Source organism: Bacillus sp. FJAT-49736, from assembly GCF_018343615.1.
Lineage (GTDB): Bacteria > Bacillota > Bacilli > Bacillales > Bacillaceae_C > Margalitia.
Map to the genome: position 1 here is coordinate 1,475,888 of NZ_JAGYPI010000001.1, position 230,686 is coordinate 1,706,573.

Sequence of the window (230,686 nt, forward strand, 5' to 3'; positions counted from 1 at the left end):
AAAAAGTGAGGATAACATTTCGTAAATTGTTCCACAAATGTAAGATTCTTGTGTGATTTGCAGCTAAAATTATTTCTAGATGGAAATGTAAATCAAGGTAGGAAAACTCAACATAATCCTGATGTTTAGCAGCCAATTCCATTTTATCCACCATTTGATTAAGCTTATTAATTAATTCTTCGTTTGGAAGTTGACAAATGCGTTGCATTACAAACGTTTCGATTAAAATCCGGACATCCTGCATCTCTTCCACGTCCTTCTGAGTTAATCCTTGAACGATCGCTCCCATTCGTTCCAATCGGATTAAACCTTCGTTGGACAATGTCTTAAAGGCCTCTCTGACAGGAGATCTGCTGATTTCGTATTCAGATGCAATCTGATTTTCGGATAATACTGTACCGATTTTAATACTGCCTTCGATTATTTTTAATCGTAGCTCACTGGCAACTTTTTCTCCCAAAGACAATCCCTGTAACCATTCGTTAGGATATTGCACTATTTATTTTCCCTTCCACTATATTTGTATTCTTGTATACAACTTTATTTAAAGTATAAAATATTGCTGACAATTTTGTAAAGTTAAAATGTAAGCGCTATACGATAAATATTTTTATAGTTTTTTAATAGAGGAATAAGGGGAGTACGCTTACCTCCCCTTATTGAATGTATAGTTAGTATATCTTCAGCGGAGAAAATCTACTCTCCATTCTTTTGAACTGGACCATCTTTTAAAGCTAAGTAAAAGCTAATAACAATGGAAGCTGCCACAATAATAAAAGGTGCATAGAAAATTAGGAAATTCTCCATATTTACTCCCCCTTACACATGTCCTTTTTCTTTTCCCTTCACATAATCCTTATCAAATAGAAATAATTTAAGGACTAAATATAACGAAGGGATTAGCAGGCAAAAACCTAAAATAAAGACAACAACTAGTGCGGTTGCCATCGCTTCATTTGTAAATGAATCATACAAAGTTAAATATGGATACAGTAGGTACGGATAATGTGACACACCATACGCGTAAAAAGCAAAAGCGAATTGTCCAATTAAAAGTGCCAATGCTATTCCATAGTTCCTTCGTTTCCATATGAATAATACAGTAATTATGAACATAATAGCGGAGATAGCAAACAAATACCATACATTGATCATGCGATGAAAATGCTCAGGATTATGTTTGCGCAGTTCCACCATAATTCCTATTACAGAAATGGCTAATGGTCCCGCCCAAATCATAGCATACTTTCTTAGTAAGCTCGTTGCTCCAACGTCATTTGCTTTATCAGCGTACCAGGTTAAGAAAACAGCCGAAATAAAAAGTACTGCTGAAATTGCGAGGACCACGATACTCCAGGTGAATGTGTTAGTAAATAGCGACCAGTAATCTAATACCGGCTTACCGTTTTGTAAGGAAACAAATCCTCCTTCGGAAATCGTTAACACAACGGATAACGCCGCAGGGATCATCAAGCCTGATGCTCCGTACATAAAAGAATATCCTTTATGTCCTCGTGATCCATAGGATTCAAATGCATAGTAGCTGCCTCGAATCGCAAGTAAAATAATCCCTATACTGACAGGTATAAGCAAGGTTGTTCCATAGTAAAAAGCTGTCTTCGGAAAAAATCCAACGATTCCTACAAAAAAGAACACTAAAAATACATTCGTTATTTCCCACACTGGTGATAAATATCGTTGGATGATATGGGTTAAAATATGCTGGCGACCAGTTAATAGACTATAGGCATTAAAAAAACCTGCACCAAAATCAATCGAACCGATGATAACATAACCAAATAGGAAAAGCCAAAGTACAGATATTCCGAGTATTTCTAAATTCATCGTACATCACCGCTCCTCTCTGCATGACGATCGGCAATTTCCTGCTCAATTGGATTGCGGATAAACATTCGACGAAGCACTACCACACTGCCTATTCCTAGTATGATGTATAGTATACAGAATAAGATAAGCATTAGGTCAACATGTTCACTGGTAGTTGCTGCATCGGCAACCTTCATATATTTGTATAATATCCATGGCTGACGGCCAACTTCAGCAAGCCACCAACCAGCTTCTAACGCAATTATAGTCAGTGGACCTCCAGCTACCATTAACCATCGGAACCATTTAGAGGAAATGAATTTCCAGTTTCTATTCATTCCAAATACGTATACTGCTGATAAAACAATCATAAACATACCGATGAGAACCATCGTATCAAATAGATAGTGAATATAAAGTGGAGGAGTTTCCTCTTTAGGAAATTCATTTAACCCCGTTACCTTCGCGAAAGGATTATTATGTGCTAAAACGCTCAAAGCATAAGGTACTTTAATGGCATATTTTACATTCTCGCCATCTGTTACACCGAATAAAATAAGACTTGCATTCTTGCCAGTTTCAAAATGCCACTCGGCTGCAGCTAATTTTTCCGGCTGATATTTAACTAAATATTTAGCAGAAAAATCTCCTATTAATAAGGCTGCAAGGGAAAAAATCAAACCTAGTTTCATAAATAAGAATAGTGATTTTTGATGGTATGGATGATTAGACCCCTTTAATATTCTATATGCTGCAATAGCGGCTAAAACGAACGCAGAAGTCATATAGGCAGTAACAAGTACATGTCCTACTTTGGTAGGCATTGCCGGATTAAGCATCGCAAGGATAGGCTGAATATTCACTAGTTGACCGTTTACAACATCAAATCCGCGTGGAGCATTCATAAATGCATTTACAATCGTTATAAAAACAGCTGACATTGAGGCACCAATGGCTACTGGAATCAACAATAATAAATGCTTTTTTTGATTTTCAAAACGGTCCCATGTATATAAATAAATTCCTAAGAAAATAGCCTCAAAGAAAAATGCAAAGGTTTCCATGAAAAGCGGTAAAGCTATCACATTACCTGCAAGCTGCATAAAATTCGGCCATAATAATGATAATTGCAATCCAATGGCTGTTCCCGTTACAACTCCTACTGCAACGGTGATGACAAAACCGCGTGCCAGTCTTCTTGCTAATAGAATATAATGCTCATCGTTCTTTTTAATACCTAGCCACTGAGCAATCATAATCATTAGTGGTACACCAACTCCAATAGTGGCGTAGATGATGTGAAATGTTAAGGTGAGTTCTGTTAAGACACGACTAAAAAATACAGCATTTTCGCTGTTCATCTATAAATCCCCCTTAGCTTGCAAAAATACGTCCAATGAATGACAAAAGCATAATAGCAGCAACAATAAAAGTTACCCATATTAATTTTTTCTCCTGTCTTTTATACATAGAAACAGCTCCTTTATTACTATATTACCTGCATAAAGTGTCTTTCTAACCAGAATTATTGACAGAATTACAACGTATTCATGATAAACATGTGAAATAAAGTATGTGTAAATAGTGAATTTCTTTCCAATCTGTGACATAATCATATTTTGCCATTTACAGGCAAGTGCGATTCAAAACCTCACTAGAAAATAACTTTATAGAGAAAAAGAGTGCTTTGATTTGTAACCATAAGCACTCTTCGTAGATTTACTATTCTTTTAGCCCTTCTTCTAATTAGACAAGCTTTTGCCCACAGTTTGGACAAAAGTTTGCCCCTTCTGTTTTCGTACCGCAATTAGGGCAGAAGTTTGGCTTTTGTTGTTCATTTCCATGCGATTGTGACTGGATAGGAGTATTTTTCGAATCTGAGGATTCATTTTGATTCATTTTATTTAACATTTGATTCGCAATATTCATCCCCATCATCATTCCCGCCATATCAGATGCAGTTCCACCACTCATTTTTCCTGAAGACATTCCATCAATCATGGAAATTTGCTGATATTTATCGATATTTCCAACCATACCAAAGGAAGCGTTTTTCGTAACCATATCTTGAATCTCTTTTGGATAGTTAAAACTCATAACATGGAATTCCGTTATAGTCATTCCAGTATCCATAATCTCCATATCTAAATCTTCTCGAATTCCTTTAGAAATTTCAAATGAATTTGCTTGAAGATTAAACATGTCCTTTCCTTCTTTTGTAATCCATTTCATCAGCAGCTGATCGAGAATAGAAGTGATACGGATTTTTATATCCTCCACTACATATTGGTCCTTCACACCTGCAATTTTATCAATTAAGGCAATATAATCAGTTACTTTAAAATTAAAGGTTCCATTAGCTCTAATCGGCATTCCACCAGGAAGTCCAGCTGTTGGGATATTTATTGCGTTTTTTGTCCCCCATTTTACAGTGAACTCCTTCGTATTTACAAACAGTACTTCCACTCTCATACCGCTGTTAAATCCGAATTTGAAGCCCTTTAATGTGGACAAGAAAGGAATAATTTGTGATTCAATATCGTACTCGCCCTCATCCTTAAATATTCCTTCAATCTTTCCGTTATTTAAAAATATGGCATCTTGGCCTGGTCGAATAATTAATTTACTTCCTTTTTTTATTTCACGATTTCCCCATTTATAGAAAATCATATCATCTCTAAATTCTTGCCATTCTACTACATTTGCAAATTGATTTTTGAAAAAAGACATTTTTCTTCTACTCCTTCTGTCGCAAGGCTATTATCAATCATTAGAACTTTCCACCGCTGCCGCTATGTGTAAAACCGCCTCTAGTAACCCCGCCACCACCGCCGCTCTTGTTATTATTAGAAGGCTTCCTCTGTTTTGTCACCGTTTGCCTAATAAACGTATCATCCTTCCTTATTACCCTTGATGTATTAGTATCCAAATATGTCCTGGCATTTACCGTCACTCTTCCTCCAGAGCGATATGCCATAAGCGCTACTATGATAGAAGCAACCCCTAGAGAGACTATTAACTGAAACCACCATTTGAATAAAATATTATCTGGGTTGATACCCGGTTTATATCCCATATAGTCATGAGATAGCTGAATAAAGGACGAAAAAGCTTGAAAATACTTACCTTTTGATATATCCGGGGTTATTTTATTTCGTATCAATTCCAACCGATTATTATCCAAGTACTTCTCTGCTTTTTGGAATCCTGCTAAATATACATTTCTTTCTTTCATATCAATAAATAGAATAGCAGTATTTCCGTTCGGCTTGTCATAGCCCGGAGCGTGATCATCATAATAATCCTCTACATATTGAACATAATCCTTTCCATCTGTTCCATTTACCGTAAGGATTATAAAAGCAGTATCTCTATCTTTGCTTTGCTCATTAGCTAAGGCTTCTAATTTTTCCGCTTCTTTTTTTGTTAATAGTTTTGCTTCATCATATACAAAACGTTTCTGATGAGGTGATGCTGCATTTACTAATTTTGTAAAAGGCAATAGTGCTATGATAAAAGCCACGAAAAGGAAAACCCCTCGTGTCATTAGCTTTTTGCTCACCAAAAGCCACCACCCATCATTAAGGAAACACATTTTAAAGCTATAAAGGATCCAGCTGCTATGCCACCGAACCACATAGCTACCTTTCCTGTACTAATTGGCGGTTTACCAACTACCTTGCCCGTTTCGCCATTCATAGCAAATGTATGCTCCGAATGATTATAGTCGTAGCTAATCATCCAAACAGGCAGTAAAACATAGGAGCTTTTTACACTGTTCGTTGCTATTTTTTTATCGTTAAAATGAATAGTATCATAGCCTGATAATGTGGAATGAATATAGGAATCGACATATTCTTTCACCTTATCCTTTGCCCGTGGAAACAAATCTTTATCCGTATAATTGTATTTCTCCGCAATATACCCAGCTAAGTATGGAGTTTTAAAATCCTTCAACTGATCATAAGGGTAAGGCTCTAATTTATCCATTAATTCATCATTCATTTTCTCTGAAGCATCCACTGGAATTTTACAATAATCTAAGTTGATATCTCGGAATGCTTCATAATAGCTTGTTTCCGTATAAATATAGTCCCCTCTAGTATATGTTCTTACCTTAGTACACATTGCACTTACCTTTACTTTATTATTTAAATCAAATAACCAAAAAGGAACATACATACCAGTCATGCTTTTTATTCTATCAGCATTCATAAATCCCTTTGGAGTAAGCAGACCTTTTCTGCACCATTTTTTAAAAGCATTGATTGCCTCTTCTTTACTAATCGTAAAAGGTATTACTTTCGCGGGGGCAAGGCTACCCGATAACCGATCGGCAATCACAACGCCTGAACCGCAAAAACTGCAAGTGGTGGCAACTGTCTCTGCCTCCGTAATTAACACGGCACCGCAATTTTCACAATGGTATTCCTTTGCCTCATCCACAGAGAATCTTGCCGAAATCAAATCCTCTGGATAATTTTCTATATTCTCTTGTCTTCCGCAAGCCTCACAAGACAAATTTCCTGATGCACTATCAAAATTCATATCATTCCCGCATCCAGGGCATTTATATTGTAGTATCATATACTAATCGCCTCTTTATTTCATAAATTAAAAAAGAGCTTTTCATTCTAAAGCTGTAGCTAAAGAGGGCTACAGCTTTTAACAAACTACTATCCGTTATTTTTTAATTTCTCCTTTAGTGCATTCAGCTCATTTTCGACATCAATGCTGGCACTGTCATACTTTGCTGTAAGATCTTCCAAGTCATCCTTTGGACCAGCATTTAATTCAGCCATTGCGTTTGCTTCATCTAAGGCACGATTTACCTTATCTTCCATGCGTTCAAACGCAGAAATGGAGTTTCCTGAACTTGCTGTACTTGCACCAAGCTTATTGATCCTTTCTTGTGTCTTCGCTACCGACCATTTAGCTTTCAGCATATTTTTTCTAGATTCCAATTCTCCTATATCAGCAATTAATTTATCATGCATTTGCTTCATTTGTTGAGAGTTAGAGGATGCCAGCTGATATGCTGATTGCAATTCGGAAAGTTTTGCTGTTAGTTGACCTTTTTTCTCTAAAAACTTTCTCGCATCTCCTTCATTACCCGCTTCCAATGCTTTTAATGCATATCGCTCCATTTTCTCTACTTCTGCTTGACACTCATCCAACTCTCTTTTGGAACGCTGTTCTTCCGCCATCACAGATGCCGTTTCTGATTTTACTTTCCCTAAATCCTTGTTAAGGTTCCTCAAATATTGATCAATCATTTTTTCAGGGTTTTCAGCCCTATCTAATAAGGCATTTATGTTGCTTGACATGATATCCTTAAATCTTGTAATAATGCTCATTTTCCCATTCCTCCCCTAATATACGGTTTTTCATATTTCCGTTGTACAAACCGGTTGGAGTTCAATACTACACTATACTGTCTTATTTAAAAAAAGTTTCATTTTTTTTAAGGCTCTTTTCTTAATCTGCATCGTTTTGCAGTGAAACAAGTTGATATGTGAATTTTAAGTTCTTCAGCTATTTTTGGTAAGTTGTAGCCTTCAAACATCATTCGAAAATATTTAGCCCATTTCCCAAGATATCGTAAACCTGTTAAATCATTAAATGACTTGCAGCAGTCATAACAATAGTAATGCTGTCTCCCACGTTATTTCCCGTTTCGCTTAACCTTTACACTTCCACAATGAACACAACCAAGACCTTTGCTAAAGCGAGTTTCTCTAATCGTAGTGTATGTGTCAGCTATTTCTTCTTCATCATTAGAGGCACAAGATATAATTTGCATTGCGTTCTTTAGGATTTCAAGGTTTAAAGGGAATCGTTGAAAGTGATGAGACCTTTTTCAAAGAGTCTTTTATAGGGCGTAAAGTTGAAGGTAGAGACCCAAAAAGAGGTATTAGTAGTCTTAAGATTGCTGTTGTAGTTGCACAAGAAAGTAATGGTCAAGTAGTTGTTAGAAAAGCTGGTCGTGGGCGAGTCCGAGCAGAAAAAATAGATGCTTGGGGAGTACATAGACCCCTCTGCTTTGTTATGCACTGATACTGCTACGAATTATAAAAAGTTTGCTTTGGTTAAAGGTCTAAAACACGAAACAATTAATGTCAGCAAAGAAGGGTATGTTAAAAAAGGCATTTTCCATGTTCAGCATGTCAATAGCTTTCATAAACGTCTTGGAGATTGGATGGATAGATTTCAAGGGGTAGCCACTAAATATCTCGACAACTACCTAATACTGGTTCAAATTCCTACAACAGAATAAGAAGTTAGCTACTAAGGATAGAATAAAAAGTATGATGTTAGGTTCCTGTTGAAAGCCTAATTACATTACAGTTAAATATTCACGAGAAGTATAAATATAGTTGGATTAGAACAAAAAAGCCATATCAATTGATATGACTATAAAGGAATGTTATTCAACTAACGCATCAGTTATTTCAACAACTTGTATATAATATTGTTCTTACTTTTACTATTTAAAGACTATTTATAACATTTGGTTTGCGATTTTAATAATATCTTTCTTGCGCTGTTCAGAGGAAATATTCTTGTTATTGTATCCTATTTCGTAATAAATCCCATTCTTTTTAAATGTAAGATTTCCATTATATTGACCAACTACTCCATCAGCTAACTTAACTTCCTCACTAGTACCACTATACTCTACTTTAAAATTGTGGATAGAAATTATTAAGATAATCATGTCATCACTATTCTTTGAAAACGATGTAAAACTAACTCTCAATTTTTCCCCATCATGTTTAAAGTCATCTATTGTAGAAATTCTAAAAGGTGTAGCATCAAAGGGGATATCGCTCGGAATTTTCACCTTAAACGGAAGTGCATCTAACGCCTCTTCTAACGAGGAAGCCTCATAGCTTACTGGTATGGTTTTTAATTGTTCCTCCGTAAGATTTCCCTTTGGTTCAACTTTTTTTAAATTAGATGTATCTAAAGTGTCATAATTAATATGTTTACAACCAAATAACAAGACAATCATCAATATTGACACTAACCATGCTTTTTTCTCCAAACCACATTCCCCCTTAACTAATTCTAATGTTATTTGATGAAGTGTTATTACCCACTTTTTAACATCATTTTATTATATATATTTCTATGCTATTTTTTTAAATCCTTTTTCAACTAAACTGCCATTATGTTGAACAAGGACCAATAATTAATAATCTACAAATAACAATAATTTTCCTTTACTAATACATATTTTATAAAGCAACAAATTTTACGAAAACAGCCTTTTAATAAAAGGGATGTCTAGAAAATAAACCAAGTCATATTCTATACAAAAACAGTCTATTATAACATCCCGATCCTATACTATAAAATAGTGAATATAAAAAAGAGAAGTAGTGGATCAGCTTTCTTGATCAACGTACTCCTCTTCTTTTTTAACACAATAATGTGTATAATTACCATCCTTGATTTCTAAGCAATTTAATTGGTGACCGTAAACACATGCACCATCAATCCCAATTTTTTTATTTCCGTAAAAAATATTTGGATCATTATGTAGAATGTAAGTAGGCGTATGGCCATGTATAATTGTTTGATCAAATGGATGATCAAAATGCAAAAAAGGATCTCTAATCCAAATAAATTCATATTCACTAGTATTTTTCCAATCATCATAATTTGGATTTATACCAGCGTGTACAAATATATATTCATCTGTTTCATAATAAAATGGTAAGTTAGCCAAAAAGTCAATAAGCTCCTTATTTTTAGCTAAAATTTCTTCTGCCCATTTTCGATAAGTAAGTTCTTCCGACCCTTCCGGTATTTCCCTTTCAATGTCAAAGGATAAAAAGGATTGAATCGTTGCTAGACCTCCATTCCGAAAATACCTTTCAAGCGTTTCTATTGGTTCATCGAGCCAATCACAGAACATTTGATCATGATTACCCCTTAATGCAATTACTCCGAAGTTTTCTACTAATTCCTTAATATATCTCACTACTGCTTTACTGTATTTTCCTCTATCTACATAATCACCCAGTAAAATCAATTGGTCTAAATTCGGATTAAATTCGGCCATATTTAGCAGCTCTTGAAACTCCTTTAAGCAGCCGTGAATATCACTAATTACTAGTATTCGTTTATCTATTATATCCATCTCCACTCTGTAAATCGTGCATATAATTATATGAATAAAACCATTTTACCATATATTCATTATTGCTAAATATATATTACTATCTGTTTTTTGATAATAGAGAGTAATTTAATTTATTTTAATCCTGCGAATATCTTTCTATTTACTGAATACATTGGTAAAAAAAAGATTCGGGGAGTTAAAATGAACCTTTATGAGTATCAAAAAATGAAAGAAGTAAATGAATTAATAGAAAATAATATCGAAGAATTAAATATCATACGAAATAGAATTAAACGCAGTTTAAATGATTTGAAACGAAGTCAATTTTCTAAAAAAACCGAGCAGCTCGAACGTTTACTCCATGATAACGATATTAAAATAATGACATTAATTTTATTACAAGAAAAGGTAAAAAAAATCATGCATTGATGTAAATAAGCAAAGACAAGAGGCTTGGATATCTCCAAGCCAATTCGATTATTGAGTTAAGTATTTGTCTAGTTATAGGTCCTCAATCTATATATATTGTCCAATATACATGGACTATTAGATATTTCAGAGTGTGCAATCCAACTTTTATCCAAAAGAGAAGCTCTATAAACAATATGGAGTGCGCACTACGTTTTCTTGTCCCACAGACAAGCCCCATTAGATATTTTAAATACCTATAGCCAACGGATCTCTACTTCTTCTCCCACATAATAAACAGGTAGACTTACTCCATGCAGTGTTTCTAAACTTGCACATCAATGACTAGGAAACGTGAAACTACATTTCAAATTTCACTCATCCGTACACTAGAGAAGTTGTTATTTCGCTTTTCATCTGGATTGAATAAATTCCTGCACCCAAGCACCATGGTAAAATCCTACACCGATATAATTATATTCAGCTTTTAAAATATTGGCGCGATGCCCGGAAGAATTCATCCATGAATTCATGACTTCTTGAGGAGACTTCTGGCCTTCCGCGATATTTTCTCCTGCCGAGATAAAGCTGATGCCGAATGTTTTCATCATCTGAAAAGGAGAGCCATAGTTTGGACTATTATGGGAAAAATAGTTAGAGTTAATCATATCCATAGCCTTTTTCTCTGCCATATTCCGCAAATCAGCTCTATGCGAAAGCGCACTTAATCCCCTTTTTGCTCTTTCCTTATTCACCAGCTGCACAACTTGATTCTCAAATCCTGTTGGACTTGCTGCTGTCTCCCTCAACCTAATTACTTCACCAATGTGCATATTTCTTGGTTGAACCGTAGGGTTTAAGGCCATTAATTTTTTGTAATCCAATCCATATCGCTTGGCGATAAACCAAAATGTATCTCCCTTTGACACTTTATAGTAATCAAATGGTGGTTCTTTAAACATTTTTATTTGCGCCATGGAGTTAAAGGGTAAAACAAATAAGCTAAGCAATAATAGAACAATAATTTTTTTCAACATAATTGCCCCCCAAATTAGGTAATATTATACTCCAAATATTTTGGCATCTTTTCACGAAAATATCCCCTTGCGCAAAAAAATATTTTTATAACCAAAAAGAGGATAAACCCATATGGTCATCCTCTTTTTTCTTCTTAATTATTATCATCTACAGTTGTATTATCTTGACGCTGGTCAACTGTATAATTGTAGTCATCTCTATTTACCGGAGTAAAACCCTTCGGTGTATAAAAACGGAGTAAATCATCATATACCACTTTATCTGATAGGCTTAACATCGTCTTAGCTTCATTATCACTTGTTTCGCAAAGCTTGCTGTCTACTAAGGCACCATCTGGATTACTGTAGCATTTACCACTCACTTGTGTATACTGATTGTTTACAAAATCACCATTTCGGAATGGAACCAGCTGATGGTGCTCTTCCGATAATAAGTCCGATCCGAATGAAATATAGTCCTTTGTATTAATCCCAAGCAAGTGGAATAGAGTTGGGCGTACATCTACTTCACCACCATACGTATGGTCGATATGCCCCTTCACACCAGGTACGTGAATAAATAATGGAACTCTTTGCAGTTGTGCATAATCAAAAGGTGTAATCTCTTTTCCCATAACATTGGCCATTGCTTTATTATGATTTTCAGAAATACCGTAATGATCTCCATATAAAACAATAATCGTATGATCATATAATCCGGATGACTTTAAGTCATTAAAGAATTGCTCTAATGCCTGGTCCAAATAATGAGCAGTTTGAAAATAATTATCCACATATTTATCGCCAAAATTTCCTTTTGGAAAATCAGATTCTTCCCTTAACTCAAATGGAAAATGGTTCGAAAGAGTAATAAACTTCGTATAAAACGGCTGTGGAAGGCTCTTTAAATATTCCATTGACTCACTGAAAAATGGTTTGTCTTCCATTCCGTAATTTATGGTGTTCTCTTCACTCATATCATAATAATTGGCGTCGAAAAACTTTTGATATCCTAGTGATTTATACATATCATCGCGATTCCAGAACGTTTTATAATTCCCATGAAATACCGCTGTAGAATATCCTAATTGATCAAGAATAGCTGGAGCCGCCTGATAAGTATTTTGAGCCTTTGTTGTGAAAACAGCACCTTTTGGCAGCGGAAACAATGAATTTTCCATCATAAACTCAGCATCGGAAGTTTTTCCTTGACCTGTTTGATGGAAGAAATTATCGAAATAAAAATAATTAGAATCATGTGTTAATTTGTTTAAAAATGGAGTTACTTCTTGCCCATCTACTTTATAATCAATGACAAAATTCTGCAGGGATTCCATTGATACATAAATAACATTCATTCCCTTAGCAACACCAAAATATTTCGGATTAGGTTCTGAATGATTTGCCTTAATATAATTTTGAACATCAACTATATCACTGCTATCCGCAAATGCTCGTTGTGCAGATGACTTTGTCGTTTGAATTGCATCATAAATGGTGTAATTATATGCTCCAAGATATTTAACAATATAGTTTCGGTCAAAAGTACGGGTTAATAATTCTGGGCGATCTGCCTCTGCAAGACCTAAATTAACAATAAAGAATGCTAAAGCTGCTGCAAAAAAACCATAAATTGTTCTTCGATTTAACTTCTCGTAGGAAACCTTCACAATCTTAAATACTACTAAACAAATGATAAACAGCGTATCAAGAAAATAGAGAGCATCATGTGGCTTCATTAAGGCAAGGGCACTGCCACCGAGATCACCAAAGTTTTTTGTCTGAGTCAAAACCGGAATGGTGATAAAATCATTGAAGAAACGATAATAACAAACATTTGCATATAATAAGATAGAAAGCAACAAATGTATGATGATTAAGCTTAATGAACGCAGCTTTCCTTTAAAAAACAAGGAAATGGCAAAAAAGAATAAAGCAGAGCTTATTGGATTGAAGAATAATAAAAATTCCTGCATCGCATTTTGCAAATCTAGATTAAATTCTGCTTTGTAAACAATATATGTTTTAAACCAAAAAAGTACAGTTGCAATAAAAAGTAAGGAAAACTTTTTATTTAATAAACTACGAACTTTTAATTTGAAATGTTGCACTACTATAAACCTCCTAATCGCCAAACGATGATTTTAAGGTTATGAACACAAAAATACTATTTTACTTCAACCATTTTAATACTTTATAAAAAAAAATCAAGTATCAAAATGCAAAATAGTAATTCTATACCACTTCTTTTATACCCTTATAAGTGTATATTTAAACATATTTTTCCGCGTTTTTTGCCGAAAATTTTAAAAAAAAAAAAAAACTGCCATTATAGGCAGCTTTTTAATAAAATTAAAGTTTTACAACGTTATCAGCTTGTGGTCCACGTTGTCCTTCAACGATATTGAATTCTACACGTTGACCTTCTTCTAATGTTTTGAATCCTTCACCAGTAATAGCACTGAAATGAACGAATACGTCGTTTCCGCCTTCTACTTCAATGAATCCGAATCCTTTTTCGCTGTTAAACCATTTTACTGTACCTTGTGTCATGTATAGACAACCTCCAAAAATTTTTTAATATGTTACTTATATTTACGCAGTAAATAAAAATTCACATATTATAAAGAGTATCCACACCAAAAAAGTAGTTACTCTTTATAACATGTGAATCATAAACTCCATAATTTCTGATCAAGCAAAAAATTAAAATATATGATTAATTGAGTCATCTCAATTTATGAACAGTAAAAACTAACTAGATGTTTATCAAAACAACGAAAGCCCTACCTCTCTTTCGTCCTTGCGACTCCGCTGATCGCGCCAGTTGAATTGTAAATTATCTCCTAGCGGAAAAGGAACGAAGCCTCTAACATTTAACTTTAATCTTATATTATAATATAACAATAATGGGTAAAATGCAAGGTAAAAAACGAAAATCCAAGTTTCTGAAAAAAAGAGGCTTATCATAAAAAATGGCACCCACTTCTTCAGCAGATGCCATGTTAATCGTTTATTCATTTACTTAAATTATTTGGACAATGATTTTGTATTTCTTTTACCAGAATCCACCGTAGCCACCGTAACCAGGTCCATAGCCATAACCGCCGCCATACCCACAGCCGCCTCCAAGGTAGGCTGCCCCCACTATGACAAGCAGAATAAATAATACTACAATAAACGCGAAGCCTCCAGCGAAGCCTCCACCATAACCGCCATCCATAGAATTACCTCCTTTTTTATATGTCACTTATACATTATTCAAAGGAAGGTTGTTTGTCGTGTAAAATATCCAAATTGGGCTATATTGTATGAATGCCTAACGTTATCATTTCTTGCTTTTCCCTTCAAAATATGTAAATGCAATCATACAAATCAATATCCAGAATGCCCCTGCCAAATATCCACCGACAACATCACTGGGATAATGAACACCTAAATAAATTCGGCTAATTCCTATAATGATCACTAGAAATACTCCAATAATCACCCCTATTATTTTTGCCCATAACCTGTTATACACCTTATATAGTATGAATGCTAAGCTTCCATATAAAATCATCGAACCCATAGAATGACCACTTGGAAAACTATAGCCGCTTTGTTCAATAATTGGTTGAATATCTGGACGTGCACGTTTGAAAATAAGTTTTAAAATTTGATTAAATGCTCCCGCTCCTAATGCAACGGTAATGGCTAAATACATCGCTAGTAATCGATGACGGGTTATGTATAAACAAATACAAGCAATAAATGTAATTAGTGCTACCCCTTTGACAGACCCGAAGAATGTGATAAATAGCATGATCGTAGTTAATCGATTGGAGATATTGCTCTGGACCAGATGTATAATTTGGAGGTCAAAATGGCGGATTTGCGTCCCATCGAAATTATTCGCAATTTCCAAAAACATCCACGAAAAGATAACCAATAATATAAAAAGAAAAGAGCCTAACCATATTTTTTGCCTTTTCATTCCTTCACCTCTTTTTACCATCGTATCACAGAAAGACAAAAAGACAATTCTTAATTGAACTGTCTTTATTGATGGTGCTTATTGTGCTTTTTTCGTTCTAGTTGTTTTTCGTTTTGTCTTTGGTTTCTCCTCCGTTTTTGCTTTTGTTTTATCTATTGATGCTTGAAGTGCCGCCATTAAATCGGTGACATTTGCAGCCTGCTTAGTCTCTTTAGGAGTAACAAGCTCTTTTCCAGTTCTCTTTGATTCAATTAAATCCATCAACCTTGATCGATATTCATCTGTATATTTTTCCGGTTCGAAAGTGGTCGTAAGCTGATCAATTAGCAGAATGGCGGTATCGATTTCTTTTTTCGATACATGATCTTCCGCAGGAACGTTTGGTACATCTGCTGTACTTCGAACTTCATCAGGATAGTGAATCGTTTCCATCAATAAGGTATTTTCCAGCACACGAATTACTGCCAACTGTTCCTTTGACCTCATAACAATTTTAGCAAGACCTGCCTTTTTTGATTCAATTAGTGCCTTACGCAGCAGTCCATAGGCTTTTATACCTCCCTCATTTGGAGACATATAATAGCTGCGATCATAGTAAATGGGATCGATTTCTTCCATTTTAATAAAATCAATAATTTCCACTGCTTTTTCTTCCGATGTTCGTTTTAACTCGTTTAACTCCTCATCCTCAAGGATAACATATTTCCCTTTTGCAATCTCATAGCCTTTCACAATATCATCCATCGCTAATTCCTCTTCGCAAACGGGACACATTTTTTCATACTTTATCGGGGTATGACATTTTTTGTGAAGGGATCTTAATTTAATATCTTTATCTTCCGTAGCAGCGTGTAGTTTTATCGGAATATTTACAAGCCCAAAGCTAATACTTCCCTTCCATATTGTGTGCATCACTTTTTCTCCTTCCCTTTCTTCTTATTATTAATTTTCGTTCCATAGTCCATTTCATGCGCATAAATATTTGGGAAAAATTTTTCAATTAGGAAACACTACTTTTAAAGGAGGGAATAGTTTTTGAAACCAATGCTACCTACATTAATATCCGAACCTCCGGAAAATGGCATTTGGATGTATGAAATAAAATATGATGGATTCCGAGCTATTTTAGAATTGGATGAAACAAATATATACCTTTGGAGTCGAAATGAATTAGACCTTCTGCCGCAATTCCCGGAACTAAAAGAATTCCTTCTACGAAACATAGAGAAAATAAAGAGGTATCTTCCTATAGTCTTGGATGGCGAGCTCGTTGTTCTTGAAAATCCAAATAAGGCAAATTTCGGTCAGCTGCAGATTCGGGGTCGTATGCGTTCAAACGAAAAAATTCGGGAAAAGGCAAAAAAACGCCCATGCCGATATTTAGTATTTGATCTGTTAAAAATGCAAGGACGAGATATGAAAAATCAACCTTATGTAGAGCGAAAAAAGGAGCTGGAATCTTTCTTTAAGGAAATAAGTTTCCCGTTATATCCTACAAACGAGAAAGAGGATTTATTGCAATATGTACCTTTCGAAAACAGCGCGGAATTGATCATTAAAAAAGTTCATACGTTTAACAGTGAGGGTATTGTTGCGAAGCTAAAAAAAAGCAAATGGGAGATAGGAAAAAGGACAAATAACTGGGTAAAAATCAAAAATTGGAAGAAAGTTTCCTGTTTTATTACGGGATATGATCCGAAGAACGGTTATTATCATATTGGCGTTTTTGAGGGGAAAGAGATTGTTAACTTAGGACTATTTCTATTCAGCATTTCACCAGAGCAAAAGCAGGCACTTAACCAGATAATAAAAGACAATGCTTATGAAAATGTAAATGGATTATTAAAAATCCACCCATCTATATGTATTGATGTCCATTATTTAGAATGGTATGAGGAACAATTGAGAGAGCCACATTTTCATCGTTTTCGTTTCGATCTTGCACCGGAGGATTGTACCTATGAACAATTCCGCCTAGACAAATTAGACATTCCAAAGGAGGTAGAGATTACACATCCGGACAAACCAATATGGAAGAATGAGATATCCAAATTAGATTTTATTGAATACATCAGGATTATGTCCTCTTATATATTGCCTTTTTTGCAAAATCGCTCATTAACTGTAATCAGATATCCACATGGAACATTTGAAGAACCCTTTTACCAAAAGAATTGCCCAGACTATGCACCTGCATTCATTGAAACCTATCGCGAAGATAATATTGATTATATTGTCTGCAATAATCTTGAGACATTGATGTGGCTTGCAAATCAGCTGGCAATTGAATTTCACATTCCATTTCATCATAACAAGACTCGATATGTAAGTGAAATCGTGTTTGATTTAGACCCGCCTTCCAGGAACGAATTTCATTTGGCAGTACATGCAAGTCTGATGATGAAAGAAGTCTTCGACCACCTGAATTTAATCAGTTATATTAAAACTTCTGGAAATAAGGGGCTGCAAATATACATCCCTTTGCCGGAAGACACCTATACATGGGAAGAAACTCGTTTTTTCACAGAATTTATTGCTGAATTTCTGATTACGAAGGAGCCACAATTATTTACTATCGAGAGATTGAAAAAGAATCGAAAAAATCGTTTGTACATTGATTTTGTTCAGCATGCAGAAGGGAAAACTATTATTGCTCCGTATTCGATGCGTGGAAATAAAGACGCATTGGTTGCTACCCCGCTTTTTTGGGAGGAAATTACGGATAAGCTACATCCGGAGCAGTTCACCATGAAAACGGTTTTGAAACGTATGAATGTGCTTGGCTGCCCATTCTCAAGCTTTTTTTCCGCAAAAGCAATACAACCATTCGGACCAGTATTACAGTTTTTAAAAAGCAATAAATAAACCGGCAGATACTCTCTGCCGGATATAACAACCATTATTTTTTTGATATGTCTGTCATCAATAGTAGAAATCTCCTAATCTGATTTAGAAAAGTTAAAATTAGCTTTAGATATGAACAATTATTATGAATAAGCGAATCAAAAAAGTATACTATCAACTACTTCCTTGGCGTGGCGTTCTAACTGCTCGTATTCATTTTGCTCTAAGCTTTCAGTCTTAGCGACTATGGAAAAATCCTCAGGTGTATATAACTCCACTTCTATTTCCGCCTCATATAAAAAGGTTGCATTACCTATCAAATCAATTTTATAATCATCATTCATTTTATGGACGATACAGCGAACCTTCCCGCCGTTAGTAAATACTTCGATCTCTTCTTCTATCTCATTTAGATGAAGCAAGCAAGATACTAACGAGGATGCTGACATTGCAGTACCGCAAGCATTTGTAAAACCGACCCCGCGTTCAAAAGTTCTTACATAAATTCTGCCTTCCTGAATAAATTTCACAAAGCTTACATTTACTCCATTTGGAAATAAGTCATTCGGTCCATTCACATATTCTGAAATTGTCTTCTGTATATTTGATCTAATTATTGTCTCATCCACAAAGCTAATCAGATGCGGATTCGGAACGGCAACAGCTGAAAACAACAAGTCTTGTGACAACTCTGTAACCTTTTCATTGAACAGCTTTTCTTTTGGAAGCATCATCGGAAGCTGATCTAGTTGAAAAAGAACGGGAGAAATTTCAACCTGATAAGTTGGAATTTGATTATAAATATATTCTGCTTTTTGTACCTTTAAATTGGCTTTTAATGTTTCAACAATTAATTCATCTTTCTGCAAAAGCTCACAGAGATAACGCCCGGCACATCGTAATCCATTTCCACACATGGAAGCTTCTGAACCATCTGCATTAAAAATCCTCATTTTTGCGTCACATATGTCACTGAACATTACAAAAAGGATTCCGTCAGCACCGAGTCTGGAATTTCGGTCACATAATGCAATGGCTAAATTTTCGCGATCTTTATCTGTAAAATCATATGAATTGGATATTTCATCGATTAAAATGAAATCGTTATTGGAACCGTGACATTTTTTTAGTTGTATCTTCACTATGGAAACCCCCAATATTCCGCTAAAAATGGAATCATATATTTAAAAATGCCACAAATATTTAGTTTTAGCAATTATTTTAGAAATAATAATTAGACTGTTAAATCCTCAGATAAGACGACCTCAGACCAGTTACATGCTTCTTTATATATAGAAAATAGTTGCTGTTCGGTTAATCCAACGCTTTTTGACATAAGGTCTACCTTTTCCCAATCAGCCTTTTCAATCGCCACTGTTATATCTAATATTTCCCTCATGCGATTATCTTTACCAATCAAAGCATCGGTTATTTCATCCCCAAGGGGGAGTCTCTGTAAAATGCTTTCCATTGGGGTAGATAGAATGGTATCCATTAGCGAAAACATCCCTACTAAAAAATAACTGGCAGACGGCAAAAATGTATATTGCGATTTAGAGATCATTTCACACATTTTCGCACGTGTTAAGCACAATTTCACCAATTCATTTGGTAATTGAAATTGATAGCCAGTATTTTCTCTAATAGCTAACACATATAACCATCTCTTTATTTCGATAAGGCCTAGCAAAATAATTGCCTGCCGGATGGAATGAATTTTATGTTTTGGCCTGTATGCAGGTGAATTGATTAACTTTAATAATTTGTAGGATAAGGATAAATCCTGCTCTATCAATTTTGCAATTTGGTCAATGCTTGGATCTATATCAGATAAATGCTTAATAATTTGAAAATAGGAAACAAACGATGGTGGAATATCTTGTGTTGATACGATTACAGGCTTGCTAAAAAAATACCCTTGAAAATAACTATAATTAGCTTTCTTCGCTTCTTCGAAATGTTCTCTAGTTTCCACTTTTTCTGCTAATAACTCTATTCCGAAAAATTTGACTACTTTTTCTATATTTCTTCTGATATCAGATGAAGTATTTAGATAATCTATTTTAACAATATCAACATACTTAAGTATTTGTTTCGCATAGGAATTTTCATGTTGTAAAATAAAATCATCTAAGGCAATTTTATACCCTAAACTCTTTAACTCCTTGCAAATTGCTAATAACTCCGTAGTGATTGGAACGTTTTCAAGAATTTCTACTATAATCTCCTGCGGTCTGAAATAAGTTGGAACCTTTTGCTTCAAAAGGTTTTCTGTAAAGTTAATAAAACAAGGCATACCACAAGATAAATCATCAATCCCAATATTAAGAAAACTATTTATGATGACATCTGCAGTGGCTTGATCACCGTCAACTTTGGGAAATTCATTTATTTGGCTTTGTCGATATAAAAGCTCATATCCGCAAACGTCTTCTTTTTGATTAAATATCGGTTGTCGTGCAACAAAGACTTCCATATTAGCGCTCCTTACTAAACCGTTTCCTTTTTTTCATTCCTATTCCATAGATTATCAAATTAATAGTCCAAAAGTCTATAGTTTGATTATCTTATGAATATTTATAGCAAAAAGGAGTAATCCACTTTAGATTACTCCTTACACATATAAACTATAAATATTGAAGAATAAAATTCAACAAAAACAACCCGGAAATCACATATAAAGGCATCGTTACTTCTTTCGCCTTACCGATAGAAACCTTTAGAAGCGGATATAAAATAAATCCGATAGCGATCCCATCTGCAATACTATACGTAAATGGAATCATGACAATGATTAATACGGCCGGAAACGCTTCGGTGATATCCTTTAAATCCATTGTCCGAATATTTAATGTCATCAATCCACCGATTAAAATAAGAATCGGCGCAATTGCATTGTCCGGTATCCATTTTAAATATGGAACAAAAAATATGGAACATAGAAATAGAGTGCCTGCAGTAATGGAAGTAATGCCTGTTCTCCCGCCTGCTGAAATGGACGCGGTAGACTCCACTGCTGCAACGGTAGGACTTGATCCAAATATTCCAGATAATGCCGCTGAGATTGCATTCACCTGTAATACCCGTTTGAACTTCCCTGGACTTCCGGCTAGCTTGGTTTGACTATGAATAAGTCCGATGCTTTCAAATACAAGTACCATAGTTAAAGAAAACACAGCAACCCAAAACGGAAATGATAGGAAATTAGCAAAGGATAATCCTGCGAATACCTTCCCATACTCATGCATGGAAAAAGTCATATTATGGTCATGTGGGATAAGACCTAAAAAATAGCCTAGAATTGTTCCAAACAAAATGCTGATTAGAAAATTCCCTTTTGTATTTCGTAAAAATAATACAATCGTAACTATAAATGTGAAGATAGTTGCTAAAACTTTTAGATCACTTAAATCACCCAAAGCAATTATGGATGAGCCGCCTCTAACAACTATTCCGCCTTTTTCCAAACCAATTAACATTAAAAATAAACCGAGTCCCACTGAAATAGCATCTTTTAACGTTTGCGGAATTGCAGAGTTTAGAAGCTTTGCAAGCTTTGTGAATGCGATGATAGCAAATATCAATCCCGAAACAAAAACGATACCAAGTGCTTCTTGCCATGAAAACCCTTTTGCTTGAACAAGAGTAAATGTAAATAATGCATTAATCCCCATACCAGGCACTAGGATAATCGGTGCATTTGCCACAAATCCCATAAGCAAGCAGCCGACAAAGGAAATAAGAATGGTAGCCAGCACTGCACCCTGAAAGGGTATGCCAGCTTCGGATAAAATTATGGAATTTACAGCTATAATATAGGCAACCGTAAAAAATCCAATTACTCCAGCAACCATTTCTTTCCTAATGGTTGTTTCATGTTCCGCGATATCAAATAAACGAAACTTTCTCATCTATCTCTTACCTTATTAAATTGTCCCTCTCCCATCCCGCTTTCCATGTTAAAAACATGTAAGCCACAATCCATAATTATATAGGACGAATAAAGGAATGACAACAATAATCATGCGGATAACTTTCTACATTCATCTGCACACCTAAAACAGGCCTCCGCACATCTCTGGCAATGTTGATGATCATGCTTTTTACACTCTGTTCCACATGCTTCACAAATAGCTGCACAGATCGCACAAATATCCCTAACGAATTCACTGCTTCTTTGCATTGCAGCAATTGTCAAACCGCAAATATCCGCACACTCTCTGTCCAGTTCGATACATTTTGTCATTTTTTCCGGGTGCTCTTCATTTAAACAGGCATGGAAGCAAATATTGCATGCTTCGAGACAGGAAAAGCAAGCTTCCAAACAAATCTTGTAATTTGCATTCATTGTAGGAACCTCCATCCATAAGATATGAATTTATTATGGAACCGACTTCCTATTTTCATGCAAGATTATTGCTGATTTAATTATATTGTTTCGCAAATATAAGAATAAGTAGTCCATACATTATATGTTGGTCTGTTTCATTCAGATTTTCTTGAAACGTTAAAATCGGTGTGTTAGGAGAAAAGTATCTTTGCAAGCTAATGGGCATCCACCCTTTTTGAATTACGGCAATTTGCTTATCTCTTTTAAAAAATTCAATTTTATGGGAAGCAAATGTGACTTTAATGGAATTATTATTGTCATCCATCAACTGCAATACCCGACTCTTCTTCTTCTGTAGAAAAACAGTCGTTACTTTTTGTTCACTTGAAATAATTTCAAGTTTCCTGGAATGATCACGTAGTTTAATAGTTGCCACTATTCTTCCATCTCTTTTTTTTAACTGGTAGGTGCTTGCTTTATGCTTTCGAAAATAAAAGGGCAAAAACCATTTCCATCTCGCCAAATTTTCATCACCAAGTTCACAAGCACATACCCCATTACTATTAAAAAATTGAATCATTAAGCTTGGAGCAGGTAAAAACATCAAAATTAAATCATTAGGTCTTACAGCCATCCTCATCCGTTCAGATGATAAGGAAATAATAGTATTACTTCTGTTCATGAAATATAAATATCGAAAAAGAAAATATGCTACTAGAATAGCAATAGAAAAAAATAGGATCCTTAATATTAATGAAAAGCCGGCTGCATGAAAAATAAATAAACATGCTAATAAGAAAAAGCCTGCTAGAATGACCTGATTTAAATAGATTCTGGACATAACGGTATAAAATTCTTTAATATTCATGTCTATTCACCCTAATTGTAGATTCATTCTATAATATGTTTTACTCTATTAATTCATGAATATAGTTTTAAAAGATCATAAAAAAATCCTCTATAAAGAGGATTTCTGAAAGGACATACTATTATTTTATAAAGCGAATCACTAGCGGGATTTGATATCGTTCCCCCTCATATGCTTTTACTGCGGCAATAATCGTGAATATAAATGCTAAGATTCCAATAACAAAAAGCGCTATTGCACCAATTAGGACAATCACTAGAATCCCGCTAACTATACCATATATTGTATAGGATATAAGGAAATTAAAATATTCCCTACCGTGATAATCTACATAGGATGATTCATCCTTTTTTAGCAGCCAAATTATTAATGGTCCGATAAATGTTGTAAAAAAACTGGACACATATATTAATGTAGCCATTAATCTTTCGTCTTTATTCGTCATGTTCTTCCCCCCTGAATTCTAATCATCTATAGCATATACGATTAGCATAAAAAAAAGATACATTTTTTTATCTTTTCTTTTTTGGACATCCTCTAAAATATTTTGCATATCATTTAATATGTTACCAATTATATTAAGCTCTTTTCTTATACTTTTGTCCGTGTAAACCTTATAAATTTCTCTACATGTAAGAAGTATGAATAACTGCTTAGAAAAGATGCCAGAACACAATATTAATTAGGATATAAAACAAAAAAATGCTTTAGTAAATGAAGGATTGAAGGTGAAATGATTTGCTGTCCAATATACAAGCATTTATTTTAGGAATTATTCAAGGGCTGACGGAATTCCTGCCAATTTCCAGTACCGGACATTTATTTATTGGAAGACATCTTTTCGGGCTGGATGAAGCGGGATTATTTCTTGATACCATGCTGCATGTTGGTACATTGCTTGCCGTACTAGTCGTGTATAAAGATGACCTTCTTCACATTGTGAAACATCCGTTCAGCAAATTAACAAAAATTATGATTGTTGGAACAATACCAGCAGTCATAGCGGGATTTTTGTTCAAAGATTTTTTCGATTCTATTTCAAAGTCAGGAGTGACAATTGGATGGGAGTTCTTAGCAACTGGAGCAATACTGTGGTGGGCTGAGGCATCGAAAAAAAACGGAAGCAAGAAGCTTGAGGACATTCGTTATTCTGATGCACTTATTATCGGTACTTTTCAAGCAGCAGCGATTTTCCCCGCGCTTTCACGGTCAGGTTTAACTATTGCAGCAGGGCTAGTAAGGAAATTGGATAGAGAGACAGCCGCATATTTTTCATTTTTATTATCCACACCAGCCATATTGGGAGGAATTGTTTTACAAGGCAAGGATCTATTCACTGGACAAGCAGAAAGTATTTCCTTAACAAGCCTTTTATTCGGTACAATAGCATCTGCCATATTTGGCTATTTTGCGATAGTAGGAATGATAAATTTCTTAAAAAAGAAATCTTTAAAAATATTTGCCTACTATGTATGGGGCTTAGGATTATTCATTATCACACTGCAAATGATTGGAATTTTTTAACGGAGTTGATCCACAATGAGTCATGAATGGATAATATCTTTTATGGAAAAATTGGGTGATTACGGATTTTTAGGGGTAACTCTCGCACTGATGATTGAAATTATTCCTAGTGAAATTGTATTAGCCTATGGAGGATACTTAATTGCCAATGATAAGCTTTCTTTTCTAAGTGCGCTTATTGCTGGAATTTTAGGTGGTACTATGGCACAGGTTTTTTTATATTGGCTCGGTTATTATGGAGGAAGACCTTTCTTTGAGAGATTTGGAAAGTTTTTATTTATAAAGAATAAGCATTTAGATGCTTCTGAAAGGTGGTTCCAACAATACGGTACAATCGTAATCTTCACAGCTAGATTTATTCCTATAGTTCGACATGCTATTTCCATTCCAGCCGGAATTGCCAGGATGAGGTTTTCCCAGTTTATACTTTACACAACTTGCGCCATGCTTCCGTGGACTATTTTATTCTTACTTTTGGGAATTCAATTAAACAACCATTGGGATTCGATAAGTGATATAGCAGGAAAATATATACAACCGATTATTATCATTGCTATATTATCACTAATTTTTTATTTTTATGTTCAATATCGCAGAAGAACAAAAAATTAAATGTCGAAGGTAGTAAAATTTGGTCAAAAAATATATATAATTATCCTATTTTCATTTGTTAATTTTTATTGTAATATACAAAAAGGAAAAGAAATCTTTTCATTAAATACTATAAAAAAATCATAAAGGGAGTAATTTCACTTAAGATTGATTGCCGGTACAATCCGGTTTAATGATAAAGTAAAATACAACTTTTTGATGGTTATCATCAATTAGGGAAGGCAAATGGTGCGCCACCAGCAAGAGTATTGTCTGGTTCTAGTGGGTTCGATTCCCACCCCGAAATTTTTTAGGCAATTTTAAAAAATTTCGAGGGTGGGTTTTCCTCTTTTTACGGGAGAACTGCCCTCTTTGGAGGGATATCGATGCTCAAGAAACGTGAGTTAACCGGACAAGAAAACTCTAGTTTATTTGAACTTATGGTGCACCCAGATGTCTTCCCTTTCGTTCGCCAAAAAGCATATTCACATGATGAATTTCTCTTTTTAACAAAACAAACGATTGAAGCAGAAGAACGCGGTGAGCTAATTTCGAGAACTATACTAGATGAATGGGGTAGCCCCATTGGTACCATTAATTTATTTGATATTAAGAATAATGCTGGTTTTTTAGGTACTTGGATTGGAAAGCCATACCATGGCAAAGGGTATAACAAGCTTGCAAAGGATGCGTTTTTCCAAGAATTATTCTATGAAATAGGGATTGAAACTATTTTTATGAGAATTCGAACAGAAAATATCCGATCTATTAAGGCGGCCGAAAAACTTCCTTTTGTCATAAAAGCAAATGAAACAAGGAAGTGTATATTCGATCAATTAAACAGAACAGAATATATATACGATTTATATGAAATATCCAAAGACCAATATTCGCTGCATTTAATGAGACAATCAGCAGAACAAGAGGAAACACAAGCGTTAGAAGCATAAAAACTCACCATTATTGGTGAGTTTTTTAACATTCTTCCATCATTATTAGATAATAACCTATTAGCTTCGCTTTCGCTGTATCCGAAATAGGAGAATCACTTATCCTTTTAATCGCATAATAAAATTTTTCTTCCTTCCGTTTTCTTAGTCGAGGATGTGTGTTCTCGTCTAGCAATTCATTTTTGATCGCATCCTTTAATATTTCCTCGGCAGTTTTACTGTCGTCCCTTAATAATCGATTATTCCATGTACTCCGATAACTTATCAATAATTCTTCAAAAGACACTAGTTAACACCTCTTTTTATACATAAAAAATAAATAATGGGAAATTCTATTTACTACAAATCACATTTGGAGGTATTCTGATGCATGGACCATATTGTTGTCCCAATTGCAAAACAAACCGTTCCAGATTTAATATTATACAGCAAATACCTCAAGCAGTGAAAATGGACCCACGGTCAGGAGAAATTGTAGAGGAATTTGAAAACAGCGCTGTAGATCCATTTCATATTCCTTATAAAGGTCCGGAATATCGGGTTCAATGCGCTGCATGTGGTCTTATTGAAGATGAAAGAACTTTTCTAAAATTTGGAGAACACTCTTAACATCACGCTATTTATTCTATAAATAGCGTTTTTTTTTTATAAAAAAATACAGCTCCTTTGAATACAGGAGCTGTATTAAAGTGTTATTTTCCACTTAAAACTTCCACCGCTTTTTTCACTTGCGGATCATCACTAATTATTTTATCTCTCAATTTATTCATTAGCTGCAGCGTAGTATCCCCACCAAGAGTACCAGTAACTTTAAGATGTTCTTCCTTTTGAAATTTCTCCACTGCATTTTTTGTTTGTTTATCATATAGTCCGTCGACTTTTCCAGGATTATATCCAATTGCTTTTAGCATTTGTTCAGCCGTTTTTACTTCACTAGAAACATCAGACACCTTCCACTTTTTATCTGGATTTATAATTGGAAGACTAGCGTATTTTGGAAGATCTACATTGAAATCTGGTTGAATTCCTTTTTCATGAATCCACTCACCATCTGGAGTTAACCATTTTGCAACAGTAAATTTAATATTAGATCCATCCTTAAAGGCTGTAGCCGTTTGGACCGTTCCTTTACCGAAAGACTTATGGCCAATTAAAGGAATTCCGGCAGATTCATGAAGTGCTGCTGCTGTAATTTCCGATGCGCTGGCACTACCTTCATCCATTAATATAGCAACCGGTATGTTAAACTTATTACCGCTTTCAGCAACCTCTTGCTCCCGTTTCCCTTTTCTATCTTCCGTTTGGACTATCTTTTTGCCCTCAGGTACAAATAAATTCGAAATTTTAATTGCCTGATCCAATAAACCTCCAGGATTTTGGCGCAAATCAATAATAAGAGACTTCATCCCTTTTTTGTCCATATCATCTAATGCTTTTACAAATTCATTATAGGTATTTTCAGAAAAGCTAGTAATTTGCACCTTGGCAATTCCGTTTTGCATCATTTCCGCATACACTGTATTGATTGGAATGTTATCTCGAACAATCGTCATTTCCGTTGTTACTTTTGAGCTGGCTGGTTGAATCGTTAATTTTACGCTCGTCCCTTTTTTACCGCGGATAAGCAATACCGCTTTATTTGCAGACATACCTCGAATACTTTTACCATCCACAGCTAGTATTTTATCATTTGGTTTTAAACCGGATTTTTCTGCCGGAGATCCTTTTATCGGAGATACAACAACTATAAAACCGTCTTTTTCTTGAATCTCTGCACCTATTCCTTCAAATGAGGAAGAAATACTTTCATTGAATTGCTTTGCTTCGTCTTCAGACATATAATCAGAATATGGGTCTCCTAAAGCATCCACCATTCCATTTATTGCACCATTAATTAACTTATCTTTGTTAACATCCTTGTAATAGTTGCCTTCTAACTTGTCATAAACAGCATACAGCTTATTAAATTCAGGTCGATTATTCGCGACAACATTCACTGCTTTTTTATCTCCAAATGCCAGTGCGAAGGTTGTTACACCTGCTGTTGCAAACACTAGAACAAAAATAAGCATTACAAATTTGAATTTTTTTATGCGTATATAACCATTTATTTGTTCTGTTGAGGAATCAACATTTTTTTTCTCTTCTTCCAAGACATTCACCACTTTCATTCCCGTATACATTGCTATGATATTCATATTTGCTATGTAAAAAATACTAACCACTTTATTTTATCAGCTTTTGTAGATTTACGAAAGAAAAGGATTTATTAGAGACGAAAAAACTCGAATGTTGGATTTTATTAAATGATGTTTGTGTTATTTTGTACTACCTTCATCTCATATATAACGGATAGTTAATAAGGAAGTAAAAAAACCTACAGTAATCGTAGCTAGTAAAGAATACAAAAAGATACTCAGCCCTAAAAAATTCATTCCCAATAAAAGGACAATAGTATCTAGCATAAAAATGATTATTCCCACATTTATACTCGAAAACGCCCCTACCATTTGTGCAAACAAATCCAAGCCATCGCCAGCAACTCCTGCTGCCAGAATTAATCCAGCTCCTATACCTATTAAAGCTCCTCCGATGAGTGCGCTTATAAAAATTGGAAAATGAATTCTATTAGATAAAAAGGTAAACAAGTCCAAAAAAAAGGAACAAAAAACTAGTCCAAAAAGACTGTTATAAAAATAGCGCCGATAATAAAAGAAAGCAAAAATATATAACGGAATGCTTAAACATATCATGCTTACAGCAGTTGGAATGGAAAAGAAATAATAAGTGATTAATGCTATTCCCATTAATCCTCCGTCCAGTAAATGGTGGGGGATTAAAAAACCGTTTACACCTATAGATAATAAAATACTTCCTAATATAATTTGTCCAACTTTTTGTATGGTCCTCTCCCCCGATATTTTATTTCTCTAAAAACAGTTTATTTAGGGGGAATACGATTCATGCAAAATTTCCATTATTACTCAATATTTCGCTAGGCTACATTTCGTTTATTTTTTCCATCCTAATATAGAATTAGTTTCAGGGCCTCTTTTCTTAAGATGATTACTCTTCATAACCAAAGTAAGGGAAGATATAAGGTTTTCATCACAAAAGAAGAAATTTTAAGAAAAACAAAAAAGGCGAGAAACCTCGCCTTTATATCTCCTTAACATGTTGAAAATATTCTTCTAATGTCCAATTATGCTTATAAATAACACTTGCCGCTTTCTTACCTACATAGCGAAAATGCCATGGTTCATATTCATATTTGGTAATATCCTCTTTACCCTTTGGATATCTCAAAATAAAGCCAAACTCGTGGGCATGCTCGCGTAGCCATATTCCCTCTTTTTCTTCACCTAATTTTTCGGTTAACAGAAAATTTTCTTTATCGCTTGTTATATCGATAGCTAGTCCCGTTTGGTGCTCGCTTTCTCCTGGAAATGCAACAGCTTGCTCCGCTTTTGCTTTGCCGACATTTGCTACCTCGGCATCAAATAATGCTTTTTGTCTTGTATATGATCGATAACATGAAGCAGCAAACAAATTAATGTTGTTCTTCTTCGCCTCTGCAAACATTTGCTCTAAAGCCACAGCTGCTTCCTTTCTCATATAGCTTTTTTCAATATCCTGATTCCCAAATGAAAAGGCTACTTTCGGACGGACAAGATCCGAAGGTTTATATTCTCCAAGAGAATAATCTTTATTTACTAAAGATAATATATTAGCTGGATTCTCAATTGTTTTAATTCCATTCACAACTTTTATTTGATTAAAATACTCCGAGTCTAACGTTAGCTCAGAATCTTCCGTATCACTTTTAGTTGTCTTGGATTGTTCACTATCATTATTCTTTATTTGCTTGGTCTGTTTTTCTGGACTCTTCTCAGTTTGGGTTTCTGTAAATTTTATTTTGCCCAAGCTGCAACCAGCTAACAAAAGAATCGCTGTTGTAAGAATTAAAAAACGTTTCATCATTTCACCTTTCTTCTTTATATCACAATTAAATTTATTCATATGTACGAGTGTATCAAAGAAATTGAAAAAAAGGGCAGGAAAAACTATGAATTTTTCATTAAACTTTTTACATGTATAGGACAAAAATAACAAAAGAGCATGCTTTTGGAAAGATTAGATCCAATAAAACAAAAAAGCCTCATTAAGAGACTTTTTATTTAACAGAAGCTTCCAAAGCAACCTCAATCATATCATTAAATGTTAATTGCCTTTCTTCTGCAGACGTTTCTTCACCTGTAATAATATGATCACTCACAGTCAATATGGATAGAGCATTTCGATTATATTTTGCTGCAAGTGTATATAGAGCTGCTGTTTCCATTTCTATTGCTAAGATACCGTAATTTGCCCATTTCTCATGATCAGCATTATCATTATAGAACATATCTGCGGTAAATACATTTCCAACCTTAAGGTTAAGTCCTTTTTCTATTCCGCTGTCATATGCTTTCTTCAATAATTCGAAGTTAGCAGCAGGTGCATAATCAATCCCACCAAATGTTAAGCGATTCATCTGTGAATCAGTAGATGCAGTCATTGCAATAATTACGTCCCTTACTTTCACATCCTTTTGAATAGCACCGCATGTCCCTACACGAATTAAATTTTGCACATTATAGCTTTGCATTAATTCGTTAATATATATAGAAATGGAAGGAACGCCCATTCCTGTTCCTTGTACAGATACTCTTTTACCTTTATAGGTTCCTGTAAAACCATACATGTTTCGAATTTCATTATAGCATGTAACATCCTCTAGGAATGTCTCTGCAATATATTTTGCACGAAGCGGATCACCAGGTAAAAGCACCGTTTCTGCAATTTCATTTTCCTTTGCACCAATATGTATACTCATTATTAATTCTCCTTTCAATTTCCGTATGTTCATTTTATAGTTTTCTACCTTTTGATGCAATCTTATTAGTAATGATAAAAGGTATTTTTGGTTACGATAAAGAGGAATATTGTAAGGAGGGAAAAATAAATGGGCAAAAAACATCGAAATCGTATAAATGGCCAAAAGAAAAATAACCATATACCGGCAGAACAAATCATCGCTGAACAAGAAGCACACGGCAAAGAATTTAGCGCAAATCGGCGTAAAAAATAAAAATGAAATGCCACCACCCAATTTGGGTGGTGGCTAAATTTTACCTATTTTCACTTGAAATCTAATCCCATTCCTCGTCGATGATGCATTTTGCAATTAAGTAATCAAATGTAATATCGGCGATTTCTTCGAGTTCCTCGGCCTTAGGTGCATAGCCTCTTTTTACAAGCTCATTGAAAAAGAACTCCGCAATTTCTTCCGTGTCAATAAACACTTCAATATCCCGCACTAAAATCGCCTCCTTTAAAAAAATGTATGTTCTTACATTACGTTTATGCCAATTTATATGTGGATATGAATAAACGATAAAACAATAGCTCCATCTATTTTCAAGAATGTTTTCTCAACTTATTATTGCTTTTATTTAAAAGGTCCGCCAATTGATTCTTAATGGTATCCATCATGTCGATATAATAAGAATCCGAAAACATTCCATACATGGTTTTATAATCATTATACATATCTAATAGTGCATCAATTTTATTAGTAAAATGGTCCTTAGGAGAAGGCAGAAGGAGAGGCTGTTTCATCTTTTTTATAGGATAAATAAAACCATATTTTTTCAAATAGCTATCGGCAATATCAGATTCTGCTACCAATATCAATTCATTTTCATCTGCCTCGAGCCATTCTCCATCCGTTACTCTTGTTAATTCATAAATAATATCTTCCCAAGCATCTTCCTTATAGCGCCATATTTCTGTTCTAAATCCGACTACCTTAAATAATTCATCAAGATATCCTTTTACCTGAACTAAATCTCCAAAGAAAAATTTATACTCGATGTCAATTTGTTCCTTATCCACTAACTCCCCTTTAAAATCGGAAAGCAATGTTAATCCATTATCCCTAAATAATCCGTCACCCTCATTTACCTCGTAAAAATATTGGCCATCTATATATTTAATATCTGAAATTTTGCCTACCGTACCGTATTTTAAAATAACAATGGTATCACCTATCTTAAAATGTGGTTTATCCTTATTGTCCATTGCCTCCCGTCTCCTTGAAACCCGTAGAGTAATTATTAATAAATTATATGCAGAAAATGAACAAAACGATTGTTTGGTTAAGCCTTTTTACATGATGACAAATACCTTTTTTTAACAAAGCATAATTAGCAATCAACTATTATTTGTTCGCTTCCAAGAGGTAAAGCTCCCACACCTTATCAAAAATAGACATCGATTCTAAATAAGCCCCGTTCATTTCCAGATACGAGCTCAATTCATGATAATCATTGGAATGTTTTGGAAAGGCATGGTCATTATATGCATGATTAGCAAATAAAGATATGTCATCCTTCGCTTTTGCATCACGGTATTTCATTAAATAATGATAAAAAGAAAGATTCATGATAATACGCCCTTCCTCCTAAAAAGATTTGCAATTACTATACAGGAAGAACTAAATTTCGTAAAGCTTTTGAGATTAGTCTGATTTAAAGTGCATGAAACATTGTAAATAAATACCAAAAATATGAGTCTTTGGAACATTTCCTCTAATATTTCGACAAATAATCGAAAGAATACCTAGATTATTCAGATATAAATTAGTAAAATAATCATTAGATATTTTGTCATATGTCTAAATTATTACTAGGAGGGGAACAATGTGGGCAAAAAAGCGAAAAAAATCAAAATCCCAAAAGAGAAAAAGCCCAAAAAGGTAGGGAAACTGAAAATAAAAAAAGAGAAAATTAACAAAAAACAAAAAGTCTCCTTTTCCTATTTTCAGTCCATCAGAGGCAAAATTACCATCTCTTTCGGAGTCTTGACAATCCTTTTGATTATTCTAACCATTACATCCTATCTCAACATGAGTAAGTTAGATAATGAATTAAGCCGTATCGTAGAGCAAGATGTAGTAATGCATGAAAAAGTCCAAGGAATTCTACAATCATCCTATACGATTGAATCAGCCGAAAGAGGCTATGCTATTACTGGGGATAAAAGCTTTCTTGACCCTTATTATGTAAGTAAAGATACTATCGATAAAAATATCAAAAAACTAAAAACATTTGTAAAAGGGGACAAATCCCAGCTAAAGAAAATTGAAGCAATTGAAGAATCCTACTATTTTTGGAGTGGTTCCATCGATAGTGTAATCCAGGCGCGCCAATTCCAAAGCGAAAAGGAAGCCAGGAACTTAATTATGGAAGCACATGGAAATGATTATATGGGAAAAATGCAATCAAATATCAAAGCATTTGATGATGCACAATCCAAATCATCCAAAGCAAGAATTGATAGTTTACATACTATGGTAACAATCATGGAAATTGTTTCTTTCATTTTATCTCTATTAGCCATCATTTTAACTATTGTTCTCTCAATTGCTTTATCAAGAGGAATCAAATCTAATGTGAAGAAAATTAGCAGCTCCATCTTAGAAATTGCAAATGCGGGTGGAGATTTAACAAAACGTATTCACGTTAAATCGAATGATGAGCTTTCTGGTCTTGCAAAAGATACAAACATTCTAATTGATGGAATCGCAAAGCTTGTAAAGGAAGTTGCAAAAATGGCCGAGAATGTATCGGTTAGTAGCGAAGAGCTCCTTGCCTCAGCAGAAGAAACGGCTAAAACTATTCTTTCCATCGCTGAAACTTCCGGTGAAATTGCCTCTGGCAGTGAAAAAACAACTTCTCAAATGGATGACTCGTTAAAGAAAATGGATTCTTTAAATGAAGTTGTGGAGGTTCTAGGAAGTCTTGCAGATCGTGTTAAAATCGCAGCTTTAAATATGCAATCTTCTGCAAAATCAGGAGAAACATCTGTTAAAGAGGCCTCTGTCAAAATAATGAGTATTGAAGAAACAATGGCAAATACAAGTTTTACTGTGGAATCATTAGGGAAAAAATCAGATGAAATTACAAAAATTATTAATACAATTACTGGTATTGCCGGACAAACAAATCTACTTGCATTAAATGCGGCCATTGAAGCGGCAAGAGCAGGTGAACATGGGCGTGGATTTGCAGTGGTTGCGGATGAGGTTAGAAAATTAGCAGAACAATCCCAAAACGCAGCTAAAGAAGTATCCAATATCGTTCACTCTATTCAGGATGAAGTGAATGCAGTTATTGAACAAAATAAAGAAGGAGTTCAAGCGGTTATTTCAGGAGTTGAAATTTCCAATGAAACTACTCAATCATTACAAAAAATCCTGGAAAATACAAATGATACTTCAAAGGTTATCACTGAAATGGTTGACCAAATTGAAAAAACATTACATCTAAGCAAGGAAGTAGCTCATTCCTTTGCTGCTGTCAGTGAAATTGCAGAGGTTACTGCTTCCCATACTGAAACTACAGCAGCAGCTTCTGAAGAAGGATCTGCAGCGATGGAACAAGTAACAGCGTCTGCCTCCGAATTATCCAAGCAAGCAGAAAACTTACGTCAATTAATCTCTAACTTTAAAATTTAAAAAGTCCCCTATTGGGGACTTTTTTCATCTATAAACTTTATCAAGGCACCATCCAACAAGCACCAATAATAATTAGCAAAATAAACAATACAACAATTAAGGCGAAGCCATTTCCACATCCTCCAGCATATCCATACCCGCCGCAACATCCATAGTCATAGGTAGGATAGCAACAGCCGCCGTAGCCACCGTAAGAGCCATAGTACATACCTTTCAACTCCTCAAATGAATTTTTATTTTCATTTTTAGGATATGTAAAACACCTATAGGTGGAATGTGTATATGCCCATATAAAATGATTTTGCAGGTGTGCCTAAGAAAACAGCTGCAAAAACTCACCGTATCCTTCTTTTTCCAATTCCTTTTTTGGAATGAATCTTAAAGCTGCAGAATTGATACAATATCTTAATTTGGTCGGACCCGGTCCATCATTAAAGACATGACCTAAGTGAGAGTCAGCACTTTTACTTCTCACCTCTGTACGTATCATCCCATGACTTAAGTCCTTTTTTTCAATAATTTCCTCTTCCTTGACCGGCTTAGTAAAACTTGGCCAACCGCATCCAGCATCAAATTTATCCCTTGAACTAAAAAGTGGTTTTCCCGATACAATATCAACATATATTCCTTCTTCAAATTGATTCCAGTATTCATTTTGAAACGGAGGTTCAGTAGCATTGTTTTGTGTTACCTCATATTGCATGCGGTTTAATTTCTTTTTTATTTCATTTTGGTTCATTCAAATCACCCCAATGTTTTTTGATAAATCCTGCTCTTCCAGATCCTTCATGATAAGCATTATAATGACCAGGATTTTTAAGATAATATTGCTGGTGATATTCCTCTGCTGGATAAAAAACGGAAGCAGGAACAATATCCACAACTATCGGTTTATTAAATCTTCCGCTGTTCTGTAAATTTTGCTTTGATTGCTCAGCGAGTATTTTTTGCTTATCGTTATGATAAAAAATAGCAGGCATATAAGAAGTGCCTCTATCATAAAATTGTCCGCCTGCATCCGTTGGATCAATTTGCTGCCAAAATACATTCAAAAGCTTCTCATAAGGAAATTTCTTCGGATCAAAGGTAATTTGCACCGCTTCCGTGTGCCCCGTCATTCCACTGCATACTTCTTCATAGGTTGGATTCGGTTTTGTTCCGCCTGTGTAGCCTGATATAACACTTATGATTCCTTCTTGCTCGTCAAACGGTTTCACCATACACCAAAAGCAACCACCCGCAAATGTAGCTTTCTCCATGTTTTTACCCCTTTTCGCTTTCTAAATAAGTATCTTTTAACCAGATTCCCTACCTCTTATAACACCGTGGTATTTATGATAGATTTTATTTATCAGTTGGGAACAGCAAAGAGAAGGAAATATCGTTTTCCGGTAAATTAAATGTATCTATTCGTGCCTTCATATCACCACGACCGATCTTCATTTTTTGCAGTCCTACATAAACTTCTCTTTTGTCCGGATAAATGGTTACCCACTCCGGAAATTTATAGGACTTTTTTATGAAATTTAAAACAAACGATACCGGAAGATTCAAATTTCCAATGGAGATAGATTTTTGCTTTAATATTAAATCTCCATTCTTTAAGCTCTCGGGCTCAAACGTCATTCTTAATCGGACATTCTCGGAGAATACAGGGATTGTACCATCTAGTTCTACATCGTCATACAAATACACATTATATTTTATTGGTCCATTTAAACCTTCTTTTTCAATATAATGGTTTATTAATTTATTTAGGTCATCCTTGTTCGTTCTTATATGAAATTGTACATATTTATCCTTATTTAGAGCTGTTTTCGGAATATTTTCTTTTTCTCCGGGCGCTGCAACCAGATATCCGATCACAGCAACAAAAATCAAAATTATCAAGAGTAGTATGAAAAATGCTGCTTTCCAGCGATTTTTTACATGTAACATTTTTTTACCTCACGTTGCTATTTTCGTAATTGTTCAAGCTTATTTTTACGTAAGTAATCCCCTATTCGATTAGCCATTAATTTATACCCTAAATCATTCGGGTGAAAATCATCCGTATAAAAAAGATTTTCATTTTGATTTTCAAAAATGTCGCTTACAGGGATAAATTGGGTATTGTAATACTGTGTCAATATTTGTTCACTTGCATTATTCCAATTAGAAACAATATCATCCATTTCTTTAATATCCGAGAACCACTTTCCGAAAGGATTATAAATACCAATTAATACGATGCCAACATTCGGTTTGTATTCACGAATTGTCTTAATAATGTTATTTAATTTTGTTTCATATCCAGCTAATGCTGTTTGAAATTTCGACACCTTCAGACTTGTAAAATTATCCTTAAACACTTTCATAACATCATTGCCGCCAATTGTTATGATGACCATATCCGCATTTTTAATTTCATTCATTACTTTTGGTTGTTTAAGCTTTATTAGCAATTGATCGGTACGATCCCCTCTTACACCGAAGTTTTGAAAGGTGACTTTCCCAATCCCTTTTTCATTTTCCATTATATCTTTCAAATACGGAATGTACCCTCCACGATTGGTGCTATCACCAACTCCTTGTGTAAGGGAATCTCCTACTGCAACAACTTTAATATTTTTCGGAATGAAATCCTTGGAAGGCATTGGCTTTGCCTCTATATTCGCTTTCTTGCTGGGTTGGTTATTAGTATGCACAGTACAGCCTGATACTAGAATAAAAATAGCTAAAAGTAAGGTGATCTTTCTTTTCATTCTTGTCACCTCGTTTGAACAAATTCATTTTATTATAACATTTACACACCGTTTTTTGGCAGAAAAAATAAAAAGAATCCCCTGCAATTAGGAGATCCTTTTTGACTTTTTCTAAGCATTATTTTTTAATACGGATGGATTATAAATTAATTCATATTCCGGCCATCTAAGTGTCCTTTTTAAATAATCTCTAAATGAATAATTATTTTTTACATTTGAGGAAGCTTGTATTTTTTTTACAAACTGAGCAAGACTTGCATTAATTTTATAAAAATGCGGGCTTGCATCACTCAATACCGGTATATCGGTAATTTTCACCTTCTGTCCATTATTTGTTTTGAACTCAAGGCTTTTAAATAGCAAATTATCAATCCTCTTTTTTAACCCGTTTGAATATATTATACCTTATGAACGTTCGCAGTTCTTGTCTGTTTTTGTCAAAAAATCTTTTTTTCTAATTGGACAATGAATTTATAGTCTTTCATAAATTTGAAATTCGTAGTCATATGGGTTCTCTTCGTTTTTTATTCCTTTTTCATTTGAAATAAGTTTCCACTCTGACCAATCCATTGGCGGAAAATATGTATCACCTTCAAAATCCTCATGGATCTTCGTTATATAAAGGCGGTCTACTTCTTCCATAAACAATCCGAAGATCTCGGCGCCTCCGGTAATAAATATTTCATCATTGTTTTCTCTAATCCACTTTAGTAAATCATTTTTCGTTTTAAAGGTTAAACAGCCTTCTGCATGGAAATGGGGGTCCCTGGTTAAAACAATATTAGTTCTCCCGGGGAGGGGTTTCCCAATTGATTCATATGTTTTCCGCCCCATTACAATAGGGTGTCCCATTGTCGTTCTTTTAAAATATTTTAAATCCTCCGGTAAATGCCACGGTAATTGATTGTTCTTTCCGATAATGCCCTTTTTATCTTCTGCCCATAAAAAAGAGATCATACACTGACAGCTCCTTTTATATGTGGATGTGGTTGATAATCTTCTAATGAGAAATCCTCGTACGTAAATTCAAAAATAGATTCTACCTTTTTATTTATAACCATTTTAGGAAGTGGCTTCGGATCACGTGTTAATTGAAGATTTACTTGTTCAATATGGTTTTCATATATATGCGCATCTCCTAAAGTATGAATAAACTCTCCCGGTTCTAAATTACAAACCTGAGCGATCATCATTGTCAATAAAGCATAGGATGCGATGTTGAACGGAACTCCTAAGAAAATGTCAGCAGATCGTTGATAGAGCTGGCAAGATAATGCTCCATTTGCTACATGAAATTGAAAGAAGCAATGACATGGCGGAAGGGCCATTTTATCAATTTCTCCAACGTTCCACGCATTTACAATTAATCTTCGGGAGTTCGGATTCGTTTTAATTTGATTAATTACATCTGTTATTTGATCTATTGTTTCACCGTTAGCTGCCTCCCATGATCTCCATTGATGGCCGTATACTGGTCCAAGATCCCCATTTTCATCTGCCCATTCGTTCCATATCCTTACACCATTTTCTTGTAGGTATTTAACATTTGTATCGCCATTTAACATCCAAAGAAGTTCATGAATAATAGATTTTAAGTGAAGTTTTTTCGTTGTAAGAAGCGGGAAACCTTCGGCAAGATTGAACCTCATTTGATATCCAAAGGTGCTGATTGTTCCTGTTCCAGTTCGATCTCCCTTTTTCGTTCCATTTTCTAAAACGTGTTTGCATAAATCCAAGTATTGTTTCATCTGTATACCTCGTTTTCCCTATGATAATTTCGAAATATATTCATACGTAAAAGGGGCAAATTTTTTTAACTGTATTTTAGTGGAGGTTGAATAAAAAAACATAGCAAAGCATTCGGCAAAGTATTCTTCCTGATAATCAATAAAATAGGCATTACCCGGAAACAATTTTGGGGCTTCCTGTTTCCAAATTGTATCAAAAGTACTTTGCTCGTTCTTTCCGTCATAGAGATAATGCTCTAGTGAGTGTGCAAGCTCATGGAGCTCTAAATTAACAGACCCGTGCCCCTTCCCCTTCTCGCTGCATCCGATTTTAATAAGTACTGTTTTCGAGCCTCCAATTCCAGGAACATCATCCCATGTAATGGAGTGGTTTGCATATCCCCTTGGCGTTTTTCCTTTTAAATAGGCTGCTGTTGGATTATCTGTTAGCTTACCTTGGAATAATTTTATTTTAATGCCTTTTGAATCTGCTCTTTTCAGAATAGAAGGAGGCAAATGATCTAATCTAGAAATAATTTTTTTCACTTCATTCCTATCGTAATTCTTCTCCTTTGGCAAAACAACCATATCACCCAAGGATAGTGGTGAACGGAGCTGAACAGTCTTGAAAAGCCCACTATTCTTTAATAATATACCATCTAAAGATGATTTTGATAGCCCTAATAGTAAAATTACGACAATGATGAAAACATATTTTGATGCCTTATGCATTATCAGCACTTCCTATTTCATTTCTGATAGATATCTAGTTTCATTATATCATAGGGACGTTCGATAGATTCCCCAAATTACTTGGTATCAATAGTAAAAAAAGGTGCCAAAAATGGCACCTATTCTTATACACTCATCCATTTTGGAGGAGTGTTTTTATCCCAATATATAGTTCCAAGTGCATAATGCTTTTGGTAGTTATCGAATTGCACATGGTAATGAAAATCAAAGTAATAACCATCCATTGGAGGATGATCCCTTCTTACATGGAACCGAATAATATCTTCGTTTGTATTAGCATCATAAATATGAAATATTTTTTCTCCAATACCTCCACTCGGCTTCTCCGATATTGCTAATGCTTCCAGTCTTTCTTCCGGATATTCTTTCACTGTCATTTCTATTGCTCTTTGAATATTAGGCATAATCACTTGTCTAAATTCATCTTCGATAACTGGACCGATTTTCTCTCCAAATTTTTCAAACGATTGTTTCTCAGCCTCTGCCATCATAGAATGGACAATGTTTTCCCTATCAAACTTAGATTCTTGGAAGGATGTAATAGATTGATTTTGCGTCGAATTGTGCTTTTGCTGTTCTGATTTATCAACCTCTTGATTTCCATTCCAGAATGCATGTGCAGGGGTAACCATTCCAAACGTAAAAATGGAAACCAATACGACGATTGATTTTTTCAGCCACTTTTTCACGGTTCATCCCCCCTTCACTAAATCCTTATAAATTAACTATACTTTTCATAATTACTTCATTATCCTATGGAAAACTTAATTTAATTTTAAATATTTAGCACTTATTATTATTTTACTATGAAAAATGGTAAAAGAATAGGAAAACATTGTATAATTTGTTGCGGTTTTTGACTTTGCATTCTTTTCTATTACAGTGTAATTACCCCATAATGGAATTTAGCAGATTGTCTTTTATACACTTGGAAGTTAAACTCCTTAAAGAGTGGTGATCTAAAATGATCCTTCAAGACAATTCTAGACCTTGCCACCCTTTTTGCTTCTTTCATTGTATCAGAGGAGATGCCTCCATAAATAGCTAAATCCCGCAAAGCTTTTATCCCTTCTGATGTTAAAATCGATTCCTCAAACATTGGGTCAAAGTAGACGACATCAAACATATTTTCCGAACATTTTTTAAAAAAATCCTCATAAAATGAGTGATGCACTTGTATCCTTTTCATTGCGACATTCATCTCGTCTACATCTGAGCACCAATTACGCAAGCCTTTTTGAACAAGATATGCCAGGTACTTGTTGCCTTCTAGAGAAACTACTCTCCCAGTTTCTCCAACAGCAAAAGAAGCTGTGATACTATCAGAGGCAAGCCCCATCGTACAGTCTAATACACTCATACCTTCCGATAGTTCTGCTGCATCTATAAATGGATCATGCTCACCCTTTAATAATCTTTTTATTCTAAAGTTTGCTGAATTAGGATGAAAGAAAAAAGGAAGCTCGGACTTTCGCATATGTAATTCTAATCTTTCTTTTCCAGCAACTATACAGTCGTCATCATAGTATTCTTGTAAAGACCGAATAGACTGTTTCCTTCTTACCACAAAAGGAATATGTAAATCCATTGCAACCTGTTTTCCATATTCATTCAATGCTTCTGTTGTTCTCCCAGCAGTCGTTACAAACATATTAATCACCTAAAAACAGGGTGTCACTTGACACCCTTCTAATATTAAGGCTGTTATCGTATAGAATGTAGTTTTTCGGATAGTGTTATAAATCTTAATATAGTATTAGCTAGGGGCATCTTTTATTAAAAAAGTTATTCATTCGTCCCCAAAGATCATAGATATTTTAAGATTTTCGCCTGAAAAAGCAACAAAGTTTAAGAATGGAGCCTTTATTTACAATATTTTTGGAAAGCACTGGTTATATTATCAACAATTTCATCCACTTCATGATCCTCTATGTCATCGCGAGGTATAAAATGCTCGACTTTCTTTCCATTTAAAATGGCCATCGATGGGGAAGATGGTTCATATTCTCCGAAATACTCACGCATTTTAGCAGTTGCTTCTTTATCTTGACCAGCAAATACCGTGACTAAATGATTAGGCTTATTGTCACTCTTTACTACTGCTTCCACCGCTGCTGGACGTGCTAGGCCAGCAGCACACCCACATACAGAGTTAACTACTACAAGTGTTGTACCTTCAACAGATTCCATAAAGTTTTCTACTTCTTCAGCAGTTAATAGCTCTTTAAAATTAGCTTGGACAAGCTCTTCCCTCATCGGTTTCACTATTTGCTTCATATACTCTTCATATGCCATTGACATCTATATTGCCTCCTATCACTTATTTGCTTTTCTCGCTTCCGTCATTTGCTTCCATACAGACCCTTGAGCCGCTTCGCCGCCTTCAATTCTTTCGATTGCCATTTTAACTTGAAGCTGAACCTCAAACTCAGGATCATTTTCTGCCTCTTTTAATGCAGGAAGCGCGGTTTCATCTCCCTCTTCATAAAGAAACATCGCAGCTCTCCAACGCACAATTTTACTCTTATCTTTTAAGGCTTTAGCCATCGGCTGTATTGCTTCTTTAAATCCCAAATCCGACAAAGCATCTCCGGCTGTTCTTCTAACTGTTACTACCTTGTCTTCAAGACCTTTAAAAAGATATGGCAGCACTTTTTTATCCTTAATCATGCCCAAATATACAACTGCTAGACGTCTAATAGATGGTTTTTCATCCTCAAGCGCTTTTTCTAGAACGGGCAAGTCATTAATTTCTGGTTCATCCATCTGTTCTAATTGACGGTACCTAATGCGCCAATCCGGATCATCTAGCATTTCGATAGAAACCTTTTGTAATTTCTTAGATGTTTGTTGAGAATATTGCTCTGGGTTTTTAGCCATTGCAACCAGCCTATTCAATCGTTCTTCCGGATATGAAGCAACCATTTCTTCCACTATTTCTTTACCGATTTGTTCTAGTTCACCGTAACGCACACCCTGCTCTTTCCATTTTCTCAGCAAAACATAATTATCACCTGGCAGCTGCGCCTGTTGCATTGCTTTCAGGAAATTTTCCGGCAAGCCAAATCGTTTTTCTTCTGTACCTTCTACTAGCTTTACTTGAAGCGGTATGCCTTTAAATATTTGAATAAAAACATTAACCTCTCCGTAATGCTCATCTATTTTCTGTAGTGATGCATTTTTTGTTTGTTCATCTTCCCCAAAAATGACTCTAATTTTTGGTAAGATATTTTGCCAATCAACTTTTCCTTTCCGCTCCACTGCAAGAAAATCAGCAACATGATAAACCCCGTTTACACCCTCTATTTCTAGTATGGATCGAATAATTGGCGGGGCTATATTGGAATGCTCCTCTTTATAATTTGTGCTTTTGCCTGCAGGAAGTTCTTCATCTAATATTATTTTCATTGTATTGGGACTTGGAGTAGGTTCAATTGAAACAATTTTCATCATTAACACCTCATTTACTACTTTAATGTCTCAGCAAGCTCAGACAAATATGTCCATCTCTCAATTAGCGTTTCAAGCGTTTCATCCTGGATTGCTATTTCCTCCATAATTTTTTGCGCTTTCTCAAAATCACTGCCAATATTATTAAGCTCAGCTTGTAGAGATTCTAATTTTTGTTCAGCTGCCAAAATATTATCATCAATTTCCTCCCATTCTTTTTTTTCCATATAACTCATTTTTTTCGATTTCTTTATATTCTTTTCAACAGTATGTGCAGAAACTTTTTCTTCTGTTTTCGTTTCTGACAGTTTAAGATCAAGGTATTCACTATATGTGCCATAATACCGATCGATAATTCCGTTGCCTTCAAAAATTAAAAGTTGATCTGCTGTTTTGTCTAAATAATAGCGATCATGGGATACGGAAATAACAACTCCGGGAAATTCCTCCAAATAATCCTCTAATACTGTAAGCGTTTGTGTATCCAGATCATTTGTAGGTTCGTCGAGCAGCAGTACATTCGGCTTCTCCATCAACAGTCTTAATAAATACAGTCTCCTTTTTTCACCGCCAGATAGCTTTCTGATTGGAGTGCCGTGTGTATATAAAGGAAAAAGAAATCTTTCTAGCATTTGTGCTGCAGATATCATTTCCCCATCTTTTGTTGTAACGGAATCACCGAATTCACGGATATATTCAATCATACGTTTTGAATCATCCATATCTTCAGTTTCCTGTTTATAATAAGCTATTTTCACCGTTTGTCCGGTAAGAATCTCTCCTTCTGAAAGAGAAATGGTTCCTGCGAGCAGATTCATAAAAGTGGACTTTCCACTTCCATTTTTACCTATAATCCCAATGCGGTCGCCCGGTTTCACAAGCCAATTAAAATTCCTTAAAATGATTTTTTCCCCATACTCTTTATTGGCATTTTTAAATTCAAATACTTGCTTTCCTAGTCGGCTTCCTTGTATTTGAAATTCTACATTATCATTTGTCGGAATTTTCCCGATGGTATCCTCAAGCTGTTCAAAGCGCTGAATTCTCGCTTTTTGCTTTGTGGATCTTGCTTTAGCACCACGCCTCATCCAGGCAAGCTCGTTTCGATATAAATTTCTTCTTTTGCTCTCACTTGCCAGATTTTCTTCTTCCCTTAACGATTTCGCCTCAATAAAGTCTTGATAGTTACCTTTATAGGAATATAGCCTGCCATGATCTAATTCAAATATTCGATTGACGACAGAATCAAGAAAATATCGGTCATGAGTTACGAGCAAAATGGCCCCGGGATATTTGTTCAGATAATCCTCCAGCCATTTAACAGAATCAAAATCCAAATGGTTAGTCGGTTCATCCAAAATTAATAGATCAGGCGTTTCAATTAGAACTTGCGCTAATGCTACCCGCTTCTTTTGTCCTCCCGATAAATTGCCAATTTGCTGCGTATAATCATGAATTCCTAATTTCGTTAAAATTGTTTTGGCATTGGCATTTGCATCCCATGCATTAAGGGCATCCATTTGTTTATGCAGAGTAAATAGCTTATCCTGCAAACTGGTATTGTCAGGTTCTCTTTCCATTTGGATTAATATGCTCTCATATGCCTTAAACAGCTGGATAATTGCTGCTTCTCCTTGAAAGACCTGTTCCAATACAGTAAGCTCGGAATTTAATTCGGGATTTTGCGATAAATACCCGATGGAATACTGATTAGGGTGGATGATTTCTCCGGAATCAGGCTCATCTGCACCTGTCAATATTTTTAATAAGCTGGATTTTCCTGTTCCATTTACTCCGATTATACCGACCCTATCCTTTTCACTAACATGAAAGGATATTTGTTTAAACAGTTGTTTTTCTCCGTAGGTTTTTGAAAGTTCTTCAACTGTTATTGATTTCATAGTCACCGTTCCATTCTTTATAAAACTGCTGTAGAAAAGCTTCTAAATACTGGTGTCTTTCCAACGCGATTTGTTTACCCGTATTTGTAAGCATTTTATCCTTTAATAATAATAATTTTTCATAAAAATGATGAATTGTCGAGGATTTACCATTTCGATAGTCATCCAGTGTCATATTTTCCCTCACTTGAATAGCGGGATCATACATAAGCTGTCCTTTTTTTCCGCCATAAGCAAATGCTCTGGCAATTCCAATAGAGCCAATCGCATCCAAGCGATCGGCATCCCGCACAGCCATTTGTTCAAATGTATGTAAAAAAGCCTCATTTCCACCTTTGAAAGAGATTTTTTCAATAATATCTACTATTTCCGCCTCCAATGTAGAAGGCAATGACAATGTATTTAAAAATTGATGCAGTTTATTGCTCCCAGCTAAAGAAGTAACGTTTAGCTTATCATCTGCAATATCATGCAATAAAGAGGCCATTTCTATGATAAACAGATCCCCTTTTCCCTCACATTTTGCTATATACAGAGAGAGATTCCGCACCCGGTCTACATGGTACCAATCATGTCCGGTTGAATCTTCGCCCATTTCCTTTCGCACAAATTCTTCGGTTCTTCCAATTATATGCTTCACCTTCAGAATTCCTCCTCCCCCATACATTTTACCATCTTTACACTATAAAAAGTATTCAACTGCTTACAAAACACGAAAGGCCGTATGTTTAAAATACGACCTATTACCATCTTATAAATAGCTGTTAATCTTAGGAAAAACCTTCAAAGCATTATGATAAAAAACATCCGAATGGAATTTCTCTGGTATAATCTCTTTAACAAAATCAATATAAGTAGCAATTGGAGCTAAAGGCCAATCTGTGCCGAAAAGAAGCTTTTCATAGTGATCACAAAATTCTAATGCGTGTTTTAAATGATCGAAAAATCTGCCATTCAGCTTGTTTTTAAACTCCTTTTCCGTCCCAACAAGTAGCCCAGATAAGTCTGCATACATATTTGAATTTTTATATACTACCTCAGAACCTGTCAGCACCCATGGATCTCCAAAATGAGCCATCATAAATCTAATTTTCCGATGCTTTACTGCTACTTCATCTAAGGTTAATGGGTGAGAATACTTTAGTAACCCTCTTTCTGAATAGGTATCACCCGTATGAAAAACAACTGGGATATCATATTTTTCGGCTAAAGAATAAACAGGATCGTACACTTGATCAAAAGCATAAAAAGGATAATATCCTAAATATATTTTCATTCCAACGACATTCGGCTTTTGAATTTCATATTCTAACCTTTCTATTGCATTTTCATCTAAGGTATACGGATTGATGCCGGCACAATATACAATATTATCTGGTAACTGCTCTTCTAAGTCCAACGCCATTGGTGTCTGTGCCTCCGGATCCGGAAATCCTAATCCAGCCGTTTCTGTCAATCCCATGCCAATCCCTAATACCACTCCTGCCTCACGATATTCATTGACAATTCCCTTATTAGAATAATCTACGAATGAAAGCTCTTTGGCAGTATGACGAAATTCTTTAATATTGGATAAATGCATATGTGCATCAATTATTTTCACATTAATATCTCCTACGATTTACTTAATAAAAAAGACTAGAAAAATCCAATAGCTCTGCCATTTTCATCTACATTCATATTATATGCAGCAGGTTTTTTAGGGAGCCCCGGCATTGTCATAATTTCACCTGTAATAGCAACAATAAAGCCCGCGCCAAGCTTAGGTATTAATTCACGGACATGAATCGTAAAATCCCTTGGTCTTCCGAGTTTTCCAGGATCATCAGACAATGAATACTGTGTTTTAGCCATACAAACCGGCAGTTTCTCCCATCCAAAATTCTTGAAATCATTTAATTGTTTTTGCGCTTTGGAAGAGAATTCAACATCTTTTCCGCCATAGACCCTTCGAATGATGGTACCAATTTTATCCTCTAATGGCATGTCCAATTGATAAAGTTGCCTGAATGCATTCGAATTATTATCTATTGCTTCAAGAACCTTTTCTGCAAGATCTGTACCGCCTTGTCCGCCTTTTTCCCAAACCTCCGTCAATGCTACTGGGATGGAATTTTCCTCACACCAGCTTTTCAAAAGAGTTAGTTCTGCTTCAGAATCCGTTATAAAACGATTAATAGCTACTACAAATGGCAGTCCGAATTGACCGATGGTTTCCACATGCTTTTTCAGATTTTCTAGTCCTGATTCCAATGCATCAGTATTTTCATTAGATAGCTCCGTTTTTGCTACGCCACCGTGCATTTTCAAGGCCCTGACCGTTGCTACAATGACAACCGCAGAAGGTGTTAACCTTGCAGATCTTGCTTTTATATCCAAAAATTTTTCCGCCCCAAGATCTGCTCCAAAGCCTGATTCCGTTACAACATAATCTGCTAATTTTAATGCTGTTTTCGTAGCCATTACACTATTGCATCCATGGGCAATATTAGCAAAAGGCCCACCATGTACAAGTGCAGGTGTATGCTCTATCGTTTGAACTAAATTAGGCTTCAAAGCATCCTTCAGAAGCAGCGTAAGTGCACCTTCTACCCCTAAATCACCTACTGTAACTGGTTTTTTATCATAGTTATAGGCAATAACCATTTTCGATAACCGAATCTTTAAGTCTTCCAAATCATTTGCTAGGCATAAAACGGCCATTATTTCCGAGGCTACCGTAATATCAAAACCATCTTCTCTTGGAACACCTTGACCTGGACCACCAAGACCAATCACAATTTGCCGTAAAGCACGTTCATTTAAATCCAGACAGCGCTTCCAAACAATTCTGCGCGGATCAATCTGAAGTTGATTTCCTTGCTGAATATGATTATCCATTAATGCAGCAAGCGCATTATTGGCGGTTGTAATGGCGTGAATGTCTCCGGTAAAATGAAGGTTTATATCTTCCATAGGAAGAACTTGGGAATAACCTCCTCCTGTTGCTCCTCCCTTCATCCCCATCGTTGGCCCTAATGATGGCTCACGCAAAGCGATCATAACCTTTTTTCCTATTGATTGAAGTGCATCGCTTAACCCAACTGTTACAGTGGATTTTCCTTCACCAGCAGGTGTAGGATTTATAGAAGTTACTAAAATCAGTTTTCCGTCTTTATTTGCTTGCAATTTATGTATTTTTTCAAACGATATCTTCGCTTTATATTTTCCATAAAAGTCAAGATCATCTTCCTGTAATCCTATTGTTGTTGCTACATCCTTTATAGGTAGCAAGTTTGCTTCTTGGGCAATTTCTATATCTGTTTTTATTCTATTATTGGAATTCATACCCTTACCTCCAAACCTTTATGATTGTCAGACCAAACAAATATATTAATTTTAACCTTTGGAATCACTTGAAAAATATACCTCTTCATATGGCTGAACGACTACGAAGCCATCTCCTGAAAACTTCATTTGAATGGATTCGCCACTTCCACGTCCAAGAAAAGTCTTAAAAGAAACATCCGTTACAAAATCTGGCTTTAAGTTTCCGGACCAGGCAACCGTTGCATTGGGATCTGTAAATACTGGGTTATCAGGTGTAACGAGCAATGTTAAAGGCTCATAATGAGATGTAATTGCCACTCTCCCGTTTCCTTCCAGTCTCACATTGAAGATTCCTCCTGCAAGCATTCCTGTAATTCGTCTCATTAGTTTTATGTCCCAGCCAATGGACTGCTCAAATGCTAATAAATTATTGCCGTTTACAATCAGAGCTTCATTATGCAAGTTAAGAATGGAGATTTTTTTGCCTTGATCGGCAATATATAATTTCCCATTTCCAGTCGCTTTCATTAAGGCAGTACCTTCCCCGGTCAATGCCTTTTTGAATAGCCTCCCAATACCATGCTCCAGCATTCCTTCCCGTTCAAATTTTATATTTCCCCGATAGGATACCATAGAACCTGCTTTAGCCCATACCTTCCCGTCTAAATTTATTTCAAGAAGACGTGGTGTTTCTAGTTCAAATAAGCCTTGATGTTTATCTTCTTGCTTCGTTTGCTGAATAAATTGTTGTATGGAGTATTTTGAATCTTCCATCTATATCACCCCATTTAATTTACTTTTTTTAGGATAAATAATGTCATAAAGCTTAATGCTTGTTTTAATTCATTAGAAAGTCCATCTGTATGCTGGGTGGAGACCCCTTTTTTATAAACTTTTGATTCAGCTATTTTCTCCCAACCATGCTTTAACGCAAGTTTTTCGAATTCCCATGGCATTATTGTATTGCAAATGGCATTTTTACCTTCTAATCTTGGAAAACTATTAACACGTGGCATAGCAGTTGGTCCCAAAATCCCAAAACAACCATATCCGCCCTTTACAATGATTCTGTTTATCTCATTCAATGCTATTAATGGTTTTTCCGTCCATTCCAAAGAATTAATGGCCATGACCCCATTAAATTGACTGTCTTCAAATGGTGTATTCAATAAATTGCCTTGCATAAATGTTAAACGTTCGTTTTCAAGATTTTTGGCAATAGCAATCATTTTATCAGAAATATCCATTCCGATGACTTCATATCCATTTTGACTCAATAATAAGGAACCATATCCATCTCCACAGCCGAGGTCTGCAATCAATCCTGGCGGGATATATTTATTGAAGAAAGGCATAATATCCTTTCTGCTGCCATGCATCCACATTTCTTTAGAATTGGAATGCCAATTTTCCGCATTTTCATTCCATTGTCTTTTTGTCTCCCCATCCCACGAAAATGAATTCATTCTAATCCCCCTTAAAAAAACTCATTTTTTATTTCAAAATTATTGTCTACAAAATAAACATATTAAAAGAATAGAGTTTCTATAAAAATAATATTAAATATTTATGTTTGATTTCCCTCTAATTTAACCAAAATATTATTAGCCTTTCATTTTCCTCCAATATTTTTGACCTATCTTTGTGAAGAGGAAAGGAATTTTAATAAGCAAGGGAGTTAGTCAAGTGGAACACATTATAAAGGTTCAAAGAAATAATAAAGGTGACATCATTAGCTTTGAAACATCACAAGGTAGAATAATTTCCTATAGAAAAGCTATGATGGAAACAGAAAGTGGAATCATTGAAGGAGCAAATATCGGATGGAATCAAGATGGACATGCCTTCCTATTTAATAGTGATGATAGCGATAAATATTTTGTAAATTATCCCCCTATCTATTAAAAAGAACCGCAATCATGCGGTTCTTCTCATATTTCTTCTTCATTTTTTTGCTGCAAAATTTTTAATGCTTTCACGCGTTCAGGATCTTCCTCAAAAAATTGTACTAAATCCCCAATTCTATCGATAGAATTCCAGCTTAAATGATGTTCAATACCTTCTACATCCTGATAAATATTCTCTTCTTTAACACCGATTATCTTCAGAAATTGCTCTAATAAATCATGCCTGTCTACTAGACGCTTTCCGATTTTTTTCCCTTTCGATGTTAATATTAAGCCGCGGTATTTTTCATATACTAAATAGTCATCTTTATCTAGCTTTTGTACCATTTTTGTAACTGAGGAGGGATGGACGGATAGTGCTTCAGCAATATCAGATACACGTGCATAGCCTTTGCTTTCAATTAGTAAATAAATTTGTTCTATATAATCTTCCATACTTGGTGTTGGCATCCCTAAACCCCCATTATGTAAGGCTCTTATCGTTAACTCTATTGTATTTTTTTGAGTCATCGTTAAAATTTTACTATAGAAATACTAATTAAACAAGAAAACTACTGAATGAATATTAATTACCCCTTTTTCCTCCTATTCTGAAAAAATAAAAAATTAACACCAACCTCCTTGACGCAATAAATCGGTTGGTGTATATTTATTTTAACATTAAACATATTTTATCGTTTCATATTCATTAGATTATGCAATATTATACGTTTAGTGTTACATTTTTTTCTTGGCACTTTGTGCTTTAAAGATTTAGGAGGATTAAGAAACATGCAAAACGGTAAAGTAAAATGGTTTAACAATGAAAAAGGCTTTGGATTCATCGAAGTTGAAGGTGGAGACGATGTATTCGTACACTTCACAGCTATCCAAGGTGATGGTTTTAAAACGTTAGAAGAAGGTCAAGAAGTATCTTTCGAAATCGTTGAAGGAAACCGTGGACCGCAAGCTGCTAACGTAACTAAATTATAATTATAAATGAACAAGGCTGACATTTTTATGTCAGCCTTTTATTGTTCATTTTTAGTTAAATCTTTTGCCAACTTCTTTGAGTTTCTCACCGACTGTACATTTATCGATGCAAAAGCGATGGGCAAATGCTTTTCCATGATCCTTTTGTAACGTTGATTTAATAAAGCATCCTTCACAATAATATTCCAAAATGGAATCTACTTCCTTCAAAAGTTTTTTCCTTTCCATTATGATCGTCCTTTTTAATTGTTTAACTTATTTTTAAATGACTAGAAATAATTTTATCGTTAAGTGCTTGCGAAGCAAGCTGATCAGCCTCTTTATTTTCTTTTCTACTAATGGGAATAAAGGTTGGATTAATTCCTAACTTTTCCATTTTATGCTCTATTCTGTCAAGCCAATCATTTAATACTTTCTCGAAACATGGCCATTCTCCTGATAATTGTTTTAGCACACCTTGAGAATCCCCCTTAATAATACATGGGATATGATGCGCACCTATTTCCTCCAATAGAGACAGGGAATTATACAATGCTATATACTCTGCCTCATTATTTGTATGGATTTCCTCTATTTTAGCATTCTGGCGATATCTATAGGCTTCATTGCCAATTTTGTAATAGACAACCATACCAATTCCAGCAATACGTTTTTCACGGTCAAATCCCCCATCGAAGAAAATGGTACAATCACTTGGCTCATTCTTTATTTCCTCTCTTAATTTTAAATATTCCTTTTTCGTCCATTCTGCTCCCATTTCATCAACTATCGTTAAATCGATTACACGACCGGTATTATAAATGTCATCAATGGATCGGTCGAAAGCGTCTTCTGATATCCAATCTGATTCAAACTGTATACTTGCTGTTTTAGCCCCTTTATATAGCCATTTTATTTTCACTTTCATGCTAACACTCCCGGCATATGCTAAAAAAGATGATAATATATTTAACCAAGGCTGTTCTCGTCATTAAAAGAAAAATAATAAAAGAAATAGTCTTGATCAGGCATAAATTCATTAACTATATTGTTATCTTTTCCGATTTTTTAATCCAGCGATATTCCTCATAACACGAAAATTCTGATATAGATAACAAGTGTTTTAAAATTATGATATCCTAACTAGTAAGCATTGTTATTCTGCATTACCCTTTATTTACTTCCCTTTAGAATCCTACTTTACAGCAGAAAAAGGAGAATGACAATTGATAGAAGTTTATATAGACGGTGCAAGCGCCGGTGACCCAGGTGATAGCGGGGCCGGGATCTTTATTAAGGCAAACGGAGAAGTGGAAAGATACTCCATTCCCTTAGGACAAAAAAACAATCATGAGGCAGAATTTTTAGCGCTCATACACAGTTTAAAAATATGTAAGCAAAAAGGGCATAACATAATTTCTGTCCGCTCTGATTCTAAAGCAGTTGTACATGCGGTAGAGAAAGAATTTGCTAAAAGAGAACCCTACAAAGCATTGCTGTTGGAAGCATTAAATTTAATTCAACAATTCGAATTATTTTTTATTAAATGGGTTCCCAGCTCTGAAAATAAAACAGCTGACAGTTTGGCACGACATGCTATCCGCATGAATAAAAAAGAGGGATTACAGCATGAATAAAAGATTATTAGCAGAATTAGGATTATTACTTGTTGCATTAATTTGGGGCTCTACTTTTGTTGTCGTTCAAAATGCAATCGAATTTTTGCCGCCTATGACATTTAATGCAATCCGGTTTTTTGTAGCAGGCGTGGTTATTTTACTTATCTATATAATTAAGGAAAAAGGAAAAATAATCGTATCGGTAAATCAGTTTTTACCCGGTATTTTGTTGGGAATATGCCTATTTATCGGTTACTCCTTTCAAACCATTGGTCTTTTATATACGACACCATCAAAAGCAGGATTTATTACCGGGCTAAGTGTAGTCATGGTTCCCTTGATTATATTTATTATTTATAAAAAACGACCTGCCACTAAAGCGCTGATCGGCTCTATTGGTGCTGTAATTGGTCTATATTTATTGGCGGCAAAAAATAGCAATGAACTTTCCATTGGGGACGGATTCGTACTTATATGTGCCTTTGGATTTGCTTTCCATATCATTTTGACCGATCGTGTTACAAAGAAAGTTCCAATACTATTATTAACAACTGTACAAATATTTACTGTTTCACTGACTTGTGCGGTTGGTGCCCTTCTATTTGAAAAATGGCAGGTTGTATTCCAGTCCAGTCATATCTTTTCAAGGACAACTATTTTTGCAATGTTAATAACGGCGATACTAGGAACTGCTTTCGCCTTTTTTATGCAAACAACGGCTCAAAGGCATACAACTCCTACCAGAGTAGGAATTATTTTAACAATGGAGCCGGTTTTTGCCGCGATTACTTCCTTTATCGTCATTAACGAAAGATTATCCATTTACGGCTCCATTGGTTGCGTTCTAATCTTTTTTGGAATGGTAGTAAGCGAACTGCCGATTGAGAAAACTTTTTCTTGGTCTTTTGTGAAGAATAAAAAAGCTATGAATCGTAGGGTTTCAAAATAAAAAAAGAGGTCTCCATACCTCTTTTTTTATTTTGAAATTAAGCCTATTTTTTCTGCATATTCAAATGCCTGCTCTTTGGAAATAAGGTTATTTTGTTTTAATGATTCTAATAAAGAGATATAAAAGCTTCCATCGAATTTTTTCTGCGTTTTCAACGTAATTTCAATAGCCGCTTTAATAATGGTATCAGAGGCAGCTGTATATTGCTTTCCAAAATAGATAAAACCGATAACATCCTCTTCGAATTTAAACCCTTTTTCCCGAAGGTTCATCAGGAAATCATCCAGTGATAATTCTTTCGTTTTCAATATTTTCTCCCTCACTAACATTTCCAAGAGGCAATCCCACACTATTCATTTTTAATTTTACAATACTTTTCTTAACATGACTATATTGCAGTTTTTGAAAAATACATAATTTTGTTCGTCCGAATAAAATTAATATGTGCAAGGGAATTCTAGTAAAACGGAGGTGATGATCTTGACGAAAAAAAATAATACGCGTGGAAAATTAGCTCCAGGTGCTAACCCGCAAGGTTGGGGACAGGATACTGAATTTGCTGTTGATGACCCGAAATCAAAATTGGAAAATGCCGCTAAAAAAAGTAATAAAAAATAAAATAGGTGCCAGACATCAAAGAGCAATCGCTTAATTTGCCGATTGCTCTTCAATACTAGGCTTGTTTTGCCAGATTGGACCACTTGCTTTGAATAAGATGTCTTCTTATGCTTCTCAGTTCTAAATCATCAATAAATGATAAAAACTGCGGAGAAATAGTATTCAATTCTGCTTCCTCTAAAGAAAAGGTTAATGGCACATCACATTTTATTTCCGCCAATTCTCTCGACATATGCAGCATTGCGAGATCCTCTTCTATTTTCTTACGCTGGGAAGGTGTTAATTGGTGTAGATTTTCAAGTAGAACTGGAATAGTTTCAAATTGCTGTATTAATTTCAAGGCCGTTTTCTCGCCAATGCCTTTTACTCCAGGATACCCATCGCTAGTATCACCCATTAATGCTTTTACATCGATAAATTGACGTGGAGTAATTCCGTATTCTTCATAAAAAATTTCATTCGAAAAAGTTTTATAATTTCCAAATCCTTTTTGTATAATATTAACATCAATTTGATGATCAACAAGCTGTAGCAAGTCTTTGTCACCTGTTAGAATGGAAACCTTTATGTCGTTTTGAACCGATTTTGCGATAGTACCGATACAATCATCCGCTTCATAACCAATGACTCCAACGTTTGGCACATCAAAAGCAGCTACTACTTCCTTTACTAGATCGAATTGTGGAATTAATTCAATCGGCGGAGCTTCTCTGTTAGCTTTATATCCATCAAACTTTTCACTACGAAAGGTTTTGCTGCCCATATCCCAACAAACTATCGCATGGCTCGGTTCCATTTCTTCTAAGGCAGTTAAAAAATGCCTCATAAAGCCTTGAACAGCATTTGTTGGTATCCCCTTAGTATTGATCATAAATTGACCGGTAACACTTGTAGCATAAAATGCACGGAACAATAATGCCATTCCATCTACTAATAATAACTGTGAAGAGTTCTTCAATTCATCACCTCTAAAATTTACATTTCACTACCATTATATCACGTGTAACTATATTTTATTGCTTCTCTCCCAATTCTACAGGATTTTCCTGATAGGAAACCCAATCTGAATAGCTTCCAGCATATAATTTTACATTTGTAAATCCTGACTCTATCAGCGCAATATAATTTGGTGTTGCTGTTACTCCAGATCCGCAATAGACAATGATTGGTTTTGTAGGATCAAGATGTGAGAACCTTTCTCTTTGTTCCTCCGCTGATTTCCAGCTTCCGTTCGCAAACCCTTCTTCCCAAACAATATTTAATGCTCCAGGGATATGTCCTGGTTTTTTGTCAATTGGTTCTTCTATACCTAAATAACGGTTCTTGGCACGTGAATCAATCAAAATAGCAGAGCTGTTTTGAACAATATTTTTCACCTCTTCAAACGTAGCAAGCATGTCCACTTGCGGATTCATTGTAAATATTGTTTCTTCCAAAATGGGAATTACTTCCGATACTTCGTTTCCGTCCTCAACCCATTTAGAAAAACCGCCATCTAATATAAATACATTTGTATGACCCATATAAGTTAAAAGCCACCAGAACCGGGCTGCGTAGGATCCTTCACCACTATCATACGCAATAACTTTACTTGCAGAATCAATGCCTGCTTTTTGTAATTTTACTTTCAATTGGTGAAGATCAGGGAGTGGATGTCTTCCTCCATGTTCTGTAGGTATGTCGGATAAATCGTCTTCTAAATCAAAATAGATTGCACCTGGGATATGTGATTTTGAATATACTTCCTTCCCTGCATCCGGTTTACCCAATTCAAACCTACAATCGACAATTCGTACATTTGTATCGTTCAGATGATTCATTAGCCATTCCTGACTTTTAATAAATTTCATCTCATCCACACCCTTTTTCTTTTTCTATAAGTTTAATCACATGAGCTTTTGGACTCCAACAGTTGAATTGGTAATTCGGCTTAGTATCATACCCTAAGCGGGAACATTTGTAATTCATTATTTTGTTCTTTCTTTCAGCTTGAAAGTGAATACATGTTGCACATGCATGGAACCTGGTTCCTTTCATCCTCATCCCCCTCGAATCTATCAAAAGTTAACTGATTATTTGTTCACGTATTCTTCTCCATTCATCAATATCAACTTTTTCATTCAAGACATTTAATAATGCATTAGATTGGTCCATTACATCTTCATTTATTTGCTGAAGCATATTGGCAAGCTCACCCTCCACAAATGAACGGAAGTGTTCTTGCATCATTAATCTTTGATTTTCTAAATAATCTTCTGCATGAGGCTGTAATAATTCTTGAAGTTCTTCCTCCATCATTTTCTTCTCATTTTTTTCAAAAAATGATTTTGCATTTTTAAAATACTTGAATGTCCTTTCTAAAGAGCTTCTGTCAATACCTACAAAGGCCGGTTGGAAATCGGGAGTTTCTATTGAACTTATTTCATAGTTAGTTAGGGAAATACTAGATTGTATATTTAATATCTGTTCTTGAAATAATTCCTGTCGCTTTTGAAATAAATCTCTTATAAAATTCTCGATCCTCAATGAGGTAGCGCGCATTTCTTGGGCAAAATCATATCCTAAGCTTTCCAACAGTTCATTTAGAGCTTTATTTAATAATGATTTATTATTGTTTTGTAATGTAGCCGGATTAAAAGCTTCTTTGAAAAAGTCGCTAAATCGGTAAAAAACGCGCTGCTTTACATAAAATAGCAACTCTTGAATTTCTTGCTTTAGTTTTGTTACAAATACTTCAGATGAATATTGATTTAAAAGATTTTCTATATTATTTAGATTCTCTTTTAATACTTTCTTTTTCGCCTCTTTTTTCTCTTCACCCTCTAATGCTGTTTCCATTAGCTGATCAATCATATTCACAGCTCTTTGGATTTCATTTTGAGCCGATTGAATAGTCATTTTCATTAAATCCTTTGAAAGGAATGCTGAGAATGAATTCTTAAAATCATCTATGCCGGATCGCTCATCCTTTTGTATGGCTAATAGACTTGAGATTCCGAATAGCTTTGGAAAGCGTATACCATATTGGGTCAGCTGATCATTTACATAGGCTTTGACATCGTTAAGCTCATCATCGGAATCAGCCAAATCAATCGCATTAATAATAAAGAACATTTTATCAAGTTCAAATGCATCTTTTACCCTTCCCAACTGGATTAAAAATTCCCTATCTGCTTTGGAAAACGCATGATTGTAATAGGTTACGAATAGAACCGCGTCCGAATTTTTTATATATTCGAAGGCAACACCAGTATGTCTAGCATTTATAGAATCTGCTCCTGGAGTATCAACCAACGTTATACCTTTTCTTGTAAGTTCACTATCATAGTATAAATCGATCGACTCCACAAAACAGGATTGCGATTCATTTGCTACAAACCCTTTAAATTCTTCTAAGCCAACGGAAATATCTTTTCCTAGAAATTCTTTATAAATTGGATAGCCTTTAACATATGCCTGCAAAAACGAAAGATGGATTTTCTCACGCGCATCATTTGTCTCTTTTATTTGTAAAATAATTGCTTCTGCTTCTTCTAAGCTATCACAATTTTGATTAAACTCCCGTAGCGACTTTTGAATGTCCTCCAGCAGTTGGATATTACTTTTCAAATGGATAGCCGCCGTTCCATGAACAAATTCCACTGTAGGAGGACAAATCCGATTGATCGCTGCAGTCGTTGGATTTGGTGAAACCGGCAATACCTTCTCACCTATAAGTGCATTGGCAAATGAAGATTTTCCGGCACTAAATGCTCCGAATAACGCAATAGTGAATTGCCTATTTTCTATCCGTGATTTCTTGTCCAATAAATAATCTGTAATACGACCAAAACCAGGTTTATCCTTAAGGAGATAAGCAGTTTGCTGTAATTTACTTATAGTTGAATCAGCAGAATACGATTCATTTTCTGTTATATTCGTAATTGGTTTCGGTAACTCTGTTTCGGTTATTTCAGCTGCTCTATTTTCATCATCATTAGAAAAGATTCTATAATTTGAATTCTCCTGTTGCCATTTTGATTGTAATTCCTGTAATACATCTTCAAAGTTCATAACAGGTATAAAAAGATTTTCTTCTTTTTCATTTCTCTTTCTAGCACCTTGTTCTATCTGCCTTAAGGAATTAGCAAATGTTAATATTGAGGCAAGTTTAGTATTAATGGCATTTATGTCTCCATGTATATTGATTTCTATATGTGCTGCAGCTTTTTGTTTAAAGGATTCTAACTCATTAAAAGCCAATTTCTTAATGCTTTCTGCTACTTCATCACAATAATGAAGAACATATTCTCCTGATAATCTGGCCCCCTTCCTTACAAGATTTTGCAAGAATTCCTTGTCGAAAGGGATAGTAAGATTTTGTGCTTCAAGCTGCAAATCATCGGCTGATAGATTAGCCTCTTTTAATTCCTTTGTCGCCATTTCCCTCATATGCCAAATGAGACCTGACTCCACCTGTGTTTTTAATTGGCTATAAAACGCTTCTAATCTGTTAAACCGCTCTTCTTCCGTCTTCTTCTTGCTAAATAGCAAGCCCATCTTAAAATCAGGCTGGGCTGCCTCTATATAATCCTTCGCAAGTTCTCTAATTTGAAAAGGCATTAAGTAGGCACTTTTAAGCATTTTCGTTCTTTCATGATCAAAGGATTTTCTCCAATCCTCCAGCTGATCTGACAGTTCTTTTAATTTATCTTGAAACTCTTGTTCTTGCTCTAAAATAGATTTTCTTTCATCAGGAGGCAATTGTTCTAATGTTTCTTTATATTGCTGAGTATCTTCCTCCTCTTGCTCCTTTAACCATTTAAAATGTTCCTGTATCAACAAATTTGCCGCTGATTGTATAGAAGTTGAAAAGCGACTGTCCCTTTGCTTCATTGCTTCATGGACGAGCAATTTCACTTTTGCAAATTCGTTATGATTATTTTTTGAATCTTTTAAGGTTGTGTAAAAAATACCTTTTGGATGTACATTCCATGCGGCAAATGATTCTTGTACGGACATTTTAAATTCGGGGAACGACAATTCATCATCCCTATGCTTATCGATTTGATTAATGATTAAATACAGCTCCACTCCATGCTGAAGCAACTCTTTCGTATAAAGAAAATTTAATTCAGATTGTACATGATTATAATCCATCACATAAAATACAATATCCGCTAAATGAATCGCAGATTCTGTCGAAATACGATGTGCGTCATCCGTTGAATCTACTCCCGGCGTATCCATTACAATAACATTTTCAGGCAATTCCGTTTGCTGCTTAGCAATTTCAATCTCTGTCACATTTCCGTTTTTACAAAAATCCTTTACAGTGGAAAAGTTATATGGAGCTTCAAATAAATACGGAGCTTCATCTTTATAATAAACCTTTGCAAAATCTACTTCCGCTTTATGGATTTTTACAAGATTCGCACTTGTTGGGATCGGGCTCGATGGTAGAAGATTTTCTCCCAATAATGCATTAATCATTGTTGATTTTCCAGCAGAAAAGTGACCGCAAAATGCTATAATAAAATCGTGATCATTTATTTTTTTTAGTAGTTTTTCCGATTTCTCTGCTCTTTGCATATCCCCATTTTCTTTAAAGCGTTCATAGAAGCCAACTAATTGAGTGGTAGCTTCTTGAATATTTCCAATATCGATTGTTTTGATCATGTTGGTACAAACTCCTCAATAAATAATGTAAAACTTATCTATATTGTAACGGATTTTTATTCTCTTTCCCAACACAAAAAACGTTTATCCTGTCCAGATAAACGTAATTTTTTTAAAAATACTCGGAGAAAAATTTAATTTTCTTTTTTCATTCGTGAAATAAATGGTTGTTTTGCTGGATAATCCGTATAGGTTCTTAAAATTGATTCTTCCGCATTAATTCTGATTGCCAAAATCAATTGATTAAGTATGAAAAAAGCAATAAGCGTATAATATGCCTGAAACATAAAAGGAATAAGGAATAATTCTAATGTCACTATGAAGTAATTGGGGTGCTTCATAAATCGATAAGGACCTTTTGTAATAATTTTTGCATTAGGCAACACAAGAATTTTTGTATTCCAAAATCTCCCTAAAGATGTGATCACCCAAACTCTACCTGCTTGCGTGAGAATAAAGATGGCAAGAAAAATCCACCAGTTTTGGATCAATGTTCTTTTTAACAAATAGACTTCCATTAATAATGATAGGAAAAAACATGTATGGATTAACACCATAACCTTATAATGCCTTTTCCCAGCTTCCATTCCTCCTTTGCTTTTAATCCAGATTTCATTTTTTCTTGCAATCCATAATTCCACTATCCGCTGAATCAATACAATGGTTAAAAAAATGATAAAAAACAATCCTTAATCCCACCTTAATAGTAATTGTTCCATACTAAAACCTGGCCCTAAGGCTAATGCAATTCCCCATTCTCCCGAATTTATTTCTTTCTCTAACATTCTTTTTAACACAAATAAAATGGTAACAGAGGACATATTACCGAAGTTCTTCAGAATATTTCTGGAGTCGGTTAGCTTTTCTTCCGAAAGACCGAGTGCCTGTACATATGCATCCATTACCTTTTTTCCTCCGGGATGAGCAGCAAAATGCTGAATATCGTCCATATTCATTCGGTGATCCCTTAAAAAACTTAATACATTGGGTTGTAGCCATTTTCGTACAATCATTGGAATATCTTTCGAAAAAATTACATGCAGACCATCATTTTTAACATCCCATCCCATAACATCAAGCGAATCCCTCATGATGACGCTTTGTGTATCAACAATAGTTGGATGACTTTGAATGCCATCCAAGTTGGCGCTAACCTCATCACCAATTAATAATGCACATGCAGCGCCATCACCGAATAAAGATGTGCCAATCAAATTACTTTTAGAATGATCATTTTTTTGAAAGGTTAGACTGCAAAGCTCAACGGATAATACTAACACTTTTGCCTTCGGAAATGCCAAACAATATTCGTATGCTCTTGAAAGTCCAGATGCACCGCCAACACAACCTAATCCCCATATAGGAATTCTTTTCACATTTAATCGAAATGGAAGCCTATTTATTATTCTTGCTTCTAAGCTTGGCGTAGAGAGACCACTTGTACAAATTGTATAAATAGCATCTATTTCACTGTATTCAACACCTTTTTGATTTAAACAATGTTCGATCGCTTTTATACAAAGCCTTTCTGCATTTTCTATAAATATTTCATTTTTTTCAGCAAATGAATGGTCTTCACCGTACCATTCCAATTGCTTCGTGAAATATCTTGATTCAATTTCTGCATTTTGAAAAACAGGAAGCAAGCGCTCAATATCACGAAATGCATCAGAAAAGAGCTGCTTTGCGAAGTTCATAATTTCAGTTTGGTAAATCTTATTATCGGGAATTCCAAGCCCAATGGAAAATATTTTCGGCATAAATGGACTCTCCTTATTTCTATATAAGGATATGTTTTCCAAGTATGATTAAATTATGTAAAGAATAAAGTTTTATATAAAAGTCTGCTTAAAACAAAAAAAGCTCCTACTAATAGGAGCAAATTCGTTTTGAAGGAGTTGCTGTGCTATTTCATTATACATGAGTAATCCACTAGTAAAATAGACCCAAATTAATTCCAATAAACTTATTTTTCTCAAAAATCTTCTTTATAATTAGGAAAAATGTGATAGTATATTTTATATATATAAACCAGGGGGTTCGGCAATGACGATAACAATTAGTAAAAATATAACAGACGTATTAAACGGTACGATTGAATCCATTAAAGCAGTCTTGCCAATCCGTGTGGATATACGCCAGCCACAGCTCTTTAACTCACCATTTAATCAGCATACAATTGGAGTCTTAATAGGAATAACTGGGGATATTAAAGGAAGAATTGTCATCGATGGGGAGGAAGAGGTTTTCTCCAAAATTGGTGAAGTAATGTTTGGAATGCCTTTAATAGGAGAAATGCTAGAGTCATTTGCCGGAGAACTAGGAAATATGATCGCTGGAAATATGTCGACACAAATAGCAAGTAACGGACTTTTAGTTGATATAACCCCTCCTACCGTAATTGTAGGACATTCAAAAATCTTCGGGTTTTCTAAAGCAATTAGGCTTCCCATTCAAATAGAGCAAGTAGGAGAATTAAATATTATTTTAATGATTGAAATATAAAATGGAGCGTCCCAATAGAATTTCGGGACGCTCTTATTGTTTAAAAACCTTGTATTGTCATGCCACCATCGACAAACATCGTTTGTCCCGAAATATAATTACTAGCATCAGATGCAAAAAATATTGCTGGTCCTACTAGTTCTTCCAACTCACCGATTCTTTTCATAGGAGTGACAGATAAAATATCTTGAACATATGCTTGATCCTGTAACAATTTTTCCGTTAATGGCGTTTTAAAATACCAAGGACCAATCGCATTTACATTTATATTATACTTACCCCATTCAAGTGCCAAAACCTTTGTCATTTGTATCAATGCAGCCTTTGTAGCTGCATATACAACACCCGTTCTTAAAGCAACATGTCCCCCAACAGAAGAAATAGTTATAATCTTCCCTGCTTCCTGTTCTTTCATATGTCTTCCCACCTCTTGTGAGAACATGAAGGCGGATTTCAAATTTGTATCCATAATTTGTTGCCACTCTTCATCTGTTACATCCAATGCTTTAGACCTAATATTCATTCCCGCATTGTTAACCAATATATCTATTTTACCTGCCTGATTGATGGTTTTCTCTACTGCAGATTGCACTTCTTCTCTTTTTGTCACATCTGTTTTTAAGATATATGCTTTTTTTCCGAGCTTCTTAATTTCCGAAGCAGTAAGTTCTAAATCAGATTCCGTACGCGAGATTAAGGATACATCAGCACCTGCTTCCGCCATACCAATGGCAATTGCACGACCGATGCCCCTCCCCGCTCCAGTTACAATGGCTGTCTTTCCATCTAAACGAAAGGATGGTAGATACATTCAAATACACTTCCTTATTTCTTTTTTCTCTTTGCATTGTTTATGTATTTGCTTTCAAGAGTAATTATAATTCTATCATAAAAATATCCCATTATTCTAAAAAAACGAAAAAAGGGGTTCATTCCCTTTCCTGAAATGAACCCGGATTTCCTTGGTATTGGACCTGAATTTCGATCTTATTCATAATATCTCTTCCGCAGTGCTCACATTTTCCTGATGTATCGGATATAGAACGGCAGTGATCACAATAATATTTTTCCATTTTGTTCGTCCTCACTTTTCATTTTATACTTTAATGTATTAAAAGGACTGTTCAATTGTTCCAATGCAGTAACAATTGGCGTTAATGGTAGATTAGAGTTGGTATTCTGTTAACAAATTATTCCCCATTTTTTCATTTACCTAAACAAATTCTCCATTCTTTTCGGTATTTTTCCATATACTTTTCACATTTAAAACGAAGAAGTGTGACAAATATCACAGTCAAACCATTACCTCACAATTATGATTAACTTATCAATGATTCAAAAATTGTTAGGGGTGAGGACATTGAAAAAATCCAAACAGAAACACCTAAGTGACTCATCATCATTAAAAGGCACATTAGCAGCTGTTTTTATTCTAGGTTTTTTCTTAGTGGCTACATGGGTTGGGGTATTTTGTTTGTATATTGTACGTTTATAAAATTAAGGAGATGATGAAGCAATGCATATACATCGTTATGAGAAATGGTGGCTTACATTTGGAATTTCTGCACTTATTATTTTCTTAGGAATTGTTGGTTTCCAGGCATTTTTCGCCGGTCATACGCCGCCGAGCGCAAAAGCATTTGTCGATCCCGAATTAGTTGATAAAACTACTCCTTTTAATAAACCTGGTTTAAGAAAAGTAGATGGAAAGGACTATGATTATGAACTTGTTGTGGTTGCATCTGCTTTTTTCTTCAATCCAGGTGAAGTAGAAATTCCAAAAGGAGCAAAAGTGAAAATTATCGCAACTACGAAGGATGTTGTTCACGGGTTTGAAATTGCAGGAACAAATATCAATATGATGTTAGAGCCTGGATATAGAAGTGAGTATGTGGCCACTTTTGATAAAACTGGTGAATACTTGCTTTTATGTAACGAGTACTGTGGCTCAGGACATCATATGATGAAATCAATAATTAAGGTGGTGGACAAATAATGAATGAAAATATAGTGAAGGTTGATCCAAGGGATTCAAAGCTTGCAATGGCTTATATTTATGTAGCCTTTGCCGCACTTGCTCTCGGTGGTTTTATGGGACTATTGCAAGTTCTTGTTCGTTCCGGCCGTTTTGAATTGCCAAATGGTGTTGGATATTATGAGGTATTAACTGCACATGGTGTATTATTAGGCTTAGTACTTACAACCTTTTTCATTATGGGTTTTCAATTTGCTGCAATTAGTCGAACTGCAGGAACATTATCCAATAAAGCAAGATTGACTGGATGGATTGGCTTTATCGTCATGACAATCGGAACAATTACAACTACATGCATGATTGTAACCAATAAAGCTTCTGTACTTTATACATTTTATGCACCTTTGCAAGCGCATTTCCTTTTCTATTTAGGATTGACATTAGTGATTGTTGGAAGCTGGGTTGCTGCAGCTGCTATGATCGCCACTTATATTAGATGGAGAAACCAAAATCCAGGTGTACCGAGTCCTTTGTTAAGTTTTATGGTTGTGGCCAATAATTTATTATGGATTGTAGCAACTCTTGGTGTTGCAGCTGAAGTATTATTCCAGCTTCTTCCTTGGTCATTAGGATTGGTTGACACCGTTAATGTATTAATTAGTAGAACCTTGTTCTGGTACTTTGGTCATCCTCTTGTATATTTCTGGTTATTGCCTGCTTATATGGGTTGGTATGTTATTATTCCAAAAATTATCGGGACGAAAATATTCTCTGATTCATTAGCTCGTTTAGTTTTTATTCTATTCCTGTTATTTTCCATACCAGTAGGATTCCACCATCAATTAACTGAACCTGGAATCGATTCCGGTTGGAAATTTGTTCAAGTTGTTCTTACATTTATGGTTATAATACCATCTTTAATGACTGCTTTCTCCATGTTTGCAACTTTCGAAATGTATGGAAGATCAAAAGGTGCAAGAGGTTTATTCGGATGGTTTAAAAAGTTACCGTGGCATGATGCAAGATTTGTCGTTCCATTCATTGGGATGGCTGCCTTTATCCCTGCAGGGGCAGGTGGTATTATTAATGCCTCTAACCAAATGGACCAAGTTGTTCATAATACGATCTGGGTGACCGGACACTTCCATTTAACCGTAGCAACCACAGTTGTCCTAACCTTTTTTGGAATGTGCTATTGGCTAATTCCACATTTAACAGGACGCGTATTAACAAAGGCAATGAATAAATTAGCGATTGTTCAAGCAGTGGTGTGGACAATTGGAATGACTTTAATGTCTGGCTCCATGCATTTAGAAGGTTTACTCGGAGCACCAAGAAGAACTTCTTTTACAACATATGGGGATACAGCGCAAGCTTTGAATTGGATACCATATCAAATTGCACAGGCTGTTGGAGGCTCGATTCTATTCCTGGGTATCATTCTAATTCTATTCATTTTTATCAATCTTGCTTTTTTTGCTCCTAAAGGAGTACAGGAATTTCCTGTTGCTGAAAGTGCGGAAGGTAAAGAAAAAACACCTTTGGTTTTGGAAAACTGGAAAATTTGGTTAACAATATTAGCTGCTTTAATCTTAATTGCCTATACTGTGCCATTTGCCGACATGATTCAGCATTCACCTCCAGGTTCAAAAGGATTTAAATTTTGGTAAAAAAAGAAAAAGAGGCCAATTGGTCTCTTTTTCTTTTTTTATCTATAGATTATATACCTTCGTATATTTATCTGTTAAAAATTCAATTAAATATTTGGCATTCAGCCCTTCACCTGTCACATCCTCCAAAATTTCAAGAGGTTTCTTTAATTTTCCGTACTGATGAATATTCTTTGTTAACCATTCTCGGATCGGTGCTAGATTTCCCTTTGCCAATAGTTCATCAAAATTCGGAATATCTTTCAGCATGCTATTTTTAAATTGGGCAGCATACATATATCCAAGGGCATAAGATGGAAAATAACCGAAATCACCACCTGACCAATGTACATCCTGTAATACCCCTTCTCTATCGTTTGTAGGTCGAATTCCTAAATATTCTTCATACTTATCGTTCCAAATTTTCGGCAAATCCTTCACTTTTATTTCTTCATTAAACAATCCTTTTTCAATTTCATAACGGATAATAACATGTAGTGGATAGGTTAACATATCAGCTTCAATTCGGATGAAGGAAGGCTTTGACTCATTGATAGCCTTATAAAAATCATCTAAAGATATTTGATCGTATTCTCCACTTGCATATTGCTTCAATAAATCATAGTTTTGCTGCCAATAGGAGTAATCACGGCCAACGAAGTTTTCATAGAATAGCGATTGAGATTCATGGATCCCCATGGATGTTCCACTGCATAAAGGAGTCCCGATTAAATCCCTTGATAAATTCTGCTCATATAGCGCATGCCCGCCCTCATGGATTGTGCCAAATACCGCTGTTCTCCAATCATTTTCATCGTATCTAGTTGTGACTCGAACATCCCCTGGATTTAATCCTGTTGCAAATGGATGCACTGTTTCATCCAATCGTCCTGAACGAAAATCATAACCCATTTGCTCTAATAGCTTTAAGCTAAATTCCTCTTGTTGTAGTTTAGGGAATCTTGTAAATAAAAATCCTGTTTCAGGTTTATTAGGGGAATCTGCAATCTTTTGAACAAGTGATACAATAGCTTCTCTTACTTCTCCAAATACTTTATCCAGTACATCCACTGTTAATCCTGGTTCATACATATCCAAAAGGGTATTATATTTATTCCCCTCATATCCCCAGTACTCAACAAATTTCTTTTTGTATTCTACAATTTTTTCTAAATATGGTTGGAACATCGAGAAATCAGCATTTGCTCTCGCTTCCTCCCAAACACTTTCCGCTTTTGATTGCAATATAACATATTCTTGGTATTCATTAGCCGGGATTTTTTTATTACGATCATAATCTTTCTTACATTCTTCTAAAGATTTCTTCGTTATTTCCGAAAGATCCTCAGTTACTCCGGAAAGGCTGGCTATGTAGGCAGCCATTTCTTCTGAAGTGGACATTTGGAACAATTCGGATGAGAGAACTCCGATTACCTCTGACCGTTGCTCCACTCCATTCTTCGGTGCACCTGTACGTAAGTCCCAATAGATTAATCCAAGGGCTTCTTTGTAAGCCTGCATTTTCTTCACATAATCCATAAATTCCTTTTCAATTACGTTTATTTGCTCAGACATTTTATGTACCTCCATTCTTACTCTGACTTCTTTATCTTATCACATTGTTCAGAAAAGGGAGAACAGTAAGTCAAGAAAACGTTGGTATAAAAAACAACCCCCTCTATATACTAGAGAGAGTTGCTTCAACAGGTAATATTTTTCTAATAAATTCGTACACGTGGTCTTTCTCTTGTTTTGATAGCCACAATTGTACTGTTCCAGTGTCTTGAGAAGTGCGGATTAGCCGTCCAATTCCTTGTCTTAAACGCAATAGCATATAAGGAAGATCCACTTCCATATAAGGATTATCACTATTTTTTCGTTTTGCCTCAAATACAGGATCATGAGGGGGGAATGGTAATTCATTTATAATAACATTGGATAGTGATTGCCCTGGGATATCAAGACCTTCCCATAAATGGTACGAACACAGCACCGTTTCATCGCTAGTTTGAAATTGCTCTACTAGCTGACTAATTTCTGCCTCTCCTTCAAATAATATAGGAACACTAATATTATTCTTTGTTTGAATATAATTTCTAAATGCTGTCATGGATTCTTTTGAGTTAAAAAGAATTAATGTTTTCCCATTATTGTAATCAATGGAATGTAGTATTTCATCCCATTTGGATGTTGCAGGAAAATCATCCTCTAATTGAACGGTTATTTTCATTTGCTCGTCATAATTAAAAGGTGAATCCACATTAAAGGATAAATATTGATTAATGCCTAGGCTATTACTAAGATAGGTAAAGTCACCACCATCATTAGATAAAGTTGCAGATGTAAATATAAATGGAATTTTATTGGAGAAGACCTGCTCCTCCATAATTTCTTCCACCAGTCTTGGCATAATGACTAAAGTACGATTACTGCTGTTTTTTTCAAACCATGTAATCCCTTTTTGATCCTCCATTAATAATTTCAATGAAAATAATATTTGTTCTAAATATTCCTCTACAATCCTTAAATCATATTCGTTTATTACATATAATTCACTTTCAAAGACTAACTGTTCGGTTAATTGATTAATTAAATGATATAGCTCTTTAGCTGAATTTAAGAACTCGGCCGTTTTATTTATGTCATATCTATCTGATCCTACTACTTCGGATGCAGACTCGTTTATTATGTCAAACATTCTTTCACTCTCAAATAACACTTGTTCCATCATATACAAGGTTTCTTCACGAATATCATTGCTCATAAGACGAGTTAATAAAGTTTCCAGCGTTTCCGATGTAATTTTATAAGTTAATGCTTTTTGACACGCATATTCCAATAAATGGCCCTCATCAAAAATCACACAACTAACCTCAGGGAGAAGCGGGATCTGACCCTCTCGTTTCCTCGAATCCTTAGTCCAAATATGCTCCATATAAAAATCATGTGAACAAACTATGATATCTGCTGCATTACGATAATATTCTCTATGAAGCGTCTGACCACAACGATGTCTTTTCTCACAAGCAAGACAATCCTGTAAAGAATCCCACCCAACATTGTTCCACTCATCCTCCGTTAAGGAAGGATAATCCTTACGATCTCCATACTTTTCAAATTTTTGCATAGAGCCTAAGTTTTGAACAAAACGAGGCAGCGTTTTCTTAATTGCTGATATTCCCTCGGATACTCCATTGGCGACCGCTTTATCTAATTTTTGCAAACATAAATATTGATCTCTTGATTTTGCCAACCGTACATCAAAATTTAAATCTAGTGCTTTTTCTATTTTACGAATGTCGCCTTCTTTTTTCACAAGCTGTTCAATTAAAGACTCATCGGCACATGCTATCAATGCAGGTTTTCCTGTATACCGTGCATACGCAAGAGCATACAAAAGGTAGACAATGGTTTTTCCTGTCCCAACACCCGCTTCTGCAAACATTACCTTTTTTTCTTTAAAGGCTTTTTCTAGTTGAAACGCCATATATATTTGCTCATCCCGTAATTCGAATCCTTTTTCAGGAAGCAATTCATAAAATACATCGCCAATCCAATCTCCTAAACGATCATAGAATGATTCCGTTTTGGTAAGCACAAATGGTAATTGCTGTTTCATCATGTCCTCCAACATTTAATATGCATTATTCTCTATTTTTACTAGATTTATATAGTGCTTATTTATCAAGTCTGCATGTACAATAAGCTCAAAGAAAAACGCAAGTGCAAATCCTACACTTGCGTTAAATAGCCGGTCTGTCTTTCTCTAATGCATACAGGATAGCATCGTTAAGGGACTCCTTTGCTTCCAGCAGCATTTGCATTGCTGTTTCCGATGGCTTCTCGTCTGATGTTAGTACATCGTATGATTGCTTCAAAGCCTTTGAAATCGTTTCGAAGTCAATTGCCTGATTGGCCAATATCCTCACCCCAATTTGAAATATACGTACAGTATACTCAGGAAAAGGAAATTTCATACCAATTAATACTTTTTCGGAGGTTTTGGTCCCCAAAATTGGTAGAGGTCAGTACGAATAAAGCCATTAAATAGCTTCCTCTTTTTTGTCGCCTTTTTGCCATAGACTTCCTCAAATTTTTCATACGACGTCAAAATATAGATAGACCAGGTATCTAGTTTTGCAAATGTTTTTCCCATTGCTTCATACATTCTCTCGACTTCCTGGCGTTCACCTAGTCTTTCCCCGTACGGAGGGTTCCCCACAAGGACACCAAATTCTTCTTTTGAAGTAAAATCTGTTACCTGCATTTGTTTGAAATTTATAAGATCAGAAAATCCAGCTTCCATAGCGTTGCCTTTTGCAATATCAATCATTCGATGATCGATATCAGAACCAATAATTTGTAATGGCTGGTCGTAGTTAGCCAAGTCCTCTGCTTCCATTCTTGCCTGATCCCAAACAGCTTGTCCCATCCATGACCATGTTTCCGAAATAAATTCCCGATTGAAGCCTGGTGCAATATTTTGGCCAATTAATGCCGCTTCAATTGGGATAGTACCTGAACCACAAAATGGATCACAAAATGGTTTTTCCGGATTCCAATTCGTTAATTGGATTAAGGCAGCGGCCAATGTTTCTTTTATTGGTGCCTCTCCTTGGTCCACACGATACCCTCGTTTATGCAAACCTATCCCGCTAGTATCAATAGTAATTGTTGCAATGTCTTTTAGGATAGAAACTTCAATTTTGAATAATGGACCTGACTCTGACAGCCATGATGTAACTTTATAATGTGATTTTAATTTCTCCACAATTGCCTTTTTTACTATTGCTTGACAATCCGGAACACTAAATAATTTTGATTTCACTGATTTACCTTGTACTGGAAGTTCTGCATCAACAGGTAAATATTCACCCCAGTTTAATGCCTTTGTTTTTTCAAACAGTTCGTCAAATGTAAAAACCTTAAATTCTCCCACCACAATTTTCACTCGATCGGCTGAACGGAGCCAAAGATTGCAACGGGCTATAGCTAATTCGTCACCCTTAAATATTACTTTTCCATTTTCTACTGTTGCGTCATAACCTAAAGTCTTAACTTCCTTAGCTACAATTGCCTCTAATCCCATAGCAGCTGTTGCAATAATGGTATATTTTTTCGACATATTTTCACCCTTATTAGTTTCGTCTCATATCTATGTATATTTAAACATAATAAATGCTCTCCTAACAATGCGGAGAGCATATAATATACTTATTTATACCATAAATAACGTTCTATAAGCCATGTTTTGTACCTTTGTACTGCAAACGATTGGTATAATCTTGTACTCCGGTGGTAATCATCTATCTCCAAGCAAGCATTGCTTGTCTCCTTCCTCGTTCATTTCCAAGAAAAGGAGTGCCTCTACCATAATTTGAGTTGCTCGCTCGCGGGGTTTACCTCGTTCCACCCTTCAGATTTCTCTCAAGGCTACGTCACTGTGGCACTTTATAGGTATTCACACCATATCCAAACGGACTTAGGTGTTTTCCCTGCCGTCAGACTACTATTATTCGTCTGCCCTAGCTTATGACTTCGCTAGGCACGAACACTACGGGCATCTCAGCACCGTGCGAGCATGGACTTTCCTCTACAGCTTATAGCTGCAGCGATTACCCGAACGTTATTCAACCGGCTTAACGCCGCTTTATTATTATAGATAATTTTCACTTACATTTCAACTTGAAAAATAATCCATTATTTTAGTCATTCAACTTACTGCCAAAAACATGTTTCTCCAGATTTGATAATCTTTTTAATATATCAAAATTGGTTGTCCCTGTTGTTGGTTGGGTAGGTTGGCGTCTATACGGCTCATCCGCCTGTTTTTTTAAGCGCATATTTTCATGTTGAAGATCTTCAATGACTTGATGAAATGTTTCATAATCCTTAATTATTAAATCTAAAAATTTATCTACATCCTCCGGTTTATAACCGCGAACAGCAGTTTTAAAATCCTTTTCCAATATATCTTTTGCTGTTAGTTTTATTTTATCCGATAACATATAAAAATCACCTCGTATATCACGCAAACATTTATTTTATTCTTTCAAATATCTATTTGTTTGTCAATTTATTATGTATTATAGACTTGCTGCTTTTGCTTTGTTAACTATGGAATTTGATTATCATATGAAAAACTTTCATTTATTATTACAAATTCCATTGTTCATCTTCCATTATAGTTTGCAAATCATTAAAATCAATGGTTCGAATTTCATAAGAATTACTTTCCTTATAACTTCTAGCCTCTTCCAGCATATATTTCGGAGATCCAATATTTAGCTCATCATAAATTATGAGTAGACCATCACTTTTATGAAGAAAAATTTTATTTTTATTCCTGAATGCTTGAGGATTTTGATAAGACTGCTTCGAAATAGAATCAACAAAATCTGCTCGAGCCAAAACCATTTCATATATTTCTTTATTATTGTCATTCCATTTCTCTTCTTGGTTAATAAAGGGCGTTAAAATTGCTAGTTTTAAATTTGGATAATCATTTTGAAGTTCAAAAACTACTTCTGCTGCCCAGAGTTCAACACCTAGTTGGCCCGAAATGAGAATCCATTCTAAACCATCCTCTACAAAATATAGTATCTCTTTTTTTAACGCCATTTTAATATATTGTATTGCTGGATGATTAGCAGAGAAAATACCTAACTCAAACGGTTTATAACCTGTGATACTTAAAACCTGAACCATATTTCTCTCCTTTCATCAAAAAACTTTATTTCAAAAATAAGTGAAAACAAGGATGAATGCTATTCATCCTTGTTACATACATTATCTCGGTATTCCAAACGGTCCAGGCATAAATCCTGGTGCAGGTACATTTTCTACCTCATTAACAAAGGAATCAGTATGAGGATAGAAGTTTTGATGCTGAATAATTTGATGATTCACATGTGTTGTATGTGACGGAAAAATATGTGGTTGAATAAAGGTTTCACATGAATGAGTCACACAGCATTTAGTAGGGGCAACACATGGTGGTAATACTTTTGGTCCGCAAAAGTGCATGGTCATAGCTCCTTTCATCATTAATAGTCTTAATACATTAACAAAATATGATAAAAGGGAGGTACATGTACTAGTACAAACACCTATTTATTTCAGGATTTGTTCATCTTTTTTTACAAAAATGAATAGAAGCTCCCTTTTAGATTAGAAAAGAGAACAGCGGTTAAACAAACAATAACAAAGAAAATAACCAGCAAAGCCCGGTACATAAGCAAATCCCAACCTTCAAATTCATTAATTCTAATCAACGAAAGTTCCGAACAATCCTTTTGCTGATTAAAGTACCACTTTATTTTACAATGATTTATTTTTCGACACAATCTATTAATAGAGATAAAATAATAATTTTTTAATGACAAAACTGTAGAATAATGTCACTTTTTAAATCATAAAATGAAACAACCGTCGAAATATGCGCTTCCCCAGGAAATAGAATATTAGAAATAGTCCCACTACTTTTTATTCAATCTGAATAATCTTTTGTTAGCTTCCATAAGGAATTTATCTGAACTTGATGAATCAGACAATTCGTGCAAGGATATGGCTCTTAACACATATTCTTGCGCTTGCCGATAATTTCTATATTGGTGTTCCATTAATTTTGCCAATTCAATATAAGATTGCTTTTGAATGCTCCGCTCCCCTGAAAGCGCTGCTTCTTCCCACAGCAATTTTGCTTTTTCATATTCCTTCCGTCTTTTTAATTTATATGCAAGCTCATATTTTGCCTCCATATTATTTCCTTCGGCAATATGAGAATAAGTATCAAAAGCTATTTTTTCTTCCCCTATATAATCAAACCATTTTCCAATCAGCAACTTTTCTTCATTTGTTTGCATTGGATCTACTTGAAGTATTTGCATTGTTAAGTGTGTATACAAGGTAATTAAGGACAGTATATCATTCTCATTATGTTTTAATATTTCAATAACACCTTCAGGATTTTTTCGCTCTACGTAATCAAAATAAATCATCGGTGCTAAATATCCAGGTATATCATCTTTTCGTTCAAATTGAAGAATGTCTTTTTCTACATTTACTAATTTTACACTCTCCATTTTGGATTTCCACATTCTTCTGGAAGCATGGTATAAATCAAAATGACCAAAGGCAGGAAGTTTAGGCAAGTGATCACGGATTAATGTATGCCGAGTTTTAACCTGCGGCCAATCGAAAGCCTTACCGTTATATGTAACTAATGTTTTATAGTTAATATTCTCTAAAAAACTATAATATAATGGAACTTCCATTCCCGGCTCCGTCAGAAAGTGTTGCTTTAAAATAACCTCATTGTCTGTAAAACTTGCATACCCTAAGATGAAAATAGTATTTCCGGTCCCTCCCCCTAAACCAGTTGTCTCTGTATCAAAGAAAAATAATTCAGAAGGCTGAAATCCTTTTGCAGACAGTGGATGTTTCCCATCATATCGATTCCATAAATCAACTGCCTTCAAAAAGTCCCGAAATGGATATTTTCCATGATAATGATCAAGGGGAAAACGGATTTCTCGAATGAGACAATATTCCTTGTCTTTATAATATGGAAACGTATCGGCGGACTCCCATACAGGTAGGTAAGGAATAGTGGAATCCACAATTTTTTCCTGGTTCATTTGTATTGGAATAATGGAGCTATTGTCTTTTTCTTCTCGTACAATATGCTGTTTCATTCGATTTAACTTTTTCATTAATGACATGTTTGTATTCCCCGTTTACAGTCCTTGTTTTTCCAAATTTTTCAGCAAAGCGGTTACTTGCTTTTTCGCATTTGTAGATGAAGAATATGATGTTGTTCCGATACATGATGGACATCCATTTTCACACGGACAATTATTTATCACTTCATTTGCTTTACGAACAATTTCTTGTATATTTTCATATACTTTTTCACTAAGACCGATTCCTCCAGGATAGCGATCATATAAAAATATAGTTGGCTTTTCATTATGAACTGCTTTTATTTGTGGAACAACATGGATATCATGAGGATCACACATAACGAATAGCGGAACAATCGACTTCAACACATTCGCTATTCCAATCAGACTGGCTTCTAGATCCTCTTGTGGATATTCCAATTGCAAAGATAACCATGTGGCATTTGTATGCAGCTCCATTTCAGGTAAATGAATTGGTCCGGAACCTATATTTTCATGAGTATTAAATTTAATTTTTTTAAAAATGGTTGCCATTGCTTGTACTGTTACATCACCGTAGCCTATTTCAAGTTGTCCATTTTGTTTAGTTTTATCTACTTCCAATACACTAAGTTTTACTGCTAAGTTTGCATCTGTATAGTAGTCTGCTTCCACTTCCCTTACAAACGCCTTTTTCTCTTCCCAATCGAGCATTTCGACTTGGAATTGAATGCCTTGATGGAGGTAAATTGCTTCATCATGCAGTAATGTTAAGGCACTAAATTGATCCATTTCTCCAATTACATGAACATTTGCCTTCTCCGTGATGTCAATTATCACTACATTTTCCTGAGAAGCGGATCTTAGGCTAATATTGTGTGCTGGAAAGGAATCACTCATCCAATGCCATTGATTTCGATTAAAATGTAAAACACGCTCTTCTGTAAGGAACTCTAGGATATCCTCTATCTCTAATTCCCCAAACTTCTCTCCTGGATGAAATGGAAGTTCATATGCAGCACATTTGATATGATCAACCAAAATGACTAAATTGTCTGGATTGATTCTTGCTGTCTCTGGAGATTGTTCAAAGAAATACTCTGGATGCTCGACAATGAACTGATCGAGCGGAGATGAGCTTGCTACCATAATAATAAGTGCTTCGCCATGTCTCCTGCCTGCCCTTCCCGCTTGCTGCCAGGCACTAGCAATGGTTCCTGGGTAACCTGTCATAATACAAACCTGCAATTGACCGATATCAACACCAAGCTCCAGTGCATTCGTGCTTACGACACCATAAATATCACCATTTCTTAATCCCTTTTCAATTTCTCGCCTTTGTGTAGGTAAATAGCCACCACGATACCCACGAATAGACTTCGGTCCTAATTGATATTTAACTGCCTCCTGTAAGTATGTCAGAATTACTTCCACACGAACACGGCTTCTTGCAAAAACAATCGTTTGAATTTTATTCTTTAATAACTCTCTGGCAATGTTTCTAACCTCTAATGTTGCGCTCCTTCTAATATTTAGAGGCTTATTAACAATAGGAGGATTATAAAAGACAAAATGTTTTCTTCCGCTAGGTGCACCATTGTTATCGATTAGCTTCATATTAACACCTGTTAATGCTTCACCCAATTCACGTGGATTCGCAATCGTTGCTGATGTACATATAAAAATAGGATTACTACCGTAGAATCGACAAATTCGCTTTAATCTTCTAATGACATTTGCAACATGACTTCCGAACACTCCTCGATAAATATGAAGTTCATCAATAATAACAAATTTGAGATTTTCAAAGAAAGATACCCACTTTGTATGATGAGGTAATATGGCGGAATGAAGCATATCCGGATTTGTTATTACGACATGGCCTGAATTTCGGACCTTCATACGAATATTGGAGGATGTATCGCCGTCGTATGTATAACTATTAATATTTATTCCAGCTTCTTGAATTATTTCATTTATTTCGCTTTTTTGGTCTTGAGCAAGTGCCTTTGTTGGGAACATATATAACGCACGTGAATTTTCATTCTCTAGGATAGTTTGCAAAACTGGAAGATTATAGCATAATGTTTTGCCCGATGCAGTAGGTGTTACTGCTACAAAGCTTTTCCTTTGAACTGCCAAATTGTAAGCAGTTGCTTGATGAGTATATAATTCGCCTATCCCTCTCTGCTGAAGTGCATTTCGTAATTTAGGATGCACAGAGTCTGGGAAAGGTACACTGTTAGCTTCTTTTTCCTCTATTGTATGCCAATGTACAATTTGATCTTTAAATTGTTTGTCTTCATGCAATAGATCAATGATATCGTTAAGCGACTTTTTCATAAACACAACGTTCACCTCATTATTTTCATTTTAGCGAATGAACGTTCGTTTAGGAAGTACTTTTTGAAGATTTACAAATACTACTAGTATTTAAGATTTTTAATTATCTTTCCAATATATATAGGGCCCATAGTATACAGTTGCTTAGCACCATTTTCCAAAGCTTTCATACACTGATTTTGAAAATCTCTGTTTGAAAGGAGCGTTTATAATGTCAGAAAAGCTGCCAGGTAAATCGGACAATAACCCTTTACATGATCCTTTTCAAGGATTAATGAGGTCTATGAACAACTTTTTTCATGAACCACCAGTAAAAGGATTTTTAGAAAGCATTGATGAATTTTTTTCCAGCCCATTCCCTTTTTCTTCTTTTCCCGTTGATTTAAATGAAACGGATAAGGAATATATTATTACTGCAAAGCTTTCTGGTGTTAAAAAGGATCAAATCAATATAGATATTTTTCAGCAATATATTACGATTACAGTAGAAAATACAGAATCTGCAACACAGGAAAATCAAACTCAAAAAACGATTTTCAAAAAGAATTCTATACAGCGTACCTCAAGAACGATTCCTTTACAAAAGCCTATTAGCGAAGCTAAGGTGAAAGCAAATTATGAAGATGGATTATTAACTATTTCTGTGCCAAAGGAAGGCGGCAAACGTTTAAAAATAGAATAAAAAGGAATCAGCATATTTCGCTGATCCTTAAACAAATTCATCAAGACTCGCCAAACGGTGAGTATTTTTTTTGAATTAATAAATACAAAATAATAAGGCTTTATCAGCCCTAAGTTTTAAAAATACCTCCGATTCCTTTTATCATCGTTGAAACTTGATTTACGGCACTCATCATTTGACCAGCAGTATTCACCATCTTGTTAAAATCAATGGAACCGTCCTGCGATTTAAAAGAATTCATAATGGAGTTCATACCTGTGCCCGGAGGTTTTGTATTAAAATGTGATTTCGGATATGGATTTGTATAAGGTTTATAACCATTCATTGATTCTTTTTGCTTTGCAGGCTGGAGTGGATTTTGAAATAATTGTTGCTGCATAGGGTGATCATTTCCTAAAGGGTTATATAACTGATTTCCCCCATTAAATGCCTGATAACCATTCAAATATGGTTGCCCAGTATAAGGAAACGAGTGATGATAATTAGGGTGCAAAAATGGAGACGGAGCAAAACCGGATTGATGAAACATCGTTTGTGAAGGAATATTATTTCCATAAATTCCATTAGGAACGGATGTATTTCTAAAGTTGTTGTATCCATTCATATGCATATCCTCCTACCTAGATATCAGGTCATACTAATACACTTTATGAATATGAAAAAAAATGGTGATTTGTCTATAAAAAACTAAAGCTCCTCCGCCTGATCCAATACTTCCAGCAGTCTATTTAAGACAAAATCTACAGATTGAATGTGGCTATTAAATTTTTTAAGGCTAGTTTCTGGATAATATGCTCTTACAGACACCATCTGTATATTTTCTGATGCATTTTTTAATTGAATAGAATGCAAATGCTTCGGATGCGTCTCTTCTACCCACTGAACAGCTAAGGGGAGCCATTCATCACACAGAGCTTTTACTCGATCAGCAAAAGGCTTCACATCCTGGAAAAAATCCCCGGCTACATTAGTTTCTCTCACTTTTTGATATGTTTTTAATGCTAATTGATTTAACTCCGCTAAAGTTCTTGTTTTATGTTTCAATAAATCTATGTTCATGATGATCCCCCGGATATTTCTTAGATTTACAAGAAAAGTAGCTAAAAGCTACTAAATGCACATTTATTATATTTTTTTGCATCTAGTATGTCAAAGAACTAAGACTAATCATATATAAATTATCGAAATTTTATGCATACGATTGGACCAAATCAAATGAGATATTATTTTTCGTTTTATTTTCTAATGTAGATATCTTCCTCCGTAATCGTTGAAAATCCAGTTCCGCTTCTTTGGCCAGCTTATCTCTTTCCATCTCTAATCGTTTATTCATTTCCTTTTCCAGCTCCATTAATTGCTGTTCAATTGTATCCAGCATTTGTAAAACATCTTTTTTTTTAATCATTAGTACGACCTCCATATGGAACAAGTTTGTTAACTATATATTCTGCTTCCTATTTAAACTCCCTTCCTATGTGACAAAACTAGAAGTAATTCGGCAAAGAAAGTGTTGGAAGATAAAAAAATCCACTGTTTCGACATTTCGCTGAATGACACTAAAAATTGTTGCAAACAATAGCTATGGAGGTGTTATCATGGATAGTAAAGAACAAAAGCAACAAGAGAAACAAGATAAAAGGCAAGATAAAAAAGCAGGATATGGAAATCCAAAGCTATCCGGACCAAATCGACCATCTATATAATTCCAAACAGCTATACAGAACATATCCTTTAGTCGTGGGTGCTGAAGCTAGAAAAATTATCAACAACGTTAGAATTAATAATTTCCTAAAGAATAAAAGAGAAAGTGGAAAATTACCTTTTCCACTTTCTCTTTTTTCATTAGATCCCTTGTTTTGGGATCATTAACTAATTTGACACAATAAATTCATATATTCTGAAACAAACAGAGTTTTTTATTCGTCGAATAAAGGTAAAGCAGTTCCAAAAGAAATTAATTCACCATTAGCCAGTATTTTTTCTATGATATAATTTAGCTTGAGAGGTGATAAGCTGATGGAATTCCACTATCCAAATGGGAAGAAATATATAAAGATGGAAACGGCCAAAAAAAAGGCTTCATTACCGAAAAATATTTCGTATAGTAATAGGGGAATGACCCTGGAAGCAGACTTAAATGAAACCAACTTATATTATTTAGAACAAGGAATAGCTGTTATTCATAAGAAGCCCACCCCTGTTCAAATTGTTCAGGTCGACTACAAATCAAGAAGTACTGCTGTTATTAGAGAAGCATATTTCAAACAGCCATCGACAACAGATTATAACGGGGTATACCAGGGAAGATATATTGATTTCGAGGCGAAAGAAACGCAAAACACAACATCTTTCCCTTTACAAAATTTTCATGCTCATCAAATTAACCATATGAAGAAAATTGTAGATCAAAATGGAATTAGCTTTGTCATCCTACGTTTTGCTAAATCAGAAGATATCTTTCTATTAGAAAGTAAGTATCTGTTTAAATTTTGGGACAGGATGATTTCTGGTGGCAGGAAATCCATCAAAAAAGAGGAAATTGAGGTTTCAGGTCATAAAATTTCACTTGGAATACAACCTCGTATCGATTATATTAATATAATTAACCAGTTATATCGTATTGGGGAAAGTAATTAATACGATTTTGAACAACAACTTTAAATAAATTTTTTAGAGTTGGGAAGAGAGGAAAACTTTTTATGGCAGATAAATATCAAACAAGAGAGCAACGCCGTAAGCAACAACAAACAAAGGCGTCTCCAAATAAAAAAGGAAAACGAAAAAAACGATCTTTATTTAAGCGTTTAGTGTTAACTTTATTGCTTCTTTGTATAGTTGGCTTCTTATCTGGAGTCGCTGTATTTGCTTATTATGCCAGCAGTGCCCCAAAATTAAATAAAAAAATGCTGACAGATCCAGTGGCATCGGTAATATATGACAAAAATAATAAGCCAATCGAGACAATCGGTTCCGTCAATCGTACCTATGTTAGATATGATGAATTACCAAAACTTGTAGAGGATGCTGTTTTGGCAACAGAGGATGCCAGATTTTACAAGCATCATGGAATTGACCCTATTCGTTTAGGCGGCGCGGTCTTGGCTAATATAACTAGAGGATTTGGAGCAGAAGGTGGAAGTACAATCACCCAGCAAGTAGTTAAAATGTCTTATCTATCGGAACAGAAAACATTAAAGAGGAAAGCTCAAGAAGCTTGGCTATCCCTACAATTAGAAAGACAATATACAAAGCATGAAATATTAGAAATGTATTTAAATAAGATTTATATGGGAAATGGTGTCCATGGAATCGCAACAGCTGCAAAATATTATTACAATAAGCCTTTGGATCAATTAAACCTTCCACAGGTTGCTGAACTTGCAGGTATTCAGCAAAGTCCAAATAACTACAATCCATTTGATAATCCGGAACTTGCTGAAAAAAGAAGAAATATAGTTCTTTCCTTAATGTATCAGCATGATAAAATTAGCAAACAGGAAATGGATGACGCTCAAAAGGTTCCTATTACTTATGGTCTTGTGAAACAAAAAAATCGGACAAAAGCAAAGCAAAAATATGATGCCTTTGTTGATGCAGTAATTGATGAAGTTAATTCTATGGGCGACTACAATGTCTTCACGGATGGATTGAAAATTTATACAACATTAGATCCAAAAGCCCAAGAATATACGGAAAATATGTTAAATACAAATGAAATTGTTAACTATCCTGATAACAAATTCCAAGCTGGGGTTACCTTATTAGATACAAAAACTGGTGAAATTCGTGCAATTGGAGGTTCTCGTAATCCAAAAGTTTTACGCGGAATTAACTATGCTATTGATACTAAACGATCTACGGGTTCTACTATTAAACCGATTCTAGACTACGGTCCTGCTATTGAATATAATAAGTGGTCCACCTATCACCAATTAATGGATACACCAACCAATTATCAGCATGGTAATGTTCCATTACATGACTGGGATCGACAATATAAAGGACAAATGTCCATGAGAAAAGCTTTATATGAATCAAGAAATATTCCTGCATACAAAGCTTTAATGGAGGTTGGTTTTGATAATGCGAAGAAATTTTCATCTAATTTAGGGTTTAATTTTAATAACCTTGTTGAATCCTCTTCCATTGGTGGTGGTATTGAAGTATCTTCCATGCAACTGGCCGGAGCGTATGCTGCCTTTGGAAATAACGGGATATACAATAAGCCACATACGGTAAGAAAAATCGTCTTACGCGACGGTGATACAGTTGTGAAAAATACACCAAAACCTAAAATTGCGATGAGCGATTACACTGCTTATATGATTACAGATATGCTAAAAGATGTTCTTACAGCACCTACAGGTACAGGTAGAGATGCAAATGTTCCAGGATTAAACCTTGCAGGTAAGACAGGTACAACCAATTATTCTGATGAGGAAATGAGAAAATGGAATATAACTGATTCGAGAGCTGTTCCGGATGCTTGGTTTGCAGGATACAATACAGATTATACATGTGCGATATGGACTGGATACCCAGAAAGGAAGAATTATATTGCTCCAGGACCAAATCAGCATATTGCTCAATTAATGTTTAAAAATTTAATAAGCTATGTAGAGCAAGGTAAACAACCGGAAGATTTCAAAATGCCTGCAAGTGTGGTTAAGCTCCCGGTTGAAATGGGTACGAATCCAGCCCAAAAGCCAAGTGCATTAACACCTAATGATAAAATTACTTATGAGCTATTTGTAAGAGGACATGAAGAGCCTTCACAAGTTTCGCAAAAATACGATAAGCTTGAGTCTCCAACAAATGTAAAGGGTACTTATAATAAGGATACAAATGAAATTACCTTATCTTGGGATCATCCAAAAGCAAAAGATGGTGTTACATTTGAGATTTCAAGTTCCGTTAATGGAACAAAAGAATCATTAGGTGCAACAAGCGATAAAACATTGACCATTTCTAATGCAAAGCCTGGACTAACCTATACCTTTGAAATTACTGCTGTCCTTGATGGTGAACGGAGCAAGCCTGCTACTGTCACAGTAATAATTCCAAATCCAAATCAAAAAGGTAATGGTAACGGGAATAATAATGGCAATGGCAATGGTAATGGTAATAATAATGACAATGGCAATGGTAATGGTAATAACAACGGCAATGATAACGGTAACGGTAACGGGAATGGCAGTAGTAAAGGCAACGGCAACGGGAATGATAATGGCAGTGATAATGGAGATAATCAAACCGAGCCTCCCAAGCCGCCTGAAGATAATGGATAATAAAACATACAAATAAAATAAGGCTTCTACTTTGAAGACAAGGTAGAAGCCTTATTTTTGTTTGTATTTTTCCATTACTATTTTTTTAGCAAAATGTTTTTGTTGTTCCAAAAAAAGCTCAGAAAGCTGGATAAAGGCAGAATAATTGCGATAATTTGCTAATATAAAATGAAGCCGTTCTTTACAATTATAAGGCTTAATTGCAAATAATTTCACCTGTTTTTCCCAGTCATACAGATGAACAGGATTATTATTGCTCCAAAATAATAGACTTAAAAACAATGAAATACCTTCAAGCATTTTAGATCCTGTATCTTTATTTCGGCCTTTTACAATAGAACTCAATTCTTCTCTTAGTGTATTCCATTTATCCGATAAAACGGGGACACTAATTTCGGGTTTGAGCCATGGAGATTCGTTACTAATTTGATTATAAAATAATAATTCAGGTAAAAATAATTGGTGAGTGTAGTCATGTTTATTTTCTGATATCAAAATATTTTCTTGAGGGAAAAATAAAGGATGCCTTAGTTCTTTTGGTACTGCAATATTCATGGTTAAACCACTTTCTTTTTCATGCGCTTTTTCCCTTCTCTGCACAAATCTAAAAGCGGGCAAATATCGCACTGTGGATTTTGTGATTTACAATGATAACGACCAAAGAAAATCATGCGATGATGTGTAACAGACCATTCTTCCTTAGGAACTTTTTTCATTAGTGTTTTTTCCACCTCAAGAACACTATCCTTATATCTACAGAATCCTAGCCGTTTACTTACCCTTTCCACATGGGTGTCCACTGCAATAGCAGGTTCCCCAAAAGCAACAGATACAACGACATTAGCAGTTTTTCTGCCTACTCCTGGCAGTTTAGTCAGTTCATCCCGATCGTCAGGAACCTTTCCACCATACTCAGCATTTAGCATTTGGCAAAGCTTTTGTATATTTTTTGCCTTATTTCTAAATAATCCAATTGATCTTATATCATTCTGTAATTCTTCTAAAGGAACGGATAAATAATCTTCCGGTGTTTTATATTTTTGAAATAATTGCTTTGTTACCTTATTTACTAGTGCATCCGTACATTGTGCTGATAAAGACACGGCAATAACTAATTCAAAGGGATTTGAATGAATTAGTTCACAATGTGCCTCAGGAAACATTTTTCCCATTTCATCGAGACAAAATCGAATTTGAGATTGATTTAACATCGAACTATACCACCTTAATTCATTGAACATTACACTTATTGCTTTATTGTTCCAGCCAATTATAAAATGGGACTGTATTTGTACTTTTGGAGGTAGCTTGCGTTGATTTCCGCTGCTGTCGAAACTTTTGACCGTGTTTATTTGCTTGTTCAATTGTATTGATTCCGTTCTTCTTCCATTCAAATAAAATTCGGTCAATATACCTAAAATTCAATTTCCCGGATAGGACTGCTTCTTTCAGTGCAGCTTTAATAATAGCAGGGTTTTGCTTATCCTGATCAAGCCACATAGCAAGTGTTTCACATTCTAAAGGTGATAATGGTCTGCCAAATTCCTGTTCAAATGTAGTATACAAATTTGTTTCTTGCAGCAAATTCTTTTCTAGCTCGTCCTGCTTTTTATCATAAAGCATTTCCTCTATTAATTTTTCCCATAGTGGTTTGAGAGAGTATTTTTCGCAACGAATATTATTTTCTAAATAACTTTCTTCAATACCAATAAATCTATTTTGCAGCAATCTTCCAAGGATGGAAGTGCATATGCTGTCGGGTATGGTCATCCTCGTTGCAAGCTCCTCTGGAGTGGGAAAATCCTTCCCCTTTTCTAAAAAAGATTGAACTTGCAAAAGTAAAACTAATTCTGTTTCATTCAATCCTATCTGTTTATACTTTGCTAATAAAAGCTGTGGAATTGGAAGAATACCCTCTTCTATCCACGTCATCATTATATCTTTATCCATGTTGGACACCTCATGTATAAGTATATCATGGTACATGTATAATGAGAATCGAAATCAATTTCCATCCTTATATATAACAAGTTACTTATCGATTGAACCATTCATATCAAAAAATGCCTTGTAAAATATAAAGACAGCAACAGCCGCCGATTATTTATATAAAATAATTTTGGATATATACGATTTTATAAAGTCATGGGAATGGAAAGATTTCACGAACATGTTCCTTGAATAAAATTTATGAATTCGTTCGTTGTAGAGTACCGCCATTCAGAATCGGCGGATCTACTTTAAAGAAAAGGAAAATGGCTGAATTTACTCAGCCATTTTTCTATGAATAAACTGCGATATTCTTGTTAGCGCATTTTCAAAATTTTCTAAAGAAGTGGCATAGGAAAGGCGAATATAATTCGGAGCACCAAATCCGGAACCAGGAATTACCGCAACATTCCCCTCTTCTAACAAGCTCTGTGCAAATTCATCTACAGAATTGTATCCAGTAAGCTTCGCGGCTTCAGCTGCATTGACAAAAAAGTAAAACGCACCTTGAGGTTTTAAGCAGCTTAGTCCGGGGATGCTGATAAGTTTCGGATAAATAATATTTAGCCTTTCTTCAAAAGCACTTCTCATTTCTTCCACTGGAGCTTGCGTGCCATCATATGCAGCAATTGCTCCATATTGAGATGGAGTCGTTGGATTAGAGGTTGAATGACTTGCTAGATCTGTCATCGCTTTAATAATTTTCTCGTTTCCAGCTGCATATCCAATTCGCCATCCTGTCATGGAATGAGATTTTGATACACCATTTATAATAATGGTTTGTGCTTTGAATGCAGGTGAAATTTGAGCAATCGATACGTGACGATATGCATCATATACAAGCTTCTCATAAATTTCATCCGACACAATTAAAATTCCATGCTCTACACAAATCTCACCTAATGCACGCAATTCTTCCTCAGAATAAAGCATTCCGGTCGGATTGCTTGGAGAATTAATGATAAAAGCTTTTGTTTTAGGAGAAATCGCCTCTTTTAACTGCTCAGGCGTAACTTTAAATTGATTTTCTTCCGTACCATTAATATACACACATTTTCCACCAGCAAGCTTAACTTGTTCAGGGTAGCTCACCCAAAATGGTATAGGAATGATTACCTCATCCCCTTCATTTAAAAGCACTTGGAAAAGAGTATATAATGCATGCTTTGCACCATTTGTGACGATTATTTCAGAAGGTTTGTATTTAATACCTTGATCACGTACAAATTTATCCATTATTGCTTTTTTTAATCCTGGTAATCCGCCTGTTGCAGTATATTTGGTTTTTCCTTCCTTCATAGATTTAAAAGCAGCATCAATAATATGAACAGGAGTATTGAAATCAGGTTCTCCAGCTCCAAGACCGATTACATCTAATCCCTCCGCCTTCATCTCATTCGCTTTTGCTGTAATGGCTAATGTAGATGATGGAGTTAATGCACTAACACGATTTGCTAAAGTTATTTCCATAATTCTCTCCGCCTTTTCATTCGACTATTATATTAGGCACTTTTCTTAAACCTTGCTGCTTTGTAGACAAATATCCTCGTAATGACCTTCGCTTTTCTAATAAAACACCTTATCTCCGAACTATGTCTATAAAGGATTAATAACAATATACAAAAAAACAACAATTCATACGAAAACAGCCTTTTGTTAAATATTCTCTATTAATGTCGAGTGATTGCTTGTTTTAGAAAAATCGACATAAAAATAATTCAGCTTTTTAGATTTATCTAGAAAGGAAATTTCCCATACAGGAATTTCATCCTTCATCCCAAGACGAATCCCCAAAATTTTATTAGGATTTTTTTTCTCCATAAGTTTATGAAGAGCTTCTTTTTTGGTTATTCCATCTGCCCACTTCATTATGGTTATATTATCGGACAGATTATCTGGAATCCATACCGCAACTTTGGAGCCATTTTTTTGTTTTCCTACCACAACGGAGTATGCCTGTTTTCCATTATATTGATAGAACTGATCTGTTGTAACAAGATCTGCCTTATCTTTTGCCTCTTGGACGGCGTTTTGTCTAGCTGTATTAAGTGGTTTTACTGCCTGAATATAAACATTCACAAAAAATCCGATAATCACTAAAACCGTTATAGTTATTCCTAATATCCATTTTTTCATTTTTAGCCTCTTATGTACGATATATCGTAAAAATCGCTTTTTTGTCATCCTTTGCATCTAATGCAAGTCCAAACATTAAATCCTCTTGCTTAAGAGTTCGATTCAGCGCATCTACAATTTTATACAGATCTGCATGGTGATCGATTTTCACGGAAGAAAGTACTTCAATTTTGCTTTCCATTTTTAATCCCTCTTTACACACAAATTTTGTTATTCATATTGAGTTCGAATGATGGTCACAATAATTATTAAATACACCTCATCATTATAACAGTAAATGAATATAAAATGATGAATAATTTTAATTCAAAAACTACCTCTAGTCCACACTCATATTTAACGCTGTACATTGTACAGCGTATTTTTCCTCTTATCACCAATTAAAGCCACTTTTCAATCTTATCAATAATCTCTGACAAATTTCCATGTTCCATTTGGACTGCAGGAATAGACTTTATAAATGCCTTTCCATACGACGTCGTTTCAATTCTTCTATCAAATACAATAACGACTCCCTTGTCCGTACTCCTTCTTATAAGCCTGCCAAATCCTTGTTTAAAACGGATAATCGCTTCTGGTAAGGAATGTGCAGTAAAGGAATTTTTTCCACTTTGCTTATAAAATTCATTAATGGCCTCTGTGATTGGATCATCTGGTGGGGAAAATGGTAATCGAACGATTACCAAACACGACAAATCCTCTCCTGGAATATCAACGCCTTCCCAAAAACTACTGGTACCAAACAATATGGATTTATCAAAACGTTGAAAATTCTTTGTTAATCGGGTCCTACTACCTGAGGTAATTCCTTGTGCAATAAGAACGAATTCCTCCAATAATCCTGAGCTTCTCATATAATCATGAGCCATCCTTAGCAGTTCATAGGAAGTAAAAAGTACCAACATCCTTCCTTTCGTTGCTTGAGCAATTCCTATGAGATGATTTGTAATTACTTCAGCGTATTCTTGCAAAGAAACCTGCTGAATCTCCGGGATATCGTTTGGAATAATTAATTTTGTTAATTTATGAAAATCATAAGGCGAAGGTATTTGTTTTTCTATAACATTAGACATCAAATTTAACCCAACAGCCTCTTTAAAATAATGAAATGATTGATTAATCGATAATGTCGCAGATGTAAGGAATACGCTTTTCATTTTCTCAAAAAGCTTTTCATTTAATTGCATTTGTACTGTAACTGGCTGAGCCTGGATAATAATGCTGTTTGGAAGAGCTCGCTTATCGCCTTCCATCCAATACACATAATGATCTAATGGATGAAGTAGAAGTGCTATAATACTAATGCGCAGCTGTTCAAAATCAGACATAAGTCCATACATCTCTTCTATTATTGCTTTATCCTTGTTATTAAGCTTTTCGCTCTCTTTATTTAAGGATTCTAATCTTTCTTGAATTCCTTTTTGGACATCTATCATTAGTGCATTTATTTGTTCTGCACCTAATAGAACGGCATTCCACCCATTGCCTTGAAGAATGTCTTTTTTTAATCTTATTTTTACTTTAGGCTGTAGCTGCTCTTTCTTGCTGACTGATTGAATGAATTTGCCGAACATCATAAATAACTCATCTAAGGCAAACTCAAGCTCCTGAATCATAAAATCAATTTCAAATACATGGTTTTCTACGGTTATGCCATGCTTCTCCACTAATTTTTCTAGTCGGAAATACAGCTGTTTCTTCTCATAAATACCTAGTCGACTCAGCAAAAATTTACACGCAATATACTCTAGCTTTATAGATAAATGCTGGCGTGCAGCATGCTCTAAATGATGTGCTTCGTCAATTACGAGATAAGAAAAGTCTGGAAATATCTTAACATCCTGTGCAAGCTCCGTGAATAGCATGGCATGGTTTGTTATAATAATATCCGCATCTAAGGCAGATTTTTTTGCAAAAAGATAAAAGTCTCTTGACACCCAAGGGTTCTTTTCCTTCGTTAAATGCCAATCGTTATGTTTTATTCTATTCCATAATAAAATTCCGCCGCTTGATAAATTTAATTCATCGATATCCCCTGAGACCGTTTCTGTAAGCCATACTAAAATTTGCATCTTTGTCAACAGTGAATCATACTGAAAGTCTCTTTCTAATAGAGATTGTTCAAATTTAAACATATTCAAATAATGATTTCTGCCCTTAAGTAATACCGTTTTAAATGAAAAAGGCAAAATATTGGATAAAATCCTAATTTCCTTCCTCATTAATTGTTCCTGGAGCTGTACTGTATAGGTACTTATTACAACAGGTGACTTCTTTGTGTATGCAAAATAGATGCTAGGTAGTAAATAACCAATTGATTTTCCTGTACCTGTTCCAGCCTCTACGATAGCAACTTTTTCATTTTGAAAGGAATCATAGACAATATCCATCATTTCAAATTGACCGGCTCTACGTTCATAACTCTTTATGTAGGATGAAATTATCTTTTCCTTTTCATCTGCTGTTTTTGGGTAGATAGGTTTTTCCCTGTAATGATCAACTTTAACAGAGTTAAGTTTCTTTTTAAGGGCAATACCCCTGTAAACTTCTATATCATGAGGCAAATCTTCAATATGATTCCTTTTTTCCGATAATATATTGTGAAAGAGACTATCTATATTACTTTTTAAGTGAATCGAAAAATCAGCTAATTTCTCCAATGTAACTAACGGCAGCCGTTTTGCTTTACGTAATAAATATAAAAGCAATTCAGCTGTTACAATTGCATCGCTATCTGCCTGATGTGGTCTTTCATGGGATAAAGACAAACTTTCTGCAAGCTCTGCCAGCTTATAACTATCTGCTGTTGGAAGTATAATTTTAGCCAATTCAACCGTATCTATTGTCATTCCTAAAAAGGGCTGTACCCCAACTCGTTCAAATTCATTCTGCAGAAATGGCAAATCAAATAAAACATTATGCGCAACAAAAATATACCCCTCCAAATACTCCCTTAAGGTAGGGGCAATTTCCTCAAACAAAGGAGCATTCATTACCATATGATCATTAATACCTGTTAATTCTTCGATAAAAGGAGGTATTAAGATTTCCGGATTAACAAATGTTGTATATTGGTCAATAATTTTTTCGTTCTCTATTTTGACCGCGGATATTTGAATAATTCTTTCGCCTTTCTTGGGGGAATTTCCAGTTGTTTCAATATCCACGACAACAAATTTTTGGTCCATAAAATCACCTAATTTTTGTATAAAGCTTCCGTACTAGGCAGTACTCTATTACCCAGTATTTAAATTAGTGTAGCATAATTTTTTTCGTAAATACATAAAAACCGCATCAAGAATTGATACGGTTTTTATCATGCTTAAACCATTATAGTTGCTTCAGGCTCATGTGAAATCATTTCTTTAATTTCATTATTCTTCCCCATAATTGCAATTTTAGGCTTATGGAATGGAATTTCGGCATTCTCTATCATCGCATAGGAAATAATAATCACGATATCTCCAACCTGAACGAGTCTTGCTGCTGCTCCGTTTAAACAAATAACCCCACTACCCCTTTCACCCGCAATAATATACGTTTCGAAACGAGCACCATTGTTATTATTCACAATTTGTACCTTTTCATTTTCTACCATACCGACAGCATCTAAAATATCTTGATCAATTGTTATACTGCCAACATAATTTAAATTTGCTTCTGTTACAGTAGCACGGTGAATTTTTCCATTCATCATTGTGCGAAACATGCTGTATCCTCCTTATTTATATCCAATCAATTTATCTTCAGTATAAGATTATCGATTAGTCTTGCTTTTGAAAAATGTACTGCAAGCGCAATAATAATTTTTCCACTTATTTTGTTAAGTGGCTCTAATGATGGATATTGATATATTTCAATGTAATCTATCTTACCGCTTGTAGTTGTTTGTATATGTTTTTTTAATTCCATAATAATATTATTGACATTTTTTTCTCCATTTGAAATGGCCACTTTTGCCATTTGCAAGCCCTTATGAAGCTGTACGGCTTCTATTCTTTCTTGATCGGATAAATAAACATTTCTTGAGCTTTTTGCAAGTCCGTCATCCTCTCGCACAGTCTCGACTGCAACTAATTCGATAGGAAAAAAGAAGTCATTGATTAAACTATCTACTACCGCGACCTGTTGCGCATCCTTCAATCCAAAGTAAACTTTGTTAGGCAGAATAAGATGAAATAATTTCGTCAGTACTGTTACAACACCATCAAAATGACCCTCTCTTTTTTTTCCACATAATACATTCACGCGCTTTTGAACAGAAAGTTGAATAGATAAAGTGGTTGGGTACATTTCCTCTACAGATGGAACAAATAAATAATCCACTCCTGCATCTTTGGCTAATTTCTCGTCGCGTTTTATGTCTCTTGGGTATGTTTCAAAATCTTCATTCGGACCGAACTGTAGAGGGTTTACAAATATACTCATAACTACTACATCGTTATCCTTCCGGGCTTTTTTGGCCAAGGTAAGATGTCCTTCATGCAAAAAGCCCATTGTAGGAACAAATCCAACTTTTTCCCCATTTTGTTTATGGTTAAATGCAATTTCCTGCATTTCTTTCCGTGTTGTAATTACTCTCATTATCTATTTTCCTCCGTAAAAGTGTGTTAATTCTTCCGCTTGCATGGAAAAGCTGTGGCTCTCCTCTGGAAAGGCTCCACTTTTAACATCACGGATATATTGACCAATGCTTTCTATAGCTAGCTCATTAATATCGCTATATTTTTTCACAAATTTAGGAACCCTGTCTACACCGAAAGACAATAAATCATGGAAGACTAGCACTTGGCCGTCAGTACCTATTCCCGCTCCAATACCAATGGTAGGGATTTTTAATTCAGCTGAAACTTGTTCTGCAATTTGCTTTGGAACACATTCTAACACGACTGCAAACGCGCCAGCTTCCTCACACATTTTCGCATCAAGGATAAGCTGTTTAGCTGCTTCCGCCGTTTTACCTTGTACTTTATAACCGCCAAAAATACCTACCATTTGTGGCGTTAGTCCTAAATGTGCCATAACAGGAATTCCTGCATTAGTAAGCGCACGAATCATCGTAATCACTTCACCGCCACCTTCCAGTTTGACGGCATTTGCACCACCCTCCTGAATAATCCGGGCAGCCCCTTGTAAAGTATGTTCACGATTTAGATGATAACTCATAAATGGCATATCCGTTACAATAAAGGTATTTTTAGCACCTCGTTTAACTGCTTTTGTATGGTGAACCATATCATCGACTGTAACAGGTATTGTCGAATCGTATCCTAAAACGACCATTCCTAACGAATCACCCACTAATATCATGTCAATACCTGCTTGCTCGACAAGCTTAGCACTTGGAAAATCATATGCTGTTAACATGGATATTTTTTCAGCAGTCTCCTTCATTTTCAGAAAATCCGTTGTTTGCTTCATGCAAATTCCCCTCTCATAAATTGTTCAGGCGGTACCTTAAACCTGCCCTTACAATGGGAAGAAGGTGAAACACTTTTGTTGATAATAATTAAGGCTATTTTCGCATAGATTGTTGCCGTACCAAATAAGTTCAACAACCCGTATAACTGTAATACTTTTACAAAAATAGCCATAATTAAAGTTAAAAAGGAGTCCCTCAAGGCAGAAGGACTCCTGTAGCAGCTTTCTTTTTGTTTCGACCCTCTGTCCCCGTCCATATTGGATCAAGGCAGAACAATATTCAATTAAATAAAGCTAAAAAAAGGTGCAGTTCCTAAGGATACTACCCATTCAAAGTATAGCAAATTTATTTTTAATTGACTATTATTTTTAAACCAGCATATTACTTAATTTCGATGTCTGCGGAGTATATCTCATGGATTTTTCCTGTATTGTCCTGTATTTTTAGTACCCCATCATCTGTAATACCTAAAGCTTTGCCAGAAATATTTCCGGATATGGTTCGAGCTACAATATCCTTACCTAAAGATACAGCATAGCTTTCCCAAAGGAGTTTTAAAGGAGCAAATCCTTGCTCTAAATAAAGCAAATAATACTTCTCGAGTTTTTCTAGAATCCTTTTTACTAGGTCTGAACGGGATATTTCCTTTCCTGATTCTATGGATAAAGAGGTTGCAACCTGCTGTAATTCCAAAGGAAAATCATCCTTCTTCTGATTTACATTCATTCCAATCCCCATTATAATGGCATTTATTTTATCTGAATCAGCTTGTAGTTCTGTTAAAATCCCCGTAATTTTTTTACCGTTTAGTAAAAGATCATTAGGCCATTTTATATCCGGACTTATTCCGCAAATATCCTCAATAGCTTGCGAAACTGCAACAGCAGCAATTAATGTAAATTGAGGTGCTTTTCCCGGAGGAAGCGTTGGCCTTAAAACAAGGCTCATCCAAATACCAGTATATTTAGGTGAATGCCAATTTCGGGCTAATCTACCTCGCCCATTTGTTTGTTCCTCCGCAATAACAAGAGTGCCATGAGGACAGCCATCCTGTGCAAGCCTATGTGCGATCTTTTGAGTGGAGTCCGTTGATTCAAAATAATGGATGGACTTCCCTAATTCGTTGGTTTTGAGCCCTAATCTCAATTCATTTTCGGTGATATTCTTTGGGGTTCCGACAATTCTATAGCCTTTATTGCGAATTGCTTCTAATTCAAATCCTTCTTTTCGAAGTTCCTCCATATGCTTCCATATGGCAGTTCTTGAACATCCTAAAATATCTGCTAAAGCTTGTCCTGAAAGAAACTCGCCATTTGCATTTGAAAAAGCATCAATCAGTTTTGTTCTCGTTGGTGATTGCACGATTTGTAATCCACCCCTTTATTGCTTCTTTATTGTTATTTACTTTTCTTAAGAGAACTGCCTCTTCTATTCTATTTAGCATCTTTTTAATCCATGGTCCGGGACTCTGTTCAAACCATCTCATTAAATCCGTACCACTCACTGCTAATTCATCCCTGCTTTTAATAACCATTTGGTTGAATTTATTAGACAATTCCTTATATATTCCAGCAGTGCTTACATTTTTTAATGTGCGATAAACTGTTTCGATATCTATTGCCATTTCTAAATTCAAAGGGTATAAATCAATAATGGACCATTCTCGGGCATGTTTGTTTTTTAAAGCATGTAAACAGGTCACTAAATATTTGATTTTTTGATTAGAATGGCGCCACTTTTTCAAATAGACAGCTGGATCACCAGTTTGCAAGTACAGCATTATTAGCCATATTTGATTTTCTGAGAGGGAATCTATATTAAAATGAATACATTTGGTTAATGAACTTTTCGTTTCAGCAGCACCTGGTAAATAATCCACTAGAGTAGACTGTAAAAGTAAAGACAATGCTTTTCTTTTAGCGGTGCCATTCAATAACTTAACAAATTCATTGGTCATTCGTTCCACTGCAATAAATTTTAACAGACTGGCGTTTTGAAACAGAGCTTGTTCCGTACATGGTTCAATATTAAAATTCAACTTACTAACGAACCGAACTGCCCTCATCATTCGGAGAGCATCTTCGTGAAAACGTTCGTCTGCTTTACCTACAGTGCGAATAATACCATCTTCGATATCCCTTCTACCATTAAATGGATCCTCCAATTCACCATACTGATTCATGGCTATTGCATTCATGGTAAAATCTCGTCGTTTTAAATCCCCTTCGAGCGATCTAATAAATTCTACCTTATCGGGATGTCTATAATCCTTATACTCTGTCTCTGCTCTAAAAGTGGTAATTTCATAGTTCTCTTTATTATAGAAAACTAAAACGGTCCCATGCTCTATTCCGACATCGACTGTATTTGTAAAAATTGCTTTGATTTCCTCTGGTCTTGCAGATGTGGCAATGTCAACATCCGATATAGTTCGGTTTAACAGAAGATCACGAATAGCTCCTCCGACAAAATATGCTTCATATCCATTGGACTCAATTTTTTGCAAAATCGGCAAAGCACTCAGGAATGGTTCCTTCATTGAACCACACCTTTTAGCAATAAGTGATAATAGATTTCCTCATACTGATCCACAATTTTTCGCGACATAAAATCCTCTTTAACACTTTCCATTGCATTATTGGAAAACACATCATGAAGAATCGGATCTTTTAATAAAAGCAGTGCCTTTTCAGCAATGGCTTCAATATCCCCGACCTCACAAATATATCCGTTTTTCCCATCCTGAATAACTTCAGGAATGCCACCGATATTGGTTCCGATACAAGGAACACCACATGCCATTGCTTCAAGGGCAACCAATCCGAAGCTTTCCTTTTGAGAAAGCAGGAGTTTCAGATCGCTAATCGAATATAGCTCTTCTAAGCTATCCTGTCTGCCTAAAAGTAACACACGATCCTGTAGTTTCAAATCATTTACTAATTTGCAAACTGGAGTCATTTCAGGACCATCACCTACTAATAATAATTTCGCAGACACTGATTCACTAATTTTTGCAAAAGCTCTTACTACATCCTGAACTCTTTTAACCGCACGAAAATTAGATACATGAATAATAACCTTTTCATCTGGGAGTATTCCATATTCTGAACGTAAATGGTGTGCGTCTACCTTTTTGTAGACTCGTTCATCAATAAAATTGTACACGGTTTGAATATCTTTTGCCGGCTGTATTAAGTCATGTGTTTGTTGGACAAGAGCTTTTGAAACAGCGGTTACAAAATCAGATTGCTCAATTCCAAAACGAATAGCATCTGTTAGAGAGGGATCATACCCTAATACTGTAATATCTGTCCCATGTAAAGTAGTTACAATCTTTAAATCCGTATTAGCCATTTGTTTTGCAAGAATGGCACAAATAGCATGAGGAATTGCATAATGAACATGAAGAATGTTCAGTTTTTCCCTTTTTGCAACCTCAGCCATTTTACTTGCCAAAGCAATATCATATGGAGGGTATTGGAATACAGAGTACTGATTCACCTCCACCTGATGAAAAAAAATATTAGGATACATTTTGTTTAGTCTAAATGGGATGCTGGATGTAATAAAGTGAATTTCATGACCGCGCTCCGCAAGAAGCTTTCCTAATTCAGTAGCAATAACACCTGAACCTCCTACACTAGGATAACAGGTGATGCCGATTTTTAATTTAGTTTCCATTCTGCATTCACATCCAAATTAAGTAGAATCGGTTTCTTTGTCTTAAAACCTTCTGCATAAGTAACCTCTGCTTCTTTGCCAAATAGCCGTTCGCGAGCCTGTAGTGTTTCAATATATCCCTCTGTAAGCGGTGTTTTAACCCCATTTTCGGAGAAAGTAAATTGACTTTTATATGCATAAAGACTTTCAAGCTTTTTATTCATATAATCAGTAATATCCACCATGAAATCCGGATGGTGAAAACCATTTATCATGTAATTATATAAGGATTTTGGTTTATGTACCATTGTTTCTAATTTCGTTTGAAACTTCCGAATTCCGGCTGAAAAAAATGCCTCCTCCACTAAATAGGAGCAATTTGCGTGATCCGGGTGGCGATCTTCATTATAAGGTGCAAATACTAGAGTTGGTTTGTACTGGCGAATAACTTCAACAATTTTTCGGATATTTTCCTCATTTTTAAATAATCCCCGATCTGGAATATTTAGGGTTATCCGCTCGGTCACACCCAAGATTTGTGCAGCTGCATTCGCTTCCTCTATTCTGGATTCTACCGTCCCATTAGAAGATAATTCAGCATGTGTTAAATCACAAATGACTACCTTCTTTCCTTCCTTGGCCCATTTTGCAATAGAGCCGCCCATTCCTATCTCCACATCATCTGCATGTGCCCCAAAAGCTAATATATCTATGTTTTTCATTCCACTTCACCTCTGGTAATCGTTCTCCAGCTGATATCCCCTTTTTCCAATCCTCTAATTAATACTTCTGCCGTTCCCATATTAGTAGCAAGTGGAACAGAGTAAACATCACATAATCTCATTAATGCAGTTACATCTGGTTCATGCGGCTGCGCTGTTAATGGATCCCGAAAAAAAATAACTATATCCAGAAGATTTTTTGCAATCAAGGCACCAATTTGTTGATCTCCCCCATAAGGACCGGATTGGAAACGGTGCACATTCATTCCGGTTGCTTCTGTTATTCTTTTGCCAGTCGTACCGGTTGCATATAGATGATGATTTTCAAAAATATGTTGATAAGCTGTTACAAATCTTACCATATCATCCTTCTTCTTATCGTGAGCAATTAATGCAATCTCCATTTTACACATCCCCTTAATTGGACTATTCCAATATATATTCCAAACCATATACTAGTGTACTAAGATTCAAAACTGTTTCAATACACACTTTAACCCCTGACATGAAAGAGGCTCTGTTATATGAATCATGGCGAATGGTTAAGGATTGACCATCTGCTCCGAATATTACTTGTTGATGTGCTATTAACCCAGGAAGCCTTACGCTATGAATATGCATCCCTTCATAGTTTGCTCCTCTGGCACCGGTCAATGTTTCTTTCTCGTTAACGTGGCCTTGTTCCTTTTTATGACGAGTTTCAGAAATCATCTGCGCCGTTTTTACAGCAGTACCGGAAGGAGCGTCAAGCTTTTGATCATGATGTAATTCAATAATCTCCACATTTGGAAAAAACTTCGCAGCCATTTTGGAAAACTTCATCATAAGAACTGCGCCAATCGCAAAGTTTGGGGCAATAATGCATCCAATTTCCTTCTCCTCAGCTAATTCCTTTAATTCATTCAATTGATCTTCCGTAAATCCCGTCGTGCCTACAACAGGTCTGACTCCATATTGAATGGCAGTTTTTGTATGTAAGTATCCCGTTTCCGGAGTTGTTAAATCAACTAGTACATCAGCATTGCTTTTTTGCAAGCATTCCTCTAAATTCGTATAAATTGGAACTTCGATATTGGCAAAACCATTAATATCGGAAAGTAGCATTCCGTTATTTTTATGGTCTAAAACACCAACCAGTTCAAATCCTTCCGTTTCTTGAACCATTTTAACTGCCTCTTGGCCCATTCTTCCTCTTGGGCCAGCTATGATAATTCTCACCTTATTCATTCGGAATCTCCTTTTTCTTTGGTTATCACTTCTATCATTTTACTTCCTTGTCCAACGATCTTTATCTCTAGTATTAAATTTATGCATTACCTGGTTATGAGCTTCCTCCAGATCTATTTTTAAGGAATTTGCAAGACACATTATAACAAACTGTAAATCCCCCAGCTCTTCTTCTATTGTTTTTTCTTTTTCCGTATTTTTCTTCGGTTTTTCACCATAATAATGATTAATCTCGCGAGCAAGCTCCCCTAGTTCTTCCGTTAGCCTCGCAAGCATTGCAAGTGGGCCAAAATAACCTTCCTTAAATTGACCAATATATTGGTCAACTTCCTTTTGCATTTCTTTTATAGTTTTATTATAGCTCAATACATAAGCACCCCTGTCAAAAATATCTGATACAGCAAAATATTTCCCATTACCATGTTAGCCAATTATCTTTTTATTTACAAATAATTTAAATGAATTCCATAATCTAATTGATAGTTTTCTTGGCATTATATATAATAAGGTCGCTGAGCTATGAAATTATGCCTGTTATACATATATAGGAGGAACTGCTGCATGACTTTTGATTTAAAAGTAAAAAATATCCTCTTTATTTTATTGGGGTCTGCCATTTTTGGTTTTGGGATTGTCCATTTTAATATGGAGAATCATCTTGCCGAAGGGGGCTTTACTGGTATCACCTTAATTCTGTATGCAAAATTTGGAATAAATCCGTCTTATACGAATTTGGCTTTGAATATTCCTGTTTTCTTCATTGGGTGGAAAATGCTTGGAAAGAAATCGTTTTTATACACTTTAATTGGTACAGTGGGAACTTCCGTATTTTTGTGGGTTTTTCAAAGAGATCACTTAAGTTTTCCATTGACTGATGATTTATTCTTGGCTGCACTTTTTGCCGGTGTATTCATCGGGATAGGACTTGGTATAATTTTTCGGTATGGCGGAACTTCCGGTGGGGTGGATATCATCGCTAGATTAGCCTTTAAATATAAAGGCTGGGCAATGGGAAGAACAATGTTTGTTTTCGATGCATGCGTTATTACTCTGTCACTCATTACTTATTTAGACTATCGACAGGCAATGTATACTCTAGTTGCAGTATTTGTCGGTGCAAGGGTAATTGATTTCATGCAGGAAGGTGCATATACAGCAAGAGGCACCTTAATTATTTCTGAAAAACATGAGGAAATTTCAGAAAAGATAATGAAGGAAATGGAACGAGGAGTTACAGTATTAAAAGGTCATGGTTCTTATACAAAAGAAGATAAAGAAGTATTATACTGTGTCGTCGGCAAGAATGAAATTGCTCGATTAAAAGGTATTATTAATTCAGTCGATCCGCATGCCTTTGTTTCTGTAACTATTGTACACGATGTGCTTGGCGAAGGATTTACCTTAGATGAAAATAAACAACCGATTGAGAGTTAAAGAAATAAAGTACAGGTGCCTTGGACAGTGGTGTATGGGTGAGTGAAAATTGCAGTGTATTTTCACCGAGTGAAAATTGCAGTGTATTTTCACCGAGTGAAAATTGCACTGTATTTTTACTTTTGGTGTTTTCGATGCAAGATTCAACTAACACTCATAGGTATATGTCGATTTTCACTTTTCGAAAGGCGTAGACGTACAAATGCGATAGGCATCGGAGCTTGACGTAGAGAATGTTTTTCTTAAAATATCCACAAGTTTTTATTTTATAAACATGAGAACCGGGCACCTTTTGGTACCCGGTTTTTTGTTATATTCTTATTAGTCTATAACTGCATTCTTAATCATCGTTTCGACTCATATTTGTAAAGATTAACAGCATTCTCAGTAATTCTATGACAGCAACCGCCGCTGCGGCTACATATGTTAATGCTGCTGCATTTAAGACTTTACGTGCATGCCGCTCTTCAAGATTGTCTATAATGCCTAATCCGACAAGCTGATTCATAGCCCTCGATGATGCATTAAATTCAACTGGTAGCGTTACAAGCTGGAACAAAACGCCTGCAGCCATCAAAATAATACCAATTAAAAGCATGTTTGGAATTTGCGAGAACATTCCAATCATTAAAAATATCCAAGAAGCATTTGAGCCAATATTGGCAACCGGAACTAAAGAATGGCGGAATCGCAATGCCGCATAATGATCTTTATCCTGGATTGCATGACCAACTTCATGCGCCGCTACAGCTGCGCCTGCTACAGAATATCCATGATAATTAGCAGATGATAAATGAACGGTTTTAGATGCAGGATTATAATGGTCGCTTAAAAAGCCTTGGTGTTCAATAACCTGTACATCATATAATCCATTTTCATCTAGAATTTTTCTTGCAACTTGTGCTCCGTTCATTCTAGCGGTAGACTCAACCTTGGAGTATTTTCCAAAAGTACTTTTCACTCTAAGTTGTGCCCATATTGGAATTAATGCAATAATGATAAAGTAGATGAAAAACAACCCCATTGTAAACCTCCATAATAATTAATATTACTAATCATTCTATTCAATTTTGATAGGCTGGTCAATCATTATGCTCTATTCGTTTTTTATCTTGCTTTTGTCCATTATATTTCCGCCAGCCGACATATGAAAGTGTAAAAATAATAATGGATCCTGTTGTAAAAATAACCCACCATAGGGAAGGATCGGTTTCGTCTCGAGACATGTCATTAAAAACGTGATCCAAATCATTTCCGAGCTCTTCTAGTTTTGCCCGTTCAGAAGGATTTTGCATAATACTTCCTCTAAATTTATCAACAAAACTTATTTTTGCATTTAGCTTCTCCAATTGACTAGTTGGAATATCAACAGATAAACTTGGTTCAATAATAGAAAGTTCCATTAAGAAAGTATTTAAATTGGCTTGAAATTCATCAAAATCTCCATTTGCCGCAGCCTCTATAGCACTTTGAAACGGTGACATAACGGATTCTCTCATATTTGTCCATAGCGGCTGATATTTCGAGTTGAGAGCATCCACCGCCAGGCGAAACGATATTACATACTTTAACTTCTGTTCATGTAAAGCTGTATCGTTCGTAATTGCTTCGATAGCCTGATTTTGTACGGAATGGAGCACTCTGACTTCATCCAAACTAAGTAAATTCGTCTTTTTAGTATAACCAGAAATTTCATCGGAAAAGGATTGTAGAAGAAGTTTTGCTTCCTTATAGTGCTTCATTTTTGTCAATTGTAATATTTCATCAGCAGCATTATCCAATTCTTTTAAAGGCATAGATAATGGTGCCGTTGCTTTTGCATGTTGAATGGATAGAAGTATTAATGCTAACAGAAGGAAAATTGTTTTGATTTTCATTTCTTGTCCCCCCTCAAACTATTACTATATGTATGAATGATGGGACAAGAGTAGACCAAAAAGGACGTATTATAGTGAAAGCTCTAATCGATTCTTTCGAATGCATAAATAATAGGCAATCAATAAAGAAAGAATACTTAACCAAAATGTAAAATATCCAATTTCGCGAACATATATAAATAGATCTTGATATTGAGGAAATTGCATGTAAACGTAGTCAATAATATCATTATGTAAAGTCCAGATCGCCGCTAAAGCAATATGACGCAACTTTATTCTATAAAAAGGAGCAAACAAAAGACCTTCTATCGCCATTGCACCATGCGAAATAATTAACATGTACCCTTCCCATGGCAAATATCCGGATACCATCTTTGTTAATATATTCATTACAACAGCCCAAACACCATACTTAAATAAAGTTACGATAGCAAGAGCTTCAAATAATGGCCAATTACTACGGAACAAAAAAGCAATTAATACGAAAACAAAAAACAAGCTAGCGGTTGGACTATCAGGCACAAATGGTATAAATTGTATGGGGGTAATACTAAGCTGTCCTCTATACCAATAGTAACCGTATACAGTACCTAGAATATTGATAATTAATAGCATCCATAATATTCTTCGATCCAATAAAAAGGGATAGAGAAAACGCAAAACTGAAGCACCTCAATCATTACATGGCATATTTAACCTATTATTTCATTATTCAAATATTTATATGTGCAATAAAAGCTGGCATTATAGCCAGCTTTTATTGATTTACTATTTAGATTTCAAGCTTGCGATGAATTCAGCAAGTTTTTTAAGCTCATCCGGTGTACCTTTAAACTGGTTAGCTGGCATTTTGCCCATACCGTGCTGAGCAATTTTTTCAATTTCTGCAGGACTCTTACCTGTATCAATTAGAGATGGTGCAGCTGCTCCACCTTGTAAGTTATCCCCATGACATGTCACACATGTTTGCTTAGAGAAGATTTTATATCCTTCTGCATTTTTATCAATATCTACTTGTGCAACAATCTTTCCTTGCTCATGTACCTTCGCCCAATCTTCATGAGCGGCAGCTTCCCAAGTAAGATAGATTGTAGCTGCAAGTGCAAGCAGCATAAATCCAGTCGCAAATGGTCGTTTTAATGGACGACGTTCAGGACCGCGGTCAAGAAACGGAGCTAACAATAAACCTCCAAATGCTAGACCAGGAATCGCTATAATACCGATAACACTGTATTGTGCAGATGCATAAGAATACTTAAGTAATTGATAAAGGAATAAGAAATACCAGTCAGGTAAAGGAATATATCCTGTGTCTGTAGGATCCGCAATACGTTCAAGAGGTGATGGATGTGCTACAGTAAGGCATAAAAATCCGATTAAGAAAACTGCACCAACTAGCCATTCCTTCAAAAGGAAATTTGGCCAAAAGGCTTCCGTTTTACCTGGATATTCCGAATAGTCTTTCGGAATCATTTGCTTGCGGTGAGACGGAGCAGTAATTCGGGAATCGCCGACAAACTTCATCCCTTTTCCACGATGCATTTAGTCCCCCTCCTTCGTAAATGTCTATTAATTTCAATCTGCGTAAATTTTACAATGGACCAGAAATACCTTGTTTACGAATCATTAAGAAGTGAGCAGCCATCAATGCCATTAGAACTCCTGGCAAGAAAAATACATGAATGGCAAAGAAACGTGTTAATGTTTGTGCACCAACAATATCAGGATGGCCAGATAATAAAATCTTTGCATATGGTCCGATTAATGGAACCGAGTCTGCAATCTGAAGACCAACCTTTGTTGCGAATAACGCCTTCATATCCCAAGGCAATAAATACCCTGTAAATCCAAGACCCATCATAACAAAGAAAATAAGTACACCCACGATCCAGTTAAGCTCACGTGGTTTCTTATATGCTCCTTGGAAGAAAACACGTAATGTATGTAAGAAGATCATTACAATTACAAGACTGGCTCCCCAATGGTGCATACCACGGACAATTTGTCCAAATGCAACTTCATTTTGAAGATAGTAAACTGATTGCCAAGCGTTTTTGATATCCGGTACATAATACATAGTAAGGAACATACCAGATAAGATTTGAATGACAGTAACAAAAAATGTAAGTCCGCCGAAGCAATAGACAAATGCGCTAAAATGATGTGCAGGGTTTACATGTTCTGGTACCTCATGATCAGCAATATCCCGCCACAAAGGCGTAATATCTAAACGCTCGTCAACCCAATCATATAGTTTATTAAGCATGAATTACGCCTCCTTTATTTAACAAATGCATTTGCTTGCGGTTTTCCTAAGTATAGGTAACCATCTTTGACTTTTGTTGGATAGGAATCCAATGGTTTGGCTGGTGGCGTACCTGGAACATTTTTTCCGCTTTTCTCATAACGGCCACCATGACAAGGACAATAAAATTGATTTGGATGGTCTTTATTTGCATTCCAGTTAACTGTACAGCCTAAATGCTTACAAATAGGTGATAAAGCAACAATGTCTCCCTTGCTGTCTTTATATACCCATGCTGTTTGTGTGACATCTGACTTATACCACGCATCAACTTCTTCATATGTAAAGTCAATCTTTTGTGGTTGGTCTGTTAAATCACTAACTTTTAGCTTAGTAGCATGAAAATCTCCTGCAGCTTCTGTTTTTAACACTGGATCAACTGCAAAACGAACCATCGGCATCAGAATTCCAGCTGCCATAAATCCACCTACACCCGTAAGTGTATAGCTTAGAAACTGACGTCTTGATACAGGATTCTTGCTCATCCCTTTTTCCCCCCTCTAGCAGTAAGGTAAGTCCAATGGACATAATAATCGCACAAATACAATCTAGGACATAACAATGATATATCAAACATATTAGAAGGTCAATAACCTCCGTTTGTAAAAGATGACAACAATGTGACATAATTCCGAAATATTTATTGCCAATTTTGTCCTATTTTACATTTAGTTGTGAATAAAAAATCTTATTTATGAGTAAAAAAAGCTACATTATATATTTTGCCATTTTTGCACTATAATATTTATTAATTGTTTTACTTGATCCTCTAGTAAAGAATGCTTGAATTTTTCTTCCATATTTTCCAAAGGTATTGAAGGAAGCCAAATGATGTTTTCTGAAAAGGGTTCTTTTATATCCCTCCAAAAACTATCGGAAGTGATATAAAAAACATGTAAAAAGCCGTTTTCCTTTAATGTTCCCTCCCATTCCTGTAAAGTGTTCTTTTTGAGGTTCTCATCTGATTCTAATAAGTACGTTAGCGGTGGAAATAACAACATTCTCCCTCTAAATTGATGTTCAAGATGGAGTGTTAGTAAACTAATGAACTCCCCTTGTGATGCTGATTGTTTCATATTATCACCCAAACCAAGAGAGATAAGAGGGACAATTGCCGTATCAATAAATTGCTTTTCTCTTAAATAAAGTTCTACATCTTTGCCATTCCAATTCATATAAACACTCCTACATTTATAATTCCGACAAATCTATCATATCATGCAACATTTTTTTAACCAAGGTAGGTTATCGGTCCTTTTCATAACAAAAAATAAAAGCCCTCATCATTAAGGGGGCTTAGACTTTAAGGAGTTATAAATTCTTAAGCTTTTCTGTCAAAGATAAAAACGCCTCTTGATCATTCCGGTCTAGGGCATCATCAATTTCGCTTAAGATCTTTTCCTTTTGAAAACTAATAATACTTCGCTGCAAAAATTTTTCCGCTATCATTCTGTCCTCATCATTAATTCTCAATAATTTTGGCATAAAAGGATTTTCCTCTAACACAGCAGCATAATGATAAGATATATTGGCATCTTTAAAATTTAATTGAATATAAATATCCTCGTCACGATTCAAGCGTATATCATGAAATGATTTTTCCGTATCAGTAGTCATAATGTTTTCTTTATAAAATCGAAATGGAACAAGATCAACACAATGCGTAGACATGATAAGACCTCTTGGACAATACTGTGCTTCCTCTACAAAATGGACCTTTTCCATTAACTGGTCGTGGCTCATTAAGTAATTTAAGATCCATACTGATTCTCTTCTCTTTAATTGATAATGATTTAAAAACCAGCGAATAAAATCCTTTTTCTCGTTGACAGATACAGGAGTTGCAGCCAAAGGAATCCCTCCTCTGCATAATGATAGTATAGTCCATTATTATTTTTCAAAACGTTCCAAAAGCATAATCCATTCTTCATTCGTCGGGTCTTCTTGTACAAGAGTTTGAAAAATTTGAGCAGCTTCCTCTCTCTTTCCTTCCTCAATAAGAAAATATCCATATTCTTCAAGGAATTCAAGGTTATTCTTTAAATCATTATATGCTAGCTCATAATATTTTAATGCATGTGAAAATTGTTCTAAATGATGATAGCTTACTGCCATATCCCAATAAAGAAGCGGATCTGGTTCACCTTCCTGTTCAAGGACAGAAGAAATTTCCACTACATCTTCATACCTCTTTTGATGCAGGAATAATTTATTTAAGGTTAAAGCAGCATCTATATATCCTGGGTCCAGAACTAAAGATTGTCTAAAATAATCCTCTGCTAACTCTTCATCTCCGGCTTTTAAAGCGATTTTACCTCCAAATTGATATAATTCCTTATTAAATTCATCTACTTTAATGCCTGCTTTAACAACCTCAAGTGCATGAGCAATATCTTCCTCGTGTTCGTATGCTCGACCTAAGTATAAATATAAAGAATGAAATTCAGGGTCCAATTCCTTAAGCTTTAAAAATAGATCAATAGCTTTTCGATAATATCCAGCCTTATACGCGGTAAAGCCGAATCCAAATAAAGTATTTATTTCTAAGTGGTCCTCTAGAGCTTGATCATAATGCGGAAGTGCTTCTTCAAATTCTCCGGCCGAGCTCAATACTTCCGCCAGCCTAGCATGAATATTATTTCCTGCAATATTTTCTTGGCCTTGATCAATTAAGCTTTTAAAATATCTAACCGCATCTACATAATTCCCGCTCGCTGTATATAATTCACCTAATGCAAAATCAATGATCGGTTCATTAGGTAGGATTTCCTTTGCCTCCTGCAGCTTCCGTTCGCTTACTTCTATTAGCCCCTGCATTTGATACAAATCCGCTAATAAAAGCAATGCCCTTGGATAGTCAGGGTCCGTTTCAGATATTGATCCAAGTAAAAAGATGGAATCATCCTCTTGATCTAAATCTAAAAGTACCTCTGCTAATAAAATTTTTAATTCCCCATCATCGGGAAATTGTAGGATCAATTGTTCATAAAGTTCTTTTGCCTCTTTTAAAAACCCTAAATGATATAATTCCTGCGCAGATTGAAAGATCTCTTCATCCGTTCCTTCCGCTTTTATTTTACGTAAATAGCTTTCAGCTTTTTTCATATTTCCATCTTCTATATGCTGTAACATTTGCTGTACAAGTAACATACTGTATCCTTTCTACGATCAATAATTTATTCATAGCTGATTAAGAAAGAGCATTAAACAAAGAGAGAAGTTCTTTTTATTTTAAGCTCTTCTCCAAAACCCGGCCGAAAGTTAACCATATTACAAACCGTTGTAATGCTACCTTTATGAACCATGACGGCTAACTTATCTTTATCATAATGAATACCGGCTTGTTCATCAACTTTATCAGCTTTGAAATATAAGTTATAATTTATTTCGCTCCCTACACTTAAATCTCCTCTTTTTGGGTATACACCAAATTTCTTCAATTTTTTCATTTCAATTGGATTTTTTTCGCGAATTTCATCGAAAACATGCGAAATTTTTTCTTTTTCCAATATTTCTCTCCATAATTTTAAAAGATTCTTTTTCACAGTCTTTTGTTCTGACATTATTATTGGAACTAGTACTGGGTTATAAGGAAACATAGCTTCTCTTATCCATCCCCATGCAATATTAAATATATCCTCCATCCTATTTATTTCCACAAAAATGATAGGGATGCTATTTCTTTTACATTTCCTGATTAATGATGTAGTAAGCTTTTCCAATGGAAGTCTAACAGCCATAATATAATCAATCGGACTATTGAGAAGGAAAAGCATTTTTTTACGCTTTTCTTCTTCAAATTGATTCTCATATTGGATGGAAAAGGTGCTAATCATTGTATTACAGCCTTTTAATAGAAAATTTTCAATAAAGTACTGTTTCATTGCTTGAAAATCAGTAGGAGGGCTATCCAAATCAAGCATTACATGGGTTGGGGTCATAACATAATCAGAAAGATCCATTCTAATATAATGATTTCTTGTATAGGAATCCTTCATCGAGTAAATTTTGTTATCTTTCACTAGTAAAGAAGTTTTTTTTTCCAGGTTTTCTATCGCAATATTTGCTTTTTCAATGATATACATTTTATTCCCTCCAGATTTTTCATTCTATAGACAAGCTATGAAAAATAGAGAATAAAAATGACAAAAAGAAACTACTACTAGTTTCTTTTTGTCCACAAGTGAAATCAATAAAACTACCCAATAATTTTTTGTATATCTTCAAAAAAGCCAGGATACGAGACATTAATTGCATCAGAACCTTCTAGGAAAACCTCTTCCTGACAAATTAACGCAGCGATTGCCAGCATCATACCTATTCTATGGTCCCCATAGCTGCTGACGAAACCTCCGGTTAAAGTAGATTTACCATAAATAATCATTCCATCATCCGTTGCTTCAATTTTAGCACCTAACCGCGTCAATTCCGCTACAACTGCATCAATGCGATTCGTTTCCTTCACTTTTAACTCCTCAGCATTTTTAATGATGGTTTTACCATCAGCCTGTGTAGCAAGCAATGCAATAATAGGGAGTTCATCTATTAATCTTGGAATTATGTCGCCGGATATTTCAATCCCCTTTAGATTCGAGCTCCTAACTGTAATTGTTCCCATCGGTTCAAACATATCCTTACCATTATCATTTATGATAATATCAGCACCCATTTCCTTTAATACATCGATTATACCTGTTCTTGTTGGGTTTAAACCAACATTCTTCAAGACGACTTCACTATTGTTGACAATTGCTGCGGCTACCATAAAAAATGCTGCTGAAGATATATCACCTGGAACATATACGTTCTGCCCAGTCAGTTCTTGGTTTCCTTGCACCGATATATGCCTATTTTGAATGGAGATTTGACCTCCAAATTGCTGTATCATCCTTTCTGTATGGTCCCTTGTTGCAGCAGGTTCAATTATGGTCGTTTCTCCGGCTGCCTGCAATCCTGCTAACAAAATAGCGGACTTTACTTGTGCGCTTGCGACAGGAAGCTGGTAGTTTAAAGGCTGTAACGCATTACCTTGAACCGCAATTGGAGTGTAGTTTCCATTTTCGCGCCCATTAATGCTCGCTCCCATTTCCCGCAGCGGATGGACGACACGATTCATTGGTCTTCTGGCAATTGATTCATCTCCTATAATGACAGAATGAAACGGTCTTCCCGCCAGAATCCCTAGCATTAACCTTGTGGTAGTACCTGAATTTCCTACATCGAGAATATCCGTTGGTTCCTTTAAGCCACTCCATCCTTCTCCAACAATAATAATTTCATTATCATTCTGCTTAATACTTACACCTAATTGCCGAAAGCAAGAAATAGTATTTAAACAATCAGCACCAAATAAAAAATTGCGGACAGTTGTTTCACCATTTGCAATCGAACCAAACATGATTGCCCGATGGGAGATTGATTTATCTCCAGGGACTGAGATTATTCCGTGTAAATTCTTTTGATTATACGTTAGCTGTTTCTGTTCCACTGCTTTCACCCTTTTATCAATGGCTGTTTACCTATAAATTATTACTTTCGTATATGTTACAAATTTCAATATAGGAAGTTTCAGAGCATCTTTTCTTCCAAAAATTATTTCTTCATAATAAAGTAAGGATACTATAAAATTTTCATATACAAAAGCAACATAGATTAAGAAAAGAGAATTGTAGTTAATTTTATTGGATAAATAAATCATAGGTTGTTCTTTTTTCTAAGCATTCTTTTGCAAGGCCACGATCTTGTTCATTTTGAAAACTAATTCTTAACACACCATATATATCTTCTCTTGTTTCTAGAATTCTAATGTTCGTGATACTTATATTTTCTTCCGCTAAGTAACCGGTAATTTCCGATATTACCCCAGGATAGTCTGGAACATCAATAAATAAATCATAAAAGGAATGAATGGCACCTGTTGAATGAGATGGAAGCTCGTCACGAAAAATCTTTGCTTCTTGAAAAAATGAAAATAGCTTTTCAAATTTCTCCTCTTCAATTAATTCTGTTACTTGGTTCATTTTAACCTGCCACTGCCTCAATAACTTTAACAATACATCTTTGTTCAATACGCAAATACTAGCCCACATATTTGGATCTGCGGATGCTATTCTTGTAATATCCCGAAAGCCTCCCGCTGCTAATCTAGATAACAAAGGAAATGTTGATTGATAGTCTTTTGCTTGCTCTACTAATGAAGAAGCTATAATATGCGGGAAATGGCTTAGTATACCCGTCATTTCATCATGATCTTCCGCAGTCAACTCAATAAATCTTGCCTTTGTACCAGATAACCAATCTTTTACTAGCTTTAATTGATGCGCCGATTGATGGGATGTAGGTGTTAAGATATAAAAGGCATTTTCAAATAATTGATCCTTCGCTGCTGTAACACCGCTTTTATGGGAACCTGCCATTGGATGCCCGCCGATAAAAGCTATTCCTTTTTCAGCAAGCTGCAATGCTTTTTTTACAATGCTCTTTTTCGTACTGCCTGTATCAGTTATAAGTACATGTTCTTTCAACGACATATTTGCTAATTGTTCCATTAATCTTTCCGTCTCCAAAACAGGGGTAGCAAGGATAATTAAATCTGCTATTTCTGCACCTTTTTGAAAGGACTCTGCTCTTTTATCTATTACTTTCAGGAAGCTCGCTTTATCCATTTCCTCCGTAACTACATCAAATCCATATATTACAGAATTCGGATGCTGTTTTTTTATCGTTAATGCCAGTGAGCCTCCAATTAGTCCAAGTCCTGCGATAAATACATTTCCACGCATGAAAACCCTCCCTTAGATGCATGCAATTTCCATTTTTATTTTTGTTCTAAAAATTCTTTTATTGCGTTCCTTACTTGAAGATTTTGCTCCTCTAAGCCAAGTGTGATTCGTACTCCCGTTGGGAAACCTAATGATTTTCCGGAACGGACAATAAGACCTTTTGATAATAAAAATTGAGAAACCTCATCTCCATCGTGAGCAAAATCTATTAGGATGAAATTTCCTTGTGTAGGATAATAGTTCAAGTGGCTTTCTTGACAGAATATATAATATTTTTGTTTCTCTACTTCATTTTTTCTGTAACAGTTTTCTACAAAATCTTGGTCCATTATTGCTGCCGATGCTGCTAATTGACCTAATACATTTGTATTAAATGGCGGCCTCGCGGGTTCAAGCTTTTGAATATTATCATAGGACGATACCCCATATCCAACCCTAAAACTAGCCAATCCATATATTTTCGAAAAAGTTCTCATTACAATTAAATTAGGAAACTTATTAATGAATTTAATGGAATTATAGACAATATCCTTGCTTACATATTCATGGTAAGCTTCATCAAGAACTACTAGGACATCCCTTGGTACGCCCTCCAAAAATGACACTAATTCCGCTTCTGGAATATATAAACCAGTTGGATTATTTGGGCTGCATATCCATACTATTGCTGTATTTCCATCTATTTGCTGAAGCATCCCCTTCAAATCATGGGATCCTTCTATTAAATCAACCTCACGAACTAATGCCCCCTCAATAACAGCATTATGCTTATATTGGGTAAATGTAGGGGTAGCCATTACAGCATTTTTCCCTGGTTCGAGAAGCGCTCTGGAAATAATTTGAATCAGTTCATCCGTGCCATTTGTAAAAATAAGCTGTCCAGGATCTACCCCAAGTAAATCAGCTGTAGCATTACGCAAATTTGAAGCGTTTCCGTCAGGATAAAGCATAAAAGATGGCTTGAAATTTTCAAGAGCTTGATCAACCTTTGTAGAGTAACCATACGGATTTTCATTGGAAGCCAATTTTACTATTTGTTCTAATTGATATTGCTTTTTAACCTCATCAATCGATTTACCAGGCTTATATGCTTCTAAATTATATATTTGATTCTTCCATTTCATAGTTTTACCTCCCCCTATTCAAACAACATCTAAGTCAGGTCTAAGGATAGTAGCATTATTTAAATATACATGCTTTAATAAATGCTGCGGTTTACTTGTATTAATATGAAGCATAACTCTTATACATAATGGCAAACTATTAATAACAGGTATTTCTTGCAAACACATTACCGGAACAAACTTCCAATCTGGGAATCTTCTTAAAGCCTTTGAAGGAAAAGTGGAATGAATATCTGATGTAACCGATATGAAAACAGAAGCAACATTTGTTGCTTCTATCCCATTTGTATCAATCATTTTCTGCAATAATTCTTCTGCAGCATCTATGACGAGATCCTCACAATCACTAGAAACTGTTGTTGCCCCTCTTATTCCGCGAATCATTTCGTTCTCCCCTTTTTACACTCATCTTTATCCGTTTTGTAATAAATGAAAGGTTTTTCGCAAAATATCTTTATCCACCTTTTTCAAAACAGGCTGCCCAATATTCGTTAATAAAACAAAGTTAGGTGTTTGATGCACAGATTTTTTGTCTCTGGCCATTAGCTCAAAAATAGCGTCGAAATCCGTATCTGCAGGAATTCTCCATTCATACCCCAAGCCTTCAAGCCAATTAATAAATTCTGCCATTGGAAAAGGAAGCTGAAATAGCTCCTTACTTAAATGCAATGCATAAACGATTCCAATCAGGACCGCTTCTCCATGAGTCAACATTCCGTACCCAGCATTTGCTTCCAAAGCATGCCCTAGCGTATGTCCAAAGTTTAAATATGCCCGAATATTTTGTTCCTTTTCATCCAGTTGAACTATATTTGCTTTTATTTCAATCCCTTTCCGTAATAGATTCTGTAATATTTCTAATGGTATTGAATCCAATGTTTGGACTTGTTTCATCAAATATTGCAGGAATTGGGGATCTGAAATAATTGCTTCTTTTATTACCTCAGCAAAACCGCTTCTTTTTTCCGTAATAGGCAACGTTTCTAAGAATTGAATATCAAATATAACCAGCTCAGGCTGATAGAAGGAGCCAATCATATTTTTCCCCAGTGGATGATTTATGGCTACTTTCCCGCCAATTGCACTGTCATGTGCTAATAACGTTGTAGGAATCTGTATAAAAGGAATTCCTCTCATATACGTTGCTGCAACGAAGCCCGCTAAATCACCTATTGACCCGCCTCCGAATGATAATATGACTGATTTGCGATCAAAACCATTTTGAAGAGTGAATGAGATACAGTCCTCATAAATTTGGAAGGTTTTAGCTTTCTCTCCATTAGGAGCTATATAAATATGGGTTTCCTTATTAGTTGGCAAAAAACTTTTTAGTGTTTGTAAGTGCAAGGTTTCTAAATGTTTATTCGTTATAATTAAAATTTTGGAGTATCCATCTATTTTTTCTGTTAATTGATGAATAATTTTATTACCAATATATACAGAATAATCTTTGGAAGAAGTACAAATATTGATTATATCCATATTAAAACTTCCTTGCATATTCTCTATGTTCTTCTACTAGTTTTTGCAAGTGGTCCATACGATCACTCGAGAATTGCTCTGTAATAGCCACAGCTATTTCCCATGCAACGACGGCCTCCGCAACTACACTTGCTGCAGGTACAGCACAGCTATCCGAACGTTCAATACTGGCTGTAAAAGGCTCTTTAGAATCAATATCAACACTTTGAAGAGGTTTATAAAGTGTCGGGATAGGCTTCATTACACCTCTTACTACAATAGGCATACCAGTTGTCATTCCACCTTCAAAACCGCCAAGTCTGTTGGTTCTTCGTATGTAACCCGTATCTTGATTCCAAATAATTTCATCGTGAACTTGACTTCCGAAGGATCTCGCCATTTCAAAACCTAATCCGAATTCAACGCCCTTAAAAGCATTTATACTTACAATCGCACTTGCAATTTTTGCATCTAATTTTCTATCGTAATGTACATAGCTTCCTACACCTGGAGGCATTCCTTCCACAATAACCTCCACAATACCTCCTATAGAATCCCCTTTTTTCTTAGCCTGATCAATGGCATCCATCATTTTTTGTTCCGCATTCTCATCAAAAACACGTACTGGTGAGTTTTCCGTTTTTTCCTGCAAATCTTTAATATTTTGATAAGTAGGTACGGCAGCTTGAACACCACCGATCTCAAGAACATGTCCCGCTACTTCTATACCTAGCAATGATAATAATTTTTTAGCAACTGCGCCTGCCGCAACCCTAACAGTTGTCTCTCTTGCGGAGGAACGTTCGAGTACGTTCCTCATATCCCTGTGACCGTATTTTAAGCCACCAACTAAATCAGCATGCCCTGGTCTTGGCCTTGTTACCTTCCTCTTTATTTCGTCCTCCTCATCCCCACTTATAGGTTCCATTCCCATGATTTTAGTCCAATGTTTCCAGTCTTTATTTTCAACAACCAAAGCTAGAGGCGATCCTAAAGTAACTCCATGGCGTACCCCACCAGCAATGATTGCTTGATCCTTCTCAATTTGCATCCTTCTTCCGCGTCCATATCCCTTTTGACGACGCGCTAGCTCTTTATTTATATCTTCTACTGTTAAAGGCATGCCTGCTGGCAATCCTTCTATTATTGTAGTAAGCTGCGGTCCATGCGACTCACCAGCAGTTAAATATCTCATTATTATGCCTCCTTCATCACTTTAAAGTAATTATGTATCAATATATCATAAACTACATGCACATACATAGCAAATTATTAAAAAATTTAAAACCTTCTATATTTCTATTACGTCTAAATGACAAAAAACTGTTGGCAACAACAGTTTTTCAAATTTTTCTGTAGAAGAATGTATCTTCCACTTCAAAGCCATACTTATTCGGATTAAAGATTTGCTCTGTACTTCCAACAAACAAAATTCCACCAGGTTTAAGAGCATCACTAAATTTTTTATATAATATTGATTTTGCATCCTCGGTGAAATAGATTAAAACGTTTCTGCAAACGATAAGATCAAAATTCCTGTCAAATTGGTCAGCAAGCAAATTATGTCTCTTAAATGAAACGGTACGTTTTATGTCTTCCGAGATTTCATAATAAGCGCCTTTCTGTTGAAAGTACTGATCCTTTTTAGTGGAAGGAACCTCTTGCAATGACCTTTCCGAATAAACCCCTATTTTCGCCTTTTGAATAGCATTTGCATCAATATCCGTTGCCAAAATCGATATTTTGTTTAACGGATAATGAGAAGACAATACCATGGATATTGTGTAGGGCTCTTCACCAGTAGAAGATGCTGCACTCCATACCTTTAATGGCTGTCCTTGCTTTATCAGTTTAGGAAGAATTTTGTTATCTAATACATCCCATCTTTGTCTGTTCCGATAAAATTCCGATACGTTTATTGTCATTCTGTCCAGAAATTCATTTAATAGGTTCGTATCGATATCTAATACTTTAAAGAACTCATTGAAGGATGAAAAACCTTTCTTTTCATAAAATGTAGTAAGTCTTCTTTTCATTTGCGCTTCTTTATACAATGCTAGATCAATACCTGTTTTTCTTTCTACTTTTAAAATAAATTCTTGATAATCTCGATCCATGATTTACTCCCGATGTTTTTAAAATAATTATAACGGAAGTCTAGCAAGTTTAGGAAGGTTAGGAAAAAATTTTAATGAAAATTTTTATAAAAAAAAAAAAAGATTGGAATAAATCCAATCCAGCAAAAATTAATAAATCCAATTATTGATTAATTTAGTATATTCCACTAATTCTTCTTGCTTAAAGAATAAACCAATTTCTCTTTCAGCACTTTCAGGCGAATCGGAGCCATGAATAATATTTTTGCCAACTGTAGTAGCAAAATCTCCACGGATTGTTCCAGGCTGAGCATCCTTAGGATTAGTTGAACCCATCATTTGACGAGCAGTAGAGATCACATTTTCACCTTCCCAAACCATTGCAAATACAGGTCCAGAAGTAATAAAGTCAACTAATTCACCAAAGAATGGGCGCTCTTTATGCTCGCCGTAATGCTTTTGTGCAAGTTCAGTTGAAATTTGCATTAACTTTGCTCCTACAAGCTGAAAGCCTTTTTTCTCAAAACGAGAAACTATTTCACCGATTAATTGTCTTTGTACTCCATCAGGTTTTACCATTAAAAATGTTTTTTCCATTTTTACCACTCCTAGTTATGTATCTTGTTGATACGGGCAAGCAGCCCATGAAAATAGTAACATTATTTACGATGTTTGACAATATTATTATTGGAAACGCTTTCGACATAGAAACATGGGTGAGAATTATAAAATAAGGCCCGAAAAATACTTATAGTTATCGAATCGACTATATATTAATATTTGCGTTTTCCAACAAAATTAGCGATCTCAATTAATGATTTTTTCGTACGGTTTTCAGGAAGCTCTTTTACAATGGAAAGAGCTTTTTCCAAATAACGTCTACTTAACTGGTGGGATTTTTCAATTGCACCTGTTTCTTTAATAACAGCAATAATTTCTTTCATTTCTTCCTTTTCCATATTTTCATGCACTGTAAGAATCTTCTTTTTCGCAACCGCATCCTTCATAGCATAAAGAACAGGAAGTGTTATGTTTCCTTGCAATAAATCATCTCCAGCAGGCTTTCCGAGTACTTTTTCTGTACCAGTAAAATCCAAAATATCATCCGTAATTTGGTAAGACATTCCTACGTAATATCCAAACTGAAACAGCTTCTTATGTATATCTTCATCTGCACCAGAAACTATTGCACCTAATTGACAGCTAATAGCAATTAATAGTGCAGTCTTCCTTTTAATACGTCGCAAATAATCTCTCAATGTCTGATTAAAACGATATTTATCCTTTATTTGTTCAATCTCGCCAACACAAACCTCAGCAATTGTTTTGGCTAAAATACGATGTGCTTCGGGGTTCTCTATTCTCGTCATATATTCAAGTGAGCAGGCTAATATAAAATCACCAGTATACATTGCTATGCGATTATCCCATTTTGCCTTCACAGTAAGTTTTCCGCGCCTTAATTCCGCATCATCAATAACATCATCATGTACAAGAGATGCCATATGAATTAACTCTAATGCAACGGCAACATTTTTTATTGCCTGGATATCATATTTACCAAATTTAGCTGAAAGCAACACAAAGATCGGCCGCAGTCTTTTTCCTCCGGCATCAATTAAATTTAGGGAAGCACTTTGTATAAGTGCTGAATTTGAAGTAATGGCAGTATGCAGTTCCTTCTCAATTAAGTCTATATCCGCCTTTAGAAACGAATACATCATTTGTAGTTTCATATTATTTCCACCCAGCTTATTGTATCTCTTTATATCCTATATGCGATGCAGCCACACCTCCACTGTATGGCTTATATTGTATATGTTGAAATCCCGCTTTTTCAAACATTACTGCCAATTCCTTCATACCTGGAAAATCTCTTGCAGATTCCTGAAGCCATGAGTATTCCTCATAACTTTTCGCCAATAATTTCCCTAGAACCGGCATAATAAAGCGAAAATAAAAATAATAACCTTGCTTGAATCCAAACATCGTCGGCTGTGAGGTCTCTAGGCATACAGCCATGCCGCCAGGTTTAACTACACGATACATTTCTTTCAATACATGCATATAGTCTGGGACGTTTCTAAGACCAAATCCTATCGTGACGTAATCAAAGGTATTGTCTTCAAAGGGAAGCTCCATTGCATTGCCATGTACTAATTCTACCTGAGGTAAATCGGAGACTTTTTCTTGACCAATTTTCAGCATGTTTTTACTGAAGTCCAATCCAAAAACCTTGCCATTCGGACCCACTTCTTCTGCTAGTGCAATGGTCCAATCAGCAGTACCGCAGCAAATATCAAGGGCTTGGGCGCCTTCGTGAACATTCATCTTTTTCATCGTATCTTTGCGCCATTTTAAATGCTGCTGAAAGCTGATAACGGAATTCATTTTATCATAATTATTATAAATTTTTTCAAATACGGAATGGACACGTTCTTCCTTTGTAGACATGGTTTACCCTTCTTCCAAATATAAATTTAAAACTGTTTGACGTTCCATCACCAATAACTTAATTCTTTCAGCAAGTAAAAAGTTTGGTTTTTTTAGCTCTTTTACATATTTCCTTAAATAATTTTTTGAACTATTTATATATTTTTCACATACTTCTAATATAGTTGATTTCTTTTCAGAAGATAATTGTTGAAATGGTATTTGTTTTGTAGGTATTAAACATTTAACTAGTGAATCAAAAACGGATGATGATAACCCGTTATTTACCAATTCTAATTCTTTTAATAGGCGATTCAAGAACAAAAATTCTGCCGCAACGGAACATTGATTAACGGCGCCAAAATACCCGCAAAAGTTTGTAATAATGGCTGATTCCGCATTCTTTAGATTATTCATATATGTATTAACATCTGTTTCTTCATTTCGATAAAGAGCAATTTTATATTCATTTACGGTTTTTATCCCGCTCGCTAATACTTTAATTAACGGAATATTATCTATTTCTGCTAATATTTTATAGTATAATCCGCTATAATAATCTCCGGACAATACTAGTAGCTGACGTTTTTTTATATTCTCGCCAAAATTGGTTACTTTTTCATGGGTATCAAGGGCAATTTGGATAAGCATAGCACTAGCGACAAGCTTTTCTGCTTCATCCTTAGAAAATTCTTGATTCACAATGCTATTTAATAAAAGCATGATGCGATCTTCATCAATAAATGGCACCTCAATATATTTATTTAAATAGTGATGTGTAATCTCTTGCTGTATTCTCTCTTTAATTGAAGCCACTAGTTTTAATGATTCCTGTAATGACATAACCCCGAGTCCCCGTTTCTTTCCTGGATATATATCTTTTCTTATGTTCTCCTAAAAAAAAATAGAACAAAATATATTATAACATAAAATCATTTAATCTGTATGCATTTGTGATTTATTTCACTAGGTATGGATATTACTTAAGAATGCTATTTTTTCAGCTCACTATTTAACTCTGCAATATTAGTGTATATTTTGGCATTTCCTCTTATTTTAATCGCAGATGTATGTTCCGTAAATTGGGCAATCATTACTTCACCTTTGTCTAACTTCTCCGTATGGTGAAATCTAGTGTCTGTTCCTCTTGTTAACCCTATAACACTAACCCCGTCATCTATTGCCTTAATAACAATATAATCATTGTCTCCACTCAATGTAGACATCTTAATTCCTCCAATCTAATCATCTCAATCCTTCATTAATAAAAGGACCTCAGATCTTAGTGAATCATTTGTATTAAACAAACCTCTTGCGGCAGAGGTAATCGTTTTAGTACCCGGTTTTTTTATTCCTCTCATCGTCATACACATATGTTCAGCTTCAATCATAATGAACACTCCAAGTGGATTTAGTTTATCCATTATAACATCGGCAAGTGTCGCTGTAATTCTTTCTTGAAGCTGCGGCCGGCTTGCTACCGATTCCACCGCTCTTGCTAATTTACTTAAACCGGCTACTTGACCGCCTTGTGGAAAATAGGCCACATGTGCCTTCCCATAAAAAGGAATGAGGTGGTGCTCACACATAGAAAAGAAGGGTATATCTTTTACTAAAACCAATTCATCATGATCCTCACTATATATGATATCAAAATATTCCTTTGGATCTTCTCTTAAACCAAAGAATATTTCTTCATACATTTTGGCAACACGTTCTGGAGTATCCACTAATCCTTCTCGATTTGGATTTTCACCAATGGCTTCTAATATCATTCGAACACCTTGTTCAATCTTCTTTAAATTTTCCTCATCCATTGTCCGGACCCCTTATTATGTATTTTTAATAGAACATATCATATTCATTCACTTCGATAAACTTCTTCGGAGATTTCCGAATACCAAACGAAATATATAACAACCAGAATCATTATAATAGACTGTTTAATATTAGCATAGACTCAACCCGGTCGGCAAAATAAACAATTGGGCTTGGCGCCTTGAACAGCAATGTACGGTTATTGAAATTGGTACTTCTAATTTCACTTATTGAAATTGGTACTTCTAATTTCACTGTTGAAATTAATAATTCTAATTTCTCCTGATGTCCTTTCCACCGGGAGGAGACTTAGAAATCCGCAAACTGTCAGCACTGAAGCTAGAAGTAGACAATTTTTCTAATAGGTAACCGCAGGTCAATATTATATACTTTCAAATACAACTAAAAAAATTCCCATTTGTATGAATGATTTATATTACTTTATGGAAATATAAAAAGGACTGCGAAATGCAGTCCTTCATTAATACGCTCAAAGCTTGGTATGTACTTATTTTACAGCGTCTTTAAGCGCTTTACCTGGTTTGAATGCAGGCACCTTGCTAGCTGCGATTTCGATTTCTTCACCAGTTTGTGGGTTACGTCCCTTACGAGCCGCACGTTCACGAACTTCGAAGTTACCGAATCCGATTAGTTGTACTTTATCTCCATTAGCTAATGCAGATTGAATAGTATCGAAAATAGCATCAACAGCTTTTGTCGCGTCTTTTTTAGATAGTTCAGTGCTTTCTGCAACAGCATTGATAAGTTCTGTTTTGTTCATGCCATTCACCTCCTCCCAAAAAGGAACAATTTTTTGTTAATTATTACATTTGTAAACAAATTAAACGGTTTCTATACATAAAATGCGAAAAAACCGTAAAGAACGTTGTTGATTCCTGTAACAACAATTCTGATAAAAGATTATCACATTAAAATAGCCTTAGCAAGAATAAATATTGATTTTATGGGGAAAAACGTAAAAAAGTGCCAGATTTTTACCTGGCACTGATAAAATTTCTTATAAAATGATCGCAATTAGGCCGCCCGACCCTTCATTAATAATCCTCTCAAGCGTCTCCTTTAGCTTATAACGAGCATTTTCCGGCATGAGGGAAAGCTTTGCATGAATTCCTTCCCGCACGATAGAGCTTAAATTACGCCCGAAGATATCTGAATTCCAGATAGAAAGCGGATCGTCTTCAAAATCTTGCATTAAATACCTTACAAGTTCCTCACTTTGCTTTTCCGTTCCGATAATTGGTGCAAATTCAGACTCTACATCCACTTTGATCATATGAATCGATGGCGCTACGGCTTTTAAACGAACCCCGAAGCGTGAACCTTGACGGATAATTTCTGGTTCATCCAAACTCATATCTTCAAGTGTAGGAGATGCAATTCCATACCCTGTTTGTTTAACCATTTTCAAAGCGTCAGAAATTTGATCATATTCTCTCTTGGCATGAGCAAAATCTTGCATTAATTCCAGCAAGTGATCCTTGCCACGAATTTCTACGCCGACAATTTCTTTCAATACTTGATCATAAAGATTATCAGGAGCATAAAGATCAATTTCTGCAACCCCTTGCCCCATTTCGATACCTGCTAATCCAGCATTTTCAATAAAATCATACTCATTGAAGTATTGAACGACACGATCTACATCGCGCAGGCGCTTAATATCTTTTACCGTTTCTTTCACGGCTTCTTGGTAATTCTCCCTTAGCCAATGATTTTCCTTCAATACCATTACCCAGCTTGGAAGGTTTACATTGACCTCTAGTACTGGAAATTCATACAACGCTTCTCTAAGGACATTAAGTACATCTCCCTCACGCATGCTTTCCACAGACATTGCTACTACCGGGATATCATATTTTTCTGCCAGTGACAATCTTAATGATTCTGTTTCGGGATGATGTGGTCTAGAAGAGTTAATGACCATAATAAACGGCTTTCCAACTTCCTTTAATTCGGCAATGACTCTTTCTTCCGCGTCTACATAATCATGTCTAGGAATTTCTCCAATAGTACCATCTGTAGTAATAACTACACCTATAACAGAATGTTCCTGAATAACTTTTCTCGTTCCAATTTCTGCAGCTTCATGGAATGAAATTGGTTCTTCGTACCAAGGGGTATGAATCATCCTTGGTCCATTCTCATCCTCGTATCCTTTAGCACCAGGCACTGTATATCCTACACAATCAACCAGACGTATATTAACATCAAGCCCTTCACCGACATGAACAGACACTGCTTGAGCTGGAACAAACTTCGGTTCTGTTGTCATGATCGTTTTCCCTGCCGCACTTTGCGGTAATTCATCTTGCGCTCTATTTCTGTCTGACTCATTAGCAATATTCGGTAAAACTACCAGCTCCATAAATTTTTTAATAAATGTAGACTTACCAGTACGAACTGCTCCCACAACTCCTAAGTAAATGTCACCACCAGTTCTTTCAGCGATATCTTTAAAAATATCTACCTTTTCCAAGAGATTCCCTCCCCACATTAAGTTACCGGGACATTACATCCGTTAAAATATGATTGGACAATATATGTGTATGATGTTGTCCTATTATGTTATGACTATAAAGAGTAATTTTTTATTGAAATAATTATAATAAGTGTTCAAAAAGATAGAAAAATAATATACGCTTTTAAGAATTTAGGAGAGCACTGTAATCAAGCAGCTAGTTTCCTTCATCTTTTGAACAACCTCTTATAATAATTAAAACCCTTCCTCTACAATATATATTGCCTGAGAAAGGGTTATGACTATTTTGTCAAAAAGACTGGCTCATTTTTTTTATTTATCGTATAAGGAAGTGAATAAGCAGGAACAAATGATGAATCATTCGTTAATATTGGTCGAATATCTTCTCCTTGTTTATAAGTAGAATGGGTAGTTTTCAAGGCTTGGTATAAATCCATTCGATAGTCAACAAAAATATCTCCAGACCCATTTATAACAAAAGGAAGATTGTTATTTGTATATGGCGAAACTACATACGGCTCAGATTTAAATCCTAATTTCTTAAAATTAATCGTATATACGTTATATGCAACCTGCTTTCCAAATGGTGGGTAGCCTTGTGCAGTAATTCGAATCCGAATATCTCTTATTTTTTCGGCAATGCGCAAATCAAATAGTTTTACAGTTGGTTTTGTTTCTGCATTTATAATAACATATTGAAAAATTCCGCCGTTTTCGTATGCGTTTCCAGGTGGCTCTGCCATATATCTATTTTGGATTAGTTTATTGAATTCTATCGGATATTTTTCATATATAGATGTACTTTTTTCTTCTGTTTTAATTGGAAGAATACCATCATTATCTTTTTGAAATTTCTCCACTGCCGACTGTACTGACTGTAATTGATCTTCATATGGAACCTGATTCTTTGCAAGTTTATCCTGAGGATAGAGACAACCGCTCAGTAAGGAGATAGAGATAATCAGAATAAAGCTAAGTATTATTTTTTTCAACCTATTGCCTTCCTTTCTTGTTCAAAAAACCCTAACAGTAGTGGCAATCAATTAATTGGACTAACCGGTCGGGCCACTTAAAACAACATAAAACATCATTAATCCACCAACAAATAAACATATGTATGCTATTAAAGCTGTAACAAATTTAAATGCCCTTGATTGTAACTTATATCTGCTAAAATATATAGCTATCATTGCAATTGCCATTATACCCATAGCAGCAATTGATATCCACATTTTAAGCATGGACAGTGACATCCGCCAAACCACCTTTATTAAGTCTCTTTTCTTATACTTTGTCGCTTTTGTAATCGGAATTTTGATATATATCTAACTCTGTATAGTTCGATAACCCTATTAACAAAAGATGCCCCGAAACTATATTTTATTAGTACTTTCATTAAATTACGAAAAGAAACATTTTATAAGAAAATAACCTTTTTATAATATATTAATACAATTTTCAGATACATCCCGCCAAATATTATATCATACAGCAACATCATTTAAACAATATGACTTTGTCAGGAAGATGAACATATCAATTTGTCCAGGGTTGTCCTTTTAAAGTTCGTTGCTTTTCTTATTGTAAAAATTCTGCTTCAGCCGGATCCTTTGTTTTTATTAGTTCAATGAGTTTTAACTTTATCCGTTTTCTTCCACAAGAACAATATAGTTTCGCTTTTGCAAAAGTTAAAAAAACTGAAGTAAGGGAGCGTTACCTTACTTCAGTAAAAAATAGACTATACCCATTCCTTTGGCTTAAAGCTAATTACTTCATAGCATTTTATGCTAAGAAGTGCTTGTTGGCATCCTCGAATGCCTATATAATAATGGGAAACTTCAATCCATCATCATTTTTTGGCTAAACTTCTAATTCATTGGTTAGATCTTCCATTTCATGGGTTTTCAGCCTACCCATTAATTGATCCACTGCATCCTTAGGATTATTATCGTTAAATAGAACACCAAATAACGCTTCAGTTATTGGCATTTTTACATTATATTTTTCTGATAACTGATAGGCTGCTTTAGTAGTTCGGACACCTTCAACAACCATTCCCATTCTTTCTAACACTTCATCCAAGTTCATACCTTTACCGAGCATATTACCTGCCCGCCAATTCCTGGAATGCACACTTGTACAGGTCACAATTAAATCCCCAATACCTGATAATCCTAAAAAGGTTAAAGGATTTGCTCCCATCTTAGTACCAAGTCTCGCGATTTCCGTTAGGCCACGTGTAATAAGGGCTGCCTTCGCATTATCACCATATCCCAATCCATCTGAAATACCGGCAGCTAATGCTATAATATTCTTTAATGCCCCGCCAATTTCAACTCCGATGACATCTGGGTTAGTATAAACTCTAAAATGCTGATTCATAAACAAATCCTGTACTTTATTAGCTATGTCCATATTTTTAGACGATACAGCTACAGTAGTCGGATGGCGTAAACTTACTTCTTCGGCATGACTAGGACCTGATAGAACCACAATATCTTTAAGAATAGCAGGTGGCAGTTCTTGTTCAATCATTTCGGAAATTCTAAGTAAAGTATCAGGCTCTATTCCCTTGCTTACATGGACAATAGTAATAGGCTTACTTTGAAATTCACGAACTTTCCCCAAGACTTCCCTGATAGCCTTTGTAGGCACAGCAAGAACGACTATCTCCACATCCTGTAATACACTTGTTAGTGAACCAATTCCAGTGATTCCTTCTGGAAGATTGATACCTGGGAGATATTTTTCATTTGTATGTTTACTATTAATTTCGTCGATTTGCTCCTGTTTATGTCCCCATAACCGAACTTCATGACCATTATCTGCTAATACAATAGCTAATGCTGTTCCCCAGCTTCCCGCTCCAATCACAGCCACTTTTTCTATTTTATTTGACATGATATCACCTGCTTAAGGACTTATTTTCTTTGACGAGATAAAATACGAATTGGTGTTCCTTCAAAATCAAATGCATCTCGAATTCGATTTTCTAAAAATCTTTCATAAGAGAAATGCATTAATTCTGGATTATTAACAAAGACAACAAATGTAGGTGGTTTTACAGATACCTGTGTCGAATAATAAATTCTCAGCCTTTGTCCCTTATCGGTAGGCGTTGGATTCATTGCGACAGCATCCATGATAACCTCATTCAATATACTTGATTGGACTCTTAACGCATGATTCTCGCTTACTCTTTTTATGACTGGAATAAGTGAATTGACTCTTTTTTTCGTTTTTGCAGATAAGAAAACAATTGGTGCATAGCTTAAGAACAGAAAATGCTCTCTGATGGATTCTTCGAATTTCTTCATTGTTTTTTCATCTTTTTCAACTGCGTCCCATTTATTAACTACAATGACAATGGCCCTTCCCGCTTCATGTGCATAGCCTGCAATCCGCTTATCCTGTTCTCTTATTCCTTCTTCTCCATTTATAACAACACATACTACATCGGAACGTTCTATCGCTCTTAAAGCACGTAAAACGCTATATTTTTCTGTACTCTCGTAAACTTTACCTTTTTTTCGCATACCTGCAGTATCAATAATAACATAATCTTGATCCTCGAAGGTATAGGATGAGTCTATTGCATCACGAGTAGTACCTTCTATATCACTCACAATAACACGGTCTTCACCTAAAAGGGCATTCACTAATGATGATTTTCCGACATTTGGACGCCCAATAAAACTAAATTTAATAACATCTTCATCGTATGTTGTATCCTCATTAGAAGGAAAGTGTTTTGCGACCTCATCCAATAAATCACCTAAACCAATTCCATGTGCACCTGAGATTGGAAATGGCTCACCAAAGCCAAGGGTGTAGAAATCATATATTTGATCTCTCATTTCAGGATTATCAATCTTATTTACACCTAATACAACCGGTTTCTTGGATCGATATAAAATTTTGGCTACCATTTCGTCAGCTGTTGTAACACCTTCGCGGCCACTAACGATAAAAATTATGACGTCTGCTTCATCAATAGCAATTTCGGCTTGAGCACGTATTTGCTCTAAAAATGGTTCATCTCCTATATCAATACCACCTGTATCAATGATATTAAAATCATGTGTTAACCAATCTGCAGAACTATAGATACGATCTCTTGTAACTCCAGGAATATCCTCAACAATTGAAATGCGTTCCCCGACTATTCGATTGAAAATTGTTGATTTTCCTACGTTAGGACGACCTACTATTGCGACAACTGGTTTTGTCATTTCAATCACCCTTTCATTTATTTTTATAGATTTTCAAAAAAATTTATCCAGCTACTTTTATAATGTAATTTATATATGTAATGATAGAGCAATTTCAGCCCTCACCATAAAGATGTGAAAATATATGTTCAGCTGATTTACAAACATTACAGTCCAATTACTTTTGAAAATTACGAGATTCACCCAAAGGAACTAGCTTTAATAGTTTAACAATAATACGTTTCTCAATCAATGAAAGATTATTATCTTTTCCTCCCAGTACTGTTCCCTTCGCCTCATTTCATCCATGCTTTTGCTTTTCAACAGAACTTTTCATAGAAAGATAAGAGGAAATATGTTGAATAAAGAACCATGTTAAGGTAAACAGAAAATAAATAGAGCATATGTCTAAATAATCACCCGAACATGCATTATAGGAAAAGCCCCATTTGGTTAAAATAACCCCATATACAATCTCACCCTGAACGGTTCCTAGAATAGAACATACTAGATGGGAAAATAAATTTTTCGGAAACAAAAGCTGCGCAATAATAAAAATTAATATTGCTGACATCAAATGATAATCAATTATCACCCATACAGGATCAAATAAACTCATTAATAAAAATCCCGAGTATCCGGTAATCATTATTAATATGGAAATCATCATAAATAATCTTTGTGTTAAGGACAGTGAAACAATATATATATATCCGATAATAAGAAGTATAATTGCAGGCAATTGAATACTTAATGGTGTTAGTTGTATTTTATACGGATACAGGATTAATAATACAAGTGATAGTAATGCTAATGGAAACCTATACTTATTACGCTTATGCAAAAGAAATGTGGCGACAATCCATGTTCCCCACCAAAAACCGATAAATATGGATCCGGACACTTTCGAACCTCCCATCTTCAACCATTTATAACCATTATCCATTATAGGAAAAGAAAAAAAGTTCTAATCGTGAATAGCAAATATTTATAGTGAAATCCTTACAATATAGGCGGATCAAAGTACCACCGAGGTGTTCCATATTTACTCGGCTGTCTTATATTTGGTCTTTTTTGCTTAGAGTAAAGGAGGTGTGAACATGGGGAAAGACAGACAAGAGAAGAAATTAAAAAAGAGCAGAAGGGTTGAATCTGATCGCGATCAAGCACTGCATCACGATGGAGCAACAAGATTAGAAGGTCCTGAAGAAGCTAGAAAACGACAAAGATGATGAACTACTTAAATAACAAAGAAAGTATTCTGTGCCATAGAAAAGGAGCTCCCTCGCTGAGAGCTCCTTTGATTCATGTTAATTTTTCAAACCCTTTAATTTATCACCAATCATTTCACCTAATTGGAATCCTTTTGTTTCCTCAGGCAATTCGTACTCAACATGATTATCAGAATTGTTTTCTTCTAATTCCTTTATACTTAATGAAAGTCTTTGTTCCTTTTCATTGACATCTAAGACTTTTACTTTTACTTCTTGCCCTTCCTTTAATACCTCATGAGGTGTCCCGATATGTTTATGGGAGATTTGCGAAATATGAACAAGACCTTCCACACCTGGAAATACCTCCACAAATGCTCCAAACGAAACAATGCGCTTCACAACCCCGGTTAAAACGGAATCCACAGCTGCCGTTTCTTCAATATTAGCCCATGGTCCCGGTTGAGTTTCCTTGATGGATAATGAAATTCGTTCATTATCAAAATCAACGGAAAGTACTTTAACTTGGACCGTGTCCCCTTCTTGAACAACCTCTGAAGGCATTGATACATGCTTATGTGATAACTGCGAAATGTGTACTAATCCATCCACACCACCAATATCAACAAAAGCTCCAAAGTTGGTGATTCTTTGTACAGTACCTTTTAAAATCTGCCCTACACTGATTTTCTTTAGAACTTCTTTCTTTTTTTGTTCCTTCTCTGTTTCAATAACAGCACGATGAGAAAGTATTAGACGGTTTTTGTCACGCTCTAATTCAACAATTTTAAAAGATAGATTTTTCCCTTTATATTCTGAAAAGTCATCAACATAGTGATCTTCCACTAATGATGCCGGCACAAATCCTCTTACACCTAGATCGACAACGAGACCACCTTTTACAACATCATTTACTACCGCTTCAAAAACCTCACCATTTTCAAAACGGCGCTTCATTTCTTCCCAGGCATTCTCGGCATCTACTTTACGCTTTGAAACAATAAGTGCGTCTTCTTCTACCTTAGTAACAATTAAATCTAATTCGTCTCCCTCTTTTACTACATCAGAAGCATGCTCAATATGGAGACTTGAAAGTTCGCTTATTGGAATAATACCATCAAGTTTACTTCCATCAATTGAAACAAGCACTTGCTTTTCTTCAATCTTGGTTACAGTTCCTTTAACTTTATCATTTTCTGAAAAAGTTCTGACCTCTACTTGATTCATATCCTCTGTCATATGTACTCCTCCTTAATCGAACTACTTAATGCTTCTCATTACTGCATTAGATGAAAAAGTAATAACAAGCATTACCTAAAAAAACAGAATGAATATTACTCACATCATCCTAAAATTTAATTATTCAAAAAAATTCTTCTCTCTACTAACTTCTTACAAATATATTATTTTGTCAAGTAAAGTAGTCTTCTAATTAGGCTATTTTTCGCATAGATTGTTGTTTTCGTATAAGTTTATTAACATGCATTAATAAATGCTTCGTGGCAGCTTTCGTATGATTAATTGCGAAAATTGCCTAGAAACGTAGTAAATGACCTTTATTATGTTCCAATTGAAACAAAGTTTACTAAAAGAGCCTCTATTTATGATTTTCAATAAGAGTGCGAATATTACTCATGATGACTTCTGTCACTTCATCAGCACTTGCCTTATTTTCCCTCAACTGCTGCATTTCAATTGGCTTTCCATATACCACTTTAAGCTTTCTAAACGGCTTGTACGGACCTATTATTGCACATGGAACGACATGGGCATCTGATCTTAATGCAAAAAAACCAGCCCCAGCTAATCCCTTTCCAAGTTCGCCGGTTTTGCTGCGATGTCCTTCAGGAAATAGTCCTAATACCTTATTTTCCTTTAAAGCAGACAATCCTTTTCTTAATGCCTCACGGTCGCTCATACCCCTTTTCACTGGAAAGGCATTTAAATTATTTACTAATGTCCCAATAACTGGGGTATTAAAAAGCTCTTCTTTTGCCATGAACACGACAGGTCGCGGACATGTAATCCCCACTACAGGAGGATCAAAATTATCAATATGATTCGTACAGAGTAGAACTCCCCCATCCTTAGGGAAATTCTCAAGACCACTTACATCTATTCTGTATAAGGGCTTAAACACCGCATTTACCACGGCTTTTGCAAATGAATAAAAAGTCACTGCATTCCAATCCTTTCATTGGCAAGGTTCATGATTTTATCTACAACTTCCTCAATAGATAAAGATGTAGTATCCAATTCGATAGCATCAGCGGCTTTTTTCAAAGGTGCTACTTCTCTTTCAGAATCTAATTTGTCCCTAAGAGTAATTTCTTCCTTCAGTTGATTAATATCCGATGGAAAACCTTTTGATACATTTTCGGCATGTCTTCTTTGTGCACGTTCCTCCACACTAGCTAATAAAAAGATTTTCAGCTCTGCATCGGGTATTACATGGGTACCTATATCTCTGCCGTCCATTACAATACCGCCATCTTTTGCAAATTCTTGTTGTCGTCTGACCATTTCCTCGCGCACAGAACGATATTTAGAAACGATAGAAACAGAATTTGTCACATCCGCTTCCCGAATTTGATTGGTAACATTTTTTCCATCTACAAAAACTAATTGCCCGTTTGTACTCGCTTCTAATTTAATATTTGTGTTAAACAATAGATCTGCTAATGCATTTTCATTTTCTAAATCAACCTGATTTTGAATGGCTTTGTATGTTAATGATCTATACATTGCACCCGTGTCTATATAAATATATGACAGCTTCTCTGCAACAATTTTAGCCACTGTACTTTTTCCGGCAGCAGCTGGTCCGTCAATTGCGATACGTATTTTTTCCATTTTTATTCACCTACTAATCCTAACCTATGTAATTAATCTTTTTTATATTATCATAAAAAAAGTGATTAAGTGATATAACCTCATTTGTTTTTATTAATATACTTATTATTTTGATATGCGGTTATCCATTTTTAAATAGAAAAAAGACAGCATTCATTTCTGTCTTCATTCATGATTTTTCCATGTATCCATAATAGGTGTTTCATTTTGATTGTTGACACCTTCATAAACCGTGATTCTTTGCAAATCCTTTATAAGTTGGAAATTCTGAAATATAAATTGGAAAAATATTAGTAATAAGAAATGCAAAATGGCTATTTTTATTATCAGCCGTTCTATTGTTTTCATCGTTTTCACTCCAATAAGGCATATTTTCCTAGTCTCCATTATTGGGATTGTGATAATGAATTATACTACTTTTTAAGATCGTAATCCTTTTTTCTTAAATTCCAGCTGCTTTTCAAAGCAAAATCTTAATAATTGCTGTTTCTCTTTAGGACTAATTTCTTTAAACTGGAGTGATGCAACTTTCTTACCGTCTTTTTCCCACACTCGAATAACGGAAAACGATAATCTTAAATAGGCATGACCGGATTGAAGAGGTAGAACAAATAAACCTTCTCCTTCTTCATTTTTATTTACATCAATATTTACTGGAAGGAGTAATGCGCATCCTCCGGCACTTATATCCTCCGTTATAGTAGTAAATTGCAAATTGGAGGTTGGCATAGATACAGCTGTATCAACCGCAGTTTCAATGCGGACAAATTGTCGTCTTTGAATTTTTATTAATTGATCATCCCCTGGATAATGTAGAACGATCATAGGAATATTCTTTTTAACCTTACCTATCACTTGAGTTCTAAATTTAAAGGCAGTGTTATCGTCGGAAATAAAAGTGGCATTTAACGATAAGGAATTTACTAAAAATGTCGTTTTGTTTGTTTTAATGTTAATTGGGTAATCGATATAAATGCTATCCCCTTCAATATCTGCAATCTTACATTTATATTGTTCATCCAAATTGTTATCTAATGGTTCTAGCGTCAAGGTTGTACCAATTTTTAACATATAAATAAGTATCCTTCCCCATGTTTTTCCTTCATCTATAACTATTTTACCAATAAATAAAAAGATATTAAATTAATTATGCAAAATTTTATTGAAAATCCAGAAAAAAATATTAGACTGCAATATCATGCGAGTTAACGCTTTCGTGTTAGTTATGCACAAAAAAGGAAAGCTATTGCTTTCCATTAAAGGGCATTTCTATAAAGAGGCTCTGCGTTTTTCAGCTTCTCCACTTTTTCTTCAATTCCGTTATCAGCGTTTATATAAATTCGATACGTATCATTACCTAATGTCCCTAAAAATTCATAGCATAAAACTTCTTCATTCAAATCATTCACGATAACAGCTAATCTATCTTCCATTACCTTTAACTTAGGATTAACATATCCTCTAGCATCTGCAAGAGAAATAGCCGGTTTTGGAATATTTCGCATGTGATGGCTTTGCAGATAATCCTCCGTAGTAAAACCAACCACCTGTCCGTTATCCAAAGCTATTTTCATCTTAATGGTTTCAGGATAAATTCTAATCCCTTTTTGGACGGTGACAAAGGAATAAACGCCTACTGTATCAAATTGTGTGCTCTCAAATAGTTCCATTCCATTAAACCCATGATTCCTCAAAAAGCCTGCTGCCTTTTTTTCGCCATCATTTAAGCTTAATTTTTGTTTTCCTATATTACGGTTATTTATATACCAGATTGGATAACCGCCCTTTTTCGTTATATCCATTGCTTCTACTTGCTCCCCAGGTGCCTTTAAAGTAACGCTGTAAAAACCAAAATGAGCTCCTTTTTTACTTTGAGTAACTTTTACTACCTTTGAATCTTTTTTACCTGAATAAGTTTTTGCTATTTTTTGTGCTTCCCCCTTGGATATTATGCTACCTTGTACATGTCTATATTCCGTATCCTTTTTGTTGTAGCTCACAAATGAGGGATTGTTCATATTCGCCTCATCATACCCTTTTGCAGTTTTTTCTACTGTTTTGAAACCATCAATGATAGTATTATCAGAAGCCTCTTTTCCCGTTGCTAATGCCAGCTCGACATCCATCCATCTTAAATTATTTTTAAGAACAAGATGTTGAACATTGCGAAGCTCATCTTGTATGTCCTTGCTTTGGCTGTAGAGCTTTTTTAATGTTCCATATTCCTCGTCGGTTAATGGTTTTTTATCTAGATCTCTTATTGCCGTTTTATAGCTGAAGGTTCCGATCTTAGCTAAGAATTCCTCCGTTTTATTAAATGGTAGAAGTGTAAGTGGAAGCTGACCTACATTACTATGCGCTTCCGATGTCAATCTCCAGACCTCCGCCAACCCGGGTGACAAAGATTTCCGGGAATTCATTGCAAGTGTAGTACCAATTTTATCGTGCAATAAATCAACCTGATAGGCCAAGTCATGGAAGGCACGTTGATAATTGTTTTCCGAATTTAGCAATATCGCATTTTTTTCGCGATGCTCCTGGTATCCCCAGACTGCAGTTCCCACTACTCCGAGTGACAAAACAGCTATCAATATTCCTCTTAACAATTTTCATCACCCCTTATTTACAGAAAATATGTTTACCTATTTGTTTTATTTGTGGTCTTCCCCATATCCATTTACTAGTAGCGGTTGCTGGATTGAAGTAATATAATGCATTCCCTGTTGGGTCCCAGCCATTTATTGCATCCATCACTGCTTTTTCAGCCATTTTATTTGGTGTTAACCATATTTGACCATCCGCAACGGCAGTGAAGGCCCCCGGCTGAAAAATAACTCCCGATACGGTATTTGGAAACGAAGGACTCCCAACACGATTCAAAATGACTGCTGCTACAGCTACTTGCCCCTCATATGGTTCCCCTCTTGATTCTCCATACACTGCATTTGACATTAACCGAATATCATTTTGCGAGTACCCATTCGGTACATTGGATGCAGTTACGTTGGATGTATTATTGCTTGCATTATTTTTTTGTGCAGAATTATTGTTCGAGGTGGAGGATTTTGGCTTAATCTGTTTATTAATATCCACACCGCCATAATATGTAAAGTCATTCCCAAGTTTAATTTGCCCCATTACAAAACCACGATTGTAATTAGAAGCTGAAGCCAGTTTGGCCTTTGTACCGGCACCCGCTAACCCATCCACCTTTAGTCCAAATTTCTCCTGAAAATTTCTAAGTGCCCAATAAGTACCCCATCCAAATACACCATCAATTTTCCCGTGATAAAATCCTATATTTTGTAAACGAGCTTGTAATTCTATCACATCCTCACCTGTAGCCCCCCGCTGTATAACTTGATTGGAAAAAGCTTTGGCAGGGAGACACTGATTCGAAATAGATAAAAAGAAAACTGTCACTAGGACGAAGATTATTTTCCAAAAAGAGCTATACAACATGATTCTAACCCTCCAAAATATGATGTAGAATTATATCTAGTTTTTGTAGTAAGAGGTATTTTATTCAAGAAAAATAGAAGGGATGGAAAGGTTGGCAAAAGTATGATGGAAATGGAAGGTAATATAAATAAAAAAAGTAATAGGATAAAAACTCCTATTACTTCTTATTTTTCTATTGTATTTTGATGAAATTTTTCCGTTAATAAATGAGCCTGTTTTACTTTTCTTAAACCGTACCACCATAAAAAAAGCATAAATGGTATCATACAATAAATCCAATTATCGAAAGACAAGAGAATAAAATCATATACCCCGTGAAGAAGGAAGGATATAAAAAACGATAGAAAGATCCACTTAATATAATTATTACTTGAAAATTTTCCTTTACCAAGATAGTATCCCATCACAACACCGAATAAAGCATGACTGGAAACAGGGAGCAGGGCACGGCCGAATGCAACCCCAAGCCCATTCCCTAATATAGAAAGAATATTTTCAACAGTAGCAAACCCAAGCGATACGCTTACACCATAAACAATTCCGTCATATGGTTCGTTAAAATCACCATGCATATATACAGCAAAATATAAAATGAACCATTTAAAAAATTCCTCTAGAAGCGAAGTGCTAATAAAGGCAATTCCGAATTTCCCTTGTAATACATTTTCAGTAGTTAACACATGCTGAATAAACATAATAGGGAATGTAAGAATCGCTCCATACATAAATGATTTTATCACTAACAGGATTGGTTCCTGTTCATATTGATCTCTTAAGTAAAAATAACATAAGAGTGCAAGACTCGGTGCAAGGCCCGCTGATATAATTACCAGCATGAAACGCCCTCTTTTCTTTCTGTTTTCTTAATCGTAACATGTATATATTCCAATGGAAATAACATTCTTGAAAAGAAGATTAAAATATAAGAAATATCGTTTCTTTTGTAGTAAAATGTAAATACCTAAATTTATATAACAACTTTGGGGGAAAAACGGATGAAAAAAAATATTTTAATTATTCATACAGGCGGAACCATTTCTATGTACGAGGATCAGGAGACTGGTGCAGTTAAACCAGGGCAGGAAAATCCTTTAACCGCTCATACAGCTAATCTTTCAGACCTTGCTAACTTGGTCATAAAAGAACCTTTTAACCTTCCGTCACCACATATTACAACAAACGAAATGCTAATGTTAAAAGAATTAATTATCGATGAATATAAAAAAAATCAAATTGATGGAGTAGTCATTACACATGGAACAGATACACTGGAAGAGACTGCTTATTTTCTTGATTTAACGATTCCATATGATTTTCCTATTGTTGTAACCGGTGCAATGCGCTCAAGCAATGAAATTGGATCAGATGGATTATATAACTTAATATCATCTGTCCGTGTTGCGGCAAGCGATGGGGCACGAGGAAAAGGTGTTTTAGTCGTTTTAAATGATGAAATACACACTGCCAAAAATGTAACAAAAACTCATACAAGTAATGTCTCAACCTTCCAAAGCCCACAATACGGACCAATAGGTATCGTAGCAAAGCAAGGGATTATCTTTCATCATCAGCCTACTGACAGAGAATATTACAACATAAACCAAATCTCTAAAAAAGTGGCACTTATTAAAGCACATGCAGGAATGGACTCGTCCCTCTTCTTTGCTATAAGTGATATGAACTATGACGGGGTAGTGATAGAGGCATTAGGGCAAGGAAATCTACCCCCTGCTGCCGTGGAAGGAGTTCAAAAGCTCATTAACGAAAATATTCCTGTTATTTTAGTATCCAGATGTTTTAACGGGATTGTACAAGATGTATATGGCTATGAGGGCGGAGGTAAAAGGCTAAAAGAAATGGGAGCTATTTTTTCAAATGGCCTAAATGGCCAAAAGGCAAGAATCAAGCTATTAATTACCCTTTCCTATACAGGGGATATAAAGGAAATAGAAGACATATTTCATCATTAAAAAAGGGTATTTTCTTATACCTTATTGCTTTTTCAAACAAAATTCTTCATAACCACCTGATATTCAGTTATAAATGAATAATTTACTTAAGAAAAGATGCCCCGAACTAAGACTTTATTAGGATTTATAACAATATACGAAAATCAACAAGTTAAAATCTGCTTTTGGATTTTAACAATCTATACGAAAATAGCCTTAAAGAACAAATGCGCGGCGCGCCTTGAACATCGGCGTATGGATGAGTGAAATTGTACTTCTAATTTCACTTGGTGAAATTGTACTTCTAATTTCACTTGGTGAAATTGTACTTCTAATTTTACTTGGTGAAATTGTACTTCTAATTTTACTTGGTGAAATTGTACTTCTAATTTTACTTGGTGAAATTGTACTTCTAATTTTACTTGGTGAAATTGTACTTCTAATTTCACTTGGAGCTAGACATAGATCATTTTTACAAAAGTTATCCACAAGGTTGAATTTTATAAATTCCTAAGCAAAAATAAGCTCCCGCATTTGCGCCGGAGCTTATTTTGTTTCACGGTATTGGATAGATTTGGCGATCAATCCGCCATGAAAACGGCCATTTTCAATAAAAATTTCATTGGCATTATTTCCGGCTGCTATAACACCTGCGATGAAAATCCCTTCTACATTCGTTTCCATTGTTTCTTCGTTAAACTTTGGTTTTCCGGTTTCGTCATCGATCTCTACGCCCATTTTCTTAATGAAACTATGATCAGGATGGTATCCTGTCATAGCAAATACAAAATCATTTGCAATTTCTTTTGTTTCGCCGTCAACTTTGTAAATTAAACTATTCTCTTTTATTTCTAATACATTTGCACCAAAATCTAAATGAATGTAATCATTACGAACAAGAGAATCAAATTCAGGTAAAATCCATGGCTTTACACTTTTAGAATATTCATTTCCTCGATATAATACGGTCACTCTTGCCCCCGCCTTATTCAACTCAATAGCTGCATCTACAGCCGAGTTCTTTCCTCCAATCACCGCTACATCCATATCAAAAAATGGATGTGCTTCTTTAAAATAATGAAGTACTTTATCTAATTCTTCACCAGGAATATTCATATAATTTGGATGATCATAATAGCCTGTCGCTATAACAACATATGGTGTCACATATTCGTCTTTTGAGGTAGATACGATAAATTCCCCATTATTTTTTATCACCTTTAATACCTTTTCATAACGATTAACCCTTATAGATTTTCTCTTTGCAACTTCACGATAGTAGGTTAAAGCTTGATTGCGTTTTGGCTTTAAATTTTCGGTAATAAAAGGCACTTCACCGATTTCTAGCTTTTCACTTGAACTAAAAAACGTTTGGTGAGTTGGATAATGGTAAATGGAATTTACTATATTCCCCTTTTCAATTATGAGCGCATTTTTACCAATTCCCTGCAGGGCTATTGCGGCCGCTAACCCACATGGACCACCGCCAACAATGATACAATCCTCTCGCTGCATATTTCCACCTCAATCTTTATTCTTATACAGAGTTTAAAATACATGTTATTAATAAAGGCTATTTTCGCATAGATTGTTAAAATCCAAACGGCGATTTTAACCTGTTACCTTTCGCATAAGTTCATCCATCCGAATAACTAAATACTTTGCGGCATCTCGAAAGAACATTTGTGAAAATCGCCTGAAAACATAATTAGAACCTTTTTAAGTTCCAACAGCAACAGAGTTTACAAAAAGAGCCTTAATAAGTGGTTGTTTTACCACACATAAATTAGTATATACACTAAATAAATAAATCCCCTATCAACATGATAGGGGATATTAATTCTGTCTGCAAAGAAATTGAACTGAATAGAAAAAGTAAAATAAGTCCGGCAATTAAGGCTTTTACCTTGTTGCAATTTACGTAAACTTTAAGATTACAAACTAAAACAGCTTATAGTAAATTAAATCCAACCTCTGAAGCGAGATGCTTCTGCTGCTTTTCGTACACCAACCATATATGCCGCAAGTCTCATATTAACTCTTCTTGATTGTGCAGTATTGTATACATTTTCAAAGGAATGAACTAATACTTTTTCAAGCTTTTCATCAATTTCTTCTTCTGTCCAATAATAACCTTGATTATTTTGAACCCATTCAAAATAAGAAACCGTTACTCCACCTGCAGAAGCAAGCACGTCTGGTACTAATAAAATACCACGTTCTGTTAAAATTCTTGTTGCTTCTAAAGTTGTCGGACCATTTGCTGCCTCTACAATAATTTGGGCACGGATATTGTGAGCGTTTTCTTCCGTAATTTGATTTTCAATTGCTGCAGGAACAAGAATATCACAATCTAATTCAAGTAATTCTTTATTTGTAATTGTATTATCAAATAGTTTTGTTACAGTGCCAAAACTATCACGTCTATCAAGTAAATAATCAATATCTAAACCATCTGGATCATATAGTGCTCCATAAGCATCCGAAATACCAATAACTTTCGCACCTTCATCATGCATGAATTTTGCCAAAAAGCTTCCGGCATTACCAAATCCTTGAACAACAACACGAGCACCTTTTAATTCGATTCCTCTGCGCTTTGCAGCTTCATGGATACAAATCGTTACTCCTTTTGCTGTTGCTGATTCACGTCCATGAGATCCACCAAGCACTAAAGGCTTTCCGGTAATAAATCCTGGAGAATTAAACTCATCCATTCGGCTATACTCGTCCATCATCCAAGCCATAATTTGAGAGTTAGTGAATACATCTGGTGCTGGGATATCTTTTGTTGGACCAACAATTTGACTAATTGCACGTACATATCCACGGCTTAATGCCTCAAGTTCACGGAATGACATTTCACGAGGGTCACAAATAATGCCCCCTTTACCTCCGCCATATGGCAGATTTACAATTCCGCATTTTAAGGTCATCCAAATGGATAGTGCTTTTACTTCGTTTTCTGTTACATTTGGATGAAAACGAATACCGCCTTTTGTAGGACCTACAGCATCGTTATGCTGTGCACGATACCCAGTAAATATTTTGGTTGTACCGTCATCCATACGAACTGGAATTTTAACCGTTAACATTCTAATCGGTTCCTTCAAGAGTTCGTACACTTCTTCCGGATATCCGAGCTTTTCTAATGCTTCGTGGATAACCGTTTGTGTTGATTTCAAAACATCATGTTTTTCTTCTAAAGCTTTTTGTTCTGCACCCTTCTCGGCTGCCATTATTGCAAACCTCCTAATGATCACTCAGTAATAAAGGATTGAGCCTTTCAGACATAGTATACACTTTTAATTCATGATTGCAATATTAAAAATGATACATTTCATATTTTTTGTAACCGCTTTCGTATAACTGCCATAAGTAAAAAAAAGGAAGTTCGTAATGCCCCTCCTCTTTTAAGAAATATTCTATTTGGAAAAATAATCTGTGATCACTTCTAACGCATTTTTCTCAATGATGGGAGTCCCATACTCCTCCAAAAACTCCAGCGAAAGATTAGGTACGGTTCCATATTCTTCATATAAAACAGGAATTGATTTTGGATTCTCAGAATCCACAATTAAGTAATATTGATTTTCAAATTGAAGCAACTTACTATCTACCATCACTTGTAGATTATGAACGCTTAAAGACAATAAAATTACATCTTCGATCGACTCAAAGCAATAAATTATCTTGCCATTTATCTTATTGTATCCAAAATTATCATCCTTAGTAACTTCCTCAGAAATTTCATCAATAGTTAATATTAAAACTATTTCTTTCGGGTTTAAAGAAAAAATTTCTATGGATATGGAATCGGAAATTTCAAAATGATATTCTTCTTTTGCAATTTCCACCATTTCATCGAATAAATCATGCCAAATAAAGGATTCAAGTCCTTCTTCGAGGAATCCTTTTTTAACTAATTCTTCAAAGCTAATGGAGTATTTAATTTTGTTTTGCGATAAACGTTCTAACTTCATGTAATCCGCCCCCTGAACTTTGGCTCTTATGACCATAGTATGAAAAGGGAGTTAGATGGTTCATATCGAAATATGCAATGTTTATAGATGCATAATGTTATCTAAATGGCATTACCTCTTTTTATGGTAATTAAATGTGTCTCAGGCTTTGCCCCCAGTCGTAAGGGCAACATACTAGTTCCGTAACCATTGCTAATTAATAATACTGATTTCTCTTGCTTGTAAATTCCGCCTTTCTTATATGGGCTAATTCCGAGAAATCGAATTTGACCACCGTGAGTATGGCCGCTTATAATGAAGGAAATTTGATTATCTTCAGGCATTTTCGTTATTATACTTGGGTTATGACTAATTAATATTTTAAAATCGGCAAGATTTGTATTCTGCAATGCTAAATCTAGACTGTCACTTTCCTTAGAAATATCATCTATACCCATTAGAGCAATAACGTCCCCATTTTCAGCATGAAATAAGACGGATTCATTCCGAAGCATTTTGACATCATATTTCTGAAACAGATTTACTAATTTCGACTCCTCCACTTCATAATCATTATTTCCCCATACAAAATAAATTGGGCCAAGCTTTTTCAGCATTTGTAAATTAGCTTCTACCCGGCGAAGCGGCACCGACTTCTCGAGCAAATCCCCACCAATGATCACAAAATCTGCCTTATTTATTACTTCATCTATTATCGATTCATGTATTTTACGGCGATGTATATCTGATATAAAGAAAATCCTCATGTCCTTAAAACCTGCAGGAAAATCCGGAAATGAAATTATTTGATGGATAACTTGATTTAAAAACGCCTCTATAAGCATAAAGAAAATAAGGAAAACACCCAAAATAAACAACAATAAGAAGAAAGAGATCATACTAACCTCCAAATTATCTAACAATGGCTATATCATATCATAAACAATTTATTCGATATGACAAGGATGGAGAAAAGAATTAAAAAGTCAAAAAAACCTCTCAAATTTGAGAGGAAAATGTAAAACGTTTAAATCCCGGCTATCAGTCCTCTACAATATGTAAAATTCTAAATCCGGAACTTTCTAACTTCGCAATGAATTTGTCAATATTACTTTTCTTTTCAATTTTTAATACGATTCTGCGGACAAGTTTATCGGTTTCATCAAATGTTACCAATGAAATAACGGATTCATGATATTGTTGAATAATGTCCGCAAGTCTCGCAATTCTTCCTTCTACTTCAACTGAGCTGAAGGCAATTCTAACTCCCGGTTTATGGATTCCAAATGCACTTTGAAATTGTTCCAGTACATCAAAGCGAGTGACAATTCCAAGAAATGTATTTTGCTCATCTACAACTGCTAATAACGGGAAGTCTTTAAGATCAACAAGAGTTTCTTCGAAAATCTCATCTCCATTTAAAAATTTATCTTGATGTGTTGCAATATCCTTCACTTTTTTAACCCGAAGAAATTCCTCTTTTGTAATATTGGATTCATAGTAATTTTTGTAAATATGGTAATGAGTTATGACACCAGCATATTTATCCCCATCTAAGACTGGAATACAATCTATCCCGCGACTTTCTAAAAGATTAAGTGCCGCTTCCACAGAATCCTCTATATTCACAATAATACAACGATGTTTTGGAATCATAATGCTTTTTGCAAACATATTATCACCTCAAGAAATTTTATATATAATTATATTTCAACAAAATTCGATAAATTCCTTTATTTCAAAAAAATATTTTACAATCATCCGTTAAAATTAATGACATTTATTCAATTAGCAATCCATACACTTATATATAAATGCATAAGGAGGCGAACCAATGTCTACAAATTATAAAAGCTATAAACCATTTGTCAGTCCCTATGATCCGTGCGAACCAATTCTAGAAAAAACATATTCCACTCCGCCGCATCTTTACCTTGGATTTCAACCACCTAATTTACCTCAATTCTCTCCGTTAGAGGCGTTAAAAAAAGGAACACTATGGCAGCCACTATATGATCCGTATTATAGCCCGTATGAAAGAGCAAGGGAGTGAAATCATTATGAAAGAACTTTCACCTGAATATTATCAAATGCTTGAAGAACTCCAAGCAATTGACTTTGCTATTGTGGAACTGACACTTTATTTAGATACTCATCCTGGTGATCAAGAAGCAATACAACAATATAATATGCTTATTAAACAAAGAAAACCGTTAAAAAAAGAGTTTGAAAAACGCTTCGGGTCATTAACTAGCTTTGGATACAGCTATTCACATTATCCATGGGATTGGAAAGAGGCTCCTTGGCCATGGCAAGTATAGCATTTTTTATTCGAAGGAGTGAATGATTAAAATGTGGGTATATGAAAAAAAATTACAGTATCCAGTTAGAGTCAGCACATGCAACCCGATGCTTGCTAAATTACTCATAGAACAGTATGGAGGGGCTGACGGAGAGTTAGCAGCCGCATTGCGTTATCTAAACCAACGCTATACTATTCCCGATAAAGTGATTGGTTTATTGAATGATATTGGGACAGAAGAATTTGCTCATTTAGAGATGATCGCAACGATGGTGTACAAATTAACGAAGGATGCAACACCTGATCAATTAAAAAAGGCAGGTCTTGATTCGCATTATGTAGATCATGACTCCGCATTATTCTATCATAATGCTGCAGGAGTTCCTTTCACTGCAACTTATATTCAAGCAAAGGGTGATCCAATTACTGATCTATATGAAGATATCGCAGCAGAAGAAAAGGCTCGTGCCACCTATCAATGGATTATTAATATGAGTGATGATCCAGACCTTAATGATGGACTTCGCTTTCTAAGAGAAAGAGAAATAATTCATTCTCAGCGTTTTCGTGAAGCAGTTGAAATAATCAAGGAAGATAGAGGCAAGAAACAATTTTTTTAATCATCTATTTCGCCTCATGGTATAAATTAATATCATACTTAGCCTTCATCATTTCAAATATTTCGTGTCGGGTCTTCCAAGCCTCATCTTTCCATAGATCTTTGCTTCGATCGATGATTTCACAACGCAGCTCATGATATTCCTTTTCATACTTCTCTTTTTTATCATAAAGCACTTTTGTTGCCCCTAAAAAGAACACAGCAATAAAAAGCAATAGCATATGGAATTGATTATTGAACACAATGGAAAAAATATCATAGAATGAGTACGAATAAGGCTTTAGTATTAAGTGATACATGAGATAAATAGTAATAAAGCAGTAGAATACACTAATCCACAAAAAAAGAAAATGATAGTTTTTGTATCTCTCAAATTTCCTTTTCTTGTTTACTACATTTTGCAGCATTTGTTTGGTTGCTTTATCTGTTTTATTACTTAAATTAATAATGGATGAATCCATGAGTACACAACCCTCCATACCATTATTTTCTTACTTCTAAGATATGAGGTTGTCCAATGAACTATGTCATTAAAATAAAAAAGAACGTCTGCTTTTCAAGCTTATGAAAAACAGACGCTCTTTTTATTTTGATAATGGTATTTGCAAAGTTTCTCCTACCTTAATTTCATTATTTACTATATGATTTTGTTCGATTATTTTTTCTATCCCCGCTTGGGAGTGATAATACTTCATGGAAATGCTAAATAATGTTTCATTTGGTTCAACAATATGGTTTACCAATTGTGGCTGTTCCTTACTCGAATTATTAGAATCTACTGTTTCATCATTACCATATTTATTGTTTTGGTCATTTACTTCGACGGCAGATGATACTTTCGTTTCTGCATGAGATGGAATGTCATTTGAATATGAGCCAGATTCTGAAATCTTGTCCTCATTTTCTGTTTGTTCCATATGCTGATCCTGTATTGGATTATGAGAAACTGTATCATCCCTACTCGTATCATATAAAATTTCCTCGCCACCAGTTGGCGTTGATTTATTTACATAAGATGAAGACTGTTGAGAGAAATATGTATAAGCAGCAATAGTACTAACTGGTAAAAGAATAAAAAAGGTTAAAAGTACTTTTAACAACGGAAATCTGGAGCCTTTTTTCTTTTTCTTCTTTTTTGAATGATACAATTCCATTCGAGATGGCAATGCCGATTCTACAACCTCATTAACATCAGGATCTATTGTTTTATCTAATTTTTGTTTTTTCTTTTCAACTTGTTCGTAATAGGTTTCTGTATACATAATGTCCCCCCATTCATCGTTTCATTCGATATTTCATTGCGATTCCTAATAATAAGTCAATAATGAAATGCATGCTGATTGTGGTAAGCAAGTGATGATTCGACCACTCATACACAATGCCAATCCAGAAACTAAGAATTACAATATTAAGAATGAGAAACCAATGTCCCCAATAGCGTATATGCACCAAGGCAAATATAATACTCGCTGCAATTATCCCAAAATGGGTTTGGATTACCCCTCGAAATAAGATTTCTTCACTAAAAGCAATTAAGATGGTTAAACCAATTATCTCCATAATAGAGCGGTCTTGAAAAATCCTTTCATTAATTCCGCCATCATCATAAAATCTGTCCGGCAATACCTTCATAAAGATTAAATCCAGTAATACAATAAGAACTCCGTTTGTGATTCCTATTAAATATATAGACGAATCAAATCGAAAAAGGTTGAAAAAAGCAGAGAAATCTTTAAATAAAAATATACCTAATAACACCGAAATCGTTAATAGGACTAATTGAGTAGTTACAAGATGAAACGTTAATTCTTTTTTAGAGAGCTGTTGAATAATGTTCGCTTGATTCCACTTTTTCATGTAAAACATCACTTTCTTAATAATATTTTTTTCAGCGTTGTTTCCCAAGGCTCCCATTTCTCTGAGTTTTCATCTAACTCATTTCCATCATAAAGATGCAAAGATAAACCGCAATTGTCACAACACTTTTCCACAATGGCTCCTAAACTTTCTTGAAAATAGCAAAGTATCTCATTTCTTCTGCAAAGCTTTGATTGTATCCAACTTTCCATTTGCCAAATTTTTTGCAATTTATATTGCATGCGTTGATCCCGAACTTTTTTTAACCTTTTCGTTTGTTCTAACAAAGATTTTGTGTTGGAATAATAAAATTGCAAAAATCGGAGCTGAGTTTCAGAAAAATCATCTATGTTTTGTTTCTTAGGGTCACTCATGCTTTCTAAGAACAAATCTATTTGATCATCAGTTGGCAATTCACGCTCTATTAATTGGATAGGAAGCTGAACGTCCCCCGGGCAATTCAATAATATAGCAATACTATCCTCCCCATCCCTCCCTGCTCTACCTATCTCCTGCAAATACGATTCCAAGCTCTGAGGCATATGGAAGTGAATGACAAAACGAATATTTGCTTTATTTACCCCCATTCCAAAAGCACTCGTAGCACATATAATATCCAGTTCATCGTATAGAAATTGCTGTTGTATCAGCATTCTCTGCTCTTGATCCATACCCCCATGATATGCTGCAGTCCTATACGCCCCATTCTGCCTTAGAATTAGGGCAACCTCTTCGGAAACCTTTTTACTGGAAAAATAAATAATCCCCGGTTTCTGTAGTTTCTTTATTAGTTTTATTACTTGACTAACTTTATCCTCATAACTTTGTGCATTTTGAATAAATAACCCAATATTGGACCTGTCGACCGAATAAATACATTCCTTTACCTCCGACAATTCCAACAAGTTAATTATGTCATGACGTACTTCTTTCGTAGCCGTAGCAGTAAGTGCAAGTGTAGTTGGATTCCCCAACTGTTTCCTTACCTCTCCTAGTCGCATATAATCAGGGCGGAAGTCATAACCCCACTGAGATATACAATGGGCTTCATCAATTACAAACAGAGAAACATTAATCTTTTTACAATAGTCAAGTATATACGGAATAGAAAGCATTTCCGGTGAAATATAAATAAATTTATAGTGTTGCAGTGATTTTAAAATATGCTGTCGTTCCCTTACCGAAAGAAAGGAGTTTAAAGCTGCCACTCTTTTTTCACCTAGCATTTTCATTTGCTCTACTTGATCCTGCATAAGTGAAAGAAGAGGTGAAATGATTAAAACAGTTCCGTTCAATATATAACCCGGAAGCTGATAACATAGTGATTTACCAGTTCCAGTTGGTAACATTGCCATTGTATGTTGACCATTTAAAACAGATAAAATTACTTCTTCCTGACCGGGCCGGAATGTGTCAAAACGAAAATATTTCTGTAATGCATCATATATATTCATCTATGGATCACCTGTTTTTTGCCAAAGCTAATCTAATTTGAAAGTAGGAAACTCTATTTATCTGGTCCTTTATTGGTTTAAGTTTTTGCATACCGATGTTATCTGCGATCGCTAAAATTTCAGCCTCCGTTTTTGAATCAATGAAAGGATTAGTATTGAAATCAGGAGTACTTAAAGCGATTTCGATAATATGATCTTGAATAGTACTTTCCTTCAAATTTCGAATTCTTGATATTTCTGCAATTGAATAATTTTTTAATAGAAGCTCATATGTTTCAAAGGTTGATTTTGTCATCGAAAAAGGCTTATAAGTATCCTGGATGATGGAAAACAATAGTGGGTAAGAGGCTTTGTTTTCTGAAATGTGTTCCATTACATAATGCAGCAGATTTACATAGCGGAACCAATATTCTGTCACATCCATTTCAAGCTGGTTAGCGCTTTGTTCAACCGTTTTCCCAATATGTTTATAACCCGTTAATCTCATAACTATGATTTCCGGACGTTCCGGAGGATTATTTGATAAAAGTAAATGTAGTTCTGTAAAAAGAGATTCTGCCAACAAATCCTTCAACTTATTATGATTATTCAAAAACTGTTTAACCCATCTTAATATCCCATTATCTCTAGTAACGGGATAATAAAATCGGTTTTTGTTGATGAGATTGGATAATACTTGAATAATGATTACTAACCTATTCCAAAAAGTAAAAGAATGCTCCTGATATTTCAATCCATTTAAATAAGCAGGAAAAGAATGGATTGCAAAGAATACCTCGAGCTGATTTTCACCTTGCTCTGTAAGAAAATAACGTTTATTTGAATGTAAAATGATAAATGATTTATCAGCTAGAGATTCGAGAGAAATGTCAAAATCTCTTCGAGTTAAATGAGGAAATGTATAGAATAATATATCTAACTGATAAAGATAAGCATCTTGTATTGTCTGACTTGACTTTTTTCCTTTTAATAAATGAAATACGGAGTAAACTGTCCGCTCACCTTTTAATTTTTTTAAAGCCCATAATATAATTGCTTCTAAAAAAGTCATAGCTCCTACACCTTATGTCTTTTTATGTCTAATTTTAGCATATAAAGTAGCGGTATTTCATAAATTATGAATTATTTTAGAAGAATTTCAATTGATGACCTTTTTTATTGAAATGTAGGTTATGGAGTCTTAGAATGTAATAGGGTAAATAATTATTCTTTCTATCACTTTTGAAATGGATATAGATAATTTTTTAGGAGGTAAATTTACGTATGCCAAAATACACGATTGTGGATAAAGATACTTGCATTGCATGCGGGGCATGTGGGGCAGCTGCACCGGATATATATGATTATGATGATGAAGGCCTATCCTATGTTATACTTGATGATAATCAAGGAATTGCTGAAGTACCTGAAATTTTAGAGGAGGATATGCTTGATGCATTTGAAGGCTGTCCTACGGAATCCATTAAAATCGCTGACAAACCTTTCGATGGCGATCCACTGAAATATGAATAAATAGAACAAATGCGCAGGGCGCCTTGGACCTTGTGTATGGATGAGTGAAATTGGACTTCTAATTTCACTTGGTGAAATTGGACTTCTAATTTCACTTGTAATTTCACTTAGAGCTAGACGTAGATCATTTTTATAAAAGTTAACCTCAAGGTTGAATTTTATAAATTCCCTAAGCAGTAAAAAAACAAGCATGAAATTCATGCTTGTTTTTATTATTACTTCACCAACGAATTCTTTTCCAGCCAATTTTGAAGTCGGACGAAAAGCAGCATAAAAAGAATCGTGATGGATATGCCTTTTAAAATATTGAATGGTAATACCGCAGCTATAACGTATCCTTTTGGAAGCTCATAATGCATTAATGCTAAATAAGCTGGCAAAATGACAAAATAATTTAAAACACTCATTAGTATGGCCAAAATTACCGTTCCCACTATAAGACCAATCGTCATGCCCCTCTTTGTTTTATTGTACTTATATACATAGTAAGTAGGTAAAACAAAGAAGATACCCGATAAAAGATTAGCAAAATGGCCAATTGGAATACCAGTTTCGCTTCCCGAGATAAAGTAATCAAGAATATTTTTGATTACTTCCACAATGATAGCTGATATCGGCCCAAATAGCAGTGCTGCAATTAAAGCCGGAATATCACTAAAATCAATGGTTAAAAAGGATGAAAATGGCGTTGGAATTTTTATAAGCATCAGTACGAACGCCAAGCTGCTTAGTAATGCAATACTAACAAAAGTTCTAAGTTTCTTGCTTTGCAATTTTCCTCTCTCCTTTTGAGATTCACCTCAAGAAACGAAGAAAGGTTGCCACATACCAAAATAAAACCCCCAAAGAAATGATCTTTGAGGGAGATTGTAAGGCATGCTCAAATAGGCATTCAAAAATATGTATTTTGAATACTAGACAACCTTCATCTTCTCCCATCCAGACTTTACTGTCGGCTTTGGAATCTCACCAAATCCTGCCAAATACAGGCTCGCGGGCTTAGAAGCACACAGTGCTTCATCACCGCCGGTCGGGAATTTCACCCAGCCCCGAAGATGAACCATATTAAATTCATTATTTATTATATATTAATAACATCATTTTGTGAAGTTTTAGTTTGGAGTAACAACATTTAAATCGTCTGACATCATTAAGCTACCAGGAGTGGTTGATATATCAATTGTCGTCTTTTCTAAAATAAGCTTTTGCTTAGGATAAATGAGATCCACATTTTTTAAATTATTTAGATCAATAATCGAGTTTAAGGAGATATTCATCTTCCTTGCAATATCGTAAAGAGTATCTCCTTTTTTCACAATATATGTAACTTGTTTTTCGTGAGTATTTTGATAAACAACCTGACTAAAATTTGGATATACGTTTTGATTGCCATTCAAATCTATAGATAATTCTTCCACCTTGTAAAATGGTTGGAAAACGAATTTTTTCGGTTCTACTAATTCTGGCTTTGAAACCTCTGATATGCCATATGGATCATGCTGCAATGCAAATACAAGCTGACCTAATTCACCATGCCCAAATACAATAAACGGGTTAATCGCATTCTTTTTATCGATTGTCCATTCACCTTTATGTATTTCAAAATGCAGATGTGTTCCTGTCGACTCACCGCTATTGCCCATTAATCCGACTATTTCACCTTTTTGTACATGCTCCCCTTCTGAAACCATTCTATTTGATAAATGTGCATAAACCGTTTCATATCCATTTTCATGATGGACGAACACAACATTGCCATATGACGGGGAATAATATGATTTTACAACCTTCCCCTCTTCAACTGAATATACTGGAGATTTATATGTACCAGCAATATCTATACCTTTATGATGTCCTCCTCTGGTATCAAATAAATCTGAAATTTCCCCTTTAGCAGGAAAATACCAATTTTCAGTGCTTGTTTTAATATCTAAATTAGCGGCATATGATTTTCCGCCTGTAATCATTAATATAACAAAAATAGCCATTAACAAATGGATTATGATCTTTTTCATCATTTTCTCCTCCTTGGACTACTCTTGCTTTACATTATGACATCTTGATTTATATTAGAACAAAATGTCAAAATTGAGTTTGCTAGAGCAAAAATTAGTGTATACGATTCGGGAAAATATATTCATGTAAAAGTAAAATCTAACCACAATATCTAAATTTGGGCAAAAAAAAGAAGCCGCGTTAACGACTTCTATATTTTATTTAACATTTATTCGATTTGGAGCAATGGGAACCTCAACTGGCTTTGAAAGGTCGAAGCCATCCCATTGCAGAGGCTCAATATTTTCAAATTGAACATATTGATATCCGAAATTTTTAGCGGTAAGTAAAATAGCTTCTAACATTTGCATCGGGTTTTTTTCTTCTTCCAATTGTATTTTATTTGTAAATTCGATTGTTGCTTGCTCCGATGTTGTTTCCTTTACATTTAAATCCATGTTCATTACCGGCTGGTGAAAATCATCTGGTTTTATTTTCATTGCCTTTAAGGCTGCTTGCAGATTTGGAAAAGTCTCGTCTGTTGGCAATAAATATTCATCCCCATTACTGGACTTATATAAATAAAACGCATTACGAGGAGTTTTGTTTATTATAAAGTTTTCCTTCACTTTTCCAATTTGCCCTAATTCAATCTGATTGCCATTTTCATCCGTTATATCCACCTTATTAATATCTTGATATACAAATGAATACTGAACAATTCTGTCAAAATTTAATTGTACTTGCTCAGAGATAGACGGTAAAGAAGTCTTCGGTATAATTACATGAATCTTTTTTTCGGCAGCATTGTATTTCATTTCTACATTGGATGGCAGAAAATTCTCGGCCATTGGCAGCGTCTTCGTGATAGCTGATACATTTTCCTTATATTGCTCTGCCCAATCAGCCTTATCCTTATTGGCTAAAATACTTACAGGGACAACTACTGCATCCTCTGTGAAGATACTGTAAGTAAATACAGATTTTCCAGCCAAATCTTCCGGATACACAGCAGTCTTACTTATTTGATCTTTAGCGCTTTCAGTAAAAAGGTTAACCTTTTCCGATTTTTCTGCTTTATCTGCTTTATCTGCTTTACCTGCTACCTTACTAGCAGATTTGTGCGCTATATCTTGACCTCTCGACATATTCATTGATTTGCTTTGCTGCTGACCCTCATGTAAAAATAATGGGGTAACTAGCACAAAAAGGATTGCTGCGGCAAGGACAGATAATGCAGGTATCAAAAAAAGCTTTTTATTTTTTTGCTGTTTATCTAACTTCAGGTGAACACTTCTGTAAATTTCATCGCTTTTTCTATTATCATTTATTTTAGGCATACTCTGTAGAAGTTCTTCTATTTGATTTTCATCAAAAGGTCGATTAGCCATATTGCCGTGCCCCCCCTTTCTGATCCTTTTCATTCATCCACTTTCTTAAGGCGGCTAATGCTCGATGCTGTGTTGTTTTTACTTTACTTTCAGACCAATTCAATATTTCAGCAGTTTCGGAAATACTTAGATTATTTAAGTATCGTAAAACTATCACCATTTTTTGGTCCTTTGTACAAAAATCTAAGCATTGATATAAAAGCCGGATATTTTCATTTTTCATGGCAATTTCCTCTGGCAGTGGACCTAGGTCACTCACCTGATTCTTATTCCAATCGAAAACCTCCATCATTCTATTTTTTAAGCTTTTTTGTTTTCGAAAATGATCAATCGCTACATTTCTGGCAATGGAAAAAAGCCATGTCTTCTCAGAACTCTTCCCTTCAAAATGATGGTACGATTTTAAGACTCTGATATAGACCTCCTGAGTTAGATCTTCAGCGACGTCACGATTTTTTACCATATAAATTAAAAATTGAAACAAATCTTGATGGTATTTGTTGTATATTTCCTTAAAGACGGAGTCCATTATCCCCCTCCTCCGCTATTTAGTTAGTCGAAAATAATGATAAAAAGTTACAAAATACTAATAATTTTTTATCTTTTTTATTCTACCAAAGAAAAAAAGAAATGCGCTAATTTTTTTAGCGCATACTATTCATATACCTATGTTATACATGGACAAGGCGCTTTTTTTCCGGCTCCAAGTGAAATTGCACTTCAAATTTCACCAAGTGAAATTGCACTTCAAATTTCACCAAGTGAAATTGCACTTCAAATTTCACCAAGTGAAATTGCACTTCAAATTTCACCAAGTGAAATTGCACTTCAAATTTCACTCATCCATACGCCGATGAGCAAGGCGGTTTCGCTTTCCTTTTTGTCTAGCTGCACCGCCTATCGGCTAGTGGATTTCTCCGTCTCCTCCCTACGATAAGTCAACATCGACTCGTTCCTCGTTGTGTTTCCTTTATCTCAGGAGAAGACTACGAAATACATACGCCGATGAGCAAGGCGGTTTCGCTTTCCTTTTTTTCACATGAAACAAGATTTCTCGTCATTTTTCACTGCTTTTCTACCTGATTGAAAGGTAAAAAGAAGGAAAATGTCGTGCCTTGTCCGATTGTACTTTTCACGGATATATTACCGTTATGTGCATCAACAATATTTTTAGCAATTGCGAGTCCCAATCCCGTTCCTGATTTTCCGCGGGTTCTAGCTTTATCTGCTTTATAAAAGCGCTCAAATACAAAGGGCAAGTCCTCTTCCGGGATTCCTGATCCATTATCCTGAACATGAATCGAAATTCCTTTTTCTTTACCATCCACAATAACTTTCACAGTCCCATGTTCCTGTGTATGCCTAATCGCATTGTCAATTAAATTCGTCAGAACCTGTTCAATGCGATCAGGATCCAGATCAACGGATGAACGAATAGCGGATTCCATACTAAAAGATAGATTTACATTTTTATCGCGGGCAATACCTTGGAACTTATTCGTTACCCTTTCAACAAAGGGTTTTATCTCGGTATCTTCCTTATATAAGGTTATGTGACCAGCTTCCATTCTGGCCAAATCCAGCAACTCATTTACAAGTCTTCCGATTCTCAATGTTTCATCATATATTATCTTCGCAAACTCTTTCTTTTCTTCCTCAGTAGCTGCAATATCATCAATTATTGCCTCGCTATATCCCTGGAGCATTGCAATTGGTGTCCGCAGTTCATGTGAAACATTTGCAATAAAGTCATCTCGAAGCTTGTCCAATCTCCGTTCCTCCGTCATGTCACGCAATACAGCTACAGCCCCACGAACATCCTTTTGATTGTAAAGTGGGCTGACAATTACAACGTATGAATGCCCTTGTATTTTTAATTCATCCGTTTGCTCCATTTCCGTATCGATTACCTTTTGAAGTAACGCTAATATTTCTTCTGGTGCAGAAAGATTTAAATTCTGGTGAGGATCATTCAACCATTGCTGTAAAAATCTTTCACCAGGAGGATTGGTTATCAAAATAGTTCCATCCCGATCAAAGGTTAGTACCCCATCGGCCATACTGCTTAAAATAGAGGTAAGCTGCTCTTTCTCCTGCTGAAGGGCATTCATATTGAACTTCAATTGTTTTCCCATTTGATTAAAGGCTGTTGCCAGCTCACCTATTTCATCATGGGATAAAAAAGGCACTTTTGTATCAAATTTCCCCTTCGCAACCTCAATAGCAGCAATCCTCATTTTTCTTAAAGGTGCAGCAATTCTGGTCGATAAGAAAAAGGCAAAAAAGGTTGTTAATATTATAGCAATTCCGGCAGAAAGCAAAATAATTTTCGTCGTTTGCTGCGTTGTATCTTTTAAAACATTCAATGATTGATAGATAAAAATAGCCCCATTATTACCTTTTTCAATATGCAAAGGCACACCTACAACAAGAGTATTATCATAGCGATTTCGAGATTTATCATTTGGCGGCTCTATTTCCTTCGTAACCGCCTGCTGATCTACAAAAACCTTTGATAGTTGTGTATCATTTATTATCTTTGTTGGTGTAATATTCTTATTTTTTATTTTTGCCGAAGTAACAATCTTATCTTTATTGTAAGCAATAATGACTTGAGCGGGTTTGTCCACTATTTCAAGTGCCATTTCGATCCCAACATTATTGTTTGGATGATCCTCCACAATATGGGCAATTTTACTTGCTGTTGTTGTTAAATCCTGTTCAATTTGCGTTACATGATAGCTTTCAAAAAATTCCAGAAGCAATATTGTAAGGATGAAAAGAACAAAGGAAACCAAAAGAAGAATGGTTATCCATAGCTTGCCTACAACGCTTTTCCAAATTTTCATTCAGAAGTAACCTCAAACTTATAGCCTACACCCCAAACAGTAATAATCATTTTTGCCGCACTTTCAGAAACACGGTTCAATTTTTCTCTTAGCCTTTTCACATGTGTGTCCACTGTTCGTAAATCCCCAAAAAATTCGTAATGCCAAACTTCTTTCAACAAATGCTCTCGATCAAATACTTTATCAGGTGATTTTGCTAAAAAGTACAATAACTCATATTCTTTAGGAGTAAGATTCACTTCCACTCCGTCTGCAGTAACACGATGAGCATCATTATCAATAGATAAATGCGGATACACTATAACATCTTTTGCCTTTGTATCCGTATTCAAAAAACTAGTTGTAGAAGATCTTCTAAGGAGTGCTTTTACTCTGAGAACAACCTCTCGAGGACTGAATGGTTTTACTATATAATCATCTGTCCCTACTTCAAAGCCTTCGACCCGATTTGCCTCTTCCCCTTTCGCTGTTAGCATAATTACAGGTGTTGACTTCACAGCACGAAGCTCTTTACATACCTCAATGCCATTTTTCCCTGGCATCATTAAATCTAATAAAATACAATCATAATCATTTTCAATCGCCTTTATTAAGGCGGATTCCCCATCTTCTGCTTCTTCAATTAAATAATTTTCTCTTTCTAAATACATTTTTAATAATCTTCTAATCCGATCCTCGTCATCAACAACTAAAATTCTCGCTTCATGTTCCATGAAGAATACCCCCTACTTGAATTTTTTTAAAAAAAGCCCCCACTATAGTGAAGGCAAATATTTTATGACGAAAATAGTCGTCTATATCATTATCTGTTATGAAATATTATGCATATGAATGTAAGCCCGCGATAACTAAATTTACGGCTACGAGATTAAACATTATTATTGCAAAGCCAATGACCGCAAGCCATGCGGACTTGCTTCCATGCCAACCCTTGGAAAGACGCAAGTGTAGAAAAGCAGCGTAAAATAACCAAGTAATAAGTGCCCAGACTTCCTTTGGATCCCAGCTCCATGCTTTACTCCAAGCAACCTGTGCCCATATCATTGCAAAAATAAGTGCTCCTAATGTAAAAACCGGGAACCCTATTAATACTGAACGATAACTAATTTCATCCACTAAATCCAGTTTAATATTTTTCACTAAAGGCTGCAACAATGCACCTATGCGCTTACGGCTAATTAATCTAATAAATAGATACAAAATTAATCCTGTAGCTAAGGACCATATAAGTGTATTCAGCTTTGCTGCATTCAATAGTGCAGGCACATAGAATAGCGGCTTAAATTGAGCTGTATTTTGAATTTCTCCTTCGTGCGGTCCTACAATTGCAGGTAATTCATATTTTAAGCCTTGTTCTCCCACTTGCTTTACTCCATTTTTATCTACCCAATTAAAAGTTGCGGAATAATGCATTGTATTGAATACAGAAGTGATAATAACAAAACCTAAAACAGATATTAAGGAAAACATTACGAATTCAAGCCAAAAAGTACTTTTACTTTTCTCATTCTGATTAATAGCTTTTACTAAATAAATTAATCCAGCAGCGAAACTAATGGCTAATATAGCCTCACCAGCAGCAGCAGTGGTAACATGAATATGTAGCCAATAGCTTTTCAATGATGGAACTAATGGATTCACTTCTCTAGGAAACATACTTGCGTATGCGATTATCAAAAGTGCTACTGGTAAAGCAAAAACTCCAAGCACTGCTGTTCGATAAATAAAGAATATGATAATAAATGCTGCAACCAACATCATTCCAAAGAAAGTGGTGAATTCAAACATATTACTAACAGGTGCGTGACCTGATACAATCCAGCGCAAAATAAAATAACCTAATTGACAAATAAATCCAACAATAGAGACAAGGATACCTATTTGTCCCCATTTGTTAACCGCCTCACCCTTTTTCGAATTGGTTCTGATAGCTCCACCGAAAAAGAATGTTCCTATTAAATATAAGATGAATGCTATAAACAATAAATTACTGCTTATATTTAACATTGCCATCCCTCCTTATTCTATCTCTATTTCCTTATCTGTCTTTTTCTCCTGCTGATCGATTGGTTCTGGTAAACTTGTTCCCTCTAAGATTGAATTAAGTTCTCTTTTCATACCATAGTAGTTTTTATTAGTATGTGCAGCAATTAAAACTCGCCCATTAATTTTTTCTAGCCAAATTCTACGGTGGTTCCAATATGCACCTTGAATAACACCAAACATAAAGATAGCTCCTCCAACAGCTAAAATCCACAAGGTTAAATCCTTATGTACCGTTAAAGCAGATACATTACGAGTTTCAATGCCGACAAAGGACATTTTATATTCATTTGTTCCTAAAGGTTCAACATTTTGTCTGATCGCAACGAAGCTGACCTCGCCTTTTGGATGTTCAGGTGTGAACATTTTAAAGAGAAAAGCAGGATTATCGGGAATCGGAGAATCTGATTGTGGTTCCCCGTCCTTAGCAAAACCAGTGAAATTAGGATAATAGCCTACCAATTTTACTTTATATCCTTTTTGTAGATTATAAACATCTTTTGGATTAAATAAATCAATTTTCACCTGACCATAAGTTTTCCCTGTTTTTTTGTTCATTAATTGCAAGGTCATCGTTTTCAATTCATTGAGCTTATAATCCATTTGATAGACGGAATAATGATCAAATTCTAATGGATGATTTACTTTAATTTGATCATCTTTTACCTTAACTAGCTTATCTGTTTCGCCGGGAAGCGCACCGTCTTCGCGTTTATATAAAGTGACGTTTGATTGGAAGTTTTTCGCTACATTTCCTACCCTATCTAATGCATCATTAAAAGCTTCGCTGTCTTTCCCTTTTTGATATGTATCAAGGATAAATTTATTGTTTTTCAGCAAATATTTTTCATGTGTACCAGGAATAACTTTACTTTCCCCTTCACGAATCCAAAGCAATTCATCTACATACATACCGGGAACAAATCGAAGCATCGCGCCGAGTAGAAATATTATTAAACCAATATGGTTAACGTATGGACCCCATCTTGAGAAACGATTTTTTTCCGCGAAAAGATTGCCATTTTCTTCTTTTACTTTATATCTTTTCGCTTTTAATCTTTCTTTAACCTTGGAAAAAGACTGTTCCTCTGTTTCAACTGCCTCGATAAATAATCGTTGTCTTTTCAGAAATCCTTCATTCCTTGTTACCCTTTGATTTTTAAGGGCACGGTGCAGTGGAATAAAGCGGTCAAGACTGCAAATTACTAAAGAAACACCTATAGCGGCAATAAGTAATAAATACCACCATGATCCGTATAAATCCTGAAAACCTAATTTATACCATAGCTTTCCAACCCAGCCATACTCATTATAATAATATTGTTCTGGCGGAAGATTGGTCGGCAGCATGTCTTTCTGAGGGAAAATCGTTCCTAAGGAAGAAGCCACTAAAGTAATAACAATCAGCCAAACCCCAACTTTGACAGAAGAAAAGAAATTCCATATTTTATCAATTATTGTTTTATTATAGGTTTGAGATCGTCTCGCACTTCCTTCATAACGCATATCATGCAGCTTTTCATTTTTTGCCTCTTCGGTAAGTGCATTTCCGCAAGATTCACAAAGTATGGTACCAACCGGATTGACATGACCGCATTCACATTTCATTTCACTCATATGTAAAACTCCTTAGGTTAAGGTTTAATACTCTCCATAAACCTTACAAAATCTTTTTTCGTTAAATTCTCATTGCCTATAATCACTTGTTTCACCTTTCCATCCGGTCCTATTAATACTGAATGTGGCAGAGCATCCACTCCATAAACACTTTGTACATCTCTGTCCTTATCAATTAGAATTGGAAAGGATAGCTTATACTGCTTGACAAATTTATTAACGATAAAGTTTGATTCCCCTACATTAACTGCTAAAATTTCTACGCCTTTGTTCTTATATGTTTTATACACTTCATCCATATATGGCATCTCTGATTTACACGGAGGACAATAAGTTCCCCAAAAGTTTAAAAAGACACCTTTCCCTTTATAATCTGAAAGGCGATGTGTATTTCCCTTCATATCCTTCAACAAAAAGTCAGGTGCTTTATCTCCAACGGAAACCTTTTCGTGGTTATCCTTGTTCAGATTTGCATACAATGTATAGCCAACCGCTGCTAATAAAACGATTAGAATTGCTGTTCGAATATATAATCTTTGCTTTTTTTTCTGAGACATTCCGTAACCTCCAATCTATAAAGCGGTCACACACTATGCCCTTCATTATATCATTTTCTTTCTTCTTGCTTAAAAGCATTATTTGAAGGTTATGTGAAACTTTTAAATATCGCTGCCGCTTTCAGCCATTGCCCGAAGCTGTTTCACTTCATGAGGGGTTAATTCGCGTATTTCTCCAGCATTTATTCCGCTTAAAGTTAAAAATGCAAATCGTTCCCTCCTAAGCTTTTGGACAGGATGACCGATTGCTTCAAGCATTCTCCGAACTTGCCTATTTCTACCTTCATGAATGGTTATTTCCACAATCGCTTTTTGCTTTCTTTTATCTGCTGACAAGAGCTTAACCTTTGCAGGTGCCGTTTTGCCATCCTCCAAATGAACACCCTTCTCTAGTTGCTTTAATGCCAGTTTTGATGGAATTCCTTGAATCTTAGCAATGTAGGTTTTATTGATTTCATATCGAGGATGCATAAGTAAATTTGCAAATTCTCCATCATTTGTTAATAGTAATAAACCAGAAGTATCATAATCTAAACGTCCAATTGGATATACTCTTTCTTTGATTTCCGGCAAAAAATCCGTTACTACCTTTCTACCTTTATCATCCGATACAGCGGATATTACACCTCTAGGTTTATAAAATAAAAAATATACCTTTTCTTCTTTTTCCAGCGGTATACCTTCCACCTCAATTTTGTCTGATGTAGATACCTTTGTTCCCAGCTCTCTTACAACTTTCCCGTTCACCTTTACTTTTCCCTCTATAATTAAGCCTTCAGCTTTTCTACGAGAAGCAACTCCTGCTTGTGCAATTACCTTTTGTAGCCTTTCCATGTTTTCACCTCATATTTTGTGTTCTATTCCCTTTATGAATTATTACATATGAATTAGAAAAAGCAAATTCGTTTCTTATAGTTTTTATTCAAAATAAAAAAAACTAGCTTGATTTGCTAGTTTTTACCGTTATTTACCAAACAATATAGTTACAATGATGATAGAAGCCGCAATTCCGACTAGGTCTGCTAAAAGTCCTACCTTTAATGCATCTCCCATTTTTTTTATACCTACTGCTCCAAAATATACAGTTAAAACATACAGGGTAGTATCTGTACTTCCTTGTATGGTGGAAGCTAATCTTCCAATATAGGAATCCGGGTGATGAACGGAAAGGATATCACTCATTAAACCTAATGCAGCATTCCCAGATATTGGCCTAATGAGTGCAAGCGGCACTACTTCGGAAGGCACTCCCAGCCAGTCCAACACCGGTCTTAAAAATTGAACAAAAAATTCCAATGCTCCCGACTCACGAAATACTGTTATCGCGACAAGCATGCCTACTAAAAATGGAATAATAGATACTGCTATTTTTATGCCTTCTTTTCCGCCTTCTACAAATGTTTCATACGCAGGTACCCTTTTCCAAACACTATACACCAATATAAAGCCTATTAACAGAGGGATGATCCATATCGACACCATCGAGATCCATTGCATTTATTTCACCCCTCTGCGCGTTCTTTTATAGTGATAGTAACGATCTATTAGAATGGCTGCGATGGTTGCTATCAAAGTTGCTATTAAAGTTGGACCGACAATTTCTGTTGGGGAAGCAGATTTGTAATTCATCCGAATTGCAATGACTGTCGTAGGGATGAGTGTCAAACCAGATGTATTAAGTGCCAAAAATGTAATCATGGATCTAGATGCTACGGTCTTTCCGCCATTAAGCTCTTTAAGCTGTTCCATCGCTTTTATTCCTAGTGGAGTGGCTGCATTTCCAAGTCCAAACATATTAGCCATAATATTGGATAGAATATAACCTAAAGCAGGATGATTTTCCGGTACCTCCGGAAATAGTTTTTTAATAATAGGACGAAATAGTTTGGATAACTTATCTAGCAGGCCCGACTCTTGTGCGATACGCATAATCCCCAACCAAAATACTAATATACTGATTAACCCTATACATAAGGTTACCGCTTCATTTGCTGAATGGAAAATTGCTTCATTTACAGCTTTCATTTTCCCATTCACAGCTGCAAATATTAAACCAATTATCGTCATTCCAATCCAAATATAATTAACCATTTTCTCTCACACCCATTTGGATTAACAAAACATGCAAAAATTCTTTAATCCAACCCCTTTTAGCATTTTCATCTGATTTTCTATAATAAATCGGAACCGAATTGATTATTTCGTTATTTAAATAAATGATCGCCCTTCCAACAACTTCTGGAATTTTATTTTTATCTTTCCAGCTTTTGCGCGGCTTAATCATTTTATATTCAATTTGTACCTTATCCTTTTCTTGCTTATTTAAAGGATAATCAACTTCCTTTTTAATATAAACATGGTTTTTAAAGTATTTATTTTTTATTGCGGTGATATTTCCTTGTTTTAAAATAATCGTAGAATTATAACTTTTAAAACCGTATTCAAACATCCAAATGTGATCATTCCAATCATCTGGCCCATTAAGGGTAACAGCAATCAACTTTTCTCCATTTTTAGTAGCCGTTGTAACAAGGGTACGTTTTGCAAGCTTTGTATACCCAGTTTTGCCACCTGTACAATATTTGTATTTCTCTGTTAAAAGACGATTTTTATTTCTCCACCCTTTATAAAATTTGGTACCGGATATTTTTTGATAGGTTTTATTTTGCATGGCATATCTAGTTAGGAGTGCCATATCATAAGCCGTTGAAAAATGATTCAAATTTCGATTATCTAATCCATTGGGATTTGCAAAATGAGTATTATTCATTCCAATTTCTCTTGCCTTTTGATTCATTAAAAATACGAATCCCTCAATACTTCCGCCAACATACTCGGCAATGGAATTAGCAGCATCATTTCCTGATCGCAGCATCAGCCCGTATACTAAATCTTCAAGCTTCATCTTGTCACCTGGTTTTAAATAAATGGATGATCCCTCTGTTCGAACGGCTCTATCGCTTATCGTAACGGTTTTATTTAATTTACCAGACTCAATGGCGAGGATTGCTGTCATAATTTTTGTAATGGATGCAATTCTGCTTACTTCATTCGCATTCTTTTCAAATAAAATCCTCCCGCTATCTTGATCCATTAATATAGCACTACGCGCACTAACGGCCTTTTTTGCTGCTGAAATGTGAGGAGGAAAGACAGTAAGAATAAGAATAAAAACAATAAGAAGTAACATGATTCGCTTCATCTTTTTGCTCCTCTTCCTTTTATTTATTACTTTTAGTTCTTCCTTCTATTTCTTTTTTATTCGTCCCGAAAGATAACCCCTTTGTACAAGTCTATGCTGGACAAGGAAAGTTATGATTCAATAAATGGATAAAAAAAGTGCCACGTAGGATTGAAACCTACGAGGCACTTTTTATGCTTTAACTCTATTATTCCATTGTTTCTTGAAACTTTTCGAAAAATAAATCTGCGTCGTCTTGCAGAGAATCATCTTCTACCTTTTCCGGAAGCGGAGGCAATTCTTTTAAATCTTTTAATCCAAAGTAATCTAAAAATTCCTTTGTAGTCCCGTAAAGAATGGCCCTGCCTGTTCCATGTGCACGTCCAACATCTTTAATTAATCCTTTTGAAAGCAGAGTTTGCAGTGGTCGTTCTGTTTTTACACCACGAATCTCTTCAATTTCTAATCTTGTAATTGGCTGTTTATACGAAATAATTGCCAATGTTTCCAAAGCCGCCTGAGAAAGTGTATGCATTCCTGGAGATTCAACGAGCCTCTTTAAATAAACGGAATGTTCCTTTTTCGTAGCCAATTGATATGTCCCTGCCAATTCAATTATAGTGATTCCACGGTCGGTGTTTTTTTCATAATCTTGCTTTAGCCTTTCTATAACCTCAATTGCCTGAAATTCTTCAATTTCAAGGACGGATTTAATTTGTTTTAACGAAAGTCCCTCATCACCGGCAGCAAATAGTAAGCTTTCAAGAATTCCAAGCCAATTAACTATTTCCACTTTCATTCACTCCCTTTTGCCGTGATACAAAAATTTCTTGGAAATTGCCATCTTGTTCTACAAAAATTTCATTTCTCTTCATTAACTCTAGAATCGCCAAAAAAGTAACTACAATATGATCTTTGTTTGGAAAGGGAAATAATGAATAAAAACTCCTTTTTCCAGTGTATTGCGTTACTTCTTTTAATATTTCATCCATTCTTTTTTCAATAGATATTTCTTGACGTGTAATTTTTGTAGATAATGGTTTTTGTAGTTTTTTCCTTCTTAATAGCTTATTTAGTGCACCAATCATATCATATACAGATACATCCAAATCTAATTTTTCGGATTGAATGTCTTTCATAAATTCTGTTAAATCACTTGGAGGCTTCGTAAACATTTGGCCCCTATCTTCTTCTAAGTGCTTTAATTCTATGGCAGCTTCTTTATATTTTTTGTATTCCATAAGTTTTTCAACGAGAGCGTCACGTGGGTCTTCCTCTTCCAATTCAAATTCATCCCCAAGTAGTTCTTCCTCATGCTGTGGAAGTAACATCTTGCTTTTTATTGCCAATAATGTAGCAGCCATTACTAAGTATTCACTTGCCACATCCAACTCTAATACTTTCATGGCATGAATATATATTAAATATTGCTCTGTAATTTCCGCCATTGGGATATCATATATATCGATTTCCAACCGATTTATTAAATGAAGAAGAAGATCAAGAGGACCTTCAAACGCTTCTATTTTTACATTATATTCCATCAAATCACCAATTCCAAAAACATAATCTACTTTCTTACTGAAGAACCCATGAAACAGGTCTTCTGCTTTATAAGTATAGAGGATATTATCTAATAGTCCAACAAAAATTTGTTCTAATGAATCTTGCTACTCTTAGGTGAAAACATTATTTCAAATTAGGCTTAGGCCTATACAGCTTTCCTTCTTACCTCATACTATAAATCGAATAAATCTAACTGGGAGGTATATATAATGGCCGATGGATTCGGATATGGCGGCGGCTTTGCCTTAATTGTAGTATTATTTATTTTGTTGGTGATAGTTGGCAGTGCGTATATTTATTAATTTCCTTTCGTTATAAGTTTGGAATCGGTTAATACCGATTCCTTTTATTTTGGAAATATAAGTAAGCCTCTCTTAATTTCATTTAAGTGCCTCATTTTATGTTAAGATTAAAAGAGTTTGTATTGGAGAGGAGTATTTTATTGGAATTTCCAAGAGCATATATCCATTATTTAGTTCATTTTCATGGTGATCGGGATTACTTTGAATGCCATGAAATATTAGAAAAGTACTGGAAGACTTCAGATCCAGGTAATCGTTCTTCCGTATGGGTTGGACTTATTCAATTGGCTGTTGCCCAATATCACTATAGACGGGGAAATGAAAAAGGAGCTAAAAAGTTAATCGAAAAATCAACAAAAATTCTCCATCAAAATACATCAGTGCTAGAAAAGCTAGGGCTTAATGCCCCAGTAATATTGGACCTTTTAATTAACCTGAAAACCATATATGTAAATGGACAATTATATAAAGAAGTAAATCTGCCCATTACAAATCAACAATTAATGAATATTTGTAAATCGGAATGTTTTTCATTAGGATTTCAATGGTGCAGTAAAGAAGATCTTAATAATAACTTCCTTATTCATCGACATCTTTTTCAAGATAGGGACAGTGTAAGAGTACTTCCACACACTACTGAAAAATTATATGTATAGAAAAAGGCTCCGACTATTCGTCAGAGCCCTCTTCTTGTATATCGCATTTTTCAAAAAAACTTTGCGTCTGTTCATTAGGTAATAAATTTTTATCTTCATAAATATTCTTAAGAGCTACCAGCATATTTTTTCCTATACCCTCATGACGATGGGAAGGGTTCACAGAAATATGCTGAATTTCCACCATATCATCATCTATGACTACGCCGACAAGCCCTATAACATCATCCTCTTTCCATAGAAAAAGCTGCCAATTATCATCTGTTTCATATTGTTTCATTGTTAGCTGTAGTTTTTTTAAATCTTTTTCATTTGGCATAAATGATAAAAGTCCCATTGCAATTTTCTCAAAGGCCTTCTTATACCTAATTAACATAAATATCCCTCGATTATCCTTTTTTCCGTTCATTTACTTTTTACCATTATTAACAAGAACTCTCCAAAGTAAACCTGCTAATGCTATAAACGATTCCTATCATACTAGAAGCTTATAAATTGTTCAAGCTACTGTCAGTTATTTACCAGCAATGAAAAACCAATAATATAATCCCCAACCCAATGCAATTGCACAAATGATGATGAATAACCATATGTTATTTTTCTTCAAAATATTACACTCCCAACAACAAAAATAGCACTATTTTTAAAAATAGTTCATTATCATCCACTTGTCAATTATACTATTTTCTTTGCATCGAATTATTTAACCCTATGACAGCTTCTAGGTTAGTGTGTTTCTAAAATGGAATTCGTTGAGAATGGTAAATCTAATCGAACAAGATCATCATATGTTTCCCTTTTAATTACTAGCTGATCTTTACCTGCTTCCACAAACACAACCGGTGGCCTTGGTATACGATTATAGTTATTAGCCATCGAATATCCATATGCTCCTGTACAGAATACAGCCAATACATCTGAATCTTGCGTTTTCGGCAATGGTAAATCCCAAATTAACATATCACCAGATTCACAGCATTTCCCGGCGATCGATACTTTTTCCTGAACCGCATCATTTGGTCGATTTGCTAGGACAGCTTCATATTTTGCCTCATATAGTGCTGGGCGAATATTATCACTCATTCCACCATCAACAGCAATATACTTTCTAACATTTGGCACTTCCTTGCTGGAGCCTACTTTATACAAGGTAGTACCTGCATCACCAACTAATGATCTCCCCGGTTCAATCCAAATTTCTGGCATCACTAAACCAAAACGATTCGTTTGCTCTCTTACCTGTTGAATAATTTCACTTACATAAATAGAAGGAGCTAACGGATTATCATCTTTCGTGTAGCGAATTCCAAAGCCACCACCTAAATTTAAGACTTTTGGATAGTAGGAATAACTACTATTCCATTTTGCCATTTTTTCAATAATTTTTTTAGCAGCTAATACAAACCCAGTCGTTTCAAAAATTTGTGACCCAATATGACAATGAATCCCTAAAACCTCTAAATTCTTAGATGCTAACGCCTGTTCCAATGCCTTGTCAGCTTGGCCGTTTTGTAAATCAAATCCAAATTTTGAATCCTCTTGCCCAGTTAAAATATAATCATGTGTATGTGCTTCAATACCTGGTGTAACTCGCAGAAGAACACGCATTTTCTGATTCTTTTCCATACACAAGGCATGCAGCATTTCGAGTTCATAGAAATTATCGACAACAATGCATCCTATTTGATAGTTCAGTGCCATTTCCAGCTCTTCTCTGCTTTTGTTATTTCCGTGAAAATGGATTCTTTCCACAGGAAATTTTGCAGCGATTGCCGTATATAATTCTCCACCTGATACAACATCTAATGACAAGCCTTCTTCATTTACTAGGTTAATCATTGCTATAGAAGAAAAGGCTTTACTGGCATATGCTACTTGAGAAGTAACCCCTAATTTTTCAAATGTATTTTTAAAGCCTCTTGCCCTTTCTCTAATCAATTCAACGTCATACACATATAAGGGAGTACCATATTTTTCGACTAGTTCCATTGTATCAACACCGCCGATTTCCAAATGTCCCTTATTATTCACCTTTGATGTCCCATAAAAATACATATGATTCCCTCTTCTCTTTAAGAAAAATCAAGCAAATTACTACTTCGCTTTTATAAAAGGCACTTTTCTTAAACTTTGTTTCTTTTATTGATAAAAACCTTATATCCATCCTGGCATTGGTTAAGAATCCATAATTATCTTAAGAAAAGATGCACCGAAACCTTAGCAGAATTAGAATTTAGTACTAAAGTACGAAAAGTAACCATTTAAATGAAAACGGCCTATAAGAAAATAGACAGTTGTCCAATGACAAACTGTCTGAAAATATCCATCTTAAATAAGAATAATTTATCACAATAAAGTGTTTTTTGCAAAGGCTCTTTTCTTAAACTTTGTTGCTTTTTAAACGAAAATCTTAATATAGCCATGACCTTTGGCTAAGAAGGAACATAACATTCTTAAGAAAAGATGTCCCGAGCTATGACGATATTAAGATATATAACAATATATGAAAAACAACAATCTATACGAAACTTCTTAGCAAAATATTTTAAGATTTTGGCGGTTGCCTAAATCTATCTCTTGGTTGAACAATGCTTGGCCTAACAGCAGAACCGGGTACTGTACGTCGAAATAATATATGTGTAAAGGCTTGAGGGTTGAAAGGAATAAATGGCCACATATAAGGAGCATTTAAAGTTCTTATTTGAATTAATAACAATAAAAAGACTGTACAGGCAATGACAAATCCTGGAACCTTAAAGAAGGCGACTGCTAGTAAAATAAACACCCTTGCCATTTTATTAGCAACACTGAGTTCATAGCTTGGAGTTGCGAAGGTTCCTATCGCAGCCACCGCTACATACAGAATTACCTCTGCAGTAAATAGCCCAACCTCCACTGCAATTTGCCCGATTAATACAGCAGCGATTAATCCCATTGCCGTTGCTAAAGGTGTCGGAGTATGAATTGCGGCAATTCTTAAAAATTCAATTCCCAAATCCGCAATAATAATTTGAATAATAATCGGAATATGGGTATGTTTATTTGGTCCGATAAACTCTAATTTTTCTGGAAGCATCGATGGCTCAACAACAAATAAATACCATAAAGGCAGCAAGAATATGGATGCCAATATCCCCAAATATCGAACCCAGCGGACAAATGTTCCAACTGCCGGGGAATTCCTATATTCCTCTGCATGTTGTGCATGATGAAAATAAGTTGCTGGTGTGATCATAACACTTGGTGATGTATCGACGAAAATTAACACATGTCCCTCTAATAAATGCACAGCTCCGACATCTGCTCGCTCGGTATATCGAACGAGAGGATATGGATTATAGTTTTGTTTTAGGATAAATTCTTCCACCGTCTTATCCGCCATAGTTATTCCGTCAATATCAATGGCTTTTAAATCTTTTTTAAGTGTTTCCACCAAATCCTTATTTGCAACACCATCTATATATCCAATCGCAACATCCGTTTTGGAACGTTTGCCGATTTTCATAATTTCAAAACGGAGTCTTTCATCCCTTATTCTTCTTCTCGTTAGCGCAGTGTTTACAATGATATTTTCTACATAGCCATCACGGGAGCCGCGAACTACCTTTTCCGTATCAGGTTCCTGTGGTTGACGACCGGGATAACTCCGTACATCCACTATGATTGCTTCCCCTGCACCTTCAACAGCAATCCCAATCAATCCGGATAATACTTGAATAACCATTTCATCCACTGTTTTCACAATCTGAACTTGCTGATGAACAATTCGATTTTTTACAATGTCATATATTTTGCTGGACAAGCGTTCTGTATCATTTAATCTTACTAAATACTCTAATATTTGAATGATAAAATTGCTGTCTGATAAACCATTTACATAATAAAAATGAACGTTCTTTTTTAGAACTGTAATCTTTCTTACTCCAATGTCAAAGCTTGTACCTAAACCAACCCTTTTCTTATAAAAGTCCTCCAATTCATCCAAGTGTTTAGGAATTGGTTCCTTTGTCAAATCTGCTTCCGTCATAAAACCCGCTCCTTTCAAGAATTAACTCGACCGCCTTCATTGTTATCGGTGCACCGTTTAAATAATGATCGATTTTCCCCATCTTCCCAATATCCCCAACCCCAACTATAATTGGGACATTCAACTGGTCTAGAGAATAAACGGTATCTCCATTAATTCTTTGCAATTCAAATTCAGGTTCTCCAAATTTATCGACTCCGTAGGGAGTTAAATTGCCGTTACGGTCAATACATACATCCACCTTTGTCCATTCCCTGTCGTGTGTGTTGGATGCTACTGCAACTACACCTAAGACATTGATATCCTCGTGATTTGCAACATATTGTAAAGACTGTTCACCTTTTCCTTCACCTATAAATCCACTATCATCAAACATGACAATAACAGGATCACTGCGGGCTTTTTTAATCATTTCTACGATCTCTTCACCTGTTAATAACGAAGGGTTTCCACCTGATTGTGATATGCATCTTCCACCAATTTTTTTTGCTATTGATTCAATCGCTTGTTTCGCATATTCATCACCATCTGTAATTAATATCACCTGACGTTTCGTATTCATTCAAAAAATTCCTTTCAGACAGTAATTTTTAGCGGTCAACGAAATAAATCCAGTGAAACAATGAACCAAGAACTTTTCCAAACACTATCGCCATCAATGCGACAAGTAAATGCCCTTCTGCGCCTATCCTCTTTGTTAGAATCGGAATAACATTTACTACCTCTGTTAATGCAGCTGCAATCATTCCAACAAATACACCGCAGAAAAGACCAATTGGAATTAAAAGGATAAAAGGAAGAGAAAAAACAGAATCTCTTAAAGATACTAAGTCACCAAAAATAGTTCCTAAAACTATGGCCCATTCATATAAATATACCTTTCCATACGTTTTAGTTAATTGGGTTAACCGAGGAACAATCCCTAAAACGGTCAAAAAGGCCACAAAACCACATCCCACTATCAATCCACCAGCAAAACCGATAAAACAAAGGATGATGGGATTAATGATCGTCAAGATGCTTTATCGCTTCTTTATTTTCGTTCACAATTACGTATTGATCTAGATCTTGCTGGTAGTTAAAAATTTCAACCTCTAACGGACTCGGCTCCTCATTAAATCGTTTTTTAAATATGTGATTAAAGAATATAATCATTCCGAGGCCAAGACCAATAGAATAAGGGATTTGTAAAAGCAATGGTTTATTTATCGTTTTTCCAGTAATCATTTTATAGATCTTTTGATGAACCTCCTGCATACTGACATCCTCATGAAAATTCATAATAGCAAGAGCGGATCCAATAAAAAGCAAAAGCCAAATTAAAATAAAAAAAGGAAAGGAAACTTTTCGTTTTTTATAAATTACCTCTATAATGGTTTGAGAAGGACCAATAAGCTGAATATCTAATCCATTCCACTTATTAGTTATTGCTTGTACAACTTTCATGACATCAATCACCACAGTGTTTTTATCCTCATCCGTTACATGGTATATAACGAGATTTTTTAACTGTGGTACATATTTTTCGGGACCAATAATTTGAGCAATATCTTTTAGAATGATCTTGCTGTTTTGGTTTACTTCCACTCTATTTCTCATCCGAATATAAATGGATTCTTCCATTTTCTTTCATCCTCTGCTGCTTATTCTGTATACTGTAGTATGTGGAATAGGTAAAATTATCATTCATCTATTATTATCCGTAAAAAATAAAAAACCGCAGGAACTAAAGCTCCATACGGTCTTTCATTTGTTCTAATATTTTCTTTTCCAGTCTGGATACTTGAACCTGCGAAATACCAAGTCTTTCGGCCACCTCGGATTGAGTTTGATCCTTGTAATATCGTAAATAAACGATTAATCGCTCTCTATCATCTAATCCTCTTATAGCCTCTTTTAGAGCAATTTTATCAAACCATTTTTGATCATTTTGATCTGCGATTTGATCTAATAAAGTAATTGGGTCTCCATCATTTTCATATACAGTTTCATGAATGGAGGATGGTGCACGTCCTGCTTCCTGAGCCATGATAATATCTTCAACAGGGAGATCTAAAAAGAGAGCGAGTTCATTTACAGTCGGAATTCGGCCAATGTTCTTGGATAATTCATCCTTTGCCTTCCGAATTCGGTTGCCGATTTCCTTAAGAGATCTGCTTACCTTCACTGTTCCGTCATCCCGAATAAAGCGTTGAATTTCTCCAATAATCATGGGAACTGCATAAGTTGAAAACTTTACATCATAAGTTAGATCAAATTTATCAACCGATTTTAAAAGTCCGATGCATCCAATCTGAAATAAATCATCTGGTTCATAGCCTCGATTTAAAAATCGCTGAACAACGGACCAAACGAGCCGCATATTTTTTTCAACAATTAGATTGCGTGCCTCCTGGTCACCTTCCTGGCTTCTTTGAATCAATTCTTTAACTTCTTGATCCTTTAAAAATGACTGTTTATTCTCCTTTTTAACCTCCACATCCATTGGCACTACTCCTTAATTACATAAGGCATTTTTTAAAGCCAAATGCTTTTTTAAACGAACAATGGTGCCTAAACCTGGTTGTGATTCAATCTCTATTTCGTCCATAAAGTTTTCCATGATGGTAAAACCCATTCCCGACCTTTCTAGTTCGGGCTTGGTTGTAAATAGGGGTTGGCGCGCTTCTTCTATATCAGCAATACCAACACCTTCATCGCGAATGGTTAAGTCCACAAACCCATCCTCTATAGCAAGATTAATATAAACAGTACCAGCGGGATTCCCTTCATAACCATGAATAATTGCGTTTGTGACAGCCTCTGAAACAACGGTTTTAATTTCTGTCAGCTCGTCTAAAGTCGGATCTAATTGGGCAATAAAAGATGCGACTGTAACTCTGGCAAAAGACTCATTTTGGCTTAACGCTGAAAATTGCATCTGCATTTCATTTCTCATTGCTACGCAACCCCCAATCTTTGTAAAGCGTATTGTTCAGACTCATCCAAACGAATAATCTTAAACAAACCAGACATCTCAAATAGTCGCTTTACAGGAGATGATATTGCGCAAACAACCATTTCTCCATTTTTTTGCTTTACCTGCTTATATCTTCCCAAGATGACCCCTAAACCAGAACTATCCATAAAAGATAAATGCTCTAAATTTAATACAATATGCAAAATATTATGTTTGTCTATCGCTTTCGTTACTTCTTCACGAAGGGATTCTGCAGTATGGTGATCCAGTTCCCCATCTAATCGTACACATAAGACATCGTGCTTTACTTCTAAATCAATTGTCAGACTCACTTTTCACAAAGCCTCCTTAATCTGTTATAGTGAGTCAATTCTATATGTTTGCCTTCTTTTCCTTCCCAATGACAAAACTAGAAGCAGGTCGTCATTATTAGTGAATGTTCGACGATTTATTTAGACGCTTGTGTGAATAATCCAAAAGAACGTTTAAAAAGCTTCCACCATCCAGCAGTCTTAACGTTTTCTTTTGCAACTAAATCCGACTTTACCAGAACCTTTCCATCTTTCATTATTGTTAAACTACCGACAATATCTCCCTTTCGGATCGGAGCTTTTAAATTCTCATTTAATTTAATATTCTTTTTCAAATGATCCACTTTTTCGCCTTTTTTCGTTAAAACAGATATCGGTTCATTCGTTACGGCATGTATATATTTTTTTTCCCCTTTGCTTATTTTTACTTCTCCTAAAGATTGTCCATTTTTATATAAAGGATGTGTGGCATATTGAGAAAATGCATAGTCAAGCATTTTCGTTACTTGTGCATTTCTAACTTTTGTGGATGGTGCACCAAATACAACGGCTATCACCCTCATATTATTTTTCTTGGCAGTTGCGGTTAAACAGAACTTAGCCTCATTAGTGAAGCCTGTTTTTAAACCGTCTACCCCCGGATAAAAGCGAACAAGTTTATTCGTATTTACTAACCAAAATTTTTTATCTGTATTTTCACGTAAATAATCTTCATAAGTTCCCGTATATTTCGTAATATCTTCATATTTAAGCAGGGATTTTGCCATTATTGCCATATCATAAGCAGAGCTGTAATGATCTTTTACAGGTAAACCAGTAGTATTTTGAAAATGAGTGTCTTTTAAACCTAATGTTTTAGCTTCTTTGTTCATCATTTCTACAAAGGACTCTTCACTTCCAGCAATCTTTTCTGCCATAGCAACAGCTGCATCATTAGCAGAGCCAATCGCGATTCCTTTTAGCATTTGCTCTACCGTCATTTCCTCACCTGGTTCAAGGAAGATTTGAGATCCTCCCATAGAAGCAGCATACTCGCTCGTACGAACTTTTTCTTTCCAAGAAAGCGTTCCATTATCTATAGCCTTCATTATCAAAAGCATCGTCATTATTTTCGTCATGGATGCAGGTGCCAGTTTTTCGTGACTGTTTTTTTCATATAGAATGCTTCCGGTATCACGTTCTATTAAAATGGCTGATTTTGCATCGTTAGCCAGCTCCGTTTTACCTTCGGCAGCAAAAGTATGACCACTTCCTATCCCTAAACTTGAAATAAGTATTAAGCAACAAATGAAACTACTTATCTTCTTCATAAAGACCCCTCCAATAATTTCCTTTTAGTTGTTTAAAAAGTTAAATTGTTTTCATAACCATCAAGAAATATACCTGATGGAAATTTCACAATATACATAACACCATTTTTTCCATTTACAGCATTTTTATTCAAAAAATTCCTTCCACATAAAAAAGAAAAAACTGCTGAGAAATCTCTCAAGCAGTTTTCATCTTTATTTGGCAGTTTCCGTATAGAATATTGTCTTTCGTATATTGTTTGAAATCTTAATAAAGTCTTATTCATAATCATAGGTCATGGCGTTATTAAGATTTTCATCTGAAAAAGCAATAAAGTTTAAGAAAAAAAGCCATTATTAAAGGGTAATTTCCTCTTGAACCAAAATCGGAGATGCTACTTTCTGCTCCGAAATCTTAATATTTTGATACAGTTTTTCCTTCACTTCTTCTACATCTTCTTTATTTGTATAAATAGTTAATAGAGACTCGCCTTTTTTAACCGCGTCACCAATTTTTTTCTTTAACATAAGCCCAACTGCCAAATCAATTTCGGATTCCTTCGTTGCTCTTCCGGCTCCAAGCATCATTGCAGCAGTACCAATTTCATCTGCTATAATTTCTGCAACATAACCATCTTCAAGGGAAGGAAGCTCAACCTTATATTTAGCCTGTGGAAGCTTAGATGGATCATCGACAACGGATGGGTCGCCACCTTGTGATTGTAAAAATACCTTAAACGATTCAAGTGCTTTACCGTTATCCATAACTTCTTTTAACTTTTCTCGTGCCTCTTCAGTAGTGGATGCCTTGCCTGCAAGATATACCATGTAGCTTCCTAATGTAAGGCAAAGTTCAGTTAAGTCCTCCGGTCCTTTTCCTTGCAATGTATCGATAGCCTCTTCCACTTCTAATGCATTACCGATTGCAAAACCGAGCGGCTGGCTCATATCTGAGATAATTGCCATTGTTTTTCTTCCAACATTATTCCCTATATTAACCATTGCCTTTGCTAGTTCACGAGCATCATCCAGCGTTTTCATAAAGGCACCGGCGCCAGTTTTAACATCTAAACAAATGGCATCTGCTCCTGCAGCAATTTTCTTGCTCATGATGGAGCTTGCTATTAATGGAATGCTGTCAACTGTAGCTGTTACATCCCGTAGTGCATATAGCTTTTTATCAGCTGGTGTCAGATTACCGCTTTGTCCGATAACCGCTATTTTATTTTCATTTACCAGCTTTATAAACTCTTCATTTTCAATTTCAACATGGAATCCGGGTACCGATTCTAATTTATCGATTGTTCCCCCAGTATGTCCCAAACCGCGACCGCTCATTTTAGCAACCGGTACTCCTAAAGCTGCTACTAAAGGACCTAATACTAGTGTTGTAGTGTCACCTACTCCACCGGTAGAGTGCTTATCTACTTTAATTCCTTCAATTCCAGAAAGATCAATAACATCACCAGAATGAACCATGGCCATAGTCAAATCGGCACGCTCCCGTTCATTCATCCCTTGGAAAAAAATAGCCATAGTTAATGCGCTGATCTGATAATCCGGAATTGTGTTATTTGTATAGCCATTAATAATAAATTGAATTTCTTCAGTGGAAAGTTCCTTTCCATCACGTTTCTTTTCAATTAAATCAACCATTCTCATAATTCTTCACCTGTCTTAATATATTTGACAATCTCTTTTACATAAGATAAAAAGTTTGCTCTGACTTTATCTGTTGTTTCTATTACTTCATCGTGTGTTAATGGCTGATCTAAAATACCAGCGGCCATATTAGAAATACAGGAAATACCTAAAACCTTGAGTCCTGCGTGACGTGCAACAATCACCTCTGGAACTGTAGACATCCCAACAGCATCTCCGCCTAATACACGAAGCATTTTCACTTCTGCAGGGGTTTCATAGGATGGTCCAGTATTTCCGACATATACACCTTCTCTTACAGTCATCTGAAGTTTAGAGGCTAATTCTTTTGCTAATGCACGCAATTCCTTATTATAAGCCTCTGACATGTCTGGAAAACGAGGACCCACTCTTCCATCATTCGGTCCGATTAATGGGTTATACCCCATATTGTTTATATGATCGGAAATAATCATTAAATCCCCTGGCTCAAAGTTTTCGTTTATTCCGCCAGCAGCATTCGTTACAATAAGTGTTTCTACCCCAAGCTCCTTCATTACCCTTACAGGAAAAGTAACTTGATCTAGATTATACCCTTCATAGTAGTGAAAGCGTCCTTGCATCGCTACTACTTCTTTTTCGCCTAAAGTGCCAAACACTAACTGCCCGGCATGACCAGCAACAGTTGATATTGGAAAATCAGGTATCTCATTATAAGGGATTTTAACGGGATTTTTGATTTCATCCGCCAATACACCTAATCCAGAACCTAAAATCAAACCAATACTTGGTTTGCCCGTATATTTATTTTGTAAAAATTTTGCTGCATTTTCAATTTGGCTATACTCCATAACTATTCCCCCTACACTCCTAAATCTTTCAAGAAACTTATTCCGTATTTAGGCATATCTACTTTAAAATTATCCGCCACCGTTGCTCCGATATCTGCAAAGGTTTTTCTTAACGGCAATTCTTTTCCTCCGTTAAAGCGCTTAGAGTAAATCAATAATGGCACATATTCACGTGTATGATCAGTTCCATGGTGAATTGGATCATTTCCGTGATCTGCTGTAATTATTAGTAAATCATCATTGGTCATCTTTTCAAATACTTCCGGAAGTCTTGCATCATATTCCTCTAATGCTTTACCATATCCAATCGGATCACGGCGATGGCCGTACATTGCATCAAAATCAACAAGATTTATAAAACTTAGCCCTGTAAAATCTTTATCAAATGTTTGTATAAATTTATCCATTCCATCCATGTTGGAAGTAGTTCTAATTGCCTCAGTTACTCCTTCACCATCGTAGATATCGGATATTTTGCCGATTGCAATTACATCTAAGTCACTGTCTTTCAGTTCGTTCATTACAGTGCGGTCAAATGGTTTTAATGCATAATCGTGGCGATTTGGTGTTCGGGTGAAATGACCTGGCTCTCCAATGAAAGGACGAGCGATAATACGACCAACCATATATTTCTCATCAAGAGTTAACTCTCTTGCAATTTCACATATTTTATACAGCTCTTCAAGTGGTACAATTTCCTCATGGGCAGCAATTTGCAGAACAGAGTCAGCGGAAGTATAGACAATTAAAGCACCTGTTTCCATATGCTCCTTTCCAAGCTCATCTAATATTTCCGTACCGCTTGCTGGCTTATTTCCAATTACCTTTCTTCCGGATTTCTCTTCCAATTCATGTATTAATTCTGCCGGAAATCCTTCAGGAAATACTTGAAACGGTGTTTGTATATATAGTCCCATAATTTCCCAATGACCAGTCATCGTATCTTTTCCATTTGAAGCTTCTTGCATTTTTGTAAAATACGCCAATGGATTTTTTGCCTTCTCAATACCTTTTAATTCTCTAATATTGGACAAACCTAGGTTCCCCATATTGGGCATATGAAGCCCGTTCATTTTTTCAGCGATATGACCGAGTGTATCAGCACCTTTATCATTAAATTTTTCCGCATCCGGTGCCTCGCCAATCCCAACAGAATCCATTACGATTAAATGAATTCTTTTATATGTATAATCACTCATTGAAAAAACCTCCATTTCAAAAATTTAAGCGCTTTATTTCTTTTCAACTATAAAATATCATTCCCACTACTTTTTTGCGATAACCAAACGTATCACTTGTAAGAGGTCTGACTTCTTTTTTATTGTACTAAATTTCTAACAGGTTAGACAAGAAAAAACCGCTAAACACATTAGCGGATAAAATATTGTCTTCTTTTCTTATTTGCTCTTTATAAACTTCTTTATTGATACACCAAAAAATGCGTTTTGAATTATATCAATATATGAAAACTGCTTTCTATTAAAATATTATGCACGTGGATGATGTTTCGAGTATACGTCCTTTAATCTTATCTTCGTTACATGCGTATAAATTTGTGTAGTTGAAATATCCGCGTGCCCAAGCATTTCTTGGACTGCCCTTAAATCGGCGCCATTTTCCAACAGATGTGTTGCAAAAGAATGTCTTAATGTGTGAGGGGTAAGCTCTTTTTCTATATTTGCTTTTTTAGCAAGACCTTTAAGGATTTTCCAAAAGCCTTGTCGTGTAAGTCTATTGCCATGATGGTTTAAAAATAAGGCTTCTGTTGATATTTGCTTTGCTTTAAGCTTTGGACGACCCTCATTAATGTATTTCTCCATTACATTACTTGCCGTCTTTCCTACTGGTATAATTCTTTCCTTATTTCCCTTGCCAATACAGCGAATAAATCCCATTGTTAAATGAAGATCATCTAAATTAAGCTGAATAAGCTCACTTACACGGATGCCTGTAGCATAAAGCAGTTCAAGCATTGCTCTATCACGTATTCCTAGAGGGGTAGCCTCGTCTGGTGACTCCAGCAATGCCTCTACTTCTGACAGGTTTAAAACTTTTGGAAGTGTTTTTTCAATTTGCGGAGATTCTATGTGTACCGACGGATCATGATCCGCGGCTTTTTCTCTTAATAAAAATTGATGAAAGGATCTAATCGATGCAACATGTCTAGCTAGGGTTTTTGATGATTTTCCCTGCTGTTTTAAATGATGAAGAAAATGAACAATATGCACCCTTGTAACATCATTTAAAGAGGTTATCTGTTCCACTTTTTGTATGTATAATAAATAGTTTTTTAAATCTCTTTCATAAGACATAATGGTATTTTTCGATAGCCCTTTTTCTACAACCATAAAGTGGATAAAATCCTTTAACCGGTCTTCCATATATCATTACTCCCCGTCTAAATAAAAAAGTAACAGCCGATTAATCCAGTTGGAATCCTTTTGATTCGTAGAATTAACTTTAATTGCTGTCCCTTTAGGCTCATCGTATCGATGATAATTTTCATATTCCTGATTTACCCACATGATACCATAATAGAATAGTAATGTGCACCCAGTAAATAAAATAAACACCTTTAATGTTTTAAAAAAAATCCTAATTCCAGACATACATTTTTTCGTCCTTCCCTCAACATTTTCAAATGCATAATACAAGCTATGACATACTTGAGGGATTTTATACCTTAAATCTACTATAAAAGCTCTTTTCATAAAATTTGTTGCTTTTGTATAGGATAAATATAGTTAACCTTATTAAGAATAGATAGCGTGACACTATGGCTGTTTTTAACTGGTTATGAAAAACAACAATCTATCCGAAAACAAGTATTGTGTTTTCGAAATAAAAAGGCTGACTCTATAAATTTAAGAGTCAGCTCCTTCTTCCTTATCATTAACCTTATCATGGCATCGCCAACAAATTCCATGAAATGTTAAACGATGATCTTTAATTTTAAAATTCCAGCGTTTTTCAACAATTGCTTCTACATCTTCTAGTAAATCTTCTTGTATTTCATCCACTGCTCCACATTCAATACAAACCAAATGGTGATGAAAATGGGCTGCACCTTCTTGGCGTAAATCATAGCGAGATACTCCGTCACCGAAATTAATTTTATCGACAACCTTTAGCTCTGTTAACAATTCTAACGTACGATACACGGTTGCTAACCCAATTTCCGGTGATTTTTCTTTTACAAGGAGGTAAACGTCTTCAGCACTCAAATGGTCCTCTTCATTTTCAAGCAATACACGAACCGTTGCTTCCCGCTGTGGAGTTAGCTTATAGCTTGCAGAGTGCAATTGCTTTTTAATTCTCTCGATACGACTTTCCATCAAAAGTTTCCTCCCTCGCCCACTATCAAAATTATTATAGCAGAAGGAGCCTATTTTTCAAAATAAAATTATTCTCATGTGGAAAGGATAGTTTTTATTAAATAATAATGATTATTTTTGAATATAAGTTACAACGGATTTCATTAAAGACGGAGATACATATGCCTCAATTCCTGCCGCAATTGCAATCGCTCCTGCCGCAATGATCATGGAAACAATATAACTTGTGAATAGCGGCATAAATTGAAAGGTAAAAGTTTGCTTTACAAATATTTTACGAATTAGCTGAAACGAAAAACAAACAGAGGCAACAGCGATAAAAATAAACATTGGGATTATAAATAAATTTTGCGGTAATACCGACACAAAGGAAAGCAAAAAGCCGCCCCATCCCATTTGATTAACTAGAAATCCAACCGAAAAACCTACGACAACACCTTTTAGAAACAAAAGGATTAAAATAAGAGGAAGTCCAATAATGGAAATTCCCAATATCCACATAAATCCTAAGAACTTTATATTATGAAAGAAACTTAATCTAAATAAATCGGAGGACGCCGCAACTTTATCATTCGAAACAACTCCAAAGAATTGATTTAAATAATAATATAAATCTTCTTTTTGTGTCAGTGAAAGACTATTAACAATCACAGCACCAAATACGATACCCATAAGAAATAAAACAATAACAAAAGCATACATTGAGGAGTATTCCTGGACATGTTGAATGATAGGATTAGACTGCATCTTTTTTTTACGCATTTGCTACCCTCCAGTTACGATTTTTAGGAAAAGATAAATATTCTCTAGTAAACTATATGCTCTAATTTACTAGGTTATTCCTATCAAAAAATTAGAGTCTAAAGAAAAGCTTGTCAGAAACAAGGTTTTATCGTTATAATTTTAAAAATATTCATAGGTGGAGGGAATGTTGATTATGGAGCCAATTTTAATAGATTTTCCCGAAAAAATAGAGACAGAAAGGTTATATATTCGTCCGTGTCTTCCTGGTGACGGCAAAATGGTGCATGATGCAATTTCTGCATCGCTTGCTGAATTGAAGCCTTGGATGCCATGGGCTCAGAAATTGCAAACAGTTGAAGAAACAGAGAAAAATGTTCGTGATTCCTATGCTAGTTTTATCAAAAGAGAAGATATTCGGTTACATATTTTCCGTAAATCCGACGATGTGTTTATTGGTTCTACAGGACTTCACCGAATAAATTGGGATGTGCCCAAATTTGAAATTGGATATTGGATCGATACTCGTTATGCAAAGAATGGGTACATAACAGAAGCAATGAAAGGACTTACTCAATTCGCATTTAATATCTTGAAGGCAGAGCGGATGGAAATTCGTTGTGATACCGAGAATATCAACTCAAGGAATGTTGCTCTCAGACTAGGCTATACACTTGAAGGAATTCTTCGAAATGACAGTATAAGTTCCGATAGATCCCATTTACGAAGCACATGTGTATTTTCTATGCTAAAAGAAGGATGGAATAAGTAGAGATTCTTTCTTTATCTAAAGCTGTTTTCGTATTAATTGTTGTTTTCCGTATATTATTATTAATCCTAGTATAGACTTAGCTCGGGGCATCTTTTCTTAGGAAGGATATGACTCTATTAGCAAAAGTCAGGTCGTTACTAGGACATTTGTCTAAAAATGGAGCAATGTTTAAGAAAAGAGCCTTTTCTAAAAATACAAAATGGTCACCAAACTATACATTGGTGACCATTTTTTTATATTTTTCGCGCTATTAACGTAAAGGTTTTCGGCAACCCGATATCATGTATTTTATGATTTGGCTCCTCCTCGAGAACTACCGTTACTAGTCCTGCCTGTCCAACTGAAGTGATGACTTCCCCTAATGTCCATTTTCTTTGAAGAACATATTCCGGATTCTTTTTCGCTTCATCTGGTATATGCTTTGTAAAGGCGACTTCTCTACGCGAGATAGTTGGATCAAAATAATTACCAGATACCTTGTGCTTCTTCCCTGTAGATGTAATTAGTTTCGTAGAAATAGGATGGAATTCATGTAAAATAAATTTTCCACTTGGATGCAGCAAATTGGAAATTGTCTCCATCACCGGTAGCAAATCGATAAAATAATGAAGGACTCCCAGCTCCATTAGAATATAATCATAGCGATTTTGATGTATTTCTGCTGGCAGTGACAATATATCAGAAACAATATACTTTAAAGATACTTCTGCACTTTTGGCCAGTTCCAGTGCGAAACTCTGATTTTCCCTTGAAAAATCCACGATTGTAACATGAGCGCCAAGCAGTGAGAGTGCTACCCCTTTAATGCCATTTGATCCCATTAAATGAAGTACTTTTTTCCCAGTTAAATCATCAAAATACTTATAAAAAGGGTGAAGTCGCCAACTTGGATTTTGTATTATTTTTTCTACCAGTTCGGAAGGATTTCCATGGCGGTTTAATAATGCATCATAATTATGCTGGTTCCAAGCCTCCTCATTTTGCTCCGTCATTTTCCGCTGTTGTTTTTTCAAAAATTCGTGTATCAAATCAGCTTCTTCTTCATGGTCTTTATGAAAGAGATACTGGTAAAGAGAGATGCACCATAACTCCACGCCACCCTTTTCTATTTTCACACGATATGGATTGGTTCGGATTGTTGTATTAAAAAAACAATGAATAAAAATAGTACAGCCTCCATATTCAACATGAAAAGACGCAGATATTTGACTTCTATCAGGCACTGTAAGTGGAAAATCCGCAAAAAGTTCATATACCTTTTCAAAAACATCCCACTGTACTTCCATAAAAATTTTGTTTGAATTGTCTATCTCGATACCTTGAATCCAAAGGGCAGTTGATTTTATGAAATGGTAAGGAATGTTCTCCTTATCCAAAATGTTTTCTACTTTACTTAATACTTGTAAATAGTTCATACCTCAGGTAAATCCTCCATTGAAAATTACTTCGTATTGTCCACTTTTCCATATTGCCCTCCGCCACCAGCAGTTAGAGGCAAAGTACCGAGTCTTGCATGCATAATCATATCAGCTAATTCGGGCTTCACTACCCTACTTAACTCTTCTAACGGCACATTATGTAAAATATTCATTTCCGTACCAAAATAGTCTAATAATTTATGCAATGTTTTCGGACCCAATCCAGGTAAAAAGTCTAAAGGAACCTGATGTATATATGCAGGTCTATTTGGACCAGTTTCCATCGTGGATAGCTCCTTGATCCTCTCCGATACCCCTTTTGTAAATTGAGTCGATCCACATTGAGGGCAGATCTCCCCGGTCTTTGGTTCAAAGCATTTTGCACATGTTGTTTGATAATATTTTCCAAGATAAGGATTTAACCCATAATTAGCTACAATTTCATTTCCATCCACAGAATGCAATGATTTTTGCAACGCTGAAAAAGTAGGCGACTCTAATTTCATCACTTGATATTCGCGGGCAATTTTCCCTAAGGAATGTGCATCTGAATTGCTTACAAAGGTATAACGATGCAATTCATGGATATGGTCGGCCATTTCTGTATTGGAGCTTAATCCTAGTTCAATTCCATCTATTAAATCTGGGTCCAAAATCTCTGTTAATGATTTTTCTACTCCTTTACCGTATAAGCTTTTAAATGGTGTAAATACATGAGCAGGGATAAATAGCCCTCCTAATGATTTAATCATCTTTTGCAGTGTTTGTGCATTTTCATGAATTCTTTGTGTACTTAACTGCACATTTTTTACCTTTGTTTGATACCACATAGAGAACTTCTTTATTGCATCTAATGTTGGGAAATATCCAAGAACATGGATTGGCCCCTTACAATTCTCATCATTAACCTCAATTTCAACTCCTGGTATAAGCGTGACCGTTTCTTGAAATCGGAATCCGCCCTCTTCCAATTCGCGTAAATCTCCAGAAAAAAGTAAGTCCTCTATTTCCGCAATTACTTCTGGAGAATGGCAGTCTATTACACCAATAATATCCAATCCTTTCGGGAATTTCGCCGCCTTTAATATATTGGTTAAAGTTAACGATTTGGAGGCAGTAATTTTTACCGGTTTACCGGTTTTTGTTCTGCCAATATGGATATGAAGATCTACAAAATAGTTATTCATTTTCCTTCAACGCCTCTTTTAATTGCAAATATTGAATAGCATATGCTGTTTTGGCATCATAGATTTTCTGTTCCTGGATTAATTGAACTGCTTCATCCAACGTAACTTCTAACAGCTCGACAAATTCGTCCTCATCTGCACTTTTCGGATTTTCTACTTTCTTTAGCCCCTTAGCAAAATAGAGATGGATAAGCTCATCCGCAAAGCCTGGGGACGTATAAAAGGAATTAATAAGCTGTAGCTCATCACAAGCATAGCCCGTTTCCTCCTCCAGTTCTCGTACAGCGGTTATTTCCGGTTTTTCCCCGGGCTCTAATTTTCCAGCTGGAATTTCCACTAAAGCTCTATCCATTGGCTTACGAAATTGCTCGACTAATATTATTTTATTTTCAGGAGTCATCGCTAATATTGCAACAGCACCAGGATGCTTAATAATTTCCCGCTTCGCCAACTTCCCATTTGGCAGCTCTACCTCATCTACCTGCAAGCGAACAACTCTTCCATTAAATATTACCTCTGATTTCACTGTATTTTCCTCAAATTTATGCATCATTAACTCTCCTTGTTCTATTCCATGTATTACTATTCATACATTTTATCAAATAAGAAAGACGAAAAGCGAATGTTTAACAGATTGGAGGTTTTAACTTGAAAATATATGTACATTCAAAAGGGATTACATTAAGTGGAAAGGCATGGGAAATTAGAGAACAGCTAAAGCAATATGGCAAGGACTTTTTCTATGTGATGGAGTGGATTAAATCTGCAAATCGAAGCTTATGATTTGGGAAACCTAGATGTTTTTCGATAAAATAAAGAAAAAACGAAAGGAACTATCATATGAAGAAAAACAGACTAGGTAAATCAGATTTATATGTTTCTGCACTCGGACTAGGTTGCATGTCTCTAGGAACTAATGAAAAACAGGCACAGGAAATAATAGAAACGGCTTTAGAAGAAGGAATTAATTATTTCGATACAGCTGATTTATATGATTTTGGTGAGAATGAAAAAATAGTTGGAAAATCATTAAAACCTTACCGTAGCCAAATTGTACTTGCAACGAAGGTTGGAAATCGTTGGAATCAAGATCAATCCGGTTGGAGCTGGGATCCCTCCAAAAAATATATAAAGGAAGCTGTAAAGGATAGCCTTAGGAGATTGCAGACAGATTATATTGATGTCTATCAGCTACATGGGGGCACGATCGAAGACAATATCGAAGAATCGATCGAAGCATTTGAAGATTTAAAATCAGAAGGAGTTATTCGATACTATGGTATTTCTTCCATTCGTCCGAATGTTATTCGCGAATATGTTGATAGATCCTCGATTATAAGCATTATGATGCAATATAGTCTCTTGGACAGAAGGCCGGAGGAATTGTTCCCCCTCTTAAAAGAACATCAAATTAGTGTTGTGACAAGAGGGCCAGTAGCTAAAGGACTTCTCACTGAAAATTGGCGGAACAAACTATCTGTAAACGGATACTTAGATTACACATCACAAGAACTTGATCAATTGCTTTCAGGAATCAAAGAAAAATTAACTTCCAATACAAGATCTATGACAGAATTGGCAATACAGTTTAATCTTGCCAATGAACCTGTAACTTCAGTCGTTGCCGGAGCCAGTTCAGTGAAACAATTAAAGGCTAATGCTAAAGCAGCTAATGCTACTCCCCTCACCCAAGAGGAACATACTCTTCTTCAATCGTTATCAAGGAATAGTTTATACAAGGAACATCGTAACTAAGGAATGCACAGCATAGAGCTGTGCTTTTTTTCATAAAGTTTTCAACAAATTCAAGAATTTTTCAACATTACTATACAAAAATCTCCAATCTTTATCATCTGTTTTTTATTCTGTTAAAAATATTTTTTTACTAGCCACCATATTAACACAATATTTTGACAAAATATCATTAAAAGCGAGAAGATTCTTTCCAATTTCATTGTGTTTGCTTTGTTTTTTAAATTTTTCGACAACGACAAAATATTTAGGATTGAGTCATTACTTTTCAGATATACTCATATTTGCAGGTAGACAAATAGTAATGGTTAAAAGGAATGACTTTTCTTCAGACAAAGGCAAACCTATTGAAAAGTAGGGACGCAAAGTCACAGGTCTAATGTTTTCTAACGATGACGGCTGGACTACCTGAAATACACAAAACGTATTTTAGGAGGAAAAAATGGGAAGCAATATGATGGTAAATTACAAAGAGCTGGATCAAGAATGGGTTAATTTAATATTGGAAGCACTGGACAATGGAATTACCGTTCAAGAAATTAGAAAGTATTTTTCAGAAAAAGCAATGGAGGTAGATGTTTTCTAAAAAAGAACTGTTCTTCTTCTCAGATTAAAAGCATTTTCGTAAATTTTTACCTTCTTCACTCCTAAACCTTTTTACTTATTTCACAAAAATAAACGGCTAATATGTTCTAAATATGGAACATCTCCTTCGTTATATGTTATAATATTTCGAAGGATGGTGAACAAAATGATCGGACAGCGCATTAAAAATTTACGTCTACAAAAGCAATTATCCTTATCAGAGCTTGCTGAAAAAGCAGGTGTTGCAAAATCCTATTTAAGTTCCATCGAACGAAATATCCAATCGAATCCTTCTGTTCAGTTTCTGGAGAAGATTTCTTCCGTACTTGGTGTAACAGTCAATTCTTTGCTTCATGATGAAGCAGATGATGCAGAAGTTACAGAGTTGGATTCCGAATGGGAAAAGCTTGTGCTTGAAGCAATGAATTCAGGTATTTCCAAAAATGAGTTTCGTGAATTCCTGGAATTTAATAAATGGAAACTTAATAAAAAATAAAACATTCACTCGGGCGTTTAGAGTGAATGTTTTTTATTATTATTCTATTGTTTAATCATTTACCTTCATTTTTTTCTTATTCCAATAGAGCGTAATAATAATGGAGATGATAAGAAAATAGCTTCCATAAATACCTAAAGATAGATATTTATTTTGCTCAAATAAACTTCCTGCAAGCGTTGAGATAACAATATTGGGAAGCTTTCCAATAATAGTTGCTGTAAAAAAAGCTATAAAAGAAACCATGCTGATTCCACTTAATACATTTAATAAAGGGGATGGTACTATGGGTACTAAACGAAGAAATAAAATACCAAGAAATGCATTCTTTTCGAAATAAATCTCATATTCCTTTGCCTTCGGATATTTGCTAATCATTTTCTGTGCCCATTGCTGAAAGCCGTATCGTGCCATTAAAAACATAATAGATGTACCAAGCATTACACCTACTATCGAGATTAGTATACCTTCCCACAATCCAAACACAGATCCAATTAATCCTGCAACAAGCGGATAAGGCATAACGGGGAAAAAGACTAGAATGGCGACGAAAAGGATACTAATAAGATAGGCTATAGGTTCTCCAGAATGTATCACCTGCAAAACCGCCGCTTTTTGCGTAAAAGCAATTACAATGATAATAATCGCCATTAAGATAGTCATTAATTGTTTCATAATTATAATTACCTCTTATTTTAATATAAAATACGTATCCTAATAGAATACGTATTACTATGTTTGTTTTATTTTAGCTATTATTTTCCTTTTAAACAAGTATAATGAACCTCCTCCAAGAATCATCATTATACCTCCTGCCACTAGATTAGTACCTGTATTTTGCATGAAATTCTTATCTGCAGGCAATAAGCCTCCAAGCGTTCCTTCTACATATAATTTGATGGTAAATTCACATTTTAACCCTTGATATTCATTACCTAAATCATTGGGGAAATCTACCTGGAAGTTCAGAGTCTCCTTATCTGCTTTTGCCAGCTTGCGATATTCTAGCCTATCGAAATTAGCTAATTTCCCGCTATATAATGAGCCGTCTTTATCGCTCACCTTCAACTTAAGAGCGTTAAATAATTGCTTTGAACCTGAACGTAATTGGATGGAAGCGGTATATTTAAAATCCTGCTTCCCCTTGTTTTCCACTATCAAATCTCGTTTGGCCCAATCCCCTGGCTTTATATTATCAATATCGAACAATACCTTATGCGGTGAGGTCGCAATATTGATTTCATTTGTATCCGATGCTGCTATAACATTTGCAGAAGTATTAAAGAAGAAAAACACTAAGAATATGATCGGTAAACATATTGTTTTTTTCATTTCATTTCCATCCCCATATCAATATAAAAGATGGGTTTCCCCATCTTTATGTTATTAAGCTGATTTTTCAATTGAATCCTGTGAATTTTTCACTTTATTGTCTATTTGCGAGATTGCTCTCCAGATGGTAATGATGGAATAGGAAAGCAATAGTATTCCAGGCAATATTAAAAGAAGCGCGCTTCCGTTTTTTGTTTGGGTAAAGTTAATGAAATAGCCTAAATAAGGAATGGTAAATCCAGTATACTGTGCAATAACATTTTGCGAAAGGACTGGATCTAGATCAGCTGTTTTGTTATTGTCACCTTTTGTTCGATACAGCACTTGATTACCGCTTTTATCAACCTGGACGATTCTGTGCGTAATTATCGTCTTTTCATCCGCTTTGAAGGTAATAACATCTCCTTTTTGGAAGCGGGTCATATCTCCTCCGGGCTTCACTGCGATGACGGATCCTGTTTTAAAGGTTGGTTCCATTGAACCCGAAAGAACAGTCTTTAGCTCATAGCCTAGAAATTTAGGCTCTCCGCCCGATGCTTTAGAAGAGATTACTACAAAAAGCATGAAGATAAGTGCAAGAAATAAAACTATGGAAATTATGTTGCTTATCCATTTCACTATTTTGAAAGATTTCATTCATTTCCACCATCCTTGTTTGTATTCTGAGTGCCTTCATTAATTTGGTTCCCATTATTATCTACAGCTTGAGGTGCCGTGGTTTCTTTCGAAGGTCCATCCTTTCCATCGCTGTTTTGATTGTCTTCCGACTTTGTATTTTCTTGGTCGCTTTGTTTATTCTCGGTAGTTGTTTGTGAGCTTGGTTCAGTTTGAGGAGAATCTGCATTTTGATCAGAATCCTCTTCCGTCTTCTTATCTGAATCATTGCTTTGATTATCACAAACAACAGAAATCATTTCGCTCCAAACCTCACCTTGTTCTGTATCTGCTTTGAATTTATAGTTTCCAGGTTTCTCCGCACTATAGGAAAGACTTTCTGATCCATTAGATGCTAGAACAGAGATAGAACCCTCTCCTACCTTCGCCCCATCTTTTGGATCGCCATCATCAGTATAGTAGACTTCATAGCTGGATCCATCCTTCATATCTTCACCAGAATTGCTGACATCTACGTTAATATTGGTTGAAGAACAGCTCTTAATGGTTTGATCCTTCACAATGAAGGAGAGTGGGTTATCCTCTGAATCGGAATCAGGTGTTTCTTTCGCCCAAGTGCCTGCTTGAATATAGCCCATAACATCTGAAGTACTGGTGAAATAGGCACCGGTATTAGAAGATAAGTAATTTCCGGTGAATATGATAATATACCAAATGGCTATTATCTTTATAAATATCATTAATTTCTTATTTTTCCTTCTAAATTTCTTTAGGCGCGAGGTTCTGATTGGGATTACCTCCTTTTTAAGTCTTTGAATAACTTATAAATATTCCTTTAGCCAGCCATTAAATATTTTTATTATTCTTCCGATTAATGACTCGTTAAAAGAATAATTGAATAGAAGAGAAGGTGGTAATCCCACCTTCCTAATTATTATTTGCTTTGTCCAGCAGTTTGTTTAGCATCAAAAGTCCAAGTCAACTTAAGTTGATCGCCTTGAAATTTATTTTGGTCCTTACCAGTTTCCTTAAAAGTAAATCTTACACTAAAGCTATCGGCATCTCCTGCTTTTAACCCAGGATTTTCTCCACCAAGAATCCAACCAAGTAAATCTCTATCTGTTACATCTTTTGATGATGATAGTTTATCTAAAGTAGTTTCATGAACTATTTCTGTTTTTTTATCTTTATTTACTAAAAATGCAACATTGATGTATTTTCCAAAGTCATCTCCAGCATTGTCACCTTTAGCATCTATAACTTGATAGCTGGAAGATAACAATACTTTTGAAATATCCAATGATCCATCATTTTTCAATGTAAACTCGCGATCCATCCAGTCCCCAGGTTTAATATCCTTTACATCAATTATTGCAGTGGATGGTCCTGTTAAATTTAGAGTACCAGCTGCGAAAGTACTAGCATTAGTCTCTACATCATTGAAATACGCATATGTACCTCCCCCAATTAATGACAATCCTAGTGCAGCTGATGCTACCCCCATACCTAATTTCTTTTTAAGACTCATTTCTTTTCCTCCTCTTTCTTCCCTTTATTTTTTTGAACCCTTATGTATTCATAAGGAATTGCAAACCATTTCGATTCGTTCTTTTTAACTATTGCTTTTGTTCGTTTTAACGAATCAACAATTTGAGTATAGGCCAAACAGATTATTTTGAAAAATGTTAAAAAAGCTGATTTTTTCGTTAAAACGAACACTAATCACTAATTATCTCGTTATATCTTCCTTATTCTTACTTTTTTACGATTTTATAAAGAACGATTTGTTTCTTATAATGAACATAAAAATAATAGATTTGAGGAGAGAGAATGATCGGAGATCGAATCAAAGCATTGCGCATTAGTAAAGGTTACTCTATAACAAAGCTGGCAGAGCTGGCTGGAGTTTCAAAATCGTATTTAAGCTATATCGAACGCGATATGCGAAATAACCCATCTCTTGAATTTCTTTGTAAAATTGCAAAACCTCTTAATACGAATATAGAGTTTTTATTAAATGCTGAGAGTTCTACAGAACATAATGAATATATCGATGAGGAATGGAGGACCCTTCTTAGTCAAGCTATTGAAAAGGGCTTAAACAAAGATGATTTTCAAGCGTTGCAAGAATTTATCCAGTTTAGAAATTGGGTAAGTAGGAGGGAGGTATAATAGCAACTTAAGATAGATATCTTGCGTAAAAATAAATATAAAATAAAAAACAAGTGTTCACTTACACTTGTTTTAATTTAGGCATTCTTTTGCCAACAAAAACAACAACGTTTATGCAAAGAGACTCTATTTAAACTTTTTCCAGTCCATTGAGCTTTTATTTAATAATTCCTCAAAGGACATATTTTTCTCCTTCAGCCTTCTTTCTTCTCTCTTTCTTTCCTCTGCTTCTAGCTTTTGCTTTTCTTCTTCCTGTATTAATGCCGATTGAGCTTGTTTCAGTTTTAATAAGATATCATTATTTAATGAGTCTTGTAATGTCAATTTTTCATTTGTTTCTTCCCGTTTGCCCGTTTTGCGCTTTTGATTTGCTTTTGCCATTTTTTCTGTCTCCTCGTTTATAAAAATGAAGAAAGGAGAATAGGTCTATATCCTATCCTCCTTCCATTTTACTATAGAAGCTTAATAAGCATCTACTATTACATCCTCTGGAATGATTAAATTTGGTTCAGTAGAAGAAACAATATCCTCTACGGTATACCCTTTAGCTACTTCTTTCAAAACCAATCCCTCAGGCAATACATCGATTACAGCACGATCCGTTATGATTCTGTTTACAACGCCCTTGCCTGTTAAAGGCAGACTGCACTCTTTAAGAATTTTCGCTTCCCCATTCTTATTGACATGATCCATTATTACAATGATTTTTTGGGCACCATGAACTAGATCCATTGCTCCGCCCATACCCTTTATCATTTTCCCTGGAATCATCCAGTTGGCAAGGTCTCCAGATTCCGATACTTCCATTCCCCCAAGTATCGCAACATTAACATGCCCTCCGCGAATCATGGCAAAGGATTCAGCGCTGTCAAAATATGCCGAACCAGGTATGGCTGTTACGGTTTCCTTCCCTGCATTGATTAAATCTGCATCGATTTCATCCTCTGATGGATATGGACCAATGCCAAGCAAGCCGTTTTCCGATTGTAAAACAACTTGTTTATTATCGGAAATATAATTTGCCACTAGTGTTGGCATTCCAATTCCCAAATTCACATAATTACCGTCTTCAATTTCCTTTTCTGCTCTTATCGCTATTTTTTCACGAACTGAACCTTTATCTGCTGACATCATTCTCTCTCCCTTCCACCATGAGATTATTTGCTGATGGTTCTTCTTTCAATGCGTTTTTCCTGATCCCCTTGTATGATCCGTTGAACGTATATGCTTGGAGTATGGATAAAATTCGGATCTAATTCACCAATTTCATACAACTCCTCTACCTCTGCAATGGTCACCTTCCCGGCAGCGGCAATCATTGGGTTAAAATTCCGAGCAGTTTTGTTGTATACTAAATTCCCCATTTTATCGCCTTTCCAAGCACGGACCAAACTGAAATCTGCTGTTAAGGCTTCTTCCAGAACAAATTCCTTCCCGTTAAATATTCTTGTCTCTTTCCCCTCAGCGATCGGTGTTCCTACGCCTGCAGGAGTATAGAATGCTGGAATACCTGCTCCGCCGGCACGTATTTTTTCTGCAAGTGTTCCCTGCGGCGTTAATTCTACTTCCAGCTCTCCAGCTAATACCTGACGTTCAAATTCTTTATTTTCACCAACATAGGAGCCAATCATTTTCTTAATCTGTTTATGTTGCAACAGTGGTCCTAGTCCCCAATCATCTACTCCACAGTTATTGGAGATGACGGTTAAATCCTTCACACCTTTTTCCACCAAGGCTAGAATTAGGTTCTCAGGAATTCCGCAGAGTCCAAATCCGCCAACCATCAATGTCGCTCCATCATGAATATCCGCTACTGCTTTTTGAAAGGATGTATATACCTGTTTCAAACTCTCCCTCTCCCTTCTATTTCTATCAATCCGTTAAACTACTTTCCCATTATGCCAGCTCGACTATGGTAGCAACCCCTTGACCACCGCCGATGCAAAGAGTGGCCAATCCTGTCTTTGCTTGTCTTTTTTGCATTTCGTGAATCAAAGTAACTAGAATTCTAGCCCCGCTAGCCCCTATTGGATGTCCCAGTGCAATGGCGCCACCATTTACATTCAGAATCTCTTTGTTAAATTTCAATTCTCTATCCACTGCAATGGACTGTGCCGCAAATGCTTCATTTGCTTCAATAAGCTCCATATCTGCTAGAGACATTTCTGCTTTTTCTAAGGCTTTCTTCACCGCCGTTACTGGTCCAATTCCCATTACACTTGGGTCTACACCTGCATTGGCATTTGATTTAATCGTTACGAGCGGTTTAATCCCCAGTTCATCTGCCTTTTGCTTCGACATGACTACAACAGCGGCTGCTCCGTCGTTAATTCCAGATGCATTTCCGGCCGTTACAGACCCATCCTTTTTAAAGGCAGGACGTAATGTACTCAATTTTTCTGCTGTTGTTCCTTTTTTAGGATATTCATCGGTATCAAAAAGAAGAGGTTCTCCTTTTCTTTGCGGAATTTCAACAGGGACAATTTCGTCTTTGAATCTTCCCGCTTCGATCGCCTGTGCTGCCTTTGCTTGACTAATGGCTGCAAACTGATCCTGTTCGTCGCGGGAAATTTTGTAGCGGTCACAAAGATTTTCCGCTGTGATACCCATGTGATAATCATTGAACGCACACCATAATCCATCTTGAATCATGCTGTCTATTAGTTTTTGATCCCCCATTTTAAATCCGTCACGAGCATTATTCAGCAAATAAGGTGCCTGACTCATGTTTTCCATTCCACCTGCCACAATAATATCCGCATCTCCGGCTACGATTGCTTGCGTCGCTAGGTGAACCGCCTTTAATCCGGATCCGCATACTTTATTAATGGTCATGGAAGAAACACTTTCCGGAACCCCCGCCTTAATAGCTGCTTGGCGTGCTGGATTTTGTCCTAACCCCGCCTGCAAAACATTTCCCATAATTACCTCATCTATTTGCTCCGCCTTAACCCCTGCTCTTTCAATCGCATGTTTAATAACTAGCCCACCTAACTCAGGAGCTGAAATATTTTTTAAAGAACCATTGAATCCTCCAATCGCAGTACGCACTGCACTTACAATAACAACCTCTCGTTTTTCCATCTTTTTTACCTCCTCGATGATTTCAAGCTTTTGTAATCGCTATCATTACCTCTCTTTTACTTTTTTCGATAAAAATTTTAAATTTCCTGCTGAAAAATGAAATGATTGTTTGTCTATATGTACCTTCCGATGTATAGTACAATACTACCAGAGATGTATTTCTTTCATGAACGATCTTTTTTATAATGGTAGAAGTGAAACCTTTTCATTTAATATTCGTATTGGAGTTAAAGCTGCTCTAGATTGGAGTCGATTAAATATGAATTCATTTTTTTCCTTTATCACACGGACGCTTGTTGCTGTACCTGCTACCGTCCTTATTTGGCTAATCAGTTTTCTGGGGTTTAAGCAAACGTTTATGCTCTCTTCTGTTACTGCCATATTAGGTGGAGCGATCTTATACTTTGCGGTTAAGTGGATAAGCATAAGTAAGTATTTGAAAAAACAGCAGCTTTCCCGAAAAGAATTTGCTTATATCGTCAAAAATCTTAAGGAAGCGAAGAAAAAAATCGGGAGAATGCAAAGAGTGTTTTTTCATGTTCGAAATATTGGTGCGTTTAAGCAAATGCTTGATCTAATTCGACTTGTCAAAAGAATTTACGCCATTATCAGAAAAGAACCTCGGAGATTTTATCAGGCGGAAAAATTCTTTTTCTATCATTTAGATTCTATTGTGGAATTGTCCGAAAAATACGCGTTTTTAGCTGCACAGCCTGTAAAAAATAACGAGCTGCTCTTTTCCTTAAAGGATACACGCAATACTTTAAAGGAATTAAAAAGCACGATAGAGAATGATTTATATGATGTGCTCTCAAAAGATATAGATCATCTTGAGTTTGAATTAAATGTAGCAAAGCATACATTACAAACACCTAAGGACCCGCTTCTAGACGATGACGAAAGGAGATCGGCAAAATGAGTGATGCAAAGGAAAGTCTATGGCAAGAAGATATTAGTGATGGATTAGAGGATTTATTGTCCAATCCATTTGGCGAAAAGGAAATTATTATCCAGGATTCACCTGTTACAAGTAACACAGAAAAGCCACAAAGACTAATTGATGTGTTACCGGAAGAAAATCGCCAGAAAGCAAGACAATTGGCCGAGCAAATTGATCCAAAAAATCATCAAGCCATTATTATGTATGGAACACAAGCACAATCGAAGCTTTTAAACTTTTCCCACACAATGCTCGATCATGTGCAAAAAAAGGATATTGGCGAGATTGGTGAAATATTAGCCGATTTAATGAAAAAATTTGAGCAGGTTAATCCCGAGGAATTAGCTCCTGAAAAGAAAGGACTTTTTTCCAGGATGTTTGGCAAAATTTCCAGCTCCGTACAGGAGGTCTTGTCAAAGTACCAAAAAACAGGCGCACAGATTGATCGTATCAGCGTAAAATTAGAGCTCTCCAAAAAAACATTGCTGTCCGATATTCAAATGCTGGAGCAGCTATACGAGAAAAACAAAGACTATTTCCATGCCTTAAATATTTATATTGCTGCGGGCGAATTAAAGGTAGAGGAATTGTACACGAAAACGATCCCAGAACTAAAGAAAAAAGCAGAGGCTACCGGAGATCAAATGGCTTTTCAGGATGTCAATGATATGATGCAGTTTGCAGATCGCTTGGAGAAACGTCTGCATGACTTAAAGCTAAGCCGCCAAATTACGATTCAAAGCGCGCCGCAAATAAGGCTTATTCAAAATACCAATCAGGCATTAGCGGAGAAAATACAATCTTCTATTATGACCGCTATCCCTCTTTGGAAAAATCAAATAGCGATTGCCTTAACCCTTATTCGGCAACGAAGTGCAGTGGAAGCACAGAAACAGGTTTCGAAAACAACAAATGACTTGCTGCTTAAAAACGCAGAGATGCTAAAATCCAATACAATTGAATCTGCTCGTGAAAACGAACGTGGTCTAGTGGATATCGAAACATTGAAGAAAACTCAAGAAAATCTTGTTTCTACCCTTGAGGAAACCCTTCGTATTCAGCAGGAAGGCCGAGCAAAGCGCTATCAAGCCGAGCAAGAGCTTATTACGATGGAAAATGAATTAAAGCAAAAATTGTTAAATTTAAAATCATAAGTTTCAAGTAAGCAATGTCACCATTTATGGCATTGCTTTTTTTCTTTGATTCTAAAAAAGTCACATTATTATTGCAATTCCGTCTCCCCTATTTTTACAATAGTAATATGGGCAAAGGAGGAGAAATGAAAATGGTTTTACCAACAAAAGCTACCATTATCGAGGTTGGTCCCCGTGATGGTCTACAAAATGAAAAAAATTTTGTTCCAACTGAGGTCAAGAAAAAGTTTATTCAGCAACTAAAATCTGCAGGGCTGACGGAAATGGAACTAACCTCATTTGTGTCCCCGAAATGGGTGCCACAAATGCAGGATGCTGCTGAAATTGTACTAGCTAATTCTACGGGGGAACACCGCAATATTGTACTTGCTCCTAACCGGAAGGGAGTCGATCTCGCATTAGAGTCAGGCTGTAAGGCAATTGCAGTTTTTGTCGGGGTCAGTAACAGCTTTAATAAGAAAAATATAAATAAGTCAACCCGCGAGAGTATGGACGAGCTGAAGCCTATCATTGCGGAACTTAAAACAAACAAAATATTCGTTCGAGCATGCATTTCCACTTCTTTTTATTGTCCGTTTGAAGGCAAAATGGCGGAGGAGGATACGATTGCATTATGTGAGGAATTTGCTTCGGCAGGCGTTGATGAATTGAGTGTTGCAGATACAATCGGGATGGCTGCCCCTACCGAGTCTTTTTCGCTTTTTACAAAATTAAAAGAGCATCTTCCTGAGCTTCTCTTAACGGCTCATTTTCATGATACAAGGAAAATGGCTCTTGCTAACATATATGCAGCCCTTCAAGCAGGGATTGACCGCTTCGATACTTCTGCGGGAGGGCTTGGGGGATGCCCATTCGCTCCGGGGGCTACCGGAAATGTTGCGACCGAGGATGTCGTTTTTATGCTGGAGAGAATGGGCATTGAAACAGGTATTCATTTAGATCAGCTAGTCAAAGCCATTGATTTGATTGCCCCTTCCATCTCTCGAAAAATAGAGACAGGATACTATCTGTTGGCAAAAACGAATAATGTCTGAATAGTTTCTATCCGTTATGCTCAATTTAATGATATCGTCTACTTTAAGGAGGTATCATAAGGATGACAAAACAGCGTGAAAAAGGCTATAGCCAAAAAGGAAAACCTTCTGCCGACACTACAAAGAACGTTCTAGCTGCAGAGGAATTAGATAAAGCGATTCACCCGACGAATAGACAGAACTCTGAGCAATGATGCTGTAATGAATGCTGACCAAGTATGTGATGTCCTTCATTTGTTTGATGAAGGACATTTTCCTTTTAATTTGCCACGACTTGTCCTTCATTCGCTGGATGAAAGACATTTTTCCGTTGATTTTGCCGTATTTTGTCCTTCATTCGCTGGATGAAAGACATTTTCCCTTTGATTTTGCCGTATTTTGTCCTTCATTCGCTGGATGAAAGACATTTTTCCGTTGATTTTGCCGTATTTTGTCCTTCATGCGCTGGATGAAAGACATTTCTCCTTTGATTTTGCCGTATTTTGTCCTTCATTCGCTGGATGAAAGACATTTTCCCTTTGATTTTGCCGTATTTTGTCCTTCATTCGCTGGATGAAAGACATTTTCCCTTTGATTTTGCCGTATTTTGTCCTTCATTCGCTGGATGAAAGACATTTTTCCGTTGATTTTGCCGTGTTTTGTCCTTCATTCCGCAAATGGAAGGACATTTTTGATAAAGGTCATATCTTGTTTTATCCCTCATTTCTTTGAACATCCCTCATATGGTAAAATAAAGAAAACGAATTCACGGAGATGGTTATATGAAGAAAGCTCTTTCTATTTTAGGAGGTACTGCTCTTCTTACGGCTGGCTTGGGCTTCTATATATCACAACGAATATTGTACATAATGAAAAAAGACGAAAATCTTATATTGGACCGTGAACTTAAAGCAAAACGAATCGATCCTACCCTCTATGAGGATTTACCTAAACAGGAGGTGTGGATTAACTCACCTTTTGGATATCTTATTAAGGCGATTGTTATACGACCTTATCCCGAGCACAAAAGATTCATGATATTTTCACACGGAGTCACGGAAAACAAAACGAATTCCATCAAATATATGAATATTTTTCTCAAGAGAGGCTTTAATGCCATCATTTATGATCATCGCCGCCATGGGGAATCGGAAGGCAAAACGACAAGCTATGGCTTTTATGAAAAGGATGATTTAAAAGCTGTAGTGAATTATTTGGTTTCGACTGAAGGAGAAGATGTCTACTTTGGGATTCACGGTGAATCGATGGGAGCAGCTACAACCTTGCTTTATGCTGGGATGGTAGAAGACCGGGCAGATTTTTATATTGTGGACTGCCCCTTTTCCGATTTCCGCGAGCAATTAGCCTATTTATTTTCAAAAGAAATGAAGCTCCCGGGAAAATGGTTCTTACCGCTTGCCGACCTTTTTGTACGGCTGCGGGGCGGATATCCACTTAAAATGGTCTCTCCCATTTCCGTTGTCGATCGCATTCAAAAACCTGTGTTATTTATCCATAGTGAAAAGGATGACTATATCCTGCCGGAAATGACAAAAGCTCTTTACGCCAGAAAAAAGGATCGGAAAATGTTTTTTATGGCCTCTAACGGTGGGCATGCTCAATCCTTTAATGAAAACATGGAAGAATATGAACAGGTCATTGATGAATTTTTGAGTACTTATATGCTGAATGAAACCTCCCCTATTCTTTGAAGTAGGCTGCTTTCGTATAGATCATTTCTTTTCGTATTTTATTTAATTCTTATAATAGACATCATCGTAATTCTTAATTAAACTGTTCGAAAACTAATATGATTCTTTGCCTTCAAAAAACAACAAAGTTTAAGAAAAGATCCTTTAAAACGATTGCATTTTTATCGTTTTCTATATACCATCTAATAAGATATGTTATTTTTAGAAAGGGTGGTTACATATGGAAAAAGTACAAATTAAAGTGAATGACAATGGTTCCTATCGTATTAGTGGGGATGTTGAACTAATCGATGCAGAAGGAAATATCTTTGAAACAAAGCCTGCCTTTTCCTTATGCCGTTGCGGTTTATCCCATAATAAACCTTTCTGTGACGGTTCTCATAAAGGAAATTTTGAATCCGTTGTCCGTGCGCCAAAAAGTGATGAAGAAAAATAAAGAAAATCCCGTATCCTATAGGATGCGGGATTTTCTTTATTTTTTGGACATTGATTAAAAAGTAATTATATTGCTCATGTTAACTAGTATAAACATTTAATAGTTTCCTCTATATAAATGAACCGTGTTTAAGGAGTTGGAGTTTAAATTGAATTTCAATGAAGGTATTAAACAATCCGAAAAGGGGTTTCAGCAGATACTGGAGGGAGATAAACTTCTCTCTAAAGCAGTTGTGAATGACTTTTTATATACATGGCAATGGTGGTTAGGAATTGCGTTATTTATTCTACCATGGGTTATTTGGATTATATTTAGAAAAAAGGAAAGTACAGGGCGGCTGCTTATTGGTGGGTTTATAACCATCATTCTTTCATTAATCATCGACCTGATTACCAATTCTTTAGGTATATGGGCGTATCCGATGAAGTTTTTACCAGTAGGAACTATATTACTTCTTCCTTATCATTTCTCCTTAACACCTGTGGCGATTATGCTTACTCTTCAAATCAAACCAAATGCAAACCCCTTTATCAAAGGGGCAATATTATCTGCCATTACCGCTTTTGGATTCATGAAGATATTTGTTATGCTAAAATTTTACGACCCAAAAGGGTGGCCGTCCTTTTATGACTTTTTGATTTTTCTTTGCCTTTACCTTGCTGCGTACTGGTGTAGTAATGAACTTAGTTTTAATAACATATCTAATAAAAAATCTACGGATAGATAAAATAAAGGAAACTATTTTATACTACATCTTTAACGAATTTTCTTATTCAATCAGCTAGGCGAATATCGGCGATGTTCTCCAATAAAATCCGATGAACTTCATCAAAATGGTCTATGACCTGCAGTTCTTTGTCTAAAAGATTGTAGCGGTGAATTTTCCCGATAAGCAGCTCATGGCGATGATGATAATAATGAGTGACCATCACATTATTTCCGGTTTCCAGCGCCTCCATCACACATTCGTCCATGAGTTCGAATTGCTGCTCATCCAGTTGTTTCTTTTGTTCATACAAATTTTCCTGCGCCAAGTCCCGCAGCATTTTCACATGCTCCGGAAGCATTAAGGAAACCCATTTTTTATTTCCTCTATCACGAATCATGCTTTATGTCCCCCCACAAGTGCTGAGCGTTTCAAAGCTGTCCCAGCCTCAGTAAACGAAACCGCTCTCAATATCGCTGCAGACCCGAACTTATCTCTGATCTTATCTACAACATATCCTAAATCATGTAATTTTTCTTTATTAGGCTCAAATAGATTTAGCTGCATGTTCGTATCATTGACAATATTGGAAAGAGTGATTGTTATTTGACGAACATTTTTGCCTGTATAAAATTTATCAAATAGCTTTAAACATACTTGATAAATGGACATGGTTATATTGGTCGGTTCTTCCATTGTATAGGAGCGATGAAAGCCTCCTCCAAAATCGGAGTCACTATAACCAATGCCTAAACTAATGGTTCTACCTGCCTTTTTTGATTTACGCGCTCGACGTGCTACTTCCTCACACATTTCCAATATTATGATCTTAATTTCGTGTTCTTCTTTGTAGTCACGCAGCAATATTTGCCCTTTCCCAAAACTAATCTGGCCTTCCATGATAGGAGCCCCTAACTCAGATAAATCGACTCCCCAAGCATGATGGTAAAGCTGGTTTCCCATTATGCCAAATTCCTTTTCTAATAATTTCAGATCATATTTGGCTAAGGCACCTACAGAGAAAATCCCCATTCTGTTTAGCCTTTTTTCTACTCTTCTTCCTATCCCCCACATTTCTCGTAAGGGAGATACCGGCCATAGTTTGGTTGGGATATCCCCATAGGTCCATTCCGCTATTCCATTCTTCGCTTTTTTAGATTCCAAATCCAATGCTAATTTTGCCATCAGCATATTGGGGCCAATGCCAATAGTGCAAGGCAGTCCAAAGTTTTCAAAAATTTCATTTTTGATCATATGGGCAATTATTTTCGCGTCACCAAATATATTTTTCAGACCATCTACTTTCATAAACGATTCATCCACGCTATAGACATGAATATCTTCCATAGGTGCATACTTATTAAAAATTTTTATTAATTCTGTGGAAATTTGTAAATAGGTCGACATTTGCGCTTCCACGATAAGAATTCGGCTGTCATTAGGAATATTAAACAGCCGGGAAGATGCTGATTTAATGCCAAATTCCTTTTTTAATTTTGGAGATGCGGCGAGCACAATACTTCCTGGCTGCTCTTTGTTTCCAACCACTGCTAAGTAGCAGTCCATCGGATCCAGTCCATACATAACAGCGCTGCAGCTTGCGTAAAAGCTTTTCATATCGATGCAAAGTATTTGATGATGTGGGAGTTCATCGTAATTAATCATTACTAATCCCCTTTTCCTTATGTTGATGTTTTATTCTAAGATGAATAACGAACTTATGTTCCTATTATATTCTATATTGTATTCGAATATACGTTCGATTTCAATCCGCAGTTTTTGGAAAAGGAGTTCCTAAGCTCAGAAAAAAAGTTATAATGGGAATAGTTGAAACACTGGAGTTGGATAAATGGAAGAAAAATTTATTATCAAATTAATTACAAATTGCTTTTTACAATATTCAAAGGAATCTGCTGATTTAAACACAGAGGACCTAGAAGGAATGTATCAAAAAGTACTGCAGGAGAAAACGGAAAACCCGCATGAAGGCTTACATGATATTGTAAATGATATCGTCTATGAGTATTTAACCCAATGAAAAAACCCCTTACGAAAAGGGGTTTAATTTTTCACTTTTTAATACGGTATTGCAAGCTGACTGGCAATTATTTTTTAAAGAACAATGCGCGCACGCACCTTGTTTACTTTTTCTAACAAATTTATACAAAGTATAAGCAGCATATCCAAATATAGCTACACCTATAATAATACTTGCCAACATATTGACCACTCCTTATATTCCAAGAATGAGCTTTCCACCATAATAGACGATTAGCGATAGTAAATACGCAATAGCAAGTGCATACACGATACTGAATACCGTCCATTTCCATGAACCCGATTCATTTCGAATCGCCGCAACCGTTGCCACACATGGTATATAAAGCAAAACAAACACTAAGAAGCTATATGCTGATAAGGGTGTGAAATAATGTGACAATAACCCTTGAAGAGCCGTTGAATCTGGTGTATGGTAAATAATCCCCATCGTCGAAACAACTACTTCTTTTGCTAAAAATCCGGTGATTAAGGCTGCCCCTGCTTGCCACATGCCAAATCCAAGCGGTGCCAAGATCGGAACAAACCAACCGCCAATAATGGCTAAAAAGCTATGATCTAGGTCAACGGCTATGCCACCCGGTCCGAAATAGGATAAAAGCCAAATCGCAACAGAACCGCCAAAAATAAAGGTTCCTGCCTTGCGGACAAAGCCCTTTCCTTTATCCCATGTACTTCTCCACAATGTTAAAGCATGGGGAACACGGTATGGCGGAAGCTCAATCACGAACATAGAAGGCTGATTTTTCATAAGTACTTTCGAAAAGATTTTCGCTAGTACAAGTGCCACTACAATTCCCATTACATATAATGAAAAAACAATAATGGCTTGATGCTTATGAAAAAAAGCTCCTACAAACAAAGCATAAATGGATAATCGTGCGGAGCAAGACATTAATGGTGTTAAAAGTACCGTTAATAATCTCTCTTTCGGTTGTTCAATGGTTCTAGCAGCCATAATACCAGGAACATTACATCCAAAGCCGATGACCATTGGGATAAATGCCTTTCCATTTAAGCCTACTTTTTCCAAGACTCGATCCATCACAAGTGCAGCTCTAGCCATATAACCGGAATCCTCAAGGAACGAAATGAAAAGAAACAACACAAAGATTTGCGGCACGAAAACGAGAACACCGCCAACACCTGCTACAATTCCATCCGTCACAAGAGCTTGAATAAACGAGGTGGCTCCAACTGCTTTTAGACCTTCATCAATCCAGGAGCTTAATGGGCCTGAAATAAATGCATCTAACCAATCGGATAACGGTGTACCAATCCAATCAAAGGTAACCGTAAACATAAGATACATAAAAGCCAAAAAGATAGGAATCCCAAGCCATCGGTTCGTTACAATTTTATCAATTCGTTCCGTCCAATTTTTTTTCTGGCCTTCTTGGGTTTTCATGCTTTCCTGGATAATTTGATCAATCCAGATTCTCCGTTTTTCAAACAATAGCCGGGAAGCAGATGGAAAAGAGGTAGTTGCTTTTACTTCCCCTTCAACTGAGTCAATCACTGGCTTCAAACGATCTTTATCAACCCATTGCTCTATGTAAGAGCGGGCATCTGGATTTCCATCCAGAACTTGAAGGGCCAGCCAACGAACCGGAAGCTGTACATCCTCATCCCTAATCAATTCAATGATTTTTGCAATGCCTTTTTCGATGACATCCCCATATGGAATATTTGGGTCCTTATCCTCTTGGTCTGGTAATGACGTTAACTGTTGTGTAAGCTCATGACAGCCTCTTCCGTTTCTTGCGGTAATGGGTACAACAGGAAGACCAAGCTTTTGAGAGAGAATATTTGAATCAATATGAATACCTCTTCTCTCGGCAACATCAATCATATTCAAGCCAATGACAACCGGGCTTCCAAATTCAAGAAGCTGAACGGTTAGCTGCAAATTTCTTTCAAGCTGTGATGCATCTACAATATTAATAATATTTTCAAATTTTTCGTTTAGGAAAAATTGGATAACAACTGATTCATCCTTTGAAAACGGATAGAGAGAATAAACACCAGGCAAATCAATGAGATCACCTTTTATTTCCTTCAATCTGCCCACTTTCTTTTCAACCGTCACACCGCTCCAGTTTCCAACATACTCATACGATCCAGTTAAATGATTAAATAAGGATGTTTTTCCGGTGTTCGGATTTCCAACTAGTGCAGTAATCATGATTCACAATCAACCTTTATTTTTTTTGCATCACATCGGCGTATGCCAATTAACTGCCCTTGACATTCGACCATACAAGGACCGCCAAAAGGCATTAAACACTTCAATTTCACCGGACAGCCTTCAAACACACCTACATGGAGCAGACGGTGCTTCAAAGTCTCATCTACTTGAGAAAGATCAGAAATACTTCCTGCTTTGCCTTCAAGTAATTCCAATAAAGTCGCCATGATCATTTCTCCGTTCCATTTTAATTGAGAATGATAAATCTTCTCATTTACTGATTTTATTTTATCACGAAGTTGGGCAATATGGAACTAAAAATCAATTGGAAATGAGAATTTTTATCAATTGTTCACAAATCCTTTGAAAGTCAATTTAAAAAACCTGCTTATTGTAAGCAGGCTATTTGACGCGGATCATAGCATTTCCATGGATATAGGCTGGGTAGTCACGAAGTTTTATAGTAATTGGTTTTGTAGGAATTGGATCGTCATATGGAAATTCAATCAGGTTATCACTGAACGAAAAAGAATTAATTTCATGTTTCTTACCGTTAAAATCAGTGTAATAATCAAATAATTGAAAAGAAATTTTTTCTTTTAGAATAAATGTGAGTCTAACACCCGACTTCACTTTATTCAATTTCCCATCCATAGGCGCTTGTAAAACTTTTTGCTTCTGCGGATCCACTTTTACCAGCAACTGTTCCTTATCAAGTGCTCTTATTTTATTGATTGTAATATATAGCTTTTGTGATGTTGCAAAGTAGTTGCTTTGCAAATAATAGGTTTTATCATTACCTTCCCCGGTTCCAGTCAAACCATTCATTATTATTGGCCATGTTTCACCATGTTCATTGACCAGACGCAAATCTTGAAGTTCAAAAATTTGTTTTGTATTTCCCGCTGGAAAATGAACCGAAATGGCAACTCTTGTTGGTGAAAAGCTTATATTCTTAATTAGAATTTTTTGATTTTCGACCAAAACCGTTTTATTTAATGAAACAACTTCTTTCTTTGCAATTTTATGTTGATCTAGCGTAAATGGAATTTTCCATTTCGCAGCGTATTTAACCGTTTTTTCTTTGTCCTCCCCTGTCCTCTTTTTTAATTCCATCGTAAGAGTCAATGGAGAAGTAGGTAAATTTTCAGCGAGGGCCATATCACATTGGTATATAGGTGATTTTCCATTGTCAAAATCTACACTTTGTTGTGTACTGAAATAGCCAAGTTTAAGTTTTTTTCCATTTTCCTTTTCAAAGTAATAGTTATCTACTATTAAAGGAGTATTAATATCCTGTTTGGATTCAAAATGATAAAACATTATCAGCTGTTCCTCATCGGCAATAACGGAATCTAATACCACCTTAATCCCATCATGTTCATCGGAACGATTGATTTTTTGAGCATAATTATGAGCGATGGCGGCAGTTAGACCTTTATCATTACGGACAACCTCCGCAATCTTCTCCATTCCATGCATGCCGGCAGTTTGTTTTTCAGCAGGAATAATGCTACGAAACATGATGACAAATACAACGACAATAACAGCAGCGGATAATAAAGAATTAGTCCAAAATTGGAACCTTTTTTTCTTATTTCTAGCTTCACGAATTCCTGCAAAAATGGCATCTTCTATCTTTTCATGCGGTACGAAAATTTCATCATACTTCTGTTTCACATTGTTTAACTTTTTTTCTTCGAGATCAAACATGCTTTTGCCCTCCTTCCTCTTCCAGTTGATGCTTTAATGCCTTCAGCCCCTTATAAAGCCATGTTTTCACTGTACTTTCCGGACATTTTAAGAGTGTGGCAATGTCGGAAATCTTCATATCATGAAAAAATTTCAAAATAATAACATCTCGAAATTTCTCATCCAGCTTATACACCGCTTCTTCTATTTCGAATGGAAATGCTTCTTCTTTGGCACCTGCAATAACCGCCAAGTCATCGTGATGGATGACCCGCTTCTGCTTCTTCAGCTCATCCTTACAATAGTTGATTAGTATTCGTATTAACCATGTTGAAAAGTATTCGGGGTTTTTCAATTTCTTTATCGCTTTATAGCTGCGAAAGGTTGTTTCCTGAATTGCTTCCAATGCTGCCTCTTCTCTTTTTAAATAAGACATAGCAATTCGATAAAGCTGCTCCTTCTGACCCGATACGAGTTGATAAAAGGCAGTATCATCGCCCTTTTTTGCTTTTTCAACAAGGGATATTAATTCCAATCTGATCCCCCCTTTTTCTCTCTCTTTCCAATTAGACAGACAGCATATATAAAAAGTTTTATTTTCAACAAAAAAAAAGAGGTAATTGATTGGAAGTCAATTATCCCCTTACAAAATCAACATAGTTTAAGAAAAAAAGAGCATTTCTTTTTATAATCCGAGAAATCCACCGAACATGTTGCTAAGAGCGGATTTGAACACTTTAAATAACATATCACCCATAATATAAATGGAGATAAAGGTAAGGACATAGGTTGCTAATGAACCGTAAATCACATCGAATCCTTCATGATTGTCTTTTTTATAGCTTGCAATGACAAGTGGTGGAATCATCATAATCGATCCTAAAAATCCTAATAAAAATATATAAAAAGAAAATTGGATTTTTGAAATAGCCAATAATAAGGCGATAATTAAGACAGCAACGAAAGGAATTAAAAATGCACTAAAACGTGCCAATACTTCTTTATACCCAATTTGTACTCGCCCCAATTTGATCGCACCAAAGGTAAAGGTGATGACCAACAAAGTAAGAATAATAAAGCCGATAAAAGGTAAGGCAACGGATTCCCAAAATGATGGCGAAGCATCTATTCTTGCTCCAAAAAGAGAACCGAGACTACTAACTTCTGACATGAGACCTTTTACCGCAAAAAATAGGATGAGCGGTAAAAATAGGCTATATAAGATGATCGTTATGATTCCATTAACAAAATGTTCCTCACCGACTTCACGGCTACTACCAAACGGCTTTTTTAACACTTGTGTAATAAATTGAAAATATTGCTGAGAAATCTTCTTGGTTGCTTCCACATATTGATTTGGTTGTGCATTTTTTGAAGGAACAGTCGTTGTAGAGGAATGTGCTGCCGCTGCCTCGCTTGCTCCTAAACTTAATAAGCTTGCTCCACAATGTTCGCAAAAATTCCCCCCTTTATTTTCGTGTTGACAATTTGGACAATTCACACGTAAAACCCCCTCGGAAAACATTAAAATATTATTCAAATCTAATGTGGAAACGAATCACTCCTACATTAAGATTAGAATCCTTTATGTATTGTTACTTTTGGATACCTATGGTCTGCTACTAACGGGATTGTTTTAGTCCCCAACTTCGCGAGAATTCTATTTTTTATATTACCTAATATCGGATGATAAAATTTCGAATTATAAAAATCCTCTTAATAGTATTATGACAAAGGCCATGTATTACTTCAATAGGGAAAACAAGTATGATCTATGGTAGAACTATTTTTTAATGTATTGAATGGAGAGTATTCTTCTTTATTAATTGGGCCGCAGGATATATTAAAAACAGCCGACATCAATCGGCTCAAACAGTATATATCCTAAAACCTATTTTTTATAAAACGCCTTTCCCCCAACTTTCTCCACAATCATAGGAAACAGTGTGTAAAGAATACTGCCTGCGTTCATCCAGCGCGGCAAGTTGATTTCCCTTCGTTTGGTGAACATGCTTTGCACGATGATTTCAGCTAATTTTTCCGGGTCTAGCATATAACGTTCAATATTTTTTATGTATGTTCCGGATTTATCAGCTATATCAAAAAATTGGGTTGCAATCGGTCCTGGATTGACGGTTGTAACAAACACATGGAAAGGTGCCAATTCCATCCGCAGACTGTTCGAGAAGCCAATAACGGCATGCTTTGTAGCGGCGTATGCACTTGATTTAGGAGTAGCCAATTTACCTGCCTGTGAAGCGATATTAATGATATGGCCAGATTTTTTCTCTCGCATGAAAGGAAGCACTTCCTTTGTACAGGCAATTAGTCCGATTACATTCACATTAAACATTCCCTGAATATCCTCAAGGGTAGCCTCATGTGCCTCATCAAAGATACCGTACCCGGCATTGTTTACCAAGACATCAATTGGACCAAAATCACGTTGAATTTTCTGAAAAACTTTTGGTATTTCTTCCGTATTGGAGACATCGAGCCTCTCCACCATGCATTTTACAGAAAAGGCAGCATCAATTCTTTGTTTTAAGTCACAAAGCTTATCATGATTCCGTGCCAGCAAAACAACATTTGCACCATTTCGGGCGGCTGTAAAAGCTATTTGCTCCCCAAGACCACCCGATGCACCTGTAATTACTACGGTTTTTCCTTTTAATTTTTCGTTAACCATATGTACCTCCGATTAGTTTGCAAAAAAATATGCAACTCCATTTGCATCCATGCTTTTATTAATTTCACCTAACGATAACAAATAATCAAGCTGTGCAGTTGTTTCCGATAAGGTTAGCCCCAGCTCCTTCTGGTACACAGCCGGAAATAACTTTTTGCAAATTTCAAAGGTTGATAATGGTTTTTCTTTCAACATTGCTTTGACTTGCATTGCCCGGTCATGCTGTCTTTGGATGCGGCGCTCAATCAATGAATGGACCTTAGAAACGTCTGCACCATGTCCTGTATAAGTTAGATGAATATCGTAATTCAGTAGTTTCTTTAATGATGCATTATATTGCAGCTGGGGCCGAGGTCGTTCTTCTTCAGCCTTTAAAGGTGGTTCTAATAAAGGATTAGATGAAATGGTTGCTAGAACATGATCCCCGGCAATCAATGTTCTATCATTTTCTCGATAGAAGGATAGATGACTTTGCGCATGTCCAGGTGTCTCCAAGACAAACCAATTTTCCAAACCAGGAATTGTATCCCTTTCCTTAATCGTTTCTGTAATTGGTCTGTAGGCTCCATATTTTAAAGGAGATTTCCACTTTTTTATACTATCTTGAAAATCACCTTCAATCCCGAATTCTTTAAACAGCTCATAATAAAATTGATCATGTGAGGCAAAAAAGCTTTCATCCTTTTCCAACCACGGTACGCAATATGGATGACCATAAATCCATATATCATCCGAAAGCCACTCTAAAAAACCTACATGATCCGGATGATGATGGGTTAATACCACCTGCTCAATATCCTCCGGGATATAACCTAATTGCGATAATTGAAAGGTAAAGAGCTCCCAAGCTTCCTTCGTTTTTACTCCTGCATCTATTAAGGTTAGGGTCTCCCCTTTTATAAGGTATACATTGACATCGCCAACTGCAAATGGTGTTGGCACTGTAATTTTGGCAATATTGCCGTTCCATGAAACCATCTATATTCCTCCTGATCTAATGAATCATGATTCATTATCCAAAATGATAATTATATTTTAGTCTTTAATTTCCAGAATGTCATTATATCAAAATAGAATATGCAGAAAATTTTCAAAAAAGCTATTGACAGACAAGCTCTTCCTTTTGCATAATCGAATATAATTTAAACTTAAAACAAATAGCTTTGATCAAGGCTATTAGATGAAAAATGATGAAAGAGATTGAAGTTCACGGGCTGAGAGACTTCATCATCCCCTTTTTCATACGAACCTACCTTGTGAGCTGATTGGAAAACCAATACGTATTTCGGCGTTAACGATTTAGAGATGAATGCTCACTGGCATTCAATTAAGGTGGTACCGCGAAAAATCGCCCTTCGTCCTTTGGATGGGGGGCTTTTTGTTTTTGGTTATATTAAAAAGACAGGAGGAATGTGATATGAAAATAACCTTCATCGGTGCAGGTTCAATGGCGGAAGCAATAATTGGCGGATTGGTGAAAAATAATGTTGTAGAAAAGCACCATATTTATGTCACCAATCGCTCCGAAGAATCAAGATTGCAGTATATGCGAAATCAATATGGGGTACAAACCACTTATAATCTTCATAATTTATTTCACCAAACCGATATAGTGGTACTAGCGGTTAAACCAAAGGATGCGATGGAGGTGCTGCAGAAAATCTCCTCATATCTTCAGCAAGATACCCTTCTTATATCGGTCATTGCAGGAGTATCTTTATCGTCAATGGAGAACATATTAAACTTAGAAGTCCCAATCATAAGAGCCATGCCAAATACATCTGCTGCTATTGGCAAATCGGCCACTGCTATTGCAAAAAATAAAGTGGTAAAGGAACATCATTTAAATTATGCATTTACCCTTTTCTCCTCCATCGGATTAACAGTAATGGTGGATGAGGAAAAACTAGATGCAGTGACAGGCTTATCTGGCAGCGGACCTGCCTATATATATTATATTGTCGAAGCAATGGAAAACAGTGCAATGGAAATAGGATTAGAAACAGATATGGCTAAAAAGCTAATAGTGCAAACACTACTCGGTGCAGCAGAAATGTTAAGCCAATCAAGCGAAAAAGCGGAAAAATTGCGTTTTGCTGTAACAAGTCCAGGAGGAACAACAGAGGCAGGAATTCGTATGCTTGACCGTCATAAAGTCAAAGACGCCTTTGTAGATTGCATTAAAGAAGCAACCAAGCAATCCAAACGACTTTCCAAACAGCATTCTAAAGATTGAAACTTTGTAAGCAAGTTTCTTTTATATAGTAGGAGGCCATTGTTATAATAAGATTAATTTGGATGAGGAGGTCTATATATGTCAGTAAAATTATTTGAGCCATATAAGCTAAAAAATATCACCATAAAAAACCGCATCGTCATGTCCCCTATGTGTATGTACTCTTGCCATAATGAAGACGGAAAAGTAACGGATTGGCACTATACACACTATACTAGCCGTGCAGTCGGGCAGGTTGGCTTAATCATTCTCGAAGCAACAGCTGTGACGCCACAAGGAAGAATTTCACCGCAGGATTTGGGCATCTGGAGTGACGAGCATATAGAAGGCCTTAGCAAGCTTGTTGGAATGATAAAAGAACATGGTTCTGTAGCGGGTATCCAAATCGCTCATGCTGGGAGAAAAGCTGTTTTAGATGGTGAAATAATTGCTCCTTCAGCGATAGCCTTTAATGAAAAAATGAAGACACCAAAAGAAATGAGTATGGAAGACATTAAGGAAACGATCGAGGCATTTAAACAAGGTGCGCTTCGTGCTAAGAAGGCAGGGTTTGATGTCATCGAACTTCATGGAGCACACGGATATTTAATCAATGAATTCCTTTCTCCATTATCCAATCATCGCAAGGATGATTATGGCGGTTCAGCAGAAAACCGCTATCGATTCTTAAAGGAGATCATCGATGCAGTGAAAACTGTCTGGGATGGTCCGTTAATGGTTCGCGTATCCGCAAATGATTATGATCTGGAAGGGCTGGATATTGACGATTATGTTCCATTTTGCAAATGGATGAAGGAACAAGATGTTGATTTAATAGACGTAAGTTCCGGCGCAGTTGTTCCTGCAAGAATTAATGTTTACCCGGGCTATCAAGTAAAATACGCAGAGGCTATTAAGCATGAAGCAAATATAGATACGGGAGCAGTCGGACTTATTACATCTCCTCGTCATGCCGAGGAAATTTTACAAAATGAGCGTGCAGATTTAATTTTTATTGCTCGTGAATTATTGAGAGATCCGTATTGGCCACGTACGGCAGCAAAAGAGCTTGGAGTCGAAATTAAATCTCCTGTACAATACGAACGTGGTTGGAATGCTTAACTAATACAATGAAGAAATGGCCCTTGTTCACGACAATGGCCATTTTACTTTTGAATGGGAATGCTAATTTCAAAAAAATCATGTGCAATATAAGTATTAGGAAAAATCTGTTTCGCCTCATCAGCAAGATGGTTGGATTCTTCCATACTATACCTGGAGCTAATATGGGTTAAACAAAGCAACTTTGCATTCGCTACTTTTGCTGTTTTTGCAGCTTGAGAGGTAGTGGAATGAAAATACTCGAATGCCATTTCCACACTTTCCGCCGAAAAGGTGGATTCATGGACAAGAACATCGGCATTTAAAGCTAATCTCATTGCATTTTCACATGTTCTTGTATCGCCTAAAATAGTAACAATTCGACCCTTTAACGCTGGACCGAGATAATCTTTTCCGTTCACGATTTTTCCATTTGAAAGCTGGACGGAATCACCATTCTTTAGTCTTGCATAAGTTGGTCCAGGTGGTATTCCTTCCTCCTGAAGCTTCTTCGCATCCAAAGTTCCTGGTCTATCCTTTTCTATTATGCGATAGCCAAATGAATCGATTGCATGGTCCAGCCTAGCTGCCTCTACAATAAATTGATCATCTTCAAAAATAATTCCCTCTTCTACCTCTACAATCCTTAACGGATATTGTAGATGCGTATCACTAACCTGCAGGGATACTTCGATAAACTCCCTCAACCCCTTAGGACCATATACGGTTAATTCTGTGTTGCCACTTTGAAAGGAACGACTCCCAAGTAATCCAGGCAGACCGAATATATGATCTCCATGTAAATGAGTAATAAATATTTTTTCGATTCGCCTTGGCTTTAATGTTGTATGTAAAATTTGGTGCTGGGTTGCTTCACCACAATCAAATAACCAAACTGCTTTTCTCTCTTCCAATAACTTCAATGCAATGGAAGTCACATTTCTTAGTTTTGCAGGTATTCCTGCTCCAGTTCCTAAAAATAATAATTCCACTCTCTTGCCCTCCCATTACTTCTTTCCATCCATATAGTACCACAAAAATACATTATGCTCCTATATTCACAGTATAAAGCAGCAAATATATTGCTATTCATGTTTGCAAACGATAGAATTATGAACTTGTAGGGACTTTTTATTTTTAGAAGTGTTAACTTGGTTTTATTGCATTCAATAACGCTCTTTTCTTAAACAATATTGCTTTCGTATATCAAAACTTCATAACCATCCATTATTAGGTTAAGAATAAAATAAACATACGAGAAAAGATGCCCCAAAACTAAAACCAACGTTTGGATTTTTAACAGATACGAAAAGCAATAATATATATGAAAACAGTCTTCTATCAATAGGAAAATAAAAAAGAGAGGTATCACTGTTATGAAACCTGCTGAAATTCCATCTTCATTAATCATGATCTTTGGTGCAACTGGCGATTTAGCAAAGCGCAAACTTTTCCCCTCCCTTTATCATTTATATCGAAAAGGAAAGCTTGGCAACCATTTTGCCGTCATTGGAACAGCAAGACGCCAATGGACACATGAGGAATTAAAGGAAAATGTCAAAGATGCCGTTTTGACTTCAATCGGCAAAAGCGAAAATGTAGATGAATTTGTCTCTCATTTTTATTACCAAGCACATGATGTAACCAATAGTGAATCATACATAGAATTAAAAGAATTAGCGGACCAGCTTGATGAGCAATACTCATTAAATGGAAATAGAATTTTTTACTTAGCGATGGCTCCAGAATTCTTTGGCACAATTGCAGAACATTTAAAGACAGATGGTTTAAATAATACAAATGGATTTAAACGGTTAGTAATTGAAAAGCCATTCGGACATGACCTGGAATCTGCAAAAACATTGAATGCCCAAATTCGACAGGCTTTTAATGAAGAAGAGATTTATCGAATCGATCATTATCTCGGAAAGGCCATGGTACAAAACATAGAAGTGATTCGCTTTGCGAATGCATTGTTTGAGCCACTATGGAATAATCGCTATATCTCCAATATTCAAATTACATCGAGTGAAATTCTCGGTGTGGAGGAAAGGGCAAGATATTACGAAAAAAGCGGTGCATTGCGTGATATGGTTCAAAATCATATGCTGCAAATGGTAGCACTGCTTGCAATGGAACCGCCAATTAAGTTATCAACAGATGAAATTCGCAGTGAAAAGGTTCGTGTATTCCGTGCACTCCGCCCGATTGAAGGAGAAGAAGTGAAAGAATATTTTGTTCGTGGACAATATGGTGCAGGGCAAATTGAAGACCAAGATGTACCGAGCTACCGGGATGAATTAAATGTAGATCCAAGCTCCAATACCGAAACATTTGTAGCAGGAAAATTGATGATTGATAATTTTAGATGGGCTGGCGTCCCATTCTATATCCGAACAGGAAAAAGAATGGAAGCAAAGTCAACAAAGATTGTCATACAATTTAAAGATATCCCAATGAATCTGTATTATAGAACTGAGCAACAATTGGCACCAAATTTATTAGTCATTCATATTCAGCCTGAAGAAGGCATTACTCTGCATCTCAATGCTAAAAAATCCGGGCAGCATATGGAAACAACTCCAGTTAAATTAAACTTTTCTAATACAAGCACTCATGGAATTAATACACCAGAGGCATACGAAAAGCTTTTATATGATTGTTTACGAGGGGATGCCACAAATTTTGCTCACTGGGATGAAGTGGCATTATCCTGGAATTTCGTGGACAAAATTTCTGAAGTGTGGGAGCACAAGAAACAGGAAGAATTTCCAAACTACCCTTCCGGAACGATGGGACCAAAGAAAGCCGATGAACTTCTTGAAAAAGATGGTTACTTCTGGTGGCCTGTAACTGATTTGGAGATTGATAATTGTTAGAAAAGTGTAAGCGCCTTGCTAATCCGCTAGCCGATAGGCGCTAGTGAAAATTGAAGTGCCATTTTCACTCGGTGAAATTTGAAGTGCCATTTTCACTCGGTGAAATTTGAAGTGACATTTTCACTCGGTGAAATTTGAAGTGACAATTTCACTTGGAGCTAGACATAAACAACATTGGAAAAATAAATTTCTTAATGATCGAGAATTGACCTCATGAAATATCATGGGGTCTTTTTTTCACGAATTTGGAACGTATTTACCCATTAGCGATTATGTTGTATATTGAATAAAAAAATAGGAGGTAAGTTTGTTGAGAAACGGGCCTAGCCTTGATGATTATTTAGAAAAAGGCTTATACGGAGAAAAACAAATTAAGCCTGCTGAAAAAAAGAAGTATTTAGGAACATATAGAGAAAGGATTATTGTAGCATTAACAAAAAGTCAGGTAATGGAAAAGAGCGTTTATCCAGAAGTCGAGGATTTCATTAAAACGAATCCGGATGCCAACCTGTTAGTAAATGGTGATTTACTTTACTCAGCCATATCCAAATACCTTCAAATTGCCAAAAAGTACGGAAATAACTTTTCCATCGTCACCAATCATACGAATTCAACTAATATTGGTTTAGTACTGGCCCATAGTTATGCAATTGATAAGGAAAATATATATATTCAAAAAAGCAAAGCAATCCCGAAAAAAGAAAACAAAAAAAAGAGAGGATTGTGGTCCTCCCTTAAAGGTAGGATGAAGAAAAAACATTAAAATGGGATTGGATATTCCCTTTAAGATTAACTAGTGTTTTTTTCTTTTCAGAGAAACCCCTTTTGTTATGGCATCTTCCCCAAATTTGGAACGAAGCATCTCCATCACATTATAAAGGGGTTCTTTTTCTGCTGCTTTCTCATATGAAAATATATCCAATTGTTCAACGGCTTGATTCTGCTCTACCAAATCTTGCCCGGTTACTCCTAATAGCCTTACCGGGTTCCCATTCCAATGCTTAAGAAATAATTGTTTTGCAGCAGTTGAAATATCCTCGATTTTATTAATCGGATTTTGCAATTTTCGACTACGGGTAATTGTTTGCCGATTTTTATAACGGATGGTAATCGAAATATTGGTAGCATAATATTCTTTTTGCTTTAGCCTATAGGCGGTTTCTTTTGATAATTTTTCTAATTGCACCAGAAGCTCATGCTGATTACTCATATCTTTAGGTAATGTCAGCGAGCTGCCTACACTTTTAAATTCATTAGCCGAATCAGGGTCTACCTTCCTTTTATCATCGCCATTTGCCCTTTCCTTTAATTGCGTACCTCGAATGCCAAGAAGATGGCGTAAAGAAATATCGTTTGCCTTTGCTAAATCTCCTATTTTCTCAATCCCAGCTGCAACTAATTTATCAGCCGTTTTCTGGCCGATCCCATGCATTTCAATTAATGGTAACGGCCATAATTTTAGTGGGACATCTCTTTTTCGCAAAATAGTGATTCCCATAGGCTTCTTCATATCCGACGCCATCTTCGCCAGAAATTTATTTGGGGCAATCCCGATGCTGGACGGCAAATCTAGCTCATGAATTAATTGCTTTTGAATTTTACCGGCAATTTCTATAGGCGTTCCGTATTCCACACTCTCCGTAATATCTACATAACCCTCATCAATAGAAACAGGCTCAACCAGATTGGAATATTGCCTTAAAATCGCAAACATTGCAGCAGAAGCTTCTCGATAGCGATGAAAATTAGGCCGCATAATAATAAGATCGGGACATAACTTTTTTGCCTCCCACACTGACATGGTCGTTTTCACTCCGAATTTTCTTGCTTCATAGCTGCATGTAACGACAATACCCTTTCTTTCCTCGGGATTCCCGGCAATCGCCAACGGCTTCCCCTTAAGGGATGAATCATGGGCCATTTCTACAGCTGCAAAAAAACTATTCATATCAACATGCAGTATGACTCTTCCATTTTTAGGATAAAATTGGTTCATAATAGACACTTCCTAAAATAATGAGACACAATCACTATTACTGTACCTGCTCAGCATATTCCTTCATATAATCTTTGATTTCTTTTATTCCTTCTAAAGAAGATACTAATATATTAGGATCCACTATTGTTATTAATCTTTCATCCAAGTTGGCAACACTGGAAAAATACGCAGTTTTCTGATAGGCCATTAAACCTATTTGCTTTAAAGATTCATTTGGAATATCCAAAATCTCCTTAGCTTCCTTCACAAGTAATCCAATCGAAATTTCTTCCGTGTTAAGTACAATCATTCGAATTTCTTCGTCGTCTCCCACTGACCTTTGATAAAGAACCATTTCAAAATCAATAACAGGAATAAGCTCCCCTCTTGATTTTACAATCCCTTTTACAAATGATGGAAGATGGGGGATAGGAGTAATATTTTCATTCTTTTCTATGGATATTACATATTCCACCGGTATTCCGTATTCCTCATTCCCAACTAGAAAAATGACTGATTTACTGCTTTGTGACACAAATAATTCCTCCTAAAAGAGCAGACTTGAAAAAGTCTGCTCACTTTTTTAGAATATTCAAAAACTATAAATCCTATATTATATAGATTAACTATATGGCTAGTCATTGTCCAGCTACTGTGCCTATCGACTAGCGGACTTCCGGGTCTTTCTCCCTACGATAAGTCAACATCGATTCGTACCTCATCGTGTTTCCTTTATCTCAGTCGAAGCACCTACAATTGAAATTACATTTCAAATTTCACTCAGTAAAATTACATTTCAAATTTCAATAGTCCGTACGTCGATTAGCAAAGTGCTTTCGCTTTTTTATTCTCCCGCAACCTCTTGCACAATGGCAACAACCATTTCTGAAAGCTTCACTAATTCTTCAATTGGCATTCTTTCATTTGTTGTATGAATCTCTTCGTATCCAACAGCAAGGTTTACCGTAGGGATACCGAATCCAGCTATTACGTTAGCATCACTGCCGCCACCGCTTTGTTCCAATTTGCATTCACGGCCAATTTTTGCAGCGGCTTTTTTAGCTACTTCTACTACTTGGTCTCCATCAGAAAATTTAAAGCCCGGATACATGACCTGAACCTCAACCTCTGCCTTACCGCCCATTTCCCTAGCTGCCTCTTCAAAGGCTTCCTTCATTTTTGCCACTTGTGCCTCCATTTTTTCCGGAACTAGTGAACGTGCTTCTGCTAAAATATCCACACGGTCACATACGATATTAGTTGCCTGTCCACCCTCGAAACGGCCAATATTAGCTGTTGTTTCTTCATCGATTCTACCAAGGGGCATTTTGGATACTGCTTTTGCAGCAATAGAAATAGCGGAAATACCTTTTTCCGGTGCTACTCCTGCATGAGCTGTTTTTCCAAGTAAAACTGCTTTTATTTTAGCTTGAGTCGGTGCAGCAACCACAACGTTTCCAACCTTACCGTCGCTATCCAGTGCAAATCCATATTTTGCTTTTAACAGTGAAGGGTCTAACGCTTTTGCTCCGACTAGACCTGATTCTTCACCAACGGTAATAATAAATTGAATAGTACCATGTTCTATGCTTTGTTCTTTTAGAACACGAATGGATTCAAACATAGCAGCAAGACCTGCTTTATCATCAGCACCTAAAATAGTAGTACCGTCTGTTACAACATAACCATCCTTTATAGAAGGCTTTACCCCATTACCTGGAACTACGGTATCCATATGGGAAGTGAAATAAATAACATCTGCTGAAGACTTAGTACCTTCTAAAGTACAAATTAAATTTCCGGCACCATGTCCAGTTTGAGCTGTAGTATCATCCTCGTAAACATTTACTCCAAGGTCTTCAAATTTCTTTTTTAAAACCTTAGCAATTTCTGTTTCCTGCTTTGTTTCGGAATCGATTTGCACTAATTCAAGAAATTCATTTAATATACGCTCTTGATTAATCATTGTAGGACCTCCAACTATGTAATAAATAGATTTTCTATATAATGCAATAAGCATCAGATTATTATCATAATTAGTATATCGCTAATTTTCGACACGTACAAATATTCTTTACAGTATTCATAACGATTGCATTTATCCTGCAAAAACCATTATAAAGGAATATTTCCATGCTTTTTATATGGTCTGTCTTCTTGTTTATTCCGCAGCATTTCTAAAGCCTGCACGATCTTTATTCTCGTTTCACGAGGGTCAATCACATCATCTACCATTCCCCTTGAAGCAGCAATATATGGATTGGCAAATTTTTCACGGTATTCAGCGATTTTCTGTTTTCTAGTTTCCTCCGGATTATCACTATTTGCGATTTCTTTTGCAAAAATAATGTTTGCAGCTCCTTCTGGTCCCATAACGGCGATTTCTGCATTTGGCCACGCATATACAATATCTGCACCTATTGACTTACTGTTAAGTGCAACATATGCACCGCCATATGCCTTTCTCAAAATAATCGTTATTTTTGGTACAGTCGCCTCTGAATAAGCATAGAGAATTTTGGCACCGTGACGAATTATTCCACCGTGCTCCTGCTTAATTCCTGGAAAAAATCCGGTAACATCCTCGAAAGTGATGATGGGAATATTAAATGAATCGCAAAAACGAATAAATCTTGATGCCTTATCAGAGGAATCAATATCTAATCCACCTGCCATAAATTTAGGCTGATTGCAAACTAATCCAATTACTTCTCCCCGGACTCTTGCAAATCCTACCACGATATTTTTCGCAAATTCCTTGTGAACCTCAAAAAATGAGCCCTCATCCACAACCTGTTCAATTACTAAACGAACATCATATGGCCGTACGGCATCGAAAGGAATAACATCTGTTAAATCAGGTCTGTAATCATCGCTTTCCCACGAATGCTTTTCCGCCTTTTCTTTACTATTTTGGGGCAAATAGCTTAATAAGGTTCTTACCATTTGCAGTACTTCTTCCTCTGAACCTGCACGGAAATGGGCGTTTCCGCTAATTGTATTATGTACTTTCGAACCTCCCAGATCTTCAGAAGAAATCTTTTCTCCTGTAACGGTTTCAATCACCTTTGGACCGGTAATAAACATTTGACTTGTTTCATCGACCATGAATACAAAATCTGTAATAGCAGGAGAATAGACAGCACCACCTGCACACGGTCCCATTATGACAGAAATTTGTGGAATAACTCCAGAATAAATGGCATTTCGGTAAAATACATGTCCATATCCATCCAGTGATACTACCCCTTCTTGAATACGTGCACCACCTGAATCATTAAGACCAATAAATGGGGCACCATTTTGAGCTGCTAAGTCCATTACATTAGCAATTTTCTGGGCATGCATTTCCCCTAATGCACCGCCAAAAACGGTAAAATCCTGAGAAAATAAATAGATTGGACGCCCATTTACTTTAGCATATCCGGTCACTACGCCGTCTCCAGGTCCAGGTACATCCCCAAGACCAAAATCATGTCCTCTATGCTCAATAAATGCATTCAGCTCTACAAATGAACCGGGATCTACTAATAACTCAATTCTTTCTCTGGCAGTCAGTTTGCCTTTTTGATGTTGTTTTTCAATCTTATCATCGCCGCCGCCAAGTTCAATCTTTCGTTTCCGATCATACAAATCATTTATTTTTTCATAAATATCTGTCATCGTTCTTACCCCCTGATGTTTGTTAGATCCGTTTATTTCTGCGAGTTTTCTTTATCACAGAGTTCATATAATACTCCATGTCCCGATTTAGGATGCATAAAAGCAACCTTTGCCCCATGAGCACCGAGTTTTGGAACATCTTGAATCATCCGGATGCCGTTTTCCTTTAATTCCTGTATGCGTTCCTCAATATTATGAACTCCAAATGCAATGTGATGTATCCCTTGTCCTCTTGTCTCAAGAAATTTTGCAATGGCGCATGTTTCATTCATTGGTTCAAGCAGCTCTAATCTTATATTACCTGCATCAATAAATGCTACTCGAACATTTTCCGAAACAACCTCTTCCAATCCCAAACATTTGAGTGAAAGCGTTTCTGTATAAAAAGGTAATACTTCTTCAATGGAACGAACCGCTATACCAATATGATCAACATTTTTCATCATCTCGCTCATTTCCCCCTTGCTGCAACAATCTACTATATATACTTAAACAGCGAAAGTCGAAAATCCTGCTAGCCTATGAGATTTTCACTAAAACTACTTTTTTTGCTTGTAATAGCACTTGTCTGAATGAAAATTAACCACTAAAATATATATATTGAAAAGGATGAGCAAGGAGTGATATAGGTATGTCAAAAAAGACTCAAAAATTCGTTGTCTATTTGATGCTAATTGCCATGCTTGCCTCCACTATTTTAGTTGGATTAGCTTCGCTTTTATAAGGACAAATCCGATAGGAGCAAGTAGCTATACAAATAGAAAAAACCCGGGATTTCCCGGGTTTTACATTTCTTCGCAATATTTTTCAAAGGTTTCTTGCAATTTATTCACTACAGACATTGGATCATGACCTTCGATTTCATGTCTTTCCACCATTGTACAAAGTTTTCCGTCCTTTAGAAGTGCAAAAGACGGTGAAGATGGCGGATATCCTACAAAATAGCTACGAGCTTTTTCTGTTGCTTCTTTATCTTGGCCAGCAAATACTGTTACAAGATGATCTGGACGTTTATCATAATGTAAAGCATGTGCCGCTGCTGGGCGTGCAATCCCACCAGCACATCCGCATACAGAATTCACTAAAACAAGAGTAGTGCCTTTTTGGTTTAATGCCGAATCTACTTCTTCCACTGTTTTTAATTCTTTATAACCAGCACTAACTGCTTCGTCACGTGCTTGGCGAACAACATCATTCATAAATATATTAAAATCCATACCTAATATTCGCTTCCTTTCTATCGTAACTCCTATTAATAATAACAGGTTTTTCATCTGTTTTTCAAATTATCGAGATTAATTTCCCTCTAAATGTTTAAGATTTGTTTTAAAGGGTAATATATTAATACATCTAGATCCATACCCCTAAACTCCCTAGATGTTTTTTGGATAGCGTTAATACGCTATCCTTTTTTAATGGCTCTTTTCTACAATAAAATTTATATCTGTATACGAAAAACACCCACTTATGTGAAAACATCCTGTTAATCTATTAATTTATTTTCTTCTTGATACTTATGAAACAGATTATCCACTGCCTTCGCTACCGTAATTGTTTCCTGCATAACTGCATTCTGGATTATAGGAAGGTGCTTTTTTACGGAGGAATGCTGGAAAAAGGAATTTTCCAGTCGCTCTTGTATCATTGCAAACATCCACTCTTTTAACTGCGATCTACGGCGCTCCGTAAAAACACCGTTATTTTTGGTTATTTGAGAAAATCTATTTACTATTCTCCATATTTCAGGAATTCCATCACCATTTAATGCTGAACAGGTATATGCTTTTGTTTCCCACCCCTTTGTTGCCGGCATTAAAAAATGAAGAATTTGATTATACTCTCGCTTTGTTTTCTCTGCTAATTTTTTGTTTTCACCGTCCGCTTTATTAACGATAATAGCATCAGCAAGCTCCATTATACCTTTTTTCATGCCCTGAAGCTCGTCACCGGCACCTGTAATAGATAGGAGTAAGAAGAAATCAACCATTCCTCTTACCATTACTTCACTTTGACCAACTCCAACCGTTTCCACAATAATAATATCGTATCCAGCCGCTTCACATGCCGTAATAGATTCCCTTGTCTTTCGATGAACGCCTCCAAGTGTACCTGTAGACGGAGACGGTCTAATAAAAGCATTCGGGTGCTTTGCAAGCTTTTCCATCCTCGTTTTATCCCCTAATATACTGCCACCACTTACGGTCGAGCTAGGATCTACGGCGAGCACAGCTACTTTATGGCCTTGATCACATAAATAACATCCAAACTCTTCGATGAAAGTGCTTTTCCCTGCACCAGGTACTCCGGTTATACCAATTCGAATGGAGGAGCATACATTAGAAAGTAAAAAATTTAATAGATCCTGCGCCATTTCAAAATGCTGCTTTGCATTGCTTTCAATCAAGGTAATGGCTTTCGAAAGCATAATGCGGTCACCCGCCATTAATTTCCGTGCTATTTCTTCAATTGGTAGATTAGCAGCATTAACCTTTTGAAATTTCTTTTTTCCAGACGTTTTAAATCCATCATGTGTTGATTCAATTCCCGGCATATAGGATGTAGAAAATGCCGGATGGGATTCTGACCATTCTGGACGTTTTGGCTCCTTCATTATTCCGTCACTTCCTCATAGCCAAGGCGACGATATATTTCCTCAATAACCTTTTGAGCAGCAACAGGGATAACTGTTCCCGGACCAAAAATAGCGGAAGCTCCATTTTCTTTTAAGAAAGGATAGTCTTGCGCAGGAATAACTCCTCCAATTACCACAATAATATCTTCTCTTCCAATATTTTTTAATTCTTGAACTAACTCTGGCAATAACGTTTTGTGACCGGCAGCTAGCGAGCTTACCCCGATAACATGAACATCATTTTCTGCTGCTTGTCTGGCTGTTTCCTCCGGTGTTTGAAAAAGTGGTCCGATATCAACATCAAATCCTAAATCTGCAAAGGCAGTAGCGATAATTTTGGCACCACGGTCATGTCCATCCTGTCCCATCTTCGCAATTAATATACGCGGTCTTCTTCCTTCATTCTCCAGAAATTGCTTCGTCATTTCTACTACTTCCACTATTTCTTCATCATTTGAATAGTTCGAACCATAAACGCCAGAGATCGAACGGATTATTGCTTTATGTCTGCCTGAAGCCTTCTCAATAGCATCTGAAATCTCACCAAGAGAAGCACGTGCTCTTGCAGCAGCAACCGCCAATTCCAATAGATTTCCTTTTCCTGATTTTGCTGCTTCCGTTAACGCATCAAGTGAAAGTTGGACTTCCGATTCGTTTCGGGCTGCCTTTAGCTCTCGCAGCCTTTCGATTTGCTTTTGCCGAACGATGGCATTATCAATATTAAGGATATCAATCGGCTCTTCTTGTTCTAGACGGAAACGATTCACTCCAATAATCGTCTCTTTCTTTGAATCGATAAATGCTTGCCTTCTTGCAGCCGCTTCTTCAATTTTCATTTTCGGAAGACCTGTTTCAATTGCTTTTGTCATTCCTCCCAGACTTTCTATCTCCTCCATATGCTCCCAAGCCTTTTTCATTAATTCATCGGTAAGAGATTCTACGTAATAAGAACCTCCCCATGGATCAATCACATTCGTAATGCCTGTTTCTTCTTGTAAATAAAGCTGGGTATTTCGGGCAATTCTTGCTGAAAAATCAGTTGGTAAAGCAATCGCCTCATCTAAGGCATTTGTATGAAGGGATTGAGTATGCCCCATCGCTGCTGCATGTGCCTCGATCAGGGTTCTTATAACATTGTTATATGGATCCTGTTCCGTCAAACTCCACCCGGATGTTTGTGAATGTGTTCTTAATGCAAGTGACTTAGGGTTCTTGGGGTTAAATTGCTTCATTAATTGTGCCCAAATTCGTCTTGCAGCCCGCATTTTCGCCACTTCCATAAAATAATTCATCCCAATTGCCCAGAAGAAGGAAAGCCTTGGAGCAAACGAGTCAATATCGATTCCTGCCTTTAGACCGGTACGAACATATTCAAGTCCATCTGCAAGGGTATAAGCCAGCTCTATATCTGCAGGTGCTCCTGCTTCCTGCATATGATATCCGGATATGGAAATACTATTAAACTTCGGCATCTTTTTAGAGGTATATTCAAAAATATCGGCGATAATCTTCATGGACATCTCCGGAGGATAGATATAAGTATTGCGAACCATGTATTCTTTTAAAATATCATTTTGAATCGTGCCAGAAAGTTTATCCGGACTTACCCCCTGCTCCTCAGCAGTAACAATATAAAAAGCCATAATCGGTAATACGGCACCATTCATTGTCATTGACACTGACATTTGGTCTAATGGAATGCCATCAAATAAGATTTTCATATCTTCTATAGAATCAATAGCAACTCCGGCTTTTCCTACATCTCCTGTTACTCTTGGGTGATCTGAATCATAGCCGCGGTGTGTTGCTAAATCAAAGGCGACCGATAAACCTTTTTGTCCCATTGCCAAATTTCTGCGATAAAAGGCATTGCTTTCCTCTGCAGTAGAGAAACCTGCATATTGTCTAACCGTCCACGGACGATTTACATACATAGTGGGATACGGCCCTCTTGTAAAAGGCTCTAAGCCTGGCAGGTCACGGAGATGCGAAAATCCTTTTGTATCTTCTCGCGTATACAATGGTTTAATGTTTATTTTTTCATTAGTAGTATAGCTAGTACGGATAGGCTCATTCTTTGCTTGAATTTTCTTATTTGCCTCCGCTCCGTGATCTAAAATATTGCCAGGATGGATGTTTTGAAAATTTGGCTTCATAAATGAATTACACCTCCCATAAATACAATAATGATGTTAATTTTTCTACCATGTTCTGTTGTAAATGAATCGTATCTGATATACCACTATTACGAAAGTTCTCCATTTTATCATCAGTAAGTTTGCCAGCAATCTCAACTCGGACAGAAGGATATTGTTCCATCATCCATTCCCCGATTTGACTACCATACTGTTCGTACATTTCATCGGTTCCACAAAAGCAATAGTAAGGAAGATTACTTTCTTGTATATAATTTTTAACATCCTCTATGCTTTTGCAAGCAGTACTCCAATTCGCTTTTATTCCAGCAGTAGCCAATACTCCTGTAACAAAATCTGCTCTTGGTTTATGCTCTTTTAAGTTTCCGAGGCAGATTAGTCCAGCGCATAATATAATCCCCTTTTTCTCCAAATCAAAAGCTCGTTCCCGTAGCTTTTCATATGCCTGCGCTATCCTGACTGGATAAATAGGGGTAATATCCATGGCTTCCTTAACGTGGTTGGAGTGGACAAATAATAACTTTTCACTAGGGTTTGCATACACATTCGTGCCAATAATTGATTGTTTCCTTGTTTCCATATCTAGCAGTCTAGCATTCAAGACTTGATTTATTTCACTTTGCAACCAGCCTGTTCTTAATACCTCTATTATTCCTCCAATAGAGTCAATTTTTTGGAATAACTCCCAAGCCTTTTCTATTAATTCGTTTGTTAAGGACTCTACATAATAGGAGCCTCCTGCTGGGTCTACTGCAGAATTTAAATGCGCTTCCTCTTTTAAAATTAACTGTGTATTACGAGCTATTCGTGCAGAAAAATCGTCGTTTTCTTGGAACACCTGATCAAATGGTGTTACATGTAAGTATTCCACTCCACCCAAAATTGCAGCAAATGCCTCATTTCCCGCACGGAGCATATTTACGTAGGGATCTATTACAGATTTTGTAAAAGCGGATGTTTCCGCACTTACTGTTACTGATTCAATGTCAGAAAGGTCATATGCTTTTTCAATTGTAGTAAATACAGCACGGAAAGCTCTTAACTTTGCTATTTCCATAAAAAAGTTACCGCCGATGCCAAAATGGAACACTAGCTTTTGTATTGTTTGCTCCGGATTCCAACCGTGGTTCTTCATATGCTCAATATAAAAAACTGCTTCTGACAATGCAATTGCTAGTTCTTGAACAGCATTTGCACCACCGTTATGATATGGTGTTACGTCTATTAATATCGTTTTTATATTTGGCAATGATTGTTTTGCCTGCAATATTTGCAAACTCCAATTTTCTAATAAATATGAATCATCTGCATTAATTTTTCCCTGATTCAATTTAGATGAGATTAAGTCTGTAGCAATTACGCCAGTGGTTTCAGTTTGCCCACCTTTTAATACCTTCTCTATTAGAGTCTGAAAATGCTCTGTTGTTCGTAAAAACATAGGAGTATTTTTAAATTCGGAAAAATCCACTTCCACCATATTGTTTAAATAATCAACATCAAATGAAAGGCAATCTTGGCCGCTTGCAAGTGCATTCTTTAACAGTGCTTTTACCTCAGACCAATCTCGTTTTTTAATGTTCTGTGCCATTCTCCATGGCTTAAGTTGATTGCTAATAGCATTATAACCACGTATTCGAAGGTGAGTACCCGGATCTTGATCTATGTGTATAAATTCTAAGTCTTCCTTTACATATAAAGGTTTCAATGTAATACCCTCATATGTTTTTGTCATAAGGGAATCCATTGGTTTGTTTTTCAAAGTACCTTTTGCTAATACAGTCCAATCATCTATTGTATAGGATGAAAAGGATTGCTTTTTTAATTCTGTATAATTTGTTTTCAAAATAGAGTGCCTCCTTTTACAGGATATGTAACCGATTCCAATTGTACGAAAATAAAATACAGTTAGAAAATATCTAATATTATTTTAGTATAAAAACGAAAAGGATTCCATATTTTCAAAGAATACTAGGAATAAAAAAAATATATATAAAGGGGATGACCGAAAAGTGGTTTTTCAGCATGATAACACAGGCACGTTCTGGTGCTGAATGTGACCGCTTCTTCGTTATTTTCGCGCTTGCAGTCATGCTAGGATGGATGAATTGTTTGAAACCATCATTCTGTAATTCAAAACAAGGAGCCTAACCAACTCCTTGAATATAAAAGCAGGTGGAGAAAAAAGATTTGTTTTTCTCCACCTGCTTTATTTTAAGGACTTATCGGGCAGCCCCTATGTTCTTAATAGTTCTTAATAAACAGAAGTATTTTCTTTTGTTGTATTTTCCAAAATGGCTTTCACTCTTTGCAAGAAGCGTCCGCATATTAAACCATCCAGCACTCTGTGGTCAAGGGACATACAAAGATTCACCATATCTCTTACAGCAATCATTCCATTATTCATCACAACTGGACGTTTTATAATGGACTCTACTTGAAGAATCGCTGCCTGAGGATAATTAATTATCCCCATGGACTGAACGGAGCCAAAGGAGCCTGTATTGTTTACTGTAAACGTTCCGCCTTGCATATCATCTGATTTTAATGTGCCTGTGCGAACCTTATTAGCCAAATCAAATATTTCGCGAGCAATGCCCTTAATCGACTTATCATCAGCATTCTTAATTACTGGGACAAATAATGCATCATCTGTTGCTACGGCGATGGAGATATTAATATCTTTCTTTTGAATGATTTTATCTCCAGCCCACATAGAATTAATTTGTGGGAATTCTTTTAGCGCTTGTGCTACCGCTTTTACGAAGAATGCGAAATATGTGATATTAAATCCTTCACGCTTCTTAAATTCATTCTTTATAGAGTCGCGATATTCAACAAGATTGGTTACATCTACCTCCATCATTGTCCAAGCATGAGGTGCTTCATGCTTGCTGCGAAGCATATTCGCAGCAATTGCTTTTCTGACTCCGGTAACCGGAATTTCAATATCTCCAGGTATAACCGGTATAGTAGAAGCAGGCGTGGATGGTGCTGGTTTTGCCGTTTGAGCTGCTTGTGCTTGATTCATAGCTGCAGGCTGTTCAGCTCTGACGTCATTTGCAGAAGGAATGGATCCTGATTCGATTATCTTTAATAGATCTTTTCGTGTAATTCGTCCTTCCTTACCAGTACCTGTTACCTGTGTTAGATCAATATTATGCTCTTGAGATAACTTCAAGACCGCTGGGGAATAACGAACCTTCCCTGTGCTGTCATTTGATTTTTTTGCCTCCGGTGCAGAAGTTTGCTCTATAGATGGTGTTTCAGCTGCAGCAGTGCTAGTGCTGTCCCCACCTTCAACCTCCATTGTACAAATGACCTCTCCAACCGCAAGAGTATCACCTTCAGCAGCAATGATTTCTTTAACAACCCCAGTAAAAGAAGAAGGTACTTCTGCATTTACTTTATCTGTCATAACCTCTGCAAGCGGGTCATATTTATTTACTTTATCTCCAGGAGAAACCAGCCATTTGCTAATAGTACCTTCCGTTACGCTTTCCCCTAATTGAGGCATTGTAATATTTTCAATTGCCATAATCACGACCTCCTTCTATTAAAATTCAGCAAGTTCTCGCATCGCTTTTTCAACTTTATCTGGATTTACCATAAAGTATTTCTCCATTGTAGGAGCATATGGCATTGCAGGAACGTCTGGACCAGCAAGACGCATAATAGGCGCATCCAAGTCAAATAAACAGTTTTCTGCGATGATAGCAGAAACCTCACTCATAATGCTTCCTTCTTTATTATCTTCAGTTAAAAGTAGTACTTTTCCTGTTTTGGAAGCTGCTTCGATAATAGCTTCTTTATCTAATGGATAAACAGTTCTTAAATCAAGAATATGTGCCTGAATTCCGTCCTGAGCTAAGCGTTCAGCTGCTTGAAGTGCGAAATGTACACAAAGTCCATATGTAATCACTGTAAGATCTTCACCTTCACGCTTTACATCCGCTTTTCCAATTGGCAATACGTAATCATCTTCAGGGACTTCCCCTTTAATAAGGCGATATGCACGTTTATGCTCAAAGAAAAGAACAGGATCATCATCACGAATAGCTGCTTTTAATAAGCCCTTTACATCATAAGGAGTTGAAGGCATTACAATTTTTAATCCTGGTTGGTTTGCAAACACCGCTTCAACAGACTGTGAGTGGTATAGAGCGCCATGAACGCCACCGCCATAAGGTGCACGAACAACAATAGGGCAGGTCCAATCATTATTGGAACGATATCGAATTTTTGCAGCTTCTGATATAATTTGGTTTACTGCAGGCATGATAAAATCTGCAAACTGCATCTCGGCAATTGGTCTCATTCCGTACATAGCAGCACCAATACCAACCCCAGCAATTGCGGATTCTGCTAGAGGTGTATCAAGTACACGATCCTCTCCAAATTGTTCATACAAACCATTCGTTGCTTTAAAAACCCCGCCTTTTCTTCCTACATCCTCACCTAATACAAAAACTTTTGAATCGCGTTCCATTTCCTCGCGAATTGCCATTGTTACAGCGTCAATATATGAAATAACCGGCATAGCTTTTCCCTCCTGTTCTACTTCTTATTTCTCTTGTGCATATACGAATTGCATAGCAGTTTCCGGATCTGCATAAGGAGCATTTTCCGCATAATCTGTTGCTTCATTTACGATTTTCATGATACGATCATTAATTTCTTTTTCCGTCTCTTCATTCAAAACGCCAACTTCTTTTAAGTAGTTAGCAAATGTAATAATAGAATCTTTTTCCTTAGCTGCTTCCACTTCTTCTCTTGAACGATATGCACGATCATCATCATCCGATGAATGAGCAGTAAGTCGATAAGAGACCGTTTCGATTAATGTAGGCCCTTCTCCTCTTCTTCCACGATCTGCAGCTTCTTTAACCGCTTTGTACACTTCAAGCGGATCATTGCCATCAACCGTAAAACCTGGCATTCCATAGCCAATAGCACGGTCGGAAACTTTTTCACAAGCTAACTGCTTTTCTATTGGAACAGATATTGCATATTTATTATTTTCACACATGAAAATTACTGGTAATTTGTGAACTCCGGCAAAGTTGGCACCTTCATGAAAATCCCCTTGGTTGGATGAACCTTCACCAAATGTAACAAAGGTAACAAGATCCTTATTTTCCATTTTGCCTGCAAGTGCTATTCCTACTGCATGAGGAACTTGTGTAGTTACCGGTGATGAACCAGTTACAATCCGATTCTTCTTTTGTCCAAAGTGGCCAGGCATTTGGCGGCCTCCAGAATTTGGATCCTCAGCCTTCGCAAAGCCAGAAAGCATTACCTCTGTTGGTGTCATTCCGAAGGCCAAAACCACGCCCAGATCACGGTAATAAGGCAATACATAGTCTTTATCCCTGTCAAGCGCAAATGCTGCTCCTACCTGTGCAGCCTCTTGTCCTTGACATGAAATAACAAAAGGTATCTTTCCAGAACGATTTAATAACCACATACGCTCATCAATCCGTCTAGCCATAAGCATTGTTTCATACATTTTCAAAACGGTTTCATCACTAATTCCAAGTGCTTGATGACGATTCTCCACCATTTTACTACCTCCTATATAAAAATTTATTATTATTATCCATGTATTGCTTTTCCATCCACTGCTAATGCTGCCTCACCAATCGCTTCGCTTAATGTTGGATGTGGATGAATAGTATGGGCAATTTCCCAAGGTGTTGCATCGAGTACTCGAGCAAGACCTGCTTCTGAGATCATATCAGTTACATGTGGCCCAATCATATGTACTCCTAAAACATCATTTGTATCTTTGTCGGCAACAATTTTTACAAATCCATCTGATTCACCATATACAAGTGCTTTCCCAATAGCTCTAAAAGAGAATTTGCCTACCTTCACATTATAGCCTTTTTCCTTCGCTTCCTCTTCTGTATATCCTACACTAGCCATTTCTGGGTTACTGTAAATACATTTTGAAATAAGCGAATAGTCAATAGGAGACGGATTTTGTCCGGCAATATGTTCTACAGCTGTTATTCCCTCATGTGATGCAACATGTGCCAGCTGAAGACCGCCAATTACATCTCCAATTGCATAGATATGGGATTCCTTTGTTTGATAAAATTTATTCACTTGGAGGAATCCTTTTTCAATTATTATATCTGTATTTTGCAGACCGATATTTTCAGTATTTGCTGCGCGTCCTACTGAAACAAGAATTTTTTCCCCACTGAATTCTTTTTGTTCTCCATTTATTTCAGCATTTATGGATACGTTTCCATTTCCTTTTTTCAATGTTTCCGAAAGAACCTTAGCGCTTGTAACTATGTTAACGCCTTTCTTCTTCATAATTCTTTGTATTTCTTTGGAAATATCTTTATCCTCTGTAGGAACAATGCGATCCGCATATTCAATTACGGTAACTTCTACTCCAAAGTCTGAAAGCATGGAAGCCCATTCTATTCCGATAACTCCACCGCCAACAATGATAATGGATTTTGGAAGGGATTCCAGTTCCAAAGCCTCATCTGATGAAAGAACGTATTCACCGTCAATATCTAGTCCCGGAAGTGATCTTGGTCTAGAGCCAGTTGCTATAATAACGTTCTTTGGAACTAGCATTTCATTTTCTTCGCCAGTCTTCAATTCTACTGATATTGTTCCAGGCATTGGAGAAAATA

General features: G+C 35.8%; 255 protein-coding genes, 1 other RNA gene, 3 pseudogenes and 2 riboswitches (2 of these 261 cut by a window edge). Of the genes and pseudogenes, 50 read left to right on the top strand and 209 right to left on the bottom strand.

What is annotated here, in order from left to right; translation table 11 throughout:
* From KHA87_RS07645 to KHA87_RS07680, 9 genes and pseudogenes are all read right to left on the bottom strand, one after another.
* Positions 1 to 496: the 5' portion of a GntR family transcriptional regulator gene (locus KHA87_RS07645; protein ID WP_213093488.1), read on the bottom strand. It extends 197 nt beyond the left edge of the window; 496 of the gene's 693 nt are visible here — the first part of the coding sequence; it begins with the start codon at positions 494 to 496; the stop codon falls past the left edge of the window.
* Between the two features lie 200 nt (positions 497 to 696).
* Complete coding sequence (cydS, locus tag KHA87_RS22585) at positions 697 to 807, bottom strand: cytochrome bd oxidase small subunit CydS family protein (RefSeq protein WP_481748338.1); 111 nt, start codon at positions 805 to 807, stop codon at positions 697 to 699.
* A 12-nt stretch (positions 808 to 819) separates the two neighbouring features.
* Positions 820 to 1,845 carry a cytochrome d ubiquinol oxidase subunit II gene (locus KHA87_RS07650; protein WP_213093489.1) on the bottom strand — a complete coding sequence of 342 codons (1,026 nt, stop codon included), beginning with the start codon at positions 1,843 to 1,845 and terminating at the stop codon, positions 820 to 822.
* The gene (locus tag KHA87_RS07655) at positions 1,842 to 3,188 is read right to left on the bottom strand and encodes a cytochrome ubiquinol oxidase subunit I (RefSeq protein ID WP_213093490.1); all 1,347 of its coding nucleotides are present in this window, start codon (positions 3,186 to 3,188) and stop codon (positions 1,842 to 1,844) included. The genes KHA87_RS07650 and KHA87_RS07655 overlap by 4 nt, the downstream gene beginning before the upstream one ends.
* A gap of 385 nt (positions 3,189 to 3,573) precedes the next feature.
* Positions 3,574 to 4,557, bottom strand: a complete 984-nt coding sequence (locus tag KHA87_RS07660) for an SPFH domain-containing protein (protein ID WP_213093491.1) — start codon at positions 4,555 to 4,557, stop codon at positions 3,574 to 3,576.
* Positions 4,558 to 4,597: 40 nt separating this feature from the next.
* Positions 4,598 to 5,374 (bottom strand): TPM domain-containing protein, encoded by a 777-nt coding sequence (locus tag KHA87_RS07665; RefSeq protein ID WP_213094273.1) that lies wholly within the window; start codon positions 5,372 to 5,374, stop codon positions 4,598 to 4,600.
* Between the two features lie 11 nt (positions 5,375 to 5,385).
* A complete protein-coding gene (locus tag KHA87_RS07670; RefSeq protein WP_213093492.1) occupies positions 5,386 to 6,414 on the bottom strand; it encodes a TFIIB-type zinc ribbon-containing protein in 1,029 nt (342 codons plus the stop codon).
* Positions 6,415 to 6,503: 89 nt separating this feature from the next.
* Positions 6,504 to 7,184: a PspA/IM30 family protein gene (locus KHA87_RS07675; RefSeq protein WP_213093493.1), complete on the bottom strand. Its 681-nt coding sequence runs from the start codon at positions 7,182 to 7,184 to the stop codon at positions 6,504 to 6,506.
* A 143-nt stretch (positions 7,185 to 7,327) separates the two neighbouring features.
* Positions 7,328 to 7,585: pseudogene (locus KHA87_RS07680) on the bottom strand (transposase); the annotation flags it as partial.
* Positions 7,586 to 7,623: 38 nt separating this feature from the next.
* Between KHA87_RS07680 and KHA87_RS22590 the strand changes: the two are divergent.
* A pseudogene (locus KHA87_RS22590) lies at positions 7,624 to 8,156 on the top strand (IS1595 family transposase); the annotation flags it as partial.
* Between the two features lie 173 nt (positions 8,157 to 8,329).
* Here KHA87_RS22590 and KHA87_RS07690 read toward each other — a convergent pair.
* On the bottom strand, positions 8,330 to 8,875 hold the full coding sequence (locus KHA87_RS07690) for a hypothetical protein (protein ID WP_213093494.1): 546 nt from the start codon (positions 8,873 to 8,875) through the stop codon (positions 8,330 to 8,332).
* A 342-nt stretch (positions 8,876 to 9,217) separates the two neighbouring features.
* Positions 9,218 to 9,976, bottom strand: coding sequence for a metallophosphoesterase family protein (locus KHA87_RS07695; protein WP_213093495.1), 759 nt, complete (start codon positions 9,974 to 9,976; stop codon positions 9,218 to 9,220).
* Positions 9,977 to 10,159: 183 nt separating this feature from the next.
* On the opposite strand from KHA87_RS07695, the gene KHA87_RS07700 reads away from it, so the two are divergent.
* On the top strand, positions 10,160 to 10,387 hold the full coding sequence (locus KHA87_RS07700; RefSeq protein ID WP_213093496.1) for a hypothetical protein: 228 nt from the start codon (positions 10,160 to 10,162) through the stop codon (positions 10,385 to 10,387).
* 392 nt (positions 10,388 to 10,779) lie between these two features.
* Here the strand turns inward: KHA87_RS07700 and KHA87_RS07705 are convergent, their stop codons facing one another.
* The 6 genes from KHA87_RS07705 to ku form a co-directional block, all read right to left on the bottom strand.
* The gene (locus tag KHA87_RS07705) at positions 10,780 to 11,403 is read right to left on the bottom strand and encodes a CAP domain-containing protein (RefSeq protein WP_213093497.1); all 624 of its coding nucleotides are present in this window, start codon (positions 11,401 to 11,403) and stop codon (positions 10,780 to 10,782) included.
* 134 nt (positions 11,404 to 11,537) lie between these two features.
* A complete protein-coding gene (ltaS, locus tag KHA87_RS07710; protein WP_213093498.1) occupies positions 11,538 to 13,493 on the bottom strand; it encodes a lipoteichoic acid synthase in 1,956 nt (651 codons plus the stop codon).
* Between the two features lie 241 nt (positions 13,494 to 13,734).
* Entirely contained in the window at positions 13,735 to 13,935 is a 201-nt protein-coding gene (locus KHA87_RS07715; protein ID WP_055739531.1) for a cold-shock protein, read from the bottom strand.
* A 505-nt stretch (positions 13,936 to 14,440) separates the two neighbouring features.
* Positions 14,441 to 14,605: a YjcZ family sporulation protein gene (locus KHA87_RS22595; protein ID WP_213093499.1), complete on the bottom strand. Its 165-nt coding sequence runs from the start codon at positions 14,603 to 14,605 to the stop codon at positions 14,441 to 14,443.
* 105 nt (positions 14,606 to 14,710) lie between these two features.
* Entirely contained in the window at positions 14,711 to 15,358 is a 648-nt protein-coding gene (locus KHA87_RS07725) for a phosphatase PAP2 family protein (RefSeq protein WP_213093500.1), read from the bottom strand.
* Between the two features lie 78 nt (positions 15,359 to 15,436).
* The gene (gene ku, locus KHA87_RS07730) at positions 15,437 to 16,270 is read right to left on the bottom strand and encodes a non-homologous end joining protein Ku (RefSeq protein WP_213093501.1); all 834 of its coding nucleotides are present in this window, start codon (positions 16,268 to 16,270) and stop codon (positions 15,437 to 15,439) included.
* A gap of 123 nt (positions 16,271 to 16,393) precedes the next feature.
* On the opposite strand from ku, the gene KHA87_RS07735 reads away from it, so the two are divergent.
* Complete coding sequence (locus KHA87_RS07735) at positions 16,394 to 18,223, top strand: DNA ligase D (RefSeq protein WP_213093502.1); 1,830 nt, start codon at positions 16,394 to 16,396, stop codon at positions 18,221 to 18,223.
* Between the two features lie 137 nt (positions 18,224 to 18,360).
* Here the strand turns inward: KHA87_RS07735 and dapF are convergent, their stop codons facing one another.
* From dapF to KHA87_RS07765, 6 genes are all read right to left on the bottom strand, one after another.
* Positions 18,361 to 19,344 carry a diaminopimelate epimerase gene (gene dapF / locus KHA87_RS07740; RefSeq protein ID WP_213093503.1) on the bottom strand — a complete coding sequence of 328 codons (984 nt, stop codon included), beginning with the start codon at positions 19,342 to 19,344 and terminating at the stop codon, positions 18,361 to 18,363.
* A 92-nt stretch (positions 19,345 to 19,436) separates the two neighbouring features.
* On the bottom strand, positions 19,437 to 20,678 hold the full coding sequence (locus tag KHA87_RS07745; protein WP_213093504.1) for an EAL and HDOD domain-containing protein: 1,242 nt from the start codon (positions 20,676 to 20,678) through the stop codon (positions 19,437 to 19,439).
* Positions 20,679 to 20,829: 151 nt separating this feature from the next.
* On the bottom strand, positions 20,830 to 22,113 hold the full coding sequence (locus KHA87_RS07750) for an NCS2 family permease (protein ID WP_213093505.1): 1,284 nt from the start codon (positions 22,111 to 22,113) through the stop codon (positions 20,830 to 20,832).
* Positions 22,114 to 22,223: 110 nt separating this feature from the next.
* Positions 22,224 to 22,550: a four-helix bundle copper-binding protein gene (locus KHA87_RS07755; RefSeq protein WP_213093506.1), complete on the bottom strand. Its 327-nt coding sequence runs from the start codon at positions 22,548 to 22,550 to the stop codon at positions 22,224 to 22,226.
* A gap of 76 nt (positions 22,551 to 22,626) precedes the next feature.
* Positions 22,627 to 23,400 (bottom strand): hypothetical protein, encoded by a 774-nt coding sequence (locus tag KHA87_RS07760; protein WP_213093507.1) that lies wholly within the window; start codon positions 23,398 to 23,400, stop codon positions 22,627 to 22,629.
* A gap of 121 nt (positions 23,401 to 23,521) precedes the next feature.
* Entirely contained in the window at positions 23,522 to 23,845 is a 324-nt protein-coding gene (locus tag KHA87_RS07765) for a DUF4870 domain-containing protein (RefSeq protein WP_213093508.1), read from the bottom strand.
* A gap of 296 nt (positions 23,846 to 24,141) precedes the next feature.
* On the opposite strand from KHA87_RS07765, the gene KHA87_RS07770 reads away from it, so the two are divergent.
* The 3 genes from KHA87_RS07770 (at position 24,142) to KHA87_RS07780 (ending at position 26,465) form a co-directional block, all read left to right on the top strand.
* Positions 24,142 to 24,924: an undecaprenyl-diphosphate phosphatase gene (locus KHA87_RS07770; RefSeq protein ID WP_213094274.1), complete on the top strand. Its 783-nt coding sequence runs from the start codon at positions 24,142 to 24,144 to the stop codon at positions 24,922 to 24,924.
* Positions 24,925 to 24,939: 15 nt separating this feature from the next.
* Complete coding sequence (uptA, locus tag KHA87_RS07775) at positions 24,940 to 25,536, top strand: undecaprenyl phosphate transporter UptA (RefSeq protein WP_213093509.1); 597 nt, start codon at positions 24,940 to 24,942, stop codon at positions 25,534 to 25,536.
* 365 nt (positions 25,537 to 25,901) lie between these two features.
* The gene (locus KHA87_RS07780) at positions 25,902 to 26,465 is read left to right on the top strand and encodes a GNAT family N-acetyltransferase (RefSeq protein ID WP_213093510.1); all 564 of its coding nucleotides are present in this window, start codon (positions 25,902 to 25,904) and stop codon (positions 26,463 to 26,465) included.
* Positions 26,466 to 26,490: 25 nt separating this feature from the next.
* On the opposite strand, the gene KHA87_RS07785 is transcribed toward KHA87_RS07780, so the two are convergent.
* Complete coding sequence (locus tag KHA87_RS07785; protein WP_213093511.1) at positions 26,491 to 26,751, bottom strand: hypothetical protein; 261 nt, start codon at positions 26,749 to 26,751, stop codon at positions 26,491 to 26,493.
* A gap of 80 nt (positions 26,752 to 26,831) precedes the next feature.
* Here KHA87_RS07785 and KHA87_RS07790 point away from each other — a divergent pair, with 80 nt between their 5' ends.
* Complete coding sequence (locus tag KHA87_RS07790) at positions 26,832 to 27,074, top strand: DNA alkylation repair protein (protein WP_213093512.1); 243 nt, start codon at positions 26,832 to 26,834, stop codon at positions 27,072 to 27,074.
* 83 nt (positions 27,075 to 27,157) lie between these two features.
* Here the strand turns inward: KHA87_RS07790 and KHA87_RS07795 are convergent, their stop codons facing one another.
* The 4 genes from KHA87_RS07795 to deoD form a co-directional block, all read right to left on the bottom strand.
* Positions 27,158 to 28,618 carry a lmo1851 family serine protease gene (locus tag KHA87_RS07795; protein ID WP_481748339.1) on the bottom strand — a complete coding sequence of 487 codons (1,461 nt, stop codon included), beginning with the start codon at positions 28,616 to 28,618 and terminating at the stop codon, positions 27,158 to 27,160.
* Between the two features lie 186 nt (positions 28,619 to 28,804).
* Complete coding sequence (locus KHA87_RS07800; RefSeq protein WP_213094276.1) at positions 28,805 to 29,386, bottom strand: YitT family protein; 582 nt, start codon at positions 29,384 to 29,386, stop codon at positions 28,805 to 28,807.
* A 238-nt stretch (positions 29,387 to 29,624) separates the two neighbouring features.
* Positions 29,625 to 30,446 carry a M15 family metallopeptidase gene (locus KHA87_RS07805; protein WP_213093513.1) on the bottom strand — a complete coding sequence of 274 codons (822 nt, stop codon included), beginning with the start codon at positions 30,444 to 30,446 and terminating at the stop codon, positions 29,625 to 29,627.
* A gap of 193 nt (positions 30,447 to 30,639) precedes the next feature.
* Positions 30,640 to 31,341: a purine-nucleoside phosphorylase gene (deoD, locus tag KHA87_RS07810; protein ID WP_213093514.1), complete on the bottom strand. Its 702-nt coding sequence runs from the start codon at positions 31,339 to 31,341 to the stop codon at positions 30,640 to 30,642.
* 129 nt (positions 31,342 to 31,470) lie between these two features.
* On the opposite strand from deoD, the gene KHA87_RS07815 reads away from it, so the two are divergent.
* Positions 31,471 to 31,596, top strand: a complete 126-nt coding sequence (locus KHA87_RS07815) for a hypothetical protein (protein ID WP_213093515.1) — start codon at positions 31,471 to 31,473, stop codon at positions 31,594 to 31,596.
* Positions 31,597 to 31,657: 61 nt separating this feature from the next.
* Here the strand turns inward: KHA87_RS07815 and KHA87_RS07820 are convergent, their stop codons facing one another.
* The 3 genes from KHA87_RS07820 to KHA87_RS07830 all read right to left on the bottom strand — a co-directional run bounded on the left by KHA87_RS07820 (position 31,658) and on the right by KHA87_RS07830 (position 32,952).
* Positions 31,658 to 31,825 (bottom strand): YozD family protein, encoded by a 168-nt coding sequence (locus KHA87_RS07820; RefSeq protein ID WP_213093516.1) that lies wholly within the window; start codon positions 31,823 to 31,825, stop codon positions 31,658 to 31,660.
* Between the two features lie 100 nt (positions 31,826 to 31,925).
* The gene (locus KHA87_RS07825) at positions 31,926 to 32,588 is read right to left on the bottom strand and encodes a hypothetical protein (RefSeq protein WP_213093517.1); all 663 of its coding nucleotides are present in this window, start codon (positions 32,586 to 32,588) and stop codon (positions 31,926 to 31,928) included.
* A 139-nt stretch (positions 32,589 to 32,727) separates the two neighbouring features.
* Positions 32,728 to 32,952: a YozE family protein gene (locus KHA87_RS07830; RefSeq protein ID WP_213093518.1), complete on the bottom strand. Its 225-nt coding sequence runs from the start codon at positions 32,950 to 32,952 to the stop codon at positions 32,728 to 32,730.
* A 258-nt stretch (positions 32,953 to 33,210) separates the two neighbouring features.
* Between KHA87_RS07830 and KHA87_RS07835 the strand changes: the two genes are divergently transcribed.
* Positions 33,211 to 35,025 (top strand): methyl-accepting chemotaxis protein, encoded by a 1,815-nt coding sequence (locus KHA87_RS07835; protein WP_213093519.1) that lies wholly within the window; start codon positions 33,211 to 33,213, stop codon positions 35,023 to 35,025.
* Positions 35,026 to 35,065: 40 nt separating this feature from the next.
* On the opposite strand, the gene KHA87_RS07840 is transcribed toward KHA87_RS07835, so the two are convergent.
* The 19 genes from KHA87_RS07840 to KHA87_RS07930 all read right to left on the bottom strand — a co-directional run bounded on the left by KHA87_RS07840 (position 35,066) and on the right by KHA87_RS07930 (position 50,375).
* Entirely contained in the window at positions 35,066 to 35,233 is a 168-nt protein-coding gene (locus KHA87_RS07840; RefSeq protein WP_213093520.1) for a YjcZ family sporulation protein, read from the bottom strand.
* 105 nt (positions 35,234 to 35,338) lie between these two features.
* The gene (msrB, locus tag KHA87_RS07845) at positions 35,339 to 35,764 is read right to left on the bottom strand and encodes a peptide-methionine (R)-S-oxide reductase MsrB (RefSeq protein ID WP_213093521.1); all 426 of its coding nucleotides are present in this window, start codon (positions 35,762 to 35,764) and stop codon (positions 35,339 to 35,341) included.
* Complete coding sequence (msrA, locus tag KHA87_RS07850) at positions 35,751 to 36,284, bottom strand: peptide-methionine (S)-S-oxide reductase MsrA (RefSeq protein ID WP_213093522.1); 534 nt, start codon at positions 36,282 to 36,284, stop codon at positions 35,751 to 35,753. The genes msrB and msrA overlap by 14 nt, the downstream gene beginning before the upstream one ends.
* An 85-nt stretch (positions 36,285 to 36,369) precedes the next feature.
* Positions 36,370 to 36,963 (bottom strand): YpmS family protein, encoded by a 594-nt coding sequence (locus tag KHA87_RS07855; protein ID WP_213093523.1) that lies wholly within the window; start codon positions 36,961 to 36,963, stop codon positions 36,370 to 36,372.
* Between the two features lie 17 nt (positions 36,964 to 36,980).
* Positions 36,981 to 37,769, bottom strand: a complete 789-nt coding sequence (locus KHA87_RS07860; protein WP_213093524.1) for an SGNH/GDSL hydrolase family protein — start codon at positions 37,767 to 37,769, stop codon at positions 36,981 to 36,983.
* A 111-nt stretch (positions 37,770 to 37,880) separates the two neighbouring features.
* Entirely contained in the window at positions 37,881 to 38,132 is a 252-nt protein-coding gene (locus KHA87_RS07865) for a DUF2535 family protein (protein WP_213093525.1), read from the bottom strand.
* A 108-nt stretch (positions 38,133 to 38,240) separates the two neighbouring features.
* Complete coding sequence (locus KHA87_RS07870; protein WP_213093526.1) at positions 38,241 to 38,726, bottom strand: dihydrofolate reductase; 486 nt, start codon at positions 38,724 to 38,726, stop codon at positions 38,241 to 38,243.
* Positions 38,723 to 39,517, bottom strand: a complete 795-nt coding sequence (locus tag KHA87_RS07875; RefSeq protein WP_213093527.1) for a thymidylate synthase — start codon at positions 39,515 to 39,517, stop codon at positions 38,723 to 38,725. The genes KHA87_RS07870 and KHA87_RS07875 overlap by 4 nt, the downstream gene beginning before the upstream one ends.
* Positions 39,518 to 39,535: 18 nt before the next feature.
* Positions 39,536 to 40,228 carry an anthrax toxin lethal factor-related metalloendopeptidase gene (locus KHA87_RS07880; RefSeq protein ID WP_213093528.1) on the bottom strand — a complete coding sequence of 231 codons (693 nt, stop codon included), beginning with the start codon at positions 40,226 to 40,228 and terminating at the stop codon, positions 39,536 to 39,538.
* A gap of 125 nt (positions 40,229 to 40,353) precedes the next feature.
* Positions 40,354 to 40,938: a YpjP family protein gene (locus KHA87_RS07885; RefSeq protein ID WP_213093529.1), complete on the bottom strand. Its 585-nt coding sequence runs from the start codon at positions 40,936 to 40,938 to the stop codon at positions 40,354 to 40,356.
* Positions 40,939 to 41,126: 188 nt separating this feature from the next.
* On the bottom strand, positions 41,127 to 41,900 hold the full coding sequence (locus KHA87_RS07890; protein WP_213093530.1) for a class I SAM-dependent methyltransferase: 774 nt from the start codon (positions 41,898 to 41,900) through the stop codon (positions 41,127 to 41,129).
* Positions 41,901 to 42,112: 212 nt separating this feature from the next.
* Entirely contained in the window at positions 42,113 to 42,550 is a 438-nt protein-coding gene (locus KHA87_RS07895; protein WP_213093531.1) for a BrxA/BrxB family bacilliredoxin, read from the bottom strand.
* A gap of 15 nt (positions 42,551 to 42,565) precedes the next feature.
* The gene (locus KHA87_RS07900; RefSeq protein ID WP_213093532.1) at positions 42,566 to 43,699 is read right to left on the bottom strand and encodes a conserved virulence factor C family protein; all 1,134 of its coding nucleotides are present in this window, start codon (positions 43,697 to 43,699) and stop codon (positions 42,566 to 42,568) included.
* Between the two features lie 17 nt (positions 43,700 to 43,716).
* Positions 43,717 to 45,600 (bottom strand): ABC-F family ATP-binding cassette domain-containing protein, encoded by a 1,884-nt coding sequence (locus KHA87_RS07905; RefSeq protein WP_213093533.1) that lies wholly within the window; start codon positions 45,598 to 45,600, stop codon positions 43,717 to 43,719.
* Positions 45,581 to 46,240, bottom strand: coding sequence for an HD domain-containing protein (locus KHA87_RS07910; protein ID WP_349305562.1), 660 nt, complete (start codon positions 46,238 to 46,240; stop codon positions 45,581 to 45,583). Before KHA87_RS07910 ends, KHA87_RS07905 begins: the two co-directional genes overlap by 20 nt.
* A gap of 111 nt (positions 46,241 to 46,351) precedes the next feature.
* Entirely contained in the window at positions 46,352 to 47,203 is an 852-nt protein-coding gene (locus KHA87_RS07915; RefSeq protein ID WP_213093535.1) for an amidohydrolase family protein, read from the bottom strand.
* 35 nt (positions 47,204 to 47,238) lie between these two features.
* Positions 47,239 to 48,927, bottom strand: coding sequence for a formate--tetrahydrofolate ligase (locus KHA87_RS07920; protein WP_213093536.1), 1,689 nt, complete (start codon positions 48,925 to 48,927; stop codon positions 47,239 to 47,241).
* 51 nt (positions 48,928 to 48,978) lie between these two features.
* Complete coding sequence (locus tag KHA87_RS07925) at positions 48,979 to 49,683, bottom strand: AIM24 family protein (protein WP_213093537.1); 705 nt, start codon at positions 49,681 to 49,683, stop codon at positions 48,979 to 48,981.
* A 14-nt stretch (positions 49,684 to 49,697) separates the two neighbouring features.
* Positions 49,698 to 50,375, bottom strand: a complete 678-nt coding sequence (locus KHA87_RS07930; protein WP_213093538.1) for a class I SAM-dependent methyltransferase — start codon at positions 50,373 to 50,375, stop codon at positions 49,698 to 49,700.
* Positions 50,376 to 50,595: 220 nt separating this feature from the next.
* Here KHA87_RS07930 and KHA87_RS07935 point away from each other — a divergent pair, with 220 nt between their 5' ends.
* Positions 50,596 to 50,814 (top strand): DUF3892 domain-containing protein, encoded by a 219-nt coding sequence (locus KHA87_RS07935; RefSeq protein WP_213093539.1) that lies wholly within the window; start codon positions 50,596 to 50,598, stop codon positions 50,812 to 50,814.
* A gap of 26 nt (positions 50,815 to 50,840) precedes the next feature.
* Here KHA87_RS07935 and mntR read toward each other — a convergent pair whose 3' ends face one another.
* Positions 50,841 to 51,266, bottom strand: a complete 426-nt coding sequence (gene mntR / locus KHA87_RS07940; protein WP_213093540.1) for a transcriptional regulator MntR — start codon at positions 51,264 to 51,266, stop codon at positions 50,841 to 50,843.
* Positions 51,267 to 51,587: 321 nt separating this feature from the next.
* On the opposite strand from mntR, the gene cspD reads away from it, so the two are divergent.
* Complete coding sequence (gene cspD / locus KHA87_RS07945) at positions 51,588 to 51,788, top strand: cold-shock protein CspD (protein WP_213093541.1); 201 nt, start codon at positions 51,588 to 51,590, stop codon at positions 51,786 to 51,788.
* 51 nt (positions 51,789 to 51,839) lie between these two features.
* Here cspD and KHA87_RS07950 read toward each other — a convergent pair whose 3' ends face one another.
* Positions 51,840 to 52,016 (bottom strand): zinc-finger domain-containing protein, encoded by a 177-nt coding sequence (locus KHA87_RS07950; RefSeq protein WP_213093542.1) that lies wholly within the window; start codon positions 52,014 to 52,016, stop codon positions 51,840 to 51,842.
* 22 nt (positions 52,017 to 52,038) lie between these two features.
* Entirely contained in the window at positions 52,039 to 52,695 is a 657-nt protein-coding gene (locus KHA87_RS07955; protein ID WP_213093543.1) for a reverse transcriptase-like protein, read from the bottom strand.
* A gap of 298 nt (positions 52,696 to 52,993) precedes the next feature.
* On the opposite strand from KHA87_RS07955, the gene KHA87_RS07960 reads away from it, so the two are divergent.
* Positions 52,994 to 53,404 (top strand): reverse transcriptase-like protein, encoded by a 411-nt coding sequence (locus KHA87_RS07960; protein WP_213093544.1) that lies wholly within the window; start codon positions 52,994 to 52,996, stop codon positions 53,402 to 53,404.
* On the top strand, positions 53,397 to 54,335 hold the full coding sequence (locus tag KHA87_RS07965) for a DMT family transporter (RefSeq protein WP_213093545.1): 939 nt from the start codon (positions 53,397 to 53,399) through the stop codon (positions 54,333 to 54,335). The genes KHA87_RS07960 and KHA87_RS07965 overlap by 8 nt, the downstream gene beginning before the upstream one ends.
* 26 nt (positions 54,336 to 54,361) lie before the next feature.
* On the opposite strand, the gene KHA87_RS07970 is transcribed toward KHA87_RS07965, so the two are convergent.
* Positions 54,362 to 54,643: a DUF6123 family protein gene (locus KHA87_RS07970; protein ID WP_249310196.1), complete on the bottom strand. Its 282-nt coding sequence runs from the start codon at positions 54,641 to 54,643 to the stop codon at positions 54,362 to 54,364.
* A 166-nt stretch (positions 54,644 to 54,809) separates the two neighbouring features.
* Between KHA87_RS07970 and sspL the strand changes: the two genes are divergently transcribed.
* Entirely contained in the window at positions 54,810 to 54,953 is a 144-nt protein-coding gene (gene sspL, locus KHA87_RS07975) for a small, acid-soluble spore protein L (protein ID WP_213093546.1), read from the top strand.
* Between the two features lie 55 nt (positions 54,954 to 55,008).
* Here sspL and KHA87_RS07980 read toward each other — a convergent pair whose 3' ends face one another.
* The 5 genes from KHA87_RS07980 to KHA87_RS08000 all read right to left on the bottom strand — a co-directional run bounded on the left by KHA87_RS07980 (position 55,009) and on the right by KHA87_RS08000 (position 62,371).
* Positions 55,009 to 55,911 carry a 5'-3' exonuclease gene (locus KHA87_RS07980; protein WP_213093547.1) on the bottom strand — a complete coding sequence of 301 codons (903 nt, stop codon included), beginning with the start codon at positions 55,909 to 55,911 and terminating at the stop codon, positions 55,009 to 55,011.
* Positions 55,912 to 55,966: 55 nt separating this feature from the next.
* Complete coding sequence (locus KHA87_RS07985) at positions 55,967 to 56,803, bottom strand: sulfurtransferase (protein WP_213093548.1); 837 nt, start codon at positions 56,801 to 56,803, stop codon at positions 55,967 to 55,969.
* 214 nt (positions 56,804 to 57,017) lie between these two features.
* A complete protein-coding gene (locus KHA87_RS07990) occupies positions 57,018 to 60,611 on the bottom strand; it encodes a dynamin family protein (RefSeq protein WP_213093549.1) in 3,594 nt (1,197 codons plus the stop codon).
* A 134-nt stretch (positions 60,612 to 60,745) separates the two neighbouring features.
* Complete coding sequence (locus tag KHA87_RS07995) at positions 60,746 to 61,297, bottom strand: isoprenylcysteine carboxyl methyltransferase family protein (RefSeq protein ID WP_213093550.1); 552 nt, start codon at positions 61,295 to 61,297, stop codon at positions 60,746 to 60,748.
* Between the two features lie 3 nt (positions 61,298 to 61,300).
* Entirely contained in the window at positions 61,301 to 62,371 is a 1,071-nt protein-coding gene (locus KHA87_RS08000; RefSeq protein ID WP_213093551.1) for a type III polyketide synthase, read from the bottom strand.
* Positions 62,372 to 62,663: 292 nt separating this feature from the next.
* On the opposite strand from KHA87_RS08000, the gene KHA87_RS08005 reads away from it, so the two are divergent.
* The gene (locus KHA87_RS08005; RefSeq protein WP_481748354.1) at positions 62,664 to 63,116 is read left to right on the top strand and encodes a chemotaxis protein CheX; all 453 of its coding nucleotides are present in this window, start codon (positions 62,664 to 62,666) and stop codon (positions 63,114 to 63,116) included.
* Between the two features lie 40 nt (positions 63,117 to 63,156).
* On the opposite strand, the gene KHA87_RS08010 is transcribed toward KHA87_RS08005, so the two are convergent.
* Entirely contained in the window at positions 63,157 to 63,927 is a 771-nt protein-coding gene (locus KHA87_RS08010) for an SDR family NAD(P)-dependent oxidoreductase (RefSeq protein WP_213093553.1), read from the bottom strand.
* A 705-nt stretch (positions 63,928 to 64,632) separates the two neighbouring features.
* On the opposite strand from KHA87_RS08010, the gene KHA87_RS08015 reads away from it, so the two are divergent.
* Both KHA87_RS08015 and KHA87_RS08020 read left to right on the top strand, forming a co-directional pair.
* Complete coding sequence (locus KHA87_RS08015) at positions 64,633 to 65,112, top strand: cytochrome c oxidase subunit II (protein WP_213093554.1); 480 nt, start codon at positions 64,633 to 64,635, stop codon at positions 65,110 to 65,112.
* The gene (locus KHA87_RS08020) at positions 65,112 to 66,761 is read left to right on the top strand and encodes a b(o/a)3-type cytochrome-c oxidase subunit 1 (RefSeq protein ID WP_213093555.1); all 1,650 of its coding nucleotides are present in this window, start codon (positions 65,112 to 65,114) and stop codon (positions 66,759 to 66,761) included. The genes KHA87_RS08015 and KHA87_RS08020 overlap by 1 nt, the downstream gene beginning before the upstream one ends.
* A gap of 42 nt (positions 66,762 to 66,803) precedes the next feature.
* On the opposite strand, the gene KHA87_RS08025 is transcribed toward KHA87_RS08020, so the two are convergent.
* The 10 genes from KHA87_RS08025 to KHA87_RS08070 all read right to left on the bottom strand — a co-directional run bounded on the left by KHA87_RS08025 (position 66,804) and on the right by KHA87_RS08070 (position 77,746).
* Positions 66,804 to 68,315, bottom strand: coding sequence for a carboxypeptidase M32 (locus tag KHA87_RS08025; protein WP_213093556.1), 1,512 nt, complete (start codon positions 68,313 to 68,315; stop codon positions 66,804 to 66,806).
* Positions 68,316 to 68,418: 103 nt separating this feature from the next.
* The gene (locus KHA87_RS08030) at positions 68,419 to 70,359 is read right to left on the bottom strand and encodes an ATP-dependent DNA helicase (RefSeq protein WP_213093557.1); all 1,941 of its coding nucleotides are present in this window, start codon (positions 70,357 to 70,359) and stop codon (positions 68,419 to 68,421) included.
* A 124-nt stretch (positions 70,360 to 70,483) separates the two neighbouring features.
* Complete coding sequence (locus KHA87_RS08035; protein WP_213093558.1) at positions 70,484 to 70,660, bottom strand: hypothetical protein; 177 nt, start codon at positions 70,658 to 70,660, stop codon at positions 70,484 to 70,486.
* A 62-nt stretch (positions 70,661 to 70,722) separates the two neighbouring features.
* A complete protein-coding gene (locus tag KHA87_RS08040; RefSeq protein ID WP_213093559.1) occupies positions 70,723 to 71,865 on the bottom strand; it encodes a THUMP domain-containing class I SAM-dependent RNA methyltransferase in 1,143 nt (380 codons plus the stop codon).
* 110 nt (positions 71,866 to 71,975) lie between these two features.
* Positions 71,976 to 72,367, bottom strand: an RNA gene (rnpB, locus tag KHA87_RS08045) — RNase P RNA component class B.
* A gap of 78 nt (positions 72,368 to 72,445) precedes the next feature.
* Positions 72,446 to 72,748, bottom strand: a complete 303-nt coding sequence (gene gpsB / locus KHA87_RS08050) for a cell division regulator GpsB (protein WP_213093560.1) — start codon at positions 72,746 to 72,748, stop codon at positions 72,446 to 72,448.
* A gap of 148 nt (positions 72,749 to 72,896) precedes the next feature.
* On the bottom strand, positions 72,897 to 73,448 hold the full coding sequence (locus KHA87_RS08055; RefSeq protein ID WP_213093561.1) for an SLOG family protein: 552 nt from the start codon (positions 73,446 to 73,448) through the stop codon (positions 72,897 to 72,899).
* Between the two features lie 81 nt (positions 73,449 to 73,529).
* The gene (locus KHA87_RS08060) at positions 73,530 to 73,766 is read right to left on the bottom strand and encodes a CotD family spore coat protein (RefSeq protein ID WP_213093562.1); all 237 of its coding nucleotides are present in this window, start codon (positions 73,764 to 73,766) and stop codon (positions 73,530 to 73,532) included.
* A gap of 452 nt (positions 73,767 to 74,218) precedes the next feature.
* Positions 74,219 to 75,463 carry a ribonuclease H-like domain-containing protein gene (locus tag KHA87_RS08065; protein WP_213093563.1) on the bottom strand — a complete coding sequence of 415 codons (1,245 nt, stop codon included), beginning with the start codon at positions 75,461 to 75,463 and terminating at the stop codon, positions 74,219 to 74,221.
* Positions 75,464 to 75,478: 15 nt separating this feature from the next.
* Positions 75,479 to 77,746: a DEAD/DEAH box helicase gene (locus KHA87_RS08070; protein WP_213093564.1), complete on the bottom strand. Its 2,268-nt coding sequence runs from the start codon at positions 77,744 to 77,746 to the stop codon at positions 75,479 to 75,481.
* Between the two features lie 211 nt (positions 77,747 to 77,957).
* On the opposite strand from KHA87_RS08070, the gene KHA87_RS08075 reads away from it, so the two are divergent.
* A complete protein-coding gene (locus KHA87_RS08075; RefSeq protein WP_213093565.1) occupies positions 77,958 to 78,428 on the top strand; it encodes an Hsp20/alpha crystallin family protein in 471 nt (156 codons plus the stop codon).
* Positions 78,429 to 78,537: 109 nt separating this feature from the next.
* Here the strand turns inward: KHA87_RS08075 and KHA87_RS08080 are convergent, their stop codons facing one another.
* The 3 genes from KHA87_RS08080 to KHA87_RS08090 all read right to left on the bottom strand — a co-directional run bounded on the left by KHA87_RS08080 (position 78,538) and on the right by KHA87_RS08090 (position 79,833).
* A complete protein-coding gene (locus tag KHA87_RS08080; RefSeq protein WP_249310208.1) occupies positions 78,538 to 79,032 on the bottom strand; it encodes a YppG family protein in 495 nt (164 codons plus the stop codon).
* A gap of 83 nt (positions 79,033 to 79,115) precedes the next feature.
* A complete protein-coding gene (locus KHA87_RS08085; RefSeq protein ID WP_213093567.1) occupies positions 79,116 to 79,487 on the bottom strand; it encodes a YppE family protein in 372 nt (123 codons plus the stop codon).
* A 130-nt stretch (positions 79,488 to 79,617) separates the two neighbouring features.
* Positions 79,618 to 79,833 carry a hypothetical protein gene (locus tag KHA87_RS08090; RefSeq protein WP_213093568.1) on the bottom strand — a complete coding sequence of 72 codons (216 nt, stop codon included), beginning with the start codon at positions 79,831 to 79,833 and terminating at the stop codon, positions 79,618 to 79,620.
* 611 nt (positions 79,834 to 80,444) lie between these two features.
* On the opposite strand from KHA87_RS08090, the gene recU reads away from it, so the two are divergent.
* Together recU and KHA87_RS08100 are read left to right on the top strand one after the other, a co-directional pair.
* Entirely contained in the window at positions 80,445 to 81,065 is a 621-nt protein-coding gene (gene recU, locus KHA87_RS08095; RefSeq protein WP_213093569.1) for a Holliday junction resolvase RecU, read from the top strand.
* A 62-nt stretch (positions 81,066 to 81,127) separates the two neighbouring features.
* The gene (locus tag KHA87_RS08100) at positions 81,128 to 83,716 is read left to right on the top strand and encodes a penicillin-binding protein 1A (RefSeq protein WP_213093570.1); all 2,589 of its coding nucleotides are present in this window, start codon (positions 81,128 to 81,130) and stop codon (positions 83,714 to 83,716) included.
* Positions 83,717 to 83,767: 51 nt separating this feature from the next.
* Here KHA87_RS08100 and KHA87_RS08105 read toward each other — a convergent pair whose 3' ends face one another.
* The 18 genes from KHA87_RS08105 to KHA87_RS08190 all read right to left on the bottom strand — a co-directional run bounded on the left by KHA87_RS08105 (position 83,768) and on the right by KHA87_RS08190 (position 99,211).
* Entirely contained in the window at positions 83,768 to 84,271 is a 504-nt protein-coding gene (locus KHA87_RS08105) for a YpoC family protein (RefSeq protein ID WP_213093571.1), read from the bottom strand.
* A gap of 2 nt (positions 84,272 to 84,273) precedes the next feature.
* Positions 84,274 to 84,927: an endonuclease III gene (nth, locus tag KHA87_RS08110; protein WP_213093572.1), complete on the bottom strand. Its 654-nt coding sequence runs from the start codon at positions 84,925 to 84,927 to the stop codon at positions 84,274 to 84,276.
* 43 nt (positions 84,928 to 84,970) lie between these two features.
* Positions 84,971 to 85,666 carry a DnaD domain-containing protein gene (locus tag KHA87_RS08115; RefSeq protein ID WP_213093573.1) on the bottom strand — a complete coding sequence of 232 codons (696 nt, stop codon included), beginning with the start codon at positions 85,664 to 85,666 and terminating at the stop codon, positions 84,971 to 84,973.
* Positions 85,667 to 85,981: 315 nt separating this feature from the next.
* Positions 85,982 to 87,169 carry a pyridoxal phosphate-dependent aminotransferase gene (locus KHA87_RS08120; RefSeq protein ID WP_213094278.1) on the bottom strand — a complete coding sequence of 396 codons (1,188 nt, stop codon included), beginning with the start codon at positions 87,167 to 87,169 and terminating at the stop codon, positions 85,982 to 85,984.
* A gap of 192 nt (positions 87,170 to 87,361) precedes the next feature.
* Complete coding sequence (locus KHA87_RS08125) at positions 87,362 to 87,841, bottom strand: cell wall elongation regulator TseB-like domain-containing protein (RefSeq protein WP_213093574.1); 480 nt, start codon at positions 87,839 to 87,841, stop codon at positions 87,362 to 87,364.
* Between the two features lie 10 nt (positions 87,842 to 87,851).
* On the bottom strand, positions 87,852 to 88,022 hold the full coding sequence (locus KHA87_RS08130; RefSeq protein WP_213093575.1) for a YpmA family protein: 171 nt from the start codon (positions 88,020 to 88,022) through the stop codon (positions 87,852 to 87,854).
* 199 nt (positions 88,023 to 88,221) lie between these two features.
* A complete protein-coding gene (dinG, locus tag KHA87_RS08135; protein WP_213093576.1) occupies positions 88,222 to 91,029 on the bottom strand; it encodes an ATP-dependent DNA helicase DinG in 2,808 nt (935 codons plus the stop codon).
* Between the two features lie 134 nt (positions 91,030 to 91,163).
* On the bottom strand, positions 91,164 to 91,550 hold the full coding sequence (gene panD, locus KHA87_RS08140; protein ID WP_213093577.1) for an aspartate 1-decarboxylase: 387 nt from the start codon (positions 91,548 to 91,550) through the stop codon (positions 91,164 to 91,166).
* Positions 91,551 to 91,576: 26 nt separating this feature from the next.
* Complete coding sequence (panC, locus tag KHA87_RS08145; RefSeq protein WP_213093578.1) at positions 91,577 to 92,425, bottom strand: pantoate--beta-alanine ligase; 849 nt, start codon at positions 92,423 to 92,425, stop codon at positions 91,577 to 91,579.
* A 3-nt stretch (positions 92,426 to 92,428) separates the two neighbouring features.
* Complete coding sequence (gene panB, locus KHA87_RS08150) at positions 92,429 to 93,262, bottom strand: 3-methyl-2-oxobutanoate hydroxymethyltransferase (RefSeq protein WP_213093579.1); 834 nt, start codon at positions 93,260 to 93,262, stop codon at positions 92,429 to 92,431.
* On the bottom strand, positions 93,259 to 93,462 hold the full coding sequence (locus KHA87_RS08155; protein ID WP_213093580.1) for a hypothetical protein: 204 nt from the start codon (positions 93,460 to 93,462) through the stop codon (positions 93,259 to 93,261). The genes panB and KHA87_RS08155 overlap by 4 nt, the downstream gene beginning before the upstream one ends.
* 182 nt (positions 93,463 to 93,644) lie before the next feature.
* Positions 93,645 to 94,625: a biotin--[acetyl-CoA-carboxylase] ligase gene (locus tag KHA87_RS08160; RefSeq protein ID WP_213093581.1), complete on the bottom strand. Its 981-nt coding sequence runs from the start codon at positions 94,623 to 94,625 to the stop codon at positions 93,645 to 93,647.
* Positions 94,594 to 95,802, bottom strand: a complete 1,209-nt coding sequence (locus tag KHA87_RS08165; protein WP_213093582.1) for a CCA tRNA nucleotidyltransferase — start codon at positions 95,800 to 95,802, stop codon at positions 94,594 to 94,596. Before KHA87_RS08165 ends, KHA87_RS08160 begins: the two co-directional genes overlap by 32 nt.
* Positions 95,799 to 96,944, bottom strand: coding sequence for an N-acetyl-alpha-D-glucosaminyl L-malate synthase BshA (gene bshA / locus KHA87_RS08170; protein WP_213093583.1), 1,146 nt, complete (start codon positions 96,942 to 96,944; stop codon positions 95,799 to 95,801). Before bshA ends, KHA87_RS08165 begins: the two co-directional genes overlap by 4 nt.
* On the bottom strand, positions 96,929 to 97,645 hold the full coding sequence (bshB1, locus tag KHA87_RS08175; RefSeq protein WP_213093584.1) for a bacillithiol biosynthesis deacetylase BshB1: 717 nt from the start codon (positions 97,643 to 97,645) through the stop codon (positions 96,929 to 96,931). The genes bshA and bshB1 overlap by 16 nt, the downstream gene beginning before the upstream one ends.
* Positions 97,642 to 98,049 (bottom strand): methylglyoxal synthase, encoded by a 408-nt coding sequence (gene mgsA / locus KHA87_RS08180; RefSeq protein WP_213093585.1) that lies wholly within the window; start codon positions 98,047 to 98,049, stop codon positions 97,642 to 97,644. Before mgsA ends, bshB1 begins: the two co-directional genes overlap by 4 nt.
* Positions 98,050 to 98,071: 22 nt before the next feature.
* Positions 98,072 to 98,872 (bottom strand): 4-hydroxy-tetrahydrodipicolinate reductase, encoded by an 801-nt coding sequence (gene dapB / locus KHA87_RS08185; protein WP_213093586.1) that lies wholly within the window; start codon positions 98,870 to 98,872, stop codon positions 98,072 to 98,074.
* Positions 98,873 to 98,911: 39 nt separating this feature from the next.
* The gene (locus KHA87_RS08190; RefSeq protein WP_213094279.1) at positions 98,912 to 99,211 is read right to left on the bottom strand and encodes a nucleotide pyrophosphohydrolase; all 300 of its coding nucleotides are present in this window, start codon (positions 99,209 to 99,211) and stop codon (positions 98,912 to 98,914) included.
* 222 nt (positions 99,212 to 99,433) lie between these two features.
* On the opposite strand from KHA87_RS08190, the gene KHA87_RS08195 reads away from it, so the two are divergent.
* Complete coding sequence (locus tag KHA87_RS08195) at positions 99,434 to 100,306, top strand: YitT family protein (RefSeq protein WP_213093587.1); 873 nt, start codon at positions 99,434 to 99,436, stop codon at positions 100,304 to 100,306.
* A 340-nt stretch (positions 100,307 to 100,646) separates the two neighbouring features.
* Here KHA87_RS08195 and KHA87_RS08200 read toward each other — a convergent pair whose 3' ends face one another.
* The 30 genes from KHA87_RS08200 to KHA87_RS08345 form a co-directional block, all read right to left on the bottom strand.
* Positions 100,647 to 101,330 (bottom strand): zinc metallopeptidase, encoded by a 684-nt coding sequence (locus KHA87_RS08200; RefSeq protein ID WP_213093588.1) that lies wholly within the window; start codon positions 101,328 to 101,330, stop codon positions 100,647 to 100,649.
* A gap of 58 nt (positions 101,331 to 101,388) precedes the next feature.
* Positions 101,389 to 102,183 carry a sporulation protein YpjB gene (locus KHA87_RS08205; RefSeq protein WP_213093589.1) on the bottom strand — a complete coding sequence of 265 codons (795 nt, stop codon included), beginning with the start codon at positions 102,181 to 102,183 and terminating at the stop codon, positions 101,389 to 101,391.
* A gap of 69 nt (positions 102,184 to 102,252) precedes the next feature.
* Entirely contained in the window at positions 102,253 to 102,843 is a 591-nt protein-coding gene (lhaT, locus tag KHA87_RS08210) for a lipoprotein heptaprenylglyceryl N-acetyltransferase LhaT (protein ID WP_249310212.1), read from the bottom strand.
* A gap of 108 nt (positions 102,844 to 102,951) precedes the next feature.
* Positions 102,952 to 103,725, bottom strand: a complete 774-nt coding sequence (locus KHA87_RS08215) for a menaquinol-cytochrome c reductase cytochrome b/c subunit (RefSeq protein WP_213093590.1) — start codon at positions 103,723 to 103,725, stop codon at positions 102,952 to 102,954.
* A 49-nt stretch (positions 103,726 to 103,774) separates the two neighbouring features.
* Positions 103,775 to 104,449 carry a menaquinol-cytochrome c reductase cytochrome b subunit gene (gene qcrB / locus KHA87_RS08220; RefSeq protein WP_213093591.1) on the bottom strand — a complete coding sequence of 225 codons (675 nt, stop codon included), beginning with the start codon at positions 104,447 to 104,449 and terminating at the stop codon, positions 103,775 to 103,777.
* Between the two features lie 14 nt (positions 104,450 to 104,463).
* The gene (locus KHA87_RS08225; protein ID WP_213093592.1) at positions 104,464 to 104,973 is read right to left on the bottom strand and encodes a QcrA and Rieske domain-containing protein; all 510 of its coding nucleotides are present in this window, start codon (positions 104,971 to 104,973) and stop codon (positions 104,464 to 104,466) included.
* 228 nt (positions 104,974 to 105,201) lie between these two features.
* Entirely contained in the window at positions 105,202 to 105,663 is a 462-nt protein-coding gene (locus tag KHA87_RS08230) for a YpiF family protein (RefSeq protein WP_213093593.1), read from the bottom strand.
* Between the two features lie 136 nt (positions 105,664 to 105,799).
* A complete protein-coding gene (locus KHA87_RS08235; protein ID WP_213093594.1) occupies positions 105,800 to 106,339 on the bottom strand; it encodes a ReoY family proteolytic degradation factor in 540 nt (179 codons plus the stop codon).
* Positions 106,340 to 106,378: 39 nt separating this feature from the next.
* Positions 106,379 to 107,638, bottom strand: a complete 1,260-nt coding sequence (locus tag KHA87_RS08240) for a tetratricopeptide repeat protein (protein ID WP_213093595.1) — start codon at positions 107,636 to 107,638, stop codon at positions 106,379 to 106,381.
* A gap of 53 nt (positions 107,639 to 107,691) precedes the next feature.
* Positions 107,692 to 108,573 (bottom strand): hypothetical protein, encoded by an 882-nt coding sequence (locus KHA87_RS08245; RefSeq protein ID WP_213093596.1) that lies wholly within the window; start codon positions 108,571 to 108,573, stop codon positions 107,692 to 107,694.
* Between the two features lie 113 nt (positions 108,574 to 108,686).
* Positions 108,687 to 109,976, bottom strand: a complete 1,290-nt coding sequence (gene aroA / locus KHA87_RS08250; RefSeq protein WP_213093597.1) for a 3-phosphoshikimate 1-carboxyvinyltransferase — start codon at positions 109,974 to 109,976, stop codon at positions 108,687 to 108,689.
* Positions 109,977 to 110,166: 190 nt separating this feature from the next.
* Positions 110,167 to 111,270 carry a prephenate dehydrogenase gene (locus KHA87_RS08255; RefSeq protein ID WP_213093598.1) on the bottom strand — a complete coding sequence of 368 codons (1,104 nt, stop codon included), beginning with the start codon at positions 111,268 to 111,270 and terminating at the stop codon, positions 110,167 to 110,169.
* 35 nt (positions 111,271 to 111,305) lie between these two features.
* The gene (gene hisC / locus KHA87_RS08260) at positions 111,306 to 112,394 is read right to left on the bottom strand and encodes a histidinol-phosphate transaminase (protein ID WP_213093599.1); all 1,089 of its coding nucleotides are present in this window, start codon (positions 112,392 to 112,394) and stop codon (positions 111,306 to 111,308) included.
* An 18-nt stretch (positions 112,395 to 112,412) separates the two neighbouring features.
* Positions 112,413 to 112,778, bottom strand: a complete 366-nt coding sequence (aroH, locus tag KHA87_RS08265) for a chorismate mutase (RefSeq protein ID WP_213093600.1) — start codon at positions 112,776 to 112,778, stop codon at positions 112,413 to 112,415.
* A 27-nt stretch (positions 112,779 to 112,805) separates the two neighbouring features.
* Positions 112,806 to 113,876, bottom strand: a complete 1,071-nt coding sequence (aroB, locus tag KHA87_RS08270) for a 3-dehydroquinate synthase (RefSeq protein ID WP_213093601.1) — start codon at positions 113,874 to 113,876, stop codon at positions 112,806 to 112,808.
* Position 113,877: 1 nt separating this feature from the next.
* Complete coding sequence (aroC, locus tag KHA87_RS08275) at positions 113,878 to 115,050, bottom strand: chorismate synthase (RefSeq protein ID WP_213093602.1); 1,173 nt, start codon at positions 115,048 to 115,050, stop codon at positions 113,878 to 113,880.
* Between the two features lie 148 nt (positions 115,051 to 115,198).
* Entirely contained in the window at positions 115,199 to 115,972 is a 774-nt protein-coding gene (locus KHA87_RS08280; protein WP_213093603.1) for a CheR family methyltransferase, read from the bottom strand.
* A 129-nt stretch (positions 115,973 to 116,101) separates the two neighbouring features.
* Entirely contained in the window at positions 116,102 to 116,548 is a 447-nt protein-coding gene (ndk, locus tag KHA87_RS08285; protein ID WP_213093604.1) for a nucleoside-diphosphate kinase, read from the bottom strand.
* A gap of 176 nt (positions 116,549 to 116,724) precedes the next feature.
* Positions 116,725 to 117,687, bottom strand: coding sequence for a heptaprenyl diphosphate synthase component II (gene hepT, locus KHA87_RS08290; protein ID WP_213093605.1), 963 nt, complete (start codon positions 117,685 to 117,687; stop codon positions 116,725 to 116,727).
* Positions 117,688 to 117,703: 16 nt separating this feature from the next.
* Positions 117,704 to 118,405 (bottom strand): demethylmenaquinone methyltransferase, encoded by a 702-nt coding sequence (locus KHA87_RS08295; RefSeq protein WP_213093606.1) that lies wholly within the window; start codon positions 118,403 to 118,405, stop codon positions 117,704 to 117,706.
* 3 nt (positions 118,406 to 118,408) lie between these two features.
* Positions 118,409 to 119,227, bottom strand: a complete 819-nt coding sequence (locus KHA87_RS08300; RefSeq protein WP_213093607.1) for a heptaprenyl diphosphate synthase component 1 — start codon at positions 119,225 to 119,227, stop codon at positions 118,409 to 118,411.
* Between the two features lie 149 nt (positions 119,228 to 119,376).
* Positions 119,377 to 119,610, bottom strand: coding sequence for a trp RNA-binding attenuation protein MtrB (gene mtrB / locus KHA87_RS08305; RefSeq protein WP_213093608.1), 234 nt, complete (start codon positions 119,608 to 119,610; stop codon positions 119,377 to 119,379).
* 24 nt (positions 119,611 to 119,634) lie between these two features.
* Entirely contained in the window at positions 119,635 to 120,201 is a 567-nt protein-coding gene (gene folE / locus KHA87_RS08310) for a GTP cyclohydrolase I FolE (protein WP_213093609.1), read from the bottom strand.
* Positions 120,202 to 120,710: 509 nt separating this feature from the next.
* Positions 120,711 to 120,983: an HU family DNA-binding protein gene (locus tag KHA87_RS08315; RefSeq protein WP_055739433.1), complete on the bottom strand. Its 273-nt coding sequence runs from the start codon at positions 120,981 to 120,983 to the stop codon at positions 120,711 to 120,713.
* Between the two features lie 237 nt (positions 120,984 to 121,220).
* Entirely contained in the window at positions 121,221 to 122,699 is a 1,479-nt protein-coding gene (gene spoIVA / locus KHA87_RS08320; RefSeq protein WP_213093610.1) for a stage IV sporulation protein A, read from the bottom strand.
* Between the two features lie 284 nt (positions 122,700 to 122,983).
* Positions 122,984 to 123,694 (bottom strand): hypothetical protein, encoded by a 711-nt coding sequence (locus KHA87_RS08325; RefSeq protein WP_213093611.1) that lies wholly within the window; start codon positions 123,692 to 123,694, stop codon positions 122,984 to 122,986.
* Between the two features lie 60 nt (positions 123,695 to 123,754).
* The gene (locus tag KHA87_RS08330) at positions 123,755 to 123,955 is read right to left on the bottom strand and encodes a DUF2768 domain-containing protein (RefSeq protein ID WP_213093612.1); all 201 of its coding nucleotides are present in this window, start codon (positions 123,953 to 123,955) and stop codon (positions 123,755 to 123,757) included.
* Positions 123,956 to 124,562: 607 nt separating this feature from the next.
* Entirely contained in the window at positions 124,563 to 125,603 is a 1,041-nt protein-coding gene (locus tag KHA87_RS08335; RefSeq protein WP_249310214.1) for an NAD(P)H-dependent glycerol-3-phosphate dehydrogenase, read from the bottom strand.
* Between the two features lie 20 nt (positions 125,604 to 125,623).
* A complete protein-coding gene (der, locus tag KHA87_RS08340; protein WP_213093613.1) occupies positions 125,624 to 126,934 on the bottom strand; it encodes a ribosome biogenesis GTPase Der in 1,311 nt (436 codons plus the stop codon).
* Between the two features lie 280 nt (positions 126,935 to 127,214).
* Positions 127,215 to 127,817, bottom strand: coding sequence for a YphA family membrane protein (locus tag KHA87_RS08345; RefSeq protein ID WP_213093614.1), 603 nt, complete (start codon positions 127,815 to 127,817; stop codon positions 127,215 to 127,217).
* A 196-nt stretch (positions 127,818 to 128,013) separates the two neighbouring features.
* Here KHA87_RS08345 and KHA87_RS08350 point away from each other — a divergent pair, with 196 nt between their 5' ends.
* Positions 128,014 to 128,145, top strand: coding sequence for a YpzI family protein (locus KHA87_RS08350; RefSeq protein ID WP_213093615.1), 132 nt, complete (start codon positions 128,014 to 128,016; stop codon positions 128,143 to 128,145).
* Positions 128,146 to 128,223: 78 nt separating this feature from the next.
* Here the strand turns inward: KHA87_RS08350 and rpsA are convergent, their stop codons facing one another.
* The 8 genes from rpsA to prsW form a co-directional block, all read right to left on the bottom strand.
* Positions 128,224 to 129,363 (bottom strand): 30S ribosomal protein S1, encoded by a 1,140-nt coding sequence (gene rpsA, locus KHA87_RS08355; RefSeq protein WP_213093616.1) that lies wholly within the window; start codon positions 129,361 to 129,363, stop codon positions 128,224 to 128,226.
* A 358-nt stretch (positions 129,364 to 129,721) separates the two neighbouring features.
* Entirely contained in the window at positions 129,722 to 130,303 is a 582-nt protein-coding gene (locus KHA87_RS08360; protein WP_213093617.1) for a lysophospholipid acyltransferase family protein, read from the bottom strand.
* Positions 130,300 to 130,977, bottom strand: a complete 678-nt coding sequence (gene cmk, locus KHA87_RS08365; RefSeq protein ID WP_213093618.1) for a (d)CMP kinase — start codon at positions 130,975 to 130,977, stop codon at positions 130,300 to 130,302. Before cmk ends, KHA87_RS08360 begins: the two co-directional genes overlap by 4 nt.
* A 165-nt stretch (positions 130,978 to 131,142) precedes the next feature.
* Positions 131,143 to 131,325 (bottom strand): DUF5359 family protein, encoded by a 183-nt coding sequence (locus tag KHA87_RS08370; RefSeq protein WP_213093619.1) that lies wholly within the window; start codon positions 131,323 to 131,325, stop codon positions 131,143 to 131,145.
* Between the two features lie 72 nt (positions 131,326 to 131,397).
* Positions 131,398 to 132,048 (bottom strand): flagellar brake protein, encoded by a 651-nt coding sequence (locus KHA87_RS08375; protein WP_213093620.1) that lies wholly within the window; start codon positions 132,046 to 132,048, stop codon positions 131,398 to 131,400.
* 185 nt (positions 132,049 to 132,233) lie between these two features.
* Positions 132,234 to 133,583 carry a germination protein YpeB gene (gene ypeB, locus KHA87_RS08380; RefSeq protein ID WP_213093621.1) on the bottom strand — a complete coding sequence of 450 codons (1,350 nt, stop codon included), beginning with the start codon at positions 133,581 to 133,583 and terminating at the stop codon, positions 132,234 to 132,236.
* A 13-nt stretch (positions 133,584 to 133,596) separates the two neighbouring features.
* On the bottom strand, positions 133,597 to 134,439 hold the full coding sequence (gene sleB, locus KHA87_RS08385; protein WP_213093622.1) for a spore cortex-lytic enzyme: 843 nt from the start codon (positions 134,437 to 134,439) through the stop codon (positions 133,597 to 133,599).
* Between the two features lie 164 nt (positions 134,440 to 134,603).
* Complete coding sequence (gene prsW / locus KHA87_RS08390) at positions 134,604 to 135,275, bottom strand: glutamic-type intramembrane protease PrsW (RefSeq protein ID WP_213093623.1); 672 nt, start codon at positions 135,273 to 135,275, stop codon at positions 134,604 to 134,606.
* Positions 135,276 to 135,434: 159 nt separating this feature from the next.
* On the opposite strand from prsW, the gene KHA87_RS08395 reads away from it, so the two are divergent.
* Together KHA87_RS08395 and KHA87_RS22165 are read left to right on the top strand one after the other, a co-directional pair.
* Positions 135,435 to 136,409 (top strand): asparaginase, encoded by a 975-nt coding sequence (locus KHA87_RS08395; RefSeq protein ID WP_213093624.1) that lies wholly within the window; start codon positions 135,435 to 135,437, stop codon positions 136,407 to 136,409.
* A 220-nt stretch (positions 136,410 to 136,629) separates the two neighbouring features.
* On the top strand, positions 136,630 to 136,902 hold the full coding sequence (locus KHA87_RS22165; protein ID WP_249310216.1) for a hypothetical protein: 273 nt from the start codon (positions 136,630 to 136,632) through the stop codon (positions 136,900 to 136,902).
* A gap of 32 nt (positions 136,903 to 136,934) precedes the next feature.
* Here the strand turns inward: KHA87_RS22165 and KHA87_RS08405 are convergent, their stop codons facing one another.
* From KHA87_RS08405 to KHA87_RS08425, 5 genes are all read right to left on the bottom strand, one after another.
* On the bottom strand, positions 136,935 to 137,903 hold the full coding sequence (locus KHA87_RS08405) for a YpdA family putative bacillithiol disulfide reductase (protein ID WP_213093626.1): 969 nt from the start codon (positions 137,901 to 137,903) through the stop codon (positions 136,935 to 136,937).
* Between the two features lie 446 nt (positions 137,904 to 138,349).
* Entirely contained in the window at positions 138,350 to 139,627 is a 1,278-nt protein-coding gene (locus tag KHA87_RS08410) for a Glu/Leu/Phe/Val family dehydrogenase (protein ID WP_213093627.1), read from the bottom strand.
* Between the two features lie 186 nt (positions 139,628 to 139,813).
* Positions 139,814 to 140,371 carry an adaptor protein MecA gene (locus KHA87_RS08415; protein WP_213093628.1) on the bottom strand — a complete coding sequence of 186 codons (558 nt, stop codon included), beginning with the start codon at positions 140,369 to 140,371 and terminating at the stop codon, positions 139,814 to 139,816.
* A gap of 101 nt (positions 140,372 to 140,472) precedes the next feature.
* A complete protein-coding gene (locus KHA87_RS08420; RefSeq protein WP_213093629.1) occupies positions 140,473 to 141,249 on the bottom strand; it encodes a metallophosphoesterase in 777 nt (258 codons plus the stop codon).
* A 142-nt stretch (positions 141,250 to 141,391) separates the two neighbouring features.
* Positions 141,392 to 142,024: a CBS domain-containing protein gene (locus tag KHA87_RS08425; RefSeq protein WP_213093630.1), complete on the bottom strand. Its 633-nt coding sequence runs from the start codon at positions 142,022 to 142,024 to the stop codon at positions 141,392 to 141,394.
* 160 nt (positions 142,025 to 142,184) lie between these two features.
* Between KHA87_RS08425 and KHA87_RS08430 the strand changes: the two genes are divergently transcribed.
* From KHA87_RS08430 to KHA87_RS08440, 3 genes are read left to right on the top strand one after another with little or no spacing between them, the layout of a single operon-like run.
* Positions 142,185 to 142,403, top strand: coding sequence for a spore coat associated protein CotJA (locus KHA87_RS08430; RefSeq protein WP_213093631.1), 219 nt, complete (start codon positions 142,185 to 142,187; stop codon positions 142,401 to 142,403).
* A gap of 7 nt (positions 142,404 to 142,410) precedes the next feature.
* Positions 142,411 to 142,671 (top strand): spore coat protein CotJB, encoded by a 261-nt coding sequence (locus tag KHA87_RS08435; protein WP_213093632.1) that lies wholly within the window; start codon positions 142,411 to 142,413, stop codon positions 142,669 to 142,671.
* A gap of 31 nt (positions 142,672 to 142,702) precedes the next feature.
* Complete coding sequence (locus tag KHA87_RS08440; protein WP_213094282.1) at positions 142,703 to 143,272, top strand: manganese catalase family protein; 570 nt, start codon at positions 142,703 to 142,705, stop codon at positions 143,270 to 143,272.
* 4 nt (positions 143,273 to 143,276) lie between these two features.
* Here KHA87_RS08440 and KHA87_RS08445 read toward each other — a convergent pair whose 3' ends face one another.
* The 5 genes from KHA87_RS08445 to KHA87_RS08465 all read right to left on the bottom strand — a co-directional run bounded on the left by KHA87_RS08445 (position 143,277) and on the right by KHA87_RS08465 (position 147,633).
* Positions 143,277 to 143,732 (bottom strand): DUF2663 family protein, encoded by a 456-nt coding sequence (locus tag KHA87_RS08445; protein WP_213093633.1) that lies wholly within the window; start codon positions 143,730 to 143,732, stop codon positions 143,277 to 143,279.
* Between the two features lie 123 nt (positions 143,733 to 143,855).
* Complete coding sequence (locus KHA87_RS08450; protein WP_213093634.1) at positions 143,856 to 144,533, bottom strand: LysM peptidoglycan-binding domain-containing protein; 678 nt, start codon at positions 144,531 to 144,533, stop codon at positions 143,856 to 143,858.
* A 13-nt stretch (positions 144,534 to 144,546) separates the two neighbouring features.
* Complete coding sequence (locus tag KHA87_RS08455; protein ID WP_213093635.1) at positions 144,547 to 145,128, bottom strand: CPBP family intramembrane glutamic endopeptidase; 582 nt, start codon at positions 145,126 to 145,128, stop codon at positions 144,547 to 144,549.
* Between the two features lie 8 nt (positions 145,129 to 145,136).
* Positions 145,137 to 146,582 carry a RecQ family ATP-dependent DNA helicase gene (locus KHA87_RS08460; protein WP_213093636.1) on the bottom strand — a complete coding sequence of 482 codons (1,446 nt, stop codon included), beginning with the start codon at positions 146,580 to 146,582 and terminating at the stop codon, positions 145,137 to 145,139.
* Positions 146,583 to 146,589: 7 nt separating this feature from the next.
* The gene (locus KHA87_RS08465; RefSeq protein ID WP_213093637.1) at positions 146,590 to 147,633 is read right to left on the bottom strand and encodes a YpbB family protein; all 1,044 of its coding nucleotides are present in this window, start codon (positions 147,631 to 147,633) and stop codon (positions 146,590 to 146,592) included.
* Positions 147,634 to 147,845: 212 nt separating this feature from the next.
* Here KHA87_RS08465 and KHA87_RS08470 point away from each other — a divergent pair, with 212 nt between their 5' ends.
* On the top strand, positions 147,846 to 148,094 hold the full coding sequence (locus KHA87_RS08470) for a ferredoxin (RefSeq protein ID WP_213093638.1): 249 nt from the start codon (positions 147,846 to 147,848) through the stop codon (positions 148,092 to 148,094).
* A gap of 215 nt (positions 148,095 to 148,309) precedes the next feature.
* Here the strand turns inward: KHA87_RS08470 and KHA87_RS08475 are convergent, their stop codons facing one another.
* The 15 genes from KHA87_RS08475 to KHA87_RS08545 all read right to left on the bottom strand — a co-directional run bounded on the left by KHA87_RS08475 (position 148,310) and on the right by KHA87_RS08545 (position 163,271).
* Positions 148,310 to 148,867 carry an ECF transporter S component gene (locus KHA87_RS08475; protein ID WP_213093639.1) on the bottom strand — a complete coding sequence of 186 codons (558 nt, stop codon included), beginning with the start codon at positions 148,865 to 148,867 and terminating at the stop codon, positions 148,310 to 148,312.
* A 150-nt stretch (positions 148,868 to 149,017) separates the two neighbouring features.
* A riboswitch (FMN riboswitch) is annotated at positions 149,018 to 149,155 on the bottom strand.
* A gap of 51 nt (positions 149,156 to 149,206) precedes the next feature.
* On the bottom strand, positions 149,207 to 150,109 hold the full coding sequence (locus KHA87_RS22170; protein WP_249310218.1) for a M23 family metallopeptidase: 903 nt from the start codon (positions 150,107 to 150,109) through the stop codon (positions 149,207 to 149,209).
* Between the two features lie 198 nt (positions 150,110 to 150,307).
* A complete protein-coding gene (locus KHA87_RS08485) occupies positions 150,308 to 151,480 on the bottom strand; it encodes a hypothetical protein (RefSeq protein WP_213093640.1) in 1,173 nt (390 codons plus the stop codon).
* Entirely contained in the window at positions 151,473 to 152,009 is a 537-nt protein-coding gene (gene sigX / locus KHA87_RS08490) for an RNA polymerase sigma factor SigX (protein ID WP_213093641.1), read from the bottom strand. The genes KHA87_RS08485 and sigX overlap by 8 nt, the downstream gene beginning before the upstream one ends.
* Before the next feature lie 535 nt (positions 152,010 to 152,544).
* Positions 152,545 to 154,329 carry an ATP-binding protein gene (locus tag KHA87_RS08495; protein ID WP_213093642.1) on the bottom strand — a complete coding sequence of 595 codons (1,785 nt, stop codon included), beginning with the start codon at positions 154,327 to 154,329 and terminating at the stop codon, positions 152,545 to 152,547.
* Positions 154,326 to 155,042, bottom strand: coding sequence for a response regulator (locus KHA87_RS08500; protein ID WP_213093643.1), 717 nt, complete (start codon positions 155,040 to 155,042; stop codon positions 154,326 to 154,328). Before KHA87_RS08500 ends, KHA87_RS08495 begins: the two co-directional genes overlap by 4 nt.
* 106 nt (positions 155,043 to 155,148) lie before the next feature.
* Complete coding sequence (gene ccsB, locus KHA87_RS08505) at positions 155,149 to 156,336, bottom strand: c-type cytochrome biogenesis protein CcsB (RefSeq protein WP_213093644.1); 1,188 nt, start codon at positions 156,334 to 156,336, stop codon at positions 155,149 to 155,151.
* Positions 156,337 to 156,348: 12 nt separating this feature from the next.
* Positions 156,349 to 157,989: a cytochrome c biogenesis protein ResB gene (gene resB, locus KHA87_RS08510; RefSeq protein ID WP_213093645.1), complete on the bottom strand. Its 1,641-nt coding sequence runs from the start codon at positions 157,987 to 157,989 to the stop codon at positions 156,349 to 156,351.
* 17 nt (positions 157,990 to 158,006) lie between these two features.
* The gene (resA, locus tag KHA87_RS08515) at positions 158,007 to 158,546 is read right to left on the bottom strand and encodes a thiol-disulfide oxidoreductase ResA (RefSeq protein ID WP_213093646.1); all 540 of its coding nucleotides are present in this window, start codon (positions 158,544 to 158,546) and stop codon (positions 158,007 to 158,009) included.
* A 102-nt stretch (positions 158,547 to 158,648) separates the two neighbouring features.
* Positions 158,649 to 159,380, bottom strand: a complete 732-nt coding sequence (locus KHA87_RS08520; protein ID WP_213093647.1) for a pseudouridine synthase — start codon at positions 159,378 to 159,380, stop codon at positions 158,649 to 158,651.
* 129 nt (positions 159,381 to 159,509) lie between these two features.
* Positions 159,510 to 160,043 (bottom strand): spore maturation protein, encoded by a 534-nt coding sequence (locus tag KHA87_RS08525; protein WP_213093648.1) that lies wholly within the window; start codon positions 160,041 to 160,043, stop codon positions 159,510 to 159,512.
* Positions 160,044 to 160,637, bottom strand: a complete 594-nt coding sequence (locus KHA87_RS08530) for a nucleoside recognition domain-containing protein (protein WP_213093649.1) — start codon at positions 160,635 to 160,637, stop codon at positions 160,044 to 160,046. It lies immediately after the preceding gene.
* Positions 160,630 to 161,748, bottom strand: coding sequence for a D-alanyl-D-alanine carboxypeptidase family protein (locus tag KHA87_RS08535; protein ID WP_213093650.1), 1,119 nt, complete (start codon positions 161,746 to 161,748; stop codon positions 160,630 to 160,632). The genes KHA87_RS08530 and KHA87_RS08535 overlap by 8 nt, the downstream gene beginning before the upstream one ends.
* Before the next feature lie 187 nt (positions 161,749 to 161,935).
* Positions 161,936 to 162,520, bottom strand: a complete 585-nt coding sequence (gene scpB / locus KHA87_RS08540) for an SMC-Scp complex subunit ScpB (protein ID WP_349305564.1) — start codon at positions 162,518 to 162,520, stop codon at positions 161,936 to 161,938.
* Positions 162,507 to 163,271: a segregation/condensation protein A gene (locus tag KHA87_RS08545; RefSeq protein WP_213093652.1), complete on the bottom strand. Its 765-nt coding sequence runs from the start codon at positions 163,269 to 163,271 to the stop codon at positions 162,507 to 162,509. Before KHA87_RS08545 ends, scpB begins: the two co-directional genes overlap by 14 nt.
* Before the next feature lie 231 nt (positions 163,272 to 163,502).
* Here KHA87_RS08545 and KHA87_RS08550 point away from each other — a divergent pair, with 231 nt between their 5' ends.
* Positions 163,503 to 163,595 carry a YjcZ family sporulation protein gene (locus tag KHA87_RS08550; RefSeq protein WP_213093653.1) on the top strand — a complete coding sequence of 31 codons (93 nt, stop codon included), beginning with the start codon at positions 163,503 to 163,505 and terminating at the stop codon, positions 163,593 to 163,595.
* 140 nt (positions 163,596 to 163,735) lie between these two features.
* The gene (locus tag KHA87_RS08555; protein WP_249310220.1) at positions 163,736 to 164,251 is read left to right on the top strand and encodes a DUF309 domain-containing protein; all 516 of its coding nucleotides are present in this window, start codon (positions 163,736 to 163,738) and stop codon (positions 164,249 to 164,251) included.
* A gap of 13 nt (positions 164,252 to 164,264) precedes the next feature.
* Here the strand turns inward: KHA87_RS08555 and KHA87_RS08560 are convergent, their stop codons facing one another.
* From KHA87_RS08560 to spoIIM, 17 genes are all read right to left on the bottom strand, one after another.
* A complete protein-coding gene (locus tag KHA87_RS08560; RefSeq protein ID WP_213093655.1) occupies positions 164,265 to 164,627 on the bottom strand; it encodes a GNAT family N-acetyltransferase in 363 nt (120 codons plus the stop codon).
* Positions 164,628 to 164,977: 350 nt separating this feature from the next.
* Positions 164,978 to 166,306, bottom strand: a complete 1,329-nt coding sequence (gene lysA, locus KHA87_RS08565; RefSeq protein WP_213093656.1) for a diaminopimelate decarboxylase — start codon at positions 166,304 to 166,306, stop codon at positions 164,978 to 164,980.
* A 490-nt stretch (positions 166,307 to 166,796) separates the two neighbouring features.
* A complete protein-coding gene (locus KHA87_RS08570; protein ID WP_213093657.1) occupies positions 166,797 to 168,278 on the bottom strand; it encodes a spore germination protein in 1,482 nt (493 codons plus the stop codon).
* Positions 168,241 to 168,840 carry a stage V sporulation protein SpoVABEA gene (spoVAEA, locus tag KHA87_RS08575; protein ID WP_213093658.1) on the bottom strand — a complete coding sequence of 200 codons (600 nt, stop codon included), beginning with the start codon at positions 168,838 to 168,840 and terminating at the stop codon, positions 168,241 to 168,243. Before spoVAEA ends, KHA87_RS08570 begins: the two co-directional genes overlap by 38 nt.
* A gap of 28 nt (positions 168,841 to 168,868) precedes the next feature.
* Positions 168,869 to 169,288: a stage V sporulation protein AB gene (locus KHA87_RS08580; RefSeq protein WP_213094283.1), complete on the bottom strand. Its 420-nt coding sequence runs from the start codon at positions 169,286 to 169,288 to the stop codon at positions 168,869 to 168,871.
* A complete protein-coding gene (locus tag KHA87_RS08585) occupies positions 169,281 to 169,901 on the bottom strand; it encodes a stage V sporulation protein AA (RefSeq protein WP_213093659.1) in 621 nt (206 codons plus the stop codon). The genes KHA87_RS08580 and KHA87_RS08585 overlap by 8 nt, the downstream gene beginning before the upstream one ends.
* Before the next feature lie 103 nt (positions 169,902 to 170,004).
* Positions 170,005 to 170,763: an RNA polymerase sporulation sigma factor SigF gene (gene sigF, locus KHA87_RS08590; RefSeq protein ID WP_213093660.1), complete on the bottom strand. Its 759-nt coding sequence runs from the start codon at positions 170,761 to 170,763 to the stop codon at positions 170,005 to 170,007.
* A 12-nt stretch (positions 170,764 to 170,775) separates the two neighbouring features.
* Positions 170,776 to 171,216, bottom strand: coding sequence for an anti-sigma F factor (gene spoIIAB / locus KHA87_RS08595; RefSeq protein WP_213093661.1), 441 nt, complete (start codon positions 171,214 to 171,216; stop codon positions 170,776 to 170,778).
* Between the two features lie 2 nt (positions 171,217 to 171,218).
* Entirely contained in the window at positions 171,219 to 171,569 is a 351-nt protein-coding gene (gene spoIIAA, locus KHA87_RS08600; protein WP_213093662.1) for an anti-sigma F factor antagonist, read from the bottom strand.
* A 116-nt stretch (positions 171,570 to 171,685) separates the two neighbouring features.
* Entirely contained in the window at positions 171,686 to 172,858 is a 1,173-nt protein-coding gene (locus KHA87_RS08605) for a D-alanyl-D-alanine carboxypeptidase family protein (protein ID WP_213093663.1), read from the bottom strand.
* Positions 172,859 to 173,194: 336 nt separating this feature from the next.
* Positions 173,195 to 174,499 (bottom strand): pyrimidine-nucleoside phosphorylase, encoded by a 1,305-nt coding sequence (locus KHA87_RS08610; RefSeq protein ID WP_213093664.1) that lies wholly within the window; start codon positions 174,497 to 174,499, stop codon positions 173,195 to 173,197.
* Positions 174,496 to 175,329, bottom strand: a complete 834-nt coding sequence (locus tag KHA87_RS08615; RefSeq protein WP_213093665.1) for a purine-nucleoside phosphorylase — start codon at positions 175,327 to 175,329, stop codon at positions 174,496 to 174,498. Before KHA87_RS08615 ends, KHA87_RS08610 begins: the two co-directional genes overlap by 4 nt.
* 11 nt (positions 175,330 to 175,340) lie before the next feature.
* Positions 175,341 to 176,528 carry a phosphopentomutase gene (deoB, locus tag KHA87_RS08620; protein WP_213093666.1) on the bottom strand — a complete coding sequence of 396 codons (1,188 nt, stop codon included), beginning with the start codon at positions 176,526 to 176,528 and terminating at the stop codon, positions 175,341 to 175,343.
* Positions 176,529 to 176,816: 288 nt separating this feature from the next.
* On the bottom strand, positions 176,817 to 177,710 hold the full coding sequence (gene xerD / locus KHA87_RS08625) for a site-specific tyrosine recombinase XerD (RefSeq protein WP_213093667.1): 894 nt from the start codon (positions 177,708 to 177,710) through the stop codon (positions 176,817 to 176,819).
* A 6-nt stretch (positions 177,711 to 177,716) separates the two neighbouring features.
* The gene (locus tag KHA87_RS08630) at positions 177,717 to 177,938 is read right to left on the bottom strand and encodes a YqzK family protein (RefSeq protein WP_213093668.1); all 222 of its coding nucleotides are present in this window, start codon (positions 177,936 to 177,938) and stop codon (positions 177,717 to 177,719) included.
* Between the two features lie 255 nt (positions 177,939 to 178,193).
* Positions 178,194 to 178,664: a ferric iron uptake transcriptional regulator gene (gene fur / locus KHA87_RS08635; protein WP_213093669.1), complete on the bottom strand. Its 471-nt coding sequence runs from the start codon at positions 178,662 to 178,664 to the stop codon at positions 178,194 to 178,196.
* A gap of 111 nt (positions 178,665 to 178,775) precedes the next feature.
* On the bottom strand, positions 178,776 to 179,426 hold the full coding sequence (spoIIM, locus tag KHA87_RS08640) for a stage II sporulation protein M (protein WP_213093670.1): 651 nt from the start codon (positions 179,424 to 179,426) through the stop codon (positions 178,776 to 178,778).
* A 175-nt stretch (positions 179,427 to 179,601) separates the two neighbouring features.
* Between spoIIM and KHA87_RS08645 the strand changes: the two genes are divergently transcribed.
* On the top strand, positions 179,602 to 180,177 hold the full coding sequence (locus KHA87_RS08645; protein WP_213094284.1) for a GNAT family N-acetyltransferase: 576 nt from the start codon (positions 179,602 to 179,604) through the stop codon (positions 180,175 to 180,177).
* Positions 180,178 to 180,410: 233 nt separating this feature from the next.
* Here the strand turns inward: KHA87_RS08645 and KHA87_RS22175 are convergent, their stop codons facing one another.
* Genes KHA87_RS22175 through KHA87_RS08660 form a run of 3 tightly spaced genes read right to left on the bottom strand, consistent with a single transcriptional unit; the run spans position 180,411 to position 183,332 of the window.
* Positions 180,411 to 181,592, bottom strand: coding sequence for a class I SAM-dependent methyltransferase (locus tag KHA87_RS22175; protein ID WP_249310228.1), 1,182 nt, complete (start codon positions 181,590 to 181,592; stop codon positions 180,411 to 180,413).
* Between the two features lie 26 nt (positions 181,593 to 181,618).
* The gene (locus KHA87_RS08655) at positions 181,619 to 182,782 is read right to left on the bottom strand and encodes an endonuclease Q family protein (RefSeq protein WP_213093671.1); all 1,164 of its coding nucleotides are present in this window, start codon (positions 182,780 to 182,782) and stop codon (positions 181,619 to 181,621) included.
* The gene (locus tag KHA87_RS08660; protein WP_213093672.1) at positions 182,775 to 183,332 is read right to left on the bottom strand and encodes an NUDIX hydrolase; all 558 of its coding nucleotides are present in this window, start codon (positions 183,330 to 183,332) and stop codon (positions 182,775 to 182,777) included. The genes KHA87_RS08655 and KHA87_RS08660 overlap by 8 nt, the downstream gene beginning before the upstream one ends.
* Before the next feature lie 98 nt (positions 183,333 to 183,430).
* Here KHA87_RS08660 and mciZ point away from each other — a divergent pair, with 98 nt between their 5' ends.
* The 4 genes from mciZ to KHA87_RS08680 all read left to right on the top strand — a co-directional run bounded on the left by mciZ (position 183,431) and on the right by KHA87_RS08680 (position 185,615).
* Complete coding sequence (mciZ, locus tag KHA87_RS08665; RefSeq protein WP_213093673.1) at positions 183,431 to 183,565, top strand: Z-ring formation inhibitor MciZ; 135 nt, start codon at positions 183,431 to 183,433, stop codon at positions 183,563 to 183,565.
* 57 nt (positions 183,566 to 183,622) lie between these two features.
* Complete coding sequence (locus KHA87_RS08670) at positions 183,623 to 184,537, top strand: aldo/keto reductase (RefSeq protein ID WP_213093674.1); 915 nt, start codon at positions 183,623 to 183,625, stop codon at positions 184,535 to 184,537.
* Positions 184,538 to 184,861: 324 nt separating this feature from the next.
* A riboswitch (cyclic di-GMP riboswitch) is annotated at positions 184,862 to 184,946 on the top strand.
* A gap of 30 nt (positions 184,947 to 184,976) precedes the next feature.
* Complete coding sequence (locus KHA87_RS08675; RefSeq protein ID WP_481748340.1) at positions 184,977 to 185,120, top strand: anti-repressor SinI family protein; 144 nt, start codon at positions 184,977 to 184,979, stop codon at positions 185,118 to 185,120.
* Between the two features lie 165 nt (positions 185,121 to 185,285).
* Positions 185,286 to 185,615, top strand: coding sequence for a helix-turn-helix domain-containing protein (locus tag KHA87_RS08680; protein ID WP_213093675.1), 330 nt, complete (start codon positions 185,286 to 185,288; stop codon positions 185,613 to 185,615).
* Positions 185,616 to 185,666: 51 nt separating this feature from the next.
* On the opposite strand, the gene KHA87_RS08685 is transcribed toward KHA87_RS08680, so the two are convergent.
* The 5 genes from KHA87_RS08685 to KHA87_RS08705 form a co-directional block, all read right to left on the bottom strand.
* Positions 185,667 to 186,290, bottom strand: a complete 624-nt coding sequence (locus KHA87_RS08685; RefSeq protein ID WP_213093676.1) for a TVP38/TMEM64 family protein — start codon at positions 186,288 to 186,290, stop codon at positions 185,667 to 185,669.
* A 57-nt stretch (positions 186,291 to 186,347) separates the two neighbouring features.
* Positions 186,348 to 186,947 carry a TasA family protein gene (locus KHA87_RS08690; protein ID WP_213093677.1) on the bottom strand — a complete coding sequence of 200 codons (600 nt, stop codon included), beginning with the start codon at positions 186,945 to 186,947 and terminating at the stop codon, positions 186,348 to 186,350.
* A 54-nt stretch (positions 186,948 to 187,001) separates the two neighbouring features.
* Positions 187,002 to 187,583 carry a signal peptidase I SipW gene (sipW, locus tag KHA87_RS08695; protein ID WP_213093678.1) on the bottom strand — a complete coding sequence of 194 codons (582 nt, stop codon included), beginning with the start codon at positions 187,581 to 187,583 and terminating at the stop codon, positions 187,002 to 187,004.
* On the bottom strand, positions 187,580 to 188,380 hold the full coding sequence (tapA, locus tag KHA87_RS08700; RefSeq protein ID WP_349305580.1) for an amyloid fiber anchoring/assembly protein TapA: 801 nt from the start codon (positions 188,378 to 188,380) through the stop codon (positions 187,580 to 187,582). Before tapA ends, sipW begins: the two co-directional genes overlap by 4 nt.
* A 116-nt stretch (positions 188,381 to 188,496) precedes the next feature.
* Positions 188,497 to 189,090 (bottom strand): CalY family protein, encoded by a 594-nt coding sequence (locus KHA87_RS08705; protein WP_213093679.1) that lies wholly within the window; start codon positions 189,088 to 189,090, stop codon positions 188,497 to 188,499.
* 302 nt (positions 189,091 to 189,392) lie between these two features.
* Here KHA87_RS08705 and KHA87_RS08710 point away from each other — a divergent pair, with 302 nt between their 5' ends.
* Positions 189,393 to 189,734 (top strand): helix-turn-helix domain-containing protein, encoded by a 342-nt coding sequence (locus KHA87_RS08710; protein ID WP_213093680.1) that lies wholly within the window; start codon positions 189,393 to 189,395, stop codon positions 189,732 to 189,734.
* 126 nt (positions 189,735 to 189,860) lie between these two features.
* Here KHA87_RS08710 and KHA87_RS08715 read toward each other — a convergent pair whose 3' ends face one another.
* The 4 genes from KHA87_RS08715 to KHA87_RS08730 form a co-directional block, all read right to left on the bottom strand.
* Positions 189,861 to 190,115 (bottom strand): YqkE family protein, encoded by a 255-nt coding sequence (locus KHA87_RS08715; RefSeq protein WP_213093681.1) that lies wholly within the window; start codon positions 190,113 to 190,115, stop codon positions 189,861 to 189,863.
* Positions 190,116 to 190,196: 81 nt separating this feature from the next.
* Positions 190,197 to 190,865, bottom strand: coding sequence for a CoA transferase subunit B (locus tag KHA87_RS08720; RefSeq protein ID WP_213093682.1), 669 nt, complete (start codon positions 190,863 to 190,865; stop codon positions 190,197 to 190,199).
* A 26-nt stretch (positions 190,866 to 190,891) separates the two neighbouring features.
* The gene (locus KHA87_RS08725) at positions 190,892 to 191,581 is read right to left on the bottom strand and encodes a CoA transferase subunit A (protein WP_213093683.1); all 690 of its coding nucleotides are present in this window, start codon (positions 191,579 to 191,581) and stop codon (positions 190,892 to 190,894) included.
* A gap of 49 nt (positions 191,582 to 191,630) precedes the next feature.
* Positions 191,631 to 192,818, bottom strand: a complete 1,188-nt coding sequence (locus tag KHA87_RS08730) for an acetyl-CoA C-acetyltransferase (RefSeq protein ID WP_213093684.1) — start codon at positions 192,816 to 192,818, stop codon at positions 191,631 to 191,633.
* Positions 192,819 to 192,984: 166 nt separating this feature from the next.
* Between KHA87_RS08730 and KHA87_RS08735 the strand changes: the two genes are divergently transcribed.
* The 4 genes from KHA87_RS08735 to KHA87_RS22400 all read left to right on the top strand — a co-directional run bounded on the left by KHA87_RS08735 (position 192,985) and on the right by KHA87_RS22400 (position 196,140).
* Entirely contained in the window at positions 192,985 to 193,737 is a 753-nt protein-coding gene (locus tag KHA87_RS08735) for a 5-bromo-4-chloroindolyl phosphate hydrolysis family protein (RefSeq protein ID WP_249310230.1), read from the top strand.
* A complete protein-coding gene (locus KHA87_RS08740) occupies positions 193,734 to 194,912 on the top strand; it encodes a toxic anion resistance protein (RefSeq protein WP_213093685.1) in 1,179 nt (392 codons plus the stop codon). Before KHA87_RS08735 ends, KHA87_RS08740 begins: the two co-directional genes overlap by 4 nt.
* 125 nt (positions 194,913 to 195,037) lie before the next feature.
* The gene (locus KHA87_RS08745; RefSeq protein WP_213093686.1) at positions 195,038 to 195,946 is read left to right on the top strand and encodes a hydroxymethylglutaryl-CoA lyase; all 909 of its coding nucleotides are present in this window, start codon (positions 195,038 to 195,040) and stop codon (positions 195,944 to 195,946) included.
* A 62-nt stretch (positions 195,947 to 196,008) separates the two neighbouring features.
* Positions 196,009 to 196,140, top strand: a complete 132-nt coding sequence (locus tag KHA87_RS22400) for a hypothetical protein (RefSeq protein ID WP_283249423.1) — start codon at positions 196,009 to 196,011, stop codon at positions 196,138 to 196,140.
* Positions 196,141 to 196,487: 347 nt separating this feature from the next.
* Here KHA87_RS22400 and KHA87_RS08750 read toward each other — a convergent pair whose 3' ends face one another.
* Complete coding sequence (locus KHA87_RS08750) at positions 196,488 to 196,649, bottom strand: hypothetical protein (protein WP_213093687.1); 162 nt, start codon at positions 196,647 to 196,649, stop codon at positions 196,488 to 196,490.
* Positions 196,650 to 196,707: 58 nt separating this feature from the next.
* Between KHA87_RS08750 and KHA87_RS08755 the strand changes: the two genes are divergently transcribed.
* The 3 genes from KHA87_RS08755 (at position 196,708) to KHA87_RS08765 (ending at position 198,800) form a co-directional block, all read left to right on the top strand.
* Positions 196,708 to 197,637: an alpha/beta hydrolase gene (locus KHA87_RS08755; RefSeq protein ID WP_213093688.1), complete on the top strand. Its 930-nt coding sequence runs from the start codon at positions 196,708 to 196,710 to the stop codon at positions 197,635 to 197,637.
* Positions 197,638 to 197,857: 220 nt separating this feature from the next.
* A complete protein-coding gene (locus KHA87_RS08760; protein WP_213093689.1) occupies positions 197,858 to 198,073 on the top strand; it encodes a CDGSH iron-sulfur domain-containing protein in 216 nt (71 codons plus the stop codon).
* Positions 198,074 to 198,221: 148 nt separating this feature from the next.
* Positions 198,222 to 198,800, top strand: coding sequence for a CBO0543 family protein (locus KHA87_RS08765; RefSeq protein ID WP_213093690.1), 579 nt, complete (start codon positions 198,222 to 198,224; stop codon positions 198,798 to 198,800).
* A 46-nt stretch (positions 198,801 to 198,846) separates the two neighbouring features.
* Here the strand turns inward: KHA87_RS08765 and KHA87_RS08770 are convergent, their stop codons facing one another.
* Positions 198,847 to 199,179, bottom strand: a complete 333-nt coding sequence (locus KHA87_RS08770; RefSeq protein ID WP_213093691.1) for a YolD-like family protein — start codon at positions 199,177 to 199,179, stop codon at positions 198,847 to 198,849.
* On the bottom strand, positions 199,176 to 200,444 hold the full coding sequence (locus tag KHA87_RS08775; protein WP_213093692.1) for a Y-family DNA polymerase: 1,269 nt from the start codon (positions 200,442 to 200,444) through the stop codon (positions 199,176 to 199,178). The genes KHA87_RS08770 and KHA87_RS08775 overlap by 4 nt, the downstream gene beginning before the upstream one ends.
* A 184-nt stretch (positions 200,445 to 200,628) precedes the next feature.
* Between KHA87_RS08775 and KHA87_RS08780 the strand changes: the two genes are divergently transcribed.
* Entirely contained in the window at positions 200,629 to 200,817 is a 189-nt protein-coding gene (locus tag KHA87_RS08780) for a YqzH family protein (RefSeq protein WP_213093693.1), read from the top strand.
* Between the two features lie 9 nt (positions 200,818 to 200,826).
* On the opposite strand, the gene KHA87_RS08785 is transcribed toward KHA87_RS08780, so the two are convergent.
* From KHA87_RS08785 to KHA87_RS08820, 8 genes are all read right to left on the bottom strand, one after another.
* Complete coding sequence (locus tag KHA87_RS08785; RefSeq protein ID WP_213093694.1) at positions 200,827 to 201,000, bottom strand: FeoB-associated Cys-rich membrane protein; 174 nt, start codon at positions 200,998 to 201,000, stop codon at positions 200,827 to 200,829.
* Between the two features lie 12 nt (positions 201,001 to 201,012).
* Positions 201,013 to 203,022: a ferrous iron transport protein B gene (gene feoB / locus KHA87_RS08790; protein WP_213093695.1), complete on the bottom strand. Its 2,010-nt coding sequence runs from the start codon at positions 203,020 to 203,022 to the stop codon at positions 201,013 to 201,015.
* A complete protein-coding gene (locus KHA87_RS08795; protein ID WP_213093696.1) occupies positions 203,019 to 203,252 on the bottom strand; it encodes a FeoA family protein in 234 nt (77 codons plus the stop codon). Before KHA87_RS08795 ends, feoB begins: the two co-directional genes overlap by 4 nt.
* A 175-nt stretch (positions 203,253 to 203,427) precedes the next feature.
* Positions 203,428 to 204,738, bottom strand: coding sequence for a DUF4179 domain-containing protein (locus KHA87_RS08800; RefSeq protein WP_213093697.1), 1,311 nt, complete (start codon positions 204,736 to 204,738; stop codon positions 203,428 to 203,430).
* Entirely contained in the window at positions 204,731 to 205,252 is a 522-nt protein-coding gene (locus KHA87_RS08805) for a sigma-70 family RNA polymerase sigma factor (protein ID WP_213093698.1), read from the bottom strand. Before KHA87_RS08805 ends, KHA87_RS08800 begins: the two co-directional genes overlap by 8 nt.
* Positions 205,253 to 205,402: 150 nt before the next feature.
* A complete protein-coding gene (locus KHA87_RS08810; RefSeq protein ID WP_213093699.1) occupies positions 205,403 to 206,218 on the bottom strand; it encodes a zinc ribbon domain-containing protein in 816 nt (271 codons plus the stop codon).
* Positions 206,219 to 206,608: 390 nt separating this feature from the next.
* On the bottom strand, positions 206,609 to 207,406 hold the full coding sequence (locus tag KHA87_RS08815) for an SDR family NAD(P)-dependent oxidoreductase (RefSeq protein WP_213093700.1): 798 nt from the start codon (positions 207,404 to 207,406) through the stop codon (positions 206,609 to 206,611).
* Positions 207,407 to 207,418: 12 nt separating this feature from the next.
* Complete coding sequence (locus tag KHA87_RS08820) at positions 207,419 to 208,384, bottom strand: MBL fold metallo-hydrolase (RefSeq protein WP_213093701.1); 966 nt, start codon at positions 208,382 to 208,384, stop codon at positions 207,419 to 207,421.
* A gap of 439 nt (positions 208,385 to 208,823) precedes the next feature.
* Here KHA87_RS08820 and proC point away from each other — a divergent pair, with 439 nt between their 5' ends.
* Positions 208,824 to 209,642, top strand: coding sequence for a pyrroline-5-carboxylate reductase (gene proC, locus KHA87_RS08825; protein WP_213093702.1), 819 nt, complete (start codon positions 208,824 to 208,826; stop codon positions 209,640 to 209,642).
* A 78-nt stretch (positions 209,643 to 209,720) separates the two neighbouring features.
* Positions 209,721 to 210,743 (top strand): NADPH dehydrogenase NamA, encoded by a 1,023-nt coding sequence (namA, locus tag KHA87_RS08830; protein ID WP_213093703.1) that lies wholly within the window; start codon positions 209,721 to 209,723, stop codon positions 210,741 to 210,743.
* 44 nt (positions 210,744 to 210,787) lie between these two features.
* On the opposite strand, the gene rnz is transcribed toward namA, so the two are convergent.
* Positions 210,788 to 211,714, bottom strand: coding sequence for a ribonuclease Z (gene rnz, locus KHA87_RS08835; RefSeq protein ID WP_213093704.1), 927 nt, complete (start codon positions 211,712 to 211,714; stop codon positions 210,788 to 210,790).
* A 384-nt stretch (positions 211,715 to 212,098) separates the two neighbouring features.
* On the opposite strand from rnz, the gene zwf reads away from it, so the two are divergent.
* Positions 212,099 to 213,601, top strand: a complete 1,503-nt coding sequence (zwf, locus tag KHA87_RS08840; RefSeq protein WP_213093705.1) for a glucose-6-phosphate dehydrogenase — start codon at positions 212,099 to 212,101, stop codon at positions 213,599 to 213,601.
* Positions 213,602 to 213,911: 310 nt separating this feature from the next.
* Positions 213,912 to 214,364 carry a YueI family protein gene (locus KHA87_RS08845; RefSeq protein ID WP_213093706.1) on the top strand — a complete coding sequence of 151 codons (453 nt, stop codon included), beginning with the start codon at positions 213,912 to 213,914 and terminating at the stop codon, positions 214,362 to 214,364.
* Between the two features lie 30 nt (positions 214,365 to 214,394).
* Here KHA87_RS08845 and KHA87_RS08850 read toward each other — a convergent pair whose 3' ends face one another.
* The 5 genes from KHA87_RS08850 to mce all read right to left on the bottom strand — a co-directional run bounded on the left by KHA87_RS08850 (position 214,395) and on the right by mce (position 219,685).
* Positions 214,395 to 215,597 (bottom strand): DNA polymerase IV, encoded by a 1,203-nt coding sequence (locus KHA87_RS08850; RefSeq protein ID WP_213093707.1) that lies wholly within the window; start codon positions 215,595 to 215,597, stop codon positions 214,395 to 214,397.
* 37 nt (positions 215,598 to 215,634) lie between these two features.
* Positions 215,635 to 216,114 (bottom strand): chemotaxis protein CheW, encoded by a 480-nt coding sequence (locus tag KHA87_RS08855; RefSeq protein WP_213093708.1) that lies wholly within the window; start codon positions 216,112 to 216,114, stop codon positions 215,635 to 215,637.
* A gap of 309 nt (positions 216,115 to 216,423) precedes the next feature.
* The gene (locus KHA87_RS08860) at positions 216,424 to 217,545 is read right to left on the bottom strand and encodes a tripeptidase T (protein ID WP_213093709.1); all 1,122 of its coding nucleotides are present in this window, start codon (positions 217,543 to 217,545) and stop codon (positions 216,424 to 216,426) included.
* A 149-nt stretch (positions 217,546 to 217,694) separates the two neighbouring features.
* The gene (locus tag KHA87_RS08865) at positions 217,695 to 219,242 is read right to left on the bottom strand and encodes an acyl-CoA carboxylase subunit beta (protein ID WP_213093710.1); all 1,548 of its coding nucleotides are present in this window, start codon (positions 219,240 to 219,242) and stop codon (positions 217,695 to 217,697) included.
* 32 nt (positions 219,243 to 219,274) lie between these two features.
* Positions 219,275 to 219,685, bottom strand: a complete 411-nt coding sequence (gene mce, locus KHA87_RS08870) for a methylmalonyl-CoA epimerase (protein ID WP_213094289.1) — start codon at positions 219,683 to 219,685, stop codon at positions 219,275 to 219,277.
* A 188-nt stretch (positions 219,686 to 219,873) separates the two neighbouring features.
* Here mce and prli42 point away from each other — a divergent pair, with 188 nt between their 5' ends.
* A complete protein-coding gene (gene prli42 / locus KHA87_RS08875; protein WP_213093711.1) occupies positions 219,874 to 219,966 on the top strand; it encodes a stressosome-associated protein Prli42 in 93 nt (30 codons plus the stop codon).
* Between the two features lie 61 nt (positions 219,967 to 220,027).
* On the opposite strand, the gene KHA87_RS08880 is transcribed toward prli42, so the two are convergent.
* The 4 genes from KHA87_RS08880 to KHA87_RS08895 all read right to left on the bottom strand — a co-directional run bounded on the left by KHA87_RS08880 (position 220,028) and on the right by KHA87_RS08895 (position 225,873).
* Positions 220,028 to 220,516 carry a BrxA/BrxB family bacilliredoxin gene (locus KHA87_RS08880; protein ID WP_283249424.1) on the bottom strand — a complete coding sequence of 163 codons (489 nt, stop codon included), beginning with the start codon at positions 220,514 to 220,516 and terminating at the stop codon, positions 220,028 to 220,030.
* Positions 220,517 to 220,725: 209 nt separating this feature from the next.
* Positions 220,726 to 221,853 carry a methylmalonyl Co-A mutase-associated GTPase MeaB gene (gene meaB / locus KHA87_RS08885; protein ID WP_213093713.1) on the bottom strand — a complete coding sequence of 376 codons (1,128 nt, stop codon included), beginning with the start codon at positions 221,851 to 221,853 and terminating at the stop codon, positions 220,726 to 220,728.
* Entirely contained in the window at positions 221,853 to 224,030 is a 2,178-nt protein-coding gene (gene scpA / locus KHA87_RS08890; protein WP_213093714.1) for a methylmalonyl-CoA mutase, read from the bottom strand. Before scpA ends, meaB begins: the two co-directional genes overlap by 1 nt.
* A 7-nt stretch (positions 224,031 to 224,037) precedes the next feature.
* On the bottom strand, positions 224,038 to 225,873 hold the full coding sequence (locus KHA87_RS08895; protein WP_213093715.1) for a methylmalonyl-CoA mutase family protein: 1,836 nt from the start codon (positions 225,871 to 225,873) through the stop codon (positions 224,038 to 224,040).
* Positions 225,874 to 226,052: 179 nt separating this feature from the next.
* Here KHA87_RS08895 and KHA87_RS22405 point away from each other — a divergent pair, with 179 nt between their 5' ends.
* A complete protein-coding gene (locus KHA87_RS22405; protein WP_283249425.1) occupies positions 226,053 to 226,178 on the top strand; it encodes a hypothetical protein in 126 nt (41 codons plus the stop codon).
* 103 nt (positions 226,179 to 226,281) lie between these two features.
* Here KHA87_RS22405 and KHA87_RS22600 read toward each other — a convergent pair whose 3' ends face one another.
* From KHA87_RS22600 to lpdA, 5 genes and pseudogenes are all read right to left on the bottom strand, one after another.
* Positions 226,282 to 227,058, bottom strand: a complete 777-nt coding sequence (locus KHA87_RS22600; protein ID WP_481748355.1) for a dihydrolipoamide acetyltransferase family protein — start codon at positions 227,056 to 227,058, stop codon at positions 226,282 to 226,284.
* Positions 227,059 to 227,093: 35 nt separating this feature from the next.
* Positions 227,094 to 227,565, bottom strand: a pseudogene (locus KHA87_RS22605) (biotin/lipoyl-containing protein); the annotation flags it as partial.
* Between the two features lie 18 nt (positions 227,566 to 227,583).
* Positions 227,584 to 228,567, bottom strand: a complete 984-nt coding sequence (locus KHA87_RS08905; RefSeq protein WP_213093717.1) for an alpha-ketoacid dehydrogenase subunit beta — start codon at positions 228,565 to 228,567, stop codon at positions 227,584 to 227,586.
* Between the two features lie 24 nt (positions 228,568 to 228,591).
* Positions 228,592 to 229,590, bottom strand: coding sequence for a thiamine pyrophosphate-dependent dehydrogenase E1 component subunit alpha (locus KHA87_RS08910; RefSeq protein WP_213093718.1), 999 nt, complete (start codon positions 229,588 to 229,590; stop codon positions 228,592 to 228,594).
* Between the two features lie 32 nt (positions 229,591 to 229,622).
* Positions 229,623 to 230,686, bottom strand: partial view of a dihydrolipoyl dehydrogenase gene (gene lpdA, locus KHA87_RS08915; protein ID WP_213093719.1) — the 3' portion only. It continues 361 nt past the right edge of the window; only the last 1,064 of its 1,425 coding nucleotides appear in the window; its start codon lies off the right edge, out of view; its stop codon occupies positions 229,623 to 229,625.

Excerpts from the sequence above, each read along its gene's own strand:
- KHA87_RS07825 (WP_213093517.1), bottom strand. The coding sequence starts at position 32,588 with ATGGACAATAAGGATAAACCACATTTTAAGATAGGTGATACCATTGTT.
- KHA87_RS08785 (WP_213093694.1), bottom strand. The coding sequence starts at position 201,000 with ATGTTGGCAAGTATTATTATAGGTGTAGCTATATTTGGATATGCTGCT.
- sigX (WP_213093641.1), bottom strand. The coding sequence starts at position 152,009 with ATGGACTCCGTCTTTAAGGAAATATACAACAAATACCATCAAGATTTG.
- der (WP_213093613.1), bottom strand. The coding sequence starts at position 126,934 with ATGACAAAACCAGTTGTCGCAATAGTAGGTCGTCCTAACGTAGGAAAA.
- KHA87_RS08375 (WP_213093620.1), bottom strand. The coding sequence starts at position 132,048 with ATGTTAAAAATTGGTACAACCTTGACGCTAGAACCATTAGATAACAAT.
- msrB (WP_213093521.1), bottom strand. The coding sequence starts at position 35,764 with ATGAACCAAAATGAAATAAAAAAGAAATTAAACCGCATGCAATATGAG.
- KHA87_RS07965 (WP_213093545.1), top strand. The coding sequence starts at position 53,397 with ATGAATAAAAGATTATTAGCAGAATTAGGATTATTACTTGTTGCATTA.
- KHA87_RS08730 (WP_213093684.1), bottom strand. The coding sequence starts at position 192,818 with ATGGAAAAACGAGAGGTTGTTATTGTAAGTGCAGTGCGTACTGCGATT.
- KHA87_RS07650 (WP_213093489.1), bottom strand. The coding sequence starts at position 1,845 with ATGAATTTAGAAATACTCGGAATATCTGTACTTTGGCTTTTCCTATTT.
- KHA87_RS07830 (WP_213093518.1), bottom strand. The coding sequence starts at position 32,952 with ATGAATCTTTCTTTTTATCATTATTTAATGAAATACCGTGATGCAAAA.
- KHA87_RS08880 (WP_283249424.1), bottom strand. The coding sequence starts at position 220,516 with ATGAAAAACCTGTTATTATTAATAGGAGTTACGATAGAAAGGAAGCGA.
- hisC (WP_213093599.1), bottom strand. The coding sequence starts at position 112,394 with ATGAAATGGAAGAATCAAATATATAATTTAGAAGCATATAAGCCTGGT.
- KHA87_RS08860 (WP_213093709.1), bottom strand. The coding sequence starts at position 217,545 with ATGATTAATCAAGAGCGTATATTAAATGAATTTCTTGAATTAGTGCAA.
- KHA87_RS08070 (WP_213093564.1), bottom strand. The coding sequence starts at position 77,746 with ATGAAAAAGTCGCTTAACGATATCATTGATCTATTGCATGAAGACAAA.
- KHA87_RS08030 (WP_213093557.1), bottom strand. The coding sequence starts at position 70,359 with ATGAAACAGCAATTACCATTTGTGCTTACCAAAACGGAATCATTCTAT.
- KHA87_RS08550 (WP_213093653.1), top strand. The coding sequence starts at position 163,503 with ATGGCCGATGGATTCGGATATGGCGGCGGCTTTGCCTTAATTGTAGTA.
- KHA87_RS07840 (WP_213093520.1), bottom strand. The coding sequence starts at position 35,233 with ATGTACTATGGCTCTTACGGTGGCTACGGCGGCTGTTGCTATCCTACC.
- KHA87_RS07990 (WP_213093549.1), bottom strand. The coding sequence starts at position 60,611 with ATGATCAAAACAATCGATATTGGAAATATTCAAGAAGCTACCACTCAA.
- KHA87_RS08685 (WP_213093676.1), bottom strand. The coding sequence starts at position 186,290 with ATGAAACAATTAATGACTATCTTAATGGCGATTATTATCATTGTAATT.
- cmk (WP_213093618.1), bottom strand. The coding sequence starts at position 130,977 with ATGGAAAAAATACGTATCGCAATTGACGGACCAGCTGCTGCCGGAAAA.
- KHA87_RS08865 (WP_213093710.1), bottom strand. The coding sequence starts at position 219,242 with ATGACAGATATTTATGAAAAAATAAATGATTTGTATGATCGGAAACGA.
- rpsA (WP_213093616.1), bottom strand. The coding sequence starts at position 129,363 with ATGACAGAGGATATGAATCAAGTAGAGGTCAGAACTTTTTCAGAAAAT.
- scpA (WP_213093714.1), bottom strand. The coding sequence starts at position 224,030 with ATGAAGCCAAATTTTCAAAACATCCATCCTGGCAATATTTTAGATCAC.
- KHA87_RS08630 (WP_213093668.1), bottom strand. The coding sequence starts at position 177,938 with ATGTCTGGAATTAGGATTTTTTTTAAAACATTAAAGGTGTTTATTTTA.
- KHA87_RS08200 (WP_213093588.1), bottom strand. The coding sequence starts at position 101,330 with ATGGGGTTGTTTTTCATCTACTTTATCATTATTGCATTAATTCCAATA.
- KHA87_RS08780 (WP_213093693.1), top strand. The coding sequence starts at position 200,629 with ATGGAAGAAAAATTTATTATCAAATTAATTACAAATTGCTTTTTACAA.
- KHA87_RS08420 (WP_213093629.1), bottom strand. The coding sequence starts at position 141,249 with ATGATCTCTTTCTTCTTATTGTTGTTTATTTTGGGTGTTTTCCTTATT.
- recU (WP_213093569.1), top strand. The coding sequence starts at position 80,445 with ATGGAATTCCACTATCCAAATGGGAAGAAATATATAAAGATGGAAACG.
- KHA87_RS08350 (WP_213093615.1), top strand. The coding sequence starts at position 128,014 with ATGGGGAAAGACAGACAAGAGAAGAAATTAAAAAAGAGCAGAAGGGTT.
- KHA87_RS07660 (WP_213093491.1), bottom strand. The coding sequence starts at position 4,557 with ATGTCTTTTTTCAAAAATCAATTTGCAAATGTAGTAGAATGGCAAGAA.
- sigF (WP_213093660.1), bottom strand. The coding sequence starts at position 170,763 with ATGGATGTGGAGGTTAAAAAGGAGAATAAACAGTCATTTTTAAAGGAT.
- KHA87_RS07875 (WP_213093527.1), bottom strand. The coding sequence starts at position 39,517 with ATGAAACAATACTTGGATTTATGCAAACACGTTTTAGAAAATGGAACG.
- KHA87_RS08820 (WP_213093701.1), bottom strand. The coding sequence starts at position 208,384 with ATGGTTTCATGGAACGGCAATATTGCCAAAATTACAGTGCCAACACCA.
- KHA87_RS07805 (WP_213093513.1), bottom strand. The coding sequence starts at position 30,446 with ATGATGAAACGTTTTTTAATTCTTACAACAGCGATTCTTTTGTTAGCT.
- KHA87_RS08850 (WP_213093707.1), bottom strand. The coding sequence starts at position 215,597 with ATGAACCAATTTTATCCTAAAAATGGAAGAGTCATACTGCATGTTGAT.
- KHA87_RS08040 (WP_213093559.1), bottom strand. The coding sequence starts at position 71,865 with ATGTCGAAAAAATATACCATTATTGCAACAGCTGCTATGGGATTAGAG.
- KHA87_RS08335 (WP_249310214.1), bottom strand. The coding sequence starts at position 125,603 with ATGTCAAATAAAATAGAAAAAGTGGCTGTGATTGGAGCGGGAAGCTGG.
- KHA87_RS08655 (WP_213093671.1), bottom strand. The coding sequence starts at position 182,782 with ATGAATAACTATTTTGTAGATCTTCATATCCATATTGGCAGAACAAAA.
- KHA87_RS08230 (WP_213093593.1), bottom strand. The coding sequence starts at position 105,663 with ATGAATTGGAATGGCAAAGATGTAGAACTTTATTTAAGAGAAAAGCAA.
- KHA87_RS08750 (WP_213093687.1), bottom strand. The coding sequence starts at position 196,649 with ATGAGGGATAAAACAAGATATGACCTTTATCAAAAATGTCCTTCCATT.
- KHA87_RS08445 (WP_213093633.1), bottom strand. The coding sequence starts at position 143,732 with ATGGATTCATCCATTATTAATTTAAGTAATAAAACAGATAAAGCAACC.
- KHA87_RS08410 (WP_213093627.1), bottom strand. The coding sequence starts at position 139,627 with ATGGCAGCCGAGAAGGGTGCAGAACAAAAAGCTTTAGAAGAAAAACAT.
- KHA87_RS08815 (WP_213093700.1), bottom strand. The coding sequence starts at position 207,406 with ATGGTTAACGAAAAATTAAAAGGAAAAACCGTAGTAATTACAGGTGCA.
- KHA87_RS08535 (WP_213093650.1), bottom strand. The coding sequence starts at position 161,748 with ATGAAGCGAATCATGTTACTTCTTATTGTTTTTATTCTTATTCTTACT.
- KHA87_RS22175 (WP_249310228.1), bottom strand. The coding sequence starts at position 181,592 with ATGAACTATTTACAAGTATTAAGTAAAGTAGAAAACATTTTGGATAAG.
- KHA87_RS07895 (WP_213093531.1), bottom strand. The coding sequence starts at position 42,550 with ATGTCAATGGCATATGAAGAGTATATGAAGCAAATAGTGAAACCGATG.
- gpsB (WP_213093560.1), bottom strand. The coding sequence starts at position 72,748 with ATGTTATCGGATAAAATAAAACTAACAGCAAAAGATATATTGGAAAAG.
- KHA87_RS08710 (WP_213093680.1), top strand. The coding sequence starts at position 189,393 with ATGATCGGAGATCGAATCAAAGCATTGCGCATTAGTAAAGGTTACTCT.
- KHA87_RS08905 (WP_213093717.1), bottom strand. The coding sequence starts at position 228,567 with ATGCCGGTTATTTCATATATTGACGCTGTAACAATGGCAATTCGCGAG.
- KHA87_RS08610 (WP_213093664.1), bottom strand. The coding sequence starts at position 174,499 with ATGAGAATGGTTGATTTAATTGAAAAGAAACGTGATGGAAAGGAACTT.
- KHA87_RS08660 (WP_213093672.1), bottom strand. The coding sequence starts at position 183,332 with ATGCATAAATTTGAGGAAAATACAGTGAAATCAGAGGTAATATTTAAT.
- KHA87_RS08010 (WP_213093553.1), bottom strand. The coding sequence starts at position 63,927 with ATGTATCTACCATCCTTTCGTTTAGATGGAAAGACAGCCATTGTAACT.
- KHA87_RS07760 (WP_213093507.1), bottom strand. The coding sequence starts at position 23,400 with ATGAATATTAAAGAATTTTATACCGTTATGTCCAGAATCTATTTAAAT.
- KHA87_RS08775 (WP_213093692.1), bottom strand. The coding sequence starts at position 200,444 with ATGATTAATTACGATGAACTCCCACATCATCAAATACTTTGCATCGAT.
- KHA87_RS08645 (WP_213094284.1), top strand. The coding sequence starts at position 179,602 with ATGGAGCCAATTTTAATAGATTTTCCCGAAAAAATAGAGACAGAAAGG.
- KHA87_RS07925 (WP_213093537.1), bottom strand. The coding sequence starts at position 49,683 with ATGGAAGATTCAAAATACTCCATACAACAATTTATTCAGCAAACGAAG.
- KHA87_RS08500 (WP_213093643.1), bottom strand. The coding sequence starts at position 155,042 with ATGGAACATGAAGCGAGAATTTTAGTTGTTGATGACGAGGATCGGATT.
- KHA87_RS08395 (WP_213093624.1), top strand. The coding sequence starts at position 135,435 with ATGAAAAAAAATATTTTAATTATTCATACAGGCGGAACCATTTCTATG.
- KHA87_RS08315 (WP_055739433.1), bottom strand. The coding sequence starts at position 120,983 with ATGAACAAAACAGAACTTATCAATGCTGTTGCAGAAAGCACTGAACTA.
- KHA87_RS08450 (WP_213093634.1), bottom strand. The coding sequence starts at position 144,533 with ATGTATACAGAAACCTATTACGAACAAGTTGAAAAGAAAAAACAAAAA.
- KHA87_RS08245 (WP_213093596.1), bottom strand. The coding sequence starts at position 108,573 with ATGTATATCATTGAAAAAGCAAATATTGCGATAGAAAACCTGGAAAAA.
- KHA87_RS08280 (WP_213093603.1), bottom strand. The coding sequence starts at position 115,972 with ATGGATCGAGATTATCAAGAATTTATTTTAAAAGTAGAAAGAAAAACA.
- hepT (WP_213093605.1), bottom strand. The coding sequence starts at position 117,687 with ATGAAACTACAAATGATGTATTCGTTTCTAAAGGCGGATATAGACTTA.
- resA (WP_213093646.1), bottom strand. The coding sequence starts at position 158,546 with ATGTCTCAGAAAAAAAAGCAAAGATTATATATTCGAACAGCAATTCTA.
- KHA87_RS07860 (WP_213093524.1), bottom strand. The coding sequence starts at position 37,769 with ATGAAAAGAAAGATCACCTTACTTTTAGCTATTTTTATTCTAGTATCA.
- KHA87_RS08300 (WP_213093607.1), bottom strand. The coding sequence starts at position 119,227 with ATGTCATTACAGGAATCATTAAAACTAGTGGCTTCAATTAAAGAGAGA.
- KHA87_RS07890 (WP_213093530.1), bottom strand. The coding sequence starts at position 41,900 with ATGTTTGTAACGACTGCTGGGAGAACAACAGAAGCATTGAATGAATAT.
- KHA87_RS08370 (WP_213093619.1), bottom strand. The coding sequence starts at position 131,325 with ATGAAAACAATAGAACGGCTGATAATAAAAATAGCCATTTTGCATTTC.
- KHA87_RS08165 (WP_213093582.1), bottom strand. The coding sequence starts at position 95,802 with ATGAAGGAACCATTCCTGAGTGCTTTGCCGATTTTGCAAAAAATTGAG.
- ccsB (WP_213093644.1), bottom strand. The coding sequence starts at position 156,336 with ATGTTAAATATAAGCAGTAATTTATTGTTTATAGCATTCATCTTATAT.
- qcrB (WP_213093591.1), bottom strand. The coding sequence starts at position 104,449 with ATGCTTAATAAACTATATGATTGGGTTGACGAGCGTTTAGATATTACG.
- aroC (WP_213093602.1), bottom strand. The coding sequence starts at position 115,050 with ATGAGATATTTAACTGCTGGTGAGTCGCATGGACCGCAGCTTACTACA.
- KHA87_RS22405 (WP_283249425.1), top strand. The coding sequence starts at position 226,053 with ATGATAACACAGGCACGTTCTGGTGCTGAATGTGACCGCTTCTTCGTT.
- KHA87_RS07870 (WP_213093526.1), bottom strand. The coding sequence starts at position 38,726 with ATGATCTCTTTTTTATGGGCAGAAGATAAAAAGGGCATTATCGGAAAG.
- KHA87_RS08065 (WP_213093563.1), bottom strand. The coding sequence starts at position 75,463 with ATGTCATTAATGAAAAAGTTAAATCGAATGAAACAGCATATTGTACGA.
- KHA87_RS07700 (WP_213093496.1), top strand. The coding sequence starts at position 10,160 with ATGAACCTTTATGAGTATCAAAAAATGAAAGAAGTAAATGAATTAATA.
- panC (WP_213093578.1), bottom strand. The coding sequence starts at position 92,425 with ATGAGAGTAATTACAACACGGAAAGAAATGCAGGAAATTGCATTTAAC.
- KHA87_RS08025 (WP_213093556.1), bottom strand. The coding sequence starts at position 68,315 with ATGTCTGAGCAAATAAACGTAATTGAAAAGGAATTTATGGATTATGTG.
- KHA87_RS08680 (WP_213093675.1), top strand. The coding sequence starts at position 185,286 with ATGATCGGACAGCGCATTAAAAATTTACGTCTACAAAAGCAATTATCC.
- KHA87_RS07815 (WP_213093515.1), top strand. The coding sequence starts at position 31,471 with ATGGGCAAAAAACATCGAAATCGTATAAATGGCCAAAAGAAAAATAAC.
- KHA87_RS08715 (WP_213093681.1), bottom strand. The coding sequence starts at position 190,115 with ATGGCAAAAGCAAATCAAAAGCGCAAAACGGGCAAACGGGAAGAAACA.
- KHA87_RS08190 (WP_213094279.1), bottom strand. The coding sequence starts at position 99,211 with ATGCAAAAGGAAGTTGACCAATATATTGGTCAATTTAAGGAAGGTTAT.
- KHA87_RS07675 (WP_213093493.1), bottom strand. The coding sequence starts at position 7,184 with ATGAGCATTATTACAAGATTTAAGGATATCATGTCAAGCAACATAAAT.
- KHA87_RS08130 (WP_213093575.1), bottom strand. The coding sequence starts at position 88,022 with ATGGAAAGCAAAATTGAAGTACTTTCTTCCGTGAAAATCGATCACCAT.
- KHA87_RS08465 (WP_213093637.1), bottom strand. The coding sequence starts at position 147,633 with ATGACTTTTTTAGAAGCAATTATATTATGGGCTTTAAAAAAATTAAAA.
- KHA87_RS08430 (WP_213093631.1), top strand. The coding sequence starts at position 142,185 with ATGTCTACAAATTATAAAAGCTATAAACCATTTGTCAGTCCCTATGAT.
- panB (WP_213093579.1), bottom strand. The coding sequence starts at position 93,262 with ATGAAGCAAACAACGGATTTTCTGAAAATGAAGGAGACTGCTGAAAAA.
- fur (WP_213093669.1), bottom strand. The coding sequence starts at position 178,664 with ATGGAAAGTCGTATCGAGAGAATTAAAAAGCAATTGCACTCTGCAAGC.
- KHA87_RS08240 (WP_213093595.1), bottom strand. The coding sequence starts at position 107,638 with ATGTTACTTGTACAGCAAATGTTACAGCATATAGAAGATGGAAATATG.
- KHA87_RS22600 (WP_481748355.1), bottom strand. The coding sequence starts at position 227,058 with ATGAATCAAGCACAAGCAGCTCAAACGGCAAAACCAGCACCATCCACG.
- KHA87_RS08675 (WP_481748340.1), top strand. The coding sequence starts at position 184,977 with ATGGGAAGCAATATGATGGTAAATTACAAAGAGCTGGATCAAGAATGG.
- cspD (WP_213093541.1), top strand. The coding sequence starts at position 51,588 with ATGCAAAACGGTAAAGTAAAATGGTTTAACAATGAAAAAGGCTTTGGA.
- dinG (WP_213093576.1), bottom strand. The coding sequence starts at position 91,029 with ATGGACCAAAAATTTGTTGTCGTGGATATTGAAACAACTGGAAATTCC.
- KHA87_RS08060 (WP_213093562.1), bottom strand. The coding sequence starts at position 73,766 with ATGCACTTTTGCGGACCAAAAGTATTACCACCATGTGTTGCCCCTACT.
- deoB (WP_213093666.1), bottom strand. The coding sequence starts at position 176,528 with ATGAGTGATTATACATATAAAAGAATTCATTTAATCGTAATGGATTCT.
- KHA87_RS08530 (WP_213093649.1), bottom strand. The coding sequence starts at position 160,637 with ATGGTTAATTATATTTGGATTGGAATGACGATAATTGGTTTAATATTT.
- KHA87_RS07880 (WP_213093528.1), bottom strand. The coding sequence starts at position 40,228 with ATGCATAAGGCATCAAAATATGTTTTCATCATTGTCGTAATTTTACTA.
- panD (WP_213093577.1), bottom strand. The coding sequence starts at position 91,550 with ATGTTTCGCACAATGATGAATGGAAAAATTCACCGTGCTACTGTAACA.
- proC (WP_213093702.1), top strand. The coding sequence starts at position 208,824 with ATGAAAATAACCTTCATCGGTGCAGGTTCAATGGCGGAAGCAATAATT.
- KHA87_RS08720 (WP_213093682.1), bottom strand. The coding sequence starts at position 190,865 with ATGTCAGCAGATAAAGGTTCAGTTCGTGAAAAAATAGCGATAAGAGCA.
- KHA87_RS08115 (WP_213093573.1), bottom strand. The coding sequence starts at position 85,666 with ATGGATAAAGATATAATGATGACGTGGATAGAAGAGGGTATTCTTCCA.
- ku (WP_213093501.1), bottom strand. The coding sequence starts at position 16,270 with ATGCACACAATATGGAAGGGAAGTATTAGCTTTGGGCTTGTAAATATT.
- KHA87_RS07750 (WP_213093505.1), bottom strand. The coding sequence starts at position 22,113 with ATGAGAAAGTTTCGTTTATTTGATATCGCGGAACATGAAACAACCATT.
- ndk (WP_213093604.1), bottom strand. The coding sequence starts at position 116,548 with ATGGAAAAAACATTTTTAATGGTAAAACCTGATGGAGTACAAAGACAA.
- KHA87_RS08205 (WP_213093589.1), bottom strand. The coding sequence starts at position 102,183 with ATGAAAATCAAAACAATTTTCCTTCTGTTAGCATTAATACTTCTATCC.
- KHA87_RS08330 (WP_213093612.1), bottom strand. The coding sequence starts at position 123,955 with ATGTCACTGTCCATGCTTAAAATGTGGATATCAATTGCTGCTATGGGT.
- KHA87_RS07755 (WP_213093506.1), bottom strand. The coding sequence starts at position 22,550 with ATGAATGCAAATTACAAGATTTGTTTGGAAGCTTGCTTTTCCTGTCTC.
- KHA87_RS08770 (WP_213093691.1), bottom strand. The coding sequence starts at position 199,179 with ATGATTCGTGATAGAGGAAATAAAAAATGGGTTTCCTTAATGCTTCCG.
- KHA87_RS08080 (WP_249310208.1), bottom strand. The coding sequence starts at position 79,032 with ATGAATGGATACAACAACTTTAGAAATACATCCGTTCCTAATGGAATT.
- msrA (WP_213093522.1), bottom strand. The coding sequence starts at position 36,284 with ATGGAGAAAGCTACATTTGCGGGTGGTTGCTTTTGGTGTATGGTGAAA.
- KHA87_RS08585 (WP_213093659.1), bottom strand. The coding sequence starts at position 169,901 with ATGGAAGAATCCATTTATATTCGGATGAGAAATAGAGTGGAAGTAAAC.
- KHA87_RS22170 (WP_249310218.1), bottom strand. The coding sequence starts at position 150,109 with ATGAAAAAGATCATAATCCATTTGTTAATGGCTATTTTTGTTATATTA.
- spoIIM (WP_213093670.1), bottom strand. The coding sequence starts at position 179,426 with ATGCGTAAAAAAAAGATGCAGTCTAATCCTATCATTCAACATGTCCAG.
- xerD (WP_213093667.1), bottom strand. The coding sequence starts at position 177,710 with ATGGAAGACCGGTTAAAGGATTTTATCCACTTTATGGTTGTAGAAAAA.
- feoB (WP_213093695.1), bottom strand. The coding sequence starts at position 203,022 with ATGATTACTGCACTAGTTGGAAATCCGAACACCGGAAAAACATCCTTA.
- namA (WP_213093703.1), top strand. The coding sequence starts at position 209,721 with ATGTCAGTAAAATTATTTGAGCCATATAAGCTAAAAAATATCACCATA.
- KHA87_RS08745 (WP_213093686.1), top strand. The coding sequence starts at position 195,038 with ATGAAAATGGTTTTACCAACAAAAGCTACCATTATCGAGGTTGGTCCC.
- KHA87_RS07900 (WP_213093532.1), bottom strand. The coding sequence starts at position 43,699 with ATGAAAATTGTTTCAATTGAACCTACTCCAAGTCCCAATACAATGAAA.
- KHA87_RS07985 (WP_213093548.1), bottom strand. The coding sequence starts at position 56,803 with ATGAAATTTATTAAAAGTCAGGAATGGCTAATGAATCATCTGAACGAT.
- dapB (WP_213093586.1), bottom strand. The coding sequence starts at position 98,872 with ATGAATAAGGTGAGAATTATCATAGCTGGCCCAAGAGGAAGAATGGGC.
- KHA87_RS08015 (WP_213093554.1), top strand. The coding sequence starts at position 64,633 with ATGCATATACATCGTTATGAGAAATGGTGGCTTACATTTGGAATTTCT.
- KHA87_RS07655 (WP_213093490.1), bottom strand. The coding sequence starts at position 3,188 with ATGAACAGCGAAAATGCTGTATTTTTTAGTCGTGTCTTAACAGAACTC.
- KHA87_RS08605 (WP_213093663.1), bottom strand. The coding sequence starts at position 172,858 with ATGAAGAAGATAAGTAGTTTCATTTGTTGCTTAATACTTATTTCAAGT.
- KHA87_RS08085 (WP_213093567.1), bottom strand. The coding sequence starts at position 79,487 with ATGAACATAGATTTATTGAAACATAAAACAAGAACTTTAGCGGAGTTA.
- sleB (WP_213093622.1), bottom strand. The coding sequence starts at position 134,439 with ATGTTGTATAGCTCTTTTTGGAAAATAATCTTCGTCCTAGTGACAGTT.
- KHA87_RS08495 (WP_213093642.1), bottom strand. The coding sequence starts at position 154,329 with ATGAAAATTTGGAAAAGCGTTGTAGGCAAGCTATGGATAACCATTCTT.
- KHA87_RS08470 (WP_213093638.1), top strand. The coding sequence starts at position 147,846 with ATGCCAAAATACACGATTGTGGATAAAGATACTTGCATTGCATGCGGG.
- KHA87_RS07765 (WP_213093508.1), bottom strand. The coding sequence starts at position 23,845 with ATGACGAATAAAGACGAAAGATTAATGGCTACATTAATATATGTGTCC.
- KHA87_RS08440 (WP_213094282.1), top strand. The coding sequence starts at position 142,703 with ATGTGGGTATATGAAAAAAAATTACAGTATCCAGTTAGAGTCAGCACA.
- folE (WP_213093609.1), bottom strand. The coding sequence starts at position 120,201 with ATGGATGAGGAAAATTTAAAGAAGATTGAACAAGGTGTTCGAATGATA.
- KHA87_RS08755 (WP_213093688.1), top strand. The coding sequence starts at position 196,708 with ATGAAGAAAGCTCTTTCTATTTTAGGAGGTACTGCTCTTCTTACGGCT.
- meaB (WP_213093713.1), bottom strand. The coding sequence starts at position 221,853 with ATGAAGGAGCCAAAACGTCCAGAATGGTCAGAATCCCATCCGGCATTT.
- KHA87_RS08545 (WP_213093652.1), bottom strand. The coding sequence starts at position 163,271 with ATGGAATATAATGTAAAAATAGAAGCGTTTGAAGGTCCTCTTGATCTT.
- KHA87_RS08055 (WP_213093561.1), bottom strand. The coding sequence starts at position 73,448 with ATGGTTCAGGTTTTAAGTATCACAGGTTATAAACCGTTTGAGTTAGGT.
- mce (WP_213094289.1), bottom strand. The coding sequence starts at position 219,685 with ATGAAAAATGTTGATCATATTGGTATAGCGGTTCGTTCCATTGAAGAA.
- KHA87_RS08570 (WP_213093657.1), bottom strand. The coding sequence starts at position 168,278 with ATGACGGAAGCAGATTTGACAAAGGAACCAATTCCTAAACACTTGGAT.
- KHA87_RS08225 (WP_213093592.1), bottom strand. The coding sequence starts at position 104,973 with ATGAGCAAGAATCCTGTATCAAGACGTCAGTTTCTAAGCTATACACTT.
- KHA87_RS07695 (WP_213093495.1), bottom strand. The coding sequence starts at position 9,976 with ATGGATATAATAGATAAACGAATACTAGTAATTAGTGATATTCACGGC.
- KHA87_RS08740 (WP_213093685.1), top strand. The coding sequence starts at position 193,734 with ATGAGTGATGCAAAGGAAAGTCTATGGCAAGAAGATATTAGTGATGGA.
- KHA87_RS07745 (WP_213093504.1), bottom strand. The coding sequence starts at position 20,678 with ATGGAAGTCTTTGTTGCACGACAACCGATATTTAATCAAAAAGAAGAC.
- KHA87_RS07905 (WP_213093533.1), bottom strand. The coding sequence starts at position 45,600 with ATGAAATCAATAACAGTTGAAGAACTTTCAAAAACCTACGGAGAAAAA.
- uptA (WP_213093509.1), top strand. The coding sequence starts at position 24,940 with ATGAGTCATGAATGGATAATATCTTTTATGGAAAAATTGGGTGATTAC.
- KHA87_RS08670 (WP_213093674.1), top strand. The coding sequence starts at position 183,623 with ATGAAGAAAAACAGACTAGGTAAATCAGATTTATATGTTTCTGCACTC.
- KHA87_RS08295 (WP_213093606.1), bottom strand. The coding sequence starts at position 118,405 with ATGTCTACAAAGGAAGAACGTGTCCATTCCGTATTTGAAAAAATTTAT.
- KHA87_RS22400 (WP_283249423.1), top strand. The coding sequence starts at position 196,009 with ATGACAAAACAGCGTGAAAAAGGCTATAGCCAAAAAGGAAAACCTTCT.
- KHA87_RS07855 (WP_213093523.1), bottom strand. The coding sequence starts at position 36,963 with ATGTTACATGTAAAAAATCGCTGGAAAGCAGCATTTTTCATACTACTC.
- KHA87_RS08735 (WP_249310230.1), top strand. The coding sequence starts at position 192,985 with ATGAACGATCTTTTTTATAATGGTAGAAGTGAAACCTTTTCATTTAAT.
- KHA87_RS08125 (WP_213093574.1), bottom strand. The coding sequence starts at position 87,841 with ATGAAAAAATGGATATTAGGAATAACTATAACGGTTTTAGTGATTATC.
- KHA87_RS08485 (WP_213093640.1), bottom strand. The coding sequence starts at position 151,480 with ATGGCTAATCGACCTTTTGATGAAAATCAAATAGAAGAACTTCTACAG.
- KHA87_RS08255 (WP_213093598.1), bottom strand. The coding sequence starts at position 111,270 with ATGCGTGGAAATGTATTTATCGCAGGACTTGGACTAATTGGAGGCTCA.
- KHA87_RS07920 (WP_213093536.1), bottom strand. The coding sequence starts at position 48,927 with ATGAATTCCAATAATAGAATAAAAACAGATATAGAAATTGCCCAAGAA.
- KHA87_RS08520 (WP_213093647.1), bottom strand. The coding sequence starts at position 159,380 with ATGGAAAGGCTACAAAAGGTAATTGCACAAGCAGGAGTTGCTTCTCGT.
- spoVAEA (WP_213093658.1), bottom strand. The coding sequence starts at position 168,840 with ATGAATACGAAACGTCAGGTGATATTAATTACAGATGGTGATGAATAT.
- sipW (WP_213093678.1), bottom strand. The coding sequence starts at position 187,583 with ATGAAATCTTTCAAAATAGTGAAATGGATAAGCAACATAATTTCCATA.
- KHA87_RS07725 (WP_213093500.1), bottom strand. The coding sequence starts at position 15,358 with ATGAAAAGGCAAAAAATATGGTTAGGCTCTTTTCTTTTTATATTATTG.
- KHA87_RS08460 (WP_213093636.1), bottom strand. The coding sequence starts at position 146,582 with ATGAATATATATGATGCATTACAGAAATATTTTCGTTTTGACACATTC.
- KHA87_RS08105 (WP_213093571.1), bottom strand. The coding sequence starts at position 84,271 with ATGAATATTGCAGTACCAAAAGAACTAAGGCATCCTTTATTTTTCCCT.
- KHA87_RS07705 (WP_213093497.1), bottom strand. The coding sequence starts at position 11,403 with ATGTTGAAAAAAATTATTGTTCTATTATTGCTTAGCTTATTTGTTTTA.
- aroB (WP_213093601.1), bottom strand. The coding sequence starts at position 113,876 with ATGGATATAATCAATATTTGTACTTCTTCCAAAGATTATTCTGTATAT.
- KHA87_RS08560 (WP_213093655.1), bottom strand. The coding sequence starts at position 164,627 with ATGTTAATTAGGTATAAGAAGGCCTTTGAGAAAATTGCAATGGGACTT.
- KHA87_RS08615 (WP_213093665.1), bottom strand. The coding sequence starts at position 175,329 with ATGGAGTATAGCCAAATTGAAAATGCAGCAAAATTTTTACAAAATAAA.
- cydS (WP_481748338.1), bottom strand. The coding sequence starts at position 807 with ATGGAGAATTTCCTAATTTTCTATGCACCTTTTATTATTGTGGCAGCT.
- zwf (WP_213093705.1), top strand. The coding sequence starts at position 212,099 with ATGAAACCTGCTGAAATTCCATCTTCATTAATCATGATCTTTGGTGCA.
- KHA87_RS07955 (WP_213093543.1), bottom strand. The coding sequence starts at position 52,695 with ATGAAAGTGAAAATAAAATGGCTATATAAAGGGGCTAAAACAGCAAGT.
- nth (WP_213093572.1), bottom strand. The coding sequence starts at position 84,927 with ATGTTAAATCAATCTCAAATTCGATTTTGTCTCGATGAAATGGGAAAA.
- KHA87_RS08455 (WP_213093635.1), bottom strand. The coding sequence starts at position 145,128 with ATGAAAAAGTGGAATCAAGCGAACATTATTCAACAGCTCTCTAAAAAA.
- KHA87_RS08415 (WP_213093628.1), bottom strand. The coding sequence starts at position 140,371 with ATGAAGTTAGAACGTTTATCGCAAAACAAAATTAAATACTCCATTAGC.
- KHA87_RS08705 (WP_213093679.1), bottom strand. The coding sequence starts at position 189,090 with ATGAGTCTTAAAAAGAAATTAGGTATGGGGGTAGCATCAGCTGCACTA.
- prsW (WP_213093623.1), bottom strand. The coding sequence starts at position 135,275 with ATGCTGGTAATTATATCAGCGGGCCTTGCACCGAGTCTTGCACTCTTA.
- KHA87_RS08800 (WP_213093697.1), bottom strand. The coding sequence starts at position 204,738 with ATGTTTGATCTCGAAGAAAAAAAGTTAAACAATGTGAAACAGAAGTAT.
- KHA87_RS08195 (WP_213093587.1), top strand. The coding sequence starts at position 99,434 with ATGACTTTTGATTTAAAAGTAAAAAATATCCTCTTTATTTTATTGGGG.
- deoD (WP_213093514.1), bottom strand. The coding sequence starts at position 31,341 with ATGAGTATACATATTGGTGCAAAGGAAAATGAAATTGCAGAAACGGTG.
- bshA (WP_213093583.1), bottom strand. The coding sequence starts at position 96,944 with ATGGAAACTAAATTAAAAATCGGCATCACCTGTTATCCTAGTGTAGGA.
- spoIIAB (WP_213093661.1), bottom strand. The coding sequence starts at position 171,216 with ATGAGAAATGAAATGCAGATGCAATTTTCAGCGTTAAGCCAAAATGAG.
- KHA87_RS07665 (WP_213094273.1), bottom strand. The coding sequence starts at position 5,374 with ATGACACGAGGGGTTTTCCTTTTCGTGGCTTTTATCATAGCACTATTG.
- resB (WP_213093645.1), bottom strand. The coding sequence starts at position 157,989 with ATGAGTGAAATGAAATGTGAATGCGGTCATGTCAATCCGGTTGGTACC.
- KHA87_RS07950 (WP_213093542.1), bottom strand. The coding sequence starts at position 52,016 with ATGGAAAGGAAAAAACTTTTGAAGGAAGTAGATTCCATTTTGGAATAT.
- KHA87_RS08075 (WP_213093565.1), top strand. The coding sequence starts at position 77,958 with ATGTCAGAAAAGCTGCCAGGTAAATCGGACAATAACCCTTTACATGAT.
- KHA87_RS08525 (WP_213093648.1), bottom strand. The coding sequence starts at position 160,043 with ATGCAATGGATCTCGATGGTGTCGATATGGATCATCCCTCTGTTAATA.
- KHA87_RS08215 (WP_213093590.1), bottom strand. The coding sequence starts at position 103,725 with ATGCATCGTGGAAAAGGGATGAAGTTTGTCGGCGATTCCCGAATTACT.
- KHA87_RS08760 (WP_213093689.1), top strand. The coding sequence starts at position 197,858 with ATGGAAAAAGTACAAATTAAAGTGAATGACAATGGTTCCTATCGTATT.
- KHA87_RS07780 (WP_213093510.1), top strand. The coding sequence starts at position 25,902 with ATGCTCAAGAAACGTGAGTTAACCGGACAAGAAAACTCTAGTTTATTT.
- KHA87_RS08100 (WP_213093570.1), top strand. The coding sequence starts at position 81,128 with ATGGCAGATAAATATCAAACAAGAGAGCAACGCCGTAAGCAACAACAA.
- lysA (WP_213093656.1), bottom strand. The coding sequence starts at position 166,306 with ATGTATTTTTATGGGACATCAAAGGTGAATAATAAGGGACATTTGGAA.
- KHA87_RS08910 (WP_213093718.1), bottom strand. The coding sequence starts at position 229,590 with ATGGTGGAGAATCGTCATCAAGCACTTGGAATTAGTGATGAAACCGTT.
- sspL (WP_213093546.1), top strand. The coding sequence starts at position 54,810 with ATGATCTTGACGAAAAAAAATAATACGCGTGGAAAATTAGCTCCAGGT.
- KHA87_RS07930 (WP_213093538.1), bottom strand. The coding sequence starts at position 50,375 with ATGAATTCATTTTCGTGGGATGGGGAGACAAAAAGACAATGGAATGAA.
- KHA87_RS08000 (WP_213093551.1), bottom strand. The coding sequence starts at position 62,371 with ATGCCGAAAATATTTTCCATTGGGCTTGGAATTCCCGATAATAAGATT.
- KHA87_RS07715 (WP_055739531.1), bottom strand. The coding sequence starts at position 13,935 with ATGACACAAGGTACAGTAAAATGGTTTAACAGCGAAAAAGGATTCGGA.
- mgsA (WP_213093585.1), bottom strand. The coding sequence starts at position 98,049 with ATGGAGATTGCATTAATTGCTCACGATAAGAAGAAGGATGATATGGTA.
- mntR (WP_213093540.1), bottom strand. The coding sequence starts at position 51,266 with ATGCCAACACCAAGTATGGAAGATTATATAGAACAAATTTATTTACTA.
- mtrB (WP_213093608.1), bottom strand. The coding sequence starts at position 119,610 with ATGTCTACATTGAGTGGAGACAATGATTATATTGTTATTAAGGCAATA.
- prli42 (WP_213093711.1), top strand. The coding sequence starts at position 219,874 with ATGTCAAAAAAGACTCAAAAATTCGTTGTCTATTTGATGCTAATTGCC.
- KHA87_RS22595 (WP_213093499.1), bottom strand. The coding sequence starts at position 14,605 with ATGGATGGCGGTTATGGTGGAGGCTTCGCTGGAGGCTTCGCGTTTATT.
- KHA87_RS08435 (WP_213093632.1), top strand. The coding sequence starts at position 142,411 with ATGAAAGAACTTTCACCTGAATATTATCAAATGCTTGAAGAACTCCAA.
- KHA87_RS08020 (WP_213093555.1), top strand. The coding sequence starts at position 65,112 with ATGAATGAAAATATAGTGAAGGTTGATCCAAGGGATTCAAAGCTTGCA.
- KHA87_RS07670 (WP_213093492.1), bottom strand. The coding sequence starts at position 6,414 with ATGATACTACAATATAAATGCCCTGGATGCGGGAATGATATGAATTTT.
- KHA87_RS08090 (WP_213093568.1), bottom strand. The coding sequence starts at position 79,833 with ATGATTAAAAAAAAAGATGTTTTACAAATGCTGGATACAATTGAACAG.
- bshB1 (WP_213093584.1), bottom strand. The coding sequence starts at position 97,645 with ATGAAAAACATAGATATATTAGCTTTTGGGGCACATGCAGATGATGTG.
- KHA87_RS08690 (WP_213093677.1), bottom strand. The coding sequence starts at position 186,947 with ATGAAAAAAACAATATGTTTACCGATCATATTCTTAGTGTTTTTCTTC.
- aroH (WP_213093600.1), bottom strand. The coding sequence starts at position 112,778 with ATGATTCGCGGAATAAGAGGGGCAACAACAGTTTCTAGTGATTGTGAG.
- KHA87_RS07790 (WP_213093512.1), top strand. The coding sequence starts at position 26,832 with ATGCATGGACCATATTGTTGTCCCAATTGCAAAACAAACCGTTCCAGA.
- KHA87_RS08405 (WP_213093626.1), bottom strand. The coding sequence starts at position 137,903 with ATGCAGCGAGAGGATTGTATCATTGTTGGCGGTGGTCCATGTGGGTTA.
- KHA87_RS08425 (WP_213093630.1), bottom strand. The coding sequence starts at position 142,024 with ATGTTTGCAAAAAGCATTATGATTCCAAAACATCGTTGTATTATTGTG.
- KHA87_RS08795 (WP_213093696.1), bottom strand. The coding sequence starts at position 203,252 with ATGGCGACTTTATTGGAATTACTTGAAGGCAAAGCAGGAAGTATTTCT.